We start from the raw sequence: 229861 nt of genomic DNA on the forward strand, positions 1-229861 counted from the left end.
TTGTCTGTCAGCTCGCCCCTGCCCGCCACCTGAGCATGATCACCGATCGCAGGCCACAACCCTTACAGGACACGCCCAGCTAGCCCCCTATCTCAGCTTCTCAGAGTCACAAGACATCAGGTCGAGTCCAAGCGCCGGCCATGTCGGCGCAGTGAGCGCGGCGGCGTCGAGTCCGCGATGGATCATCGAGAGCGTTGCGAGAAGCTCGAGCAGCTCAACATCGGCGACGCCTCGCCGTAGGCCACACGGCCCCCAGCCTGGCGCGGGGCGACGGGCTCGAACGGCCCTTGCACGGGGCCTCGGTCACCGTCACGACTGCCCCACGTAGACCCGGCGCACTTCGGCCCGCCCTGCCGCGTGCTCGTCAGGGTGGTGAAGCGCCTTGCGAGTGCAGCGACGGCAGGCTGAGGCCCAGGGCGTCAACGATGACGTCTCAGTTGTGCCCGTCACCTCGGGCACGCTTGGCGAAGTGCTTAGCGCGCTCGTCGGCGTGCGCCCGGACGAACCTCGCCGTCGCGATCGCCTGCAGCGACGCCGGCTCCGTGTACGTCGACTCCCTGCCTCTGCTGTAGGGCACTCCACCGTCGTGCCGCCGCGATGCGCGACCCACCAGGCGGACGAGGGACGCGGCCGGGACGAGATGGCGTTCGAGCTGGTCGCCGGCGAGCCGTCGATGCCCTTTGACCGCGTTTGTGTACGGGTGGTTAGTAACCGCTTCGGGTGGTGTGTGTGGCGGAGCGGTGCGCCGAAGCAAGGTACGTCGTGTGCTGCGCCTAGGTGTGGCGACGCACCCGGACGACGCCCAGTGGGAAATACTCGGGGATTCTCGAACACGCGTTCGAAACGCGGTAGCGCTTCCTGCGCCGGTCGGGCTCGTGTCGACCACCAGCCACGGCACTTGTGCCGTCGGCCGGCGCCACCCGACCCCACGTTGGCAACCGGATCGACCTGATGTCCCGGTCGTTGTTGAACACGCTCACACCACCTTTCGATCAAGATGGGTGAGGTCTACCGATCAGCCCCGGCTCAGCCTCCGCACGATCTCGGCGTGTCGCCCCGTAGTTCGGTCAATAGGTCAGGGCGGGGCGGGCAGGGTGAGCCCGGCAAGCCAGTTGATGCGCGCGACCGAGTGCACGACCCCCGCCGGGATCAACAGTGCTCGCTGAGCTTCACTGCGCCGAAGTCGATGCGGGTGTCAGGCGTGATCTCCGCTCCGGGAGACACGTTCTGGGTGCACACCTTCCAGTCACGGTCCAGCACCTGCATGCGATCAGCGCTGCCCGCATCGTGCGAGGTGGTGATGGGGATCCCGTAATCGGTGAGGTGCTGGATCGCGTCCTGGGTGTCCTGCAGGCCGGTGCCGACCAGGTTGGGCATTACCCAGCTCGACGGCGCCGCGGCCGGCGGGTCGTACACCGCGTCGCCCGCCACGATCGTCGGCGCAGGCGTCGGCGTCGGCGTGGTGTGCGTCGCTTCAAGCGAGGAGGACGCTGCCGGGGGGCGAGCTGGGGCCGCAGGCCGTCAACAGCCCGCCCAGGACGAGCAGCGCGAGCACGCTCACAGCGGTCGACCGGAAACGGATAATCACAACGGAGGGGCCGGCTCGAATTCGTGACCGAGCCCGTGGGCGTGGCCGATCTCGAGCGCACGAATGGGGAGCAGGCCCTATTCCGAATCGGTGGGCTGGCCCCCACCTGTCGGGGGGCTGCCCTCTGGTTTCCGCGCCGGCGAGTCGCCAGGGTTGGGGACGCAGCAACAGCGAGATGTCGGAGCGGCATCTTCACCACCCCTTACCCGAAGGTATCCATGAAACTGAAGCGCATGGCCACCAGACTTGCCGCTGGATCACTGCTGGCCGGAAGCCTGGCCCTCGCAGGCACCACCGGAACCGCACTCGCCGACACCCCCTCGCCGGCACAGCAGCAGAATGCGGCCGTATCAGCACAGCAGCCGGGTGCGGTGCCGGCGGCGGCCTGCTTCACCCGGGACGGCTCCGCGCGTGACGGTCGGCGCGTCGGAGCCAAGCCCATTCGGTTCGACTATCCCGACAGCCCGTACGTCGGTGCGCGCTACGACAGCTGCCAGGGGGTTGTCCGAATTCACTTCGGCGGCTACGTGTCAGGCGTCACCCATTACAACGTGAGAGTGAATGGTGGCCAGGTCGAAACCCGTGCGGGGGAGACCCTGCTCATGACTCGTCAGGTGGGTCCGGGTGGGCCGGTCTCCATCGATGCTCAGGCGTGCACGCGCGGTAGGATCATCACCCCTGTCCCCGGCTTCCCGCCGATCAGGGAGCGCTCCAGCTGCACCCGCTTCTCGCCGCTCGTCACTGTGCAGACCCGCTGACGGTGCAGGGCCGGAGCCGAAGGGCCACTGTGTGGGCGGGAGCAGCGTTCCGGCGCTTGCCTCCGCCCGTCACATGCGCAAACCATCTCCTGGTCCGGGACGGAGCCGGGCGAGAAACAACCCTGACACTGAGTCCCGGACCTACGGGGTATGGGCCTTCATTGCATTCTGGACGGCATTGACCAGGTTTGCGGCTCTGGGGTCCGGTACCCCTTCCTGAATATGGTTCATGACATAGCTGAACGCAAGGCCGGTGGCCGGATCGGCGAAGCCGAGCGACCCCCCGAAGTCGGGGAACCCGAAGGCCGTCGGGCTGTACCAGAATGCGTCGGGTGTGGGCAAGTCGAAACCGGTGCCGATCCGGACGGGTACGCGCAGGATGCGATCGATGCCCCTGGTCGGTTCGGTGGTCGCCGCGGCCACGACGTCGGATGCGAGAATGCGATGCTCATCGACCTCGCCGATGAGCGCGACGTAGAAGCGGGTCAGTGCGCGAGCGGTGCAGATGCCGTTGGTCGAGGGCATCTCGGCGGATTGCTCGTCGGGGTCGTTGTGGTCGAGCGGAGGTGCGACGACGGTCAACGACCGCACTGTCAGCGATGTCGGATCGCGCTACGACGACATACCGCTGGGCCACTTTCATGTCGTTCGACAGCGAGGGAGCCATTGTGGAACGACAGTAGAACGACAGTCCGACGGCGCCACCAAAATGACAGTGCTATCCATCGGCCGGTGCCGACGCACGGCTCCGCCGTCACCGACGCACGGCTCCGCCGCCATCTCGACGAGATGTTCGGAGAGACCGACAACTACCTGGGCGAGGCCGCCGTCATTGCACTGCAACAGCTGGGCCTGGTTGCGTCGGCCTGGTCGGGGGTGAGGATCTGGCGGCGGATCAGCAGCCAGCGACCCCAGCCCGCCGGGGTGCGCTCCCCGGCCTGCACCGGCCACAGCCCAGTCACACCCGCGGCCCCTTGCCCCGTCCGCGCAGCTGCGGCGCTTCCACGCTTGTTCCGGTGCGCCGGCGGCGGCGTGATCCGCACGGATGGATCCGCCCCCGGCGGGGCCGAGGCGCTGCTCGACGGCCGGCGCGTCGTGTTCATTGACGTCGACCACACGGGCCGGAGGCGACGGTCGGCCCACCACGTTGGGATCAGATAGAACAGTGGCTGTCCCTCATATGAGGGACACCCGAGCGAGCGGGACACCCTGTCCTACCTCGATCAGTGATCATTACGCCACGGTCAGTCGCGTGTCGCCACTAGCATCAGCCGCGTGGTGAGGGTGCCGGCGGAGTAGGAGACGACGGTCATCGAGATGCCGGCGTTGGTGAACTCGTCCTCGGCCCGGTGAATGTTGAACAGCGGGATCGTAGGGCCCACCGCGGCGAACGCGGCCACCAGGGAGGGTGCCGCAGATAGAAATGCCAGCCGGAGCGTTCTGCTCCGGCCGGCCACGTTGGTCACTGGTGCCACGTTGTGCCTCGAGCAGTGCCTTTCTCGGGCTCCGGATAGCGCCGGAGTTCTGGAGGCCAGGGCGGTTAGGCGATCGCGCGCGGATCGGGCGCGCAGGCCGCAACACACACCCAGGTGCCCTCACGCTTCTGGTACGTGTCCGTGTACAGAGCTTCTTTGGCCACTCCATCGTTGAGCGTGGTGAGTGTGACGCGAGCGTGGATCAGAGCAACGTCACTGAGGATGCGGATGTTGACGTCGTACACAGCGAGATCCTTGAAGGGGCGCGGCTTAGCGATGACCTCGAGGTACTCGTCGCGATTGAGGGTGCGACCCTCAATCTGAATGATGAAGTCTTCCGCAAGGAACTCCTTGAACCGCTCGACGTCGTTCGACTGGTCAGACTTGATGTAGTCGAGGTTGAGCTGCTCGAGGATCGCCAGGTCTTCGGCCGACTGCTTGGTGTCGCTAATTTTCTTTGCTCCTTCTGTGTGCGGTTTGCGGTCGCTGAGGGTGTGCAAGACGCGATGATGCGTCAAACCGGTGATGGCCGGCGGGACTTGCCGATCGATGGCACAATACTCTGTACTGGACGCGATAGTCCAGTTGCGCGACTGCGACTGGACTGTCGTCGAGCTCGACACCGCCGCGTTGCCCGAAGGGTGGGGGCACTGGCTGCTGGCGCGCCGCCAGGTCCAGCCCGCCGAGGGCAAAACCGTGCGCCCCCGGCCGGGAGGCAGGCCACACGCGTGGCCGCCGACACCGCGTCCAGTGGCCGGACGGCACCGGGTAGTCCAACCCGCCGAACAGGCCGCCGCAGCGCGTTTCGAGGAGTTCGCTGACACGTGGGGCGGAGGGCTGTGGCGGGCGGCGTGGTCGCAGTTCGTGCCGTTCCTGGACTACGACGTGGAGATCCGCCGGGTCATCTGCTCAACGAACGCGATCGAGTCGACCAACGCCCGCTACCGGCGCGCGGTCAAGGCCCGGGGGCACTTCCCGAGCGAACAGGCCGCGCTCAAATGCCTCTACCTGGTCACCCGCTCACTCGACCCCACCGGCACGGGCCGAACCCGCTGGGCGACGACCGGTTTACACCGGTCCTCGGACACTCCCGGTACTCGATGGCGAGCTGGGCGAGCAGGTCGTTGCGCTGCGAATCCTCTGGGTAGCCGTGATCGGTAGGCGCGACGGCGACGTGGGCGGCACCGAGCCGGTCGACCAGCCAACCCCACTCGGCTGCGGCGCCGTCTGGGCCGTCCTGCTCCAGGGCGAGCCGGACCGGGCCCTGGCGGCCGCCGGTGAGCATCAGGGCGTGCCCGGCCAGCTCGTCGACTGTCTCGTCCAGGTCGTAGACCGGGCGGCCCTCGCTGCCCGCGCAGGTGCGCCGAGGAGAGCACTCGGGCCAGGCCTCGGTAGCCGGGCAGGGCGTGGGTCAAGGACCAGCAGGTGGGTGCTGGCCTGGTCCGGGACGCCGTTCTGTGGGCCGGGCAGGTCCAGGCTCAACTTGGCCGAACGCGGTGCGCACGCCAACCTTCTTGGCGGCTTCGGCGAAGCGCACCACGCCGTAGAGGCCGTCGTGGTCGGTCAGCGCGAGGGTGTCGATGCCCATCCGGGCGGCCCTGCTCGGCCAGTTCCTCAGGGTGGCTGGCGCCGTCGAGGAGGCTGAAGTTGGAGTCGCAGTGTGTCGCACCAAGCGTGGCGAGCTGAAGCTGTTTACGCTCCCGGACGCCGTCGCGGCCAGACTTGACAGTCCAGTGAGCTTCGCCAATAGTCGACCGAGCCAGGCCGTCGCAGGCCTCCGCACGGGCGTCACCGTCGACTGCGCCGTCGGCCCGCAAAGATCTCAAATAGGAGCTCAGATGCCCTCAACGAGGGCTTCGCCGCCCGGCGTCGCGGCGTTCGCGACTCAGGACTGCCTCCCGTGCACAACGACGCGGGTAGGACGTCTCGGTCCAACATGGCGATGCGTGCACGCCGGCGAGGTCGTATGCCGGCCTCGACTCGCACTTCAGGGTCTTACTGGGGTGAAGGCCTGGGCCGCGTGTGGAGGCCGAGGCGGATCTCGCCGGGCAGCAGCGGGCGGGTCGGCTGTCCGAGGGCCGAAGGTTGCTCCTCCTGGACGCTCACTTCCGAAGATTCACTGAGCCCATAACTCGATCTGGTTGATGTGGGGTATCGGGTGGCGGCCGACTCCAGCCTTCAGGCGAACGAACAGGGAACGGGAGCATGGTCCGACTGTACTTTTCCATCCGGCCCGGTCTCAGCTCGAAGTGAAATGACCGAGCGGGTCAGTTCACCGTACTCATGCGTCTGGTGACGCATAACGAGATACCGACTTCAGATAGGACAATAATGCGAATCGGAATAGGAAAGACCAACAGGCTCTTCGCGTTCATCGCGGCTTTGGTGGCCCTCCTGGTGGTTTCCGCGACTTTGAGCCCCCGAGCATGGGCCGAGAGCTACGAGCATGGCTCCGTGGCGGCGCAGTCACCGTCGCCTTATCCGCAATCGCAACCACCTGCTGGTTTTCAGTCCAAGTACGCGGAAGTAAATGGCTTTCGTATGCACTACGTGCGGGGTGGCAAAGGTTCGCCTGTGGTAATGATCCACGGGTTTCCCCAGTCGTGGTCCGAGTGGCGGCAGGAGATGGGCCCGCTGTCCAAGACCCACACGGTGATCGCCGTCGACCTGCGTGGTTATGGCGAGTCCCAGGTCACCGAGGGTGGTTACGACGCAGCGCAGTTGGCGAAGGACGTGCATCAGCTGCTGACGCAGCTGGGGCTCAACAACGGCGTCCAAGTAGTCGCCCACGATATTGGTGAGGTGGTCGCCTACGCTTACGCGGCGCAGTTCCGGTCGGAAGTGCGGAGCATGGCCGTGATGGAAGCTCCCATCCCGGATGAGAGCTTTTACCACTTCCCCGTGCTCAACGCCGACCCGAATCAGCCCGCGGCGTGGCACTTCGGCTTGTTCCAGCTGCCCCTCGCTGAAAGGCTCATCGCCGGTCACGAACGTGTCTTCGTCGAGGACTTGATGCTTGAGTATGTGGCGGGCGATAAGTCGCCGTTCACGTCGTCGGACTTTGACTACTACGCCCACTTTCTCAAGGAGCCCGGCCGCCTGACGGCCATGTTGAGTGTGTACCGTGCGTTCCGCACAGATATTCAGCAGAACAAGGAGTTCTTGGCTCAGGGCAAGTTGCAGATGCCCATCCTCGCGATCGGTGGCGAGCGTTCCTTCGGTTCACTGATCGCCGACCAGTGGCGTGAGTACGCCGTGAACGTCCAGGGACGAGTCCTGGAGGGTTCGGGCCACTTCGTGAGCGAGGAGAGGCCGACGGAAGTGACGGCTCTGCTGCAGTCCTTCCTGCAGAAGTAGCTCTCACCTTCAAGGGACGAACCACGACGACCTCTGCAAACGGCGGGCAATGACACGGGACGGACCGCTTCGGACGGTGCTCAGCGAGGAGAACACATGACCGAAACCGACGAGGGGACGCCGACGCACCGTGCACCGCGGGTGCGCGTGGTCGCGGCATCGTCGTGCGCCGCGGCCGTCCCGACCCAGCCTGCGGCCGCCCGCGCTGCCGCCATTGCCGCGGAGCCCGGCAGCAGGCGGGGCTGGGCGTCCGTCGGTGCCGTCGCGCTCGGCGCGTTCGTCGTCGTCATGACGGAGACGATGCCGGTGGGGCTGCTGCCGCAGATCGCCGAGGGACTGCATGTCTCGCTCGGCCTCGCGGGTCTGATGGTGCTCGTGCCGGGTTTCAGCGCCGCGGTGTCGGCGCCGCTGTTCTTCCTCGGATCCGGGCGCTTCAACCGGCGCTCGGTCATCCTCGTCCTGGGTCTGACGGTGCTGGTGTCGAACGCGGTCGTCGCGGTGGCGCCGAACTTCGCCCTGGTGCTGATCGCCCGTATGCTCCTCGGCGCCACCATCGGAGCCTTCTGGACCGTGGTCTCACCGGTCGGACCCAAGCTGGTGGGCCCGGCCGGCGGCACGCGCGCCATCACCATCATCGCGGCGGGTATTTCCGGTGGGACGGTGGCGGGGCTGCCGGCGGGACAGTTCCTCGGCAACCTCCTCGGCTGGCGGCTCACTTTCGCCGCCGCGGCGGCGGCGACACTGCTTGTCGTGGTTGCGCAGACGGTCCTGCTGCCGGGTATTCCGCCGGACGGGCGTACGCACCTGCGTGATCTCGTGGGAGTCGTGACGCGGCGGGCCGCCCGATTTGGGATGGCTGCGGGCGCGGTGGTGTTCATCGGACAGTTCACCGCCTGGACGTACATCACCCCGTTCCTGATGGACCACACGCATCTGTCCAGCGGCGTGGTCTCCCTGCTGTACGTCATCTACGGCTGCGGTGGCATCGTCGGCTCACTCGTCGCCGGATCACTGTTCAAACACGGGGTGATCGGCAGCTTCGCCGGGTCGGCGACGGTGGTGGCCGCATTGCTCATCGGGCTGGCGAGCTCGGGCACCCTACCCTGGCTGGCCGGCCTGTTGCTCGTGCTGTGGGGCCTGTTCTGGGGAATCGTGAACCCGGGAACGCTGGTCTGGATACTCGACGCGGCCCCGGAGACCCCGGAGGCCGCGTCGGCGGTGAATGTGACGAACCTTCAGATAGCCCTGGCGGCAGGGTCTGGCCTCGGCGCGATCCTTGTTTCCTCGACAACCTTGCAGACGGTGTTCCTCACGGCAGGCTTCATCGTCCTCGCCTCCGCCGTGCTCGCCGCGGCGGCGGCGCGGTTCGTGACACTCGTCCGGAGGGAATGAGGAGACCGGAGCGAGGCAGGGGGCGCACTCGAGAAGGCATCACGCAGAAGCCGAGGAGTGGCCCTTGACACGCGAAAGGCATCTTGCGCGGCCTAGGATCGACGACGCCAGCACCCACATGAAATGCCGCTTATCCCCAATGACTGTCAATGGCGGTGCTACGACCTCTTCAGACTCTGTCAGATCCTGGAGACAGGTCGGCACGAATACCAGCAGCCAGGGACAGCTCTTACGTGAGCGGCGAACCCTCCGGGCACAAGAAGCCCCCGGCGTCGCAGTAAGTGCGGACGCCGGGGGCGCACGGCAGAAGTCCGGGTCCCGCTGAAGCTCCTCACGAACGGCACCTGGGGCACGTACATGACGATCGTCTGGGACGCCCCCTACTAAAGCCTCATCGGGTTAGCATGCGATCGATGCCTAAAGATGATGCCGGGGAGGACGCTCCGCTGTGGACTCACCGCGTCGATCAGGCAAAGGAACTCGTCCCGCACTGAAGGAAGAGGTTCACTATGAAGACACCGCTGCAGAAGGTCGCCATCATCACTGGAGCCTCGCAGGGCATCGGCTCCGCCCTGGTGGACGCCTACCGCAAGCTCGGCTACGCAATCGTCGCCAACTCGCGCTCTATCACGCCCTCCGACGACCAGCACGTCCTGACCGTCCAGGGCGACATCGCCGACCCCGCCACCGCCGAACGCGTCGTCGCTGCTGCGATCGACCGCTACGGCCGCGTCGACACCCTCGTCAACAACGCGGGCATCTTCTTCGTCAAGCCCTTCACCGAATACACCCTGGATGACTACGCCGCCTTCACGGGCACCAACCTCGCCGGCTTTTTCCGCATCACCCAACTCGCCGTCGAGCAGATGCTCGCCCAGGGCAGCGGCAACATCGTCAACATCACCGCCAGCATTGTCGACAACGCCGACGCCCGCGTGCCCTCAGTGCTGGCGGCGCTGACCAAGGGCGGGCTGCAGTACGCCACGAAGTCCCTGGCGATCGAGTATGCCGCCCGGGGCATCCGCACTAACGCCGTGTCTCCCGGCACGACCAATACCCCCATGCACCCGCGCGAGGCCCACGACACCCTCGCCGCTCTCCAGCCGGTCGGCCGGTTGGGCGAGCTGAGCGATGTCGTGGACGCGGTGATGTACCTGGAGAACGCCTCGTTCGTCACCGGGGAGATCCTCCACGTTGATGGCGGCATGAGCGCAGGCCACTGAAATGGGAACACAAGCAAGGGGCGGCAAGAACGACACGGAAGCGATCCTGCATGGCGTTCTTGACCAGTGGAAGGATGCCCGAGCGTGCCGGGCGTCCACTCGTCAGGCTCGACGCCCTCGGGGTAGATGCTGGCGGCGGGCGACGTTCACCCGCATTCGCGACGAGGAGGGCACCATCGAGTGGCAGTCTCCCTCGCAGTAGGCGGGCACGCTGCCCGCGATGCTGGCCCGCCAGGCGAGCCTGGATCCAGCCGGGTGATCACCAGCGTGTCGCCGCCGCGCAACGGGCTGGGCGGGGAGCGGGTGCGACGGTGCCGGTGTGAGGTCAGTGGCTCAGGGCGATGTTGTGCAGGTCAGGTCCGCTACACCCCGCACGACCTGCGGCAGATCGAGATCTTCCGCGGGGACACCTGGTTGTGCACTGCCCATCCGCAGGGCCTGCTCACCGATGAGCAACGCGCCGCGGTGCTGGACCAGCGGCGGGCGGACGCTGTCGAGCTGGGTCGGCGGCAGCGCCGGGCGAGCCGACGGGCCCGGACGAGGCTCGCGCCGGTCACCGCCCCGGGCCGGTCGAGGACATCACCGTCGTTACCGACGAACAGGCCGCCGCTGACGACGACGCCGCCACGGAGACGCCGAGCCCAATCGGGGGCAGCGGTCGATGAGGGCGCGGCCGAGCCGCGAACCGGGATCGGGACCTGCAGCGCCTCGGGCTCACCGACCTGCTCAACCTCCACGACGACTTCGCGTACTGGAACCCGGACCTCGTTGAGCTGGACGGCAGCGTCGATGCGCCGACCGATGGGTCGGGCTCGGAGTGATGGTGCGCCACTTCCTGGACCTCGATGGGGCGCGGACGTTGCCGACCGAGCCGCTGCTGCTGGTCGAGCACGCGGTGACTGATCTGGCCGCGGCCGGGGCGATGGGTGCGGTGCACGGCCCGGCCGGGTTGGGCAAGACCTTCGCAGTCGAGCAGGCCCTAGCCCGCCGCCCCGAGCTGTCCGCGTGCTGGACGTCGTTCCCCAGCCGCACGACGATGCGGCTGGTCGCCGCGACGCTGCTGGAGGAGCTGACCGGTGAGGTCGTGGGGCGGGCCAACCCGGTTCGCGTTGACCGCCCAGCTGCTCGAGGAGCTCGCTGCGCCGGCGCGGGTACTGGTGATCGACGAGGCCCAGCAGCTCAACCGGGAGTGCATCGAGTTCCTGCGCTACCTGCACGACCACCCGCTGACCCGGTTCGCGCTACTACTCGTCGGTGGCGACGGTGCTTGGAAGGTGCTGTCCCGCGAGCCGATGCTGCGCTCGCGGCTCTACCGCCGGGTCAGCTTCACCACGCTGAGCACCGAGCAGGTGTGCACCCTGATCCCGACGTTTCACCCGCTCTACACCGGCGTGGACGCGGAGCTGCTGCTGTTCGTCGACGACCACTTCGCACACGGCAACCTGCGCGACTGGGCGGCATTTACCCACACCGCCACCGGCCTGTGCCGCGGCCAAGGCCGCGACCGGGTCGATGAGCGCATCGCCCGCAACGCGTTCACCCTGCACGGCGGCCGGCGGTGACCGCGACCGGCACGCTCACCGCATCCGCCACTGCGGGATCTTCGTCGGGGCCGATTCGCCTGCTGGTCGACCCGGCCGACACGGTGGACTGCGTACGCGCGCTGACCGCCCGCCACTCGGTGCCCGATGGGATCGCGGTGTGTCATCCGATGCCTGGCGCGGACAGCCGCACGGTGCTGGCCGGAGAGGTGTTGGTCGCGCTGGGCAAGCGGCCCGGAGGGCTGGCCGCCGAGGGCCTGCTGCGGCGCGGCTGGGCGCTGGCCGGGCTGTGGCTACGCGCCGAAGGCATCCGTCACCTGGTCGTGCTGCGGGCACACCTGCTGCCCGCCGAGCAGTGGCGGGACTTGACCGAACTGGCCGCCGCGGCCGACGCCGTGCTGTGGTTGGTCTCGCACCGCGTCGGGCTCGACCCATCGCACCGGCCGGTGCTCGCCGAGCACGGCGTCACGGCCCGCGGGCAACCCTGGCGCGACGCACTCGCGGCGCTGACACCCGCGCCTGGCGAGTCCACCGAGATGCCCGACGCGCGGCCGTTCCCGGCGGTGCCCGACGTCGACTTCCCGACGTTCCGCGGCGCCACGCACCGGCTCCTTGACCCGGACGCGTTCGCCCGCGTCGACGCCGTCTACCGCGCTGTGCTCACCGCCGCGCGCAGCGAGGCGCACACTTTGCAGGTGTTGGCCCGGCGCACCGACGCCGACCCGCGGCCAGCCGTCGACCATTCAGCGGATGACGGTGAGCGCGGTCAGCGAGGCCGAGGTCTTGACCCGCCTACGGGCGGCGCAGGCGGGGTTCTTCCTCAAAGGCACACTCCTTCGCGTTCGCCTCTACCGCCATCGCGGCCAATCCGGTTTCAGCCTGCGCCCGCGTCTTCCCGCACCGGTCGTTGCGCGGCTGCGCACGCTCTGCGCGCCGGCAGCAGCCGGCGCTCTCGCCATCCGTGTGGCGACCGGGTTCAGCGTCGACGTGCTCGTCCGGCTGCGCGTCGGTGACCTCACCGATCGGGGCCAGGAAATCGACATCAGCGCCTCCGGTGGCCTCTGGCGGATACCCGCGCCTGTCGCGGCCATCGTGCGCGCCGCCGTCGCCGACCATCCCGCCACCACGAGCTTGGGTGGGTGGCCCCCGGCCCACCTTCCCGTGTTCATCCGCGACGATGCGCCAACGCCCGCGCGGACGATGCGGCGCCAGCTCAAGTCAGCGGCAGCGCGAGCCGGTGTCGGCCCCGTCGGCCGCGGGGGAGGGGTCGACAGCGTGGACCTTCAGGCCACCGATGAGCCCCGATTGTCCAGGAGGGCGGCGCGACGAGGAGGCTGAGCATCAACTGGAAGTTCGTCGAGCAGCGCCGCATCGCGGTCGGCTTCACCCGAGCGCAACTCGCCGACCGCATCGGCGCAGCAGGGGAGACGTGGCCGGTCCAGCTCTGGCGCGACGGCGAGTACGACGATATACCGCTGGGAATCTTGGAGGAACTCTGTCACGTCCTGGACCTGCAGCCGGCCGAGCTGTTCAGCCCACCGCCCCGGGCCGCGGATCGAGCCCGGGTGCCGTCGCCGCCGGTCGGCACCGACGACGCCATCGTCGAGGCCGCGCTCGCCGGCCTGGTCGAGGTGAACCCACCAGCGATCAGCCGGGCGAGGCTGGCCAACGCGCTCGGCTGGTCGTTGGACCGGCTCGAGATCGCGCTGGCGAGGATGGAGATCCGGCTTGAGACCGGGGGTGTGCGGTTCGACCGCGACGTCGTGAACCGGGCGGAGCCTCTCCAAGGCCTGCGGCCTCGCCACGGTCTGCTCACCGAGACGCAGCAGTACGCGCTGCATCAGCTGCGCGTCGCGGACGACGGTCTAGCCGAGCCCGTCTTGCGGGCGCTCTACCAGATCGTCATCGTCGGCTACGAATACACCGAAGCCACCCTCGACCTCAGCGCCGAGACCGCGATCGAACTCCAACGACAGGGACTCGTCCGCCGGCGACCGTCTGGCGGCGTCCTCGACCCGTCTGGCGATGTCCGGTTCTCGCTGCTCCTCGACCCCGCTGCCAGCATTGAGATTTCACCTGCGGCTCCTGACACCACGCCTACGCAATCCGCTGAAAACACGACAGCCGTGACGCCGACATGCGATCGCGCTTCCGCGACGGGGATCAGGTCGACGTGATGGGGGAGTCGGTCACAGGGCCGAGTCGGCGTGCTCGTGCGGAGGGTGGGCGCTCTCGTTCGGTCCGGGTGTCGTTCTCGGACATGGAGCTGGGAACGGTCAGATCGGCCGCGCTCCGCGCTGGCTTGTCGGATGCGGCGTGGCTTGGAGAGGTTGGTGTCCGTGCGGCCGAGCCCATCCCGCGGCCGGCCCCGGAACCGGCGGTGGTGGGGCCGGTCATCCGGCGGCTGATGGGTCTGCATGCGAAGTTGATGGACGCTCGCCGGATCTTGCGGAATGTCGGTGGCAACCTCAACGGCGTCGCGCGACACGCGAACTCGACCCGGGAGGTTCACCAGGAGACCCGGCGGATCGAGGCGCTGGTGGAGAGGGTCGTGCAGCGCCTCGATGAGACGGTGTCCGACATCGGCGAGCTCATGGCGCTCGCTCGCGACGTGGGACGGCGCACCTGAGTTGCACCAGCCGTCGCCCTCGGGTGACGGGAACTTCGATGTCACAAAGCTCGCGGATGACCTTGCCGATCCTGCTGTCGCGGCGGGCATCCCGCGGCGCGAGCCTGTCATGGACGATGTCGAGACGAAGGTCCCGCGCGGTCCTGTGTGGCATTGCTCACTGCGTGACTCTGCGGGTGACCGTGTCCTTTCCGATGCGGAGTGAGCGGAGATCGTGACCGATCTGATGGACCGGGGACGGGGAGCGCCCCGCGGGCCGATCTCGGCGCCTGTCGGTGGGTGGCCGTTCGACATACGGATGACCACGTGCACATCGCCGCGGTGCTCGTGCGGCAGGACAACGGTCGCCGGGTGCATCCGCGCAACGACTTCCACAGAGCCCGGGGAGTCTGCCGTGATGCGGAGGCGCGGTTGGGTCTTTCCGCGACCCCACAGGTGGGACCGCACGACCGCCGAACCGGCCACTCGAGCGGAGATGGAGAAGGCAGCCCGGCGTGGGCTGGACGAGACGTCACGCGAGTGGCTGCGCCGTGCGGCGCGTATCGGCGCGGTGCAGGCGCGCGATCCGACGCGGTTCTTCCATTGCCTTGCCGACCTCGGCGTGCGGGTTCGGCCGAACGAGCAGCCCGCGGGACAGCTGGTTGGCTACGCGGTCGCGGCGCCGGGCGATGAGACGGCGAAGGGTCTGCCGGTGTGGTACTCGGGGAGGGCACTGGCGCGGGATCTCTCGCTCCCGCAGCTGCTGCGACGATGGGCGTCCGCCCCGTCGCCTGTGCCGCCGATCGCGCCGGCGCCTGGCGAGCGCAGTCAGGTCGGGCGGGCGGAACGTGAAGCGGCCGTGGGAGACGCGCTCGCCGCGCTCGAGCAGGCGACGGCGGCGGTCGCGGCGGGGGAGTATGACGAGGTTCCCGGTATTGCGCACGCCGCCGGGGACATGTTCACCGCCGTCGGCGCGGTCACGCAACATAGTGGCCACGGTGAGATGGTGCCGCGGGAGGCGGTGGATCTGTTCGACCGGGCGTCGCGCCTGCGCTCAACAAACTGCCGCGTCGCGGGCTGGCGTGAGGGGCGGGACGGTCGCTGCTACCGGCGGACTGGGCATCTGGCCGTCGCGGTGTTGGTCGAGCGTATGACACGTCTCACGCCGCGCGAGAGCGGGCCGGAGACCGATAACTGTCATAACGTCGATTATCGGTTATCGACTCAGGGGAGCGGTGGCCACTTCCGACCTGGGCACCGCGACCGTCCCGGCCGGCACGACGGCCGCGCAGTGCCCACGTCGGCTGCAGGATCCGGGACTCAGGATCCGGGGCTCAGCGGCCCCGGCCGGTACGCGCCTGCAGTTCGTCGATCCGCTTGGAGGCATCCGCCTTGGACAGGTCGTCGACAGGCGCCTGCTCGCCGGCTTCCTGCGCGAGCGTCTGCAGGTAGGACTTCTGGGCGCCGGTCATCGGCTCGTCGCCCGTGGTCCAGTCGTCCGGGTCCTTTGCCGCGGTGGGGTCCGCCGCCGTGTTGTTGTCAACCATGGATCGAACATATCTTCGAACCCGGACACTCGCCAGCCGGGGCGCGAGCGTGGTCCACACCCTCCGACCGGGTGCCGGACCGATGCCGCGCAGCTCGGATGCGTGCACTCCCCCACGTCTCACGGCAGTCTGAGCACGTGCCCCGTGGCGAGCGTGACGGCGTGCCCGATTCCGCGCGGGTCGCCGCCTCGCTGCGCGCCATCCTGGCCGCCGTCGACGCCGGGGAGGTGGCCGCCGACGACGCCCAGCGGGCCCATCTCGCCGGTGCGGCCGAGGCCTTGGAGGCCCTGGCCACTCCCCCGGCCCCCGATCGGTCCCCCACGGATTTACGTTAAAGGCCCGTATCTCGTAAAGTCGGGGCGTGACCAGTCCCCGCCGCACCCGCCGCGCGCGCTCCGTCCACGATCCCCGGGTGATCGCCTACCGGCGGGTGAGCACGGAGCAGCAGGCCGAGTCCGGCGGCGGGCTCGACGCGCAGCACATGGCGATCGAGGGCGAGATCGCCCGGCGCGGCTGGACCAGGGTGGAGTGGGTGACCGACCCGGCCTGGTCGGGGAAGGACCTCGACCGGCCCGAGCTCGACGCCGCGCTCGCCCGGCTGGAAGCCGGCGACGCCGACGTGCTGATCGCGTCCAAGCTCGATCGGATCTCCCGCTCGGTGCACGACTTCTCCGGCCTGCTCGACCGCGCCTCCCGGCAGGGCTGGCAGCTCGTGTGCCTCGACGTCGACGTGGACACCTCGACCCCTTCCGGCGAGCTGGTGGCGCACATGGTGGCCAGCACGGCGCAGTACGAACGCCGCGTGATCTCGCAGCGGACGAAGGACGCGCTCGCCGCGAAGCGCGCCGCCGGGGTGCGGCTCGGACGACCGGCGGTGGTGCCCGAGCGCGTGGTCCGCCGGGTGCTCGAGGAGCGGGCTGCCGGGTCGACGCTCCGCGCGATCGCGGAGGGCCTGACCTCCGACGGGGAACCGACCGCCCGGGGAGGGGCGGTGTGGTCGACCAGCAGCGTGCAGGCGGTGCTCGGCGGGCAGGACGCCATGCGGCTGCGCTGGGTCACGGCCCGTGAGGTGGCGCTCGGCGTGGTGCACGCCCTCGACATGGTGACGAACACGCCGGCGCATCCGGTCGAGTCGGAGTGGACACCCCAGCCGGGCACGACGTGGCGAGAGCTGGTGCCGGACGGTCGGTGCGAGACGTGCGAGCAGATCGTCCGGGGCGCATCGGGCGAGTGACGCGGCTCCCCGGCCCGGCCCCAGTGGGAGCCGGGCCGGGAGCGCGTCACTCGACGAAGATGTCCACCGAGGGGCGCATCTCGGCGCAGACCCGCAGCACGTCGTGGATGACGTGCCCTTCGAACGCCTCGAACGGCTTGGTGTCCACGGCCTGCTGGTCGCTGTCCACCGCGGGGTAGGACTGCTGGGTGAGCAGGTAGTCGAACCGCGGCGCCCACTTACGGGCACCCAGCCGGGCGGTGGTCGAGCAGTTGTCCACCATGTACGCCACGCCGCGGGCGTGCATGTACGGGTTGAGCGAATCGACGGCCTCGATCACCGACTCGTTGGCGATCTCCGAGTACGGGTGGCCGCGCTCGAGCAGGACGTCGACCTGACCCATCATCACGCCGCAGAAGACGCCGGCGGTGAAGGGGTCCAGCGGGATCTCGTTCTCGACGCGGTCGGCCCGCACCTTCTGGCCCACCTGCCACATGTCGGCCTGGTCGATCTTGCCCATCGGGAAACGGGAGAGCCGCTGTCCGGCGAGCACCACGCTGTTGATCTCGTCGCCCGAGAGCACCTCGTCGTAGATCTCGTGGGTCAGCTCGAACCCGACGGGATAGGCGGCCGAGTACGCCTCGGCGAACACCGCCCTGCCGTCGCGGTCCAGTCGCCGGTACAGCCCGTCGAGGCCGTCCTTGGAGATGATCTTCGAGATCGGGCCGGTGACCGACTCGGTGGAGTGCCGGAACGCGTTCTCGTCGCTCATGCCGTGGTCGCGGTAGCGGCGGTAGAGGCTCTCGACGATTCCGTGTACCCCGGCCAGCAGCATGGCGCGCTCGCCGGAGAGGTCGGACAGGTACTCCGAGCGCAGGGTGGTCTGGAACGTGTACGGGGCGCCGAGCGCGACCGACCAGCCCAGTGCGCGGTCGGTGGCGTGCCCGGTGACGTCCTGCTGCACCGCGAAGCTGGCGTTGATCCCGGCTCCGTTGACCTCGACACCCTGCACGTAGAGGGCCCGCACCGAGGCGCCCATGCCCTTCGGGCAGACGGCGATGATGTCCACCTCGGTGGGGAACTGCTTACCCTCGGCGGTGAGGTGGCCGAGCAGGAAGCCGTGGGAGAACCCCAGGGTGGTGCCCGGCCGCACCGCCGCGAAGATCTGCTCGTACAGCTCGGCCTGGGCGGCGTCGGAGATCAGCAGGATGACCACGTCCGAGGCGCGGATGACCTCGAACATCTCGCCGAGGGTGCCGTCCTCCTCGCTGAAGCCGGCCGCCCGCGCCAGATCGAAGGATCCCGACCCGGTGCGCAGGCCCACCGCGACCTTGACGGCCCCGTTCAGCGAGTCGCGCAGGTTCTGCGCCTGCGCCGAACCCTGAGGGCCCCAGCCGATGACGCCAATCTGGTTCACCCCTGCGAACGCCTGGGGAAGCCTGTCGAAAAGGTGACGTCCACCACGAACGATCGCCTCCTGGCGCCCGCCGAGCGAGATGTACTCCTTGTCGAAAACGGTGGTCTCGAAATCGAGAATCTGGTCCGGCATGGCCCTCTCTCATCAGATCATTTGCGTGGTCGTGCACAGGTGTTGCCCCGTGGTACACGGTGTGCGGTTTCATTATGCCGAGACCGGCCGAGCCGTTGTGATCGGGATCAAAGATGCCTCGTCCGGATTGTCAAAAATGCGTGCCAATTCCTGGGGAGCGACTGGGGCGAGGCCCTGGCGATCGAAACATGGGACGTTAGGATGTGAGGATGAGGTTGGTCGCCGTGCACACGGGAAGGCTGTGCGATGAGGTCGTCGCGCAGTTCGAAGAGCTGATCGAGAGCGGTGAGTGGCCACTGGGATCGAAGATCCCGGCCGAGCCGGAACTGGTGGCGGCACTGGGGGTCGGCCGCAACACGGTGCGGGAGGCCGTCCGGGCCCTCGAGCACGCCGGACTACTGGAACCCCGGCGGGGCGACGGCACCTACGTCCGCGCCACGAGTGGCCTCGGCGCCGCCATCCTGCGCCGGGCCCGGCGCTCCCGGGCGCTCGACGTGCTCGCGGTCAGGACGAGCCTGGAGAGGGACGCCGCCGCGGCGGCCGCCGTCCGGCGCACCGAGGCGGACATCACCGCCATCCGCGATGCCATCGCGACTCGCCGGACCTCGTGGGACGGCGGCGATCGGGCCGCGTTCGTCGCCGCGGACCTCGCCTTCCACCGCGCGGTGATCGCCGCGACCGGCAATCCGGTGCTCATCGACCTCTACACCGGGCTGACCGACGCGCTGCAGCGAACGGTCGCCACGATCCACGAACTCGATGACGACCCACCGTCCTTTCCCGGCCACGAGGAGCTCGCCGCGGCGGTCATCGCCGGCGACCCGGTCGCGGCGCGCGCAGCGGCGGAGAGCTATCTCGACGCCGCACGCCGCCTCGTCGAGGGCAGCCGATGAGCGCCGACGTCACCGCCACGGCGGCCGGCGTCGGCCGCTCGTCGCGCCTGCCCGCGTGGTGGGTGGGCATCACGATCGTGCTGGTCGCGGCGAACCTGCGGCCCGCCGTGGTCGGCGTCGCGCCCGTGCTGGCCCAGATCAGGGCCAGCGAGGGACTCTCCGGCACGGCAGCAGGAGTGCTGACGGCGTTGCCGGTGCTGTGCTTCGGCCTGCTCGCGCCTGCGGCGCCGCGCCTGGCCCGGCGGTTCGGCATCGAACGCACGGTGCTCGGCGCGCTGGCGCTGCTCTGTGTCAGCTTCGTGGTCCGGTCCACGGGCTCGGTCGCCATGCTCTTCGTCGGCACCCTGCTGGCCGGGTCCGCGATCGCCGTCGGGAACGTTCTGCTCCCGGCTCTGATCAAGCGCGACTTCTCCCATCGCACCGGCCTGATGACGGGGCTGTACACGATGGCGATCTCCGCGGGCGGCGCGCTCGCCGCGGGAATCACCGTTCCGGTGGCGAACGCGGCAGGTCTCGACTGGCGCGGGGCACTCGCCATCTGGGGACTGTTCGCTCTGCTCGCCCTGGTGTTCTGGCTACCCCGGGTACGGGGTGGCGGTGGTGTCGGCCGAACCGGCGGGCCACGGATCACCGGGCTCTGGCGCAACGCGGTCGCCTGGCAGGTCACCGCGTTCATGGGGCTGCAGTCACTCGGTTACTACGCCGTGTCGGCGTGGATCCCCGCGGTGTTCGCGGACCGTGGGTTCGATCCGGAGGCGGCGGGATGGCTGCTGTCGCTGGGGAGCTTCGTCGGCATCGCCGGCTCGATGGCGGCGCCGATGCTGGCCAGCCGCTACCGGAGCCAGCGGCTGGTTGCCGCCGGCCTGACGGTGGTCTCGGCGGTCGGCCTGCTCGGGGTGATCGCGCTGCCCGGAGCCGAGGTCGTCTCGATGGCGCTGCTCGGTTTCGGGCAGGGCGCGGCGCTCGGGCTCGCACTGACGCTGGTGGCGCTGCGCTCCCCCGACGCCCCGCATGCATCGCAGCTGTCCGGGATGGCGCAGAGCGTCGGGTACGTCGTGGCCGCGATGGGACCGTTCCTGGTGGGAGCGGTGCACGACGCCACCGGCTCGTGGACGATTCCGCTCCTGTTGTTGCTCGTCCTGTTCGTGCCGCAGGGCATCGCCGGCGTGCTGGCAGGGCGGGAGCGGTGGGTGGGGTCACCGGCCGCTCCCTGATCGGTATCGGTCGATTCGACCCGTGGCGCGGTTGTTTTGTCGGTATTGACCCCTACTCTGCCGGGCGGGTGTGATGCGCGCCCGAGGAGAAGGGGACCCGGATGACCGATCTCGCCACCGCCGATGCCGTCCCGCCCACCACGTGGGAGCAGCATCGGGTCGAGCTCACGGCGTACTGCTACCGGATGCTCGGTTCGTCGGCCGACGCCGAGGACGCCGTCCAGGACACGATGGTGCGGGCGTGGCGCTCGTTCGACCGCTTCGAGGGCCGGTCCTCGGTGCGCTCGTGGCTGTACAAGATCGCCACCAACGTCTGTCTCACGATGCTCGACGGTCGCAAGAGGCGGGCCCGGCCGATGGACTTCGGCCCGGCCGGGTCGGCCGACGCGCCGGTCAAGGAGCCCACCAACGAGATCTCCTGGCTCGAGCCCATCCCGGATGCCCGGGTCCTGCCCACCGTGGCCGACCCCGCCGAGCTGGCGGTGTCGCGGGAGTCGGTCCGGCTCGCGTTCGTGGCCGCGCTGCAGCACCTGCCGGCCCGCCAGCGCGCGGTGCTGATCCTGCGCGAGGTGCTGCAGTGGAAGGCGTCCGAGGTCGCCGAGCTGCTCGGCACCACTGTCGCCTCGGTCAACAGTGCGCTCCAGCGGGCGAGGGCCACCCTGGCCGAGAACAACCTCGACGGGTCCGCGCCCGTCGACGAGATGGACGACGACCACCGCGCGCTGCTGTCGCGCTACGCGGAGGCGTTCGAGCGGTACGACATCGGCGCCCTGGTCTCGCTGCTGCACGAGGACGCCGTCCTCAACATGCCCCCCTACAACCTGTGGCTGCAGGGCCCCGAGCAGATCAGCAGGTGGTTCAGCGGGCACGGTGCCGGCTGCGCCGGTTCCCGGCTGGTGCCGCTCGAGGCCAACGGACAGCCCGGCTTCGGTCAGTACCGGCGCCATCCCGATGAGGACGGCTACTACGCGTGGGCCGTGCAGGTACTGGAGTTCCGCCAGGGCCGGATCAGCGGTTACAGCTCGTTCCTCGACGTGGAGACGCTGTTCCCGATGTTCGGGCTCCCGCTGCGGCTCGACGCGGCAGGCGAGCCGGTGCCGGCCGCGTCCCCAGCGGCGGAGCCTCCGGCCGCGGTCAGCGTTCCGCCGAGCGGGCCCACAGGTTGATCCCCGCATCCACGGCGTGCTGATCGATGCGCTCGAGCTCGTCAGTGCTGAACCCGAGGTTGTCCAGCGCTCCGAGGTTGTCGTCGAGTTGCTGCACGCTGCTGGCCCCGACCAGCACCGACGTCACCCGGGAGTCGCGCAGCGCCCAGGCCAGCGCCATCTGCGCGAGCGACTGGTTGCGGGCCGCCGCCATCTCGTTGAGTGCTCGGACGTGGGCGATGGTCGTGTCGGTGAGCAGGTCGGGCGAGAGCGACTTGCCCTGCGTCGCGCGTGAGCCGGCCGGCACCCCGTCGAGGTACTTGCTGGTGAGCATGCCCTGCGCGAGCGGGGAGAACGCGATGCAACCCACGCCCGTCTCCCCCAGCACGTCGAGCAGGTCCTCCTCGATCCAGCGGTTGAGCATTGAGTACGACGGCTGGTGGATCAGCAGCGGCGTGCCGAGCTCTCGCAGGATCCGGGCGGCCTCGCGCGTGCGGTCACCGCTGTAGGACGAGATGCCGGCGTAGAGCGCCTTGCCGGAGCGCACCGCGGTGTCGAGCGCCCCCATCGTCTCCTCGAGCGGCGTGGTGGGGTCGAAGCGGTGGCTGTAGAAGATGTCGACGTAGTCCACGCCCATCCGGGCGAGTGACTGGTCGAGGCTCGCCAACAGGTACTTCCGCGACCCGCCGCCCTGGCCGTACGGGCCGGGCCACATGTCGTAGCCGGCCTTGGTGGAGAGGATCAGCTCGTCGCGGTACGGGCGGAAGTCCTGCGCGAAGATCGCGCCGAAGTTGCTCTCCGCGCTGCCGTAGGGCGGCCCGTAGTTGTTGGCCAGGTCGAAGTGCGTGATGCCGCGGTCGAACGCATGGCGCAGGATGGCGCGCTGCGTCTCGAGCGGCTTGTCGTCGCCGAAGTTGTGCCAGAGCCCGAGCGAGACCGTGGGGAGATCCAGGCCGCTGCGCCCACAACGACGGAACGTGCCGCCGTCCGGCTGGAAGGACTCGTAGCGGTCTGCTGCGGCAAGGTACGTCACACGCCCATCCTGCCCCGTCGGGTCGGGCCGGCACGGACCGGCCGAGGGTGCCCGCCCGCTCCCCGATTGCCTTTCTTGAGCGGTCGATCCAGTGGAGCGCTACCGTGCCACCCTCGCGGCGGAGGCCCTGCGGAGCCTCGACGAGGGGGGCGATGCGCGGTCGGCGATCCGCTCGATGCTGGTCGGGCGGGTCCGGATCGCGGTCGAACACGGCGGCCGGGGCTGCCTGGCGGCCAACGCGGCGTGCGAACGCCTGCCGGAGGACCAGGCGACCCGGCGCACCGTGCGCGACATGCAGGACGCCGGCCGGGACGCGCTCGCCGACGTGCTGCGCGGCGCGGCGGAGCGGGGCGAGATCTCCACGCGCCACGACCCGCACACCCTGGCCGCCTTCCTCGTCACCTTCCTCAACGGGCTGCTCATCTCCGCGAAGATCACGCCGGACGCCGGGGTGCTCGAACCTCTCGTGGAGGTCGCGCTGGCTGCCCTGGACTGATCCCGTACGCCCTCAATCTGTATCAAATGATCCAGAAAGTTGGAACGAAATGATCGTCGGCCATCAGGGAGACCCCCTCCGCACGGGCCGTGCCACCGTCAACGGAACGAGCCTCCACTACCGCACGGGCGGATCCGGTCCGGCGGTGGTGCTGCTGCACGGCGTGCCCAAGACCAGCTACCACTGGCGGCATCTCGTCCCGAAACTGACGGCGCAGCACACGGTGGTCGTGCCCGACCTTCGTGGTCTCGGCGACTCCGCCCGCCCCGCGGACGGATACGACTCCGCGACCATGAGCGACGACATCGCCGCGCTGATGGCCCACCTCGGGCACGAGTCCTACAGCGTGATCGGGGAGGACTGGGGAGCGGTGATCGGCTACCAGCTCGCCGCCCGGCACCGCGGCGAGGTCACCGCCCTCGTGTTCGCCGAGGCGTTCTTACCCGGATTCGGCTTCGAGGACCGCACCGCACTCACGCCGGAGAACGTCTCCACCGGAATGCACTTGTGGCATCTGGGTTTCTACTTCCAGCCCGACGTTCCCGAGATGCTGATCGCCGGGCACGAACGAGAGCTCATCACCTACATGCTGAAGTACGAGCGCACCTATCCCGACACCGCCACCCCCGAGGCCGTCGACGAATACGTGCGCTGCTACTCCATGCCGGGCGGTATCCGCGCGATGCTGGCGATCTATCGCGCCATGCTCGTCGACGCCGAACAGAACCGGCAGGCCGCCCGGCAGAAGCTGGACATACCGGTGCTGGCACTCGGCGGGTCGGCGTTCATCGGTGATCGCAACGAAGCCCAGATGCTGGACGTGGCGCACGACGTCACCGGTCACGTCTTCGACGCGGGCCACGACCTCGCCGAGGAGGTACCGGACGAGATGGCCGCGGTGGTGGTGCCGTTCCTGGCCGAGGTTCTCTAGCTCAGGGTGTCAATGGTTCAGGCGAAGGCCGCGGCGAGCGCGTCGAGGCAGTCCTGGCCATCCGTGCGGGCGACGAGCAGGTGACCGGGAACCTCCACCGGCGGGTCCAGCGGCCGGACCACCACACCGGGTGCGACGTCGCCGGCGCACCCGAGAACCACCGTTGCGGCGCGGTCTCCCAGTCCGATCTCGACCACGGCGTCCTCGACGGAACGGACCGGGCGCCCGAGAGTCGGGGCGATGCCTGCGGCCCGGCACGCGGCCAGCACGGCGTCGTGGAGCGTGGCGTCGGTGGATCGCTCGGGAGTCGCAGCACCACCTCCGACAGGACGGCGATCGGTACCGGCCGCCTGCCCGCGTCGTGATGGTCCGCCGGCAGCACGACGTGGAGGGGGTCGCGCCACAGCTCGACGGCCTGCCCCGTACCCGGTCGACCGCGGCGAGCACCGAGCGCGCCTCGACCCGGGTTCGCCAGGGCGTGGTTCGGGCAGCGGACGGGATGGGACCCGCTCTCCCTGATCGCGGCGGTCGGGGATCGGGCGCCGGGGATCGGGCTCGGCACGGCGGTCATGGTGACGTGGCCGCACCACCCGCTGTCCCTCGCCGCGCAGGCCCTCTCCACCCAGGCCGCGACGGGCGGCCGGCTCACGCTCGGGGTGGGTCCGAGCCGTCAGATGATCGTCGAGAACCGGTACGGCTACCCGTGGACCCGCCCGGGGCAGCACGTCGAGGATCATCTGGCCGTCCTCGCGCCGGCGCTGCGGGGCGAGGACGTCGACGTCAGAGCGGCGACCGTCACGGCATCAGGCCGGGTGAGCGTCCCCGAGGTGACCCCACCGCCGCTGCTGCTCGCGGCGCACGGTCTGCGGCTCGCGGGCGAGCGGGCCGACGGCGTGATCACCACCTGGTCGGGCCCGCGGGGCCTCGCGGAGCACGTCGTGCCGCAGGTGCACGCAGGTACCGCCGGACGACCGGCCCCGCAGGTCGTGGTCGGCGTGGTCGCGACCGTGACGCACGATCCGGACGCCGCCCGCGCCTACGTGGCGGACGCCTGGCATCGCCGGTGAGCTGCCCAGCTACCGGCGTTCCCTGGACCGCGACGGGTTCGCCGGCCCGGCCGACACCGTCGTCGCCGGTGACGAGGCGGAGCTGGAGAAGGAGGTGCGGCGCTTCGCCGACGCCGGCGCCACCGAGTTCCAGCTCTGCCCGGTGGGACCCCCTGCCGAGCGGGCGCGCACGGTCGCCTTCTTCGCCGAGCTCGCCCGCGCTCAGCCCCGCGCGTAACGGCCGGGTGTGGTCCCGACGTGGCGGGTGAAGTGCCGGTGCAGATGTGCCTGGTCGTGGAACCCCACGGCGACCGCGACGTCGGCGGGCGGCTCACCGTCGAGCAGGCGGCGGCGGGCCGCCTCGATCCGGCGGCCGGTGAGGTAGCGATGCGGCGGGAGCCCGTACGCGCTGGTGAAGCAGCGCACCAGATGGGCGGGGTGCGCGTGCAGCAGTGCGGCCGCATCGCGGAGTGCGAGGCCCGGGACGGTGTGGTCGTCCAGCAGGTCACGCAGGTTCGCGGCGAGCCGGTCGGGGGCGGGTTCGACGGCAGGGGCGTGCAGGTGCCTGCGGATCCGGTCGGCGATCAGCGCGAGCCTGCTCTCGGCCTCGAGCGCGGTGCCGGGGACGGCCAGAACCCGGTGCAGCTGGTCCACCCGGGTGCGGAGCGGATCGTCGTCGAAGCTCGGCGCGTCGACCGAAGCGCCGGTCAGGGACTCGTCGAGCACCGCCGTGTCGACGTAGAGCACGCGCTTGCGGAAGCCGTGGTCGGTGGCCGAGCGCCCGGTGTGGGCCACGTGCGGCGGGAGCAGCGTGACCCCCGGGCGGAGGGCGCCGTGCTCGTGGCGGTCCAGGTCGTAGCGGATCGCGCCCTCGTCGACGACGAGCAGCGTCCACGTGTCGTGGGCGTGCTCGGGGTAGGCGTGGTCGGTGAACTCGGCGTGGAAGACCTCGACGATGCCGGGCACCGGTGGGGCCCAGGCCCGTACCGCAGGCATGTGAACAACGTACAAGAACCGTGGGGCCGGCCAGGGCCACGCTCGTCCGGTGCGCTTCGACACCAAGATCGCCGTGCTGCTCCGGGACGACCTGGAGATGTGGCAGCGGCTGAACGTCACCGCCTTCCTGGCCAGTGGGATCGCGGCGAACCCCGAGCTCCTCGGTGAGCCGTACGCCGACGCGGACGGCACGCCGTATCTGCCGATGTTCCGCCAGCCGGTGCTCGTGCTGGCCGGTGACGCCGAGGTGCTCGCCGCCGCCCACGAGCGCGCGGTGCGCCGCGGGATGCCGGCGGCGGTGTTCACCGAGGAGCTGTTCACGACCGGGCACGACGAGGCCAACCGCGCCGCGGTCCGGGCGGTGGCCCGCGACGACCTCAAGCTCGTGGGCCTCGCCGTGCACGGTTCGCGCAACGCGGTGGACAAGGTCCTCCGGGGCGCCACGATGCACCCCTGAGGGACTCTGGTCAGGCCACCGGCTCGTGCCGGATCACGGACGGGTGATCGTCTGCACGAACAGCTGCGGGTCGGGCGGCGTCGCCGCGCAGCCCTGGCCCTCCCTCGCGACGAAGATCGAGGCGGTGTCGCCGGGCGGGTAGACGCGCAGGCCCCGCACCGGGGTCGGACGGCACGCCGCCGCGTCGAAGTTCAGGACGTTCACCAGCCGCAGTGGCGCCACAGCGGTGCCACGCGGAGCGATGACCACCTCGGGTCCGCGGTCGCCCGACATCTCCGCGGCCGAACCCACCTGGTGGCCGTCGTCGCCTGCCACGTAGGAGACCCCGGGGAAGCCGCGCAGCTCACAGGTCCGCGACCCCGTGTTGGTGAACACCAGCGGCTGCATCACCGATCCGGCGCCCGCGTCGCCCTGGCCCATCGAGACCGACAGCTCTGCCGTGGTGCATCGCTGCGGTCCCGTGCTGCCCCCGCTCCCGGTCGGCTGCGCGCCGCCGGTGGGCTGCGCCCCGGCAGGCTGCGCGCTGGTGGTGGGGGCCGCCGTGGGCGCGGGTGCGGTGGCCGACGCCGCCGCCGACGTCGATCCCGGTGGCGGTGCGGTGCCTCCGGAACAACCCGCCACCGCCGCGAGTGCGACGAAGCCTGCGACGGCCCACCGCATCTGTCGTGTTCTCTTACCGTGCCTCTTCAGTGCGCGCACTGCTCCACCGTTCTCCTCGCGGGCGCCCACCCCTCGGCGCCACGACACTGTGTGTCAGACAATCATCCAATCGGGCGAGCGCCCGGGACTGTCCTACCCTGGCGCCGGTTCGTGACGAGAGGTGGCGGATGTCGGCGACGCGACTGCTGGTGCTCGGGATCGTGCGGGGGTACGGCCGGGCGCACGGCTACCGCGTGGGCAACGACCTGCTGTCCTGGGGTGCCGACGAGTGGGCGAACGTCAAGTGGGGCTCGATCTACCACGCGCTGAAGTCGCTCACCCAGAGTGGTTTCCTGCTCGACCACAACGACATCCCGGGCCGCACCGACTACGAGATCACCGAGCGTGGTGAGGCCGAGTTCATGCGGCTGCTGCGCGACGCCGTGCGCCGTCCCCAGCCTCGCCCCGACTTCCTGGGGGCCGCGCTCGCCATGCTGCCCTCACTCCCCCGCGCCGAGGCGATCCGGTTGCTACGCGAGCGGTTGACGACGCTGGAGGAGACACGGGACAAGGCGCGGGCCCAGGTGGACGCGCTGGTCGACCCGCCGCACGTCGGGGAGCTGTTCGGACTGTGGGAGCACAACGCGGCGAGCAGCGCGGACTGGACGCGCGGGCTCATCGAGCGCCTCGAGGCAGGCGCGTACCCGATGGCCGGGGAACCCCGCTCCCCCGGCAGGCCGGGCAGCTGGCCCGACCTGCACTTCCCGCCGTACCCCCCGCCCGACTGACCGATGGGCGTTCCGGCTAGCCACCGTCGGGCTCGGTGAACGCCCGCCGGCTGTGCACGAGCAACTCGCGCAGGCCGGGGCCGTGCGAGCTGCGCCAGATCAGGGCGAGAACGGCGGGGATGTCGGCGTCGTCGATGGCGACGGTGGTGAGCCGGTCGCGGTAGCGGGCGGCCATCGACTTGCTGAGGACGGCGACCGCGAGTCCGCGGCCTGCGAGGTCGGCGATGGCGTCCGCGGCGCTGGCCTGCAGCGTGATCACGGGCCGGAGGTGCTGCGCCGCGCAGGCCTGGTCGAGCACCGTGCGCAGGCCGGTGCCGGGTGGCATGCAGACGATCGGGTGGGCGACCAGGTCGCGCAGACCGACCCGCCCGCGTCCCGCGAGGGGATGCCCCAGCGGGACCGCCGCGACGAGCCGCTCGCTGATGATCGTCAGCGCCTCCAGGCCGTCGGGGGTGGCGGCGGTGCCGATGAGAGCCAGGTCGAGGGTGCCGGTGCGCACGCCGTCGACGAGCCGGTCGGAGTTGTCCTCCAGCAGCGAGATCTCCACGCCGGGATGTGCCCGGTGGAACGTGGCGAGCGCGTCGAAGAGCGGTGTGACGGTGCAGCCGATGACCATCCCGACGGTGAGCCGGCCCCGGATCAGCTCGGCCACCTCACCCACCGCCTCGCCGACCGAACCGGCGGCGGCGAGCGCGGCGCGGGCGTGCTCGAGCGCGGCCTTCCCCGCGACGGTCAGGGTGGCGCTGCGGGCCGACCGGTCGAACAGCTCCGCACCGAGCTCACGTTCCAGCCGGCGGATCTGGGCGCTGACGCCGGACTGGCTGATGTGCACCCGCTCGGCCGCGCGCGTGAAGTTCTGCTCCTCGGCGACCGCGACGAAGTACTCGAGCTGCCGCAGTTCCATAACTGCTGATACTAGCTCCCAGCAGAACCATCTGTTGGACTTCTGATCCGGACGCGACGACCCTCGGATGTGCGCGACCACTACCCCAGGAGGACGTCGTGACGGAGTACGAGAAGGCCATGCGGCCCGAGGACATCACCCGCTTGTTCGTGGAGCGGTCCAACGCCGGGGACGCGGCCGGCGTGGCCGCTCTCTACGAGGAGGACGCCGTACTGGCCTACCCGCCGGGCGGCCGGACGGTGGGCCGCGAGGCGATCCGCGACCTGTGGGCGAAGGTGCTGGCGAACCGCCCCCACTTCGAACGGGAGGAGCCGCTGCCGACGCTGGTCAGCGGCGACATCGCCCTCACCTCCACGCCACCGAAGGACGGGGCGGGCGCCCGCGCGCAGGTGGTCCGGCGCCAGCCGGACGGAAGCTGGCTGCGCCTGCTCGACCAGCCCGAGTTCGTCCCCCCGGCCCGCTGAACCCTCGCCCGGGGTAACGCCCGTCCGCTTCCTGGCGATTCAAGTTTGCATACCGCGCGGCCGTCGTGCACACTCGGCGCCCCGCAGGCTCAAGTTTGAATATAACGGGAGGGACATGACCCCCGCCGTCACCGCCGAGGCGATCCGCAAGCGCTACCCCGGCTCCGGCGCCCTCGCACTCGACGGGTTCGACCTCTCCGTGCCGCCCGGCACGGTGCACGGACTGCTCGGCCCCAACGGGGCAGGCAAGACCACCGCCATCCGCATCCTCACCACGCTGCTGCGCGCCGACAGCGGCCGCGCCACCATCGCCGGGTTCGACGTGGGGACGCAGGCAGTGGACGTGCGGCGGCAGATCGGGCTCGTCGGCCAGTACGCCGCCGTCGACGAGATCCTCGACGGCAGGCGCAACCTGGTGATGTTCGGCCGGCTGTTCCACCTCTCCCCCGCGGGCGCCCGCAGCCGCGCCGACCACCTGCTGGAGCGGTTCGGGCTGACCGGGGCGGCGAGCCGACCCGTCGGGCGCTACTCCGGCGGGATGCGCAGGCGCCTGGACCTGGCGGTGAGCATGATCCTCGCGCCCGCCGTGCTGTTCCTCGACGAGCCGACCACGGGCCTCGATCCCCGGGGCCGGGCGGAGGTGTGGGACGCCGTGCGGGCGCTCGTCGCCGGCGGCACGACCGTGCTCCTGACGACGCAGTACCTCGACGAGGCCGACCAGCTGGCGGACCGGATCTCGGTGCTCGCGCACGTGGGCGAGACGGGTGGCCGGGTGATCGCCGAGGGCACGCCGGACGAGCTGCGGTCGCGGATCGGCGGCGATCGGATCGACCTGGTCGTGCGCCATCCCGCCGACCTGGCGGCTGCGGCGGCGTTGGTCGGGCGGGTGACCGGCCGCGAGCCCGAGGTGGACGCCCCCACCCGGCGCGTGGCCGCGCCCGTCGAAGACCGCATGGCGGCGCTCGCGGCGATGGTGCACGGGCTGCGGGACGAGGGCATCGACGCCGAGGACCTCACGGTCCGCCGCCCGACCCTCGACGAGGTGTTCCTGCAGCTCACGGGCGCGCCGACGGTGGAGGTGGCGGCGTGAGCGCACCGGCGGGTACCGAACCCGACACGAGCCACGCCGGGGACATGGCCGTGCTGCCCGCGCCGGGCTCCCGGCTGCGCTGGGCCCTGACCGACGCCGCCACTCTCACCAGCCGCTACCTCGCGCACCTGCGCCACCAGCCCGCGGAGCTGGCGGGCGCGATCGGGTTCCCGATCCTGCTCGTGCTGATGTTCGCGTTCCTCCTCGGCGGGATGATGGCCGTGCCGGGCGGCGGCGACTACCGGCAGGCCCTGCTGCCCGGCCTGTTCACGATGACCATGCTGTTCGGGCTGTCGGCCACGATGGTCGCCGTGGTCACCGACGCGCAGCGCGGGATCACCGACCGGTTCCGCTCGATGCCCATGGCACCGTCGGCGGTGCTGGTCGGGCGAGCGGCGGCCGACATGGTGACCTCGACGATCACGCTCGGCGCGCTGCTGCTGGTGGGCCTCGCGGTCGGCTGGCGACCCTCCGGCGGCCCGGTGGCGTTCGCGGCGGCGGTCGGGCTGCTCCTGCTGCTGCGGTTCGCGCTGCTCTGGGTGGGCATCTACCTGGGCCTTCTGGTGCGCAGCCCCGGCGCGGTGACCGCCGTGCAGACGCTCGAGTTCCCGTTCGGGTTCCTGTCGGGGCTGTTCGTCGCCCCGTCGACGATGCCGCTCGTGGTCGGGGCGGTCGCGGAGTGGAACCCGCTGTCGTCCACCGCCGCGGCCACCCGCGCGCTCTTCGGCAACCCGGGATGGGGCGGCGACTCGTGGGTCGCCCAGCACCCCGTCCTCATGGCCGTGGTCTGGCCACTCGTGATCGTCGCGGTGTTCGCGCCGTTGTCCGTCCACCGCTACCGGGAGATGAGTCGATGACCCCCAGGAAGACCGGCACGCCACCGCGCTGGCTCAAGCCGATGAACCGCGTGCTGATGACGATGCAGCGCCTCGGGCTCGGGATGCGCGACCTGCCCGTCCTCACCGTGCCCGGACGGCGCAGTGGCGAGCCGCGCCGCACGCCCCTGTCCGTTCTGGACATGGACGGGCACCGCTACCTCCTGGCCGGTTTCCCGGGAGCGGACTGGGCCGCCAACGCCCGCGCCGCGGGCGTGGGCACCTTGAGCGTCGGACGCACGCAGGAACGGGTGCGGCTGGTCGAGCTCGACCCCGCGGCGGCCGTGCCCGTCCTGCGGGCCTGGCCCGTGCGCATCCCGGAGGGCGCGAAGATCATGCAGGACGCCGGCGTCGTCTCCGAGTCCACACCGGATGCGTTCGAGGCGCTGGCCGGCCGGTGCGCGGTGTTCCGGCTGGAGACCCCGCAGGACGGGGCGGGGTGAGCGCCTCCGGCGTCACCGATGAGATCGGGACCCGGGGTGGGTCCTCCCTGTACCGACCGCCGAGCCCACCCACTCAGGGCGCAGCCACGAGGAGCCGCATGCAGCAGGAGTTCATCACCGTCACGGGCGCGCGGGAGAACAACCTGCACGACGTGTCCGTCCGGATCCCGAAGCGGCAGATCACCGCGTTCGTCGGGGTGTCCGGATCGGGCAAGTCGTCGCTGGTCTTCGACACGATCGCGGCGGAGGCGCAGCGCCAGCTCAACGAGACGTTCTCCGCGTTCGTGCGAGGCTTCCTGCCGAAGCTGGGCCAGCCCGACGCCGACCTGATCGAGAACCTTTCCACGGCGATCGTCGTCGACCAGAAGCGGCTGGGCGGCGGGAGCCGCTCCACGCTGGGCACCGTCACCGACATCAACTCGTTCCTGCGGCTGCTGTTCTCCCGCCGCAGCACGCCGCACCTCGGGTACAGCAACGTCTTCGGGTTCAACGACCCAGCGGGCATGTGCCCCGAGTGCAAGGGCATCGGCCGGAAGATCCAGCTCGACCACGACAAGATGTTCGACCGGTCCAAGTCGCTCAACGAGGGCGCGATCCGGCACCGGAACTGGGCCGTCGACAGCTGGTACTGGCACACCTACGCCGGGTCGGGCCGGTTCGACCTCGACAAGCCGCTGCGCGACTACACCGATGAGGAGTGGAAGCTCCTGCTCCACGGCGCCGACGAGAAGGTGACGCTGCAGTTCGTCGGGCGCAAGTCGATGAAGGTCGACTTCGAGGGTGTCGAGACCAAGTTCAACCGGCTCTTCGTGGACGTGGAGGAGGCGTCCGACGCCAAGCGCGAGGCCGTGGCCGCGTACACCACGTCGGTGCGCTGCCCCGGCTGTGGCGGCACGCGGCTGGCCGAGGCGCCCCGGACGGCGACGGTGGACGGACACACGCTGCCCTCACTCACCGCGCTCGACCTGGGGTCGCTGCGCACCGTGCTCGCCACGCTCCGCACGCCCGAGGTCGCGCCGCTCGTGGACGAGGCCCTCACCCGCGTCGGGGCGCTGATCGACATGGGGCTGGGGTACCTCACGCTCGACCGCGAGACGTCCACGTTGTCGGGCGGGGAGTCGCAGCGGATCAAGATGGTGCGCCACCTCGGGTCGTCGCTGGTGGACGTCATGTACGTGTTCGACGAGCCGACGATCGGGCTGCACCCCCGCGACGTCGGGCGGATGAACGCGCTGCTGCACCGGCTGCGCGACAAGGGCAACACCGTGCTCGTCGTCGAGCACGACTCGGACGTCATCACGGCGGCCGACCACGTCGTCGAGCTCGGTCCGCGGGCAGGCACCGGGGGCGGCCGGATCGTCTACGAGGGCGAGGTGGCGGGCCTCGCGTCGTCGGGCACGCTGACCGGGGAGTTCCTGCACCGGCAGGTCACGCTGCGGGAGAAGCCACGCACCCCCGCGGGGCAGCTGCGCCTGGAGAACGCCTCGGCCAACAACCTGCGCGGGTTCGACGTGGACATCCCGCTCGGCGTGCTCGTGGCGCTCACCGGGGTGGCCGGGTCGGGCAAGAGCACGCTCGTCCGCGAGGTGCTCGTCCCGCAACACCCCGAGGCGATCGTCGTCGACCAGACCGCGGTGTCCACGTCCATCCGCTCCACCCCGGCCACCTGGACCGGCGTGATGGACCCCATCCGCAAGCTCTACGCCAAGGAGACCGGCGTCAAGCCCGCGCTGTTCAGCTTCAACTCCGCGGGCGCGTGCCCAGGCTGCAACGGCCTCGGCGTGGTCTACACCGACCTCGCCTTCCTCGACGGCGTTCGCTCCACGTGCACCGACTGCGGGGGCAGGCGCTACACCGACGAGGTGCTCGCCCTCACCGTCAACGGAAAGTCGATCTCCGACGCCCTCGACATGACCGCCGAGCAGGCGCTGGAGTTCTTCACCGCCCGCGACATCCGCAAGCGGCTGCAGGCCGTGGTGGACGTCGGCCTGGGCTACCTGACGCTCGGTCAGCCGCTCTCCACGCTCTCGGGCGGCGAGTGCCAGCGGCTCAAGCTCGCCGGGCGGCTGCACGAGAAGGGCAACATCTACGTGCTCGACGAGCCGACCACCGGCCTGCACATGTCCGACTGCGGGCACCTGCTGGGGCTGCTCGACCGGCTCGTCGAGGGGGGCAGCTCGGTGATCGTCGTGGAGCACAACCTCGACGTCATCGCGCACGCGGACTGGGTGATCGACCTGGGCCCCGACGGCGGGGACGCCGGCGGCCAGGTGGTTTTCGAGGGCCCGCCCGCACAGCTGGCGACGACCCCGGCGTCGTTCACCGGTGAGCACCTGGCCCGCTATCTCGGGACGGCGGCGAGCGCGCCGATGACGTCCGGCACGACGGGTGTGGGCGAGGTCGCAGCCGTCCCGGGCGGTTCGGCAACAGCGCGCGATTAGGCTTTCCCCGTGGTCATCGGCACCTTCCTCCTGCTGGTCGGGGCCGGTGTAGCGGCGGGTCTCTCCGGGTCGATGGCCGGGCTGGCGTCGCTGTTCTCCTATCCCGCGCTGCTCGCCGCGGGCATTCCCGCGACGGCGGCCAACGTCACCAACACGGTCGCGCTGGCGTTCAGCTCCGTCGGCTCCACCGCCGGGTCCCGGCCGGAGCTCACCGGCCAGGGGCCGTCCGTCCGCCGCTTCGCGCTGCTCGCGGTGGGCGGGGGCGCCGCGGGCGCCGGCCTGTTGCTGGTGACTCCCGACGGACTGTTCCAGCGGGTCGTGCCGTTCCTCGTCGCCGGCGCGTCGCTCGCGCTGCTCCTGCAGCCCCTGATCAAGTCGGCGGCCGTCACCGCGTCGTCGCACCGAACGAGCCCGGCCGTCATCGCCGGGATCGTGGCCGTCTCGGTGTACGGCGGCTACTTCGGCGCCGCAGCCGGCGTGCTGATGCTGGCGCTGCTGCTGGTGGGCCTGCCGGTCTCGCTGCTGCAGGGAAACGCACTCAAGAACGTGCTGCTCGGGCTGGCCAACGGCATCGCCGCCGTCGGCTTCGCGGTGTTCGGGCCGGTGCAGTGGTGGGCGGTGCTCCCCCTGGCCATCGGTCTGCTCGTCGGCGGCTGGACAGGGCCCGCACTGGCCCGCAGGCTGCCCGCGTCGGTGCTGCGCGTCGGGATCGGGCTCGCCGGGCTGGTTCTGGCCGCCGTTCTGGCCGTGCAGGCGTTCTGACCGCCTTCGGGGGTCAGCGGGCCGGTGCCGACGGCGCGGGGTCCAGCAGCCGCCGCACCCGGCGGGCGGTCCCGGACACCACGGACTCCAGCGGGCCGCGCCGTCCACACAGCCACAGGGCGACGCCGATCGCCGTGGCGGCCAGTACGTGACCGAGCCAGAGGGCGCCATCGCCCGCCCTCCCGTCCGGCCCCGTGCCCGGGTAGACGGCCAGCGCGACGACGTGCAGCGTGTAGAGCGTCAGCGGCGCCGCACCCACGGCCGCCGGCACCAGGACCAGCGGCCGGGCCCGGTGCGCCAGCACCAGCATCGCCCCCAGCACGGCCAGCGCGGTGCCTGTGGTGTGGGCGAGGTCGAGGGAGGCGCCGGAATGCGGGATGTCGACCGCGAGCCACCACCACGTGTCGGTGGGGGTGGTGCCGTAGCGGCGCTGCTGTAGTACCGACGGGCCGAGCACCGCGGCTCCGCCACCCGGGCCGAGCAGCAGGGCCGACGTGGCCGCGGTCAGCAGGGCGAGCGCCGCCCCGCCGGCCAGCAGACCCCACCCGACGCGGACGCTGCGCAGATCCAGCCGGCCCACCGCCATCCCGGCGAGCAGGTAGGTGGTCCACTGCAGCACCGGGTAGTAGCCGGTGAGCGTGAGCGTCTCCAGCAGCGCACCCGGCTCGGCGAGCGCCGCGAGACCGGGCTGCTCCCCCGGCCCGGCGGGAAGCCCGCGCCGGAGCAGCAGGCTGACCAGCGGGGTCACGACGCAGGCCAGCACCGCACCCGCCGCAAGCGCGGGTACCGGTAGCCGCAGCAGCGGAGTGGCCACCACGAACAGCACCCCGTAGTAGGCCAGGATCACCGCGACCGGCGGGTCGAGACCGGCGAGTGCCAGGCCGAGCAGTCCCACCAGCACCCCACGCACGATCAGCCCGGCGGCGGCCGCGAGGTGGACCCGGCCCCCGGCCGGACGCACCGGGCCGCCGGTGGACAGCGCGATCCCCACCCCGGCCAGCACGGCGAAGAGCGCCGAGGCCCTGCCATCGGCGATCAGCCCGGTCGGCGTCTCGGCTCCGCCCGCGCGCAACGGCAGGATGTGCGTGGCGAACATGCCCACCAGCGCCACGGCGCGGGCCGCGTCGACACCGAGGATCCGCCCGGTGCGGGACGTGGGGAGGCCGGCCGGCCCGACGCCCGTCACCGGCCTCGCGTACCGGCCGTCATCTGGCTGCTGGGAAGGACACCGCTGCGGCGCATCCAGTCCTCCAGCGCCCGCTGAACGGCCCGCAGCGGGGGCCGGCGCGTGGGGTCGTTGTCCATCCCCGCGTGCAGGAGCGCGAGATGGGCCGACCGCCTCGGCAGATGGGACAGCGGGGCGCCCGAGGCCGCCGCTCGCAGCCCGGACACGGCGTCGGGGTGGCCGCCGCGAGGGGGGTGCCCGGTGAGCGCGTAGGAGATGGTGGCCGCGAGCTGCCAGGAGTCGGACGCGGGGGTGGCCCGCTCACCGCAGGCCACCTCGGGCGCGAGGAAGTCGGGCGTGCCGAGCACGAAACCCGCCAGTGTCATCGTCGCGTCGCCGGTCTTGCGGGCGATGCCGAAGTCGATCAGGTGCGCCAGACCGCCCGGGTCGACGACGACGTTGCCCGGCTTGACGTCGCGGTGCATCACCCCGCGGGCGTGCGCAGCATCGAGAGCACCCGCGACCCCCGCCCAGATCCGGGCCGCGGCCACGTCGTCGAGGGTGCCCCGGGTGCGCACCAGCTCACCGAGAGAGGCGCCGTCGACGTACTCCATGACGATGACCATGCCGTCGAGTTCGGCCAGCCCCGGGTCGCTCGCCGCGGGCACCAGGTCGTGGATGCGCACGCAGTGGGGGTGACGCACGGCCGCGAGCGCCCTCGCCTCCCGCTGGATCCGCTGTTCGGTCTCGGCGTCCGGGGCGTGGGCGGCCTTCAGCGCCACGGGATGGCCGAGCCGGGCGTCGTCGGCGAGCCACACCCGCCCGAACCCACCGGAACCGAGCCTGCGGACGAGCCGGAACCGGGGTGCGGCGGCCGAGCCTCCGGCCCCGGTGAGCGGCGGGGCGACGGGCAGCGGCGCGCCGACGAGCGTGGGGGGTGGGGCACCCACCCGGACCGGCGGTCCGACCGGCGCCTGCGGACCGCGGTCCAGCGGAGCCTGGGGGCCACGGTCCAGCGGCGCCGACCGCGGCACGGGCACGACGGGCGGGGCTGCTTCCCGGGCGGCGAAACGCTCGGCGAGCCGGTCGGAGAGCTTGGGCCGGGCCTGCGCGTCCGCGACGGCGGACGGCGCGGACCGCGCGGACTGCATCGACGGTGCCCGGCCTGCGACGGCCGGGCGCGGATCGGCGGCGGGCCGCGGCACGGGCTGCGCGAGTGAGCGGCGCACCGTCTCCCGGGACGGCACGCCCGCGATCAGCACCACGAAGATCCCGAGGAAGGACCCGGCGGTGAACCCGAGCCACAGGTGGCCCGACGCTCCAGCCGGGGTGTCGGCGGTGAGGAAGACCAGCGCGAGGACCGGCAGCCAGAAGAACTTGGACGGCCACGTCGGGCCGCGGCGCAGCGCGAGCCGCGCCTGCACGGCCACGAACATGCCTGCGACGACGGGGAACCCGGCCAGCAGCACCACCGCGAGCCCGAACTCGACCGGCCGCGACACGTCGAACGCGTTGGCGACGCTGTAGCCGCCGAGGTAGGACGACTGCGGCCCCGCGACGCACACCGCGCTTCCCAGGTCGTCGAGATCGGCGCCGCTCAGGCCGGGAACGTCGGACCCCGCCGCGGCGAGCCGGAACACCTCACCGGTGGCGGCGAAGGCCAGCAGGGGCAGTAACCCCGCGGCGAGCAGCCCGGTGCCCACCAGCAACGTGGACTCGCCGAACCCGTACCGCGACCCGATCCGCCTGCGCAACCCGGCCACGACCACGAGGCCGGCAGTGGGCAGCAACCCGACCGCGATACCCAGCACGGACACCGCCCACGGCCACCCCCCGGGGCACACGTCGGGAGGCACCAGCCCACGCAGGCCCGCGATCAACTGGGCCACCAGGCCGGTCAGGCCGTCCACGAGATGTTCCCCCTCCACCAGCCCATGGATCCGTCCATTCCAACTATGGCATCACCGTGTCAGGTCAGGGTGGCGCAGGGCACTTCTCGGCGGCATCCGGACGAACTCTGACGGATGCGACGCAGCGTCCCGTCAGGGCAGCGTCCCGTCAGGCGCCCTCGTCGCGGAGGCGGTCGAGGTCGGCGTTGAGGCGGCCCAGCAGGTGGGCCAGCGCCTCGCTGTCGGCCTCCGACCAGTTCGCGAGCACCGTCCCCAACGTCCTCCGGCGCACGTCCCGGACGCGCTCGACCCGCTCGACCCCCTCCGGCGTCAGGACGACGGCCACCGCGCGCGTGTCCCGGCGGTCGGGGCGGGTCGTCACCAGCGCTGCGCCGGCGAGCCGGGCGACGTGCCGGCTCATCGTGGGCTTGGTGAGTCCGAGCCGGGACGCGAGCTCACCGAGCCCCAGCGGACCGCGCTCGGCGAGCATCACCAGCACCGGATAGGTGTAGCGGTCCACCGGTCCGTCTCCGTAGCCGCGCGACCACACCGACTCCAGGGTCCGGCGGAGGAACACGGTGAGCTCGCGCTCGACCCCGCCGACCGGGTCGGACGTGAGCAGAGTCACCGAAAACCGATCGGGATGTTCTGGCACGAACCGAGCGTACTTCGTTGCACGATGCAACGTTGCGGCGTGCAATGGTAGTTACAGAAACGTAACGATCAGCTAGAGGGGCAGTTATGTGCGGCATCTGCGGATGGGTGGACTACGAGCACGACCTGGGGACCCCGGAGGCGCGCCGGGAGCTCGCCGACATGACCGCCACGATGGCGTGCCGCGGTCCGGACGACGAGGGCACGTGGGTCGACGGGCCGGCCGCGCTGGGCCACCGGAGGCTGGCGATCATCGACCTCCCGGGCGGCCGGCAGCCGATGGCCCTGCAGGACGAGGGGCGTACCGCGCTGGCGCTGGTCTACAGCGGGGAGACCTACAACTTCCGGGAGCTGCGCGAGCGACTGGCCGCCGGGGGGCACCGGTTCGAGACCAGCAGCGACACCGAGGTGGTGCTGCACGCCCATCAGGAGTGGGGCCGCAACGACCCGCGGGACGCCGTACGTGAGCTGAACGGGATGTTCGCCTACGCGATCTGGGACTCCGCCGCCCGCGAGCTGGTGCTGGTGCGCGACCGGCTGGGCGTCAAGCCGCTGTACTACTACCCGACCCCGCACGGCGTGCTGTTCGGGTCGGAGCCGAAGGCGATCCTGGCCAACGCGCTGGCCGAGCGGGTCCTGGACGCCGACGGGCTGCGCCGGGCGCTCACCCTCACCGGCAACACGAGGAATGCGGTGTTCCGCGGGCTCCGGGAGGTGCCCCCCGGCCATGTGGTGCGGGTGAACCGCGACGGCATCCGCGAGCTGCGGTACTGGCAGCTGGAGGACACCGGCCACACCGACGACGTGCCGACCACGGTCCAGCACGTGCGGGAGCTGCTGGAGGACACCGCCCAGCGTCAGCTGGTGTCCGACGTGCCGTTGTGCACGTTGTTGTCCGGCGGCCTCGACTCCTCCGCGCTGACCGCCCTGGCCGCCCGGCACAGCACCGGGCGCGTGCGGTCGTTCTCCGTCGACTTCACCGGCTACACGGACAACTTCGTCGCCGACGAGGTGCGGTCCACCCCGGACTCCCCGTACGCCCACGCGGTGGCCGAGTTCGTCCACACCGACCACAGCGACATCACCCTCTCGACCGCGCAGCTGATGGACCCCGCTGCGCGCGCCGCCACGCTGCACGCGCGTGACCTCCCGGTCACCACGGGCGACCTCGACACGTCGCTCTACCTGATGTTCCAGGCGGTCCGGCGGGAGTCCACCGTGGCGCTGTCCGGAGAGTCGGCCGACGAGGTGTTCGGCGGCTACCGCGACTTCTTCGACGCCGACACCATCGCCGCGGACACCTTCCCCTGGCTGGCAGGGCGGATGCTGAACCGCGACATGACCAAACCGGACGTGTTCGACCAGGCCCTGACCAAGCAGCTCGACCTGCCCACCTACGTCGCCGACCAGTACCGGACGGCGATCGCGGCGGTACCGGCGCTGACCGGGCCGGCCGCCGCCGACCCGCACGAACGCCGGATGCGCGAGATCTGTCACCTCTACCTCACGCGCTTCCTGCCCGTCCTGCTCGACCGCAAGGACCGGATGAGCATGGCCGTGGGGCTCGAGGTGCGGGTGCCGTTCTGCGACCACCGCCTCGTCCAGTACGTCTTCGGCACGCCGTGGTCGCACAAGACCTTCGACGGCCGGGAGAAGAGCCTGCTGCGCGCCGCAACCGCGGACCTGCTGCCCGAGTCGGTGGTGCAGCGGGTGAAGAGCCCGTACCCGTCCACGCAGGACGACGGCTACGAGCGCGGACTGCGCGAGCAGCTCTCCACGCTGCTCGACCGGCCCGACTCGCCCGTCGCCCCGCTGCTCGACCGCGACGCCCTGCGGGGACAGCTGGCCGAGCCGATCACCCGTCGGTCCGGGGTGGGCGCACGGTTCCAGCAGGAGCAGGTGCTCGCGCTCGACGCCTGGCTCACCGACTACCAGGTCACCGTCGACATCTGACGCGCTTCGCTCGCTCCCCCGGGAAGTCTGGGGGAGCGAGCGGCGTTGGCGGTTGCATGGGCCTGACTCGCAGTGACGCGCCCCTGTCGGCGCACGCACCGAAGACCGTCAACTACCGCATCGACGGACCTGCCCACAAGCTCCTGATGCACCCGTTCCCGCGCCGCGTCCGCGCCGAGGTCGCCGGCCGCACGGTGCTCGACACCACCCGCGGCGTCCTGCTGCACGAGACCGCACTCCCGGCCCGGTTCTACGTTCCGGAGACCGACCTCGACGCCTCGGCGTTCGTCCCCAGCGACCTCACCACCCACTGCCCGTTCAAGGGCGACGCCACCTACCGGTCGTTGCAGGTCGGGGACCGCTTCGTGCAGGACGCGCTCTGGACGTACCCCGACCCCACGCCCGAGGCCTCGTGGCTGGCCGGCTACGCCTCGCTGTACTGGGAGGCCGCAGACGCCTGGTTCGACGAGGACGAGCAGGTGCGGGCCCTGACCGACCCGTACCACCGCGTGGACGTCCGCCGGTCCAGCCGGCACGTGCAGGTCCTCGCAGGCGACACGGTCGTGGCCGAGTCGCACGCTCCCGTGGCGCTCGCCGAGACCGGGCTGTCACTGCGCTGGTACCTCTCCCCCGACGACGTGCTCGTGCCGCTGGAGCCGACCACCACCAGTACGTACTGCCCGTACAAGGGCGACGCGGACTACTGGACGGTCCGGCTGCCCGACGGCCGAGAGCTCACCGACGCCGCCTGGGCCTACCCGCAGCCGTTCCCGGAGTCGACCGGTATCGGCGGCCGCGTCAGCTTCCTGCACGACGACCTGCGGGTGCTGGTGGACGGCGAGCCGGCCTGACCTCAGTCGTCGTCGTCCACGAGCAGCGCCTCCAGCGCCGGCATCGCAGCGTCGAGGTTGCGGCGCTGCTCCACGTCGAGGCGGGCCAGGCGCCGGGCCACCAACGCCGTGCGGTGCGAGCGGACCTCGGCCAGCCGTGCGGCACCGTCCTCGGACAGCACGATCCGCACCCCGCGGGCATCGTTGGGATCCGGGGTGCGGATGACGAGCCCCTGGTCGTCCAGGGAGGCGAGCACCCGGCTCATCGTCGGCGCCGTCACCGCCTCCCGGCGGGCGAGCTCGGAGAGCCGCAATGGCCCGTGCTGCTCCACAGTGACCAATGCGGACAGCTGTAGCGGCGGGATCGACTCCCGGCCGTCGATACGGATACGGCGGTGCAACCTCCCGACGACCAGCCGCAGCCTGGCTGCAAGGTCGGTCTGCTCGTCGGTGTCCACGCGCTCAGCGCTGGTCATCGGCCCATCGTGCCAGGTCCGGCCACGGGCGTCGCCGGGGTCATACCTTGCGGAGACGGATGCCGGTGATGTTGTGTTTCGGACCCTTGCGCAGCACGAGACTCGCCCGCCCCCGTGTCGGTTTGATGTTGCGCTCCAGGTTCGGCCCGTTGATCTCCGCCCAGATGCTCTCGGCCCGGGCGATCGCGCCCGCCTCGTCGAGCGCGGCGTAGCGCCGGAAGTACGACTCGGGGTCCCGGAACGCCGTCTCCCGCAGCCGCAGGAAGCGCTCGACGTACCAGCGCCGGATGTCGTCGGTGGCGGCGTCGACGTAGACGGAGAAGTCGATGAAGTCGCTGACCGCCAGCGCTGCGCCGCCCTCACGCGCGGGCTGGGCGGGCTGCAGGACGTTGAGGCCTTCGAGCAGGAGGATGTCCGGGCGGTGCACCGTGAGCCGCTCGTCCGGGACGATGTCGTACACCAGGTGCGAGTAGACCGGGGCGGTCACCTCGGAGCGCCCGGCCTTCACCTCGGTGACGAACCGCAGCAGCCCGCGCCGGTCGTAGGACTCCGGGAAGCCCTTGCGGGTCATCAGCCCGCGCCGCTCCAGCTCGGCGTTGGGGTGCAGGAACCCGTCGGTCGTCACCAGTTCGACGCGCGGATGCTGGGGCCAGCGGGCGAGCAGGAGCCGCATCAGCCGCGCGGTGGTGGACTTCCCCACCGACACCGAGCCCGCGATCCCGATCACGAACGGGGTGCGGGCGGTGTTGGCGCCGAGGAAGGTCCGGTACGCGCGGTAGAGCCGGCCACCCTCCTGCACGTGCATCGTGAGCAGCCGTGAGAGCGGCAGATACACCTCGCGCACCTCGTCGAGGTCCACCTCGTCACCGAGGCTGCGCACCCGGTCGAGCTCATCCGCCGTGAGCGGCAGCGGCGTGTTCTCGCCCAGCTTCGCCCACGCCTCCCGATCGAAGTCCACGAACGGCGAGGACGCCTCGCGCGCACCGTTGCGACTGACGTCCATGACCGTGCAACTTAGATCCCCACAGTCGGTCACCGCTTCGAGACGTGACCGGCATGACGTCGGAAATCCGGCGCGCGGGCCGCGGTCAGCCGACCGGCGCGACGCACCCTAGACTGGAGGCTCCACCTGACGAGGAGCACGCCCGTGCCCCCTGCACACCCCGCTGCGCCGGGTTGCAGTAGTAGGCCGGGTCCTACCCGGCATTCCCATCCGCCCTGCCGCAGCGCCCGTGGCGAGTACCGCCGATGAGCGAGCTTGCGAGCGAATCAGTGTCACAGGGCCTTCGCACGGTGACGTCTCCCGTCGGGCCGACCGAGCGCAGCGAGGACGAGCGATGAGCGTTCTGCTGTCCATTCTCGGCCTGATCGCGGTCGCCGCGCTCACGCTGGGCACGGCGATCTCGGTCGCCTCGGAGTTCGCCCTCACCGCGCTCGAACGCAGCCAGGTCGACGGCCACGTCGCCGAGGTCGGCGACCGGCGCGCCCGCACCGTGCAGAAGGCCCACCGCAACCTGTCCTTCCAGCTGTCCGGGAGCCAGCTCGGAATCACCGTCACCACGCTGGTCACCGGTTACATCGCCGAGCCCGCCATCGCGTCGTTGTTCCGGCCGGGGCTCACCGCGCTCGGCATCTCGGACGGACTGTCCGCCGGCATCGCCACCGTGCTGTCGCTGCTGTTCGCCACGGCGCTGTCGATGGTGTTCGGCGAGCTCGTACCGAAGAACCTCGCCATCGCCGACCCGCTGCGCACGGCACGGGCCGTGGTCTGGCTGCAGAGCGGGTTCGCCCACGCGTTCCGCTGGTTGATCACCGGGCTGAACAGCGCGGCCAACACCGTGGTGCGCCGGCTGGGCATCGAGCCGGCCGAGGAGCTGCGCTCGGCCCGGTCACCGCGGGAGCTGAGCTCGCTGGTGCGCACCAGCGCGGAGCACGGCACCCTCGACGCCGGCACCGCCACCCTGCTCGACCGCTCACTGCGCTTCACCGACCGCGTCGCCGAGGACCTGATGACCCCACGGGTGCGGGTCGAGTCCCTCGACGCCGACGACACCGTCGCCGACCTGGTCTCCCTGTCCCGGCGCAGCGGGTTCTCCCGGTTCATCGTCCACGACCGAGACCCCGACGCCGTGCTCGGCGTGGTGCACGTCAAGCAGGCGTTCGGCGTCCCCGCGCAGGAACGCCGGCGCGTCGCGCTGCGCGGCATCGTGCAGACGGTCCCGACCGTCCCGGAGTCGCTCGACGGCGACGAACTGCTCACGCGGCTGCGCAACTCCGGTCTCCAGCTCGCCGTGGTCGTCGACGAGTACGGCGGCACGGCGGGCATCGTCACCCTCGAGGACCTCATCGAGGAGATCGTCGGCGACGTCCGTGACGAGCACGACCGCGCCGAGCAGGCGCGGGTGCGTCCGCTCGGGCGCGGCAGCTGGCTCGTGTCCGGCCTGCTCCGCGGCGACGAGGTGGCCGAGGCCACCGGGTTCGAGATGCCCGAGGGCGACTACGAGACGCTCGCCGGGCTGGTGCTGGCCCGGCTGGGCCACATCCCCGACGTCGGTGAGGACATCGTCGTCGACGGGTGGCGGCTCACGGTGATGCGCCGCGACCGCAACCGGATCGCGGAGCTGCGGCTGGCCAGGGCCGGCAGCACCGACCCTGCCCCGAGCGCCAAACGTGAGGAGGCCGCACGTGGCTAACGACCTGCTCGCCCTGCTCGCGGCCGTGGCCCTGCTGGCCGCCAACGCCTTCTTCGTCGGCGCCGAGTTCTCCCTCATCTCCGCCCGCCGCGACCGGCTCGAGGCGATGGCCGCCTCCGGCACGCCGGCCGCGCGCACCGTCCTCCGGGCGGGCACCGACCTCTCCCGCATGCTGGCGGCGTCCCAGCTCGGCATCACGATCTGCTCGCTGCTGCTCGGCCGCCTCGGCGAACCGGCGGTCGCGCACCTCATCGAGCGGCCCCTGGAGTGGGCAGGCCTACCGGACGCCGTGCTGCACCCGATCGCGTTCGCGGTGTCGCTGGCCATCGTGGTCGTCGCGCACATCCTGCTCGGCGAGATGGTGCCGAAGAACATCGCCATCGCGGGCCCCGAGCGCACGGCGATCTGGCTGGTGCCGCCGTTCCTCATCTTCACCAAGCTGATGCGCCCCCTCATCGAAGGGTTCAACGTGATGGCCAACGGCGTCCTGCGGCTCATCCACGTGGAGCCCCGCGACGAGCTCGAGTCGTCCTTCACCTCCGGTGAGCTGGCCGACCTCATCGCCGAGTCGGGGCGGGAAGGCCTCCTCGACGACCACGAGTCCAGCCGTCTCAGCCGCACCCTCAGCTCGGCCGAGGCGACCGTCGCCGACGTCCTCGTCACCACCGAGGAGCTGGTGTCCCTTCCTGCCGACCCGACGGTCGACGACGTGGCACGGGCCGTCGCCGACACCGGCTTCTCCCGGTTCCCGGTGCAGGCAGCCGACGGCACTCTCGCCGGCTATCTCCACATCAAGGACATCCTCGACCTGGTGGACGACCCGACGGCCGCGGTGCCGGTGGAGCGGATCCGCGGTCTCCCCGAGGTGCCGGTGTCCTTCCGGCTCGACGAGGCGCTCGCCGTGCTGCGCCGCTCCCGCGCCCACCTGGGCCGCGTGGTGGGTGGGCGCGGCGAGACCGTCGGTGTGGTGGCGATGGAGGACCTCGTGGAGCACTACGTCGGCGAGGTCCGCGACGCCACGCACGCCCCGCGCGCCCAGGCCTGACGGGCACGCCACGTGCCGCCCGGCCGGCTACCGGCCGGGCGGTAGCGTGGGCCGTCGTGACGGGCAAGCTCACCTGCGCTGCACCCCTCGTCCTCGACGAGGCGGTGTGGAGGGAGCGCGCGGCCGCGCACCGGGCCCGGGTCGAACGGTGGACCGTGCCCCACCGGGAACGTCGTCGCCGCGGCGAGCCGCACCCCGTCATGGACTTCCTGTTCACCTACTACTCCCTGCGCCCGGTCCGGCTGGAGCAGTGGCAGCCCGGCCCGGGCGCTCTGCTGCTGGGCGGCGACGAGGTGCTGGCGGTTCCTGGCCACGTCCGCGACGGTGACGGCGTGCGGCTCGACGTCGACGCCCTCCCGGCCCGCGTCGCCGCCACCGCGTCCTTCGTGCGTGACCTGCTCCGCGCCACCGCGTCCCGCCCGGCCCGGCTGGGCTGCTTCGGGCTCCACGAGTGGGCGATGGTGTACCGCAGCGACGCCCCCCGCCACGAGCAGGTGCCGCTGCGGCTCGGCGCGGCCGGCACCGACGCAGTGGTCGAGTCACTCCCGGTGCACTGCACCCACCACGACGCCTTCCGCTTCTTCACCCCGGCAGCGCGGCCGCTCAACGCCATGACCCCGGAGCGGGCCGACCAGGTCGCCAACGAACAGCCCGGCTGCCTGCACGCCACCATGGACCTCTACAAGTGGGCCTACAAGCTCCTGCCCGCCACACCGGCGGAGCTCGTGGCCGACTGCTTCGCCCTCGCCGTCGAGGTACGGGAGCTGGACATGCGCGCCAGCCCGTACGACCTCTCGGGCTACGGCTACTCCCCCGTCCACATCGAGACCCCGGCCGGCCGGGCCGAGTACGCCCGCGCCCAGGCCGGGTTCGGCCGCCGCGCCGTCCCGCTGCGACGCCGCCTCGTCGAGCTGTGCGAGGCCCTCCTCCCCGCCTGAGGTTCCCCGGCCCTGCTGTTTTCTTGGCGTGGTCCGTCGGTCAATGTTTGATCGACGACATGTGGGCGTCAATGAACGATTGACATGTGAAGCAGAGCAGGCGTCGATCCCCGAGTGATCCAAAGTCCGTGTATCAGGCCCGCACCCAGCGCTTCTTCCTTGTGCGGGCGGGTGGCCAGGAGGGGGCACACCCGCCCGCACGGCACGACCGGCGCCCCTCCCCCGCCCCCAGCCGCGCCGACCTCCGCGAGTGACCCGCCAGCCGCGCGAGTCGCCCACTTCCGGCCCGCGAGTCGCCCGTTTTTGGCCGGCGAGTCGCCAGTGATCGGCGCGAGATCCGGGGTTCGGCCCTTCGCCGGGCGAACAGGCGGATCTCGCAGCGATCATGCGGCGTTGCCGCGCCGCGCCGTCCCACCCAGCGTGCGCGGGACCCGTGGCTGACCCTTCAGCCCCCGCGAGTCGCCCAGTTCCGGTGCGCGAGTCGCCCGGTTTTGCTGCGCGAGTCGCCAGCACGGGGCTCCTGATCCGCACGAGACCGGCGGTTCTGCCGTTGCGAGGGCGAAGAGCCGTGTCTGGGAACGATCATCCCGGTTCGTACGAGCCTCCCGTCCGGCCGCCGGCGTTGCTCATCGGCGCGAGATTCGCCCTTCGGCCCTCCGAAGGGCGGAACCCCGGATCTCGTAACGATCATGCGCCACGCGACGCCGCCGCTCCCCCACAGGCGCGACCGCCGCCGTCATCGGCCGCCCCGGTCCGGCCGGCGCCCCACTCCCCCGTAGCCCGGCCTGCTGTCTTTCTCGGCCAGCGCACTGGTCAATCTCTCGTTCACGAGTTGCTGGCGTCATTGATTCGTTGACAACGGTGGGGGGCAATTCGGCGGGGGGTGATGAGGGCGGCGGACCGCCGCCCTCATCACCCCCCGGGCGCCTCGGCGTCCTACGCGTAGGCCTCCACCGGCGGGCAGCTGCACACCAGGTTGCGGTCGCCGTGGGCGCCGTCGATGCGGCGCACCGGCGGCCAGACCTTGCGGTCGTGGACGCCCGGGGTGACGCCCGTGGGGTAGGCCGCGAGCTCGCGCGGGTACGGGTGGTCCCACTTGTCGATCACGGAGGCGGCCGTGTGCGGGGCGCCGCGCAGCGGGTTGTCCGTGACCGGCCACTCCCCCGCCGCCACCCGCGCGATCTCGGCCCGGATCCCGACCATCGCGTCGACGAAGCGGTTGATCTCGGCGAGGTCCTCGCTCTCGGTGGGCTCCACCATCAGCGTGCCGGCCACCGGGAACGACATGGTGGGGGCGTGCAGGCCGTAGTCGGCCAACCGCTTCGCCACGTCGTCGACGGAGACGCCGGAGTCACGTGTGATCCCGCGCAGGTCGAGGATGCACTCGTGGGCGACGTGGCCCTGCTCCCCCGCGTAGAGCACCGGGTAGTGCTCGCCCAGGCGCTTCGCCACGTAGTTGGCCGTCAGGATGGCGGTGAGGGTCGCCTGCCGCAGCCCGTCGGTGCCCATCAGCCGGATGTAGGCCCACGAGATCGGCAGCACTCCGGGGCTGCCGTGCGGAGCCGCGGACACCGCGCCCACTCCGTCCGGTCCCCCGCGTCCGGGCAGGAACGGGGCCAGGTGCTCGGCCACCGCCACCGGCCCGACGCCCGGGCCGCCGCCGCCGTGCGGGATGCAGAACGTCTTGTGCAGGTTGAGGTGGCTCACGTCGCCGCCGAACGCACCCGGCCGGGCCAGCCCGACCAGCGCGTTGAGGTTCGCTCCGTCGACGTAGACCTGGCCACCCGCCTCGTGGACGGCGTCGCACACCTCGCGGACCCGGGTCTCGAACACGCCGTGCGTGGACGGATAGGTGATCATGAGGGCGGCCAGCGCCGGGCCGTGCTCGGCGATCTTGGCGTGCAGATCGTCGAGGTCGACGTCGCCGGTCTGCGAGGTGGCCACCACGACCACCCGCATCCCGGCCATCACCGCCGACGCCGCGTTGGTGCCGTGGGCGCTCGCCGGGATCAGGCACACGTCGCGGTGCGCCTCCCCCCTGCTGCGGTGGTAGGCCGCGATCGCGAGCAGGCCGGCGAACTCGCCCTGGCTGCCCGCGTTGGGCTGCAACGACACGGCGGCGTAGCCGGTGAGCTCCGCGAGCCAGCGCTCCAGGTCGGAGATCAGGGCGAGCGTGCCCTCGGCGTCGGCCTCGGGCGCGAACGGGTGGAGGTCGGCGAACGCGGGCCAGGAGATCGGCTCCATCTCGACCGCCGCGTTGAGCTTCATCGTGCACGACCCCAGCGGGATCATCGTGCGGTCCAGCGCCAGGTCGGCGTCGGCGAGGCGACGCAGCCAGCGCATGAGTGAGGTCTCCGAGCGGTGCTCGTGGAAGACCGGGTGCGTGAGGAACTCGGTGGTGCGGGCGAGCCCGGCCGGCAGGGCGTCCTCGGTGGCGGCATCGAGCGCCACGGCGTCCCCGGAGACGCCGAACGCCCGCCAGACCGCCTCGAGGTGCGCCACGGTGGTCACCTCGGAACAGGCGATACCCACCGTATCGGCGTCCACCCGGCGCACGGAGATACCGGCGTCGTGCGCGGCGTCGGCCACCTCCTCGGCCCGGCCCGGCACGTGTGCCTGCACGGTGTCGAAGAACTCCCCGTGCAGCACCTCCACTCCCCCGGCCCGCAGGCCTGCCGCCAGCACGGCCGCCATCCGGTGGGCCCGCTGCGCGATCCGGCGCAGCCCCTCCGGCCCGTGGTAGACGGCGTAGCAGGCGGCGACGACGGCCAGCAGCACCTGCGCGGTGCAGATGTTCGACGTGGCCTTCTCCCGGCGGATGTGCTGCTCACGGGTCTGCAGAGCCAGGCGAAGGGCAGGGTTCCCGTCGGCGTCGCGGGACAGGCCCACGAGCCGACCGGGCAGCTGCCGGGCGTGCTTCTGCTGCACCGACAGATAGCCGGCGTGCGGGCCACCGAAGCCGAGCGGCACCCCGAAGCGCTGGGTGGTGCCCACCGCGGCGTCGGCTCCCAGCTCCCCGGGCGGGGTGAGCAGGGTGAGGGCCAGCAGGTCGGCGGCCACGGCCACCAGCGCGCCGCGTTCGTGCGCCTCCGCGATCAGCGCGGTCGGGTCGGTGACGGCCCCCGATGCGCCCGGGTAGGACAGCAGCAACCCGAACAGCTCACCCTCGGGCAGCCCGTCGCCCAGGTCGGCCACCACGAGCTCGATACCGAGCGGCTCGGCGCGGGTGCGCAGCACCTCGATCGTCTGCGGCAGGGTGTCGGCGTCCACGACGAACCGCGGCGACGCGGCACGGCCTGCCCGGCGCAGCAGGGTCATCGCCTCGGCGGCCGCGGTGGCCTCGTCCAGCAGCGACGCCCCCGCGACCGGCAGCCCGGTGAGGTCCGCGACGGTGGTCTGGAACGTCAGCAGCGCCTCCAGCCGGCCCTGGCTGATCTCCGGCTGGTACGGCGTGTAGGCCGTGTACCAAGCCGGGTTCTCCAGCACGTGGCGGCGGATCACCGGCGGCGTGACGGTGCCCGAGTAGCCCAGCCCGATCATCGGGACGGTCACCGTGTTGCGGGCCGCGAGGGCGCGCAGCTCGGCGAGGACCTCGGTCTCCGACGCCGCAGGTGGGAGCGTGGAACCGACGGTCTCCCGGTCGCGGATGCTGTCGGGCACCACCGCGTCGGCGAGCGCGTCGAGCGACTCGGCCCCGATCGTGGCGAGCATGGTGTCGAGCTCCGCGGCACGCGGGCCGAGGTGCCGTTCGACAAAGGGGATGCCCCGCTCGAGGTCGGTCAGCGCGGGGCGGTCGTCGGTCACGGGGCCTCCGAGGTCAGGCGATTGGGCAGGCAACTGCTGCCCTCCCCCTCTGTCCCCGCCCGGGTACCCGGGCGCCTGAGAGATTCACCCCGTGCAGAGCGGGCTTTCCCCGTCGGCGGACGGGCACGCCCGTCGCTTTCCAGAGGCGTCTCGCCCGAGCGGTCCTGGATGCCTGAGAGATTCCGGGGAGGATTTGCTCCTTCGGCGCCCGTACGACGTGTCAGCTGCGACGACGTCCGGGACTCTCCCGCGCGGGTTCGGCGACTACCGGGCACATGGTAGCCCTCCCGGCGGACCGATCCCCGGCGCGCCGCATGTCAGGTTCGTGTCCGGACCCGGAGCTCTGCCCGCAAACGCACCGGATACGTAGTTCTTCCGATGCGACCGGGATGGCTCGCACCTCAGACTTCCGTCATGACCACGACGCCGCCCGCAGCTCCGACGACCGCCGCCTTCCACGTCCAGGCCGTGATCTCGTTCGCCGTCTCGCTCATCGCGATCGGCCTGGCCGTCGCCTACCTGCCTGCCGACCCGTGGGTCCGCGCGTTCCTCGCCCTCGCGGTGCTCTACGTGGTGACATCCGCGTTCACACTGGCGAAGTGCGTGCGCGACCGGCAGGAGAGCGCGGGCGTGATCAGCCGGGTGGACCAGGCGCGCCTCGACAAACTGCTCGCCGAACACGACCCGTTCAAGGTCGATGCGTGAGGCGTCAGCTGATGGCGCGGCGGGCGCGGCGTCGGGACAGCTCGTCCTCCGGGCTCTCGTCGACGCTGCCACCGTCGGCGCGTTCCACCGGGAAGTCCTTGATCGAGCCGCTGATCTCCCGCATCGCGCCGCTGACGGCGATACCGAAGACACCCTGACCGCCCTGCAGGAGGTCGACGACCTCCTCGGGAGAGGAGCACTCGTACACCGTGGTGCCATCGCTGAACAGCGTGATACCCGCGAGGTCACGGATGCCGCGGCGACGCAGGTGCTCGACGGCCACGCGGATGTTCTGCAGCGACACCCCGGCGTCCAGGAGCCGCTTCACGACCTTCAGGACGAGCACGTCCTTGAAGGAGTACAGCCGCTGCGAACCCGAACCTGCCGCTCCACGGATGGAGGGGACGACAAGACCGGTGCGGGCCCAGTAGTCGAGCTGCCGGTAGGTGATCCCCACGACCTGGCAGGCAGTAGGCCCCCGGAAGCCGACGAGCTGATCCGGCATTCCGTCGAGACCGGCTCCCAGCAAGGGATCGGGGAAGAGCTCGCCCTGTTCGGGTGAGCCGGACGGCGGGTTCTCCACCGAGCTCCTTCCGCCGGGGCCCGCAAGGGCGGGCCGTCACAGCCGACGGTAAGCGCGTGCGCGCGGCCGGTCAACGCGGCGCGCCGCCGCGAGTCACCCGGTGCTGGGCGTGTCGAGGCCGAATGGCCTCTCGAGGCCTACGGCTGGGCGCCGCGGAAGTCCTCGGGCGAGATCGAGTCCAGGAACTCCCGGAACTTCTCGACCTCGTCCTCCTGCTCATCCGGGATGACCAGACCTGCCTCGGCGAGTACGCTCTCGTCGGCGTGGATCGGCACCCCGATCCGCAGTGCGAGCGCCACCGAGTCGCTCGGCCGCGCCGACACCTTGATCCCGCCGTCGAAGATGAGCTCGGCGTAGAACGTGCCTTCCTGGAGGTCGGTGATCCGCACCTGCTCCAGGCGGCGCCCCAACCCCGTGATCACGTCCTTCAGCAGGTCGTGGGTGAGCGGTCGGGCGGGTTTGACCCCCTGCTGCTCCAGGGCGATCGCAGTGGCCTCCACCGAACCGATCCAGATCGGGAGGTACCGGTCGCCGCTGGTCTCCCGCAGCAGGAGGATCGGCTGGTTCGCGGGCAGTTCGACCCGGACGCCCACGACGCGCATCTCGCTCATGCGCTTCCCTCCTCCTGACGGTCCTGCAGTGTCGACGCTACACGGCGCACCCGGCCCGCGCCCGCCTCCGGACGGGCGGCGAGCCGTTGTCTTGGCGCCTGTTTCAGCCGGTGGCGCCGGACTCGCGCGGGCCGGTGAGGAAGACCAGCCGGAACTTGCCGATCTGCACTTCGTCACCGTTGGCCAGCACGGCGGTGTCGACCGGCTCGCGGTTGACGTAGGTGCCGTTGAGGCTGCCCACGTCGACCACGACGAACTCGCCGGCATCGCTGCGGAACTCCGCGTGGCGCCTCGAGACCGTGACGTCGTCGAGGAAGATGTCGCTGTCGGGGTGGCGGCCCGCGCTGGTGGACGGGCGGTCGAGGAGGAACCGCGACCCCGCATTGGGCCCGCGCTTGACCACCAGCAGGGCGGAGCCCGCCGGAAGCGCGTCGACGCCGGAGACCGGCTGGTCCTGGGCGGGGGGCTCGACCTCGGAGAGGAAGTCCGCACGGAAGACCGAGGTGGTCTCCGGGGAACGCTCCGGGGGTACGCCGGGCCCGTCGTTCGTGGTCACCTCGGGGTCTCCTCCTGCATGGATGTAGCTCGTCGTTCTGTGATGTGGCGGCCCCACGTGCCGTGGGTCCAACAAACCTACCGCGCGGCGGCGTCCGGTTCCGGGCCGGTCAGCTTCCGGTCAGCTCGCTGTACGCCGCGGCGTCGAGCAGGCCTTCCGGTGTCCCGGAGGCGCCGTCGGCCAGCTGGACGTCGATCATCCAGCCTGCCTGGTACGGCCCGGTGTTGATCAGCTCAGGGCTGTTCTCGAGGGACTCGTTGACGGCGACCACCGTGCCGGACACCGGAGCGTAGATGTCGGACACCGATTTGGTCGACTCGACCTCCCCCACCACCCCGCCCGCGGCAATGGAGTCACCGACAGACGGCAGCTGCACGAACACGACGTCACCGAGCTGGGACTGGGCGTGGTCGGTGATGCCGATCCGAACCACCCCGTCCCCCAGGTCGCGCACCCATTCGTGAGCTTCGGTGTAGCGGAGGTCCTCGGGAATCACGCGACGACTCTAGTCCCCGCTCCTGGCGGCGCCCGCGACCCCCGGCGGCGCCGCATCGGAGCGCATCGCCAGCACGAACTGGGCGAGGTACAGAGCGCCCGAGTACAGGTAGAGCGCGGTGCCCCAGATCGCGAACCCGTACCCCAACGGCCGCGCCAGCTCGGCGTACCAGCCGGTGCCCTGGCCGAGAAGGAGCAGCGGGAACGCGTACAGCAGCAGGAACGTGGCGCCCTTGCCGATGTAGGTGACCCGGTAGGGGCCGTAGCCGCGGCGGCGCAGCAGGGGCAGCGTGGCACCCAGCACCAGGTCGCGGCACACCAGCGCCGCAACGGCCCACCACGGCACGACGTCGCGGGCGCCGAGTGCGACGAGCGCCGCGAGGATGTAGAGCCGGTCCACCGCCGGGTCGAGCAGGGCGCCGAGGCGGCTGTACTGCCCGAGCAAGCGGGCGAGCTTCCCGTCGAGCCAGTCGGTGAACCCGCCGACCGCGAGCACGAGGATCGCCCACCCGTCGGCGCGCGGGACGAGGAGCAGGTAGAGGAACAGCGGTACCCCGGCCAGCCGCAGCACGCTGAGCAGGTTCGGGACCGTCACGATGCGGTCGGCCCGGGGCCGCGTGGTCGGCAGGTCGGGCACATCAGGAGAGTACTGGGGTACCGCGCGCCATTCGCGGGTGCACACGAGAGCTCTCCCGGGCAGGATCCTTGCCATGGACACGATCTCGCTGCGAGAAGCACAGGCCCCGCTCAAGGCCCGCTACCGGGATGATCCGGACGCGGCGTTGATCACGCTGCGAGCCGAGGGTGAGCTCGACGGCACCGGTGTGGCCTGCCGGGTCCGCACCGCGACCACGCTGGCCGAGGCCGGCCTCCACCCGGCCACCGGCGGGGACGGCTCCCAGCTGTGCTCGGGCGACATGCTGCTGGAGGCACTGGTCGCCTGCGCAGGCGTCACGCTGCGCGCGGTCGCCACGTCGCTGGGGCTCGAGGTGAGCGGCGCGGTCCGTGCCGAGGGCGACCTCGACTTCCGCGGCACGCTGGGCGTCGACAAGGAGGCGCCCGTCGGCTTCCGCGACATCCGGCTGACCTTCGACCTCGACACGACCGCGGACGCCGACCAGGTCGCCACCCTCATGAAGCTCACCGAGCGCTACTGCGTGGTACTGCAGACGCTGGTGTCCTCACCCGCCACGGCGGTGGAGGTACGGACCGAAGGAACCGACGGGACCGGGGCCCGGTGAACGGCGCTCACGCTCTGATCCGGTCCCTCGTGACCAGCGGGGTGGACGTCTGCTTCGCCAACCCCGGCACCTCGGAGATGCACTTCGTCGCGGCGCTGGACGGTGTGCCCGAGATGCGCGCCGTCCTCACCCTGTTCGAGGGCGTCGCCACCGGGGCGGCCGACGGCTACGCCCGCATGGCCGAGCGGCCGGCGGCCACCTTGCTGCACCTCGGCCCCGGGCTGGGCAACGGCCTGGCCAACCTGCACAACGCCCGCCGGGGCGCCACACCGCTCGTGAACGTCATCGGCGACCACGCCACCTACCACGTGAAGTACGACGCCCCGCTGCAGTCCGACATCGGGGCGATCGCGGGCTCGATGTCGGGATGGGTGCGCCACAGCGCTCTCACCTCCGAGGTCGGCGCCGACGCCGCCGCGGCGGTGGCCGCGGCCCGGGAGGGCCAGGTCGCCACCCTCGTCCTGCCCGCGGACGTCAGCTGGGAGCCCGACGGCGGCGTGGTCGCCGACCCGGTTGCCCCCCGGCCCCGGGCCGGAGCCGACCCCGACGCGGTGCGGGCCGCGGCCGACGCGCTGCGCTCCGGTGAGCCGTGCATCCTGCTGGTGGGTGGCGACGCCACCCGGGCCGGCGGCCTCGCCGCCGCCGATCGGATCGCCGCCGCGACCGGGGCGAAGGTCCTCACCGAGACGTTCCCGGCGCGCCTGGAACGCGGGGCGGGCGTCGCTCCCGTGGATCGGGTGGCCTACCAGGTCGACACGGCCGTCGACCAGCTTGCGGGGGCGCGGCATCTGGTGCTCGTGGGCGCCCGCTCCCCCGTGGGGTTCTTCGCCTACCCCGACAAGCCGTCGGACCTGGTCCCCCCGGGCTGTCAAGTGCACACCGTGGTGGCCCGCGAAGGAGCCGCCGCCGCGGCCCTCGACGAGCTCGCGGACCTCGTGGCCCCGGACACGACGGCCCGCGTGGCAGCGCCGGCGCGCCCCGACCTGCCCACGGGTGCGCTCACCGTCGCGAGCGCCGCCGCCGTGGTGGGCGCGCTGCTGCCCGAGGGCGCCATCGTCGTCGACGAGGCGATCACGTCCGGGTTCGCACTGCCCGGCGCCACCGCCGGCGCGCCCCGCCACGACTGGCTCACCCTTACGGGTGGGGCGATCGGATGGGGGCTGCCCGCGGCCACGGGTGCGGCCGTGGCATGCCCGGACCGGCCGGTCTGGTGCCTGCAGGCCGACGGGAGCGCGATGTACACGATCTCCGCGCTCTGGACCCACGCCCGCGAGGGGCTCGACGTCACCACTGTGCTCTACAACAACAACGCCTACGCCATCCTGCGGATGGAGCTGCAGCAGGTCGGAGCGGCCGGCCTCGTCGAGCGCGACGGCAAGCGGGCGAAGGCCCTTCTCGACCTCGGCGGACCCGACCTCGACTTCGTCTCGATCGCCCGCGGGATGGGCGTGCCGGGGGTGCGGGTGACGACGGCCGAGGAGATGGCTGATGCACTGCGCCGGGCCTCGGCGGAGCCGGGCCCGCACCTCGTGGAGGTGATGGTGCCACCGTTGGTGGCGTGACGGCCCCGTTCGTCGCGGCTGATCGCCGTTTCGCCGCCCGGCCCCGTACCCGAACGAACCGGACACCCGGTGAGCGGACGTAGAGTGTCGCGGACGTGACGCAGCGTTCTCCCCCGTGCTGGGGTCGCCGCGTCCGGGTCCATGGCGGGCGGCACCGCAGGGATGCGTGATGACGAGAACGGTCGGGGAGCTGCGGTCCGTCGACCACGCCTGCGCCGTCCCGGTGAGCGACGAGCAGCTCTGGGAGATGACGGCCGCGTTCGTGGCCGCCGGGCTGGCCGCGGGCGAGCAGGTCGTGTACTTCGACGACGGCACCGTCGACGGCGTCCTCGAGCGGCTGACCGACGACCGCGTGGCGGTGGCCGAGTCGCTCCGCGAAGGCAGCTTCGCCATCGTCTCGCCCGACACCACACGCGCCACGCTGCGCAGCCCGCCGCCGCAGGTGCGGGAGCTCATCTGCAGCACCGTCGACGGCGCGCTCGAGCGGGGATACACCGGCATCCGGGTCACGGGACAGTTCAACTACGGCCTGAGGCGCGCGGGCGGGGCCTCCCTGCTCGAGTACGACACCGTCTTCGACGAGGTCGTCCGGGTCCGCCAGGCCCGGGTCCTGTGCCTCTACGACCGGCGCCGCTTCCCCGAGGGCGCGATCGAGGAGCTGCGCGCCCGTCACCACACCGAGCTCGTCGTGCCCGCGATCTACGACGACAACCTGCTGCGGATCACCAGCACCGGCGCAGGCAACGCGCGGCTGGCGGGCGAGGTCGACCACAGCAACCGCCCCCGTATCCGCAGGCTGCTCGAGACGGCGCTCGACCAGGCGCTGCGGTCGCACGCCGGGCCCACCGACATCACTCTCGACCTGTCGTCACTGCGGTTCCTCGACGTCGCGGGGGCCGTCAGCCTCGTGCACGCGGCCGAGGAGTTCCCGAGCTCCCACCGCCTCGTGCTCACCGGCGTGCGGCCGCGTGTGCTGCGCGTGCTGGACCGCTGCGGTGCACCGTTCGCCGCGCAGCTCGTCGTGCAGTCCCGTCCCGAGTACGCGTCTTCGGAGGCCCGATGAGAATCGAGACCACCCGCTCGGCCGTCGGGGTCCGCCTCGAGCACGCGGTCGGTTACCACAGATCGGACGCCGACCTGCTCGCCCAGCTCGTCGGACTGGCCGTGGCGGGGTTCGCGCGCGGCGAGCCGGTCGCGCACGCGTTGCGTCCGCGCACGGAGCGGGCGCTGCACGCCCAGCTGGGGGCAACGACGGGGCTGATCCAGCTCGGCCACCCCGACGGCCCGGACGGCGCCTCCGGCCAGACCGTGGCCACGCGCAGGGCGCTGGAGCTGCGCGAGCTGACCTCCAGCACCGGCGGACCGGTCACCGTACTGACCGAGCACACCGCGTTGCTCGACGGCGCCGACGGCAGCTTCTGGACCGAGCTGGACGCGGCGTTGAACGTCGCGCTCGCAGACCTCCCGGTGCGGATGACGTGCTTCTACCCGGACCTGCCCCTCCATCTCGAGATCCTCGACGGCGCCCGGCACAACCACCCGCTGCTGCTCGTCGACGGCAGGCTCGTGCACAACCCCCAGCACCGCTGCCCGCGCGACGTCCTCACGATGCGGCCCGCTCCTGCGCCTGCGCTGCTCGGACCACCCGACCTGCGGATCACGTTCAGCGCGTGGCAGCTGCACGAGGTGCGCACGGCCGTCGAGGAGGCCCTGCGGGCGGCAGGCTACGGCCGGTCCCGCGCCGAGGACCTCGTGCTGGCCGTCAACGAGGTGGCCACCAACGCCGTCGAGCACGGTGCGTCCGAAGCCGAGCTGGCGATCTGGACCAGCACCGGCAGCGGGGTGGTGTGCGAGATCCACGACAGGGGCGTGCTCGCCGACCCGTTGCCCGGACTGCAGGCCCCCCACCCCTCCGACCCCCGCGGCCGCGGGGTGTGGATCGCCCGTCAGCTGTGCGACACGCTCCATGTGTGGGCCGACCGCTGGGGCACCCACGTCCGCATGCAGGCCACCCCGTGACGTAAGATCGCGTCCGGCGCGTCACCCGCATGGCCCGCGCCCGGCCGTGAGTGTGACGAATATGCCCCTTGGCAACAGGCCCGGTCGGGAGAACACTCCTTCGCAGGCTCGTGCGCCATCGGGACGCCGACAGGCCACATGCGTAGCACCAGCTTCGGGCACAACCATAGTCAGCACCACATTCGGGCACCATCACATTTGGGACCACCATGTCTGACGACCAGCGACGATCTCGCATGATGCAGGCTCACTCCGGTTGCCGGCGCCGGGTCACCGTGCTCGGCTCCTTCACATTGACCACCGACGACGCCACCGTGCCGCTCGGAGTCGATTCCCGCAGACTCGTCGCCTACCTCGCCGTGCACCCCCGGCCGCAGGAGCGCTCGAGTCTCGCCGCCGACCTGTGGCCCGGTGTTCCCGCCGATGCGGCCGCGCGCATGCTGGCCGACGCCGTAGCGGCCGTGGACGTACCCGAGCTGTTCGTCGAGGACGACGACGAGACCGCGCCGATGGCGCTGGCCGCCGACGTCGAGGTCGACCTCGCCGACGCGATGGGGCTCGTGCGCGCGATGCCCGAGATCCCCACCAACCACGACCCGGACATCGCGCTGCTGTCGGCCGACATCCTGCCCGGCTGGACGGCCCCGTGGATCGCCGTGGAGCGCGAGCGGTTCCGCCAGCTGCGGCTGCACGCGATCGAGGAGCGGAGCATGCGGCTGTCCTCGGCCGGCCGCTACGACGAGGCCGTGGCGATGGCGCAGACCGCCGTGCAGACCGCGCCGAGCCGGGAGAGCGCCCGCCGCGCCCTCATCGAGGCCCACCTCGCCGAGGGCAACATCGCCGCCGCCGTCGCCGAGTACGACGACTACCAGGAGCTGCTGCGGTCGAGCGTCGGCGGCCCCGCGCCGTCCGGGCTCGAGGCACTGTTCCCGCCGTCGCCCGCGTGGCCGGTGCTGCGGGCACGCCGTCCGATGCCGCGCTCCGCCGTGCAGCTGCCGGGTCTGCGCTCGGTCCGCGGCGCCGCGGCCCCCGGCTCGCGCCGCCTCGTCGCCGGTGGTTCGGTCCCGGGCACCTCCACGCGCTGAGCTCCGGGCGTCGTCGGGCGGGTCTAACCCGCCGACGACTGCTGCAACCGGTCCAGGGGGATCTCGAAGCACACGCGGGTCCCCTGGCCCGATATCGACACCTGCATCCGTCGTGACAGCTCCCGGATGAGGGCGAGCCCGCGACCACGGTGTCCCGGGTCCACCGGCACCGGTCGCCACCGGCCGTGGTCCGTCACCGTCACCGCAACCACCGGTCGGGACGGGCTCCCGTCGAGCTCCAGCTCCACCTCCACGGTGGCGGCCTCGCCGGCGTCCGGACGGTCGGCGTCCGGGTCGGCGACGTAGGCGTGCTCGACGCCGTTCGCCACGGCTTCCCCGACGGCGAGCTGCAGGTCGACCACCGTGTGGGCGGGGAGGTGGTTGCCACCTGCCCACGCGGAGATCCGTCTGCGGATCGCACTCAGCTCGGCCGCACGCGCGTGGTGCCGTAACCGCAGCCTGCGGTCCGACCGCTGGTCACCCAGGTACGTGATCGCTCCGTCGTCCACCACGCAGACAGTGGTGCCCGGCTCAGCAAGGTCCAAACCGTGTCACCGAGGCACCGATCGGGTACTCGCCGTTCATGCATGGTTCCTCCGAGCCCGACGTGGCCGCCGACCCGAATCTCGCGAGCACCCGCGAGACCGGTGGGGTGGACCCCGACCGCAAGAAGCACCCCGACGACTCCGGAGCCGACCCGGACGGCGCCGGCACCACCGGTACCGACGAGAACGAGGAGTTCGTCGGACGCGTGAGTGGTCAGGACGCGGGTTACGCCGGGGAGACCGGCGCCGAGGCGCGCGCCGAGGAGCCGGCATGAAGCGCGACGGAAACGAGCTGACCGGACTCGCGAAGCTCGCCTACAAGCCGATCGGCCTGATCTTCGGGATGATCGGAGGCCTGGTGGCGGGGCAGGTCTTCGCGCTGGTGTGGAAGAAGCTGTCGAACGAGGACGAGACACCGCAGCCGCTGTCGAACGACTACAGCACCCGCGAGGTGCTGCTCGCCGCCACGCTGCAGGGCGCGATCTTCGGTCTGATCAAGACCGCGGTGGACCGGTACGGGATGAAGGGCGTGCGGCGCTTCCTGGACGCGCCGCGGGCACCGGTCCGTGGTCGAACGGAGGTGTGAGGGATATGCCCGGCAAGGACGAGGTTCCGAGCACGGTGGAGCGCTCGGACGACAAGGCCGAACGGACGTGGGAGAAGACCTACGACTCCGCGATGGACAGCTACGACGGTGATGGCGCCCGGGCCCGTCGCGCGGCCTTCGCTTCGTTGAAGCACACCCACGAGAAGGTCGGCGACCACTGGGAGCCGAAGGACGAGAAGGGCCCGTCCGACGAGCAGGCCGCCCGCGGAGGCCGCGACAGCGACCTCCCCACCGCGGGCGGTGTGGACGTGAACGCCTCGAAGCAGCATCTGCTCGACCTCGCCAAGAAGCTCGACGTGCCCGGCAGGTCGTCGATGAACAAGGACGAGCTGGTCGAGGCGATCGGCAAGGCGAACGACCGCGAGACCGCGAAGGCGCGCAAGAAGAAGTAGCCCGAAGAACACGGAACCACAGGACCTCGGTCGGCGTGGCCGACCGAGGTCACGGCGTGCCAGCGGCCTGTGCTCAGCCCAGGGAGCGCAGCTTCGGCAGGACGTCCTCGGCGAACTGGGTGAGGAAGCGCTCCTGGTCCGCGCCCGGCCCGTGGAAGACCAGGTGGTTGAGCCCGGCGTCCACGTAGGGCTTGATCTGGGCCACGGCCTCGTCGGGGTCCGACGCCACGATCCACCGCTTCGCCACCTGCTCGATGGGCAGCTCGTCGGCGAGCCGCTCCATCTCGACAGCCGAGTCGACGCTGTGCTTCTGCTCGGGCGTGAGCGACAGCGGGGCCCAGAACCGGGTGTTCTCCAGGGCCTTCTCGTGGTCGCGGTCGTAGGACAGCTTGATCTCGATCATCCGGTCGACGTCGTCGACGCTGCGCCCGGCCGCCTCGGCGCCCTCGGCCACCGCCGGCAGCAGCTTCTCGGTGTAGAGGTCCATGCCCTTGCCGGAGGTGCAGATGAAACCCTCCGCCGAGCGGCCCGCGTACTTCGCCACGACCGGCCCACCCGCCGCCACGTACACCGGCACGGGCTGCTCGGGCTTGTCGTAGATCGTCGCGCCGACCGTGCGGTAGTACTCGCCCTCGAACGAGACCTCCTCGTCGGCCGTCCACAGCTCACGCATGAGCTTGACGGCCTCCCGCAGCCGGGCGAAGCGCTCCTTGAACTCCGGCCACTCCCGTCCGGAGACGGCGATCTCGTTGAGGGCCTCTCCCGTGCCGACCCCGAGCATGACACGGCCGGGGTAGAGCATCCCCAGCGTGGCGAAGGTCTGCGCGAGCACCGCCGGGTTGTAGCGGAACGTCGGGGTGAGCACCGACGTACCGATCTGCACCCGTTCGGTGCGCTCTCCCACTGCCGCGAGCCACATCAACGAGGCCGGCGCGTGGCCGCCCTCGTGCCGCCACGGCAGGAAGTGATCCGACGTCACCACGCTGTCCAGGCCCAGCCCTTCCGCCCGCACCGCGTACTCCACGAGCTCCCGCGGCGCGAACTGCTCCGCCGAGGCCTTGTAGCCGATCCGCAACGCCACGTCCTCAGATCCTTCCCGACCCGACTGTTTCTGCTCCCTCCAGAGTGCTACAGCCGCAGGCTTGACCTCCACTCGCATCGAGGTCGCACCGTGGCGGCATGACAGAACTCGCATGCGTCGCGGTTCGGAAAAACCTACCGTGATCGATGCCATGAGCGACCACCTCGAGCAGCAGCCCCACCGCGCCACCCTCGGTGCGCTGCGCCGCCTCGCCCCGTACGTCCGTCCCCATCGTGCCGCGCTGATCGGGGGTGGTCTCGCCGCGCTCGCCAGCAGCCTCGCCGGGTTGGCGATCCCGCTGGTCACCCGGGCCATCGTGGACGGGCCGATCGCCCGGTCCGAGCTGTCGGTGCTGCCGTGGCTGGTGCTCGGGGTCCTCGCGTTCGGTCTGCTCGAAGCGGGGCTGATGTTCCTGCGGCGGCGCCTCGTCGCCCGCCCGAGCACCCGCATCGAGGCCACCATGCGGGAGGACCTGTTCGCGCACCTGCAGCGGCTGCCCGTTTCCTTCCACGACCGGTGGCCATCGGGGCAGCTGCTCTCCCGGGCGACGACGGATCTCAACACGATCCGGTGGTTCGTGGCGTTCTCGGGGATCTTCCTCGTCGTCAACGTGCTGACGATGGTGACGGGCATCGGGGTGCTGCTGTGGCTCTCCCCCGTGCTGGGTCTGGTCATCGCCGTGATCGCGGTGCCGCTGATCGTGCTCACACTCGCGCTGGAGCGCCGCTTCTCGGTGGCCGCCCGCCGCTCGCAGGACCAGGCGGGCGATCTCGCCACGGTGGTCGAGGAGTCGGCGCTGGGCATCCGCGTGCTCAAGTCGCTCGGCCGGGGGCGCAGGCTCACGGCCCGCTTCGTCGCCGACGCGCGCGGGCTGCGCGGCACCGAACTGCTGAAGATCCGGCTGCTCGCGGCGCTGTGGGCGGTGCTCGTGATGCTGCCCGAGTCGGCGATCGCGCTGATACTCGGGCTGGGGGCCTACGGCGTCGCCACCGGCACCCTCACCCTCGGCACCCTCGTCGGGGCCGTCACCGTCATGACCTACCTCTTCTGGCCGATCGCGTCGATCGGCTGGCTGCTGGCGGAGGCCAGCAACGCCGCGGCCGCCACCCGCCGGTACTGGGAGGTCCGCGACGTGGTGCCGTCGATCACCGATCCGGCGGCACCGGTTCCGGCGCCGGACCCGGTGCGGGGCGAGCTCGTCCTGCGCGATGTGTCCTTCCGCTACCCGGGCGGGAGCCGCGACGTCCTGCACGGCGTCGACCTGGCACTGCGGCCGGGCGAGACGATGGCGCTGGTCGGCGCCACCGGCTCGGGCAAGACCACCCTCACGGCGCTCGTGGGCAGGCTCTACGACGTCACGGGCGGTGCCGTGCTCATCGACGGGGTCGACGTCCGCGACCTGCGGCTGGCCGACCTGCGCACGATCGTGGCCACCGCCTTCGAGGAGCCGGTGCTGATCTCGGCGAGCGTGCGGGAGAACGTGGCGCTCGGCTTCCCGTCCGCGTCGGACGAGCAGGTCTGGGAGGCGTTGCGGGTGGCCAGCGCCGACGGCTTCGTCGCAGCGCTGCCGTGGGGCCTCGACACCCGCATCGGGGAGCAGGGCATGTCGCTCTCGGGCGGTCAGCGCCAGCGGCTCGCGCTGGCTCGTGCGGTGATCGGGCACCCGCCCGTCCTGGTGCTGGACGACCCGCTGTCCGCGCTGGACGTGCACACCGAGGCCGAGGTCGAGGCGGCGTTGCGCCGGATGCTGGGTGGCGTGACGGCGCTGGTCGTGGCGCACCGGCCGTCCACGGTCCAGCTCGCCGACCGGGTGGCGCTGCTCGTCGACGGGCGGATAACGGCGGTCGGCACCCACAGCGAACTGCTCGCCACCGACCCGGAGTACCGGCGGCTGCTGTCCAGCCCCGACGAGGAACGAGCCGACGAACGAGAGGAGGTGGACGCGTGAGCACAGGTACGGAGTCCGGCACCGGCACCACCACGGATACCGGCACCAGCAAGGACACCGACGCCGCCGGCGAGGCCTGGCGCGGTATCGCGGCGGAGGACGACGAGGCCGACGCCGTCGACCGGCGCACCGGGCTGAAACTGCAGCAGCGCGCCCGCCTGCTCGTCGCGGAGCAGCTGCGTCCGCACCGGCGTGCCGTCACGGTGGCGCTGGTGCTGCTCGTCGCGGAGAACCTGGTCATGCTGGCCGGCCCGCTGCTGGTGGCCACCGCGATCGACACCGGGGTGCCCGCCGCGCTGGCGGGCCGGCCCGCTCCGCTGGCCTGGTCCATCGCGGGGTACGCGGCCACCGGGATCGCCGGCGCGGCACTGCGCTCGGCGTTCCTCCTGCTGTCCGGCCGGGTGGGGCAGGACGTGCTGCTCGACCTGCGACGGCGGGTGTTCGCCCACGGGCAGCGGCTGTCGCTGGACTTCCACGAGTCCTACACCTCCGGGCGCCTGATCTCGCGCCTCACCAGCGACATGGACTCGCTGTCGGACCTGCTGGAGAAGGGCCTCGACGGGCTGTTCGGTGCCGTGCTCTCGCTGGTCGGCGTCACCGTGCTGCTGGTGTGGCTCGACCCGACGCTCGCGGCGGTCGTGCTCGTCGGGTTCATACCGCTGATGGTGATCACGCGCTGGTTCCAGCGCAGCTCCCGGGCGAGCTACCGGCGCACCCGCAGCACCGTCGCGCGGCTGATCGTGCACTTCGTCGAGACGATGAACGGCATCCGTGCGGTGCAGGCCTTCCGTCGCGAGCGCCGCAACGACGAGATCATGGACCGGCTCACCGTCGCCAACCGCGACGCCAACACCGAAGCGTTCCTGACCGTCGCGTGGTTCGTGGCGGGCATCCGGGTGGTGGGCAACGTGTCGCTGGCGCTCGTGCTGCTGATCGGCGGCCTGCGGGTGGTCGACGGCACGCTGGCTCTCGGTGCCCTCACCGCGTTCCTGCTGTACCTGCGCCGGCTCTACGATCCGCTCGACGACCTGGCGCAGTTCTTCAACAGCTACCAGTCCGCGGCCGCGGCCCTGGAGAAGATCGCCTCGGTTCTCGACACCCCGGCCGGGGTGCCCGAGCCGGCCCGGCCGGTGCCGCTGCCCACGCCGGTGCGCGGGGACCTGCAGTTCGACCACGTCCGGTTCGCCTACCGGAGGGCGGCCGATCGCACGGTGCTGCCGGAGTTCTCGCTGCGCATCCCGTCCGGGCAGACGGTCGCGCTGGTGGGAGCCACCGGCGCCGGGAAGTCGACGCTGGCCAAGCTCGCCGTGCGGTTCTACGACCCGACCTCGGGCGCGGTCCGGCTCGACGGGGTGGACCTGCGTGACGTCGCCGACGCCGACCTGCGGTCCGCGCTGGTGATGATCACGCAGGAGGCGTTCCTGTTCTCCGGGTCGGTGGCCGACAACATCGCGATGGGCAGTGGCTGGGACGACACGGACGACCGGGACGACCACCGGCCGCCCACCCGCGCCGAGATCACGGCGGCCGCCGAGGCGGTGGGCGCCCGTGAGTTCATCGAGGCACTGCCCGACGGGTTCGACACCGACGTGCGCAAGCGCGGCGGCAGGCTCTCGGCAGGCCAGCGTCAGCTCGTCTCGCTCGCGCGGGTGGTGCTGGCCGACCCGGCGGTGGTGCTGCTCGACGAGGCCACGTCCTCGCTGGACATCCCGTCCGAACGAGCGGTGCAGGCCGCGCTGGAGACCGTGCTCGCCGGCCGCACGTCGTTGATCATCGCCCACCGGCTCTCGACGGTGCTGATCGCCGACCGCGTGCTGGTGCTGGCCGACGGCCGGATCGTGCAGGACGGGTCACCGGAGGAGCTGCTGGGCGGCGCCGGCGAGTTCGCCGACCTGCACGAGGCGTGGCGCGCGTCCCTCGCCTGAGCGGCAGGATGGCGGGATGCCTCCGGAGCCCGTCGCGCCCGAACCGGTGTCCGTCGTCGCGCCGGCGCTGCCCCACCCGCACCTGCTGCGGCAGCGCTGGCGCGACGTCGCGTTCCTGCACTGGGCCGTCCGGCCCGCCGCGGTGGCCCGGTTCTTCCCGCCGGGCGTCGAGCCGGACGTCCTCGACGGCTGGACCTACGTCGGCCTCGTGCCGTTCCGCATGACGGGCACGGGCTTCGCCCACGGGCCCGCCGTGCCGTGGGCGGGCACGTTCCTGGAGACCAACGTGCGCCTGTACTCCGTGGACGCGACGGGGCGTCGCGGCGTGGTCTTCCTCAGCCTCGACGCCGAACGGGCCGTCGCCGTGGCGGCCGCCCGCGCGGCCTTCGGGCTGCCCTACCGGTGGGCGCGGATGCGTTTCTTCGCCGACGGGGACGTGCGCGGCTACGCGACGCGGGTGCGGTGGCCCGGGGTGTCCGCGCGCAGCCGCATCGTCGTGCGGGCCGGCGCGCAGGCCCCGGACGGCCCACTGGAGCAGTTCCTCACGGCACGCTGGGGCCTGCACGTGGCTCATCTCGGCCGCACCTGGTACCTGCCCAACGACCACGGCACCTGGCCGCTGCGCACGGCGGAGGTGCTGGAACTCGACGACGGGCTCATCACCGCGGCGGGCCTCGGCGACCTCACGAAGCGCCCCCCGGACCACGCGGCGTTCAGCGCCGGCGCAGAGGTGAGATTCGGGACCCCGACCCCGGCAACCACCCCCCGGGACCGGGTCACGTGAAGGCGCTGTGGCCGGTGATCGCCCGGCCCACCACCAGCGTGTTGATCTGGCGGGTGCCCTCGAAGGAGTAGAGGGCCTCGGCGTCGGCGAAGTACTTCGCCACCCCGTAGTCGAGGATCACGCCGTTACCCCCGACCACCTCACGGGCGAGCGCGACGGTCTCGCGCATCCGGCTCGTGCAGAACTCCTTGGCGAGCGCGGCGTGCTCGTCGCGGGCCTCCCCCTCGTCCTGCATCTGCGCGAGCCGCACCGCCATCCCGAGCGACGCGGTGATGTTGCCCAGCATGCGCACCAGGAGGTCCTGCACGAGCTGGAACGCGGCGATCGGGCGGCCGAACTGCTCGCGTTCCTTCGCGTACGCCAGCGCGATCTCGTAGGCGGCCATCATCGTGCCGGTGGAGCCCCACGCCACTCCACCACGGGTGCGCCGGAGCACCTTGTTGGTGTCGGCGAAGGAGTTGGCGTTCTGCAGCCGGTCGGCCTCGGGCACGCGGCAGTCCTCGAGCACGATGTCGGCGTTCTGCACGGTGCGCAGCGCCACCTTGTTCTCGATCTTGCTGGTGGTCATGCCGGGGTTGTCCTGCGCCACCACGAAGCCCTTGACGGCGTCGTCGGCGACGTCACGGGCCCAGATCACGACGAGGTCGGCGAAGGTGCCGTTGCCGATCCAGCGCTTCTCGCCGTCGAGCACCCACTCCGCGTCCGGTCCGGAGCCGACGCGGCGGGCGGTGGTCCGCAGCCCGCGGGCGACGTCCGACCCGCCGTCCGGCTCCGTGAGGCCGAACGCACCGATCCGCTCCATCCGCGACATGGCAGGCAGCCAGCGCGCCCGCTGCTCGGCCGAGCCGCACAGGTCGATGCTGCCCATCGCGAGACCGTTGTGGATGCCGAAGAAGCTGTTCATCGACGGGTCGGTGTGGGCGATCTCCAGGGCGATGAACCCGATCAGCAGGCGGCGGGCGGCCGGGCCGTCCAGGTCGTCGTAGGGCAGGGCCGCGATGTCCAGCGCGGCGAACCCCGGGACGAGGTGGTGGGGGAACTCCGCGCGCGTCCAGTGCTCGACGGCGACCGGCGCCACGTCGGTGCGCAGGAACTCCCGCACCCGGGCCACCACCTTCTGCTCCTCGTCGGTGAGGAGGTCGGCGTAGCGGAAGAAGTCACCGAGGAGCGGAGCGGTACCGGTCGCTGGATCCATACCCGACGATCGCACCGGTCCGAGGGCTCGGCAACCCGCCGCGCGCCTACCCTGGGACCGTGTCGACGGAGCTGCTCGATCGTGCCCCCACCCTGGATCGTCGCCACGGGCTGCCGGTGCACGCGCAGATCGAGCAGTGGCTGATGGACGAGATCACCCACGGCCAGATCGCCACCGGCGACCGGTTGCCCGGGGAGCGCGCACTGGCGGCGGCGCTGCGGGTGAGCCGCATGACGCTGCGGCAGGCGCTGGACGGCCTCGCCCGCCGCGGGGTGCTCGTCCGGCTGCCCGGGCGCACGGGCGGGGCGTTCGTCGCCGAGCCCAAGATCGACTGCGATCTCACGGGGCTGGCCGGGTTCACCGAGCAGATGCGCCGGGCCCACCGGCGCGCCGGGGCCGAGGTGCTGTCCGCGCGGACGGTGGCCGCCGAGGAGGCGGTCGCCGCGGCGCTGCGGATCCCGGTGGGCACGGGGGTGCACGAACTCGTGCGGGTGCGCTCGGCCGACGGCACGGCAGTCGCGCTGGAACGGTCCTGGTTCCCGGCCGAGCACCTCCCCGATCTGCTCGACCACCCGCTGACCGGGTCGATCTACGACCTGCTCTCGGTGCACTTCCGGCTCGCCCCGCACACCGCCGTGGAGTACCTGGAGTCGGTCAGCGCCGGCCCGGTCGACGCCGCCGCGCTCGGGGTGCCCCGCGGCACCGCGCTGATGAGCGTGGAGCGGGTGGCCCAGTCGGTGGCCGGGCTGCCCGTGGAGTTCGCCCGCGACGTCTACCGCGCCGACCGCGTCCGGCTGATGGTGCGCACCGCCGTCCAGGAGCGGCGCCACCAGGACCCGGACGACCGGCACCCGGGCGGCTAGCGCTCGGCCGGCCTGGCCTCCCGCTGCTCGGCCAGCCGGACGACGGACGCGGCGATGGCGGGCGACTGCTCCTCCGGCAGGAAGTGCCGGGCGCGCAGCAGGGTGGCGCTCTCCACCCCCAGCGCGTCCTGCACCGCGCGGCGGCGGTTCTCCCCGAGCGCGGGGTCGTACTGCCCCCACACCACCTGCGCCGGGTAGGGCCGGGAACGGAGACCCTTGTAGAAGAACGCCTGCTTCGCCTCGGTCAGCTCGAACCCGCGCATGATCCGCAGGAACGCCCGCCCGCCGTCCCCGCGCTTCAGCAGGGCGAAGTAGGCGTCGATCTCGGAGCTGTCCATGGCGGTCTGGTCGGCCAGGCCCACGTGGCGGAAGAGCCAGCGGGAGCCGGGAGGGCGCAGCCCGGCGAGCCAGGCCTCGCCGACGCCGGGGATCGCGAAGGGCTGCATCGACCACGGGCGCCGGAACACCGCGACGTCGACGGGCGAGTTGAGCACGGTCAGCGAGAGCACGCGTTCCGGATGGGTGATGGCCCATTCGAACCCGATCGGCCCGCCGATGTCGTGCACGACCAGATGGCACCGATCGATCTGCAGCGCGTCGATCGCGTGACCGGTCCATTCCGCGAGGCCGCTCCAGGAGTAGTTGAACCCCACCGGGCGATCGGCCAGACCGAGGCCGGGGAAGTCGAAGGCGACGCCTCGGAGTCCGCGACCGGCGAACTCCGGCACGAGCTTGCGGAAGAGGAACGAGCTCGCCGGGACGCCGTGCAGGCACACCACCGGCGCTCCGTCACCCCGGTCGAGAACGAAGCTCCGCACCCCTTCGGCCTCGAAGGCGCGGCCGGACGAGCGGTGCCTCTCCACCACGTCGGCGACAGTGCGCAACATAATCCCCCCTCATGGGAACAATCCCATTCCGCCGATATCGGACCAGCTCCCGGAAATCATCGGGAGAGCGGCGACTCGAATTCGAGACTACCCACTCGGGGTCGCCGCCCGGGGCTCGTGAATGCACATCTTCGGCAGGACGGAGGCGATCCGCTCCTCGTTCCGGACGTTCACCGGCGGCCTGTCGGGGTCGGCGCCTACGATCGCCGGGTGACGCTCCCCCGGACTGCCGACGCGCAGCAGGTGCTCCACCGGGTCTTCGGCTACGACACGTTCCGCGGGAACCAGCAGGAGATCATCGAGCACGTCTGCGACGGCGGCGACGCCCTCGTGCTCATGCCCACCGGTGGCGGCAAGTCGCTGTGCTACCAGATCCCCGCGCTGGTCCGCGACGGTGTCGGGGTGGTCGTCTCACCCCTGATCGCGCTCATGCAGGACCAGGTGGACGCCCTGCTCGCCCTCGGCGTCCGGGCGGGGTTCCTCAACTCGACCCAGGGCCCAGACGAGCGGCGCGCCGTGGAGGCCGCGTTCCTCGCCGGTGAGCTGGACCTGCTCTACCTCGCCCCGGAGCGGCTGCGGGTGGAGTCCACCCTGCGCCTGCTGGAGCGGGGCCGGATCGCGCTGTTCGCCATCGACGAGGCCCACTGCGTGGCGCAGTGGGGCCACGACTTCCGCCCAGACTACCTCGCGCTCTCACAGCTGCACGAGCGCTGGCCCGACGTGCCCCGTATCGCCCTCACGGCCACCGCCACGGAGGCCACCCACGCCGAGATCGCCGGGCGGCTCAACCTGGAGGAGGCCCGGCACTTCGTCGCGAGCTTCGACCGGCCCAACATCCAGTACCGGATCGCGCCGAAGGACGAGCCCCGCCGCCAGCTGCTCCACCTGCTGCGCACCGAGCATCCCGGCGACGCCGGCATCGTCTACTGCCTCTCCCGCAACTCGGTCGACAAGACCGCCGAGTTCCTCGTGGCCCAGGGCATCACGGCGCTGCCGTACCACGCCGGTCTCGACACCGCCACGCGCGCGGCCAACCAGTCCCGCTTCCTGCGCGAGGACGGCGTGATCATGGTCGCCACCATCGCGTTCGGCATGGGCATCGACAAGCCCGACGTCCGGTTCGTCGCGCACCTGGACCTGCCCAAGTCGGTGGAGGGCTACTACCAGGAGACCGGCCGCGCCGGGCGCGACGGGCTGCCGTCCACGGCCTGGCTCGCCTACGGGCTCGCCGATGTCGTGCAGCAGCGCAAGATGATCGACGACTCCGAGGGCGACCTCGCCCATCGCCGCCGCCTCGCCCAGCACCTCGACGCGATGCTGGCGCTCTGCGAGACCGTCGAGTGCCGGCGGGTGCAGCTGCTCAACTACTTCGGGCAGCAGGGGGCCCCGTGCGGCAACTGCGACACGTGCCTCGCGCCGCCCGAGTCGTGGGACGGCACGGTCGCCGCGCAGAAGGTGCTCTCCACGGTGTTCCGGCTCGACCGGGAGCGCCACCAGAAGTTCGGGGCCGGGCAGATCGTCGACATCCTGCTCGGGAAGCGCACCGCGAAGGTCGAGCAGTTCGACCACGACTCGCTCACCGTGTTCGGCGTGGGCACCGAGCTGAGCGAGGGCGAGTGGCGCGGGGTCATCCGGCAGCTGATGGCGCAGGGCCTGCTGGCCGTCGAGGGCAACTACCAGACGTTCGTGCTCACCGAGGCCAGCCGCGGGGTGCTGCGCGGTGAGCGACAGGTCATGCTGCGGCGCGATCCGAAACGCCAGGCGCAGGGCCGCACCCGTTCCGCACGGGCGCCGCAGGTGGAGCTGCCCGCCGCGGCCGCACCGGTGTTCGAGCGGCTGCGGGCCTGGCGCGGGGCCACGGCCAAGGAGCAGGGCGTGCCCGCCTACGTGATCTTCCACGACGCCACGCTGCGGGAGATCGCCACGCGGATGCCCGCCACCACCGCGGAGCTGGGCACCATCAGCGGGATCGGGGAGAACAAGCTCGCGAAGTACGGCGAGCAGGTGCTCGAGGCGCTCGCGGGCTGACCTCACCCCGCACTTCGGAGCCGTAGTGCTGTCGTGACCCACCTCCCCACAGCACTACGGCTCCCCAGTGACGAGGGCCGGAGCGGGGGCGGTTAGAGCATCTCCAGCGGCTGGGGGCGCCGCGGTGGTGGGAACGCCGCGTCCAGCGCCTCCAGGTCGTCGCCCGTGAGGGCGAGGTCACGGGCGGCGGCGTTCTCCCGGACGTGCTCGGGGTCGCCGGCCTTCGGGATCGCGATCGTGGCATCCCGGTGCAGCACCCACGCCAGCGCCACCTGGGCGGGCGTCGCCCCGTGCCGCCGGGCCACCTCGGTCAGCCCGGGTTCGGCCAGCAGCCTGCCCTGCTCGATCGGCGAGTAGGCCATCACCGGCACGCGGTGCTCGCCGCACCACGGCAGCAGGTCGTACTCCGGACCGCGGCGGGTCAGGTTGTAGAGCACCTGGTCGGTGGCCACGGCGGCGCCGCCGGGCAGCCCGTACAGCTGCTCCATGTCGTCCCGGTCGAGGTTGCTCACCCCCCAGTACCGGATCGCGCCGGCGTCGACCAGGTCGGCGAACCCGGCGAGCGTCTCGTCGAGGGGCACCCGCCCGCGCCAGTGCAGCAGGTACAGGTCGATCCGGTCGGTGCGCAGCCGCCGCAGGCTGTCCTGGCAGGCGCGCACCGTGCCGGCGCGGGTGGCGTGGTGGGGCAGCACCTTGTCCACCAGGAACACCTCGTCGCGACGACCGGCGACGGCCTCCCCGACCAGTTCCTCCGACGCGCCGTCGCCGTACATCTCGGCCGTGTCGACCACGGTCAGGCCGAGGTCGAGGCCCAGGCGCAGCGCCGCGATCTCCTCGGCGCGGCGCCGGGGATCGTCGCCCAGATACCACGTGCCCTGGCCGAGCGCCGTCACCTGCTCGCCCGACGGCAACGTGACGACGTGGGGACCGGTCACCATCGGCACCTCCGTTGTCGCGGCTTCCCTGCCATTCTGGCCGGACCCGCGGTGGCCGCGGTGCGGCAGCCTGCGGGGACGCCCCGTCAGCCGTCGGCGCGGATGCGCTCGCCCTTCGGGTCGTAGAGGACCGACGCCGCGACAGCGCCGTCCACCCACGTGCCGTCGACCTGCACCGCCACCGGCGCCCCCTCCGCCGTGCCGGCGGGCAGGTAGGCGTAGGCGAGGGAACGGCCCACCGTGTAGCCGTAGCCGCCGGAGGTGACCTGGCCGACGACCTCGTCCCCCACCCGCACGGGCTCCCCACCCAGCGCGACCGCGCGGGGGTCGTCGAGCCCGAGGCACCGCAGCTTCCGGGCGACCCCTCGCGCCCGGGCGGCCAGCAGTGCCCCGTGCCCGACGAACTCGCCGTCGCGACGGACGGCGAAGCCGAGGCCGGCCTCGTCGGGGGTGGTCTCGGGCCCGATGTCGGCCCCCCACACGCGGTAGCCCTTCTCCAGTCGCAGGCTCTCGATCGCGCGGTAGCCGCCGGGTCGCAGCCCGTGGGGCGCGCCGGCCTCCACGAGCGTGGTCCACAGCGCGGCGCCGTACTCGGTGGAGCAGTACAGCTCGAAGCCCAGCTCCCCGACGAACGTCACCCGCAGCGCGCGCACCGGGACGTCCCCGACCGTGGTCTCGCGCATCGACGGGTACGGGAAGCCGGCATTGGACAGGGATGCGGGCGTCAGCGGGGCGAGCACCTCGCGGGAGCGCGGACCCCACAGCCCGAAGCACGCCCAGGCCCCGGTGACGTCGGACAGCCGCACCGCGGCACCGGTGAGCCGGGCCTGGCGGCGCAGCCAGCCGAGGTCGTGTGGCCCGAACGCCGTGCCCGTCACCACGAGGAACTCCTCGGGGCCCAGCCGCGTGACGGTCACGTCCATCTCGATGCCGCCGCGGTCGTTGAGCGCCTGGGTGTAGACGACGGCGCCGGGCTCGCGGTCGGTCCGCCCGGCGAAGACGTGCCGGCAGAACGCCGCCGCGTCCGGTCCGGAGATCTCGATCTTCGAGAACGAGCTCTCGTCGAACAGGCCCGCCGCCTCCCGGACGGCGACGTGCTCGGTCTCGACGCAGGGCGACCAGTGCCGCCCGGCCCAGCCCCGCGGGCGTAGCTTCTCCGAGCCGGGCTCGGAGTAGTGGTTGACCCGCTCCCAGCCGGCCTTCTCCCCGAACACGGCGCCGTGGGCCGCGTGCCACGGGTAGGCGGGCGAGGTGCGCAACGGGCGCCCCGCAGCGCGTTCCGCGGCCGGGTACCGGATGTCGTAGTAGCTCTCGTAGTTCTCCCGCACCCGCGCGAGCGTGTAGCCGGGAGAGCGGTAGTGCCGCTGCCCGAAGCGGCGCACGTCCATGTGCCACAGGTCCAGGCCCGGATCACCGTCGAGGATCCAGGCGGCCATGACGCGCCCGATGCCCCCGGCACCGGCGATGCCGTGCGCGCAGAACCCGGCGGCGACGAAGAACCCGGCCACCTCGGTCTCACCGAGGCAGAACTCGTTGTCCGGGGTGAAGGCCTCCGGCCCGTTGATCATCGACGCCACGCCAGTGTCGGCGAGCACCGGGACCCGGACCTGGGAGTTCTCGAGGATCTCCTCGAACCGCTCCCAGTCCGGCGGGAGCAGCTTGCCGTTGAAGTCGGCCGGGACGGCGTCGAGTGAGCGGGGGGTGGCCGTCCAGGGCGCGCTGTGACGCTCGTAGCCGCCCATCACCAGCCCGTCGATCTCCTGGCGGTAGTAGACGAGCAGGTCGGGGTCGCGCAGCGACGGCAGCGGGCGGTCCGGCAGGGTGCCTGCCGGGAGCGGGGCCGTCACGACGTACTGGTGCGACATCGGCACCACGGGCACCCGGACGTCCACCAGCCGGGCGATCTCGGCGGCGAACATGCCGCCGCAGTCGACGACCGCCTCGCACTCGACGTCGCCGCGGTCGGTGCGCACACGGGTGACCCGCCCGCCTGCGGTGTCGATGCCGACCACCCGGGTCCGCTGGGCGATCGTCACCCCACCCGCCCGCGCGAGCGCGGCGAGCGCGTAGCAGAGCCGGGCGGGGTCGACCTGGCCGTCGGTGGGCGTGTACGCGGCGCCGAGCACTCCCTCGACCGACATCAGCGGGAACAGCTCCCGCGCCTCGTCGGCCGAGATGAGCTCCAGCGGCAGCCCGGAACGCTGCGCCCAGCCCGCCTGCCTGCGGATCTCCTCGAGCCGGGCGGGTGAGGACGCGAGCCGCAGCGACCCGGACTCCACCCACCCCGGGGCGTGCTCGCCCTCCTGCAGCCTGCGGTAGAGCTCGACGGACCAGCCGTTGATCGTGGTGAGTGCCGGGTCGGACCGCAGCTGCCCGACCAGGCCGGCCGAGTGGAACGTGGACCCGCTCGTGAGCTCGGCGCGCTCGACGAGCAGCACGTCCCGCTCGCCGCGCTCGGCGAGGTGGAAGGCCACGCTCGTGCCGCCCACTCCCCCACCGATCACCACGACGCGGGCCCGCCCGGGGAGCGCTTGCACCATGCCTCGACCCTACGGTCTAGACCGTTCCCGGAGCGAGCCCTACGATCCTGCGATGGAAGTCCGATCCGCGGTGCTCGACCCCGCGACGGACGCGCTGCTCGACTCCATCCCGTGCACCTCCCGGCGACCCCGCACGGTGGAGGAGCTACCGGGCGGACTCACCAACCGCAACCTCAAGGTCACCAACCCCGACGGATGCTGCGTCGTGCGCATTCCCGCGCAGGACGGCGGCGGCCTGCTCGGTATCGACCGCGACCACGAGTACGCCAACTCCGTGGCCGCGGCGGCGGCGGGCGTGGGAGCGCGGGTGCTGCACCGGCGGCCGGGCGTCGGGCTGACCGTCGAGTACCTGCCCGGCCGCCCGCTCACCGACGACGACCTCCACGATCCCGCCGTACTGGCCCTCGTGGCCGCCGCGTGCCGGCGGCTGCACGCGGGGCCGCGCTTCGTCAACGACTTCGACATGTTCACCGTGCAGGCCCGCTACCGGCGCATCGTCGCCGAGCACGGCTTCCGGCTGCCGCCGCGCTACGACGAGTTCGCCCCGCTGGTGCCGCGGATCCGCGCGGCGCTCGGCCCCCGCGTGACGGCGCCGTGCAACAACGACCTCCTCGCCGCCAACCTGCTCCTGTGCCCGGACCGGAGCGGGCGCGAGCAGGTGCGGATCATCGACTTCGAGTACTCGGGCAACAACGACCCGTGCTTCGAGCTGGGCAACATCTGGAGCGAGGCGGCACTGCCACCCCCGCTGCTCGACGTGCTGGTCGGCGCCTACTACGAACGGCCGTGTCCCCGCCAGGTGGCACGCGCCCGGCTGTTCGCGCTGATGGCGAAGTACGGCTGGATGTTGTGGGCGTCGATCCAGGACGGCTCCAGCCCGCTGCACTTCGACTTCTGGTCATGGGGGATGGAGAAGTACGACCGGGCCGTCGCGGAGTTCGACGGCCCCGACCTCGAGCACCTGCTCACGGCGGCGCGCCCGCCCGACCGAGATCCGTGACACCTGGAGGCCGCATGACCGCCGACGACCGGAACAGCGACGACAGGCGCAGTGACGACAGGCACGGCGACGAGGCCACTCTGCACCGGCTCGGCTACGCGCAGGTGCTCTACCGCGAGATGGGCGGGTTCTCCAACTTCGCCATCTCCTTCACGATCATCTCGATCCTCGCGGGCTGCCTGACCTCGTACTACATCGCGTTCAACAACGGCGGCCCGGTCGCGATCACGTGGGGCTGGCTGCTGGTCGGCGGGTTCTGCGTGCTGGTGGCGATGGCCATGGGCGAGATCGCCTCGGCGATGCCCACCGCCGGAGCCCTGTACTTCTGGGCGTCGAAGCTGGGCGGCCCGGCGTGGGGCTGGTTCACCGGCTGGTTCAACCTGATCGGCCAGATCGCGGTGACCGCCGCGATCGACTACGGCGCCGCGATCTTCACCACCGCGCTGCTCAACCTGTGGTTCCCCTCCGTCGTCGGCACCGGGACCGGCACGGTATTCGTGGTCTACTCGGTGATCATCGCGCTGCACCTCGCGCTGAACCTGCTGAACGTGAACCTGCTGGCCCGGCTCAACACGTTCTCCGCGTGGTGGCACATGGTCGGCGTGCTCGTGATCGTCGGCGTCCTGATCGTCGTCCCCGACAACCACCAGTCCGCCGCGTTCGTGTTCGGCGAGACGCTCAACAACTCCGGGTTCTCCGGGGACGGCTTCGGCGACGCCGGCTTCTGGTTCGTGTTCGGCATCGGCCTGCTGATGGCCCAGTACACGATCACCGGGTACGACGCATCGGCGCACATGAGCGAGGAGACGCGCCTGGCGTCGCGGGCCGCGGCCTGGGGCATGGTGATGTCGGTCGTCGTCTCGGTGGTCTTCGGCTTCGTCCTGCTGGTCGCGGTGACGTTCGCGGTGCCCGACGTCCAGGGCACGCTCGACGCCGCCGGCAACGCCGTGGTCTACATCTGGACGGAGTCGCTCGGCGAGGCGTGGGCGGAGTTCCTGCTGCTCATCGCCGTGGTCGGGCAGTTCTTCTGCGGCACGGCGTCGGTGACGTCGGCGTCGCGGATGATGTTCGCGTTCTCCCGCGACGGCGCCGTGCCCGGCTCCCGGCTGTGGCGCAAGGTCGCCGCGAACCGCGTGCCGGTGAACGCCGTTGTCGCGATCGCCGCGCTGAGCTGGGCACTGATGCTGCCGACGCTCGCCAACGGCGTGGTCGGCTACCTCGTCGGCACCTCCATCGCGGTGATCGGGCTCTACATCGCGTTCGCACTGCCGATCGTCCTGCGGATCCGGGCGGGCTCCCGGTTCGAGGGCGGCGCGTGGAGCCTCGGGCACCACTACCGGTGGGTCGCGCCTGCGGCCGTCGCGTGGATCGCGATCGTGTGCGTCCTGTTCCTGCTGCCGGTCTCCCCCAAGGGCATCCCGGGCGCCGCCGACTTCGACTGGAACGTGGTCAACTACGCCCCGCTCACGGTGGGCGGAGCGCTGATCCTGTTCGGCGGCTGGTACCTGCTCTCGGCACGCCGCTGGTTCACCGGCCCGGTCCGGGAGGCCGGCACCGACGAGGAGCTGACCGACATCGAGCGCCAGCTGGAGGCCGAGGCTCCGTGAGATCCTCCTCCGCATGAAGCCACGCGGGATGCTCACGCTCGACCAGCTGCAGACCGCGGTGGACGACGGGTCGATCGACACCGTGCTCGTCGCGTTCACCGACATGCAGGGCCGGCTGCAGGGCAAGCGCTGCGCCGCCCCGTACTTCCTCGGGGAGGTCGTGCCGCACGCGGCCGAGGCCTGCAACTACCTGCTGGCCGTCGACGTCGAGATGAACACCGTCGGCGGCTACGCGATGTCGAGCTGGGAGAGCGGCTACGGCGACTTCGTGCTCAAGCCCGACCTCGCCACGTTGCGGCTGGTCCCGTGGCTGGAGGCCACCGCGCTCGTGCTGTGCGACGCGCAGTGGGCCGACGGGTCGCCCGTCGTCGCGTCGCCGCGGCAGATCCTGCGCGGCCAGCTGGACCGCCTCGCCGAGCACGGCCTGCACGCCGACGTGGGCACCGAGCTCGAGTTCATGCTCTTCGCCGACTCCTTCGACACCGCCTGGCGCAAGGGCTACCACCAGATCGAGCCCGCGAACCTCTACAACGTCGACTACTCGATGCTCGGCACCGCCCGCGTGGAGCCGCTGCTGCGCCGGATCCGCAACGGGATGGCGGGTGCCGGCATGGTCGTCGAGTCGGCGAAGGGCGAGTGCAACCTCGGCCAGCACGAGATCGCCTTCCGCTACGCCGACGCGCTCACCACGTGCGACAACCACACGATCTACAAGACCGGAGCCAAGGAGATCGCCGACCAGGCCGGCATGGCGCTCACCTTCATGGCCAAGTACGACGAGCGGGAGGGCAACTCCTGCCACATCCACATCTCGCTGCGCGGGGAGGACGGGCCGGTCTTCTCCGGGGAGTCCGAACACGGCTTCTCCCCGCTGTTCGAGCATTTCGTCGCGGGACAGCAGGCCTGCCTGCGCGAGCTCACCTACCTGTTCGCGCCGAACGTCAACTCCTACAAGCGTTACGCCGAGGGCTCGTTCGCTCCGACCGCGGTCGCCTGGGGGCTCGACAACCGGACGTGCGCGCTGCGTGTCGTCGGGCACGGCCCCTCGCTGCGGGTGGAGAACCGGGTGCCCGGCGGTGACATGAACCCGTACCTGGGGGTCGCCGCGCTGATCGCGGCCGGGCTGCACGGCATCGAGAACGAGCTACCGCTGGAGCCGGAGCTGCGCGGCAACGCCTACACCTCCGACGCGCCGCGGGTACCGTCGACGCTTCGGGAGGCCGCCGAGCTGTTCGCAGGCTCCACGGTGGCCGTCGACGCCTTCGGCCAGGAGGTCGTCGAGCACTACGCCAACGCGGCACGGGTGGAGCTGGCCGCCTTCGACTCCGCCGTCACCGACTGGGAGCGCCGGCGTGGCTTCGAACGGCTCTAGCCGCCCGGTCATCGGGCTCACGGCCTACGGGGAGCACGTCCGGTACGGGGTGTGGGAGCACGACGCCGTGCTGCTCCCCGTCACCTACCCCGACGTGGTGCTCGCCTCCGGCGGTATCCCCGTGCTGCTGCCACCCCGCGTCGAGTCGGCGGTCGCCGTCGACCGGATCGACGCGCTCGTGCTGTCGGGCGGCCCCGACATCGCCCCGGAGCGGTACGACGAGGCACCACATCCGCGCACCGGGGAGCCGCGGCCCGAACGCGACGCCGCCGAGATCGCGATGCTGCACCGGGCACTCGAGCGCGGCATTCCCGTGCTCGGCGTGTGCCGGGGGGTGCAGCTGTTGAACGTCGCCCTCGGCGGCACGCTCGTGCAGCACGTCCCCGACGCCGTCGGCCACACCGGGCACAACCCCACCCCGGGCGTCTTCGGCACCACCACGGTGGACCTCGTGCCCGGCGGGCGCGTGGCCACCACCGTGGGCTCCACGGTGACTGTGCTGTGCCACCACCACCAGGCCATCGACCGGGTCGCTCCGGGGCTGAGGGTCACCGGGCGGGCCCCGGACGGCACGGTGGAAGCCGTCGAACTGGACGGTGCGCCGTTCGTCGTGGGCGTCCAGTGGCATCCCGAGCAGGACGCCACGGACGTGCGGCTGATGACGGCGTTGGTCGCGGCGGCGACCGGGAACGCCTCGCTTCCGACGCGGTAGCCGAGCGGGCTGCGGGGACTCTTCCCGCGACGGCACACCGCCATCCGGGCAGCCAGGTGCAGGTCCGTTCGGGCGACTGGCGGCCGCGATGTTGACCATGACTTGACGAGCTCTTGACCATTGCTCACGCTCGGTGCGTGAGCACTCGCGGAATGCACATGGTCGGGAGCTACCCCGCCCGCACGACGGGCGAGGCGATGACGGAGATGCTGGAGCTGGTGGGGCCACACCTGTCCACGCTCCCCGACGGCGAGACCGGCACCCGGCGCAACTGGGTCGCCGGAGTCATCGAGAGCCTGCGCACCCACCCGGACCTGCAGGTCAGCCGCGAGGGCGACTTCTCGGACTACGACCGCCTGCTCACCTTCCGGGTCCGTCGCGGCCACCGCCTCACGGGCGACTCCCTGCGCTTCGGCTACCCGGAGGCCCACACCGCGGCGCGTCCGGTCTTCGACGCGGTGTGCGCGGCGCACGGCCGTAGCGACCTGACGCTCCAGATCGGCCTGCCCACCGGCCTCGGCATGGCGATGTTCACCATGGGACCGAAGGGGCCGCTCCTGCACCGCCGCGCCTTCACCGAGGCCATCGCCCGCGAGATCACCCGGATCCGCTCCGACGCGGGCGAGGACGTGCTCGTCCAGCTCGAAATGCCCGCCGAGCTCGCCTTCGTCACGATGGCCCCCGCCGCCGCGCGCCCCGCGGTGGCGGCCGTCGTCGCCCGCACCGTCACCGCTCTGGTGCGCCGCATCCCCGAGCGCACGCGTTTCGGCCTGCACCTGTGCATGGGCGACCTGCGCCACCGGGCGCTGTTCCGGATGCGCGACACCGCACCCGTCGTGGCGCTGCTCAACGCCGTGGCCGCACGCTGGCCTGCCGGCCACCGCCTGGAGCTCGTCCACACCCCGCTGGCCGCGGGTGTCGAACCCCCGCCGCTCGACCCGGCGTTCTACGCGCGGCTGTCGGCGCTGCGCCTGCCGCCGGGCACCCGGTTCGTCGCCGGGCTCCTGCACGAGGCCCGGACGGTGGACGACGTGCGCACCACGGTCGCGGCCGTCGAGGACGCCCTCGGGCGCCCGGTCGATGTGGCCGCCTCGTGCGGGCTGGGCAGGCGCGCCCCCGAGACCGCCCGCGTGATCCTGCGCCAGGGCGCACAGCTCTGCGCGGCCGTGGCCGACCCGTCGCAGCCGTCGCCCGTCACCGACGGCGTGCCGCCGGGCCCGGCCGGACTGGACGGAGCCCGTCACTAGGCCGTGTCCTAATCTGCGGACATGATCGAGCGGTTCGCGGGGCGCACGGCGGTCGTCACGGGCGGGGGCAGCGGCATCGGGCTGGCCACCGCCCGCAGGCTCGCCGAGGAGGGCGCCAGCGTGGTTGTCGCCGACATCGACGCCGGGCCCGGACAGGCGGCGGCCGACGAGGTGAACGGCCTGTTCGTGCGCACCGACGTCACGTCGGAGGACGAGGTGCAGGCGCTGTTCGCCGTCGCCGCGGAGCACTACGGCAGCGTGGACGTGGCGTTCAACAACGCGGGGATCTCGCCGCCGGAGGACGACTCGATCCTCACCACGGACCTGGCCGCCTGGCGGCGCGTCCAGGAGGTGAACCTGACGTCGGTGTACCTGTGCTGCCGCGCCGCGATCCCGCACATGCAGCGGGCCGGCCGCGGCGCGATCGTCAACACGGCGTCGTTCGTGGCGGTCATGGGTGCGGCCACCTCGCAGATCTCCTACACGGCGTCCAAGGGCGGCGTGCTCGCCATGTCCCGTGAGCTGGGCGTGCAGTTCGCGCGCGAGAACATCAGGGTCAACGCGCTGTGCCCCGGACCGGTGGACACCCCCCTGCTGCAGGAGCTGTTCGCCGCCGACCCCGAGCGGGCCCAGCGCCGGCTGGTGCACATCCCGATGGGCCGGTTCGCGCGGCCCGAGGAGATCGCAGGCACCGTGGCGTTCCTCGCCAGCGACGACGCCTCGTTCATCACGGCGTCGACGTTCCTGGTGGACGGCGGGATCTCCGGCGCCTACGTCACGCCCCTGTAGCGCGCTCCTAGTGTCCCGCGCCGGAAGTCCGGTGCGTATATCGGCGGATCCAGGTTTCGGCTGGGTGCGCCGGTGGACGGTCCTCGTACCGGGTGTACTCGGGCCGTCCGCAGGTGCGGCCGGCGGGGAGCTGGGCCGTCGAGATATGTGGTGGACTTCCGGCGCGGGACACTAGCCCTCGGCCAGCCGGTGCAGCATCGCCGGGAGGGGCTGGGCGTGCACGACCGCGAGGCGCTGGGTGGAGCGGGTGAGGGCCACGTAGAGGTCGTTGGCGCCGTGGGGCGACTCGGAGAGCAGCTCCGCGGGTTCCACCACCACGACGGCGTCGAACTCCAGGCCCTTCGCCGAGTTCACCGGGAGCACCACCACAGGGGCGCTGAGGTCGATGTCGGGCGCGTCGGCCGGCGGCTCGCCCACCAGGCGTTCCCGCAGTGCCGCCACCCGCGCGGTGGGGGCGAGCACGGCGGTGCGGCCCTCGCCCACGGCGCCGGTCTCCTCGGCGAGCACCTTGGCGACCGCGTCGTCGAGCCGGCTCCCGTCCACCGCCACCGCCCGGGGCGGCACGCCGGTGCTGCGCACCGAGCGCGGCGCGGCGAGGCCCGGCTCGATGGCGGCGAGCACGTCGTCGGCGACGTCGGCGATCTCCGACGGCGTCCGGTAGTTGACCGTGAGCTGCTCGAGCCGCCACCGGTTGGCCACGAACGGCGAGAGCACCCCACCCCACGACGCGGCGCCGGCCAGGTCGCCGGTCTGCGCGATGTCACCCACGATCGTCATCGAGCGGGTCGGGCAGCGCCGCATGATCAGCCGCCACGCCATCGGAGACAGCTCCTGCGCCTCGTCGACGATCACGTGTCCGTAGGTCCACTCCCGGTCGGCCGCGGCGCGGTCGGCGGTGGAGTCGTAGCGGCGCACCGCCTGCCGTTCGGCCAGGCGGTCGGCGTCGACGACGTCGGTGGCGCGCAGCAGTTCGGGATCGAGGTCCTCCTCGAGGTCGAGCACGTCGAGCACTCCCTGCGCGTACATCACCTCCTCGCGCAGCGCGGCCGCCTCCCGCGCCGCCGCCTCGGCTCCGTCGTCACCGAGCAGCTCGGCGGCCTCGTCGAGCAGCGGGACGTCGGCGGGGGTCCACCGCTCGTCCGGCGGGACGTCGGCGGCGGGCGCGGGGCGCAGCAACAGCTCCCGGTCGGCCGCGGGGATCCGCCGGGCCACCGTGCTGAGCCGCTTCTGGGAGGCGAACAGATCGGTGAGCAGCTGCTCGGCCGACAGCGTCGGCCACAGGGCGTCGAGCTCCCGGGTGAGCTCCCGGCTCTCGCTCAGCTCCTCGCGGATGTCGGCGAGGTCGCCGGCGTCCAGCAGGCCGCGACCGCCCAGCGAGCGCGCCACCTGCTCCGCGAGCAGCCGGATCGCTTCCTTGTGGAAGATGCGCTTGGCCTCGTTGTGCGGACGGCGCGAGCGCCGCGCGCGCGTGCGTGCCGCGTTGGCCACGTCGCGGTCGAGCCGCACGCGCTGCTGCTCGACGACGAGCTCGATCGGGCGCCGCGGCACCTGCTGACGGTCCCGCACCGCCGCGGTGATCACGGCCGCCATCTCGGCGCGGCCCTTCACCGCTGCGGCCAGGGTCGGTTCCACCCGCCTCGCGTCGAGGCCGGGGTGGAGCTGCCCGACGGTGCCGAGCACCACGGCCGTCTCCCCGAGGGACGGCAGCACCTGCCCGATGTAGCTCAGGAACGTCGGGTTCGGCCCGACCACCAGGACGCCACGGCGGGCCAGCCGGTCGCGGTGGGTGTAGAGCAGGTACGCGGCACGGTGCAGCGCCACCGCCGTCTTGCCCGTGCCAGGGCCACCCTGCACCACGAGCACGCCGGTGGGCTTCGAGCGGATGATCGCGTCCTGCTCGGCCTGGATGGTGGCGACGATGTCGGACATCCGGCCGGTGCGCCGTGCGTCGACGGCCGCGAGGAGCGCCGCCTCACTCGTCAGCCCACCTGCCTGTGACGTGGCCGTGGCGTCGTCCAGGTCGAGCACCTCGTCGTCGACGGCGATGACCTCCCGCCGCCGGGTGCGCAGGTGCCGGCGCCGCCGGATGCCCTCGGGAGAGGCCGCGGTGGCGGTGTAGAACGGGCGCGCCGCGGGCGCCCGCCAGTCCATCAGCAGCGGCTCGTACTCGTTGTCCTCGTCGAGCAGCCCGAGCCGGCCGACGTAGCGGCGCTCGCCGTCGTCGATGTCGAGCCGGCCGAACGCGAGCCCGTGCTCGGCCGCGCGGAGAGCGGCGAGCCGGTCGGTGTACATCGCCGCGGCGGCGTCACGCTCGGTGAGCGCCTGCGGCGTGCCCACGGTCTCGTCGTGCAGCACGCTCTCGAGGCGCCGCGCGGTGTCGGCGCGCCGGGCGTCGAGACGCTCGTAGAGCATGCCGACGTAGCGGCGCTCGTACTCGAGCCCATCCTCGACGGGAGCTGCACCCCCGCTGCCGTTCGTCCCCGCGGAGCCGGCGGAGGTATCCGCGCCCGGAGAGCCGCTGCCGCTACGAGCGGGGGACGTGCTGTTCGACACCGGCAAATTCACCTTCGCGAAGCGGGCGGACGGAATGGCGACTTAACAACGTACCAGCGCGAGCGTTTTCTCCCGCCGACCCGCGGGTAGCTCAGGGGGTGCGATCCGTCCCGTGCCCGAGCTGCCCGCGCTGCCGTGTCTGACACCTCCCGCGACTCCGACTACGCGCACTTGGCGCCGTTGTTCGCCGAGTTCGCGGCCTTGCCACCGGACGACCCGGGCCGGGCCGCGCTGCGCCAGAAGCTCGTAACAGGGTACCTGCCGGTGGCCCAGCACATCGCCCGCCGATTCGCCGGACGAGGTGAGCCGGTGGACGACCTGGAGCAGGCGGGCACGGTCGGGCTGCTCAACGCGGTGGACCGGTTCGAACCCGACCGCGGGATCGACTTCCTGTCCTACGCGGTACCCACCATCACCGGCGAGATCCGGCGCCACTTCCGCGACCGGACGTGGTCCATGCGGGTGCCCCGACGGCTCAAGGACCTGCAGAGCGGGATCAACGGTGCGATCGGGCCGCTGTCCCAGGAGCTGGGACGCGCGCCCCGGCCGAGCGAGATCGCGGGGCGTCTCGGGATCCCCACCGAGGACGTGGTCGAGGGCCTGGACGCACAGCAGGCCTACCGCAGCAGCTCGCTGGACGAGCTCGTGGCCGGCGCCGACACCACCCTGACCGACACGCTGGGCAGCGCGGACGCGGAGCTCGAGAAGGTCGAGTACCGGGAGGCCCTCGCCCCGCTGCTCGACGAGCTGCCCGAGCGCGAGCGCACCATCCTGCTGCTGCGGTTCTTCGGCAACCTCACCCAGACCCAGATCGCCGACCGCGTCGGGATCTCGCAGATGCACGTGTCGCGGCTGCTGTCGCAGACGGTGGCGCAGCTGCGCCGCCGCATGATCGAGGAGGACGGGTAGCCGGGCGGCACCCACTAGGTCCGGGCGGGCACCCGTCCGTTCCCGGCCCGGTCGCCACCCGGCGCGCCGACGCCTGACCTCCCGGCCCGCCCGAGCAACCGGAGCGGGAGGACGAACCACATCGTGAGCAGGACGATCCCGACAGCGGTGGCGACCGGCACGGCGAACGCCAGGCTGATCGCGACGTCGAGCACGAGCAGCACCGCACCCGTGAGGGTGAGTGCCAGCGTGGCCAGCCCCACGGTGCACAACCGGTGGCCCAGCTGCACGGTCTCCATCTTGAGCCCGCGGCGGAACGTCACCCGGTGGACGGCGGCCGGCGCGACCAGCAACCCGGCCGCGACCACCGACAGCAGCAGCGTGACGACGTAGGTCCAGCGCTCCACGTCGTCGAGGCCGGCGAACCGCTCGGTGAACGACAGCGACAGCAGGAACGCGAAGAGGATCTGCACACCCGTCTGCGCCACCCGCAGCTCCTGCAGCAGCTCGACCATGTTGCGGTCGGCGCGCTGCAGAGGGCCCTCGCCGGGGCGCTCCGGCCCAGGCGCGGGAGCGCGGCGGTCCGGGCACCCCATGCTCGGGGAGTACCCGGACCGCGCCGGAAAACGCCTGGATCAGCCGACCGTTGCGCCCTCGTCGTGCACCTGGTGCGCACCCTCGGCGAACTCCTCGACGATCTTGGCGCAGAAGGCCGGCAGATCGTCGGGGTTGCGGCTGGAGACGAGGCCGTGGTCGGTGACGACCTCCTCGTCGACCACGGTGCCGCCTGCGTTGCGGATGTCGGTGCGCAGGCTCGGGTAGGACGTGAGGGTCCGCCCCCGCACGAGGTCGGCCTCCACCAGCGTCCACGGCCCGTGGCAGATCACGCCGACCGGTGTGCCGGCGCGGAAGATCTCCTGCACGAACCCGACGACGTCGGGATCCATCCGGAGGCGGTCGGCGTTGACCGTGCCACCCGGCAGGATCAGCCCGTCGTAGTCGGCTGCCGACGCCTGCTGCACCGTCTTGTCCGCGGTGAAGGTGTCGGCGGGCTCGATGTCGTTGTTCATCGCCTGGAACGTGCCGTCGGACAGCGAGATGATCTCCGTCCGCGCGCCTTCCTGCTCCACCGCGTCGCGTGGACGAGTGAGCTCCACCTGCTCCACACCATCGGTGGCCAGGATCGCGATGCGCTTACCGTCCAGCTTGCCTGCCATGTTCGTCCCTTCCTCGTTGCCGTACGCAGATCGCGTACCCGGGCCCGACGCCGGGTAAGCGCCCCGCATGAGCGAGTTCGAGAAGGGCGACCACGTCACGTGGAAGAGCCACGGCAGTACTGCCGAGGGCGAGGTCGAGGAGGAGATCACCGAGGACACCGAGGCGGCGGGCCGCACCGTGCGGGCCACTCCGGACGACCCGCAGTACCGGGTGCGCAGCGAGAAGAGCGGGCGCGACGCGGTGCACCGGCCGGAGGCCCTCACGAAGAAGGAGCCGACGGGCGACGACTAGCCGGTCTGTTCCCGTCGGCCGCGCAAGCGCCTCAGGAGCCGATGAGCCGCACCACCGCGCGCTCCACCGCGGCCCGGGTCGTGTCGTCGGTGAGGTCGGGCACCGCTGACATGCCCTCGAGCTTGTGCAGGGCGGGGAGCACCGTGCGCCCCTCCTCGAAGCGCTCCAGCACCCGCGGGTCGACGTACGAGTTGCGCGCCACCGTGGGGGTGTTGCCGAGGTGCTCGGACACCTCCTTGATCGCCAGGTTCACCACGCGCTTGCGGGCCCGTTCGTTCTCCGGGACGCCGCCCTGCGCCACCCCCGCGGCCAGTGTGACCGCGGCCAGCACGGTGGCGTTCCAGGTGCGCAGGTCCTTGCAGGTGTACTGCTCCCCCACCAGCTCCTTCACCGCCGCGTTCAGATCCTCGGAGCGCACGTCGTGCCAGGCTCGGCCGATGCGGTAGACGAGCAGGTCGTCCCCACCGCCGTGGCGGCGCAGCAACGAGTTGACCACCCGGTGCAGCAGCGGGTCGCGCAGCGCCAGGGTGCGCGGGATCCCACCCTTGGCCGGATAGGAGAACAGGACGGCGCCCCGCTGGAGCCGGACGTGCTCGCGGCGCAGCGTCGCCAGCCCGAACGTGCCGTCCTCGTCGTCGTCGCCGGGGGCGTACTCCTCCCCGCCTGCCCGGAACACCCCGACGTCGAGCATCCGGACCCCCGCGGACAGCACGCGGTCCCGGCCGAGGCCCTTCTCCGTCAGCCGGGCCAGCACCTCACCGCGGACGTCGACCAGCCGCGCACCGAGCCGGAGGACCCTGTCGTGCTTGTCCCGGTCGCGCAGGCGGCGCCACTCGTCGTGGTACCGGTACTGGCGGCGCCCGGCGACGTCCGTGCCGACGGCCTGGATGTGTCCCTTCGCATCGGGAGATATCCACACGTCCTGCCAGGCAGGGGGAATGACCAGCGACTTGATCCGGGCGGTCTCCGCGGGGTCGGTGATCGGCAGGCCGCTCGTGTCGTGGAAGCTCCATCCGCGGCCGCGGCGACGCCGCGTCAGCCCGGGCGTGGCGGGGTCGACCCGGACCAGTCCGGGAGGTGGCTCACTCACACATCGCGCAGTACCCACCGGAGAGTCGGGCGAACCGGTCAGGTGACCACAGGGGTGTCGGCGTGCTCCCGGCACGTCGCCGCCTCGGGACGGGCCTCCAGCCGCTCGTCGTCGATCTCGCGGTCGCAGACCGCGCAGCGGCCGTAGGTGCCGGCCTCGAGCCGTTCGACGGCGTCGATGATCCGGCGACGCTGCTCGTCGATCGTGTCGACGCTCAGCTCGGCCTCCATCGAGGTGCTCACCTCGGTGCCGTAGTCGGCGGGGTGCTGGCCGAGCGCGCCCTCCTGGCCGAGCGTGTCACCCGACGCCTCGGCCCGGCTCTGCTCGGCGAAGCGGGCGCGCTCGTCGAGTTCGGCCAGCTCGGTGGTCAGCATCTTGCGCGCGCGATCGAGGTCCACGTTCGTCCTTCCGTCCATGCGGGAAGCATCAGCGTTCTCGCATACCCGGCCCGCCGGGCCCGTACGCCTCCACCGGGAAGTGCAGGCGTACGGGTGGCCGAGCGGGCCGACGGACGGGTGGAGCGGACGAACGGAGCCGTCAGCTCCCCGGGTGACGGGCGTTGGGGGCCCGGCCGTAGGGCTGCTCGACGGGCTCGACGGGCTCACACGCCGGGATCGGCCGGACCTGCGGGGCGTCGGCCAGCGCCAGCGGCTCGCCGTGGTGGCGCAGCCGCATCGGGGCCCCGCTGACGAGCCGGTACTCGGCCTCGCCCGGCCGGATCTCCACGCGCAGCTGGCGGCCCTGCCACAGCAGCCCGAACGAGATCCGGGACAGTGCGGGCGGCAGCTGGGGCGCGAAGGCGATGCCCCCGTTGTCGAGCCGCATCCCGCCGAACCCGGACACGACCGCGGTCCACGTGCCGGCCATCGACGCGATGTGCACGCCGTGCTCGGTGTTGCCCGCCAGGTTGTTCAGGTCGACCAGCGCGGCCTCGGCGAGGTAGTCGTACGCCAGGTCCAGATGCCCCGTCCACGCCGCCACGACGGCCTGCGTGCAGGCCGACAGCGACGAGTCGCGCACCGTGATCGCCTCGTAGTAGGCGAAGTTGCGCTGCATCTGCTCCGGGGTGAACGCCTCCGGCCGCAGCTGGATCGCCAGCACCAGGTCGGCCTGCTTCGACACCTGCTTGCGGTAGAGGTCGAAGTAGGGCACGTGCAGCAGGAGCGGGTACTTCTCCGGCGGGGTGTTCTCGAAGTCCCAGCCCTGGTGGTTGGTGAAGCCCTCCGACTGGGGGTGCACACCGAGCACCTCGTCGTAGGGGATGCGCATCGACTTGGCGGCGTCGCGCCAGCTCGCCATCTCCTCGGCGTTGACGCCCAGCCGGGCCGCCGCGCGCGCGTGGCGGGCCGCCGTGTCGGCGGCCACCCGCAGGTTCTGCTGCGCCATCAGGTTGGTGTAGACGTTGTTGTCGACGATGGCCGTGTACTCGTCCGGTCCGGTCACACCGTCGATCCGGAACTGCCCCGCCGAGTCGTGGTGCCCGAGCGAACGCCACAGCCGCGCCGTGGCCACCAGCAGCTCCAGGCCGACCTCGCGCTCGAAGTCGACGTCACCCGTGGCCGCCACGTGGCGGCGCACCGCGTCGGCGATGTCGGCGTTGATGTGGAACGCCGCGGTGCCGGCAGGCCAGTAACCCGAGCACTCGTGCCCGCGGATCGTCCGCCACGGGAACGCCGCGCCCCCGAGCCCCAGCTGCTCGGCACGCTCGTAGGCCATCGGCAGGATCGACTGCCGCCAGCGCAGCGCGTCGGCCGCGGCCTCCGGAGCCAGGTGCGAGAGCACTGGCAGGCAGAACGTCTCGGTGTCCCAGAACGTGTGCCCGTCGTAGCCCTCGCCGGTGAGCCCCTTGGCCCCGATGGCCCGCCGCTCCGCGCGGGCGCCCGCCTGCAGCACGTGGAAGACCGCCACACGCACCGCCTGCTGCAGCTCCGCGTCGCCGTCGATCTCGACGTCGGCGGTCTCCCAGAAGTCGTCGAGGTACTGGCGCTGCTCCGCCAGCATCCCCTCCCAGCCCGTGTAGCGCGCCGCGGCCAGCGCCGCCCGCACCTGGTCGTGCAGCGCGGGCTGCGACCGGCGCGCCGACCAGCCGTAGGCCAGGTACTTGATGATCCGCAGCTTCTGCCCCGGCTCCAGCCGGGCGATCACGGTGGTGCGGCCGATGTCCTCGGTGGCCTCCGAGGTGATCTTCACGCCGTCCGGGCCGTGCACCTCGTGGTCCATCGCCGCCGCCACCCGCAGCGCGGACCGGCGCGTGTGGTGGATCAGGATCGCGCCGGCCTCGTCGCTGCGCCACTGCTCCGCGACCAGCGGGTCGGTCAGCGCCGCCTCGACGCGCGGGTCGTCGTCGCTGCGCGACGGCAGCTGCTCGTTGGCCACCAGCTCGGACTGCACGACCAGCAGGGCGGGGGCGTCGAGCACCTCCACCTCGTAACAGATGGCAGCGACGGCGCGCTGGGTCAGCGACACCATGCGCGTGCTGCGCACCGACACCACCCGGCCGGCCGGGGACGCCCACTCCACCTCTCGGGTGAGCGTGCCGGCCCGCAGGTCCAGCACCCGCTCGTGGCGGCGCAGCTCGCCGTAGCGCAGGTCGAACGGCTCGTCCTCGACGAGCAGCCGGATCAGCTTGCCGTTGGTGACGTTGATGATCGTCTGGCCCGACTCCGGGTAGCCGTAGCCACCCTCGGCGTACGGGAGAGGGCGACGCTCGTAGAAGGAGTTCAGGTAGGTGCCCGGCCAGGCGTTGGGCTCGCCCTCGTCCAGGTTGCCCCGCAGCCCGATGTGGCCGTTGGAGAGCGCGAACACCGACTCCACCTGGCCGATCGCGTCCAGGTCGAGCTTGGACTCGCGGACCACCCACGGCTCGACGGTGAACGGCCGTCCAGGATCAGGACTCATCGCACGTCCTCGCTGCGCTCGGCCGGCGCTTCGCGCGGGCACTGTGTCAATGATTCGCTCGCAAGCTCGCTCATCGCTCGCCCTCGCTGCGCTCGGCCGGCGCTTCGCGCGGGCACTGTGTCAATGATTCGCTCGCAAGCTCGCTCATCGCTGCTCCTCCAGCAGTTGTGCGAGGTCGGTGACCACGGTGTCGGCTCCGTGCTCCCGCAGTGCGTCGGCCTGCCCGAGGCGGTCGACCCCGACGACGAAGCCGAACCCGCCCGCCTTCCCCGACGCCACTCCGGCCAGCGCGTCCTCGAACACGACGGCCTGCTTCCGGTCGACACTCAGGTCGGCCGCCGCGGCGAGGAACGTGTCGGGTGCGGGCTTGCCGGGCAGGCCACGCTCGCGGGCCGTGACGCCGTCGACGCGGTGGTCGATCAACGAGCTGAGGCCTGCGACATCGAGCACCTGGGCCGCATTGGCCGAGGAGGAGACACAGGCCGTGGCCAGCCCGGCTTCCTTCACGGCCTTCAGGTAGCGCACGGAACCGGGATAGACCGTGACGCCGACGGTCTTGATCTTCTCCTGGACGAGCCCGTTCTTCCTCGTGGCCAGCGCGTAGACCGTGTCGGCGTCGGCGGCGTCATCGGGGCCGCCCTCGGGTAGCACGATCCCGCGCGAGCGCAGGAACGCGTCGGTGCCGGCCATTCGTGGCTTCCCGTCGACGTAGGGGCCGTAGTCGGCCTTCACGTCGAACGGCTTGAAGGGGGTGCCGTCGTGCTCGGCGCGGGAGCGCAGGAAGTCGTCGAACGTCTGCTTCCACGCGGCGGCATGCACGCTGGCGGTGTCGGTCAGGACACCGTCGAGATCGAAGAGGCACGCGCGGGTGCCATCAGGAAGGCCGAGCATTTCTCCACGGTACCGAAGTCCATGATCACCTTCGGCGGTACACGGGTCGGTCCATCCCTCAGTCGGGTAGGGCCGCGAGCAGCAACGTGGTCGGAGCCCGTTCGCCCGCGGTCACGGTGACCGCACAACCCGTCGCCGTCCGGCGGGCGACCAGGGCGAGCGTGCCGCCGTCGGGCAGCGGTTCGATCTCCTGCTGCACCGCGCTGCGCACCACGTCGAGCACCTGCATCGCGCTCACGGGTACCGGCTCGACGCCGCTCTCGACGTCCACCTCGACCCGCAGCCGCGCACCGAACCTCGCCTGCTCCAGCTGCAGGTAGCCGCGCACCGCGTCGAGCTCCTGGCCGAGCGTGCTCGTGCCCGGCCGGTCGGCCACCCGGGACAGGTCCGCGAAACCGAACAGCAGCTCGCGCGCCCTCGTCGGGTCGGTGCGGATCAGCGCGGCGATGGTGTTGAGCGAGTTGTAGACGAAGTGCTGCTCGAGGCGGCGGGCCTGCACCGCCGTCCCGGCAGGGCCGCCGGCACCGGTCCCGGGCGCAGCCGCGGCGTCGGGACCGGCAGGACCGGGTTCGACGGCATCGGGTCCGGGGGACGCGGGTCCGGGTGACACCGCCACCGGCGGGGCGACCTCCGGAGCCGGCACCTCGACCACCGGCTCGGGCGGACGGGCCCAGCCCGACTGCTGCACCGCCGACGGGGCGAGGAGCCCCCGCCAGTGCGGGCGTCGCATCCGGCCGCCGCCGATCCAGCCGGTGAACTCCACGAGCCCCACCAGCTCGGGGGCCGCCCAGCTGGCGTGGCGCCCGGCATCGGCGGGAACCTCCCCCGCGAAGGGCCGCTTCGGCAGCCTGCGGGCCACGAGCTCGGCGGCCAGTTGGCGGCGCTGCTCCAGCGACACCCCCACCCGCCCGACGTAGTGCAGCCCGCCGCCGACGGGCACGCCGAGCAGGAGCGTGCCGACGGTGTCGGGACGCCGCGGGTCGGCGGGCGTCCAGCCGCCCACGAGCACCTGGCGCGTCCGCCGGATGGGCACCCGGAGCCAGAAGCGTGACCGGCCCCCGGGGTGGTAGCGGCCCCGGAGATGCCGGGCGTGCAGGCCTTCCGCGCCCTTCTGGTCGGCGATCGCCAGCATCGTGTCGAGCTCGGTGGCCGGCAACGGCGACGTCGTCCACACCGGGGGGCTGGCGAACCCGAGGCCGTCGAGCAGCGCCCGCCGGTCGGCGTAGTGCAGGTCGGTGGTGCTGTGCCCGTCCAGCCAGAGCAGGTCGGCGACCTGGAAGTCCACCGGGATCCGCCGGATCGTCTCGTCGGAGGGACGATGCCGCGCGCTGCGCCGCTTGAGCAGGCGGGGACGCACCGCGTGCTCCTCACCGCGCGCGACGAGGGTGCCGTCGATCACCATCCCGCCGGGCGGCGAACGGCGCAGCAGCGGCTCGGACAGCTCCGGATAGGCGGCGCTCATCGAGTTGTCGCCGCCGCTCAGGAGCCGCACCCGCTTGCCAGGCTGCACGTACGCGATGCACCGGTGGCCGGTCCAGGCCACCTCGACCACCCAGTCCGGCCCGGTCGGTGGATCCCCCGCCACCGAGGCCGCCTGCATCGGGGGAACGAGACCGGGCAACTCGCCCGAAGTCGGCCCCCCTGTCACGGGACACACGCTAACGGTTACCGGCGGCGTTGAACGCCGCGGGCGCCGCTGACGTGGCCGTTCCGGGCCCCGCGCATCGGCCCGACGGCCCGGCGAGGGACGATCGGGGCATCATGACGCTCACCGACCGGCTCCCACCCACGCCCGACGACCCCGACGCGCTCGTCGAGGCGTTCACCGACTGGGCGTTCGAGGAGCAGGGACTCTCGCTCTACCCGGCGCAGGAGGAGGCGCTGGTCGAACTCGTCACCGGCAGCAACGTCATCCTCTCCACGCCGACCGGGTCCGGGAAGTCGCTGGTGGCGGTGGGTGCGCACGCCGCGGCGCTGGCGCGCGGGCAGCGCACCTTCTACACGGCGCCGATCAAGGCGCTGGTCAGCGAGAAGTTCTTCGCACTCATCGACGTTTTCGGGGCCGACAAGGTCGGGATGCTCACCGGGGACGCCGCGGTCAACGAGAAGGCCCCGATCATCTGCTGCACCGCGGAGATCCTGGCCAACATCGCGCTGCGCAGCGGCCGCGATGCCGACGTGGGCTCCGTGGTGATGGACGAGTTCCACTTCTACGCCGACCCCGACCGCGGCTGGGCCTGGCAGGTGCCGCTGATCGAGCTCCCGCAGGCCCAGTTCCTGCTGATGAGCGCCACGCTGGGGGACGTGTCCTTCTTCGAGGAGGACCTCACCCGACGCACCGGCAGGCCGACCGCGGTGATCACCTCCGTGGAACGGCCCGTGCCGCTGCACTACCGCTACGTCTTCACCCCGCTGCACGAGACGATCACCGAACTGCTGCAGACCCACGAGGCGCCGGTCTACGCCGTGCACTTCACGCAGCAGTCGGCCGTGGAGCGGGCGCAGTCGCTGATGAGCGTGAACGTCACCTCCAAGGAGGACAAGCAGGCGATCGCCGACGTGATCGGCAACTTCCGCTTCACCTCGGGCTTCGGCAAGACGCTCTCGCGGCTGGTGCGTCACGGCATCGGCGTGCACCACGCCGGCATGCTCCCGCGCTACCGGCGCCTGGTGGAGACCCTCGCCCAGGCCGGGCTGCTGCGCGTCATCGCAGGCACCGACACGCTCGGCGTCGGGATCAACGTGCCGATCCGCACGGTGCTGTTCACCGGCCTCGCCAAGTACGACGGGCAGCGCACCCGCCCGCTCAAGGCGCGCGAGTTCCACCAGATCGCCGGCCGCGCCGGGCGCGCGGGCTACGACACCGTGGGCACCGTCGTCGCCGAGGCACCCGACCACGAGGTGGAGAACGCCCGGCTGCTCGCGCGGGCGGGCGACGACCTCAAGAAGCGCAAGCGGATCGTGCGCAAGCAGCCGCCGGAGGGCTTCGTCGGCTGGTCGGAGACCAGCTTCGAGAAGCTGCAGAACGCCCAGCCCGAGCCTTTGACCAGCCACTTCAAGGTCACCCACGCGATGCTGCTGAACGTCATCTCCCGGCCGGGCGACGCGTTCGCGGCCATGCGCCATCTGCTCGAGGACAACCACGAGCCGCGGCCCCGGCAGCGCCGCCACATCCTGCGCGCCATCGCGATCTACCGGGCGCTGCGGGCGTCCGGGGTGGTGGAGGAGCTCCCGGAGCCCGACGCGGAAGGCCGGCGGGTGCGGCTCGTCGGTGACCTGCAGCTCGACTTCGCCCTCAACCAGCCGCTCTCCCCGTTCGCGCTGGCCGCGATCGAGCTGCTGGACCGGGAGACGCCGACCTACCCCCTGGACGTCCTCTCGGTGATCGAGGCGACGCTCGACGACCCGCGGGCCGTGCTCTACGCGCAGCAGAACAAGGCGCGCGGCGAGGCCGTCGCGGCGATGAAGGCCGACGGGATCGAGTACGAGGAGCGCATGGCGCTGCTCGAGGACGTCACCTACCCGAAGCCGCTCGACGAGCTTCTGCACGCCGCACTGGAGACCTACCGGCGGGGCGCACCGTGGGTGGAGGACGCCCGCCTGTCACCCAAGTCGGTCGCCCGCGACATGTTCGAGCGGTCGATGACCTTCGTCGAGTACGTCTCGCACTACCAGCTCGCCCGCTCAGAGGGCCTCGTGCTGCGCTACCTCGCCGACGCCTACCGCGCCCTGCGCCAGACCGTGCCCGACGAGGCGAAGACCGAGGAGCTCACCGACGTCGAGGAGTGGCTCGGCGAGCTCGTCCGTCAGGTCGACTCCAGCCTGCTCGACGAGTGGGAGGCCCTCGCCGCCGGAGCGGGGGCAGGCGAGGAGCCCGCTCCCCCGTCGCTCGACCAGGGCCCTGCCGGGGTCACCCGCAACGTTCGCGCCTTCCGCGTTCTCGTGCGCAACGCGCTGTTCCGCCGGGTCGAGCTGGCGGCGCTGCGGCGCTTCGACCTGCTCGGCGAGCTCGACGCCGAGTCCGGCTGGACCGCCGGGGCCTGGCGCGAGGCGCTCGAGCCCTACTTCGCCGAGCACACCGACATCGGCACCGGGCCCGACGCCCGCGGGCCGGCCATGATCACCATCACCGAGGAGCCCGAGCGCTGGCTCGTCCGGCAGGTCCTCGACGACCCGGCAGGCGACCGGGACTGGGCGATCACCGCCGAGGTCGACCTCGCGGCCTCCGACGAGGAGGGCTCCCCCGTCGTCTGGATCACCGCGGTGGAGCCGCTCGGCGGCCTCTGAGCAGCTGTGTCGTCCGCCGCGGCGCTGTTGCGCCGCGAGGGTCAACCGATCATTGCCGTTGTGCTGGCGTCATTGTATCATTGACAACATGAAGTACGAGGAAGCCCGCCTCTGGCTCGAACGAGCCGATCCCAGCATCACGAGGGCCGCCCGCTCCCTCACCGATGAGCTCGAGACCTTGAAGCAGCGCAGCGCCGACGGGCCCCTCACCCGCGACGCGGCGGCGGCCTGGTACGCGATCGTGCACGAGATGCACCGCGTGGCCGACCGGTACGAACGCGACCTCATCCGCAAGCTCCGCCAGGACGGCCTGACCTGGGCCCAGGTCGCGGAAGCGGTGCAGGCTCAGCTCGGCAGCCGGCAGGCCGCGCAGGCCAAGTGGAAACGCCTGGTCGACCCCGGCAGGCGCGTCACCACCGGCAACATGCAGCGAGGCGGGCGCCGTAAGCAGACCGACCCGCAGGCCTGAGCTTCGCCCACCGCCGGTCCACTCCCCGCCACCTGCCCCACCCCGGTGCACTGATCATTCCGAGATCCGGCTGCCCGCCCCGGCGAGGGCAGATCCGCGGATCTCGCAGCGATCACCGGGTCCGGTCGACAAGCCCCGCCACTCTGATCGTCCGAGATTCGGCTCTTCGCCCCCACCAGGGCGGATCGGTGGATCTCCCGGCGATCAGGTGCCCGGTGCGCGGACCCCGCCGCATGCTCGGTGCGAGATCCCGCGTACGCCCCCGCGACGGCGCATTCCCTGAGCTACGCCCGCCGTCGGCCCGCTCCCCCACCCACCGGCCCGGCGGTGGGTACAGCGGGAGGGCCGTGGTCAGAGCCGGCGGAGCCCGGCGAGCACGCGCTCCATCAACGCGAGATCCGGGCCGGCCACGCCGACCGTGCGGTGGACCGCCACGGCACCGTTCGCCACCAGGTCGCCCAGGAGCACCTTGGCCACCCCGAGCGGAATGCCGAGCAGCGCCGCCACCTCGGCGACGGAGCGGGGCTCCTGACAGAGCGAGATGACGGCCTCGTGCTCGGCCGCGGCAGGCCCGCTGGTGGCCATGGGCACGGCCGAGACCAGCGTCTCGATGGACAGTTCGTACTGGGACCGTGTGCGACCGCGCGTCAGGACGTAAGGTCTCACGAACGACGTGGGGCCCTCGACCGCCGCTCCTGACTCCGCCCCGTAGCCGGACGTGGGGTAGTCCCCGCCCGACTGGTAGGGGTACGCGGATGCGGGGTCAGCGCCTGCCGGGTCAGAACCGGCCGATGGACCGTTGATCGGTCCCTCCTCGAGGTCAGGGGGGTCTGGTTGGGCGCTCTGGCTGCGATCACGAGGGGCTCCCCCGAACCGCGCCCCGGTGAGCCCCACGGGCGAGGAACGATACACGACGAATCCGTCATCCGGTGCGTGGTCGGGCTTTCCCTCCACCTCACTCCGGGGAACCGCCGCCAGCGCCTCGGTGTCCAGGTCGGAGGCCGGTTGCCCACCAGGACCGCGCCGCTTCGTCTTCCGTCGCCGGGAGGCACCGCCGAACCGCGCCCCGGTGCGCCCGACCGGAGGCTCCGCATCGTCGGGGTCCACCTGCAGGCCCTCCTTCCGGACGTCCGTGCCAGTGCGGCGGACCCGACCCTGGCGACTCTGCGTTACGAGTACGTTACCCAACCGTTGCGCCGACATCACGATTGGTCCGTTTCGCTCTGTCTGCGTGCTCCGTCCGGTCCATCCGACGGCCGCCGGTCGTGGGACGCGGGCAATCCGTCCGGGGGCACCGGACAGCTCGTCCGGGCGGCGGCGACGCGCGCCGTCCGCTCTGGAGGGAGGCGGTCTGCCATGCTGCGCCGGTGGCGGCTGTGACACTGGCGCCGGGACGGCGCCGCAACCGCGCCACTCCGGCCACGACGGGGACGGCAGCGACCGGGATGGCGACGGCATGACCGTGCTGAGCGCCGGTCTGCTGCTGTTCCGGTTGTGTGCAGGCGGTGACATCGAGGTGCTGCTCGGGCACATGGGCGGCCCGTACTGGGCCCGCAAGGACGACGGCGCGTGGTCCGTCCCGAAGGGCGAGCACGACCCCGACGAGGACACGCAGGCAGCGGCCGAGCGCGAGTTCACCGAAGAGCTCGGTTCCCCGCCCCCACCCGGTCCGGTGCTGGAGCTGGGCACCGTCCGGCAGCGGACCGGGAAGCTGATCACCGTGTTCGCCAGGGAGGGCGACTTCGACGCCGACCACATCACGCCTGGCGTCTTCGAGCTCGAGTGGCCCCCACGGTCGGGCACCGTGCGCGAGTTCCCTGAGATCGACCGCGCAGGGTGGTTCGACACCGACACGGCACGTCGCAAGCTCGTCACGGCCCAGGCGGAGTTCGTCGACCGGCTGCTCGGTTCGCTCTCCATCGCTCCGGATACGGCACCGTCGTGAGTTCGAGCTGGACCGGCCTCGCCCGCGGAGCGGTCGCAGGCGCCGCCGGCACGACAGCACTCAACGCGACCACGTACCTCGACATGGCCGTGCGCGGGCGCGCCGCCAGCGAGGCACCGCAGCAGATGGTGGCCGCACTCGCCGACGCGGCAGGGCTGCAGGTCCCCGGGACCCCCCGGGAACGGGCCCGCAGGCTCTCCGCACTGGGCCCGCTGACCGGCACCGTCACGGGTGTGGCGATCGGCAGCGTGGCGGGCGTGCTGCGCGCTGCCGGACTGCGGCTGCCGACGATGATCGGAGGCCCCGTGCTGGGCCTGGCGGCGATGGCGGCCGCCGACGGGCCGCTCGCCGCACTGCGCATCAGCAACCCCCGCACCTGGAGCGCCACCGACTGGGTCGCCGACGTCGTCCCGCACCTCGTCTACGGGGTCGCCACGCACGCCACCCTCGTCGCCGTCTCCCGAGTGGCCGAGAGCCGTGAACCGGTACCCCCCGGCAGCCCGGCGACCCTCCTGCGGGCCGCCGCGCTCGGCGCGGCCACCGGGTCCCGCAGCACCGCGGGCGTCACCGCGATCGCCCTCACCTCCGGCCGCGACGACCCCGGGCTCCTGGCCTCCCGGCTGGGCGGTCGCGTCGGCACGGCGATCTTCGCGCTGGCCTCCGCAGGCGAGCTCGTGGCCGACAAGCGGCCGGCCACCCCGAGCCGGCTCGCGCTGCCAGGACTGCTGCCCCGGGCGGTGCTGGGCGCCACCTCCGCAGCGGCGATCGCCCGTCGCAACCACTACGACACGACCCTGCCCGCGCTGGTCGGACTGGCCTCAGCAGGCGCCGCCGCAGCGCTCGGCGTGCGGCTGCGCGCCGCCGCAGCGCGCCGTTTCGGCTCGGACAAGCCCGGGGCGTTCGCCGAGGACGCGATCGCCACGCTGCTCGGCTGGCTCGGTGCCCGCCGCGCCGGACCCCCGGCCGAGCTGATCACCGCGGAGCCGCTGGCCCGCTGACCCGCCAGGGTCGCTCGTCCAGCGGCACGGTCACCTGTCGCTGCGTCCCGCGGCCACCCGAGAGACGGCGCGTCTCGATGCCGTGGCGGCACGGAACGCGCACGCACGAGGCCTCCGGCGCGGCCGTCGGACTAACGCCGCGCGGTCACATCTGTGGCCGGCCGGCCCTAATTGCCGAGGGTCGATCTTTTACGTCGTGATCTGTGAACCTTTACCTCCCGGCCACCTGCACCGCCAGGCAGCCTACTGTTGTCGACCAATCGGCGCCCGCTCTCCGCCAACCGGTCGCACGGCCAAATGACGGTCGGCCGCACGGCTGCTCGCCGGGAGATCATGAAATCCGCCACGCCGAAATGACAACCTTGCACCTCGGTGAAGCAAGCGTACGATGAGAAGGCGTCATCAGGGGGCGGCCACTGACGGTTCTGTCCTACACTGGCCATGCGCACTCCGCTCCGGGTTAAGCCCAATAGACCGGGCCGGATGTCATCTCGAGAAAGATCACAACGCCGATCGCCGGCGGGGAGCAATGCGGGTATCGATCGTCATGGTTCCGTCAATCTGGACATTTGTGATTGCGTGCCGGACTCCTGGCGAGACAGGGCAGGCGGCACGCGACCAGCCTGCCTACCTGCGGCGACAGCGGTCGCCGCGGTCTCGTTTCAGTGGTCTGCGCCCGGCATGAACCGGACGTCCGGACGAAGGGGATGGTCTGCGGCTGCCACCGGTGATCGATGACGAGTACGCCGATCCGGGAGAAGAATGCACCAAACGATCTCCGTCGGTAGCGGGGGACGACAACGAGATCATCGACACATTTGATTCTTCTGCGCGCCTGCCGAGCTTCGGCCGCAGGCGCTTCAGGTGATGTTGCAAGCAGGGTGAAACGACCATACGTGAGCGCGGAGATCCGATCGAGAACCTGCGCGAGGGGCCAGTGATGCAACAGTTTTTGGACGCTAAGTGGAGTTATGTCACCCGCGGGGTGATTGATCGTGGAACGGTCACGCTGGGGAGTCTTGACCGGGAGCCGCGGTTAGGGGATCTCGTCGGAGCCAGGATCGTGAGCGTGGGGGCCCACGACCATCTGGAGGACACGCACGGCCGGCAGGTTCGGCTGTATCCGGGGGACGTGGTCGCGGGTGCGTTCGGTAATCGGTATGCCACCGATTACTACGAGGGGTATTTGCCGACGGGGACCGTGGCGCACCTGTTGACCGCGGGCGGCGTGGTCGGGCAGGTGGCCTCGGCGCATGCCCGACGGGCCGAGCCCACGGTGCTGGAGGTGCTGGGGCTGCTGGCCGACCCGTCCGGTCGGCCGTTGTCGCTGGACGGGTACGCGCTGCCGACGCCGGCGCCGGCCCGGCCGGAGTTGGGCACCTTCGTGGTGGTCGGCTCGTCGATGGGCGCGGGGAAGACCACGACGGCGTCGGCGCTGGTGCGGGGGTGGTCACGCTCCGGGTTACGCGTCGGGGCGGGCAAGGTCACCGGATCCGGGAGCGGCAAGGACCGGTGGATGTACCAGGACGCGGGGGCGTCCGAGATCGTGGACTTCCTGGACTTCGGGATGCCCTCCACGTTCGGTTACCCGCCGCAGCGGTTGCGGGCCACCATGGAAGGGATCCGCGACGCGCTGGTCGCGCGCGGTGCGTCGGTGGTGGTGCTGGAGATCGCTGACGGCCTGCTGCAGGAGGAGACCCGGGAGCTGGCCGCCGGTCTGGCGGGATTCGCCGACGGGGTCGTGCTCGCGGTGGCCGATGCGCTCAGTGCCGTGGCAGGCGTCGGGATCATGGCGGATCTGGGCACCCCGGTCCGGGCGGTGAGCGGGTTGCTGACCGCGAGCCCGCTGGCGTCCCGGGAAGCGGAGGCGGCGACCGGGCTTCCCGTGCTGTCGCCGGCGGAACTGATCGCCGGCGGTGCGCTCGACCTGCTGAGCGGCGCGGCGGTTCCGGCGTGACCTGCGCCGCGGTCTACCTCCCTGATCCGCCGGGCTGGTCGACCGGGCCGGGCCGGCTCGGGGAGGTCGAACTGGACGTCCTCGAGGTCGGGCCGGCGCAGGTGGTACTGCCCGAGGTCACGGTCCGCGACGAGCGCGGCGGGGAACTGTTCACCGGCGGTCGGCTGGTGTTCGACCCCTCCGCCGGTGGTGGGCCGCTGGCCGGCGCGGCAGCCGACCGGTCGGCGCGGGCGTTCGGCGTGGTCAACACGGCGTTCCACGCCCAGCGGGCGCTGCGGTACGTCAGCGGCCTGCTGGGGCATCCGCTGCCGCACCTGCTCGTGCGCATCGGGATACACGAGCAGACGCGTCGATGGCGCGGCGGGCACTACCGGCTGCCCGGGCAGGGTCTGGGGGCCGACCCGGACGCGGCCAGCCCGGACGGCGAGGTGCACCTGAGCGGTGGCGCCGGGTTCGTCGCCACCGTCGGCGCCGAACCGTACTTCTGCGCGCCCGCGCACAACGCGGCCATCATCTGTCACGAGGTCGGCCACCACGTCTGCCGGCACACCGCGGACTTCCGGCTCAACCGGCTGCGCCCGCCCGAGCAGCAGACGAACAAGAAGACCGCCCTGGACGAAGGCACCTCCGATGTGATCACGGCGGTGCTGCTGGGCACCCCCGACATCTACGGCTGGCACCGCCACACCGTCCCGGAGACCGAGCAACGACGCCGCAAGCTGGACCCCCGCTGGACGATGGCCCACTTCCAGGGCGGCCCGCACAGCGACCCCCACGCCGACGGCACCGTCTGGGCGTCCGCGTGCTGGAGCGCGCGGACCCGCATCACCGACGCAGGCGCCGACCCCGTCCGCTTCGACGCCCTGCTGCTCCGCGGGCTGGAACTGGTCGGCCGGGACAACCCGACGGGCTTCATCGGTGACGCCCTCCGCGAACGGCGGCATTTCTCCCGGCTGGCTGCTGCGATGGCCGCCGCCGACCCTGCCCTCGCTCCCGACGTGCTGGCCGCCATGGCCGGGCACGGGATCCACCTCGGTGTCAGCAACAACGACCTCTCCCGAACCGCACGAGCGGAACTCGGCAGACAGGAGCCGTCCCGCACCTCGCCGACGCCCCGGAGTCCGGCGATCGCCTACTCGACCTCCCCTTCGCGATGAACCAGGCCGTCAGCAGTGCAGGCAGGAATCGACACGAATGTGAGCGATCCGGCAGATGACCGTGACTGCCGGACTCGAGGGTTCGGAGGTATCGCACATGACGACAACCGCATCATTCACCAGCATCGTTCGCCTGGAGACGGACGACGCAGCAGAGTGGTGGCAGGCGGAGAAGGACTCCGTCAGGGCCGCTCTCGTCGACCATTACGGGGTTGATGTCGCGGGCGAGGCGCTGGCTCCTCCGCACGATTGCGCCGCTCTACGCGAGCGACTACGGGAGGCCGCGCCACGCCTCACCGCGCTCACCGACCGCATCCGCTCGGCGTTCGACGACGACGAGGCGTGCGCGGTGATGCTGACGGAATTCGGCCTGCGGGAGCAGGCGGTCGACGACAAACGCAAGGCCGTCTTCGCACTCGCCGTGCTGCTCGGCGATCCGACCGCCAACATCCCGTTCGACCACGTTCTGTGGGATGTCCGGAACCGGGGAGACGAGTCGTCGGGTCACACGAGTTTCTCGGAGAACGACCTCAAGGCGGGCTACCACACGGACAACGGTGCCCTGCCCATTCCGGAGCGCTTCTTCCTCCTGTATGCCGTGCGGGCCGCCCAGTGCGGCGGTGGAGTGTCCTTGCTCCGCGACGGCCGCGTCGTCGTGAACCAGCTCGAGGAAACCCCGGAAGGTCGCGCAGCGGTCCGACTATTGAGCGAGACGGCGCTGCCCCGGCGTATTCCGGAAGCGTTCAAGAAGTACGCAAGCGTTGCCTCGGATGGCTACCTCTACGCCCCGGTACTCGCCGAGAAGCCCATGTGGCGCTGGCGAAAGAACGGGATCCGGAAGGGGATCAAAGCCCATCCCGAATACCAGAAGCCGGAGGTGTACGAGGCGGTGGACACGGTGAGCAGGCACCTCGAGCAGGGTGCTGGGGAGATCCAGCAGGTCATCCCCACCGACGGGATGCTGATCTTCAACAACCACATCGCGCTGCACGGTCGCACCGCCTTCACCGATCCCGAGCGCCATCTCCTGCGCCTGCGCTTCCACGAGCCGACCCCGGCCCAGACCCAGCCGGCCCGGTCCCATCCAGCCCAGGCCGACCTATAGGGCAGACCGTTCAGCTCAACTCAACCGGGCCAACACCGACCGCACGTCCGACTTCCCGCTGCGCAGCCAGCGCGTTCGCAGGGAGGTCAACGCACTGCATGATTGGAAAAGTCGCATGAAGAATTCCGGACGAGCCGACGTGCTCGCGATACCGTCGGTCCCGGCGGCGGGCACGTCATGAGGGACGAGACGAGTTCCGCCGAGCATCAGAAGCTCGTCGACACCTGGCTGCGGGAGTACGTTTCCGTCGGCGACCGGAGAGTCGGCCGGTCCGGGCCGGTGTGCCCGTTCATCCCGCGCACGCTGGCCCAGCACGCGCTGGAGAGCACCATGCGACACGACATCCACGGAACCAGCGAGGCGGAACTGACCGAGCAGCTCCGGGCGGAGATCATCGCGTTCGGTAAGGCCGGGCGCCCGGCGCAGAGCAGCGGAGTGGTGCTCGACAGCCGGCTGATAGTCATGCCCTGTATGGGACCCGAGGGCTGGCGACGCCTGGATGCGGTGTACGACAACCACCTGAAGGACTTCGCTGTGGAGGCGGGCCTGATGATCGGGCAGTTCCACCCGAACTGCGACGAGCGAGCGGTGCGGAACCCGGACTTCCGAGTCTCCGTGGCCCCGGTCGCCATGCTCGCCATACGACACATGGCGCCGCACGACATCCTGTTCCTGCATCATTCCGCGCAGTGGTTCAAGGAGTACAACGCGCGCTTCCGGTCACACTTCCAGCGTGGCAAGATCCGCGACTCGCTCCTCCTCTCGCTGTACTACAGGGGATGCGAACGTCATGGTCTGCCGGCGTAGTCGGGAGCGCTGACAGTGACCTCGCCATCGAGCGATCTCCGTACCGCCGCCCCCCTCGCCGCGGCAGAAGTTCGCGGCGGCGCCGGCAGCGAACCCCTCGACCTCCTGGTCCACGACGCGTGGGACGCACTCCCCGCCGAGTTCCGCCGCGAGTTCCTCATCCGCCGGACGTCGACGTCGACCGGATGGGGGTCCCACCGGCGCCAGGAGTCGGACGGCAGGCGCTGGGAACCACTTCGGCCGGTCATCATCGGGGAAGGGGCCTACCGGGGTCTCGAGTCGGTTGCCGCCCGGCTGCTGCACCTGGCCGTGGACGCGTGCCGGCGCCGGGCCTCGACGCTGGGTGAGCTGCACCGGGCACTCCGCTTTCCCCATGAGCTCCCGCTGATGGACCACGACCGCCCGCTGGTGGCCGCGGAGCTCACCCGGTATGCCCGCCCCGACATCCTGATCGAGAACGGTCGGCCCCGCCTCCTCGAGTTCAACAACAGCACCCGGCTCGGCGGCGCCATGGTGACGCCCCGCCTCGCCGATGCCTACGCCCGGCTGTGCCCGGCGAGCGGTCTGTACCCGCCGCCCTCCACCGTGCCCACGCGTTCCGCGGCACTGCTTCGAACGCTCCGGGCCGAGATGGGGAACGGCAACGGCACCGCGGGCCGGGTGCTCATGCCGACGTACCGGGCGCTCGACAACGACGGGGCGGTCCAGAGCTACCGGACGGCCAGGCCGGCCATTCTCGCCGATGCCCGGCAAGCGGGAATCGAGGTGGTCCAGGCCGATCTCGCCGACCTCCGCCTCGACGCTGCCGACCGGCTGCTCGCGGGTGATGTCCCGATCGATCTCGTGCTGCTGAACTGGGGCGGAAACCGCATCGTGGACGACGGCGGCGGACTCGCCGCGCTGCGTGCCGCTGACCGGGCCCGCACCGTCGCGCTGTTCCCGCGCACGGAGTCGGCCCTCATCTCCTCGAAGGCGGTGCTGGCCTGGCTGCACGAGGACAGCGACGCCGGGCTGCTCGACCCGGCCGACCGCGCACTGGTACGTGCCCACGTTCCCTGGACCGCGTGCCTCGGCCTGGACGCCGATCCGGCCGTGCACGAGGCACTGCTGCGCCGGATCACCGGGGACCGCGACCGGCTCGTGTCGAAGCCCGCCGTCGGCAAGTCGGGGAACAACGTGCTGTTCGGAAGCCAGAGTTCGGAGCAGGACTGGGCCGCGGTCATCGAGGCCGCCCGCGAGGCACCGGTGGTCCTGCAGCAGCGCATCGGATCGGATCGCATCACGATGCCGTTCCGCGACCAGGACTCCGGGGAGCAGGTCACCGCGCGGGTGCCGTTCGTGCTCGGCCCGTACATGATCGACGGTGCCGCGGCCAGCGTCGCGGTGCGTCACATGGGCCCGGGCGTCCCGGCGGGGGACGTGGTGATCAGTGCGATCCGGGGCGCCTGCCAGAGCACGGCTCTGCTCGCGGCGGAGCCGCCCGAACCCAGCGGGTGGTTCACCGGTGCCGACGGGATCGACCAGCTCGACGTCAGCTAGTGCGGCCCGGGTAGGGCTGAGTCGGCCGGCGGCGGGCCGGCCGACTCAGCCCCTCCGCATCCTGGACACGCGGCGGCGCACCGCGTCCAGGAGAGCTCCGATCGCGAGCCGCAGCGGGGACGGGCCACGGCGCGAAGGTGCCTCCCGCCCTGCCGCGGCGGCATCCACGGCCGTGGCGAACTGCTCGAACAACCGCCTGCTGACGTCCCCGGCGAGCGCGCGCCCGAACTGCGCGATGCGGCCCGACAGGTAGAGGTCGGCGTCCGCGCGCAGGACGCTGCCGCCGCCCGGCGCCGGCTCGGCGCGCAGCCGGATGTCGGCCTGCGTCGCGCTGCCGCCCGCGTCGGAACCCTGGCCGATCATCCGGAGCCGGTGGCCGCCCGCGTCGCGCTCGACGATCTGGGCGAGCCCGGCGAACGAGAGCTTCACGGGCCCCAGCGCCACGCCTGCGGTGCCGCGGTAGCGGTCGCCGCCCAGTGCCTCGGTGAGCTCGGCGCCGGGAAGGCAGGCGACCATGCGCTCGACGTCGTCGAGCACCGCCCACACGGCGTCGACGGGAGCGTCGAGCACGCTGGTCACCTCGACCGTCGCGGAGGGGGAGCCCGCCGGGACGGTGAGGTCGGCCCCGCTGTCGACGCCGTGCGGGCTCTCCGGAGCCGCGTCGCCCGACCGCTCGGTGTGGCCCTGGCCGGACCCTCCGCTGCGTCCCATGAGCACGCGGGGCCGGCAGTTCAGCGGCGCGGGCACCCCGGTGGGATGGGCGGCGGCGACGTCCGTCACGGCGGCCAGGATGCCGCGGTAGCCGGTGCAGCGGCACAGCACTCCCGACATCTGCTCGGGGAGGGCCTCGGGGGTGACGGCGCCGTCACCGGCCAGCAGGTCGTAGGAGCTCATGAGCATCCCCGGTGTGCAGAAGCCGCACTGGAGTGCGTGGTGCGCGGAGAACGCCTGCTGCAGCGGGTGCTGCTCCTCGGGGCTGCCGAGCCCTTCGACGGTGACGATCTCGGCTCCCTCGCACTGCACGGCGAACAGCAGGCACGCCCGCGCCGCGGCGCCGTCGACGAGGACGGTGCACATTCCGCACACCCCGTGCTCGCAGCCCAGGTGGGTGCCGGTGAGGCCGACGTGCTCACGCAACGCGTCGGCGAGGTGCATCCGTGGCGGCACGCGCACGGTGGCCTCGCTCCCGTTCACGCGGAACGTGACGGCCACCCGCTCCTGGGCAGGCACCCGCTCACGGGCCCGCTCGGGCGGCCGGGTCCCGTTCGGCTCCCGGCTCGCCGGCTCCCGGCGTGGGGTCGCGTCGGCGGCGGTGCGGTGGGCGCGGGCCAGCTCGCGGGCGGCCAGCACCGCCAGCAGCCTGCGGCGGTAGCCCGGGGAGCCGTGCGTGTCGCCCGCGGTGTCGACCATGCCGGCGGTGAGCTCGGTCATCGCCTCGCGAAGGGGCCGCTCGGCCCCCTCCGTCGCACGCACGAGGTCGGTGACGTCGCGGGTCACCGGACGGTCGGACACCCCGAACGCGGTGAGCCGGGCGGCGAGGACCGCGCCGCCGGCATCGCGGCGGACCCGCGTGACCACCCCGGCCAGTGCGAAGTCGCCGTGCCGGCGGGCGATCTCGGCGAAGCCGTGGCCCTCCCCTGCTCCGGCCACCGGGAACCGGGCCGCGACCAGCACCTCGTCGGGCGCGACCGTGGTGGTCATCGCTCCGGCGAAGAACTCCCCGGCCGGGACGGTGCGGCGGCCACGCGGGCCGGCGATCTCCAGCTCGGCGCCCAGGCAGCAGGCCACCGCCGGGAGCTCCGCGGCCGGGTCGGCGTGGGCGAGGCTGCCGCACACGGTGCCGCGGCTGCGCAGCTCCCGGTGCCCGACGAAGGGCAGCGCCATCCCGAGCAGCGGCACGGCGCGGGCCTGGGCGGCGCGCTCCACGGCACGCTGCCGGACGGCCGCCCCCACGAGGAGGGCACCCCCGTCGACCTCGAGCCGGTCGAGCCCGTGGGCCGCGGTGATGTCGACGAGTGTCGCCGGCCGGCCCAGGCGCATCGCGAGCACCGGTACCAGCGACTGGCCGCCGGCGAGCACCTTGGCGTCGTCGCCCGCGAGCTCGGCGAGCACGCCGTCGAGGCTCCCGGGGCGCACGTAGGCGAAGGGGGCCGGTTTCATGAGCTCCTCACCGTCCGGTGAACTCCGGCTTCCGCTTCTCGGTGAACGCGGCGACGCCCTCGGCGAAGTCGTGCCCGGCGCGCAGCATCGCGTAGGCCTTCCGCTCCAGCTCGATGCCCGTGTAGAGCGGGCCGTCGACGCCCTTGTCGAGCACCTCCTTCGCCGTGCGCTGGGCCGCCGGGGAGAAGGCGGCCATCCGCACGGCGAGCTCGTCGGCGGCCGCGTACAGCGCCTCCCGGTCGTCGTGGAGGCCGGCGACGATCCCCCACTCCAGCGCCTGCGCGGCCTGGATCCGGGTGGCCGTCATGATGTGGAACTTCGCCCGCGACAGCCCGATCAGCCGGGCCAGTCGCTGGGTGCCGCCCGATCCCGGGATCATGCCGAGGTTCATCTCGGGCAGGGCGAACTGGCTGCGCGGGGTGGCGAGGCGGATGTCGCAGGACAGCGCCATCTCCAGCCCGACGCCGAAGCAGTACCCGTCGACCGCGGCGATCACGGGTTTCGGGCTCCGCGCCGCTGCGGTGACGTTGTGGCCGAGATCGGTGAAGTCGATCGGGTCCACCTCCATGAACCCCGCGATGTCACCGCCGGAGGTGAAGTGCTCGCCGTCGGACCGCACCACGACCACCCGAACGTCCGGATCGGCGTCGAGGACGGCGAACCGCTCCGCCACGAGCTGGCGCATCTCCCACGTGATCACGGTGTAGGGGCCGTTCGAGAGCGTCAGGTACGCGACGCGCCCGTCGTGCCCGCGCTCGATCAGGACCTCTCCGCCGGTCAACGCCATGGTGGGTTCTCCTTCTCGTTCTTCTCCAAGAGCTGGTGCAGCACCTCGCCGTGCAGCGGCAGCCGGGTGATCTCGACGCCCGACGGCGCGAGCGCGTCGGCCACGGCGTTGGCGAACGCCACCGGGAAGCTCATCGAGGACCCCTCGCCGCAGCCCTTCGCCCCGAGCGGGGTGAGCGGCGAGGGGTTGACGACGTGGTCGGTGCGCAGGTCGTAGCCGGTCTCCGCGCTGGTGGGGCAGAGGTAGTCGAGGAACGTCGCCGACGTCGGCTGCCCCGACGGCGCGTAGGTGAACTCCTCGTACGCGGCGCCGCCGAGGGCGTGCACCAGCGCGCCGTGCACCTGGCCGTCGAGAAGCTGCTGGTTGAGCACGGTGCCTGCATCGTGGACGGACGAGACGCGGTCGATCGCGATCTCCAGGGTGTCCGGGTCGACCCGCACGGCGACGATCTCGGCGACGAACCCGTAGCAGAGCGAGGAGTTGATCCGGTCGTCCCGGGTGGCCGCGCTGGTCTCCCGCGGGGTGAACGCCGCCTCCTCGTAGAGCCGTGCCGAGGTGCCGGGCGGCAGCGACGCCGGGTCCCAGTGCACCACCCCCGCGGCGTGCCGGAACAGCACGCTCGGCCCGGAGGGGTGTGCGACCGTGCCGTCCACGAGGCACAGCTCGTCGGCGGGCACATCGAGCATCACCGACGCCGCGGCGCGCAACGTCGCCGCGATCCGGTCGGCCGCCTGCACCACCGCGCTGGTGACGAGCGGCGCGAAGCGCGACGAGTAGCTCCCCGACGTCACCGTCCACGGTGTGGTGGCGGTGTCCATGTCGACGACCACGCGTACCTGCTCGACGGGCAGCCCGAGCCGGTCGGCCGCCACCTGGCGCGCGACGGTGGCGTGGCCCTGCCCCTGGGGCACCGAGCCGAGCAGCACCGTGACGATCCCCTGCACGTCCACGGAGATCCGCACGTGCTCGGTGGAGCCGGACTTGTCCCGCCCCGGCCTGCGCTGCTCGGCGGGGGTGGCGAGCCCGACGTAGCCGATGTTCGTGCCGGAGGGATCGACGACGAGCCCGACGCCGATGCCGTAGTGCACCCCCTCGGCGCGGGCCGCGGCCTGCCGCTCCCGCAGCTCGCCGAGGTCGGCGCACCGGACGGCGAGGTCGAGGGCGGCGGCGTAGTCGCCGGAGTCGTAGCAGCCGCCGGTGGGCGTCTCGTACGGGAAGGCCTGCACGAGGTTGCGGCGCCGGACCTCCACGACGTCGAGCCCGGTCGCGCCGGCCACGGCGTCCATCAGCCGTTCCAGGCCGAAGTACAGCTGCTGCCCGCCGAAGCCGCGGTTGAGCCCGGTCGGCATCGAGTTGGTGACCACCGCGCGCGCCCTGATCTCCACCGCCCCGATCCGGTACGGCCCGGTGATGTTGCCGTAGCAGCGGTAGAGCGTGGACGGTTCCGGCGGGCGCAGGTAGGCGCCGACGTTGTCGACCAGGTCGACCCGCAGCGCCGTCACCTCGCCGGACGCGGTCACGGCCGCCGCGAACCGCATCACCCGGTCCGCGCCCGACGAGCTGGCCAGCAGGTGCTCGACGCGGTCCTCCGTCCACCGCACCGGCGTGCCGGAGTGCTTCGAGGCCAGCGCCATCAGCACCACGTAGGGATAGATCCCGGCCTTGATGCCGAAGCTGCCTCCGATGTCGGCCGGGACGTGCAGCCGTACCGCCGACGTCGGCAGACCCAGCGCGCCTGCCATCACCGGGACCATCGTGAACGGCCCGTGGAAGTTGGCCCACGCCTCGACGCCGGGCCCGCTGTCGGTGCGCTGCCAGTTCGCGATGACGCTGTAGCACTCCATCGGCACCGACGAGTAGCGCGGGAAGTCGTACTCGCCCTCCACCACGTGCCCGCCGTCGCGCTCGGCGGCGGCGAAGGCGTCCTGGACGGGGCCGAACCGGAAGGTCCGGTCGGTCGCCACGTTCGAGCCCGCCTCCTCGTGCAGCAGTGGCGCGCCGGGCGCCAGCGCCGCGCGGGCGCCGACCACCACGTCGAGCGGCTCGTAGTCCACGCGCACGAGCTCGGCGGCGTCCTCGGCGGTGAACCTGTCCGTGGCGACGACGACGGCGATCGGCTCCCCGACGAACCGCACCTTGTCGACCCCGGTCGGGTAGTACGGCATCGCGGTGCCGGTGGACAGGGGGAACGGCCGCAGCACGGCGCGCACCTCGTCGGGCCCGACCACCGCGGCGACGCCGGGGTGCGACCGCGCCCGGGACAGGTCGACGGAACGCAGCCGGGCGTGCGGCTGCGTCGAGCGCACCACCGCGGCCACGAGCGTGCCGGGCAGCGGGTCCATGTCGTCGAGGAAGCGGCCCTGCCCCGCCACCAGCGGCCCGTCCTCGATGCGCACCGGTGCCCAGCGCGGGGCCGGCTCCGTGGCCCCTGCGTCGGCCGGAGACCCGACCGCTGACTCAGACATCGGCCAGCGCCTCGAACTCGCCGGCGACGAGCGTGCGTCGCAGGGTCTTGCCCACGCCGGAGCGGGGGATCGCCTCGACAGCGACGACCCGTTTCGGGCGTTTCAGCGACGGCAGCACCGTCCGGGCGTGGGCGACGGTCTCCGCCACGGCCGTGTCGGGGTCGACGCCGTGTGCCGGCACCACGAACGCGGTGACCGCGTGCCCCCACCGCTCGTCGGGCAGGCCCACCACGCACACGTCGGCGACGGCCGCGCAGCGCACGAGCGCCGCCTCGATCTCGTCGGGGTAGATGTTCTCGCCGCCCGAGTTGATCATGTCGTCGACCCGGCCGGACACCCAGAGGTCGCCGTCGTCGTCGGTCGTCGCCAGGTCGCCGGTGTAGTACCAGCCGTCGCGGATCGCCTTCTCGTCCGCGTCGGGCCGGTGCCAGTACCCGGTGAACGCCTCCGGGCTCCCCATCGAGACGATCACCTGCCCCTGCTCGCCCGGTCCGACCAGCGCGTCCGGGGGCGCACCGACCTCCGGAGACACCAGCCGGACCTCCGAGAAGATCCCGGCGCGGCCGGCCGAGCCGGGCTTCGCGGCCACGTCCGGCCCCACGCTGAACGTGTAGATCTCGGTGCTGCCGAAGTGGTTGACGAACGCCGTGGGCGCCGCGGTGGCCACAAGCTGCTCGACCAGCGTCGGCGTCATGGCCGCGCCCGCGTAGGCGAGCCGGTCGAGGGTCGCCACCTCGCCGAGGCGCCCGCTGTGCAGCAGCGACCAGTAGATCGTGGGCACGAGGTACAGGGAGGTCACGTTCTCCGCGCGCATCAGCTCCAGCGACGACTCCGCGTCGAACTCGGGCTGGGCGACCCACGTCCCCCCGACGACGATGCTGGCCAGCAGGGTGCGCAGGCCCATGGTGTGGAACATCGGCATCACGCCGAGCACCACCTCGCCCTGGCGCTGCTGGGTCTGGATCGCGTGCGCCACGGCGGCGCTGTGCTCGGCCCGATGGGTGCGCGGCACGCCTTTCGGGCGCCCGGTGGTGCCGGAGGTGTAGAGCATCACGCTCACCCCGTCCTCCGGGACGGGCGGCAGCGCCCCGTCCGGTTCGTCGGCGCCGCGGGCGTCGAGGTCGGTCACGTCGCGGACGGGAACCCCGCCCGTGACGCCGGCCGCCCGCACCGCCGTGGTCGGGTCGGTGACCAGCAGCGCCGCGGCGGCGTCGTCGAGGCAGTACCCCAGCTCGTCGGGGCCGAACCGGGTGGACAGCGGCACCGACACCGCTCCGAGCTTCTGCGCCGCCAGGTGCAGGCTTGCCAGCGGTTCCCCGCCGGTGAGCGAGAGCGCGACGCGGTCGCCGGGCCGCACGCCCTCGGCCGCCAGTGCCCTGGCGAGCTGGTTGGTGCGGGCGTCCCACTGACGGTAGGTGAGGTGCCGCCCGGCCCCGCCGACCGCACGACGGCCGGGATGACGCTGGGCCGCCCAGGCCAGAGTGGTCGCCAGGTCCATGACCCTCCCTCATCACATGGTCTGTCTCGGACCGTACTGAGGAGATGTTCGTCCGGCAACTCGGACGGACGCGCGGCGTGTCAGGGACCGAACTGCAGGTACATCACATGCGGGCCGACATACCCGTGGGCCCGTGAGCGGAACGCGCCCGGCACCGTGCCGACGATCGCGAAGCCGAGGCTCCTCCACAGGCGCACGGCCGGGGTGTTGGTCTCGACCACGGCGTTGAACCGGATGCCCCGGTAGCCGTGGTCGCGGTGCCACCGCACCACGTGCTCGCCGAGGCGGCGCCCGACGCCACGGCCGCGAGCCGCCTCGTCGACCATGAACGAGGCGGTGCCGACGTGGCTGCCACGGCCGGGACGGTTCGGACCCATCGTCGCCGAACCGAGCACCCGCCCGTCCTCGTCGAGGACGGCGGTGCGTGCCGGCGGGGGCATCAGCCAGAGGCCGCGGGCCTCCTCGGCGGTGAGGTCGGCGCGGTAGGCGTAGGTCTCCCCCGCCTCGACGATGCGGGAGAAGAAGGGCCAGATCTGCGGCCAGTCCTCCTCGGTGGCCGTCCGGATCGTCACGACGCGGTCGAGCCGTCGAGGAGGCCGAGAAGCATCGTGCGCTCGTCGGACCGATGGGCCACCCGGAAGCGAGCGGTCACGTGCCGCGACGCTAGCCGCCGCGACAGGCTGAGCACAGGGTTTACCGCCGCGGCCGCCACAGTCGCCGGGGCTGTGCCGGCGAGACATCCGACCGGCAAGACCGGACGGTCCTACCCGGATGGTTCGCTAGGATCCGACCGTGTCCACGGTCCGGCTGTCCCCGACGTCCTACGTCGTTCTGGGGATGATCGCGCTACGCGGCCCGTCCACGCCGTACGACCTCAAACGGGCCGTGGGGCACTCGGTCGGCTTCTTCTGGAACTTCCCCCACGCGCAGCTGTACTCCGAGCCGGAACGGCTCGCCGACGCCGGGCTGCTCGCCCTCTCGGTCGAGGACAGCGGACGGCGGCGCCGGACCTACACCCTCACCGGCAGCGGACGGAGCGCCCTGCGCGCCTGGCTCGCCTCGCCCACCGAGGAGCACTTCCAGATGCGCGACATCGCCGAGCTCAAGCTGTTCTTCAACGAGGTGGGCGACCCGGGCAACGTCCCGAGTCTGGCCACCGAGCAGATCAAGCAGCACCAGGAGCGCATCGCGGTGTACGAGGCGATGGTGGAGCGGTTCGGCGACGACCCCGCGAGCCGTCCCCGGATGATCACCCTGGAGCTGGGTCTCGAGATGGAGCACGCCGCGCTACGGTTCTGGACGGCGCTCGCGGAGGGCGACCTCGACCGACTGCGCCGCACACGGGAGAGGGCGACCGGCACTCCGGGCACCACCACAGCGGAATGAATCGGGCTCCCGGAGGATTTACCCCACCATGGCGGGCATCACACGAGGATTCTTCGGGCGCCGCGGCGAACGCGACCCCCGGCTCCCCCCTGGCCAGTACGACGCGCGCGACCAGTGGCCGGTGCTGCACGCCGAGGCCACGCCGCGGATCGCCACCGACACCTGGACGTTCACCGTCGAGGGGTTGGTCGAGCACGAGGTGAGCTGGACGTGGGACGAGATCCACGCCCTCCCCCGCTCCCGCTACGACGGCGCGATCCACTGCGTCACCACCTGGTCCAAGTTCGACATGACCTTCGACGGCATCTCCGTCGACACCCTGCTCGACGCGGCGCGCCCGTTGCCCAGCGCCACGCACGTGATGGCCGTGTCACACACGGGCTACACCACGAACCTGCCGCTGGCCGACATCACCGACGGCAAGGCCTGGGTGGTCTGGGACGCCGACGGATCTCCCCTGACCGTCGAGCACGGCGGACCAGCGCGGCTCCTGGTGCCGCACCTGTACTTCTGGAAGAGCGCGAAGTGGGTGTCGGGCCTGCGCCTGATGGACCACGACGAACCGGGGTTCTGGGAGCGCAACGGCTACCACGACCGGGGCGACCCGTGGGCCGAGCAGCGCTACCAGGGCGACTGACGCCCAGCAAATACCGATAACACCTATTTCTCGGTATATTCGAAATTCGTAACCGGTCCCGCCATGGCATCGGAGGCCCCACTCGCGCACGGCGCGCGAGCGGCCCATCCGGCCGGCGGGCCGACCCGCGTCCGGGATCCTCGCGATCAGGCGCCCGCGACACCGGCCACGCGCGTTTTTCGAAGTTTCCCACCGCATCTTTGGTCGAATGACTGACGTTTGTCGGCTACTCGTACATCATGCGGGAGTGTCGCAGCGAATGTGTTGCGCTAATCCGGCCAGGTGCCCTACGGTGTCTTTCATCTTCTGACAGCCCCCGGTCAAGATCCATTCTTCCATCCCTGAACGGAGAGGGCATCCCCATGGGCACCCGCATGCAGTTCGTCGACGACGTCTCTGGCGAGGAAATCTCGGCAGAGGGTGCCCAGGTCACGTTCGCCTTCCAGGGCACCACCTACGAAATCGATCTTGGCCAGGAGAACCGCGCGGCGATCACCGCGGATTTCGAAAAGTGGATCAGGTTCGCCCGGATCGTCCGGCCCGGGCCGGTAGCGGCGCGGCGCCGGGGCGGCGGCGGCAGGCCCACATCCACACCGGCCGGCACCGTCGGCAAGATCGCCGCAGCCAACGACGAGAACGCCATGGCCCGTGCATGGTTCAAGAGCACGGGCGGCGAGATCGGCATTCGAGGCCGCCTTCCCTCCCACGTGCTGGCCGGGTACCGGGAGGGTGTTGCCCGAGGCCAGATCCCCGCCGAGTTCCTCGTGTCGGAGTCCACGGCCGCCGCGACGGGCCCCGTCGCGGACGAGACGGCGGACGAGACGGCGGACGCCGTTCCGGCGATGGCCTGACCTGGCTCCGGGCCCGTCACCGATCCGCGCGGGAGAATGACGGCCCGGCTCTTGATACCGGCGACGACGAAACGCGCCGGACGCCGGCGCGGGCAGCACCCCGCGACGGCGCCCGAGCGCGCGCACGCCAGTGACACGCAGGACGAGCCGCTCATGCACCGTGGGCCCGACTCCGCTGCGATCGCCACCTCCCCGTGTCGCCGCAGGTGGGCCTGCCGCAGTGCGGCCCCACGGCCCGCAGAACGTCGCCTCTACCCGCGGATCGCGGGGTGACTCTCATTGTTCGGCCGTCCGACCACCGGCGATTCGGAATCAGCGAACAATAATCGACCGACCCGGCTACCCGGCCCGCCCGGCACCTGAGATCACGCACCCCCGGTAGCAAGTGAGTGAACCTGTCACATCACACTTGACACCGCGGAAATGCACGCGAACCCTCGGGGACGGCAACGCACCTCACAAAGAATGGTCCATTGTGTATAACATGATTAGCCACTGCTCTCACCCATCCCCCCGCACGGCAGACAATCGCCGCGCGGATCCGATCGCGCCACCCGTCAACCACAGCCGGTGGTCCTGAGGACCGCCGCCACATGGCTCTGGATCCACTCGCTCCTCACCGATGCGTACGCGTTCGCCTCCGACCATCCCGGCACCGTCCTGCTGGCACTGATCGTGATCGGGGCAGCGTGGGCGATCCTCGCCGGTCGCCCGCCGACCACCGGCCTCTGCGGCTGCGGGCACCCGGTGGCGGCCCACGAGCACTACCGCCGCGGCAGCGAGTGCAGCGCGACCGGCTGCGGCTGCCCCCGGCTGCATGCGTAGAACGCCCACTCAGCCCTTGCCCCTCACCGCGCCCCTCACCGGATGACGGCCGCCGACGAAACCGGCGGGCACAAGCTTGACCGCCTCCGAGACACCGGTCGGCTTCCACAGGCCGAAGTACGCCGACACGGCCACGATGAACGTGCCGAGCGCGGCGAACGCGGAGACCTGCCACGCGAACGCGTCGCCCGCCGCAACGGCTCTCCCCCACTCGGTGAGCACCGCGGTCGCGACGGCCAGTGCTGCCAGCAGGACTGCCCGGACCGCGCCCGAGGCCGCATAGCGGGTGACCGCGGCGACCACCACGGGCAGCACGATCCCGATCACCAGCGAGAGCAGCTGCGCGATGTCGATCATCATTTCGTCCGACCTTCCTCCGGCGGCAGGTCGGCGAGTGTCGTCTTGATCTCCGCGAGCTTGGCTTCCATGCGCTTGACCCGCGCGAACGTCGACATGTTGTGCCCCCACTGGGTGTCCCGGTCGGGACCCGGCCGACCGGCCATGCCGTCGAGCACCACGCAGAGCTGCCGGTGCATGGCGGTCAACATGTTCCGTACGGACAGGATGTGGCCGTACATGTTGTCCGGGTCACCCATGTGATGCACCCGAGAGTCGATGCGCTTCACGAGCTCCGCGTGGATCTCGTCGATCTTGCGTTCGGTCTCAGCGGACATTTCATTACCTCCGATAATCGCCCGGGCCCTGGAAATCACGCCCGGAATCTGTGCAATGCGCCGGTTTCCCGGACAAACCTTGCCGGCGGCCGAGGACCATAGTTCCCCGCCCGCGACCATGTACGGCCGGACGCCCTGCCGGTGATATCCGATGCCGCGCCGACCCGGCCGGCTGTCCGGAATCAGCACACAGGGAATGTCGTACTCGATGCAGCACCGAGCGATGATCTCCGCTATGGAGTCCATCTGCGCGGCGGTCCACGCCGGCACCTCTGCGCCGTCGGCCGTGTTCCACTTCGGAAACTCCGGACCGATGTCGGCTGTCTCCACGGAGAGAATGTGATGATTACCGTCCAGGTTGGCCTCGGCCACGTAATCCGTGTCCTGCCACTGGAACACCCGTCCATCGCCCCCGACGCCCCAGTGGGACTCGACACCGCCATAACCGGACTGCCGGAAATAAGAGTCGGTGCCCGCGAGCGTGCCGACCATCGAGTGCAGGCAGATGATGTCGTGTCGCGACATCTTCGACTGCGTCTGTGGACCCAGGGGGCGCCACTCTCCCGAACGCACGCTCATCTAGGCCTCCTGCCTCTCGATATGGTGTGTGAGCAGTGCCGGCGGCGGCTCCAGTACCACGCCGGCCTTCCCTGCCTCGACAATCGCGTAGACATCCCACGTCGCGTGTTCCATGACCATCTTCCGATGGGCAGCGGCGTCCGTCTCGAGTGCAGTGACGCGGGTGGCCAGGTACTCCATCTGACGTGTCAGGTCGGCGACCCGCGCGTCCTCCACCTCGTCGACCCGCTTCATCTTGCCCAATGCCCGGCCCCGACCGAGCCACCAGAAAATGGGCTTCAGCAACTCTCGCAACTTCGCGCTGATCAGCACCAGTAAGGTGATCACGCTCAGCGCGAGAGTGAGATAAACCGTGAGGAGATTTACGTTATCTGTCATCCCGATCAGCCATCCGATCGACGAGCCGGCCCTCGGTACCGCGTTCGACCGGACAGCAGCACCCGGCACCGCCTCGGCGACGTCGTCTTCATGGCACGACTTCGGAGGTCAGTACACCCGCCGACCTCCGACCGGTCACGACACCGGGCACGACCGGTTCGTCGATCAGCACGTGAAGCCGCGGGGCGCCGACCGGAGATATCGGCGAAGATACCGGCTGGGCGAACGTCATACTGCCACCTCCATCATCGGGACCTTTCGGTCCGAGTGCTAAACGTCGTATCGCCGGCCGCGCCTCGATATCAGCTCACCGCCGATCAGGTCGAGCCGGCCGCCAGTCACCCGGAATAATTTTCCAGGCCCGTCCGGTCCACTCCCGAATTTCGCCACTGGACAACAGGGCACGCTCTCCCGTGATGAGCAAAATCGTGCCGAGCATCTCGTCGGTCTTCGCAGGTGGCAGTTTTGCACGCGCCACGTCTGATCCTATGTGACAGTGCGGGCAAACGAAATGGACCGGCCGCACAGTTCCCTGGCGAGGTGCCCGGGCCGCCTCATCCCGGCCGACACCTCACTGAGTATCTACTTCATGCTCGGCGGTCAACTCCTTGTCGGAGGTGCCGATGACGGCACCGAAATAGACCGCGCGTCCCGCGGGCTGCGCCTCCGCTCCCGGAACAGAGGTTCCACGTGCTGCCGCGGCGGCCGTGCGCGCGGCTCTGATCGTTCTGGTCGCCGGCGTGGCGGGCGGGAGACCCAGCGCCACGTTGATTTCGGCCAGCACGCCGACCAGGCCGTTATCGGCGTCCAGCAGGTCACCGCACGTCGGCCCGTGATCCGCGGACTCGCCATGCCCTGCCCGGTAGATCAGAAACGCCCGGAAAGCGGCGCCGCCGGCACCCTGCTCGTCCGGAACCAGCGCCTCTCCGATCCTCCGGATCGCGGCCCAACAGTCCTCGCCGTCGCCGTTCATCTCTTCCACGATTCCCCGCGACCCCATCAGGACCGCTCGGTTCCGAGCGGATATCGGGCCGCGTCCTCGGACAGAGAACGACTCCGAGGTTTCCAGATTTCACTTGCCATGACGTTCTCCCTGTCGCATCTGATGTGACACCGAGTACCTGCGTAATCAAGCCAAAGGTCCGACTGGTGTCCGGAGACAGCAACCGGCTAAATATTATTCGAGCGGCGCGGCCATGTTATGGATACGCATGGCGTTCGCCATGATGTGCGCGGGCACGACGATGACGACGAAGTTCCGACCACAACTCACGCATCGACCGTCGACGAGCACGCGGTGACTATCGCCGTCCTGCTCGTTCGACTCGAGTATCGAGGCGAGGATGAACTTCAGCGCCTCGATATACCAGTCCGCGACCGGTACGTCGCCATGCTCGACACCGGTATTTTCACCGAGATTCTCGTCTAGGTTTTTGTCGGGATTCTCGTCGGGACGGTCAGCACCGTGTCCTGTTATATTTGACGCCTCGTTCACGGTGAAATCCTGGGGCCTTCGTCCGGGGTGGTCGGTCCGGAGACCAGCAGGGGCAGGGGTGGTGGCGGATGAAAACTACCGTGCATTTATTCGGCCTCGACTTCCGAACGCGGTAGCGGACGTCGCGCTTACCGATATGGACATACGTTGGACCCATCCGTCCGACTCCCGACGCCGGAGGGACCACCTACTCACAGGCGCGCGCCCACTTCACCTCTTAACCAGTTGTTCTACCCCTGTCACTGTCTCACCTGATTAGACGAACCTGCGACGGCGTGCCATACTCTCTGTTATCGTCACCTGGTGGTGCAGGTCACCGGGAAGGGCGAGGCCCACCAACAGGGCGGCCGCGTCCTCCGATGACAGCCCTGTTTGATGTTGTTCATGCAGATCGTTCGGAGGAACCATTGGTACACCCGGGCGGTGCTTGTGTCAAACAACACAGGACACCAATGATCACGACCTGGGGCCGTGATCATGGTGCCTACCAGCGCTTTTCTCGACCGCTATCACGCCAATGGTCATTCACGACGGATCACGGGCGGCCCGTAACCCGAGACGAAGGCTCGCGAACGGAGCAGCAGAAGATCATGACGACCTCGGAGATCGGAAACTTACTCACGCGGGTTGGTGTCGGCGGCCAGTACAGCTATCGGGACGCCGCGCGGCTGACCGGCCTGTCGCACGCGACCATAGAGCGTTTACACAAGTCGGCCCATGTATCGGCGGACGGCTCGATGCGGGCACCGCACCCGGCGACGATCGACGCCCTGTCCCGGCTGCCCGGGTTGACCCTGTCCGAGCTGCGCTGGGCCATCCTCGTCGATCTCGGCTACCTCACGGATTACGCCGAGCAGCAGGTTCGCGACCACCTGGGAAAATCCAGCCAGCGGCGGGTGCTGACATTGGAGGAGATGGCGCAGGAGTTGGCCAAGCTGCCGTCACAGCAGCGCGAGGCGGTTTATGCGATGGTCGAGGATATTCTCGGTTCGGTCTGACGCCGGCGGATTATCGACCGGAACTCACACCGACCTCGGTCGGATATTCGACTTCCGGCAGCGCGCGGGGATACCCGGCGACGTGCTCGCGATCGCTGCCCGGGTGCCGGCCCGACAGGCGCCTGCTGCTTCCGCGACGCCGTACAGTCTGATGAGCGGTTCGGCCGACCGCCCGAAACCCGATCCAGCCCGGTCCTGGAGTGTGCATGCGACGTAACACGTACCCGCGCAGGTCGGTGAGCCCCGGGGGCCCTGACCGGCGTCATGTCGCGTGCGAGAACCCCTGCTTCCGCACCCGGGACGACCGCTCGGTGGCCGGCCGATGAGCCTCACCCCCGGTGACACCACCCACCGCCGGACGTTGCGCTGGCAGACGGCCCGCGTGCTCACCGTCCGGGACGAGACACCGCGGGCACGCACGTTCCGGCTCGCGCTGCCGGACCCGCGCCCGCACCTCGCCGGGCAGCACTACGTCCTGCGGCTCACCGCGCCCGACGGCTACACCGCATCGCGGTCCTACTCGGTCGCGTCCGCACCCGACGGGTCCGGGGAGATCGAACTGACCGTCGAGCGGCTGGAGGGCGGCGAGGTCTCGGAGTTCCTGCACGAGGTGGTGCAGCCCGGCGACGAACTGGAGGTCCGCGGGCCGATCGGCGGCTTCTTCGTCTGGACGGGCGACACTCCGGCACTGCTCGTCGGTGGCGGTTCCGGCGTGGTGCCGCTGATGGCGATGCTGCGCCAGGCGCGGGCCACCGGCCAGGCCGACCTCCTGCGCCTCGTGGTGTCGGCCCGCTCGCCGGGCGAGCTCTACTACGCCGACGAGCTGCCCGGGCCGGAGACCGTGCTGGTCTACACGCGCCAGGCCCCACCGGGAGCCGGTCGCACGGCGGGCCGTATCGCCATGGCCGATGTCGCGCCGCTCGTGCGCGGTGGCGAGGACGTGTACGTATGTGGCTCCCCCGGCTTCGCCGACGCGGCCACCGGAGTGCTGCTGGAGGCCGGTGTGCCGGTGGATCGCATCCGGGTGGAGCGGTTCGGGCCCTCCGGCTGACGCCGGCACGGTGGCGACCCGGGACGAACCGGTCACCATCGACATACTCGCCGATGATCGTTAGGTTGTCAGGACCAATAGTGGGCCCCGGCACCCCGATCGAAGCGAGGCAGCCAGCGCATGACCGGAACGACGACCGGGGCACTCCCCACCAGCGCAACCACGACCGGCGCGGCCGCGGCGAACGGGCAGGCGGAGACCGCCACCGCGACCGTCCACCTGGTTCCCCACACCCACTGGGACCGCGAGTGGTACGAGCCGTTCCAGCGCTTCCGGCTCCGGCTGGTCGACCTGCTCGACGACGTTCTCGAGTGGGCCGAGGCCGACCGCCGCTTCCACTTCACCCTCGACGGCCAGATGGCCGCGGTCGACGACTACCTCGAGGTGCGGCCCGAGAACCGGGACCGCATCGCGGCGCTGGTGCGGCGCGGTCAGCTCGCCGTCGGCCCCTGGCAGATCCTGCTCGACGAGTTCCTGGTCTCCGGCGAGAACATCATCCGCAACCTGGAGCTGGGCCGGGCCCGGGCCGACGACCTCGGGGGGACGATGCCGGTCGGGTACCTGCCCGACGAGTTCGGGCACTGCGCGCAGATGCCGCAGATCCTCGCCTCCGCGGGCTTCGCCCATGCCTGCCTGTGGCGCGGCGTTCCCGCCGCCGTCGACGGCCATGCGTTCCGCTGGGTCGCACCGGACGGCAGCGCGGTGCGCGTGGAGTACCTGGTCGGGGGCTACGGCAACGCGGCGTCCCTCTTCGCCGACCCCACCCGGTTCGCGCAGCGGGCGGTGGCCCTCGAGGCTGCGCTGCGGCCGGTGTTCGGCACCGAACCGGTGCTGGGCATGTACGGCACCGACCACTCGGCGCCGGTGCGCTCGCTGGTCGGGCTCGTCGAGGGGCTGGCGGAGAACGGCACGCCGGTGCGGATGGAGATCACCACCCTCGGCGACTACATCACCGCCCGCAATGCGGACGACGATGGCATCGCGGTCGTCCGGGGTGAGCTGCGCAGCCACGCAGCTGCCAACATCCTGCCCGGTGTGCTGTCGGTGCGCCCGCACCTGAAGCAGGCCATGGCCCGGGCCGAGCGGATGGTGGAGCGCTACGCCGAGCCGCTGGCCGCCCTGTGGTCGCCCGCGTGGCCGCAGCGGTTCCTGGACATGGCCTGGTGGCGGCTCGTCGACGCCTCCGGCCATGACTCCGTCACCGGGTGCGGCGTGGACGAGACCGCCGTGCAGGTGTTCGCCCGCATCTCCGAGGCCGAGCAGCTCGGCCAGGCCGTCCGCGACCGGGTGGTGCGCGGCATCGCGCGCGGCGTCCCCCGGGACGCGCTCGTCGTGGTCAACCCCTCGGCAGCCGACCGCACCGACGTCGTGACGCTGGACCTGGAGGTGCCCGCCGAGTGGCGGGCGGTCGCGCTGCAGCACGCCGACGGCAGCGTGACGCCCACGCAGGTCGAGAGCCGCACCCCGGCCCTGCTGCACGAGGAGCGGATGGCCGCGTCGGCGCTCCCCACGTTCTTCCCGCGCATCCACGGCCGCGAGCTGTTCGGCCTGGAGATCGTCACGTGGGCGGTGCACGCCGGCGAGCGCGTCCTGGAGTTCGACCTCGCCCGGCACGGCGGCGCGGAGCCCTTCGACCCGGACGCCCTGCGCGCCGCCGTCACGGCAGCGGCCGTCGACGGCACCTGGACGGTCCGGCTGCGGGCCCGCGAGCGCCGGGTGCTCACCGGACCGGTGACCGTGCCCGCGCTGGGCTGGAGCTCGGTGCGGCCGGTGGCAGCCCCCGACGCAGCGCCTGGCCAGGACGTCGTCCCGCATCCGGTGCGCGCACAGGACCGCTGTCTCGACAACGGGCTCGTGCGCGTGGACGTGCACGACGACGGCACCCTGCGGATCACCGCGGCCGACGGCACCGTGCTCGACGGGGTCGGCCGGATCGTCGACGGCGCAGACCGCGGCGACACCTACAACTACGCGCCGCCCGCCACCGACACCGTGCTCGACACGCCGCAGACCGTCGAGGTCACGGCGCCGGACGGGGGGCCGCTGCGCGCCGCGATCACCGTCGGGCGTTCCTACTCCTGGCCCGCCGCGATGGACTGGGAGCACGACCGGCGCAGCGACGCGTGCGAGCCGGCGAGTGTCGCGATGCACGTGGAGCTGCGGGCGGGCGAGCCGTTCGTGCGCCTGGAGCTCACGATCGACAACCGCAGCGCCGACCACCGGGTGCGACTGCACGTGCCGCCCGCCCGGCCGGCGGCGACGTCGCACGCCGAGGGCCAGTTCGCGGTGGTCGAGCGGGGCCTCACCGCGGAGGGCGGGGACGGGCTCGACGCACGGTCGGCCGGCTCCGCACCCAGCGGTGAGCACCCGCTGCCGACGTTCCCGGCGCACGGCTTCGTCGACGCGGGTGGGGCGGGGCTGCTGCTCACCCAGGCCTGCGAGTACGAGCTTGCCGACGGGGAGCTGGCCCTCACCGTCCTGCGCTGCACGGGACAGATCAGCCGCAACGTGCACCCGTACCGGGAGGAGCCGGCGGGCCCGCAGATCCCCACCCCGCAGGCGCAGATGATCGGCACCACCACCGTCGCGCTCGCGGTGCTCCCCCACGCCGGCACCTGGGTCGACGCCGACCTCGTCGGTGCGGGCGAGCGCTACCGGCATCCGCTGCACGTGGCGGCGGGCGAGGGCAGTGGTGAGGAGGGGGGCGCAGGCCCGCTGGAGAGTCATCGGGGCCTGACCGTCGAGGGGGCGGTGCTCACGAGCGTGCGCCGCCGCGACGGTGGGATCGAGGTGCGCATGGTGGCGCAGTCCCCCGAGCCGGTCACGGCGGTGCTCAGCGGCCCGTTCCACGCCGCCCGGACCGTCGACCTGCGCGGCGGCACCACGCGGGAGCTGCCGGTGGCCGCGGGACGGCTGGAGCTGCCGCTGCGCCCCTGGGAGATCGCGACCGTCCGGATCGACGAGTCCACGGCGACGAGGAGCGGGTGATGGCCGACCGCCCGCAGGTCGTCGTCGACCGGGCCAGCCCGGTACCCCTCTACTTCCAGGTCGCCCGCCAGCTCGAGCAGGCCATCGAGTCCGGCGAGCTGCCCCCGGGAGCGCGGCTGGACAACGAGATCGCGCTCGCCGAGGAGCTGGGGCTCTCCCGGCCCACCATGCGCCAGGCGATCCAGTACCTCGTGGACAAGGGCCTGCTGGTGCGCAGGCGCGGGGTCGGCACGCACGTCGCCCGGGCCCGGGTGCGCCGCCCGGTGGGGCTCACCAGCCTGTTCGACGACCTGTCCGGCTCCGGCCAGCAACCGACGACGGCGGTCCTGTCCCACACCGTGCAGGCCGCATCGGGTGTGGTCGCCGCGGCCCTGGAGGTGCCGGAGGGCACCGCGGTGCTGACGCTGGAGCGGCTGCGCCGCACGCGGGGCGAGCCCCTCGCCATCCTGCGCAACCACCTGCGCGCCGACCTCGTCCAGCTCGACCCCGCGGTGCTCGAGGAGCGCGGCCTCTACGAGGTGCTGCGCGACGCCGGCGTCACGCTCGCCGCCGCGCAGCAGAGCATCGGCGCCCGCAAGGCGTCCGGGGCGGAGGCCCGGCTGCTCGACGAGCCGCGAGGCGCGCCGCTGCTCACCATGCGTCGCACGACGTTCGACGACCGCGGCGTCGTGGTGGAGTACGGCGACCACCTCTACCGGGCCTCCCGGTACTCGTTCGAAGTGGCACTCACCGGACGTTGAGCCGATATCCAACTGTCATCGACGAACCCACATAAGTCATGACATAGTCCCGCTGATCATGTCGTCACGTACGCACAATGAGGTGGGCATGGCAGGCAGCAGAACGGCCCGGATCGCGGCGGCACTCGCGGCGGTGACAACGCTCGCGCTCGCGGGCTGCGCAGGTGGCGGGACGGCGAGCGGGGGCGACCCCCAGCGAAACGCCGACGCCAAGACGGTGTCGCTGACGATCGCGGCCAACGTGGCCCAGGGCGGCAAGAACGCCCAGGAGGCCGACTGGATCGTCGACTACGTCATCCCGCAGTTCACGAAGCAGATGGCCGACCAGGGCGTGCAGGCCACCGTCACCCTGCAGCCATCGGGTGTCGACGACGAGCAGTACAAGACCAAGCTGTCGCTCGACATGCGCAGTGGCGGCGGCGCCGACATCGTCGCGCTCGACGGCATCTGGGTGGGCGAGTTCGCCCAGGCCGGCTACATCCAGCCGCTCGACCAGCTGGTCGGCGAGGCCGCGGGCAGCTGGGACGGCTGGGCCCAGATCCCCGACCCCGTCGAGCAGCTGGCGACGTTCGACGGGCAGCGCTACGGCGTCCCCTACGGCACCGACGGCCGGGTGCTCTTCTTCAACAAGGAGCTGTTCGCCCGGGCCGGGCTGCCCACCGACTGGCAGCCCACGAGCTGGCAGGACGTGCTCGACGCCGGTGCCAAGCTCAAGCAGCTGCCCGGCGTCGACCCGATCCAGCTCAACGCCGGCACCGCGATGGGCGAGGCCACCACCATGCAGGGCGTGCTCCCCCTGCTGGCCGGCACCGGCGCGGCGCTGTACGCCGACGGCAAGTGGATGGGCGACACCCAGCAGCTGCGGGACGCGCTCGGGCTCTACCAGTCGATCTACGGTGGCGGGCTCGGCGATCCCCAGCTGCAGCAGGAGGCGAAGGGCCGCGACAAGTCGTTCCAGGAGTTCGCGGCCGGTCGGATCGGCATCCTGCTGGAGAGCGACTACTTCTGGCGTTCGGTCGTGTCGCCCACGGACGGCATCGCGCCGATGCCGGACCGGGACCAGGTGGTCGGCTACGCGAAGATCCCCGCCCAGCAGCCGGGCAAGGGCCTGGGCGGCCAGGACTTCGTGAGCATGTCCGGCGGGTCCGTGCGGGCGCTCAACCCGCACACCGAGTTCCCCCAGCAGGCATGGCAGCTGCTCCAGTTCATGAACTCGGCCGAGGCCGTGCGCACCCAGCTGGGCGACACGGCCCGGATCACCCAGCGCGAGGACGTCAACGCCGCCGTGCTCGGCAACGACCCGATGCTCGGCTTCGTGGCCACCCAGGTGCTGCCCGTCACCGCCTACCGGCCGGGACTCGCGGAGTACCCGCAGGTGTCGCAGGCGCTGCAGGAGGCCACTGCGGCGGTCGTCGGCGGCACCGCGCCCGACCAGGCCGCGCAGCAGTACCGGACCGCTCTGGAGGGTGCGCTCGGTGGCGCTGACGACATCACCTCCGGCTGACCTCGCCCCCGCGCGGGAGACCGCGACGGACGCCGCAGGCCTGGGACGGGTCCGCGCCTCGGCGTTCGTCGTGCCCGCGCTGGCACTGATCGCGATCTTCCTGGTCTACCCGGCGCTGTGGACGCTCTACCTGGGGCTCACCAACTACCGGCTCACCGGCATCGCCGCCGCGCGGCCCCAGTTCGTCGGGCTCGACAACTACGTCAGGGCACTGCGCGACCCCGAGTTCCTCAACTCGCTGTGGCTGACGCTGCTGTACGTGCTCGGCTCGGCGGTGATCGGGCAGAGCATCCTCGGCTTCGTACTGGCCTGGACGATGCGTACGGTCCCCCGGGTCGTGCGCAGCGTCGTCGAGTCGTTCGTGATGCTGGCCTGGATCCTGCCGAGCTCGGTGGTCGCGTTCCTCTGGATCGCGCTGCTGGACCGTGACGGTGGCACGTTCAACGCGCTGCTCGGCACGCCGGGCATGGCGTGGCTGCTCGAGTACCCGATGCTGTCGATCATCGTGTTCAACACGTGGCGCGGCACGGCCTTCTCGATGCTGCTGTTCAGCGCGGCGCTGAACGCCGTGCCGCCGTCCCAGCTCGAGACCGCGCGCATGGTGGGCGCGTCCGGGTGGCAGCAGCTGCGCGACGTGGTCTTCCCGCACATCCGCGGCCACGTCCTCACCAACCTGCTGCTGATCAGCCTCTGGACGTTCAACGACTTCGCCCCCTACCTGATCACGGCGGGCGGCCCGGACAACCGGTCGGAGATCCTCCCGGTCTTCGTCTACGAGTCGGCGATCTTCGACGGGCAACTCGGGTTCGGCACCGCGATCTCGCTGCTCATGCTGCTGATCAACCTCGTGCTCGCGGTGGTCTACCTGCGCCTGCTGCGGGAGCGCCGGTCATGAGCCCGCGCGAGCTCGTCGGCCGGATCGGCTTCTACGTGCTGATCGCCGTCATCACCGCGTTCATGGCCCTCCCCGTGCTGTGGCTGCTCCTCGCGCCGTTCGACCGCACGCCCACGCTCACCACCTCGCTCCCGGAGTGGACCTGGCAGAACTTCACCGGGCTGCTCGACAACCCCTACGCGCTCACGTCGCTCGGCAACTCCGTGCTGCTGGCGCTGGGCTCCATGGTGGTGGTGACGGTGCTCGGCGCGCTGGCCGCATACGCGCTGTCGCGCGTGCGGATCCCGGGCCGCGACGGCCTGCTCTACGCGCTGCTGCTGCTCTCCTCCATCGTCACCGGCACGGCCGCGATGGTGCCGATCTTCCTGCTGATGTTCGAGCTGAACCTCATCGACTCGCAGCTCGGCGTGGTGCTCGTGCTGAGCGGGGGGCTGCTGCCTGCGGCGATCTTCATCCTCAAGGACTTCATGGACGCCACCCCGCGCTCCTACGAGGAGTCGGCGCGGGTGTTCGGCGCCGGGCCGCTGCAGATCCTGCGCGACATCGTGCTGCCGGTGGTGCGGCCCGGGATCGCCACGATCGCGGTGTGGACGGTGGTGAACGTGTGGGGGAACTTCCTCACCCCGTTCATCCTGCTGCGCAGCCCGGACAAGTCCCCGGCCGCGGTGGTGCTCTACACCTTCTACACCGAGGGCGGTCAGGCCGACCTGGGGCTGATCTCAGCGTTCTCGTTGCTCTACTCGATCCCCGTCGTCGCGATGTACGTCTTCGTCAACCGGCGCTACGGGTTCCGCTTCCACGGAGGGATCAAGCGCTGATGGCCGACATCGAGCTGCGCCGGCTGGTCAAGGAGTACCCGGGCGGCGTCCGTGCCGTCGACGGCCTGGACCTCACCATCGCCGACGGCGAGTTCTTCGCCCTGCTCGGGCCGTCGGGCTGCGGGAAGACCACGCTGCTGCGGTCCATCGCCGGCCTGGAGACGGTGTCGGGCGGGCACATCCTGATCGGCGGCCGGGACGTCACGGGGCTGGCGCCGGGGGCCCGCGACATCGCGATGGTGTTCCAGGACTACGCGCTCTTCCCGCACATGACGGTGCGCGACAACATCGCCTACCCGTTGCGGATCAAGAAGATGGGCAGGCCGGAACGCCAGGCCAAGGCCGAGGAGACGGCCGAGGGGCTGAGCCTGGGCGGGCTGCTCGACCGGCGCCCCGGCCAGCTGTCCGGCGGCCAGCAGCAGCGGGCGGCGCTGGCCAGGGCGGTGGCGTGCCACCCGAAGGTCTTCCTCTTCGACGAGCCGCTGTCCAACCTCGACGCCCGGCTGCGGCTGGAGGCCCGCACGTTCCTCAAGCGGCTGCAGCGCGACCTCGGTGTCACCACGGTCTTCGTCACCCACGACCAGGCCGAGGCGCTCGCGATGAGCGACCGCATGGCCGTCATGGACGCCGGGCGGATCCGCCAGATCGGCACCCCCACCGAGGTGTTCCAGCACCCGGCCAGCACGTTCGTCGCGAGCTTCATCGGGTCGACGCCGATGAACCTGCTCGACGCCGTGGCCGACCGCGACACCGTGCGGGTGGCGGGCACGACGCTGCCGCTGCCGGCGGTCGCACGCCCGCACGCCCGCGACGGGGAGAAGCTCGTGTTCGCCGCGCGGCCGGAGTACATGACCCTGCACACCGCGGCCGAGCCGACCGGCATCGAGGGCGTGGTGGCCATCGTCGAGAACATGGGCGTGGGCTCGCTCGTCTCGCTGGAGGTGCCCGGCGCCGCCGGCGGCGCGAGCATCGTGCAGGTCACCGTGCCCGAGGGACAGGAGCCGGAGATCGGCTCGCGCGGGTGGGCCGTGGCGGCGCCGGAGCGGGTGCTGCTCTACCGGCACGACGACGGCGAGCTGGTGGGCAGCGAGCGGGCAGGCGCGGGCGAGCCCGTGCTGGCCACCGCGGGGGACTGACCGTGGCACGGACGGTGCACCGCGGCCGCTGGAGCCTCGACGACCGCGCCGAGCACTTCTACCAGGAACTCCCGGTCGACGTCCCGGCCGGGGCGAGCGCCCTCTCCGTCCGGCTCGCGTTCGACCGCGGCGCAGGCGTGCTCGACCTGGGTTGCTTCTCCCCCGCGGGCTTCCGGGGCTGGTCCGGCGGGGCCCGTGACTCGTTCACGATCACCGCGGACCGGGCGACGCCCGGCTACCTGCCCGGGCCGCTCGACGCCGGCACCTGGCACGTCTGCCTCGGGCTGCACCGGGTGCCGGTCGACGGGCTCGAGTACGAGCTGGTGGTGGACACCACCGTGGGCACCCCTCCCCCCGCGCCGCCCCCGCCGGCCGCCCCGCCCGTCCCGGCCCGGCCGCCGCGGCGTGAGCTGCCGGCGGAGCCCGGCCTGCGCTGGCTCGCCGGTGACCTGCACAGCCACACCGTGCACTCCGACGGCGCGCTCACCGTCGACGAGCTGGCCTGCCTCGCCGCCGCGAGCGGCCTCGACTTCCTGGCTGTCACCGACCACAACACGGTGAGCCACCACCCCGCGCTCCCCGCGGCGGGGCGCCGGGCCGGGGTGCTGCTGCTGCCCGGGCAGGAGGTCACCCGCGACACCGGGCACGCCAACGCCTTCGGCGACATCGGCTGGATCGACTTCCGCATGCCCGCCGACGACTGGCTGGCCGAGACCGAGCGACGCGGCGGCCTGCTGTCGGTCAACCACCCGCTGGCGAACGACTGCGCGTGGCGACACCCCATGGTCCGCAGGCCGCGCTTCGCCGAGATCTGGCACTGGACCTGGCTCGATCGACGGTGGGGTGGCCCGCTGGCCTGGTGGCTCGCCTGGGACCCGGCCGTGCTCCCGCTCGGTGGCAGCGACTTCCACAACCCCGCCCAGGGTCGCCCGCTCGGCGTACCGACGACGTGGGTGCAGTGCGCCGGGGACGACGTGCTCGGCGGGATCGACGCGGGCAAGATCGCGCTGAGCGCGGGGCGGGACGCCCCGGTGCTGCTCCGCGTGGGCGACGAGCTCGTGGTGCACGACGGCGACGGCAGCTACCTCGTCGACCAGGACGGCGGACGCCGGGTCGTGCTCGGTGACCGTCGGTCGTTCCCGGGCCGTCCCGGGCCGCACCGGCTCGAGTCGGCCGACAACAGCGTGCTCGCACTGGTCACCTGACCTGCGGCGCGTCGGGACACCTTCGAGTGAGAATGCCGGGACGATGGGGTCTCACAAGCCCCAGCAGTCCAAGCTGTCCCCCATGCAACGCACGTCACTGACCGTCACTGCTGTTCTTGTCAGCGCGATGGCCGGCGCGATCCTCCTCGGCGGCGCGCCGAGCGCGGAGGCCTCGCACGACGTGCCCGGCAACCGCGGCTGGGACTCGGTGAGCAACCGCGGGTGGAGCCAGGACGTGCGCGACACGTCGCACCTGGCGGACCACTAACCACGAGACCGGGGCGACACCCCGCCCCGTCGACCGCCGCCGCCCACCCCTCCCCCCGGTGCGGCGGCGGTCGTTCGGGTCAGGAGCCGGTCCCGTGTTCCTGCGCCAGCCGCCGGTACATCTCCGCGGCCGAGCGGGAGAACCCGTCCGGGACGCCCACGGCCGCCACCGTGTCGCCTGCCTCCTCCATCTCGCCCACCCAGCGCCACGCCTTCGGACCGGCCTGGGCCTCCAGCTTGTCGAGCACGGCGGTGAGATCCACGCCGTCCCGGGCCAGCAGGTCCGCCAGCGCGTCCTGCACGCCGTAGCCGTGGGCCGCGGCGGCGACCGCGAGCCAGACCGCAGGCATCGCCTTGCTCTGCATGGCGTAGCAGGCCTTGAGTGCGCTCGCCGCGCCCAGTTCGGTGCCGAGCACGCGGGCCTCGAACGGCGAACCGCTGAACAGACGGGCCACCGCACCTGCCGCCGCGCCGGAGAGCAACAGCACGGTGTGGCCCGCCTCCCACGCCGGCGGCCCGATCACCGCGCCGTCGACGACGTGCTCGGCGCCCAGAACCGCGCTGATCCGCCGCACCGTGTCCGGGGAGACGGCGTTCGCGTCGACGTACACCGGCCGGTCCGGGCGGTCGCCCAGCGCCTCGGCGACCTGCTCGGCCATCTCGACGGCGGCGTGCGGCGGACAGATCGAGATGATCACGTCCGACCGCTGCGCCAGCGAGGCGAGATCGGGCACGCCGACGAGATCCGCGAGCTCGGCCCGTTTCGAGGTGGCGTTGCTCCGGCCGGCGGCGGCCCAGATCACGGCACCGGCCACGGGTTTGAGGGCCGACCCCAGCGCCGCGCCCATGGCGCCGGGGTGCAGCACGCCGATCACCGGGCGCGGCGGGAGGTCTGCGTCTTCGTCCACGCGACCATCATCGTCCCTGTGGACCGGCCGGACGCCTGTGCGTCGCCGCTCAGCCTCCGGCGACGAGCCGCTCGAAGCCGACGCGCAGGTCCAGCAGGAATGGGGCGACCCCCGGCACCACGTACGCGGCCAGCAGGAACGTCGCCACGGTGAGAGCGGGGGCCACCAGCCAGGTCTCCACCACGCCGCCGGTCCGGAAGCGCAACGGGCGCGGCGGTCCCACCGGGTACCAGCTGCGCCGGCGGATCCGGATCGGCCACAGCAGCGGGGCGCCCGACTCCGTGATCGCGTCGCCGACCGAGTGCACCACCATGCCGAGCGCCACCGCCGTACCGAGCCAGCCTGCGGTGCCCGCGGTGCCGCCCGGGACGAACTCCTCCACCCCGTAGGTGAGCCCTGCCGCGATCACCAGCGACGGGGGGCCGGGCACGATCGCGTCGAGCCCCTTGATCGCCAGCGCGATGCAGACGAACAGCGTCCCGACCAGCACCGGGGTGCCCCACCGCGCCGACGCGAAGTTGATGGCCAGTCCGAGCAGCACGGCGGCCACCACGGTGTGGGTGAGGCCGCGGTGAGTGCCCTTGCCCGTGTCGCGACGGCCCTTGGTCAGGTCGTAGACGAACCCGGACAGCGGCCGTACCGCGTTGCTGGCGAGCCAGGACGCGATGGAGAACCGCTTGGTGGCCATCGACGACGGATGGTCGAGGTCCGGGAGCAGTGCGGCGCCCGCGCACACGGCCGCGAAGGTCAGCACCGATCCTGCGCTCGAGTCGATCTCCACCCACTGCTGCGCGAAACCCGCGACGGCGAGGCCGAGGGCCGCGCCGGATGTTGCATGACTTACCCCGAGCACCGGACGACGTTAGCGATCTTGAGCCGCGCGTCGCCGGAGGCGCGCCGGGCCACTTCCCGCGGACGACCGGTCAGCGGGTCCGCACGCCCAACGCGCCGTACTGGGCGCCGCGCACCCGGCCCGGCGAGAAGACCTGACCGAGCGCGGCCACATCGTCGGCGCTCAGCGCGACGGCCGTGGCCGCGGCGTTCTCCCGCACGTACCTCGCCCGCTTGGTGCCGGGGATGGGGGCGACGTCGTGGGGCTGGGCGAGCAGCCACGCGAGAGCCACCTGTCCCGCTGTCACACCGTGGGCGTCGGCGAAGCGCGTGAGCTCCTCGACCAGCGACAGGTTGTGCCGGAGGTTGTCGTCGGAGAACTTCGGCAGGGTCGCGCGGAAGTCGCCGGCGTCGAACCGGGTGTCCCTCCCGACGTTGCCGGTCAGCGCCGCCCGGCCCAGCGGGCTGTACGGCACGAGGGTGATGCCCAGTTCGCGGCACGCGGGCAGGACCTCGGCCTCGAGGCCGCGCTCCCAGAGGGAGTACTCGCTCTGCAGGGCGGAGATCGGCGCGACGGCGGCTGCCCGGCGCAGGACGTCCGCGTCCACGTTGCTCACCCCGATCGCCCGCACCTTCCCCACGGTGATCAGCTCGGCCATCGCGCCGACGGTCTCCTCGACGGGCACCGACGGGTCCAGCCGGTGGCAGTAGTACAGGTCGACGTGGTCGGTCTGCAGTCGCCGGAGGCTGGCGTCGCACGCGGCCCGGACGTACTCCGGACGGCCGTCGAAGACCACGCCGCCGTCGGGCACGGGCCGCGCACCGAACTTCGTCGCGAGCACGACCTCGTCGCGGCGCCCGCGGACCGCCTCACCGAGGAGCGTCTCGTTGTGCCCGAACCCGTTCGTGGTCGGCGCGGAGCCTGCTGCACCGTAGATGTCGGAGGTGTCGAAGAAGTTCACCGCCGCGTCGATGGCGACCCTGATCGTGGCGATCGACTCGTCCCGGTCGGCGACGCCGTAGAACTGCGACATCCCCATGCATCCCAGGCCGATCGGCCGGATCCGGATCGTGCTGTGCCCCAGCGTGATCTGTGCTTCGTTCACGCCGTCGACAGTATCGGTCCAGTGGCCCGTTAACAAGGGGCCACTGGTCCGCTAGGGTGCTTGTGAGCCACGAGACAGCAGGGGGTGCGCGGTGACCCAGGCACCGGAACCGGAGTTCCGACGCGCCAGGCGCCCGGAGCAGCAGGACCAACGACGCCACGCCATCCTCGAGGCGGCCGAGGCCATGCTCGCCGAGGTACCGCTGGAGGACGTGGGCCTGCGCGAGCTGAGCCGCCGTCTCGGCATCCCGAAGAGCAACGTGGTGCGCTACTTCGGCACCCGCGAGGGCGTGCTGCTCGAACTGCTCCACCGCAGCCTGGTGAGCTGGCTCGACGAGCTCGACCGCGAGCTCGGTGATGGCCCGTGCGGCACCGAGCGGCTGGTGGCGACCTGGGCGCGCACGCTGGCCGCACACCCCCTGCTCTGCCGGCTGTGGAGCCAGCTGGCCACGGTGCTCGAGCGCAACGTCTCGGCCGACTCGGTCCACCGGTTCAAGCTCGCCGACCTGGAGCATCGACGCCGACTGGGCGGGATCATCCACCGCTGCGTGCCCGAACTCGACGAGGCGAGGTCCCTCTACGTCACGAGGATCGCGGTCGTGGCCGTGGCCGGCCTGTGGCCGTTCTGCACACCGACGCCCACCGTCGTCGAGGCCACCACCGATCCTCGCCTCGCCGAGGCCAGGCTCGACTTCGCCGCGATGTACGCCGACATCCTCCGGATCACCATCACCGGACTGCTCGCGCTCCCCCAGGATGCCGCGGCCCGGTAGGTCCCTCGCTCAGAGACCCAGCCGCTTCATGATCTCCTGCGCGCCCAGCGTGGGGGTGAGCCCGCCCGCGCGCACGTCGCGTTCCAGCTCGGGGATCGCCGCGCGCACCTGCGGGTCGGCGTGCAGCCGGTCCATCAGCTGGTCGCGCACCATCGTCCACATCCACTGCACCTGCTGGTCGGCGCGCCGCCGGACCAGCTCGCCCGCCTCCTCCACCGCGGCGCGATGAGCCTCGACCGCATCCCACACCTCGGCCATGCCGGCACCGGTCTGAGCACTGCACGCCAGCACCCGCGGGTGCCAGGACGCGCCGGCCGGCGTGACGAGCCGCAGTGCGCCGGTCAGCTCGCGGGCCGCCGCGGCTGCCTCCTTCTCGTGCGGGCCGTCGGCCTTGTTGACCGCGACCACGTCGGCCAGCTCCAGGATGCCCTTCTTGATCCCCTGCAGGGAGTCACCGGTGCGGGCCATCGTGAGCAGCAGGAACGTGTCGACCATCGCGGCCACGGCCACCTCGGACTGGCCGACGCCCACCGTCTCCACCAGCACGACGTCGTAGCCGGCCGCCTCCATCAGGACGATCGTCTCCCGGGTGGCACGCGCCACCCCGCCGAGCGTCCCCGCGCTGGGCGAGGGCCGGATGAACGCGTTGTCGTCGACGGCCAGAGCGGCCATCCGCGTCTTGTCGCCCAGGATCGAGCCCTTGGTCCGGGTGGACGACGGGTCGACGGCCAGCACCGCCACGCGGTGGCCCGCGCCGGTGAGCCGGGTGCCGAGCCGCTCGATGAACGTCGACTTCCCGACGCCGGGCACCCCGGTGATCCCCACCCGACGGGACCCTGAGGCCACCGGCAGCTCCATGAGCAGCTGCTGCGCCGCCTGGCGGTGGTCCGGGCGGTGCGACTCCACGAGGGTGATCGCGCGCGCCAGCACGGCCCGGGATCCGCCGAGCACACCCTTCACCAGCGCCGGCACATCGATCTCGCGGGCCACGGCCCTCCTCCCGAGCTCACCCAGCCGCCGACATCGACCTCAGCGTGGCCGGCCGGGCGCCGGGCCACGCCGACGTCGAGCTCGGCGCGTCACGTCCTCAGCCGTGCGCGGCCGCCAGCTTCTGCAGCAGATCCACCGCGGCCTCCGCGATCACCGTGCCCGGCCCGAACACCGCAGCGGCGCCTGCCTCCCGCAGCGCCGGGTAGTCGGCAGGCGGGATCACCCCGCCCACCACGACCATGATGTCGGCGCGGTCGAGCTTCGCCAGCTCGTCGCGCAGCTCGGGCACCAGCGTGAGGTGCCCCGCGGCGAGCGAGTTGACGCCGACGACGTGCACGTCGGCCTCCACCGCCTGCCGGGCCACCTCGCCAGGGGTCTGGAACAACGGGCCCACGTCGACGTCGAAACCGAGGTCGGCGAACGCCGTGGCGATCACCTTCTGGCCACGGTCGTGCCCGTCCTGCCCCATCTTCGCCACGAGGATGCGCGGCTGGCGCCCCTCCTCCGCCGCGAACTCGTCCACCAGCTCGCGGGCCCGCTCGATCGCCGGGCTCGACCCTGCCTCCTCGGAGTACACACCGGAGATGATGCGGACCTGACCGGCGTGGCGCCCGAACACCTTCTCCAGCGCGTCGGAGATCTCCCCGACGGTGGCCTTCGCCCTCGCGGCGTTCACCGACAGGGCCAGCAGGTTCTGCTCGTCGCCGCGCTGCGAGCCCTCCGCGATCGACGCGGCCGCGTTCGTCAGCGCCCGCAACGCCGCGTCGACCTCGCGCGAGTCGCGTTCCTCGCGCAGCCGCCGCAGCTGCTCCAGCTGCTCGCGCCGGACCCCCGCGTTGTCGACCTTCAGGACCTCGACGTCCTCGGACTGGTCGGCAGGATCGAGCCGGTACTTGTTCACGCCGATCACCGGCTGGCGGCCGGAGTCGATCCGCGCCTGCGTGCGCGCCGCGGCCTCCTCCACGCGCAGCTTCGGGATGCCGGCGTCGATCGCCTGCGCCATCCCGCCCGCCCTCTCCACCTCCTGGATGTGCGCCCACGCCCGGCGGGCCAGGTCGTAGGTGAGCCGCTCGACGTAGTAGCTGCCGCCCCACGGGTCGATGACCGTCGTGGTGCCCGACTCCTGCTGCAGCAGCAACTGCGTGTTGCGGGCGATCCGGGCGGAGAAGTCGGTGGGCAGCGCGAGCGCCTCGTCCAGCGCGTTGGTGTGCAGGCTCTGGGTGTGGCCCTGCGTCGCGGCCATCGCCTCGATGCAGGTGCGGATCACGTTGTTGTAGACGTCCTGCGCCGTGAGTGACCACCCCGAGGTCTGGCAGTGGGTGCGCAGCGACAGCGACTTCTCGTTCTGCGGGGAGAACGGCGTCACGAGCTTCGCCCACAGCAGCCGGGCGGCCCGCATCTTGGCGACCTCCATGAAGAAGTTCATGCCGTTCGCCCAGAAGAACGACAGGCGCGGGGCGAACCGGTCGATGGACAGCCCCGCGTCGAGCCCGGCCCGCAGGTACTCCACGCCGTCGGCCAGGGTGTAGGCGAGCTCGAGGTCGTTGGTCGCCCCCGCCTCCTGGATGTGGTAGCCCGAGATGGAGATCGAGTTGAACCGCGGCATCTCCCGCGACGTGAACGAGAAGATGTCGGAGATGATCTGCATCGACGGCTGCGGCGGGTAGATGTAGGTGTTGCGGACCATGAACTCCTTGAGGATGTCGTTCTGGATGGTCCCCGTCAGCTTGTCGTGCGGGACGCCCTGCTCCTCCGCCGCCACGATGTAGAGGGCGAGCACCGGCAGCACGGCGCCGTTCATGGTCATCGACACCGACATGTCGCCGAGCGGGATGCCCTCGAACAGCCTGCGCATGTCGTAGATGGAGTCGATCGCCACGCCCGCCATGCCGACGTCACCCGCCACGCGCGGGTGGTCGGAGTCGTAGCCGCGGTGGGTGGCCAGGTCGAACGCGATCGACAGGCCCTTCTGACCGGCGGCGAGGTTGCGCCGGTAGAACGCGTTCGACTCGGTGGCGGTGGAGAACCCGGCGTACTGCCGGATCGTCCAGGGTTGCGTGGTGTACATCGTCGGGTAGGGGCCGCGCAGGTACGGCGCGATCCCCGGGTAGGTGGCGAGGAAGTCGACGTCGGCGAGGTCACCCGCCGTGTAGAGCGGCTTCACCGCGATGCCCTCCGGCGCGTCCCAGGCCGGGACGTCGCCGTGCCACTCCGCGGCGGGGACCCCGTCGCTCTCCAGGGGGACCTGGGTGAAGTCGGGAAGGTTCATCGCACGCCCTCGCTGCGCTCGGCCGACGTCTCACCCCGGCGCTGTGTTGATGACTCGCTCGCAAGCTCGCTCATCGCTCCTCCTCCTGGGCCGCGTACACGGACTCGATCACGTCGAGCGCGTCGACTCCGGCGTAGAGCGTGCCGTCGACGCCGGGGACGCCGTCCCGCCCGGCGAGGAGCACCTGCCGGGCGCCCGCCTCGCGCAGCGCAGCCACCGTCTCCGCGCCGCGCTCGCCGTAGACCGCGTCCGTGGAACAGAGCACCGCCACCGGGATACCGGCCGCGATGAACGCCGCGGCCACCTCGTCGGCGGTCTCGGTGGGCCCGGCCTCCACGACCTCGATCCCGCCGGCCTGCAGCAGGTTGCGGGCGAAGCCGGCACGGGTGGTGTAGGCCGCCAGCGGCCCGAGCGTGGCGAGGAACGCGCGCGGCCGGGAGCCGGTCTCCGCGAGCCGGGCGTCGGACCGGTCCCGGTAGGCCTCGTAGGGCTGGGCCGGGCGGAACCACGGCAGCCCGCCGCCCGGGTGCTCCGGCAGCGGACGCCGCCGCACCGGCTTCTCGGCCGGGTCGGCGAACTCGCTCACGCCGGTGACGGGATCCCGGCGCGTGGCGACGTCGGCCAGCCGGCGGCCGCGGACCACCGCGACCTGCTCCGCGACGAACCCGGAGTCGAGCGCGGCGAGCGCCCCGCCCTCGGCCTCGACGTCCTGGAAGAACGCCCAGGCCGCCCTGGCGAGCTCGGCCGTGAGCGACTCGACGTACCAGGAGCCACCGGCGGGGTCGATCACCCTGGCCAGGTGCGCCTCCTCCACGAGCAGCGCCTGCGTGTTGCGGGCGATCCGCCGGGAGAAGGGCTCGGGGGCGCCGAGCGCGGCGTCGAACGGCACCACCGTGACGGCGTCGGCGCCGCCCACGCCGGCCGCGAAGCCGGAGAGGGTGCCGCGCAGCAGGTTCCCGTAGGGGTCGCGCCGGGTGAGCATCGTCTGTGAGCCGACCGCGTGCTGCCGCTGCGGCTGCGGCGAGCCGCAGACCTCGGTGACCCGCGCCCAGAGGCGGCGGGCGGCGCGCAGCTTCGCGATGGTCGGGAACTGCTCGGCGGTGGCGGCGTAGCGGAACTCCAGCAGCCGGGCGGCCGTGGGCAGGTCGAGCCCGGCCCCGGCACCGTTGGCCCCGGCGGCGGTGAGCACCCGCAGGTACTCCAGGCCCGCCGCGAGCGACCAGCCCAGCTCCTGCGCGTCGGACGCGCCGGCGCCGTGCACCGGCAGCGCGTCCACCACGATCGCGCGGACCTGGGGGAACTCCGCGGCGACGTGCCGGGCGAGCGGCACGACCGTGGCGACGTCCGGGCCGTCCCCGGTGCGCGCGCGGCGGCCGACGGGGTCGAGGCCGAGCGTGCCGAGCAGTTCGGCCGGCCGGACCCCCCGCTCGGCGGCGAGCGCGAGGAACGCCTGCGCGGCGTCGGTCTCGGCGTCGGCCGGGGCGGCCGCGGCGTCGAGGACCACGGGAGCGAGATCCAGACGCACGTCGGCGAGCACGGCGGGCAGATCCGCGACGGTGCTTCCCCCCTCGCCCACGGCGAGCCAGATCGACCGCACGCCGTTCTCCAGGTCGGCCTGCACCGCCTCGCGGGCGAGCCGCGCGTCGGGCTCGGCGACGCGCTGCCGGACGTCCCATCCGGCGGGGGCCGCGCCGTTCGCGCCGGATCCTCGGACGAACGGCGCCGCGCCCGGCACGCCGATGTCGACCGTGGGGGCGTCCTCCGCGGTGTAGAGCGGCAGCACGCGGACGCCCTCGGGGCTGCGCCGGGTGAGCCTCTCCACCCCGGCGCCCGGCGAGGCGCCGCCGGGCTCCCTGCCCAGCAGCCCGGCCTTGCCGACGACCTGGTCCACGAGGCGCACCCAGGCGTCCCGTGGGGCGGCGGGGAACTCCCCCGCCAGCACCAGCTCCTCCGGCTCGGCCGGTGCGCCGGCATCCAGCGCCTCGCTGTCGACCTTCGCCGTGTTCATCGGTCCGCCGCGCTCGTCGCCGGCCACGCCGTGGTCATCCCCGCCTTGATCATCACTGCCATGATCATTACTGCGACTCCTCCGCGCCCCACGGCCACCGCGCCGTGTACGGGCCAGGTCGGCAGGAGTCTAGTGCGGAGGCGGTGCCGAGCCCGTCCCGAGCGCGTGACCCGGGCCACCGGACCCGGGTCACGCCAGGACGATCGAGGTGCCCTCCACCTTGATGTTCTTCGCCGGCAGCGGCGACGCGGCCGGCCCACGCACCACCGAACCGTCCGCGACCGCGAAGCGGCTCCCGTGGCACGGACAGTCGATCGTGCCGTCCGCCACCTGGGAGACCGTGCAGCCCTGGTGGGTACAGATCGCGGAGAACGCCTTGAACTCCCCTGCCGTCGGCTGGGTCACCACGACCTGCTGGTCGGCGAAGACGGCGCCGCCGCCGACCGGGATGTCCGAGGTGCTGGTCAACGCCGCACCGGTGGCTCCCCCCGACGGGGCTGCGCCCGGCGCGCCGGTGGGCACCGGAGCCGGGGGCGCCGCGGGAGCAGGCGCACCGCCGGAGCCGTAACTGCTGCAGGCGCTCAGCGCGGCGACGCAGGCAGCGCCGCAGGCCCCGGTGACGACCGCGCGCCGGGAGAGGGCCGGGGTGGTCAGGTTCGCGTGCACGAGCATCTCCTCAGAAGGTCAGTCCCGATGTGGTGAAGAACCACACCGAGGAGGTCAGCCAGAGGGCGGTCATGGCCGTGAAGACCATCCCTCCGAGCAACGGCAGGCTCCATCGTGGGACGTGTGACCTTTGTAGGAGCAACATCTTCGTGACGAAGGTCCCGTAGAAGAAGCACCCGAAGAGCGAATGCAGAAGCGTGCGCATCGTGCCCGTCTGGAACCCCAGCGCGTAGAGACAATGCACCGCAATCGGCACGGTCACCAGCACTGCCACCCGTCCTGACCACCGGTGCAGGGCCGCGACCCAGGGCCCGGGCGTGATGCTGCGGATCCGCCCGTACATCACCATCGCCGAGCCGAGCTGCACCAGTACCAGCAGGAACGCCACGGTGGCGAGCCAGGACTTCACCGCGAGGCCGCTGGAAAAACCGGCGAGGTTGATCGCCACGAACGTGGGCTCGTGCACCCGGCCGTACGCGCCGAGCCCGACAGCGACCAGCGAGCCGACGGCGCCACACAACAGGACCCCTCCGGGACCGGGACGCCTGCGCGCCGCGTGCGAGGCGCGCATCGTGGCACTCATCGCTCGGCCTCGCTGCGCTCGGCCGGCGCTTCGCGCGGGCACTGTGACATTGATTCGCTCGCACGCTCGCTCATCGCCTGATCACCGCGGAGCCGCCGTCGAGCGCTGTCACCTCGACGGGCACCCCGTCGAGCACGACGGCACCCGGCTGGGCGGGGTTCAGCACGGGCGCGGGCCGCCGCTCCCCCGCGGCGGACGCCACCCCGGTCACCTCCCCGTCACCGGTGACGACCCAGCCGACGCGGGTGGCCACCCCGCGGACGTCGGCCCGTCCCTCGTAGAGCCCCGCGGGTGCCGAGGCGCCCTCGGCCTCGAACGGCCACTCCTGTCCGCCCCCGGTCACGGTGCCCGCCGACGACGCCTCGTTGGCGGTGCCGGTGATCGTGGTCGAGCCGTCCTTGCTCGTGAGCGACAGCTGGTCACCCGACAGGGTGCCCTCGAGCCACGCCTCCGTCGCGTCGCCGTCGCACACGTAGCCGACCGCGCGGCCGTCCTTCACCGCGATGGCCACCGAGAGCTCCCGGCCCGAGGTCCAGCCCGCGTAGGCCTTCTCGGCGACGGCCGGGGCCGCAGCAGCGTCCGGCCCGGCGTTCGGCGCGGCGTTCGGCGCCGCCTCCGGTGCGGCGGGCGGTGCGAGGCTGCCCAGATCGACTTCGGTGGACGGCGCGGTCTCGCCCGCCGTCGGGTCGACCACGGCTGCCGTGGACGTCTGCGTGGCGTCCCTCTGGCTCATCGTGTTGGCGATGAAGAAACCGGAGCCGAGTGCGACGACCGCGGCCAGCGTCACCAGGGGCGCGTAGCTCTTCATGTTCTCCCCGCGTGGGTCGGAGCCCGGCCTGCTGCCGGACCATGGTCACTCTGCACACGGCACCCGGACGGAAACGGTTCAATCGGATATTTTGCTTATCCACTGCGCGGGCGCACTGAACCTCCGGCGCCCACGACACGTGCCATCAGTGGGTGCGGCCCCATCAGGTGCCACATCCGTCCGCCGTCCCAGGGAGCCGGGAACATGCCCGACGTACGACCTCGCGCACGTGACGAGGCCCTGGTGCATGCCATCTACCAGGAACACGGGCGTGCGCTGCTGGCCTACGCCACCCGGCTCACCGGCGACCGCGGCGCCGCCGAGGACGTCGTGCAGGAGACGCTGATCCGGGCGTGGCGCCACCCCGAGGTGGTGGCCAACGGCCGGGGCTCCACGCGCGGGTGGCTGCTGACGGTGGCACGCAACATCGTCACCGACCGGATCCGAGCCAGAGCGGCCCGGCCACCGGAGGTGCCCGAGACTCCGGACACCCCGCCGATCCAGCGCGACCACGCCGACCGCGTCGCCACGTCCGTCACCGTGCTTGCCGCCCTCGAGGAGCTCTCCGAGGATCACCGTGGCGTGCTCGACCAGATCTACTTCCAGGGGCGCAGCCTCGGGGAGGCGGCCACCGCGCTCGGCATTCCGGCGGGCACGGTCAAGTCACGGTCCTACTACGCGCTCCGGGCTCTCCGCGAGCGTCTCACCATCCGGGACACGGCAGGGGACGAGGTGCCGGCATGACCCACGCCTACAGACCGCACGACCGTGAAGAGCTGGGGGCCTACGTCCTCGGTCTCCTCACCCCCGAACAGGCACACGCCGTGGAGGAGCACCTGGCCTCGTGCTCGGAGTGCCGCTACGAGTGGGAGGAGCTGCGCGAGATGACCGACCTGCTCGACGAGGTACCGCCGGAGGTGTTCCTCGACGGGCCGCCAGACGGCGACCTGGTGCTGCAACGCACCCTGCGCCAGATCCGGTCCGAGGTCGGCTCGCAACGGCGTCGCAAGCGGCTGACGCTGGTGGCTGCGACCGTCGTCGGCATGGCCGTCGTGCTCGGTGGCGGCGTCGCGCTCGGCCGTACCACCGCAGGCCCCGCCACGGTGATCGCCGCACCCGCCCCGGCCGAGGTCGCCGCCGACGCGCAGGTGCTCACGGGCACCGGGCCCGGCGGGGTGGTGATGACGGCGATGCTGACCCCGGCCACGGGGTGGGTGCGCGTGAGCGCCACGGTGCAGGGGATCCCGGCGGGCGAGCGGTGCCGCCTGGTGGTGGTGGCCCGTGACGGCAGCCGCCAGGTGGCCGGGAGCTGGCTCGTGCCTCCGACGGGCTGGAAGGAGGGCGTCACGCTCCACGGTTCCGCGATCATCGCCCCCGACCAGGTGGCGTCGGTGATGGTGGAGAACGAGGCGGGGCGCCAGTTCGCCCACCTGCAGACCGCCTGACCCGCTACCAAAGCGGCCGACACGAGGCAAAAAGGAGATCAGGAACACCCTGCCGCCGCGCTCTCTTCTACGTACTGTAGAACTACTACAGTACGTAGAAGTTCGGCGAGTGGAGGCTGCGCGTGGACGCCCTGGACCTGGCCCGTTGGCAGTTCGGGATCACGACGATCTACCACTTCCTTTTCGTGCCACTGACGATCGGCCTGTCGGTCGTCGTGGCCGTCCTGCAGACGGCCTGGCACCGCACCGGGAACACCGAGTACCTGCGCGCCACGAAGTTCTTCGGCAAGCTCTTCCTGATCAACTTCGCCATGGGCGTGGTCACCGGCATCGTCCAGGAGTTCCAGTTCGGGATGAACTGGAGCGCCTACTCCACCTTCGTCGGGGACGTCTTCGGCGCCCCGCTGGCGCTGGAGGCGCTGCTGGCGTTCTTCCTGGAGTCCACGTTCCTGGGACTGTGGATCTTCGGGTGGGACCGGCTGTCGCGCCGCGTGCACCTGGCGACGATCTGGGCGGCCGCGATCGGCTCCAACCTGTCGGCCTACTTCGTCCTCGCCGCCAACGCCTGGATGCGGCACCCGGTCGGGTTCGCCGTCGACCCGGTCACCAAGAGGGCGCACCTCACCGACATCGGGGCCGTGCTCACCAACTCCCAGGCGTGGTCGACCTACCTGCACGTCGTCTCCGCCTCGTTCGTGGTGGCCGGCCTGTTCGTGGTGGCGGTGAGCGCCTACAAGCTCCTGCACCGCGACAAGGCCCCCCACGCGAGCGAGCCCGGGATGTTCCGCCGGACCCTGCGCGCCGGGCTGCTCACCACCGTGATCGCCGGGGCCGTCGTGGTCTGCTCCGGCGACCACCAGGCCAAGCTGGCCGCCCAGTACGAGCCGATGAAGCTCGCCTCCGCCGAGGCGCTGTGGAACACCGAGGGCGCCGCGGGGTTCTCGCTCTTCGCGGTCGGTGACCATTCGCTCGGCGAGGTCGGCCTCGGACAGAACATCATCGACGTGCAGGTGCCCTACGTCCTGAGCTTCCTCGCCACCGGCTCCCCGGCGGGCGAGGTCCAGGGCATCAACGACCTGCAGCAGCACTACCAGCAGCAGTTCGGCCCGGGCGACTACACGCCGAACATCGCGGTGATCTACTGGTCGTTCCGCCTGATGATGGGCCTCGGCATGGCCGGTGTGGTCGTCGGCGTCCTCGGACTGTGGCTCACCCGCCGCGGCGCCCTGCCCGAGCAGCGCTGGATGTACCGCGTGGCGATGGCGGCCCTGCCTGCGGCGATGGTGGGCAACATCTTCGGCTGGGTCCTCACCGAGATGGGCCGCCAGCCCTGGACGGTGGTCGGCGAGCTGCTCACGGCGGCCAGCGTCTCGCCGGGCGTGAGCCTGGGCGAGGTGGCGTTCTCCCTGTCGGCCTTCACCGCGCTCTACGGGACGCTCGCGGTGGTCGAGGCCCGGCTCATGTGGCGCTACCTGAAGGCCGGTCCCGGCCACGTCATGCCCTACCCGGGCGAGGGCGAGCGCGAGCCCGACGCCGTTCCGGCGTTCACCTACTAGCAAGCGACGAGGAGAGTCATGGATCTCCCGACCATCTGGTTCGTCGCCATCGCGGTGCTCTGGACCGGCTACTTCGTGCTCGAGGGCTTCGACTTCGGCGTCGGGATGCTGCTTCCCGTGCTCGGCAGGGGCACCGACCCCGCCGAGCGGGAGGCCGACCGGCGCGTGGTCATCAACGCGATCGGCCCGGTGTGGGACGGCAACGAGGTCTGGCTGATCACCGCGGTCGGCGCCATGTTCGCGGCGTTCCCGGTCTGGTACGCCGCCACGCTCAGCGGGTTCTACCTCCCACTGCTGCTGATCATCCTGGCGCTCATCGGCCGCGGGGTGGCGTTCGAGTACCGCGGGAAGGTGGACGACGCGCGCTGGCGCGCCCGTTGGGACGCCGCGATCATCGCGGGCAGCGCCGTGCCCGCCTTCCTGTGGGGCGTCGTGTTCGCCAACATCGTGCGGGGCGTCGAGCTCGGCCCGGACGGCGTGGTGACCTCGCGGCTGGTCGACCTGCTGAGCCCCTACGCGCTGCTCGGCGGGCTCACCACCCTCACGCTGTTCGTGCTGCACGGCGCGGTGTTCCTCGCGCTGAAGACCGACGGCCCGGTGCGCCACCGCGCCGCCGTCACGGCACGGACCGCCGGCCCCGTCGCGCTCGTGGCGCTGACCGGGTTCTGGCTGTGGACCGGCGCCACGCACGGCGTGCCTGTGGTGCCCGCCGTCGTCACGGTCGCCGCCGTGCTCGCCGGGGTCGTCCTCGCGATGCGCCACCGGGAGGGCTGGGCGTTCACCGCCACGGCCGTCGGTGTCGCCGCATTCACGGCGACGCTGTTCGGCTCGCTCTTCCCGGCCGTGCTCCCGTCGCTCGTCAGCCCGGCGTTCGACCTCACGATCGCGAACGCCGCGTCGGCGCCCTACACGCTGGGGGTGCTGAGCTGGATCGGCGCGGTGTTCCTGCCGCTGGTGATCGCCTACCAGTCGTGGAGCTACTGGGTGTTCCGGCGCCGGGTGACCAGGGCGCACGTCGCATGAGACCCCTCGACCCCCGGCTGGTCCGCACCACCCGCGCGGTGCGCGTGCACCTGGCGGTGACGGTCACCTGCGCCGCCGCCGCCACGGGGCTGATCCTCCTGCAGGCCTGGCTGGTGGCCCACGCCGTGGCCGGAGCGGGCGCGGGGATCGGCGCGCAGGCGCTCGCGGGCACCGTCGGCGCCGTCGCGCTCGTGGCGCTGGCCCGCGCGGCGCTGTCCGCAGGCGCGGAGACGATGGCCCTGCGCAGCGCGGCCGTGGTGAAGTCCGACCTGCGCACCCGCCTCGTCCGGCACGTCGCGGGCGGTGACCCCGCCACGGCCGGCGCGGGCGAGCTCGTCACGCTCGCCACGCGGGGCCTGGACGCCCTCGACGACTACGTCGCCCGCTACCTGCCCCAGCTCGTGCTGGCCGTGCTCGTGCCGGCGGCCGTCCTCGTGGTGGTGGTGCGGGCCGACTGGATCTCCGCGCTGGTGATCGCCCTGACCCTGCCGCTGATCCCGCTGTTCATGGCGCTCGTCGGCTGGCACACGCAGGCCCGCACGCGCCGGCAGTGGCGGCTGCTGGAACGCCTCGGCGGGCACTTCCTCGACGTCGTCGAGGGCCTGCCGACACTGGCGCTGTTCCGCCGGGCGAAGTCCGAGGCCGCGCTGATCCGGCGCGTCACCGAGGACCACCGCACCGCGACGATGGGGACGCTGCGGGTGGCGTTCCTGTCGGCCTTCGTCCTCGAACTGCTCGCCACGCTCGCCGTGGCACTCGTCGCCGTGGAGGTCGGGCTGCGGCTGCTCTACGGCCGACTCGACCTGGAGACCGCCCTCCTCGTGCTGATCCTCGCGCCGGAGGCCTACCTGCCGCTGCGCGAGGTGGGCGCGCGTTTCCACGCGAGCACCGAGGGCCTGGCCGCCGCCGAGCAGGTCTTCGCGGCGCTGGAGCGCCCCCAGAACCGGGCGACTCACACCCCCACACCGGGCGACTCGCGGGAACTTCCCGCGAGTCGCCCGATTCTGGTGCGCGAGTCGCCCGGCGGTGCGGCGTTGCCCACGGCCACTCCCCCGGCCGCTCCGGAGATCCGCTTCCGGGACGTCGGCCTCGTCTACCCCGCACGGTCCGACCCCGCGCTGGCCGGAGTGGACCTCACCCTGCGGCCGGGTGCCACCGTGCTCGTCACGGGGCGCAGCGGGGCAGGCAAGACGAGCCTGCTGTCGCTGCTGCTGCGGTTCACCGAGCCGACGGCGGGGCGGATCACGGTCGGCGGAACGGGCGACGAGCCCGTGGACCTGCTGGACGTGCCCGCCGACGAATGGCGGCGCCGGATCGCGTGGGTGCCGCAGCGGCCCTACCTGTTCGACGCGTCGGTGGCCGACAACATCCGGCTCGGCGCCCCCGAGGCCTCCGATGCCGCCGTGCGCCGGGCCGCCCGGCTCGCCGAGGCCGGGGAACTGATCGCCGCTCTCCCCGACGGCTACGCGACCCGGCTCGGCGAGCGCGGCAGCAGGCTGTCGGCCGGTCAGGGCCAGCGCATCGCACTGGCCAGGGCGTTCCTGCGCCAGGCGACCGCGCAGGAGGGCGACGCAGGCGTGGCCCCGATCGTGCTGCTCGACGAACCGACCGCCCACCTCGACCCGGAGAACGCCGCGGCAGTGCGCGCGGGGGTGGCCCGGTTGCTCAGCGGGCACACGGGCGTGATCGTCGCGCACGACGCGGGCTGGGCGGACCTCGCCGACGAGGTGGTCCACCTGGAGACCGGGCGGATCGCCCTGCCGGTGGGAACAGCTCTGCCGGTGGGAACAGCTCTGCCGGTGGGAGCGGCCCGATGACACGCACGCGTGGACCGCTGACCCGGATGATCGCGCTGGCCCGGCCCCGGGGGTCCCGGTTCGCGCTCGGCGTGCTGGCCGGCGCGACGGCCACCGCGGCCGGGGTGGGCCTGCTCGTCGTGGCGGCCTGGCTCATCGCCACCGCGGCCACCCACCCGCCGATCACCGCGCTGAGCGTGGCCGTGGTCGCCACCCGCGCGCTCGGCGTCACCCGGGGGCTCGCCCGCTACCTCGAACGCCTGGTCACCCACGACGCCGCGCTGCGGACGCTCGCCGACGTGCGGGTACGCGTGTATGCGCGGCTCGCACGCACCGAACCGATCCACCGCTTCCGGACGGGCGACCTGGTGACACGGCTGGTCAGCGACACCGACGCGACGCAGGACCTCCTCGTCCGCGGCCTCACGCCGCCGCTCGCCGCGCTCGTCACCGGAGCGGGTGTCGTCACCGTCGCCACGGCGCTGCTGGTGCCCGGCGGCGTGCTGCTGGCGGCCGGGCTGGTCCTGGCCGGCCTCGCGGTCCCGCTGGTCGCGGCCGCGGCAGGACGCGAACCGGGCCGTCGCCGCGCCGCCGCCAGGGCGGCGCTCTCCACCGCCGTGGTCGACGTGATGCACGGCGCTCCCGACCTCGTCGTGTACGGGGCGATGCCCGCCGCACTGGCCCGCGTCGAGGGGGCAGGCGCCGAGCTCACCCGCGTGGAACGGCGCGACGCCGGCCTGCTCGGGCTGGGGGCGGGCGCGTCGGCGCTGATCGCCGGGCTGACGCTCTGGGGCACGCTGTTGCTGGGCGCCGGCGCCGTCGGGAACGGCACGCTCGGGGCGGTGCCGCTCGCCGTCCTGGTGCTCACGGCGCTCGCCGCGTTCGAGATCGTCGCCCCGTTGCCCGGGGCGGCGGCCCGGCTCGGCTCCCTGCGGGCGGCGGGCGGCCGGCTGTTCGACGTTCTCGACACGCCACCCGCGGTCGAGGTCCGGCCGGCGCGGCCGGTCCTGCCCGAACGCGGCCTGCGGATCTCCGGGCTGCGCGTCCGCTACGGGCCGGCGGAGCCGTGGGCGCTCGACGGGTTCGACCTGGACGTCCCCCCGGGACGGCGCATCGCCGTGCTCGGCCCGAGCGGGGCGGGCAAGAGCACGCTCGCCGACGTGCTGTTCCGCTTCCGCGACCCGGACGAGGGCACCGTCCTCCTCGACGGCGTCGACATCACCACCCAGGAGCCGGACACCGTGCGGGCCCGCGTGAGCGGCGTGCCGCAGGACCCGCACGTCTTCGCCAGCACCGTCCGGGAGAACCTGCGGCTCGCCCGGCCGGACGCGTCGGACCCGGAGCTGTGGGACGTGCTGGAACGCGTCCGGCTCGCGCCCGACGTCCGCGCCGCCGGCGGACTCGACACCGAGGTCGGCACGCACGGCACCCGGCTCTCGGGCGGCATGCGGCAGCGGCTCGCGCTCGCCCGCGCGCTGCTCGTCGAACCGGACCTGCTCGTACTCGACGAGCCCACCGCCCATCTCGACCCGGAGACGCGCGACGCGGTGCTCGACGACCTCCTCGCCGCGACCACCGGCCACACCATGATCTTGATCACGCACGACCTCAGCAGCCTCGACCGGTTCGACCAGATCGTCGTAATGGCCGGCGGACGGGTCGTCCGGCGCGGAACACCTGCCCAGCTCAGCGCCCTACCGGGTGGATATCGGGCCGGCCGCCCCTCTCAGTCCGGCCACCGCGACGATCCGGCACTCTGCAGTCGATAGGGTCCGAACCCCTCCCCACTCGCTGACCCCCGGATGAGGTTTTCGTCGTGCGTCGTGCCCACCTCGCCGCCGTTCTGGTGGCGCTCACCCTGGCGCTGGTCGCCTGCTCGTCCGGTGCGGTCGCACCGACCGGGCCGGTGAACCTGTCACAGGAGACGCTGAAGGCGATCGGGCTCGGGGCCGACTGGAACTGGAAGAAGCAGGCCACCCCGCTCCAGCTGGGCGTGACGCACACGCAGGAGAGCCTCGACCCGGAAGAGCCGGCCCAGGCGCGCGACCGGGGCCTCGACGTGCTGAAGAACAACGGCGCCATCTGGCAGAACGTCCACCTGATGGGCTTCGGCACGCTCAACCCGGAGCCCGCACCCGGCCAGTACGACTGGTCCACCCTCGACCAGCGCATGCAGCTCGTGAAGGCCACCGGCGGACGCACGGTGCTCACCCTGTGCTGCTCGCCGGACTGGATGAAGGGCGGCGCCCCGGGCCAGACGGACTGGTCCCAGCTGGAGACGGCCCCCGAGCCCGCCCACTTCGACGACTTCGCGGCGCTGGCGGCCCAGGCGGTGCAGCGCTACCCGCAGATCGAGCGGGTGCTCGTGTGGAACGAGCTCAAGGGCTTCTACAACAGCGACCTGAACCGCTGGGACTACGAGGGCTACACCGAGCTCTACAACAAGGTCTACACGGCGGTCAAAGCGGTGCGTCCGGACGTGCAGGTGGGCGGGCCCTACGTCGTTATGACCAGCCTCGACCCCGGCTCACCCGACTCCTCGGACGTGCGGGGCCCGTGGGGCGTGGCCGATCAGCGGGCCCTCGACGTTGTGGACTACTGGCTGGCCAACAACGTGGGCGCCGACTTCATCGCGGTGGACGGCGGCACGGCCACCCGGAACGACACGGTCACGACACCGGCGGACGCCGCTGCCAGCAAGTTCGCCGACCTGACCGCCTGGATCAAACAGCGCACCCCGCTACCCGTGTGGTGGGCGGAGTTCTACCCGGACGTGCCGACCGGCGAGGACGGCGGCCCCACCAGCCAGGCCAGCGCGGCGTCCACCCTCGCCGTACTGGCTGCCTACGCCCAGTCGGGCGTCTCGGTCGCCCTGCTGTGGGGGCCGCAGGGGGCCGACCTGGGGTTCTCCGCCCTCTGGACCGACAGCACCAAGTCCGACGGCGGACGCCCCACGCCGCTGACCGCGCCCTGGCAGTGGCTGGTGCCCCGGCTGGCTGCCGGCGACATCTCGGTCGGCCACTCGCCGACCCTGCCGCTGCTCGCGTTCCGGGCCCCCGACGGCCTCCTGCTGGTCAACCTCACGGCGGACCCGATCGAGCTCACCGGTACCGAGTCCCTGCCGCCGTGGACGGTGCTGCTGTCCCCCCGGATCCCCTGACCCGCCGCCGCTACGCGTGGCGCGGCACGGGGGCGGGCGCGTCGTCCTCCCCGGGGAGGACGGTCAGGGTGCTGGGGGTGCGCGGCAGGATCCGCGTCACGTACGACCGCGCCGCTGCCGTGGTGCCGACGTCCTTGCCTGCCTTTTCCGACAGGAACCAGCGGTGTTCCAGGATCTCGTGGAACACCTCGGCCGGCGCCAGCCGGTCGGCGAGCGACTCCGGCACGAACGCCATCACGCGGTCGTAGACCTCGGACCGCCACCGGTGGGCCGCCACCGTCTCCGGCACCGGACGGCCCTCCTTCTGCTCGAGGTAGCCGCGGTAGCTCACCAGGTCGTTGAGCAGCCGCCGCGCCTGGTTCTCGGTGACCTGCAACCCCGTGAGCGCGAACAGCTCGTCGCGGTGCCTGCCCGCCTCCGCCACCCGCGTGTGCACCCGCAGCAGCGTGCCGTCCGGCGTGGTGATCAGCTCGATCTCGTCGACGTCGAAGCCCAGCTCGTTGATGCGGTTCACCCGCTCCGCCACGCGGAAGCGCTGCTCGTCGGGCTGGAACCGCTCCTCCCTGGTGAGCTCCTCCCACAGCGCGTAGTAGCGCCGGGGCAGCTCCGCGGCGATCTCGATCGGGTCGACACCCGCCGGCAGCAGGCCCCCGTACTGCAGGTCGAACAGCTCACCGCCGACCCGCTCGGCGGCGTAGTCGATGTCGAACCGCCGCTGCCCGTCGGACAGGACCTGGTGCATCTCCGCCGTCTCGGCGTCGACGAGGTAGGCGGCGATACTGCCGGCATCCGGGCGGAACAGGGTGTTGGACAGCGAGCAGTCGCCCCAGAACAGGCCCGCGAGGTGCAGCCGCGCGAGCAGCTCCACCATCGCGTCGACGAGCTGGTCGGTGGGCCTGCTCGTGTGCCCGTGGGAGAAGACGTAGCGGTAGGACATCGAGTAGTCGAGGAACCGCGTCACCAGCACGGCGTCCTGGGCGACGCCGTCGAACGGGGGCCGCTCCACGCAGACCCCGAGCACCGACACCGCCGGCATGCCCATCGACTCGAGCTCGCCGAGCAGCCGGTACTCCCGGCGGGCCAGCCGCTCGTCGATCTCCTTCAGCGCGTAGACGAGCCCGTCCACCTCGACGAACCGCACGACGTGCCGGGAGATGCCGCGGTGGGCCACCTCGAGGATCCGGTCGTCGGCCCAGTCCTCGAGGGGCTTCTCCCACGGCAACGACACCAGCCCGGCCGCGTGGGCGGCCGGGGGGCGGAAGATGAAGCGCACCCCGCCATTATCCGGGGGGACGGGACGATTCAGGCCTTCGGACCGCCCGCCACGTAGATCACCTGGCCGGAGACGAAGCCCGCGCCCTCGCTCACGAAGAACGAGACGGTGTGCGCGATGTCCTCGACCTGACCGGCGCGGGCCACCGGGATCTGGGCGGCCCGGGCGGACACGTAGGTGTCCCAGTCCTCGCCGATCCGCTCGGCCGTCGCCCTGGTCATGTCGCTGACGATGAAGCCGGGGGCGATGCAGTTGGCCGTGACGCCGAACTTGCCGAGCTCGATCGCCAGGGTCTTGGTGAAGCCCTGCAGACCGGCCTTGGCGGTGGAGTAGTTGGCCTGGCCGCGGTTGCCCAGCGCCGACGTGCTCGACAGGTTGACGATGCGGCCGAAGCGCTGCTCCACCATGTACTTCTGCACCGCGCGCGCCATGAGGAAGGAGCCGCGCAGGTGCACGCCCATCACGGTGTCCCAGTCCAGCTCGGACATCTTGAACAGCAGGTTGTCCCGGGTCACGCCGGCGTTGTTGATCAGCACGGTCGGCGCGCCGAGCTCATCGGCCACGCGGGTGACGGCGGCCTCGACCTGTCCGGCGTCGGCCACGTCGGCGCCCACGGCGAGGGCCCGCCCGCCGTCGGCCTCGATGGCGTCGACGGTCGCCTTGGCCGCGGCCTCCTCCAGGTCGATCACCGCGATCGCGAGTCCGTCGCGGGCCAGCCGCAGCGCGGTGGCCGCACCGATCCCGCGGGCCCCTCCGGTCACGATCGCCACGCGGGCGTTGTCGGTCATCTGGTCCTCTTCCACTCGGCGACCCTCTTCCACTCGACGAGGTCGAGATCGAGTCTCACCCGCGTCCCGCACGGAGCCAAGCCCGGGGTCTCCATTCCGCGGTGGGCGCTCAGCGTGTGTCCGCCGGTCCCGCGGCGGCGATGTCGATGTCCTTCATCTCGGGCGCAGCCACGAACGCCACCAGGGAGATCAGGCACAGGACGATGAGATAGCCGGCCACCAGCGGGGTGAAACCGGCCAGCGCGGCCCCGATCTCCCGCGAGGTGGCGAAGCCCGTGTAGCGCACCCGCGCGCCGAACAGCTCGGCGTAGAAGGCGGGCTGCACGGCGATCATGGGCGCCAGCCCGAACGCGGTGGCGACGACGAGCGCGAGCACCACGAGCACGGGCTGCTCGGTGCGCAGCAGCAGGAAGTACGGGAACGCGAAGGCCGCGGTGAACACCACGGAGAAGATGTTGAGCGGCCGGCGGCCGATCCGGTCCGACAGTGCGCCGTACACGGGTTGCAGGATGATCACCACGACACCGAAGACGATGACGCCGGTGAGCACGGTGCCCCGCGGGATGCCCAGGGTGCCCGTTGCGTAGGAGACGGTGAACGTCGCGTACAGGTACACGGCCGCGGTGTCGGCGATGTGGGCGCCGATCCCGATGAGCAGGTGCGGGTAGCGGCGCAGCGCCTCCAGCACCGGCGCCTTGACGACCTGCTGCCCGGCGGTGAGGGCGCGGAACACCGGCGACTCGGCCACCCGCAGCCGCACGTAGAGCGACACCCCGATGAGCAGGAAGCTCACCAGGAACGGCACGCGCCAGCCCCAGGAGAACAGCTGCTCGTCGGGCAGCATGCCGACCAGCAGGAACGCGACCGTGCCCAGCACGAGGCCGATCTGCACGCCGGTCTGGGCGAAGGAGGTGTAGAAGCCGCGACGGTGAGCCGGTGCGTGCTCGGCGAGCAGGGTGGACGCGCCGCCGAACTCCGCACCCGCGCCGAGGCCCTGCAGCACCCGCAGGAGGACGAGCAGCACCGGCGCCCAAGCGCCGACCGAGTCGTAGGTGGGCAGCAGCCCGATCACACCGGTGGACACCCCCATCACCAGCGTGGTGATGATCAACGTCTCGCGGCGGCCGATCCGGTCGCCGATGTGGCCGAACAGGATGCCGCCCAGCGGCCGGAAGACGAAGCCGACGCCGAACGTCGCGAACGCGGTGAGCGTGCCCACGGCGGGGTCCGACTGCGGGAAGAACAGGACGTTGAACACCAGCGCGGCAGCGGTGCCGTAGATGAAGAAGTCGTACCACTCGAGTGCGGTCCCGACCAGCGAGCCGGTGACCACCCGGCGCAGCTCGACGGGCGTGGTGATGGCGGGGGCGGGGGCGGCCGGCTCGGCAGGGGTGGCGTCGTCGAGCGGAGTTCCCGTTGCGTCGTCGGAACGGGGCGTCGTCATCGCGTCTCCTCGGGGCGTTCCGTCACGGGGGAACTGCGTTTCGCACCGGTCCGCGTACGTTACGACCGGTTCGTCCCGGAAGGAAAGCGCAATCCCGACGCGGGCGCACGCCGAAGGATCTCTCGATGCCGCCGTGGGCGCCGCCCGCAGCAGGAATCGGGCGACTCGCGCGCGGGGAACGGGCGACTCGCCGGCCACGGTGACAGCGTTGTGGTCCCGTGCTGCTGTTCTAGGCGCCCTGATGCCGCTTCATGTGTCCATGACGCGGGGGCGGGTCTCGGGAGACGTCCGCGACGGCGGCCACCGACTCCGTCCGCCCGTGGTCCAGGCCGAGGTGAGCAGCTCGGCCTGGACCACGTCCTCCAGGGTCTCGTCGCACACCTGTTGCCGCGCCTCGCCACCCATCGCCTTGCGCTACCGCGCCGTCACCACCGGCAACCGTTTCGGGGTCCGTGCCACGGGAACGCTCCAACGCGACCCGAACCCGACGGAAGGTGTTGGAGATGACCGGTTCCACCGGACCGGACGAGCCCGGCTCGTTCGACGAGTTCCTCGCCCGCTACCTCGGCTCCGGCGCCCGCGGCCCCCGCGGGCCACGGCGGATCGATCTCACCCGGCTGATGAGCGCCGGGACGCGCGAGCTCGTCGCCGCCGCCGCGCAGGAGGCCACCGACCGCGGCGACACCGACCTCGACGCCCAACACCTGCTACTCGCCTCCACCCGGATCGGGGTGACCCGGCAGTGGCTCGAACAGGCGGGTGTCGACCCGGACGCGATGGCCCGGCTGCTCGACGCGCGCCTGCAGCGCCACGAGCCCACCGGCCGCGCTCCCAGCCTCACGCCCGCCGCGAAGCGGGCGCTGCTCGACGGGCACCAGGTGTCGCGTTCCCTCGGCTCGACCTACATCGGGCCCGAGCACATCCTGCTGGCGATCGCGGCCAACACGGAGTCCGCCGCGGGCAGGCTGCTGGCCCAGGCCCGATTCTCCCCGGGTGGCCCGCCCGGCTTCGACCCGCGCCGCCCCGGCGCCCAGCCCGCGGGCGTGCCCCGCGCGCCACAGGCCGGGCCGGGGGCCGCGTCGGCCACCCCGACGCTCGACCAGTTCGGCGAGGACCTCACCGCCGCGGCGCGTGCCGGCCGGCTGGACCCCGTGGTCGGGCGCGCCGACGAGATCGAGCAGACCATCGAGGTGCTCTCGCGGCGTACCAAGAACAACCCGGTGCTGATCGGCGAGGCGGGCGTCGGGAAGACCGCCATCGTGGAGGGCATCGCGCAGCGCATCGTCGACGGCGACGTCCCCGACACGCTCCTGGAACGCCGGGTGGTGGAGCTCCAGCTGTCCGGCGTCGTCGCCGGCACCCGCTACCGCGGCGACTTCGAGGAACGGCTGCGGGCGCTGATCGACGAGATCCGGGCCAACGGCGACCAGCTGATCGTCTTCATCGACGAGCTGCACACGATGGTCGGCGCCGGCGGGGGAGGCGGGGAGAGCGGCGGCTCGATGGACGCGGGCAACATGCTCAAGCCCGCCCTCGCCCGCGGAGAGCTGCACGTCATCGGGGCCACCACCCTCGACGAGTACCGAAAGCACATCGAGTCCGACGCCGCGCTCGCGCGCCGGTTCCAGCCGGTGATGGTGCCCGAGCCGAGCTGCGAGGACGCCATCGAGATCCTGCACGGGCTGCGCGACCGCTACGAGGCCCACCACCAGGTGCGCTACACCGAGGACGCGCTGCGCGCCGCCGTCGAGCTGTCGGAGCGCTACATCACCGACCGGTTCCTGCCCGACAAGGCCATCGACCTGATGGACCAGGCCGGGGCGCGGGTCCGGCTGCGCACCCGCACCCCCTCGATCGACCGGCGCGGGATGGAGCAGCAGCTCGAGCAGCTCGAGCGGGACAAGGACCAGGCCGTGGCCGGCGAACAGTACGAGCAGGCCACCGAGCTGCGGGACCGGATCGCCGAGCTGCGCACCCGGCTCACCTCCACCGTCGAGCCCGACGACAGCGTGCCGGAGGTCGGGGTCAGCGAGATCGCCGACGTCGTCTCACGCCAGACCGGGGTGCCGGTCTCCGAGCTCACCGAGACCGAACGCAGCAGGCTCCTGCGCCTGGAGCAGGAGCTGCACAGCCGGGTGGTGGGTCAGGACGAGGCCGTCACCGCGGTGGCCGAGGCGATCCGCCGCAACCGGGCCGGGCTGGGCGACGAGGACCGCCCGGTGGGCAGCTTCCTGTTCCTGGGCCCGACCGGGGTCGGCAAGACCGAGCTGGCCAGGGCGCTCGCCGTGGCGCTGTTCGGTGAGGAGGACCGGATGGTCCGCCTGGACATGAGCGAGTACGGAGAGCGGCACACGGTGGCGCGGATGATCGGGGCGCCGCCCGGCTACGTCGGCTACGGCGAGTCCGGCCAGCTCACCGAGGCCGTCCGCCGCAGGCCGTACTCGGTGCTGCTGCTCGACGAGATCGAGAAGGCGCACCCCGACGTGTTCAACGTCCTCCTGCAGGTGCTCGACGACGGCCGGCTCACCGACGGGCAGGGCCGCACGGTCGACTTCCGCAACACCGTGATCATCATGACCAGCAACGTCGGCTCGGAGCTGATCACCAACCACGGCGCGACGCTCGGCTTCGGGAGCTCGGCCGCGATGTCGAACCAGGACGACGCGGCGCTGCGCGACCGGATCATGCCGCGGCTGCGCGAGGTGTTCCGCCCGGAGTTCCTCAACCGCATCGACGAGATCATCGTGTTCCGCAGGCTCGACGCCGAGCAGCTCACCACGATCACCGACCTGCTGCTGGAGGAGACCCGCCGCAGGCTCCGCGCGAAGGACGTGACGGTCGAGTTCACCCCGGCCGCCGTCGCGCGGCTGGCGGAGCTCGGCTACCAGCCGGAGTTCGGGGCGCGACCGCTGCGGCGCACCATCCAGCGAGAGGTGGACAACCGGCTGTCGGCGCTGCTCCTCGCGGGAGAGCTGGGGCCCGGCGGCCATGCACGGGTGGACGCCCACGACGGCGCGTTCGACATCCAGGTCACCGAGGACGCCCACGCCGGCTGAGGGCCCCGCTCATCTACGGTGGCGTCCTGTGGAACGTTCCCGCCCCGCTGCTGTGGTCTTCGACATCGGAGGGGTGCTCAGTCAGCCCGCCGGCGGCATCGCCGCCCTCGCGGTGGAGGCAGGCATCGACACCGCGAGCTTCGTTGCGGCCTACTGGCGCCATCGCGACGACTACGACCTCGGCGGTACCGCCGAGGAGTACTGGACGCTTGTCGGGACGGACACCGGCCGCCGGCTCACCGACGCCGACGTCCGGCAGCTCGACCGCCGGGACGCGCAGCGGTGGGCCGCTCTCGACCCCGGAGTGACGGAGCTCCTGCGCCGGGTGTCGGAAACCGGTGTGCGGATGGCGCTGCTCTCCAATGCGCCGCGGTCGATGGCCGAGGAGGTGCGCGTGGCCGAGTGGGCAACGCTGTTCCCCACCAAGGTCTTCTCCTGCGATACGGGGGTCGCGAAGCCACTTTCCGGCTCGTATGCGGCGGTCGAGGACGCGCTCGGGCTGCCCGGCGACGATCTTCTCTTCTTCGACGACCGGCCGGTCAACGTGGCCGGGGCGCGCGAGCGCGGCTGGTCGGCCCACCAGTGGTCGGGTCCACGGCAATGCCTGGCCGACCTCGCCGCGGCCGGTGTCGACGTCCTCGCCACCTGAACCACACTCCACCAACCCGCACCGAGCGCCTCGCGCCGTTCCCCCTCCGTTCAGGCGCCGGCGGTGACGCCGCCACCCCCGGCAGGCAGCGTCCGTGCGGTGACCCGGTTCTCCGCAACAGCCCCCGGTGATCCGTACCGGTACGGTGTCTTCCTGCGTCCCGATCCGCGCACCAGCCTGGCCGTCACCACGGTCACCGCGCAGCTGCGAGCCCAGTTCGGGTTCATCTCCGCGGGAGCGTTTCCCCCACACGCCACGCTGGTCGGGAGCCAGCACCTCGGTCGCGACGAGGACGCGATCCGCGACGCCGTCACCGCCGCGCTCGCCCCGTTGACGTCGTTCCCGGTGGTCAACAGGGGTATCGGCCGGCTGCGCAGCGGCGCCGTCGTCTACGACATCCACCACCTCGCCGACGGCAGCCCCAACGCGCCCCTCGTGGAGCTGGCGGCGGCTGTGGACGCCGCCGTCGCACCCCTGCGACGGCCCGCCGACGACCCCGAGCCGAACCTGTTCGACCGCGCCGCCTTCCGTGCCCACCTGTCGCTCGCCTCGCACGATCTGTCCGTGCGTCCCGACCTCAGCGCCGAGGTGGAGGAGTTCGTCCACGGCCTCGGGATCGAGGCCCCCGCGACGTTCGCCGGGAACACCGTCTCGCTCTACCGCACCCGCAGCGAGGACTGGAGCGGCCGGTACTGGCTCACGCTGACCTGGGAACATCTGCAGACCTGGCGGTTGCCGCCGCCCGGCGCAGGCGGCACGCGGTAGACCTACGGCCGCAGGGCCGCCACGACCTCGAGGTCGGCCACGAGGGCCGTCAGCGCGTCGTCCCGCGCCTCGACTGGTCCACGCAGGATCGCCGAGGGATGCACGGTCGGCACCAGCCGGTGCCCCTCCCAGTCGAGCACCTGTCCGCGGGTGTCGGTGATACGGAACGACGGCCCCATGAGCGCCTTGCCCGCGACGGCGCCGAGGGTGGCCACCGCGGTGGGGCGTACTGCCCGCAGCTCCCCGTCCAGCCAGGGGCGGCAGGCACGGATGTGCGTGACGCCGGGCGTCTTGTGCAGCCTGCGGTTGCCCCGGAGCTCGAACCGGAAGTGCTTGACGGCGTTCGTGAGGTACACCTCGCCGCGGTCGATGCCCGCACGCTCCAGCGCGGTGTCGAGGACGCGACCGGCCGGTCCGACGAACGGCTCGCCCGCGATGTCCTCCTTGTCGCCCGGCTGCTCCCCCACGAGCATCAGCCACGCCGCAGGCGGGCCCTCCCCGAACACCGTCTGGGTGGCGGGCTCGTGGAGCTCGCAGTTGGTGCAGTGCGCGGCCTCGTGGCGCAGTGCGTCCAGGTCGATGGCGGTGGTCTCCACCCCGTGGTGCTACCCGCAGCCGCCAGATCGGAACCGCCTGCTCAACGGTGGGGGAAGGCGGCGAGCTCCACGGTGTCGCCGCGGACGACCGGGCGCAGCCGCCCGTCGTGGCCGCGGCGGCGCATCTCGGCGACGAAGTCCTCGAGCGGGCTCTTGAAGACGCCGTAGTCGTCGTGGTGCACCGGCACCACAATGGCGGGCCGGACCAGCTCGACGAGGTCGGTGCCCTGCCTGCCGTCCATCGTGACGAGCACGCCGAGCACCTTCGTCCCCCCGAGGTGGGCGATCATCACGTCGATCTCGGGGAAACGGTCCCGGATCGAGCGCAGCTCGGGCACCCGCAGGGTGTCACCAGTGACGTAGACCCGCAAGATCCGCTCCCCGTTGCGCTCGAGATCGAGCACGCTGCCCATCACCGGGGGCAGCAGCCGATGGACGCCTGCCGGACCATGGCGGGCGGGTACCGACGTGATCCGCAGGCGCTCCCCTGCCCGGGTTCTCTCCCAGTCCTCCCAGGTCGCGAGCCCGGTGGCACCGCCGAAGCCCCACCGCTGCAGGCGCTTCGCGGCGTGCTGGGTGGTGATGACGGGCGGGGTCCGGGGCAGGTCGCTGCGGGCCACCCGGTCGAAGTGGTCGCCGTGCAGGTGCGAGAGCAGCACCACGTCCAGCGGCGGCAACGCGTCGATGGACAGAGCGGGGTCGGTGAGCCGCTTCGACGTCAGCCCGTACCCGAGGTGGACCCGTTCTCCGCGACGCACGAAGTTGGGGTCGGTGAGCAGGGTGAACCCGCCGAGGCGCAGCAGGGTCGTCGCCGTGCCCACGAAGGTCAGCGAGGCGTGCTCGGCGCTCCGGGCGCCGGTATCGAGGGCATCCATGTCGGCGCGGATACCCCCGTGATCAGATCCGACACCTCCTCCCGGACCTCGCGAACCGGAATCTGCCCGACGAGGTCGGCTCCCACGACTTGATCCACCATGGCCGCCCGGTTACCCGGCGCCGCTCGGGGTACGCACGCCGGGTGGACGAGAAGATCGTGCTGGTGCTGCGGGCGCTGAACCTCGGGGATCTCCTGGTGACGGTGCCCGCGCTGCGCGCGCTGCGTCGCGAGTTCCCCGGTCACCGCATCGTGCTCGCCACCCCGCAGGTGCTCGCGCCCCTCGTCGAACGGACGGGCGCCGTGGACGAACTCCTGCCCACCGCCGACCCCGGGCGGCTGCGCTGGGACCGGCCGCCGCCCGACGTCGCGGTCAACCTGCACGGCACCGGCCCACAGAGCCACCGCGCCCTCGACGCGCTCGCGCCCCGACGGCGGATCGGCTGGCGCGCCGAGGGGTGGGACGGCCCGTGCTGGGACGAGGTCGCCGCCCGCCACCCGCATGAGCGGGACCGCTGGTGCGCGTTACTGGAGGACCGCGGGATCCCGGCCGATCCCACCGACCTGCGGCTGGCCCCACCCGTGCACCCCGGCCCGGCGGCTCCCGCGCTCGTGCATCCCGGTGCCCGGTTCGGCGCGAAGCGCTGGCCCACGGACCGCTTCGCCGAGGTCGCGGCGGCCCTGGAACGGCCGGACAGGCCCGTGCTGGTCACGGGCACCGCGGACGAGCACGCCCTGGCCGCTCATGTCGCGAACGCGGCCGGGCTCACCGGCGACCGGGTACTCGCCGGGCGGACCGACCTCCACGAGCTCTGCTGGCTGGTCGCCGAGGCCGCCCTGGTGGTCAGCGGCGACACCGGGATCGCGCACCTCGCAGCGGCCTTCGGCACGCCGTCGGTCACGCTGTTCGGGCCGGTCGGCCCCGAGCAGTGGGGGCCGCCCCGCGGCGGGCCGCACAGCACGCTCGGCGACGCGTCCCTCCGTCGGGGCGACCCCTTCGCCGACGACCCCGACCCGGCCCTGCTGGCCGTCACGGTGACCGAGGTGCTGGCGGCTGCCGCGGCGGTACGGCGACGCGGTGGGGAGCTCCGCCACGCGGTCACCCGCTGAGCCCCCCGGGGTGGCCATCGCCAGGTTGGCTGTCACCGGCGGCCGTCGCTACCGGAACGGGCGGCGCCGCGTTCTCGGCTGCGGCGTCCCCTGCTGCGGCGTCCCCTGCTGGCCGCCCCGGGCACCGGCCGGGTGCCGGACGGGCGCGGCCACGGCCGTGCGGGACCGCCGGTAGGGGACCGCGACGACCTCCCCACCCCACGACCTCACGAGCGGGGTCTCGGGCAGCTCCGCGGGATCGTGGTCGCCGCCCTTCACCCAGAGGTCGGGCCGCAGCACGTCCAGCACGCGGCGCGGGTCGTCGGCGTCGAACACGGCCACGGCGTCCACGCAGTCCAGCGCGGCCAGTGCCGCCACCCGCTCGGCCAGCGGCACGACCGGCCCGGCAGGCCCGGTCCGCCTGCGCACCGACCCGTCGGAGTTGACCAGCACGAGCAGGCAGTCCCCGAGGGCGCGCGCGGCGACCAGCGTGTCGGTGTGGCCGGTGTGCAGCAGGTCGAACGAGCCACCGGCGGCGACGACCGTGCCACCTCCGGCCCGTACCTGCTCGGCCAGCGCGGCGACCGCGTCCAGCCCGGTCTCGGCGACCCGCGGCGACGCGGCCGCGGCCCGGGTCTGGGTCCACCGCGCCCCCTCGCGGCACACGGTCGCACCGCCGCCGAGGGCGATGAAGTCGGCCGCCCCGGCAACGGCCTCGGCGACGGCCTCGTCCACCGTCTCGCCGCGGGCCAACGCGGCGGCGACCCCGCCGGCGAAGTGGTCCCCCGCACCGCACGGGTCGCTCTCCTCCACCACCGGCGCCGGTGCAGCGGAACAGGCTCCGTGCCGATGCCGGACGACAGCACCGGCCCGGCCGAGGGTGACGGCCACCGAGCGGGCCTCCCACCGCGTGAGCAGGCGCGCCGCCAGTTCGAGGGCGGCGGGCACGCCGGATCCGGGCACGGGGGCTCCCCCGGCGGCGCCCCGCGCCTCCGCCAGGTTCGGCGTGACGACGGTGGCGCCGGGAACCGGGTCGGCGCCCCGCGGGTGCGGGTCCCACACGACGGGCACGCGGCGGCCGATCGCGCGGGCCAGCGCCGCCCGCACGTCCGGGTCGGCGGCGACGCCACGCCCGTAGTCCGACACCAGCACGGCGCCCGCGTGGGCCAGAGCGGCGTCCAGGTCGAGGGCCGCCGCGAACCCGGGCACGGGACGGGCCGCACCCCGGTCGGTGCGCAGCATCGACCGCCCACCGGCGCGCAGCCGGCACTTCACCACCGTGCCGCCCTCGGCCGGGCCGGCGACGACATCGACAGCGCCACCGAGCAGCCCCCGCAGCCGCTGCCCCGGCCCGTCGTCCTCGATCGCGGTGACGAGCCGCACCGGGACGTCGCGCCCCGCAACCAGCACCGCGGCCAGCCCGGCCCCACCGGGCCGGTCCCGCTCCCCCTCCACCGCGAGCACGGGCGCAGGCGCGTCCGGGCACAGCCGGTCGACGCTGCCCTCCACGTCGATGTCGAGCAGCGTGTCCCCGATGACGACGACACCGCGCGCTCCGCCCGGGACCGTCACCGGCTGCTCGCGAGCCCGAGACCGGCCACGCCGGGGGCCTGCTCCGTCCGGTCCGGCATCGGCGGCTCCAGCTCGGCGATCACGCCCGGCCCGCCCGGATCCGGCCGACGATGGCCGTGGTCGAGTGGTCCGACAGGTAGTCGAGCACGCGTACCTCCCCGCCGAGACGTTCCACGATCGGTGTCTCGGGCAGCATCTGCGGGGTGTAGTCCCCGCCCTTGGTGTAGATGTCGGGGCGCACCAGCTCGATCAGCTCGGCCGGGGTGTCCTGAGCGAAGGCGGTGACCACGTCGACGCAGTCGATCGCCCCGACCACGCCGGCCCGGTCCTCCAACGGGTTGACCGGACGCTCGGGGCCCTTCAGCCGCGACACGCTCTCGTCACTGTTCAGCGCGACGATCAGCACGTCGCCCAGCGCCCTGGCCTGCCGCAGGTAGGCGACGTGGCCACGGTGCAGCACGTCGAAGCAGCCGTTGGTGAACACGATCCGGTCCCCGCGCCCGCGGTGGTCGGCGACGATCGCGAGCAGGTCGCGGTGGGTGAGCAGGCCGCCGCGGTCGGCCGCGGCCAGGCGAGCGGTGAGCGCACCGGCCGAGCACACGGCGGTGCCCTCCCGGCCCACCACGACGTCGGCGGCGCACTGCGCGAGAGCCAGTGCGTCCTCCGCCGCGATCCCGGTGGCGAGAGCGGCGGTGTAGGCCGCGGCGAACGTGTCCCCTGCGCCGCACGTTCTGGCCTGCGAGCCAGGGCGGGCCGTGGTGACCTGCGGTGCGACGGTCGGCTCGGCCGGCAGCCGCACCGTACCGTCGACGTCCAGCGTGACGAGGACGTCCGCGCCGCCTGCCGCGGCGACCAGTGCGGCACGGTGCCGTACGACCCAGTCCGTACGGGCTGGTCCGGCCAAGGGCGGCGGGTCGACGCCGCCGAGGAGAGCCGCCGCCTCGGATGCGTTCGGAGTGACGACATCGGGACGCAGCCGCGTCCACCCCGCGGGCGACCGCGCGTCCACCACGAGCAGCGGGATCTGCGGACGCAGTGCCACCAGGACCGCGAGCACGTCGGCGGCCACCGCACCGAGGCCGTAGTCGGCAACCAGCACGGCGTCCACGCCGGTGCGTACGGCTCTTGCCACCGCCGCGGCGACCGCGGCACAGGTGGCAGCGGTGGGCCCGGCGGCCGGACCGTCGTCGTAGCGCGCGACGGGCTGGCCCGCCGACACGAGCCTGCGCTTCACCGCCGTCCGGCGGCGCGGCTCCGTGATGCTGTGCATGGTGCCCACGCCCCTGTCGTGCAGTAGTCCGCGCAGCGTCGTGGCGTCGGCGTCGTCCCCGAGCACGGCTACCAGCTCGACCGATGCACCGAGGGCGGCGAGGTTGGCGGCCGCGTTTCCGGCGCCGCCGGGGGTGTGGCGGGTCTCGGCGAGCTCCACGACGGGCACCGGCCCGTCGCGGCCCAGCCTCCGGGCCGGCCCGGAGAGCCACCCGTCGAGCAGCGTGTCGCCGACCACCACGATCCGCGGGGCACGTTCGGCGACGTGGCCCGCGAGGGCCGCCGGAACCGGCCCGGCCGCGATGATCGGGACGCTCAGGGGGTCGACGCTACGGTCCATCGGTCCTCCTCAGGGGATGCGGGGGTGGAGGCCAGCGCCACGGCAGCGGCGGCAAGATCGCCGGCGGGAAGATCGAGACACTCGTGGTCGAAGGGGCACTGCAGCTGGCGGCAGGGCGAGCAGGCCACCGCGCGGCCGAGCAGGGCGGCGGGCACCGAACGGGGCCGCAGGTCGTCAGGGAGCTCGGTGCCGGCGTAGGTCACCGCGACCGGCGTGCCCACGGCATCGGCGAGGTGCATGCCACCGGAGTTGTTCGTGATCGCGACGGCGGCGCGGCGCAGGAGTGCGGTGAACACCGGGAGCGGCACCGGCGGCAGGGGCATCACACCGGGGTGACCGGCGACCGCCACCACGCGCTCGACCAGTCCGGTCTCACCCGCGGAGCCGGCCACCAGCACCGGCAGCCCGTCCCGCGCCACCTGCCCCGCGGCCTTCCCGAAACGCTCGGGCGGGTACCGCCGCGCCGCGCAGGACGCGCCGGGGGCGAGCACCGCGAACGAGCCGGGCGGCTGCAGCCCGGCGGCCGCCTGCTCCGCTCCGGCCGGGATCTGGAGGGACGGTGCGCGGCCCCGGTCGGGGACATCGACCGCCGCCAGCAGGTGCAGCGCCCGGTCCACCTGGTGGGTCGTGTCCGGCGGTGGCGTCACCCAGTGCGTGGCCACGGCCCCGCCGAACTCCCGGGAGTGGACGACGCGGGTACCGATGCCGGCGAGGAGCCCGAGGTGCGCCACGGGCCACGGCGACTGCGAGAACGACGTGAACACGAACAGCACGTCGTACCGGCCTGTGGTGAGGCGGTCGAGCAGCTCACGCTCTCCCGACGCCGTCCCGGCGGTGCCCGACAGCTGCTGCCAGGACGGCGACACGGCCAGCACCTCGTCCAGCACGTCGATCATCGGCGCCACGGTGGCCCCGACGGGTGAGGCGAGCAGGTCCAGCTGTGCGTGCGGGGCAGCGGCGCGGATCGCGCGCAGAGCCGGAGTGGTGGTGACGACGTCGCCGATGTTGTCCGCGCGGACCACGAGGATGCGCCGGGCCGCGGCGAGATCGACCGGGCCGCCCCGATCCGCGCCGGGGTGACCGAGCGGGGCCCCAGTGACCATGACCCGGTCCGTCAGGGCCACGACGGCTCGGTCGAGGCGCACACGACCATCTCCCGGACCTCGCAGCCCTCCGGGCGGGTCAGGGCGTACAGCACGGCGTCGGCCACCTCGGCCGGGTCGTTGAGCTGCGCGTCCGGTCCCGGCTTGTACTGGTCGGGCCGACCGTCGAAGAACGCCGTGTCCATACCGCCGGGCACCAGCAGCGTCACGCCGACCTCGCCGGCCAGCTCGGTGGCCAGCGCGCGGGTCATCCCGACCACACCGAACTTGGATGCGCAGTAGGCAGAGGCGTCCGGGAGCGCGCGCAGCCCGAGCGTCGACGCCACGGTGACGATCCGGCCGCGGTTGGCCTTGAGCGCAGGCAACGCGGCGCGGATCACCGCGGCGGTGCCGAACAGGTTGACCGTCACCACCTTCTCCCAGTCGTCGGCGGCGACGTCGCCGAGGGCACCGCAGCTGTCGGTACCCGCCGCGGTGACCACGGCGTCGAGCCCACCGGCTGAGCTGACGAGCTCGCGGATCGCCCGCTCGCTCGCCCGCCCGTCGGCGAGGTCGGTGACCACCGAGAGCGCGTCGCCGAGCTCCGGGCCGGCGTCCACCGCGACGCGGTCGACCAGCAACGGGCGGCCACCGGCTGCGGCCACGGCCCGGGCGAGCGCCCGGCCGAGGCCGGACGCGGCCCCGGTGACCAGCACCGTCCCGACAGGCCGCGGTGCACGACCGGTCGGGGTGGGGGCTTCGAGGATCTCCGTCATGTCTGTCCTTCCGTCACGGGTCGTTCCGTCATGTCCCGACCCGCGACCCGCCGCTCCCGGGCGGTCGCGAGGACGGGGTAGAGCCGACGCACCGCGGACACGACCTCGTCGGGCCCGACGCCGCTGAGACACGGGTGGCCGGGCACGGGGCAGTCGCGGGCGCGGCTGTCGCGGCAGGACGCGGTCTGATCGCCGAGCAGCACCTGCGGCACCCGGTAGGGCCGCCACTTGACCGCAGGCACCACCGGCGCGAACAGCGACACCACTGGGGTGCCGACGGCGGCGGCCAGGTGTGCGGCGCCGGTGTTGCCGACGACCAGCGCCACGGCCCCCGCGAGCACGCCCGCGAGCTGGGCCAGGTCGGTGCGGCCGCCGAGGTCGAGGGCACACCCCCCGGCCACGGCAGCGGTGAGCTCACGCTCCCCCCTGCCCCCGGTGACCACGACGGGCAGCCCGACCTGCTCGAGCATCCGCGCGGCGCGGCGATGGTGCTCGACCGGCCACCGGCGGGCCTCCACGGCGGCGCCGGGATGCAGCACGACGTAGGGACGGTGAGCGAGCGGGCCCAGCAGCGCGCCGACCGGTGGCGGGTCGGTCACCGCGAGCCTGCCGTGGTCGCCGAGAGGCAGCCTGAACCCGGCCGCGTCCGCGATCGCGAGAGCCCGCTCCGGCTCCGGCAGCTCCTCCGGCAGGTCGTCGCCTGGTTCGTCCCCGGGGCGCAGCCGCACGTCGAGCAGCGAACCGGGGTAGTCGACCGAGGCGCCGGTGATCCGCCCGACGCCCGCCAGCCGCAGCATCAGCGCGGTCGGCAGCGGCGACTGGTGGAACGAGGTGAGCAGCACCGCTTCGTCGAAGCGGTCCGCGGCCAGCTGCGCCACCAGCCGGTCCACCTCGGACCGCCGCACGGGCGGAGCGGGGTTGACCGACCACGGGGCCGCCCACTCGATGACGTGGTGCACCCCGGGCAGCAGCCGCCCCGCCGTGGCACCGTCCGGGCCACACAGCAGCGTCACCTCCGTGTCGGGGGCGGCGGCCACGGCGCGGACGGCCGGACCGGCGAGCAGGACGTCACCCGCGCCGTCGAGCCGCGTGACCAGTACCCGCCGGGTCACCGGGCCCCCACGGGCTCGAGCAGGTGCTGCACGGCGCCCTTGAGGTCCGCCCGCACGACCGGCGCCGCGGCCACCTCCTCGGGCCGGGTCACCGGGGTGGGCACGAGGACGGACGCGGCGCCCGCCGCGGCGGCGGCCTCGACGTCAGCCCCGATGTCGCCGACCACGGCGATGCGCCCGGGCGCCAGGCCCAGCTGCCGGGCCGCGGCCAGCACCATCCCCGGTCGCGGTTTGCGGCAGGCACACCCGTCCTCCGGGCCGTGCGGGCACACCTGCCACACCGCGAACGGCCCGAGTAGCTCCCCGATGCGCCGGTTGACCGCGGCGGCCTGCGTCGAGCTGATGAGGCCACGCGCGATCCCCGACTGGTTGGTCACGACGCCGGCGGGTATCCCGGCCGCCCGCAGCAGATCCAGCGCCTCCCGCGCCCCCGGAACCGGCCTGACCAGCCCCGGGTCACCGTTGTACGGCACGTCGACGACCAGGGTGCCGTCCCGGTCGAACAGGACGGCGTCCGGCGCACGATGGACGATCACAGCGGGAGAGGTGTCCGAGGGCGGCTCCGATAAACGCCTGCGGCCGAAACTGCTACTCCGCGTGCGCACTACTACTCGGCGTCACCGGCCTCGGGGTGGTCCGGGGCGCCCGGATTGCAGCAAAGCCACGTTCACGCAAGCTGGTTGCATGAAAGTGGCTTTGCTGCGACGTCGGGCGAGGTCAGTCTCCGCGCGCGGCGGCCAGCAGCAGGGCGGCCGCGGCGCGGTCGGGGGGTAGGGCCAGCACCACGCCTGCGGCGAACGCCCGGGCGCCGCGCACCAGATCGGCCGCCAACTCGACCCCGGCCCGGACGGCACCGTCACCGTCGCCGCGGTCGTGTTCCGCGCGTTCGAGCGCGTCCAGGGCCGCTGCCGGCACGGTGGTGTCGGGCACCTCGTGCGCGAGGTACTCCGCCTCGGCGAAGCTGCGCAGCGGCCGGACGGACACGAGCAGCGGCGCGGGCTCGCCCAGTGCGTCGTGCAGCCGCCGCAGCGAGTCAAGGTCGTAGACGGGCCGCGTGACGAGGAACTGCGCGCCCGCCTCGACCTTGCGCAACGCCCGGGCCGCCTCGGCCTGGCGGTCGTGGGAGCCAGGCGCCACCCGCACCCCGATCTCGAACGCCGTCTTGCCCGCCAGGCGCAGCCCGTTGCAGTCGCGGCCGTCGTTGAGGCCGGCCAGCAGATCGACCAGGCCGATCGAGTCGACGTCCCACACGCCGTCGACGTTCGGGTAGTCACCGAGCAGCGGGGGGCTGCCGGTCTCGCACACCACGCGCCGCACGCCCAGCGCGTGCGCGCCGAGCAGGTCGGCCTGCAGGGCCATGATCGTCCGGTCCCAGGTGGTGACGCTCGCGACCGCCTCCACACCGAGCTGGTTCTGCAGGTGGACGGCCAGGTTCACCGGGCTCAGCTGGGCGCGCGGGCCGTCACCGGCGGGCACCCACACCCGGTTCACGCCCAGGGCCTGCGCCGCCGCCGCCCGCGTCATCGCCTCGGCCACGTGCCCGGCCTGCGGGGCCTCGATCTCGGCCAGCACCCGGAAACGCGGGCCGGTCCGCTCCGCGTCGGCCGGGACCTCCGCGGGGGGCGCCGCGGCCACGGGCGCGCGGTGGGGCGGGGCACCCGTCACGGTGCGCGCGATCGCCCGGACCGCGGCGTCGAGGTGGCTCGGGGTGGTGCCGCAGCACCCGCCGACCACCGAGGCACCGGCACCCACGAGCAGCTGCGCGTAGCGGGCGAAGTAGTGGGCATCCACGTCGTAGGAGAACCGGGGGCCGCTGGTGCGGCGCGGCAGTCCGGCGTTCGGCAGCGCCGAGATGGGCAGGTCCGTGTGGTCCCGCAGCTCCTGCACGACCGCGAGCACACCCTGCGGGCCGAGGGTGCAGTTCGTGCCGAGCGCGGCGACGGGCAGGCCGGCCATGGCTGCGCAGACGTCGTGCGGGGTGTCGCCGCCGAGGGTGCGGCCGTCGGCGGCGAAGGTGGCCTGGGCCAGCACCGGCACGCCCGTGGAGACGGCGACGGCGGCGGCCTCCACCAGCTCGTCGAGGTAGCCGAAGGTCTCCAGCACGAGGACGTCGACCCCGGCGGCCACGAGCGCGGCGACCTGCTCGCGCACCGCCGCCTCCCGGTCGGCCGGGGCGACGCGGCGCCGCTGCTGCAGCGTGACGGCAGGCGCCACGGACCCGGCCACGAAGACGGGACGCCCCGCCGCCGCGGCCGCCGCCCTCGCCACCCGCACCCCCGCCACGTTGATCTCGGCGGTGCGGTCACCGAGGCCGTGCACCTCGAGCCGCAGCGGTCCCGCTCCGAACGTGTTGGTCTGGATGAGCTCCACGCCCGCGGCGAGGTAGCTGTCGTGGATCCGCCGCACCTGCGCCGGGTCGGACAGGTTCAGCTCCGGGAGCGCCCGCTCCAACGGGCTGCCCGCGGCGTGCAGCACCGTGCCCATCGCGCCGTCGGCGACCAGCACCCCCTGGGCCACCCGCGCGACGAACCCCACCCGCAGGTCAGCAGGCTCGCTCACGACACGTCTCCCAACACCTGCAGGATCTCGCAGGCCAGCTGCGCCATCAGACGATCACGGTAGTGGTCCAGCCGCAGCCCGGCGATCTCCTCGACGCGCCGGATCCGGTAGGTGACGGTGTTCGGGTGCACGTGCAGCTCGCGCGCGGTGCGCTGCGGGCTGCCGTTGCAGCGGAACCACTCGATCAGCGTGCCGACCAGGTCGGCCCGGTGCTCGCGGTCGCGCACCAGGTCCCCCAGCACGGACGTGGCGAAGACCCGCAGCTCCCCGAGGTCGGGCACCTGCAGCAGGAGCCGGTGCACACCGAGGTCGTCGAAGGCCAGCACGGCGGGAGCCCGGCCCATCCGGCGCGCGGCGTCCACCGCGCTGCGCGCCTCGGAGTAGGACCGGGAGATCTCCGCCGCGGTGCGGCAGCACCCGCCCACCCCGGCGACGACACCGGCGTCGGGATGGCGGTCCAGCACCGCCGTGCGGCATCGCTCGGCCAGTGAGCGCACTCCGTCGAGGCCTCCGTCGCGCCCCGGCGGGGCCGGGACGACGGCCACCACCTCCGTGTCGCGCACCGCGACGATCGCGCCCGGCAGCCGGCGTGCGATCGCCTGCTGGGCCAGCGTGAGCACGCGGGCGACGTCGGCGGAGCCCCGCCCACCGTCGAGCAGCCCCACCGAGAGCACGTGGTGGTCGGTGCCGGGGACGAAGCCGAGGTGCCCGGCCCACCGCTCGGCCTCGCCGTCGTCGCGGTCCCGGGCCAGCAGCAGCCCTTCGATCAGATCGGTGCGCGCCTGGCCCGCTGCGGCGGCGACCACCCGCTCACGGCCGAGGATGATCCCGCAGATCGTGGCCGCGTGTTCGGTGAGCAGGAGGTTCAGGTCGTCGTCCAGCTCCTGCTCGGCGGGACGGGGTTGGGCGGGCGGCAGCGTCACGAGGTGCGCGGCGACGTCGTCGCCCACGAGTATCGGCGCCACCACGATCGGTCCGGGTGCGGCGCCGAGGCCGGGCAGCGACACCGGCCTGCGGTTCTGTGCCGCGGCGGCCAGCACGGGGCCGAGCGAGGCCGACACCGCGGTGTCGGAGAGCCGCTCCCCCGTGTCGGCGGGAGCCGCGGCCAGCACGTCGAGCGCGGGCCCGAGCACCGCGACGGCCGATCCGGTGCGGTGGGCGACGAGCCGGACGACGCCGTCGACGTCGGAGTCCTGCGAGGCGAGGCCGGACAGGTGGCTGTAGACGGCCACGAGCTCGCGCAGGAGCACGTTCTCCCGCCGGTCGCCTGCGGTCGGCACAGCGGTGACCACCGGTGACCGACGAGCCGGCGCAGGCATGAAGGCAGCGTAATCGGCTCTGTCCGATCACCCCAAGGATCAGTGGTCATGATTTGTGTTCCGGCACATGTGATCGGCACCACGGGCTGGATAACGTCCCCGGCAGCGATCGGAACGGCGGAGCGAGGGAGCTGGCGTGGACACGACTTCGAGGTCCGGACCGGACGTGCGAACCAGCGCCGACCACTCCCCGATCGGCCCGCTGCTCCGTGAGCTCCAGCGCATCTCGGGCCACGCCGACACCGAGCGGGCCGCCGCTGACCAGGCACTCATCGCCGAGCTGCGGGAGGAGATCACCGCGCTGCGGGCGGCGGTGGCACACCTGCGCGCAGGCAGCCTCGCGCTGCCGACGCACCTGAAACCCGTGGTGGCCCGCGCCATGGTGGCCACCGACCCCCCGGCCCGGGGCGGGTCGAATACGGCGTAGTGAGGATCCGGGCGGCTGTGATCGGCCACAAATCGCACGCCCTCGGCGACTCGAAGGGTCGGCGACTCGAAGGGGAGGCCACCGGTGTCCGACCTGCCGCACCCGACCGCGCCGCGACCCGCGGCCCGCGCCACCTACCGCCTCGCTCCCGTGCTGCGCCCGCGCGGCGCCTACCGCAGGCTGGCCGGCTGGCTGGAACGGTCACCGCGCGCCCTGCGCCTGTTCACCGCGTCCGAACGCCGCAGCAAGGAGGCCCTGTTCGGCTGCCGCATGTGCGGGCAGTGCGCACTCCCCGCCACCGGCTACGCCTGCCCGATGACATGCCCCAAGCAGCTGCGCAACGGGCCCTGCGGCGGGGTGTCCCCCCGCGGCGAGTGTGAGGTGTACCCGGGCGAGCGCTGCGTCTGGCTGATCGCCCACGAGCGGGCCGAGAGCGCGGGACGGGCCGCCGACCTCGCCCGGTTGCAGCGCCCGGTCGACCACCGCCTCGCCGGGGCGAGCTCCTGGGTCAACTACTGGCTCGGCCGCGACGAGCACCTCTGGACCGACGACGACGGGCTGGCCGCTCCCCCGGCCGTGCACCGGCCCGCGGTGGACCTCGGCCTGCCCCGGGTGCGCCGGTGAGCACCCGGGCAGGCGACGCCGCCCAGGCCCCGCCTCCGGCGCGGTTGCCCGCGGCGCGGGGCCTGCGCGGGGCACTGGCGTCGGGACGGTTCGCGGTCACCGCGGAGATCGGGCCGCCCCGCGGGGTCGACCGCGCCGCGATCCCGCGCGCGGCCGCGCTGCTGCGGGGCTGGGTCGACGCCGCCAACGTCACCGACAACCAGGGTGCGCACGTCCGGCTGTCCAGCCTGGCCGGCAGCCTGCTGGCCGCCGAGGCCGGGGTGGAGCCGGTGATGCAGCTGACCTGCCGCGACCGCAACCGGATCGCCCTGCAGTCCGATCTCATCGCCGCCGCGACACTGGGCATCCCCAACGTGCTGCTGCTCACCGGTGACCACCCCGTCTTCGGCGACCATCCGGACGCGAAACCGGTGTTCGACCTCGACAGCGTCCAGCTGGTCTGGGCCGCCCGGACGATGCGCGACGACGGGCTCCTGCTGTCCGGGCGGCCGGTCGATCCCCGGCCGGGGTTCCTGATCGGTGCGGTGGAGAACCCGTTCGCCCCGCCCGCGAGCTTCCGGGCCGCACGGCTGGGCAAGAAGGTCGCCGCGGGCGCCGAGTTCTGCCAGACGCAGTTCGTGTTCGACGTCGCCGCCTTCGCCCGCTTCATGGCCGAGGTCGCCGACCGCGGCCTCGACACCCGCTGTGCCGTCCTCGCCGGGGTGGGGCCGATCCGGTCGCTGCGCGCCCACGAGTTCATCCGCACGAAGGTGCCCGGCGTCCACGTCCCCGACGAGGTCGGCCGCCGGCTCCGCGGTGTGCCGGCCGACCGGGTCGCGGCGGAGGGCGTGACGCTGTGTGTGGAGACCATCCAGGCGCTGCGCGAGATCCCCGGCGTCGCCGGGGTGCACGTCATGGCGTTCGGCTACGAGCGAGGGATCCCCGAGATCCTCGAGCGGGCCGGCCTGGAGAGGAGTGCTCGTGCTGGTTGAGATCCGGCCGGCGACCCGGCTGCGCGGCAAGAACGCGGTCGACCTCACCGCGGCACTGGCCCCGGTGTTCGGCGCCCTCACCACCGAGACCGACGACGCCGGGCCGGTCACCGACCTGTCCCGGCTCCGGGTGGTGGCCGACTGGGTCCAGTACCGCAACAACTTCCGCACCCCTGTGGAGCTGCGTCCGGTCGTCGGCGGCGGGCCGCCCGAGCTGGCACTGGACCTGCGCGGCATCTCCGGGACGGGAGCGGACGCCGTCACCTCCGGCGTGGCCGCCGCGCTGCGCGCCCACCACAGCGGTGGCGCGGGTTCGCGGCACCTGACCCTGGAGGAGTGGGGCCCCACCCGCGACAGCGCGATCTGGGCGTTCAACTCCCTGTACTGGCAGCACCTGCAGCTGTGGGAGGAGGCGACCGGGCAGGGCTACGAGTCGGCGCTGCCGGGCGGTCAGAGCGACGCGCGGCACCTGGAGCCGGTCCGGGAGACCATCGGCAAGCTCTTCGCGATCTGGGACTCGCTGGCCGACCGCCGGGCCCTGCCCGAGGAGCTCTACGTCGTCGAGCTCGGGGTGGGCAACGGCAACCAGGCCGGTACGTGGCTCGACACGTTCGTCGAGATGGACCGAGCCCACGGCCGGGAGTACTACCGGCGCCTGCACTACCTCATGTGCGACTACTCGCCGCACGTCCTGGAGCTGGCCAGGGCCACCGTCTGCGACCACGCCGAGCATGTCAGCTCGTTCGTCCTCGACGCGCAGCGCCCGCTCACCTCGCTCGCGTTCCTGCGCTTCAAGGTGTTCTTCGTCTACATCTCCAACGTCTACGACAACCTGCCCACCGACGAGATCGCCACGATCGGGCAGCGCGAGCACCTCGTCCAGGCGCGGGCCTACCTCCCCGACACCGACGCCGCGACGATCGCGGCGGGCCTCGGGATCGAGCCGGAGACGCTCGGCGCTCTGGTGCAGAAGCTGCTGCGCCTGGGCCCGCCCCTGCTGGCCGAGGCGTACCCGCAGCACTTCGCCGACGTACCCGCCACGGTGCAGTTCTGGCGGGACTGCTGGCAGGCGCTGAAGCTCCAGGAGCGCTACGTCCCGCTGCACGGGCTCGACACGTACGAGATCGCCCCCGGCATCAACGGCGAGCTGCTCCGGCCCCTGCTCGCCACCGGCGGCGACGTCCGGATGCACGTGTCGAACGGTGCGGCCACCAGCTTCGCCGAGACGCTGCCGCTGCTGCACCCCTACGGCAGGCTGCAGTGCCACGACATCGTCGTCACCGACCCGCACCAGTACCGCAGCGGGTTCCGCGGTCCGGGCAAGTACGACGGGTCCGTGGTGAACTGGGTGAACGGGCCGCTGCTGGCCCACATCGGTGCCCGCAAGGGTTTCGACGTCTCGTTCGCGCCGTTCCGGCGCAACGGCAGCAACATCATCACGATGACGGCGGACGTGAGGGACTGATGGGCGTGGTGATGGCCGGGGCGACCGAAGCCCCGGCGGCGGACCGGGCCGCGACCGGCGGCGCCTCCCCGGAAGCGGGCCGGCTGCTGCTCCCCACGACCGTGATCGGATCATGGTCGGTGCCGGACTGGCTGGAGCGCGCGAAGACCGGTGTCCACCACGGCAGTGTCAGCCGCAGCCAGCTCGCGGACATGCACGACATGGCGGTGAAGGCCGCGCTGAAGGACCAGGAGGTGGCCGGCATCGACATCGTGTCCGACGGCGAGCTGCGCCGCGACAACGACATCGACTACCTGCTGGCCCGCGTACCCGGTGTCGAGGCGCGGGACGCCGTGAAGGCCTTCTACTTCGACTACCTCGACCTGGAGCTCCCCCGCCCGATCACCGAGCCGGGGCCGGGCGTGCTCGGGCTGGTCCCGGACCTGGAGTTCACCCTCGCCCACACCGACCGCCCGGTGCGGTTCTCCATGACCGGGCCGTTCTCCCTGTCGCAGCGGCTGCGCTGCGGCGCCTACGCCGACCGCGCCGACCTCGTGCGCGCGCTCGCCCGCGTGCTCAACGCCGAGGCCCGCGCGCTGGCCGCGGCGGGTGCGCAGCTGCTCCAGATCGACGAGCCGCTGCTGGCCGGGCACCCTGAGGACGTGGGGGTCGCGGTGGAGGCGCTGAACATCGTCACGGAGGATGTTCCGGTCACCTGGGCACTGCACGTCTGCTACGGCAACCGCTACGCCCGTCCACTGTGGGAGGGCCACTACGACTTCCTGTTCCCCGCCGTCCTCGACGCCGCCGTCGACCAGTTGCTGCTCGAGTTCGCCCGCAAGGGCGACGAGGACCTGCAGCTGATCGAGCGCCACGGGTGGGACCGCACGCTCGGCGTGGGTGTCCTCGACGTGAAGACGGCCGACGTCGAAGCGGTCGACGTCATCGAGAAGCGCATCGAACGAGCCCTGCAGGTGGTTCCCGCCGACCGCATCGTGGTCACGCCGGACTGCGGGCTGCGCCACGTACCCGCAGGCGCCGCCCGCGCGAAGCTGCACGCCATGACCACCGCGGCCGCCGCCGTCCGCGGCCGTATCCCGAAGGAGAACAACACGTGATCCCCCTGGCCGAGAACGAGCACCTCTTCACGTCCGAGTCGGTCACCGAAGGCCACCCCGACAAGATGGCCGACCAGATCTCGGACGCGATCCTCGACGCGGCGCTCGCCGCGGACCCTGCCTCCCGTGTCGCCTGCGAGACGCTGATCACCACCGGTCTCGTCGTTCTGGCCGGCGAGATCACGACCACGGCCACCATCGACTTCGCCGAGGTCGTCCGGAAGACGATCTGCGAGATCGGCTACGACAACGGTGCCTTCGGGTTCGACGGCCACCACTGCGCGGTGATGATCACCCTCGACAAGCAGTCCCCCGACATCGCCCAGGGTGTCGACGTGGCCCACGAGCACCGCGGCAAGCTCTCCGAGGACGAGCTCGACAGCGCGGGCGCGGGCGACCAGGGCATGATGTTCGGCTTCGCCACGCGCGAGACCCCCGAGCTCATGCCGCTGCCGATCGCGCTCGCGCACCGGCTCTCGCGGAGACTGTCGGCCGTGCGCAAGGACGGCACGCTCCCCTACCTGCGCCCGGACGGGAAGACGCAGGTCACGGTGCGCTACCGGGACGGCGTGCCGGTGGCCGTCGAGAAGGTCCTGATCTCCACGCAGCACGCCGAGGAGGTCTCCACCGAGCAGATCCGCGACGACCTCTGGGAGCACGTCGTCACCCGCGAGATCCCGGCCGAGCTGTACTCCGCCGACGAGCTGCGGGAGAACTACTACGTCAACCCGACCGGCCGCTTCGTCATCGGCGGTCCCGTCGGCGACGCGGGCCTCACCGGCCGCAAGATCATCGTCGACACCTACGGCGGGTTCGCCCGCCACGGCGGCGGCGCGTTCTCCGGGAAGGACTCCTCCAAGGTCGACAGGTCCGCCGCCTACGCTGCTCGGTACGTGGCGAAGAACCTGGTGGCCGCCGGGCTCGCCGACAAGGTGGAGGTGCAGGTGGCGTACGCGATCGGGGTGGCCAGGCCGCTCTCGGTACTGGTGGAGACGTTCGGCACCGAGCAGGTGTCGCCCGCCATGATCCGCAAGCTCGTCGACGAGCACTTCGACCTGCGCCCGGCGGCGTTCCGCCGGCAGCTGCAGCTCAACCGTCCGATCTTCGGCAAGACCGCCGCATACGGGCACTTCGGCCGGGACGACCCCGACTTCACGTGGGAGCGCACCGACAAGGCCGCCGAGCTGCGCGCCGCGGCGGGGCTCGCCTGATGGGCGGATTTCCCTCCGACCTGCAGATCGCGAAAGGCGCCACGCTCCTCCCCCTCGGTGACATCGCCGCCGGGATGGGGATCGGCTCGCACCTCGTCACGCCCTACGGCCGCCAGGTGGCGAAGATCGAGCTGGACGCGATCGAGGAGCTCGCCGACCGGCCCCGCGCCAAGTACGTCGTGGTCTCCGCCGTCACCCCGACGCCGCTGGGCGAGGGCAAGACCACCACCACCGTCGGGCTCGGCCAGGCGATGAGCCACATCGGCAAGCGCGCCACCATCGCGATCCGGCAGCCGTCGATGGGGCCCACGTTCGGCATCAAGGGCGGCGCCGCGGGTGGTGGCTACTCCCAGGTCGTGCCGATGGAGCAGCTGAACCTGCACCTCACCGGCGACTTCCACGCCGTCACCGCGGCGCACAACATGCTCTCGGCGGTGCTCGACAACCACCTGTTCCAGGGCAACGAGAGCGAGATCGACCAGCACAACATCACCTGGCGCCGCGTGCTCGACGTCAACGACCGGGCGCTGCGCAACGTGATCGTCGGGCTGGGCTCGCGGCTCGACGGTCTGCCGCGGCAGACGGGCTTCGACATCACCGCGGCGTCGGAGGTGATGGCGATCTTCGCCCTCGCCCGGTCGGTACCGGAGATGCGCGAGCGGCTCGGCCGCATCGTCGTCGCCTACACCCGCGACGGGAAGCCGGTCACGGCCGAGGACATCGGCGGCGCAGGCGCGATGGCCGTGATCATGCGGGACGCGATGGCGCCCAACCTGCTCCAGACGCTGGAGAACACGCCCGTGCTGGTGCACGCCGGCCCGTTCGGCAACATCGCGCACGGCAACTCGTCGGTCGTGGCCGACCTGATCGGCATCCACTCCGGCGACTACCTCATCACCGAGGCCGGGTTCGGCGCGGACATGGGCGCCGAGCGGTTCTTCAACATCAAGTGCCGGGCGTCGGGCCTCACCCCCGACGCCGCGGTCGTCGTCACCACGGTGCGGGCGCTCAAGGCCCACTCGGGCAAGCACCGCATCGTGGCAGGCCGTCCGTTGCCGGAGGCGCTGCTCGCCGAGAACCCCGACGAGGTGCACATCGGGGGCGCCAACCTGCGCAAGCAGATCGAGAACATCCGGGTGCACGGGGTGCCCGCGGTCGTCGCGATCAACGCCTTCCCCGGCGACCATCCCAGCGAGCACGCCGCGATCGCCGAGATCGCGGAGTCGATGGGCGCCCGCTCGGCGGTGTGCACCCACTTCGCCGACGGCGGCCGAGGTGCCACCGACCTGGCCAGGGCCGTGGCCGAGGCGGCCGACGAGTCGTCGGAGTTCCGGTTCCTCTACCCGGAGTCGGCCCCGCTGCGGGACAAGATCGAGATCATCGCGAAGCAGATCTACGGCGCCGACGGGGTGGACTACGCCCCGCCCGCCGCCCGCCAGATCGACTCCTACGAGCGCAACGGCTTCGGCCACCTGCCCGTGTGCATCGCGAAGACGCACCTGTCGATCTCGTCCGACCCCTCGCTCCTGGGGGCGCCGACCGGATGGCGCCTCCCCGTGCGCGAGGTACGCGCATCCGTCGGCGCCGGGTTCATCTACCCGATCTGCGGTGACATGCGCACCATGCCCGGCCTGGGCGCCCACCCGGCAGCGCACAGGATCGACCTGGACGCGGCGGGCGAGATCGTCAACCTCTCCTGACGCGGCTCCGCGCGGGTGGGCCCGTGCCGGGCGAAACCGCTCGTCGCACTCCGTGGCGTAGCCGGTCCCCGATCGGGGTACGAAACGGACATGCCACCCACCGTCGTTGTTTTCGCCCCGTCCCCCTTGCTCACCGTCACCATCGAGGACCGGGCCGGTGTGCCCGACATCCACGTGCACGCCGGCGGCCAGGCGGTGTGGCAGGCCCGGATGATCTCGACCCTCGGCGTGCCGGTGGTGCTGTGCGCCACCCTCGGCGGCGAGACGGGTGACGTGCTGGGGCACCTGCTCCCGAGCGAGGGGGTGGACCTGCGGGTGGTGCACGTCGACTCCCGCAACGGTGGCTACGTGCACGACCGGCGCAACGGCGAGCGTGAGCCCATCGCCGAGGCACCCGGCGGACCGCTGGATCGCCACGAGCAGGACGCGTTCTACGAGACGATGCTGCGCGAGGGCATCACCCACGGCACCGCGCTGCTCGGCGGCCCGAACTCCGACCAGGTGATCCCGGCGGCCCTCTACTCCCGCCTCGCCACCGACCTCTCCCGCAACGGCTGCCGCGTCGCCGCCGATCTCTCGGGCGAGCGGCTCGACGCCGTGCTGGAGGGCAACCCGTTCGTCCTGAAGGTGAGCCACGAGGAGCTCCTGGCGGACGGCCGCGCCGACAGCGACGACCCGGACGCGCTCGTGGCCGCGATGCATCAGCTGCGCTCCGAGGGTGCTGGCCTGGTCATCGTGTCGCGCGCCGCGGAGCCCGCACTGGCCCTCCTGCCCGAGGACGACGAGAGCGGCGACGGGGACGTGCTGGAGATCCGCGTCCCGGAGCTGAAGCCCGCCGAGACCCGCGGCGCAGGCGACTCGATGACAGCCGGGGTGGTCGCCTCGCTCGTGCGCGGTGAGCCGGTGCGGGAGGCGCTGCGCACGGGCGCGGCATGCGGTGCACTGAACGTCGTGCGGCGCGGGCTCGGCACCGGCGGGGAGGATGCGATCCGGACGCTCGCCGAACGCGTCGAGCTCGTCGAGTGGAAGAACTGAGGGGGGCCATGAGGGCGCTGGTGACCAACGACGACGGGATCGACTCCGTCGGGCTGACCGTGCTGGCGCGGGCCGCGCTGGCAGCCGGGCTGGACGTGGTCGTGGCAGCGCCCGCCGAACAGGCCAGCGGTGCGAGCGCGGCCATCACCGCCGTGCGCCGCGAGGGACGCACGGTGATGAGCCGCCGGGAGCTGCCCGACCTGCCCGGCGTGCCGGCGTGGGCGGTCGAGGCCCAACCGGCGCACATCGTCGTGGCCGCGCTGCACGGCTGGTTCGATCCGGCACCGGACCTGGTGCTGTCCGGGGTGAACCACGGCGCCAACGTGGGACGCGCGGTGCTGCACTCCGGCACGGTCGGGGCGGCCCTGACGGCGGCCGTGAACGACGCCCGCGGTCTCGCGGTGAGCCTCGACGTGGCACTGCACCCCACGGGCGACCGGCACTGGGACGCGGTGGACGGCGTGCTGGGCCGGGTGCTGGAACTGCTACTCGCCGCCCCGCCCGCCACCGTGCTGTCGCTGAACGTGCCCGATCTGCCCGCCGGCGAGCACCGGGAGCTGCGGCACGCCCGGCTGGCCGCGTTCGGCACCGTGCAGACCCGCGTCGACGACATCGGGGACGACAGCATGCACCTCGGGGAGATCGAGGTGGGTGAGGAACCGGAGCAGGGCACCGACAGCGCTCTGCTGCGGGCCGGGCACCCGACACTGACCCAGCTGGTGTCGGTCACCGAGGACAGGGGCCGGCTCGTACCGGACTGGCTCGCCTCAGTCGACGGTCTCCCCGCCCGGCGGCGCCAGGGCTGACCGCGCCTCGATCCCCCGCTCGACCGCCCGGCACACCATGTGCAGGGCCACCAGGTGCATCTCCTGCACGGTCGCCGCGTCCCCCGGCAGGCACACGGCGTCCGTGCAGATGCGGGCCAAGGGGTTCGGGCCGGGGCCGGTGAGTGCCCAGCTCAGGGCTCCGGTCTCGCGCGCCGCCGCGGCCGCGGCGAGCAGGTTCTCGCTGCGGCCGCTCGTGGAGAACAGGAGCACGACGTCGCCGGGACGGGCGTGGCCGCGGACCTGTCGCGCGTACACCTGGGTGTAGCCGTAGTCGTTCCCGATCGCGCTCAGGCTGGACGTGTCGGCGTGCAGCGCGATCGCCGACAGCGGGCGCCGCTCGCGATCGAACCGGCCGACGAGCTCCGCCGTCAGGTGCTGGGCCTCCGCGGCGCTGCCCCCGTTGCCCGCAGCGAGCAGCCTGGCCCCACCCAGCAGCCTGCCCGCCAGGTCATCGCCCCAGCGCGCGAGGACGGGCCGGGCCCGGCGCAGGGCGGGCAGCGCGTGCGCGAGCCGGTCGACGTGGTCGGCCAGGCTCGTCAGCACGTCCGCGACGGGAGCGTCGGGGATGTCCGGGGCCGTGACGGGGCTCATCGCATCGCCCCGGCGGTCTCGGTATCTGCCCCGTCCAGCCCGGCAGCATCCATGTCGGCGTCCATCTGGGCGGCGTCGGATTCCGCGGCCCTGATCCGGCCGTTCCGGGTCGCGATCACCTCGTCGTAGACCGCGGCGGTGGCGGCGGCCACCCGCTCCCAGCCGTAGCGCGCCAGTACCCGGTCGCGCCCGGCGATGCCGAACGCGGCGGCCCGCGTCGGGGAGCCGAGCAGGTCCCGCAGCGCCGCGGCGAGGGCGTCCGGCCTGCGCGGCGGTACGAGCAGGCCGGTGACCTGGTCGACCACGGTGTCCTGGATGCCGCCGACGGCACTGGCCACCACCGGGCGCCCGCAGGCCATCGCCTCGAGCGCCACCATGCCGAACGGTTCGTACCAGGGCACACAGACGATGGCATCGGCCGAGCGCAGCAGGGCGGGCACGTCCTCGCGGATCACGGGGCCGATCAGCCGCACGCGGTCGGCCACCCCTGCGGCGATCGCGCGCGCCCGCAACCGGTCGGCGTCCGGACCGGCGGGTGCCGCCCCGTCCGGGCCTGCCGTGCCTCCCGCGACGATCAGCTCGGCGTGGGGAAGCCGGCGCATCGCCTCGATCACCTCGTCGACGCCCTTGCGCCGCACCAGCCTGCCGAGCGAGAGGAGGCGTTGGCGGCCGGAGCGATGGGCCACCGGTCCGTCGGGGGTGAACAGCCGGGTGTCCACCCCGCAGGGCACCACGGTCGTGCGCCGCCGCGGCGTTCCGAGCCTGGCGAGCTCGAAGACCTCGTCGGTACAGGTGGCGAGCACCCGGTCGACGGTCCGCGCGACCGCGACCTCGGCGCGTACGCGCCCCTCCGGGCTCGTGTCGTCCCTGCCCTGGTGACGGCGCTTCACGCTGCCGAGCGCGTGGAAGGTCTGCACCACGGGGATCCGACCGGCCGCGGCGGCCAGGGACGCCATGCCGGACATCCAGAAGTGCGCGTGCACCACGTCGGGAGGCGTGATCGCCCAGGCCTCCTCCAGCACCTGCGTGAACGCCGGGAGGTGCGGCACCAGCTCGTCCTTGGGCAGTGGCCGGGGCGGGCCGGCCGCCACGTGCCGGACCGTCACTCCGGAATGCAACGGCACGACGTCCGGGAGCGCGGGATCGTCCCGGCGGGTCCAGACCGTCACGTCGTGCCCCGCTGCGGCGAGAGCCGAGCTCAGTTCCAGCACGTGCACGTTCTGGCCACCGGCGTCGGTCCCGCCCACAGCGGCGAGGGGACTGGCGTGTTCGGACACCATCGCGATGCGCATCGGCATCAGCTCCTTCCTGTCGTGGCGGTCGTGGCGGTGGTGGCGCCGGCCATCGGTCGTCGGACCGGGCGGCGACCCTCGGTGGCGCGCAGCAGGACGTCCTCCCAGGAGGCGAGGAACCGGTCCAGGCCGTAGCGCTCCAGGGCGTGCCGGCGGGCGGCGCTGCCCATCCGGGCGGCCAGCTCAGGTTCGGTCACCAGCTCGCGCAGCCCTCTCGCAAGCCGGTCCGGGTCGGTCGAGCAGTACCCCGTGCCGGGAGGCACGGCTTCGTGGGCCTCCGTGGTGGCCAGGGCTACCACGGGCATGCCCAGGTGCATGGCCTCGATGAGCGCCAGGCCCAGCGAGGTCCACCGCAGCGGATGCAGGTAGGCCCGGCGGCGGGCCAGCTCCGCGTGCATGCGGTGCTGCGGCAGATCACCCAGGCCGCGGACCGGCGTCGACGGGTCCAGCCCGAGTCTCGCGGTCAGGTCGTCGGTGCCCATCCCGAAGACGTCGAGCGGGGCGCTGCGCGCGAAGTGCGGGAGCAGGTCGGTGCCGGTGACCCGGTTGCGGCGCACCGGCTCGTTCACGACCACGGCGGCGGCCGGGAGATCGCCGGTCCAGCGATGGCCGGGGTCGACCACCCCGTGCTCGACCACCGTGGTGGGGGTGGTGCCGCAGTCCCACATGAGCTGATTGAAGTGCGTGACGTGGACGACGGTCAGGTCGCTGCGGTCGGCCATCGGGTGCCGGCTCGTGGCCGCGTGCTCCCGGGGCGCGTTGTGCTCCAGATACACCGCAGGCACGTCGCGGCCGGGAACGTGGCCCAACCAGCGTTCCGCCAGCTCCAGCTCCTCGGGGCGTTGCAGGACGACGAGGTCGACCTCGGCGTCGGCGAGCTCGGCCGGAGCCGTCTCGACGGCGCCTGCCGGCCAGTCCCACGCCTCCGGCCGCCCTCCACCCCACGGCCCGCGCTCGGGCAGTGTGGGCAGCAGGTATCGGTGTGGCCCCTGAACGAATGCGGTCGTCCAGGATCCGTGCACGTGCCACAGGACGATGTTCACGTCGCGGGTGTGGCCCATCGGGCGACGATCAAACGCCGCACAGCCAACTGCTACTATCCGTGACCAACTGTTACTCCTCGTCATCACGGCGGACGCGGGCGCCGTCGGCCCGACCCCGTGCTCCTCGTTGCTCCCACCGAGGGGAGTACCCCGCCTCAGGGGGGATAAGCGCAGGGAGACGGCTCGAACACCGGCCGTACGCCCCGCGTCACCGGGCACTCCGCACCGAGCGCGAACGGATCGACGGCGGCCCGGAGGGTTGAGACCGCCGGCAGCGGCTATCCGCACGCAACGGCAGCACCACCGGCGCCACCCAGCAGGAGGATCCACGTGTCCACTCCCACCCGGAGTCCCCTCGGCCAGGAGGCGGAGACGCCGGCCCAGATCCCCCCGCGCGGCTGGTGGCAGGTACTGCGCCGCGCCCTCAAGGAGAGCAGCGCGGACCACGTCCCCATGCTGGCCGGCGGTGTCGCGTTCTTCGCGTTTCTCGCCGTCTTCCCCGCCCTGATTGCCGCGATCACGCTCTACGGGCTCATCGCCGACCCGGGCCAGGTGGCCGGTCAGGTCGAGAGCCTCGCCGGCACCCTCCCGCAGGAGACCCAGCCGCTCATCACCGACCAGCTCAACTCCGTGGTCTCCACCAGCGGCGGCGCCCTCGGGGTGAGCCTCGTGGTGTCGCTGCTGGCCGCGCTCTGGTCGGCGTCGAGCGGCACCGGAAACCTGATCCAGGCGGTCAACCTCGCCTACGACGAGGACGAGAGCCGCGGCTTCCTCAAGCTGCGCGGCCTCGCGTTGATGCTCACCCTCGGGGCGATCGTGTTCGTGCTCGTGACGCTCACGCTCGTGGCGGTGGTGCCGCCCCTGCTCGACGCGCTGCCACTCGGGGCCGTGGGGCTGATCGTCGCCCAGGTGGTCCGCTGGGTGCTGCTGGCGGCGGTGGTGATCGGCGCGCTCGGGGTGGTCTACCGCGTGGCGCCCGACCGCGACGCACCGCGCTTCCGCTGGGTCAGCGTCGGCGCGCTCGTGGCGGCCGTGCTGTGGCTCATCGGCAGCGTGCTGTTCAGCCTCTACGTCAACAACTTCGGCAGCTACAACAAGACCTACGGCGCTCTCGCCGGCGTGGTCGTGCTGATGCTGTGGCTCTACCTGACCAGCTACATCGTGCTGCTCGGCGCGGAGATCAACGCGGAGGCCGAGCGGCAGACCCGCCGCGACACCACGACGGGCGAGCCGGTGCCGCTGGGTGAACGGCGGGCGGTGGCAGCGGACCAGGTGGCCGAGGGCAGCTAGTGCGGCGGCCACAAACGTCCACCGGGTTCCTCGCGGGCCCAGGCGGCCCCTCGCGGCGTTGCCGCCCTGGCGAATACCCCCGGTATGAGCTGCGGGCGGCGCCTTGCGAGGAACCACCTGGATCCCGCGATCAACCCGGCAACGTTCGTCGCCACCGCACTAGTGACGACGGGCGGGGCGCGGCACGCGGTCAGCCGTCGGCCGGGTCGAGCGCCTCGTCCAGCGCCTCGTCGAGATCGTCGCGGTAGCCGAGCACATCGAGCAGGTTGGTGATCTCCAGCACCCGGCGCACCGGCCGCGCCGCCGACGCGGTGCGGAACGAGACACCGTGGGCGTAGGCGTGGCCGCGGGTGTCCATCAGGACGACGAGCCCGGTGGAGCCACAGAAGGACAGGCCGGACAGATCGACCACGAGGCGCTCCGGGCCCGACTCGACGGCGTCGTACGCCGCCTTGCGCAGCAGCCCGGCCGTGGAGAGGTCCACCTCACCTGCCGGGGCGATGACGAGCACCCCTGGACGCGGCTCGGACATCGACATCCGGAGCAGGTCGGACCGCGGCGACACGGGTTGCCGTGGCTGCGGGATCTCGGAGCCGAGAGAGGCGACCTCGAATCGGCGCGTCATCCGGTTCCCACCATCCGGCGGTGACGTGAGATGTGGGGCACCACCAACCCCCGGCCTGTGTCAACGATGCTCTCCCCCGACCCCCCGCGCAACCGTGCCACCCGGTCGGAGGGACCGTGATCTCGCGCTCAGTCGCGGTAGCGGGCCCGTACCCGGCGGCCGGAACCGTCGGAGCCGCCGGAACCGTCGGACCCGTCCGGGAGCAGGGCTCCCGTGGCGAGCCCGTGGTGCAGGGCCGCGGCGAACCGGCCGGGCGCCCAGTCGTGCGCCCCGGCTCTCGCCTGCAACTCGGAGCGCTCCAGCGGCCCGTTGCCCAACGCCTCCAGGAGCGCCCCCAGCTCCCGGTCGCGCTCGGGGTCGTCGTCGACCGGGACCGCGTTGTACGTGCGGGGCGGCCCGGGAGGCGAGGGCAGCCGGTCGTGGTCGTCGCCCGCCCCGGCGCCGGACGAGCGGGCCGGGCTCGCCGACAGCGGCGCCGCGATGTCCTCCAGCGACCGCTGGGCGGCCTCGACGCCCAGCGCGAGCTCGGCGATCCCGCCGATGATCATCACGGCCGCGCCGATGTAGTAGCCGACGGCCACGCTTCCCGGCCGGCCGGTCGCCACCAGGCTGCTGAACAGCACCGGTCCGACGATGCCGCCCAGGCCGGTGCCCACCGCGTAGAACAGCGCGATGCACATCGCCCTGATCTCCATCGGGAAGATCTCCGACACCGTGAGGTAGGCGGCGCCGGCCCCGCAGGAGGCGAGGAAGAAGATGGCGGCCCAGGCACCGGCGAGGGTCCAGGCGGACAGCGCGCCCGTCGAGAACAGCCAGCCGGTGCCGACGAGCAGCCCGCCCGACCCGAGGTAGCTGACGCTGATCATCGTGCGGCGGCCGACCGTGTCGAACAGCCGCCCGAGCACGAGCGGCCCGACGAGGCTGCCCAGCGCCAGCGGGATCAGGTAGAGCCCGCTGCTCGCACTCGGCACCCCGAAGAAGGTGGCCAGCACCAGCGCGAAGGTGAAGTAGACCGCGTTGTAGAGGAACGCCTGGCCCACGAACAGGGCCAGGCCCAGCACCGCCCGCCTCGGATAGGTGCGCAGCATCGTGGCGGCGATCTCGCCGAACCCGGTGCTGCGGCGCTGGGTGACCTCCAGGGTGTCGTGCACCGGCGCGAGCGGTGTGCCCGTCCCCCGCTCGACGCCGCGCTCGATCTCGCCCACCAGCGCTTCGGCCTCGTCGTTGCGGCCGTGGGTGTAGAGCCAGCGGGGACTCTCGGGCACGTGCCGCCGCACCACCAGGATCGCCAGGCCCAGTACGGCGCCGAGGCCGAACGCCAGGCGCCAGCCGAGGTCGGCGGGGAACAGTGCGGGGTCGAGCAGCAGCAGGGTGAGAGCCGCGCCGACCGCCGCCCCTCCCCAGTACGACCCGTTGACGGCGAGCGACACCGTGGCGCGGATGCGCGCCGGGACGAGCTCGTCGATAGCGGAGTTGATCGCGGCGTACTCCCCGCCGATGCCCGCTCCCGTCAGGAAGCGCATGAGCAGGAAGAACCAGGCGTCGAAGGAGAACGCGGTGGCGGTCGTGGCCGCGAGGTAGAGGCCGAGCGTCACGAGGAACAGCTTCTTGCGGCCCAGGCGGTCGGTGAGGTAGCCGAACACGAGGGAACCGACCACCGCGCCCGCCACGTACATCGAGGCCGCGAGACCCACCTGCGTCTCCGACAGCGCCAGTCCACTGTCGGGCTCGGTCAGCCTCTGGGCGAGCGCCCCGACGATCGTGACCTCGATGCCGTCGAGGATCCAGACGGTGCCCAGGCCGAGCAGGACCAGCCAGTGCCAGCGTGACCACGGGAGGCGGTCCATCCGGGCCGGAACATCCGTTCGTACCGTGCCCGCCCCCGTCATGTCGGCGGATTGCCTCTCCCCAGGACACCGAAACGTGGTCCGCGGCACGCGCGGGCCACCGGTTCGGCGCAACCGGCGCGGGGGGGCGGACGTCGATGGGCCGAACGGTCCGAATCAGCCGATCGGTGGTTGCTCCGCTACACGCCGGGTAGGCGTGCCGGTATCGACGTCCCACATACGACAGGAGCTGCTCGATGACTCAGCAGACGAGCGGACGCCCGCCGGTAGGGGCTACCGGTTCGGGAACCGAAACTTCGACGACCCAGGTCGCCCGCGACGAGGCGGCCCAGGTGGGCCGCACGGGCACCGAGGCAGGCAAGCACGTCGCCGGCACCGCTGCGCAGCAGGCGGGCGAGGTCGCCGAGGAGGCCCGCCGCCAGGCGCGGGACCTCTTCGGCGAGGTCCGCGGACAGGCCGCCGAACAGGCCCGCAACGGACAGCAGAAGGCGACCGACGGGCTACGTGCCCTCGCCGACGAGCTGCACCAGATGGCCGAGAGCGGCGGCCAGCAGGGCACCGCCTCCGAGCTCGCGCGGCAGGCTGCCGAGCGGGTCAACGGTGCTGCCGACTGGCTCGGCCGCCGGGAGCCCGGCGACCTGCTCGACGAGGTGCGCGGGCTGGCCCGCCGCCGCCCGGGAGCGTTCCTGGTCGGTGCGGCCATCGCCGGAGTGCTGGCCGGACGGCTGACCCGCGGTGCGGTCGACGCGAACCGCGACACCGGCCCCACGAACGGGGCCGCTCCGTCTCCCGGTGCGCCGCCTCCCGGAGCGCCCCATCCCGGTGCCTCCCATCCCGCTGCCCCCTATCCCGCGGGGCCGTATCCCGCAGCCGGGCCGCCGCCCGGCTACCCGGCCGCGCCGCCTGCGCCGTCCTACCCGCCGCCCCCCGCGGGCGGGGGGTACGGACCGAACACGACGCCCGGCGGGGCACCGCCGCCCCCGGCGCCCGGTGGCTACCCCGCTCCCGGCGGACCGCCTCCCGGCGGACCGGGCGGCTACCCGGGTCACGGCGGCCCGCCCGCCGGCGGCGGCTACCCCGCTCCGTCCGGTCCGGGCATGCCCCCCACGGTGCCGCCCGCACCCGCACCCGCACCGCGCTCGAGCGCGACGACGGTCGGCGAGTACGTCGAGGACGTGGAGCGCGGCACCACCGCAGGGCACGACGGTCCCCGGTACCCGGGCGACACGCAGCAGGGGCAGTCGCGATGACCGCCCCGATTCCGCCGGCCGGCACCGCGGGCGCGTTTCCGCCTCCGGCCGGAGTGCATCCCGAGGCCGGACGCCACGCGTCGGGCACCACCGGGCTCGGCTCGCCGGCACCCGACGTGGCCGGGGTGCCCGTGGGTGAGCTGGTCGGCAACGTCACCCGCGATCTGTCGACGCTCATGCGTCAGGAGCTGGCTCTCGCCCAGGCCGAGCTCAAGCAGGAGGCCACGAAGACCGGCAAGGCGGCCGGAGCCTTCAGCGGTGCCGCCCTGGCCGGCTACTTCGTCCTGCTGTTCCTGTCGATCGCCGCCTGGGCCGGCCTGTCGAACGTGATGGACGCCGGCTGGGCCGGGCTCATCGTCGCGGCGGTGTGGGCGGTGGTCGCCGCGGTGCTCTACACGACCGGGCGCAGCAAGTTCCGCGAGGTGCACCCCAAGCCGGAACGCACCGTCGACACCCTCAGCAACGTTCCCGACGCCCTCAAGGGCCACCGAGGAGACACGCCGTGACCGAGAACTACGGAACCCGCGAGAACTACGGACTGAGCGGACAGCAGCCGGCCTCCGGTACCGGTGCGCCCGGCAACGCCGACGATCCCGACCAGATCCGCCGTGAGATCGAGCGCACGCAGTCGAACCTGAGCACGAACGTCGACGCGCTCGCCGAGAAGGTGACGCCGGGGCGCATCGTCGAACGTCGCGTGGAGCGCGTCCGCGGCACCGCGGGCCGCTTGAAGGACAAGGTGATGGGCAGCAACCCCCTCCATTCGGGCACCGGGAGCAGCTGGGGAGGGCAGGGCGGCGGCGTGCGTGACACGGCGGGCCAGATGGCAGGCTCGGTCTCCGGCACCGCGTCCTCGGCGGCGGCGGGCGTCTCCGACACGGCCTCGTCAGCGGCGTCGAGCGTCTCCGACGCGGCGTCGACGGCGGCGGGCGCCGTGGCGGATGCGCCACACGCTCTGCGCCAGCAGGCTCAGGGCAACCCGCTCGCCGCGGGGCTCATCGCCTTCGGCGCCGGGTGGCTGATCTCCTCGCTGCTCCCGGCCAGCAGGCGCGAGCAGGAGCTGGCGAGCCAGGCCAGGGACCGGGCGAGCCAGCCGGTGGCGGAGGCGGCCAAGCAGGTGGCGGCCGAGGTGAAGGACAACCTCACGCAGCCGGCGCAGGATGCCGTCGAGTCGGTGCGTTCCACCGCCACCGAGGCCGGCCGGACCGTCGCCGAGGAAGGCCGGACCGCGGCCGAACAGGTGCAGGGCCAGGCGCAGGACTCCGTCGGCAACGTGCGGCAGAACGCCTCGCCGAGCTGACGGGTCCGCCCGCGCGCTCCCGGCGCCACCTTCGACGGGCCCCGTTCCCACCAGGGAACGGGGCCCGTCGTCTCGTGCCGGGCTGTCTGTTCGTCGCTGTTCTCCTCGTCACCGGGGCGCATGTCGGCGGTCACCCGGGGTGCGCCCGAAGGTGCCGGTGACCGAGGATCGTGTCCGATGAGATCGCGCGGGTGGGCACGCTGGGCACTGCTGGTTGCGCTCACCGCGGTGGTGACCGCCGGGATGGCGGTGGCGGCCGTGCCGTCCCCCGCCCTGTTCGCCGGGCTGATCGTCGCCACCGGGCTCGCGTTGACCGGCTGGGCACCCGCCCGGGTCTCACGCTCGGCCACCACGCTGGCCCAGGCGGTGATCGGGGTGGTCATCGGCGTGCTCGCACAGCCCTCGACGCTCACCGGGCTCGCCGCCGACTGGTTGCCGGTGCTGCTGGTGAGCGTGGGCACGCTCGCCCTCAGCATGGGGGCCGGTCTGCTCCTCGGGTTGCGTCCCGGAGTCACGCCGCTGACCGGGATGCTCGCGCTCACCGCGGGAGGTGCGTCCGGGCTGGTCGCGATCAGCCGTGATCTCGGCGGTGACGACCGGGTCGTGGCCGTCGTGCAGTACCTGAGGGTCGGCCTGGTCACCGCGTCGATGCCGATCGTGGCGGCGCTGGTGTTCGGGGCGTCCGCCACGGCGGCGGCGGGCCCGGACACCGGTGGTCCGCCGTGGTTCGTCGACGTCGGGTTCCTCGTGCTCTGCGCCGCTGCCGGGCTCGCACTGGCGCACGTCACGCGGGTCCCGGCCGGCGGGCTGCTGGGCCCGATGGCCGTGGCGATCGCCCTGAACCTGGCCGGGTGGTCGTTCGGGGCGACCCCGCCCACGGTGATCGTCGAGGTCGCGTACGCCGTCATCGGGTGGCAGGCGGGTGTGCGGTTCACCCGCGAGAGCCTGCGCATGGTCGTCGGTGTGCTGCCGCTGGCCACCGCCCTGATCGTCGCCGTGATCGTCGCCTGCGCGGGCCTCGGGCTCCTCCTGACGCACCTCACCGGAGCCACCCCGCTGGAGACCTACCTCGCGACCACGCCGGGCGGGGTCTACGCGGTGCTGGCCACGGCGGTGTCCGCCGGCGCGGACGCGACCTTCGTGGTGGCCGTGCAGGTGCTGCGGCTGATCGCCATGCTGCTGGTGGCCCCGGCCCTGGCCCGGCTGGTGGGCCGGCGCGGCGACGCGCCGGACCCGTGACCGCACACACCGCATCCGGATGAAATCGCTGGACGAACACGCCGTACGTGCGGTCGGGTCTGCGCCATGAGCACCGCGGAGATCTTCTGGCAGGCGCACGACGGGCTGCCCCGGCAGGCACCGGGGTCGGCGTCCACCACCCGTCTGCTGCTGCGGCTGGCCTCGCCGGTGCCGCCCCGCCCCCGCGTGGTCGACATCGGCTGCGGCACCGGCCCGTCGAGCCTGCTGCTGGCCGAGGAGACCGGCGCCGAGGTCGTGGCCGTCGACCTCCACGAACCGTTCCTCGACCACCTGCGGGCCGCCGCGGCGGCGGCCGGTCTCGCCGACCGGGTACGTCCTCTCATCGCCCCGATGCAGGACCTGCCGCTGCCGGACGGGTCGGCCGACCTCCTGTGGGCCGAGGGATCGGCCTACGTCATGGGCTTCGACGAGGCTCTGGCCTCGTGGCGGCGGCTGCTCGCGCCCGGCGGCGCACTGGTGCTCACCGAGTGCGTGTGGACCACCGCAGAACCCGCCGCCGGGGCGCGCGCGTTCTGGGACGCGGACTACCCCGGCATGCGCCGCACCGACGCCAACGTCCGAGCCGCGCTGGAGGCGGGCTGGACCGTCGCGGCCACGTACCTGCTGCCCGACTCCGATTGGGCGGCCTACTACGACCCGCTCGCCGCGCGCGTCGAGGCGCTGCGGGCCCAGGGGGTCGACCCGGCGGTCCTGGACGAGGTGGCAGGGCGGGAGATCGACGTCCGGCGCGCGTACGGCGCCGACTACGGCTACACGGCCTACGTCCTGCGCCCCCGCTGACACCCCTCCCCCGGCTCGCCATCCGCCGCTTCACCCCGCCCGAAATGTCGGGGGCGCCCGCTAGCGTCCAGGGACATGACGACCATCACCGGAATCGCCACGCTGAGCGCCATCGCCCTCGACTGCCGCGAGCCACGGGCCCTCGCCGAGTTCTACAGCGCGCTGTCCGGCGCCCCAGTCGAGCGGTCGGACGACGACTGGGTACAGCTCGCCGCCCAGGGCGGGGTCGCCCTGGCCTTCCAGCTGGCCCCCGGGCACGTGCCGCCGCAGTGGCCGGGCGACGAGCTGCCGCAGCAGATCCACCTCGACTTCGACGTGCCCGACCTCGACGCCGCCGAGGCGCAGGTGCTCGCGATCGGTGCCCGCAAGCACGAGCACCAGCCGGGCAAGTACTTCCGGGTCTACCTCGACCCCGCAGGCCACCCGTTCTGCCTCTGCCTCGCCGGCGTCACCGAGTAGGGCTGCCGAGCACACAGGCCGGGTCGCGTCGACGAGCCGGCGTTCCACGAGGTGTGTGGGACCACCGCCCACGGGGTAGGTCTGGGAGGCATCGATGCCACGCGCATCTGACGAACGGAGTTCACCATGGGTACCGACGACAAGATCGACAACAAGGCCGAGGAGCTCAAGGGCAAGGCCAAGGAGAAGGTCGGCAAGGCCACCGACGACCCGGGCCTCGAGACCGAGGGCCACGGCGACCAGGCGAAGGGCAACCTCAAGCAGGCCGGTGAGAAGGTCAAGGACACCTTCAAGAGCTGATCCCTCCCCTGGCAGCCCTCACTGCCGCAGGGCCCGGCCACTCCCTGGGAGTGGCCGGGCCCGCGCCGTCTCCAGGCGCCGTGTGCAGTGCTGCGGGTCGGTCTGCGCGCTCCGGCCGACGGTCAGCGAGCCCGGGCCGACCGCACGGACGCGAGGCGCTCCCGAGCGCGCTCGGCGGCGTTGGGTTCGCTCCCGTCGAGCAGTTCCAGCGCGTCGTCCACGGCGGCCCGCAGCGTGCCGCACTCCGCCGCGCGCTCGGCCAGCTGGCTGTGCATCGTCCACAGGTCCACGAACACGGTGACCTTGGACCGCAGCACCCACGGGTCGAACGGCTTGGTGATGTAGTCGACCGCGCCCGCCTGATAGCCCCGGAACGCCAGGTGCGGGTCGTAGTCCACAGCCGTGAGGAACAGGATCGGGATGTGGCGCGTGCGCTCACGCTGCTTGACGTGGCCGGCCGTCTCGAAGCCGTCCATGCCGGGCATGTGAGCGTCGAGCAGGATCACCGCGTAGTCCTCCACCAGCAGCCGCTTCAGGGCGTCCTCTCCGCTGGTGACCGACACGATCTCGATGGGCAGCCCTTCGAGGATCGCCTGCAACGCCAGCAGGTTGTCGCGCCGGTCGTCCACGGCCAGCACCCTGGCCGCCTGCCTCACACTCATTCCACCGACTCCCCACCTCTGCCCCGCGAGCCTCCGGCGTCCGCGCCGGGCGCCGAGCCCGCTCTCGGCCGCACCCAGGCCGCCATCAGGGACAGCAGCGCGTCGAGATCCACCGGCTTGGTGACGTACTCGGTGGCTCCGGCCGCCAGGCTGGACTCGCGGTCCCCGGGCATGGCCTTGGCGGTGAGGAACACGACGGGCAGCTCGCGTCCCTGCGGCAGGGCACGAATCCGCCGCGTCGTCTCGTTGCCGTCGATGTCGGGCATCATCGCGTCCATCAGGACGACGTCCACCTCCGGGTGCTGGGTGAGCAGCCGGATGCCGTCGGTGCCGTTGTCGGCGTACAGCACCGTGAGCCCGTGCAGCTCCAGCGCACTGGTCAGCGCGAACACGTTGCGCACGTCGTCGTCGATGATGAGGACGGTGACGTCGGCCAGCTCCGGGGTGGACCGGCCGCCCGCCGGTGCGCCCGGGGTGGTGCGCAGGATCGGGTTGGAGGTGGGGGCCGGAGCGGGCCGGTCGAAGGCGGACATGTCCGGGAACCGGCGGGGCAGCATCCGGGCCGCGGCCGCCGTGGCGGGCGGGAGCTCGTCGGGCAGCAGCAGGGTGAATACCGAGCCCTCGTCGACCTCGGAGGTCACCTCGATCTTGCCGCCCAGCATGTGGGCGAGCTCCTTGGAGATCGAGAGCCCGAGCCCGGTGCCGCCGTACTTGCGGCTCGTGGTGCCGTCGGCCTGCTGGAACGCCTCGAAGATCATGTCGAGCTTCCCGCGGGGGATGCCGATTCCCGTGTCGCGGACGGCGAAGGCGATCACCGACCGGGCCGAGTCGAGGGCGGGCACCCCGTGGAGGGTGCCGCCCGGAGCGATGACGATGGACAGCTCGACGTAGCCGGAGTCGGTGAACTTGACGGCGTTGGCGAGCAGGTTGCGCAGGATCTGCTGCAGCCGCTGGGCGTCGCTGATGATCGCGGCCGGCAGGTCGGGATCGGTCCGGACGCGCAGCTCCAGGCCCTTGTCCTCGGCCTGCGGCCGGAACGCCTGCTCGACGTAGCCGCGTACCTCGGCGAGGTCCACCGGTGCCGGGTCGACGTCGACCCGGCCTGCCTCGATCTTCGAGAGGTCGAGGATGTCGTCGATCAGCCGCAGCAGGTCGGAGCCCGCGCTGTGGATCGTGCTCGCGAACTCGATCTGCTTGTCGGTGAGATTGTTGTTCGGGTTGTCGGCGAGCAGGCGGGAGAGCAGCAGCAGCGAGTTGAGCGGGGTGCGCAGCTCGTGGCTCATGTTCGCCAGGAACTCGGACTTGTACTGGCTGGCCAGCGCGAGCTGCTGGGCCTTCTCCTCGACGCCGCGGCGGGCGGCGTCGATCTCCATGTTCTTGATCTCGACGTTGCGGTTCTGCTCGGAGAGCTGCTCGGCCTTCTCCTCGAGCTCGGCGTTGGCCCGCTGGAGCTCCGCCGACTGGTCCTGCATCTCCATCGCCAGGCCCTGGGACTGGGACAGCAGCTCCTCGGTGCGCCGGTTGGCGCGGATGGTGGTGATCGCGACGCCTATCGTGGCGACGAGACGTTCGAGGAACATCAGGTGCAGCGTCGAGAAGGGCGTGACGGATCCCAGCTCGATCACGCCGAGGCACTCCCCCTCGAACTGGACGGGGAGCACGACCACGGCGCGGGGTGCCGCGGTGCCCACGCCGGAGCGGATCGGGAGGTAGTCGGGCGGTACGTCCTCGACGCGGACCACCTGCCGCGTGGCGGCGGCCTGCCCGACGAGGCCCTCGCCGGAGGCGAAGGACATCGGCGGGTCACCCGGTACGGTGGCGTACCCGCCGCTCATCACCCACCGGGCGTCGCCGGCGGGACGCACGGGATCGGCGGCGAGGAAGAACGCTCCGACCTGCGCATTCACCAGCGGCGCGACCTCGTTCATGATCATCCGGCAGACCTCGCCGAGGTCACGCTGGCCCTGCAGCAGGCCGCCGATGCGGGCGAGGTTGGAGTCGAGCCAGTTCTGGGCGGCGTTCTCCTCCGTGGTCTCGCGCAGCGCCACGATCATCTGGTTGATGTTGTCCTTGAGCTCGGCGACCTCCCCGAACGCGGCCACCTTGATCTGCTGGGTCAGGTCGCCGCTGGCCACGGACGTCGACACGGCCGAGATCGCCCGCAGCTGCGTGGTGAGGGTGGAGGCAAGCTGGTTCACGTTCTCGGTGAGGTCGCGCCACGTGCCGGACACGCCACGCACCTGAGCCTGGCCACCGAGCATGCCTTCGCTGCCGACCTCACGCGCCACCCGCGTGACCTCGTCCGCGAACGACGACAGCTGATCCACCATCGTGTTCACCGTCGACTTCAGCTCGAGGATCTCCCCCCGCGCATCCACCGTGATCTTCTGCGACAGATCACCCCGCGCCACCGCCGTGGTCACCTGCGCGATGTTGCGCACCTGCGCAGTCAGGTTGCCCGCCAGCTGGTTCACGTTCTCGGTCAGGTCCCGCCAGGTGCCCGCGACGCCCTTGACCTCGGCCTGACCACCGAGCTTGCCCTCGATGCCGACCTCACGCGCCACCCGCGTGACCTCGTCCGCGAACGACGACAGCTGATCCACCATCGTGTTCACCGTCGACTTCAGCTCGAGGATCTCCCCCCGGGCGTCGACGGTGATCTTCTGCGACAGGTCACCCTGGGCCACGGCCGTGGTGACCTGCGCGATGTTGCGCACCTGTGCGGTGAGGTTGCCCGCGAGCTGGTTCACGTTCTCCGTGAGGTCCCGCCAGGTACCGGCGACCCCCTTGACCTCGGCCTGACCACCGAGCTTGCCCTCGGTACCCACCTCACGCGCCACCCGCGTGACCTCGTCCGCGAACGACGACAGCTGATCCACCATCGTGTTCACCGTCGACTTCAGCTCGAGGATCTCCCCCCGCGCATCCACCGTGATCTTCTGCGACAGATCACCCCGCGCCACCGCCGTCGTGACCTGCGCGATGTTGCGCACCTGGCCGGTCAGGTTCGACGCCATGTAGTTCACGTTGTCGGTGAGGTCGCGCCAGGTGCCGGCGACGTCCTCGACCTCGGCCTGCCCGCCGAGCTTGCCCTCCGTGCCGACCTCACGCGCCACCCGCGTGACCTCATCAGCGAACGACGACAGCTGATCCACCATCGTGTTCACCGTCGACTTCAGCTCGAGGATCTCCCCCCGCGCATCCACCGTGATCTTCTGCGACAGATCACCCCGCGCCACCGCCGTGGTCACCTGCGCGATGTTGCGCACCTGCGCAGTCAGGTTGCCCGCCAGCTGGTTCACGTTCTCCGTGAGGTCCCGCCAGGTACCCGAGACGTTGGGCACCGCGGCCTGGCCACCGAGCTTGCCCTCCGTGCCCACCTCACGCGCCACCCGCGTGACCTCATCGGCGAACGACGACAGCTGATCCACCATCGTGTTCACCGTCGACTTCAGCTCGAGGATCTCCCCCCGCGCATCGACGGTGATCTTCTGCGACAGGTCACCCGTGGCGACGGCGGTGGCGACCTGGGCGATGCCGCGCACCTGCGCGGTGAGGTTGGCGGCCATCAGGTTCACCGCGTCGGTGAGGTTCTTCCAGGTGCCGGCGACGTTGGGCACCGCGGCCTGGCCACCGAGTCGACCGTCGGTGCCCACCTCCCGGGCCACGCGCGTGACCTCGTCGGCGAACAGCCGCAGCGTGGAGGTGAGCGCGTTGATCGTGTCGGCGAGCTCGGCGACCTCCCCGCGGGCGTTCACCGTGATCGTGCGCGACAGGTCGCCCTGGGCGATCGCCGTGGCCGCGGACGAGATCGAGCGCACCTGGTTGGTGAGGTTGCTGGCCATCGTGTTGACCGAGTCGGTGAGCGCCCGCCAGGTGCCGGCGACGCCCCGCACGTCGGCCTGACCGCCGAGGCGGCCGTCGGTGCCCACCTCGCGGGCCACCCGCGTGACCTCGTCGGCGAAGCTCGAGAGCTGGTCGACCATCGTGTTGACGGTGCGGCCGATCCGCCGGAACTCACCGCGCAGCGGCCGGCCCTCGATCTCGAGCGCCATGTGCTGGGAGAGGTCGCCCTCCGCGACGGCCTCGATCACCCGCGCGATCTCCGCGGTGGGCGCCGCGAGGTCGTCGATCAGCGCGTTGACCGCCTGCACCCCGGTGGCCCACGACCCGTCGTAGGACTCCTCGTTGAGCCGGTCGGACATCCGGCCCTCGCGGCCGACCACCCGGCTGATCCGCAACAGGTCCCGGTTGCGCCGCTCCTGCAGCGCGGCCATCTCGTTGAACTCGTCGACGACCTCACCCGCGAGGCCCTGCCGTCGTGGCAACCGCACCTGGAAGCGGCCGAGCCGCACCTCGTGCAGGGCCTCGGCCAGCTCCGCCAGCAGGCCGCTGTCGTCGGCCGCGGCGGACTCCCCGGTCTCCTGGACCTCGGAGCTCTGGGGCCGTGTGGTGGTCATGACCGCCGTCCTCCCAATGCTCGGACCGGCGAACAGGCACCGGCGCGCGCCACGGCACCGGCCGCGGCCGCCGCAGGACCAGACCCTAGTGGATCCTCCCGCGTCGATCCCTCCGCGTCGATCCTCGACGTCGATCTCAACGTCGATCAGCCGCGTCCATGCCTCCAGGCTAAGGGTCGATCCCCCGGGCCAGGAGGGCGCTGAACAACTCCGCCCGCTGCGGGCCGAGTTGTTCAGCGCGCTCCTAGGGGACGGCGGCGCGAGCGCGCACGAGGCCGACAGTGCACACTGCAGCCGTGCCCGTTCAGCTCGAGCGGCGGACAAGGCTGCCGCCGGACGCCCGATCAGCCGGTCGAGCGCGGCGCATGCTCCAGGAAGCCATGCGCGATCTCGACGCTCCCACCGGCGAGAACGGCGACGGGGGCGACCTGGTCGACACGGTCGTGCTGCTGGCCAGTGAGCTGTGCGAGAACGCCGTGCTGCACGCCGGCACCGAGTTCGAGGTGGCCCTCACCGTCACCGACGACGAGGTCACGATCGCCGTCACCGACCGGGGAGCCGGGCCGCTCGAGCTGCACCTCGCCCAACCCCGGCAGCGCTACGGCCGAGCGGCCAGCCACGGCCGGGGGCTCGCCCTCGTCCAGCGCCTCGCCACCACCTGGGGCACCCGCCACGAGTCCGACGGCCGGCACATCATCTGGTTCTCCGTGAGCCGGGGCAGCGCTCCCGTGGCGCCCACCACCCCGGCCGCTCCCCCGGACACCGAACGCGTGTGGAGCACCGCCGAGCAGGCCCGCTGGCTGCTGCACGTGCCTGCCGCGCTGGGCGACCGGCTGGAACCGGTGGAGCTGGTGGCCGAGCTGGTCCGCAGGCTCCGCGAGCTGCTCGACGCCGACTCCGTCGACGTCAAGGTCGACGAGGGTGACGGCACCGGGGCCCGGGAGGTCGCCCGCGACGGTTCCGGATACGGCGGGGGGCACGCCGTCGAGGTCCGCCTGCCGATGACGGCGCCGCTGCGCGGCGTCCTGCGGGTGGTGCACCGACTGACCGCACACCCCGCCGGTGTCGACGCCGACCGCACGCGCGACCTCACCGAGCTGATCGCCGCGCGGATCGCGATGGCCGTCGAGTCCGACTGGCTGCGAGGGGTGGACCAGCGCAGGCGATCGTGGATGACCTACCTGGCCGAGACCAGCGAGCTGCTCGGCCAGTCCCTGGACGTGGACCTGGCCGTCGCGGTGGTCCCGCAGGTCGTCGTGCCCCGCCTCGGCCGGTGGTGCGCCGTGCACCTCGTGGAGCCCTCCGGCAGGCTGCGGCTGGCCGCGCTCACCCATGCCGACGAGACCAAGCTCCCCGAGCTGCGCTCGGTCCTCGACCCGGACGGCACCCCGGGACTGCCCGGCGAGCTGCGGGCCCGGTTCGCCGAGCTGAGCCGCGACGGCTCCGCCCCGGTGCGCTTCGCCGTGCCCACCGACGGCATCGCGCTGCCGCTGCGCGCCAGGGGCCGCACCATCGGCACGCTGCTCGTGGGCCGTCCCGACGGGCGGCCGCACAGCCCCGAGGACATCGTGATGGCGGGCGACATCGCCCGCCGGGCGGCGCTCACGATCCACAACGCGCAGAGCACCGGTGCCCACGTCGCCGTGTCGCAGGCGCTGCAGCAGGCACTGCTCCCCCGGGCGCTGCCGGTGGTGCCCGGCGTCGACTTCGCGGCCGAGTACCTCCCGGCGAGCACGGGCAGCGACGTCGGCGGCGACTTCTACGACGTCCTCACGGTCGACCCGTCCCACTGGCTGGTGTCGATCGGCGACGTCTGTGGCAAGGGCGCCCGCGCGGCGGCCCGCACCGGACTCGTCCGGGACGTCCTGCGGGTGCTCGTGCGGGACGACCGGCCGCTGCCACGGGCCATCGAGATGCTCAACGAGGTGATGATCGAGGCGGGCGACCCCCTGCAGTTCTGCACGCTCGCCGCGGCGATGGTCAGCAGGCGACGGCCGACCGGGGTCGACCCGGCGGGCCGCAGCGCGCACGCCGGCCTCGACGTCGAGCTCGTGCTCGCCGGGCACGTCCAACCGGTGCTGGTGCGGGCGGACGGCACCGCCGAGCTCATCGGGCGGTTCGGCACCGCGGTCGGGCTGCTGCCCAGCGTCCGCCTGACGTGCACCCCGCACCGCCTCGGCCCCGGCGACACGCTGCTGGTCTACACCGACGGCGTCACCGAGCGCCGCCGCGGCCGCGAGCAGTTCGGCGCCGAACGGCTGCTCGAGGTCGCGAAGGGCGTGGCCGGTCGGCCGGCACGGCAGGTCGTCGCGGCCGTCCGGGAGGCCGTGGAAGGTTTCTCCGCCGACCCGCTCGACGACGACGTGGCACTGCTGGCCGTCCGCGCGGCTCTCTGACCGGAGCCGGCAGGCCCGGTCCGCCGGGTATGTTCCGACTTGTTACCGGTGGGTTCCGTCCCGGGCCGTCGTCACGCATCCTGGTGGTCGGAACGCACGCAGTGACGACGAACCGACGGCGACAACACAGACGGCGACGACAACAGACGGTGGCGGGAAGGCGACCGGACGGAGGCGGAGCACTGGACAGCACACCCGGCAGGCGGACCGTGCTCCGGGAGCTCCGTTCGTGGCCGACGCTGCTGCTGGTGCTGTTCTGCCTCGGTGTCGGTCTCCCCATCACGGTCGCGCTCACCCCGGCGCAGGATCTGGTCGTCTTCGGGCAGCACATCTCCGTCGGCGCCCGGCCACCGCAGCTGTCCGTCGCCGGTCCCGCACGGCTCGTCCAGGTCGGGAACACCGAGCTCGACGTGGACCGGCTGCGCGTCTACGGGCCGCTGCGCCCGCAGCTGACCATGGGCCCGGTCCAGCGCAGCGATGCAGCAGCCGCGGTGTTCGACCCTGCAGAGGGACCCAAGGCGCGCGACGACGCCGTCTCGGCGGTCACCACGGGGTTCGCCACCTGGTACGTCCTCGGCGGGCTCGGACTGGTCGCCTTCACGCTCGCGGCCGCCGCGGGCGCGGCGGGCCTGCGGACCCTCGTCGTCCTGCGCCGGCAGGACCGCGAGACCGGAGGCCACGCTCCGCTGCACGAGATCGTGGCCTACTGCGTGCGCGCCGCCCGCCGGATGACCGTGATCGCGGTGGCCGCCTCCGTGGTGGCCTGGGGTGTCTCCGGCGTGCTCGCCTACACCGGGGCAGCGCAGGGGCTGCGTGGGGTCTCCTCCCTCGCCCAGCTCGTGGGCGCCTACCACCTCAGCCCCGACCCGGTCGGGCCCCTGGTCAGCGGGTACGAGGGAGCGGTGGTCGGCGACTCGCGGGCCGTCCGCGTCGGCGGTCCCCCGCTGCCCGGTGGCACCCCCGACGACGTCGCCTGCGAACGCAGCACCGACTCCCTCGCCGCCGAGGTCGGCCACCTGGCGTCGGCGAACGTGCTGAACCTCGCCTGCCCGAGCGCCACCGTCACCACGGGGCTGCGCGGGCCGCAGGAACGTGGTGACCGGCTCGTCCCCGCCCAGATCGGCGTGCTGAAGCAGGTGCGCGACCTGCGCTTCGTCGTGGTGGCCATCGGTCCCAACGACGTCGGCTGGACCGACTTCCTGCGCTACTGCTACGGCGTGCCCGACTGCGGGGACCAGCTCACTCAGGGCGAGTTCGACTACCGGATGGCGGCGTTCGACCGCGTCTACGGCGACCTGCTCGTCGACCTCAACGACCTGCCCGGCCGCCCCCAGGTCATCGTGCTGACGTCCTACGGGGCGTTCCCGCCGGACGCCGACTGCGCCGACACCCGCGCCGTGGGCCACCCCGGCCTCGACGCGGCCAAGATCGAACTGCTGACGAACCGCAACGACCAGCTCAACGCCGTGCTCAGCGCCGGTGCGGAGAAGTACGGCTTCGCGGTGGCCCGCCCCGAGCTCGGGCTGCTGTGCGAGGACGGGACCGACGGCCTGGGTCCGGACCTGCAGGGCATGGCCGACCCCTTCCCGTTCCACCCCACGGGGATCGGGTCGCTCCGGATGGCGTCGTCGGTGGTGCGGCTGATCGAGCCGGCCGCGGTGCGCTGAGCTACTCGCGTGTCGGGTCGTCGGTCACCGCGGCGAGCGCGTCGACGATCCCGCGCCCGTAGTGCCCGTTGGCGTTCGCGTCGCCGGTGCACGGGGCGTCGAACTCCGGGGACCGGCCCTCCCGGGTGTAGGAGACGACCGGCGCGGGGCAGGGCGTGGGGGTGGCCGAACGCAGCAGCACGCGCTCCACCTCGTCGGGGGGCATCGTCAGGTTCCCCGGGTGGCGAGGGTCCGGGGTGCCGAACCGGCTCACCACGAGCGCGGCGACCCCGCTCACCTGCGGTGAGGCCATCGACGTTCCCTGCAGGTAGGCGTAGTAGCCGCAGCCCCCCGGCCCGCACGACCGGAGCACTCCGCCCGCGGTGCCCACGGGGGTGATCGTGCCTGCCGCGTCGACGGCGCCCTTCGCGATCAGCGCGCCGCGCGGGTACGTGGACAGCACCAGGTTCTCGACGCGCTGGAAGCCCGGGGTGCCGAACCCGTCCTGGAGCCAGCCGCCCGGCGCGGCCAGTGCGGTCTGCTCCAGGCCGTAGTTCGAGTAGTCCGCCTTCGCCCCCGACGGCCCGACGGCCGCCACCCCGAGCACGTGCGGACCCTCCACCGGCAGGCTGAGGCAGGTGTTGTTGTCGATCGTGCGCGGGTACGCGCTGGCCGTCGGGTAGTCGGGGCTGGACCGGTCGGCGCGCGGCCTGCCGAGGTCCTCGTGGTTGTTGCCGAGCGACCCCACCAGCGTGACGCCGCCGGCGTGCGCGTACTCCAGCGCCCGGCCGACCGCCTCGACCGTGGTGCGCTGCTCGATCCGGGCCTCGGGCGGGTCGGCCGGGTTGTCGAGGCAGTTGTAGAGCCACGGGTCGACGTAGAACGACATGTTGATCACGTCGAGGCCGGCGTCGGCGCCGTAGGTCAGCGCATCGATCACGGGCTGCAGGAACAGCAGGCCGGCGTCCTGCCCACCGCGGATGTTCACCAGGCGCACCCCCGGCGCGACCCCGGACAGGCCCGCCCCGTTCGCGGCGGCGGCCACGATCCCCGCCACGTGGGTGCCGTGGCCCGAGTCGTCGTGGCCGACCGGGTCGACGCATCCCGTGAACTCGCACGGCCCGTCCAGGTCGGCGCCCGTCGTGTCCTTCGGGACGTCGGTGACGAAGTTGCGCGAGAGCTCCGCGTCGAAGTTCGGGGCGATGTCGGGGTGCGTGGCGTCGATCCCGCTGTCGAGGATGCCGACCTGCACGCGCCGGTCCCCCGGCTCGATCGAACGGGCCGCGGCCGCCTCGATCATCGTGTGGCCCCACAGCTTCCTGTCCAGCGGGTCGAGCCCCGACGGCCCCTGCGCAAGATCTTCCTGGGCTGAACCGGCCTGGGCAGCACCGTCCTGGGCGGGCGCGGGGATCCCGGCGACCTCGGGCGCCACGCCGGGCCCCGCGACGGTCGAACCGACCGGCCGGGCGCGAGCCGCCCCGAACACGGCGTCGGCCTCGGTGACCCGCTCCACGAACCCCACGGCGGGCGCCTGCACCACCAGTGCGCCGACGGCGGCGTTCTCCCTCGTCACCCGCCCACCTGCCGCCCCGACCGCCGCCTCGCCCGCCGCGCGGACGGCGGCGTCACCGGTGGCGGTGAGCAGGACGGTGTACTCGGTCGACCCGGCGTCCCCGGCACTCGCGGGCGCGGCCGCCACCGGAGCGACGGCGGCCACCGGAGCCACCGCGGCCGCCGTGGCGCAGACGAGGAGGACGCCGACGCCCAGCACGCGGAGCTTCTTCACACCGATCTCCTGGAGCCACCGCCCCCGGAGCAGGACGAGTGTCGACGACCCTAGGCCATCCGGACGCTGCGTCCCATCCTCGCCGGTCGGGGGAACGCCGGACGGGGCGCGGCCCGGCACACTGGCCGTGTGGCCTCGTGGGTGCTGCACGTCGATCTCGACCAGTTCATCGCCGCGGTCGAGATCCTGCGCCGCCCCGAGCTCGCCGGGCTGCCCGTGGTGGTCGGGGGTAAGGGCGATCCGACGCAGCGTGCGGTGGTCGCCACGGCCTCGTACGAGGCCCGCGCGCACGGGGTGCGTTCCGGGCTGCCCCTGCGCACCGCGGCGAAGCGCTGCCCGGACGCCGTGTTCCTGCCCGCCGACAACCCCCACTACGAGGAGGTGTCCGAGGAGGTCATGGCGACGCTGCGCGGGTTCCCCGACGTGGTGGTCGAGGTGATGGGCTGGGACGAGGCGTTCGTCGGCGCGCGGGTCGACGAGCCCGAGGCGCTCGCCAGGGGGATCCGGGCGGCGGTGCTGGCCCGGACGCACCTGTCGTGCTCCGTCGGGATCGGCGACAACATGCTGCGCGCCAAGCTCGCCACGGCGTTCGCGAAGCCCGGCGCGGGCGACGGGGTGTTCCGGCTGACGGCATCGAACTGGGGGGAGGTCATGGCACACCGGCCGACCAGCGCACTGTGGGGTATCGGCACCAAGACCGCACGCAAGCTCGCCGACCGCGGCGTCCACACCGTCGCGGAGCTCGCCGCCGCCGACCCGGCCGCCCTCGCCGCCGACCTCGGTCCCACCCTCGGACCCTGGTACGTGCAGCTCGGGCGCGGGATCGGCCGCGCGACGGTGGAGGGAACACCGTGGGTGCGGCGCTCGCTCAGCCACGAGACGACCTTCCAGGAGAACCTCATCGGCTGGGACGACGTCCGCGCCGAGGTGGCCACGTTGGCCCGGCGTGTGGCCGGCGACATCGGCGACGAGGTCCGCCCGGCCGCGCGCGTGGCCGTCAAGGTGCGGTTCGCGCCGTTTTCCACCTACACCCGCAGCGCCACCCTCGAGACGCCCACCCAGGACCCCGAGGTCCTCACGGCCGCCGCGCTCGACGTGCTCGAGAAGTTCACGTCCCGGCGGCCGGTGCGGCTGCTCGGGGTGCGGGCCGAGTTCCCCCGGGAGTGACCGGAGAGGCGATCACCCGGCCGGCGCGCACGGGTCCGTGGCCTCCAGCCAGCCCAGGGCCTCCTCGACGGAGACCACCGCGGGCGCGTCCGGGGCGGGCGGCCGGTCGAGCAGCACGACGGGCACCCCCAGCTCCCGCGCGGCGACCAGCTTGGCCGCGGTCATCTCGCCGCCGCTGTCGCGGGTGACCAGCACGTCGATGCGGTGCTCGCGCAGCAGTTCACGTTCGGAGTCGGCGGTGAACGGCCCCCGGCCGAGCACCACGTGGCACCGGGCAGGCAGGGGCGGCCGCGGCGGGTCGACGCAGCGGAGCAGGAACCAGATCCGGTCGACGGCGGCGAAGGTGGCGAGATCGCCGTGTCCCGTGGTCAGGAAGACCCGCTCCCCGAGAGTGGGCAGCAGCGCGGCGGCAGCCGCCGCGTCGGGGACCCGGTGCCAGCGGTCCCCCGGTCCCGCGGTCCAGCCCGGGCGGCGCAGGACGAGCAGCGGCACGCCGGTTGCGGTGGTGGCCGCCACGGCGTTGGCGGACATCCCGGCGGCGAAGGGATGCGTGGCGTCGACGACCGCGTCGGTCCTGTTGCTCCGCAGCCAGGCCGCCAGCCCGTCGACGCCGCCGAACCCGCCGATCCGGACGTCGCCCGGCGGGAGCTCGGGCACCGCCACCCGCCCGGCCAACGAGGAGGTGACCGTGAACCCGGGGCGCCCGTGCAGGGCGGCGACGAGCCGCCGGGCCTGCCCGGTGCCGCCGAGCACGAGCACCTTCACCGGTCCCGCCGCCGCAGGAGATAGGTGTCCATGATCCAACCCTTGCGCTCGCGCCACTCGGCCCGGATCCGCACGATCTCCGCCTTGACCTGCTGCAGGTCGCCGTGCACGAGCACCTCGTCCGCCGTGCCGACGTAGGCGCCCCAGTAGATGTCGAGGTCGGTGTCGGGAAGCGCGGCGAAGGCGTTGCGCGCATCCAGCATGACGACGACGTCGTCCATGCCGGCGGGCAGCCCCTCGTCCGCGAGCCTGCGCCCCGTGGTGACCGCGAACGGCCTGCCGACCCGGTTGAGGATCACCCGGTGCCGTGCCGCGAGCGCCTGCACGCTGCTGATCCCCGGGATCGACTCCACCGCGAACGCGACGGTGCCCCGCCCGGCGATCCGCTCGAGGATGCGCAGCGTGCCGTCGTAGATCGCGGGGTCGCCCCACACGAGGAAGGCGCCGCAGCCGTCGGCGTCGAGCTCGTCGGTGATCATCCGCTCGTAGATCGACTCGCGGCGGTCCTGCCAGTCGACGACGGCCGCTTCGTACCGGCCCGGTGCCGCGGCCCGGTCGCGTTGCGGGTCGCCTGCCGCCACCACCCGGTGCGGCCGCGTCACGTGCCGCTCCAGGAGCTCGGAACGCAGCCGCGCCAGGTCGTCCTTGTCGTCGCCCTTGTCGATGGTGAAGAAGACGTCGACCCGGTTCATCGCCGCCACCGCCTGCAGCGTGAGGTGCTCGGGATCGCCCGCGCCGATACCGATGACGTAGACCGTGCGCACGTCAGGGCCGCCCACCGGGGTCCGGCGGGTCCGGCGGCAGGACGTCGGCCACGCGCATCACGAGCGCAGCGGGTTGCACCCGGATCTCCAGCCGCGTCGCGTCGCCGATCGGGTCGCCGTCGAGCTGGGACGGCTGCGGGTCCTCGGCCTCGATGACGATCGAGCGCGCCTGCCAGTGCTCCACCCGCGAGCTGCCGTCGCCACGCCTGCTGATCACCCGTCCGGCGACCGCGATCCAGCCGGCGAGGCCCTTCGGGGCGATGTTCACGACGTCGAGCACGCCGTCGTCGACGGTGGCTCGCGGCATGAGCACCAGACCACCGAGCAAGGTGCCGCTGTTGCCCACCAGAACGGTCCGGGTGCGGCGGCGCAGCGGTGGCCCGTCGTCGAGGGTCAGGGTGACGCGGGTGCGGCGGCCCCGCATCGCCCGCAGCCCGGAGATCACATAGGCGAGCGGGCCGACCCGCACCTTCAGCGCCTCCGGGGTGCTCTCCATGATCGCGGCGTCGAACCCGGTGCCCGCCATCACCAGGAAGACGTGCTCCTCGTCGCCGCCGTCGACCCGGACGCGCCCGACGTCGATCTTCCGGTCGTCACCGGTGAGGGCGACGCGGGCGGCCACGGCCACGTTGTCCGGCGTGCCGAGGGCGCGGGCGAGCAGGTTGCCGGTGCCGGCCGGGACCAGGCCCATCGCCACCCCGGTGCCGGCGAGTGCCTCCGCCACCGCCCGCACGGTGCCGTCGCCGCCGCAGGCCAGCACGACATCGGCCCCGCGCTCGACCGCGAGGCGGGCCTGGCCGGTGCCCGGGTCCTCGACGGTGGTCTCCAGCCACAGCGGCGCCGCCCAGCCCAGCCCGGCACAGACCGACTCGATCCGCCTGCGCGTACCGGGCTCGATCCTGATCGGGTTGGCCACCACGGCGGGCAGCGGCCGGTCCTCCGGCTCCGCGGTCAACGAGGCGGGATCGGCGGCCGCGGGGCGGCCCCTGACGAGCACGGCCACCAGCAGGCCCAGCACCGGCAGCGCGGCCAGCACGAGGACCCACCAGTCGCCGGACACGAGCGAACAATAAGCGTCCGGTCGCCGGTCGCCGCCCTCAGGCCGGGACGAGCCCCCGCGGCTCGGCGTAGGGCAGGCCGAGGTCGTGGGCCACCTCGAGGCTGGTGAGGGCCCCGTCGTGGGTGGACAGGCCGGCGGCCAGCGCGGGATCGGCCTCGAGCGCGTCGACCCAGCCGAGGTTCGCCAGCTGCAGCACGTACGGCAGCGTGGCGTTGGTCAGCGCGTAGGTCGAGGTGTGCGGCACGGCGCCGGGCATGTTCGCCACGCAGTAGAACACCGAGTTGTGCACCCGGTAGGTCGGGTCGTCGTGCGTGGTGGGCCGGGAGTCCTCGAAGCAGCCGCCCTGGTCGATGGCGATGTCGACGAGCACGGAGCCCGGCTTCATCCGCCGCACTAGGTCGTTGCTCACCAGCCGCGGTGCCCGGGCGCCCGGCACCAGCACGGCGCCGATCACGAGGTCGGCCGCGAGGCACGCCTTCTCGAGCTCGTGCGCGTTGGAGACGATCGTCCGCACCCGGCCCGCGTAGCGGTCGTCGAGCCTGCGGAGCTTGGTGACGTCGAGGTCGAGCACGGTGACGTCGGCCCCGAGCCCCACGGCCATCGCCACCGCGTTCTGCCCGGAGACACCGGCGCCGATCACCACGACGTCGGCCGGGCGGACCCCGGGGACACCGCCGAGCAGCACGCCACGCCCGCCTGCGGCACGCAGCAGCGCGCTCGCCCCGGCCTGCGGCGCGAGCCGGCCGGCCACCTCGCTCATCGGTGCGAGCAGGGGCAGCGTGCCGTCGGGCAGCCGGACGGTCTCGTACGCGATCGCCGTGGTGCCGGACCGGAGCAGCGCCTCGGTGCACGGCAGGGACGCGGCGAGGTGGAGGTAGGTGAACAGCACCTGCCCGCGCCGCAGCCGGTGGTACTCCTGCTCGATCGGCTCCTTCACCTTCAGCAGCAGGTCGGCGGCGTCCCACACCTCGTCGGCGGTGGGGACGATGCGGGCACCTGCCGCCTCGAAGTCGGCGTCGGTGATCGAGCTGCCGAGTCCGGCACCGCGCTCGACGAGCACGTGATGCCCGGAGCGGGTGAGCTCGTGCGCCCCGGCCGGGGTCAGGGCGACGCGGTACTCGTGGTTCTTGACCTCGCGAGGCACACCGATTCTCATGCTCCGAGAATGAAGATGACGCTGAATACCTGCAATAGTTCGGCAGGAGATTCGATATTCTCTCCATATGCCAATGCCTCCTGCAGGAGCAGCCCCCATGCGACCCGCCCCGCCGCAGGATGTTCGGCCCCTCGACAGCACCGATCTCGCGATCCTCCGCGTCCTCGGCAGCGATGCCCGCGTCTCCAACAAGGAGCTGGCCGAGCGGGTCGGCGTGGCCCAGTCCACCTGCCTGGCCAGGGTGCGCGCGCTGCGGGAGACCGGGGTGATCCGCGGCTACTACGCCGACATCGATCCCCGGGCGCTGGGCCACGACCTCCAGGCGATGATCGCGATCCGCCTGCAGCCCCACGCCCGCGCGGCGATGGGCGACCTGGTGACCGTGCTCAGCAGGCGCCACGAGGTGCTCGACGTCTACTTCGTCGCCGGGGCCAACGACTTCCTCGTGCACGTCGCCACGGCGAGCACCGACGAGCTCCGCCGGTTCGTCGCCGACCACCTCAACCGCGACCCCGCCATCGCCGGCACCGAGACCAGCCTGATCTTCGAGCACACCCGGGCGGCGGGCCGGCGCGGCGTCCTGCCAGAACCGTCGTGATCCCGCCTCAGCCGAGGAAGGCCCGCAGCGCGTCGAGGAGCCGGTCGACGTCGTCGTCGTCGAGGTACGGAGCGAGCCCGATCCGCAGCGCGCCACCGTCACCCAGGCCGAGCCACCGCGACGCCTCGATCGCGTAGAACGAGCTGGCGGGCGCGTTCACCCCGCGGTCGGCGAGGAACTCGTACGCCGCGGCGGGCTCCCGGTCGGCGAAGCCGACGAGCAACGTCGGGGTGCGGTGGGCCGCCCGGGAGTACACCGTGACGCCCGGCAGCGCGGCCAGGCCGGCCTCGATGCGGCCGCGCAGCCGGTCCTCGTGCCCTGAGATCGCGCCCATCGCCGCCACCAGCCGGTCGCGCCTGCTCGCCGCCGCGAGTGTCGAGGGCCCCAGCGAGGCGAGGAAGTCGACGGCGGCGGTGGTGCCGGCGAGCAGTTCGTAGGGCAGGGTGCCGAGCTCGAACCGCTCCGGCACGGCGTCGGAGGAGGGCAGCAGCTTCTGCGGGTGCAGGTCGGCGAGGAGCGCGGGCGCCGCGGCGAGCACGCCGCAGTGCGGCCCGAGGAACTTGTACGGGGAGCAGGCGTAGAAGTCGGCGCCCAGCGCCTCGAGATGAACGGCGGCGTGCGCGGTGAAGTGCACCCCGTCCACGTAGGCGAGGGCGCCTGCCTCGTGGGCGAGATCGGTGATGGCCCGCACCGGCGGGCAGGTCCCGATCAGGTTCGACGCCGCGGTCACGGCCACCAGGCGCGTGCGCGGGGAGAGCACGGTGGCGATGTCCTCTTCCGTCAGCTCACCCGTCGCGGGGTCGAAGGCGGCCCAGCGCACGACGGCACCCACGGCTTCCGCCGCCTTGACCCAGGGGCGGATGTTGGCGTCGTGGTCGAGCCGGGTGACCACGACCTCGTCACCCGGCCGCCAGGTGGTGGCGATGGTGCGGGCCATGTCGAAGGTGAGCTGGGTCATGCTGCGGCCGAACACGATCCCGCCCGGGTCGGCTCCGAGCAGGTCGGCCATCGCGCTGCGCGCCCCGGTCACGATGTCGTCGGCCGTCCGCTCCGCGGCCGTGACCCGGCCCCGGTTGGCCAGCGGGGAGACCATCGCGCTCGCCACTGCGTCGGCGACCACGTCGGGCACCTGGGATCCGCCGGGGCCGTCGAAGTGGGAGTACCCGGCCTTCAGCGCGGGGAAGTGGTCACGGACGGCGCGGACGTCGTAGGGCATGGAGGCACCCTGTCATGGTCATGTGCCGCCGTCAGCCGGCCTGTGATGCAGCCGCCCCCTGATCAGGGCCGCCGCATCACCAGGCGTCCTGCTCCTCGCCCGGTGCGCGGTGGCGGCCCTGGTTCAGCCCGCGCTGGTAGGTGCTGAGGCGGTCGCGCACGCGGTCGGGAACCCGCTCGCCGACGGGGTTGGGTTCCTGCGCGCGCGGCGGCGGCACGAGCTGGCCACCGGGGCGCCGCCGGGGCAGCCCGCTCGACGTGGTGGTGGCCGCCGGCTCCGGTTGGGCGGCGCGGGCCGCGGCCTCCCGCCACTCGGTGTCGTTGGGCGACTCCCAGTCGATCGGAGCGGCACCGTCGGCCGCGCTGCCTGCCTCGCCGTCGGTGTCGGGGTCGCGGAACCACGCCGAGGCGATGGCCTCGAAGATCGGGGTGGCGTAGCGGTCGTCGATCGGTTCGAGCGGCAGGTCCAGCAGCGGCCCGAACAGCTCGTCCACCTGGGAGGACGCCGACGGTGAGTACGAGGGCGCCGGCGGGTCGCCGAACAGCGAGCTCTCCGCCTGCCCCGCACCGTTGGTGCCGGACCCGTTGGTCGGCGGCGCCGAACCGTTGACGGGCGACTCGGAGGCGCTGCCCCCGTAGAACGCGTCGTACTGGAACCCGTTGCCCGACGAGAACGGGTCGTGCTCGCGGCGCGGCAGCCCACTGCCGAGCGAGAACGGGTCGTCGTCCCGCGCCCCGCCACCTCCCGGCGCGAACGGGTCGTGGTCCCGGCGCGGCAGCCCGGAGCCGAGCGAGAACGGGTCGTCGTCACGACGGGGTGGCTTGTTCTCCAGCGAGAACGGGTCGTCGTCACGACGGGGTGGCGTGCTCTCCGACGAGAACGGGTCGTCGTCACGACGGAGGGAGCCGTTCCCGGTCGAGAACACGTCGTCCTCCCCGCGTACCGAGCCGTTGTCCGACGAGAACGGGTCCCGGTCGCGGAACGGGTCGCTGTCGCGCAGCGGATCCCTGTCGCGCAGCGGATCCCTGTCGCGCAGCGGACCGTCGTCGTCGCGCAGTGGGTCGTTCAGCAGCGGGAACAGGCCCTTGCCGCTCCTCGTGGGCAGGAGCGGATCGCCCTCCGGACGCAGGGGGTCGTCGTTCAGCCGCAGGGGATCGTTCACCAGCGGGAACGACCCGGTGCCGTTCCTGGTGGGCAGCAGCGGATCGGCTGCCGCCGGGCGCGGCTCGTCGAGGGTGACGGCGGACGGCGGGCAGTGCACGCTGGCCACCGGCCCGGAGCCGGCGTGCGGAGCGCCGGCCAGCGGGCGGCTCAGGGTGATGCCGTACCGCGAACGGTCGGCGATCTGCTCGGCGACCACGGCCACCCGGCGACCGTCGGAGCCGTTCGCGTCGTCGAAGCCGGAGAGGTCACGGCGCGTGCCCCCCTCGACGGCCACGTCGACGACGATCCCTCTGGCCTCCACCCGGCTCGCGACGTCGAGACGCGCTCCCGGGTAGACGGCGGTGGCGTCGTCGACGAGCTCCGCCAGAACGTGCAGGAACTCCGCAGCCGCCCCGGCCGCGACGGTGGCCGACGGCGCGGGCCGGACCTCGACGCGGGCCGGCTCCTCGGCTGCCACGGCGGCGTCGTCCAGGAGGTCGGCCAGCCGCCGGGACACAGTGCCGTGCGCCCCCGGCTCCTGGCCGGCCAGCACGAGGATGCTCTCGGTGTCGCGGCGCATCCGGCGGCCGGACTCGAGCAGCTCGGGGAACCCGGGAGGCTCGGGGTAGGGCTGTTCCACCCGCAGGCGCTCCAGCAGCCACAGATGCCGGTCGAGGCGAGCCTGCAGGCGGCGGGCCACACCGACTGCGGCGTCGTCGCCCGTCGGGCGGCGCGGAGAGTCGTCCCACCTGTCGGCCCATGCTCCAGACCCCTGGCGTCCGACGTTCACCGAGTCGCCCTCGGAAGCGAACATCCTGTCGCCCACCAATCGGTCCTCTCGAACGGGTTGATGCGCCGCTCCCTCCCAGGAAGCCGCGAGTGGGTCTGTCACGGCGAGGCGACGCGGAGTGGCTTTCACTGGCGTGGCACGTTACATCTCGCTGCTCCACACGGCGGCACGGTCATGGAAAGTGCGCTCAGGACACGGCTGCATGCGGCGGGCGGCCCGGGACGTTTCGCCCTTCCCGGAACGTCCTGCACGGTAGCCCAGTGCGGCCGAACGGACGACGGCGCGGGGACGAGCGGTGGGGTTCCTGCGATCAGGTGGATCACGGCGGCGGCCGATGAGTTTCGGGGGTGCCGTGGGTCTCCTGTGCGTGCGTCGCGAGGGCGGCGCGGAGCGGAGGCGTCCGGTGACTGGTGTACGGGTTCTGGTGGGCACGCGCAAGGGCGCGTTCGTGCTGAGCTCCGACGGCAAGAGGGAGCGCTGGGACGTCAGCGGGCCGCATTTCGCGGGCTGGGAGGTCTACCACGTGGCGGGGTCGCCTGCCGATCCCGACCGCGTCTACGCGGCGCCGTCCGGTGGCTGGTTCGGCCAGCTCCTGCAGCGGTCCGACGACGGCGGCGTCACGTGGACGCCGGTGGGCAACGAGTTCAGCTACGAGGGGGTGCCCGGCACGCACCAGTGGTACGACGGCACGCCGCACCCGTGGGAGTTCGCGCGGGTCTGGCACCTGGAGCCCACCCCCGGCGACCCCGACACCCTCTACGCGGGGGTCGAGGACGCCGCCCTGTTCCGCTCCTCCGACGGCGGGCGCACCTGGCAGGAGCTGCCCGGGCTGCGCGAGCACGGCTCCGGCCCGCAGTGGCAGCCGGGGGCGGGCGGGATGTGCCTGCACACCATCGTGCTGGACCCTCGGGACCCGTCCCGGATGCACATCGCGATCTCGGCGGCCGGGGTGTTCCGCACCGACGACGGCGGCAAGACGTGGAAGGCCACCAACCACGGCCTGCAGTCGGAAGGCATCCCCGACCCCGACGCGGAGGTGGGCCACTGCGTGCACAACCTCGCGATGCACCCGGCCCGACCGGATGTGCTGTACATGCAGAAGCACTGGGACGTCATGCGCACCGACGACGCGGGCGAGAACTGGCACGACATCGGCGGCAACCTGCCCACCGACTTCGGGTTCCCGATCTCGGTCCACGCGCACGAGCCGGAGACGGTCTACGTCGTGCCGATCACGAGCGACTCCCACCACTTCCCGCCCGAGGGGAAGCTGCGCGTGTACCGCAGCCGCACCGGCGGCAACGAGTGGGAACCACTCACCGCCGGGCTGCCGCAGCAGCACTGCTACGTCAACGTGCTGCGGGACGCGATGGCCGTCGACTCCCTCGATGACTGCGGTGTGTACTTCGGCACGACAGGGGGCCAGGTGTACGCCTCACCGGATGCGGGCGACACGTGGACGCCGATCGTGCGCGACCTGCCCGCGGTGCTGTCGGTGGAGGTGCAGACGCTCCCATGACCGACTCTCCGACCGGCCCTCCGAGCGGCGCGACCACCACCACCGCCACGGTCCGGATCAAGCTGCCCGCCCATCTGCGCAAGCTGGCCCAGATCGGCGGGGAGGTCACCGTCGACGTCACCGGGCCCGCCACCCAGCGCACCGTGCTGGACGCGCTGGAGCGCACCTACCCCGTGCTTCGCGGCACGATCCGCGACCACGGCACGCTGCGGCGCCGGGCGTTCGTGCGGTACTTCGCCTGCGAGCAGGACCTGTCCCACGCGTCCCCCGACGACCCGTTGCCGGAGCCGGTGACGAGAGGCACCGAGCCACTGCTCATCGTCGGCGCGATGGCCGGTGGCTGAGGCCGCCCCGGGGCCGCTCCGCGCCCCCTCCCGGACGACGCCGTCCCGCGTGCTCGACCTGATGGCCGAGCACGTCGCGCGGGGCACGGTGCCCGGGCTGGTCACCGGGCTGGCCCGCGGCGACGAGGTCCACGTCGAGGCCATCGGCACCACGGCGGTGGGCGGCCCGGAGCCGATGCGTCCCGACTCCCTGTTCCGCATCACCTCGATGACCAAGCCGGTGGTGGCGGTCGCGGCGATGATCCTGGTGGAGGAGGGGGTGCTGCGGCTCGACGAGCCGGTGGACCGGCTGGTGCCGGAGCTCGCCGACCGGCGCGTCCTCGTCCGGCCGGACGGGCCGCTCCACGAGACCGTGCCGGCCCGGCGGCCGATCACGCTGCGGGACGTCCTGACGTTCCGGATGGGCATCGGCCTCGACCTGGAGGTGCCGCCCACGGCGCCCGTCCAGGAGGCGATCCGCGAGCTGGGGCTGGCCGTCGGCGCGCCGGTGCCGCCGTCGCCGCACCCGCCGGACGAGTGGATCCGGCGGCTGGGCGCCCTCCCGCTGCTCGCCCAGCCCGGCGAGCGGTGGATCTACGACACCCCGGCGGCCGTGCTCGGCGTGCTGCTGGCCCGGGCGTCGGGGCAGCCGCTCGGGACGCTCCTGCGGGAGCGGATCTTCGCGCCGCTCCGGATGGCGGACACCGGCTTCAGCGTGCCGCCCGGGCACCTGTACCGGCTGGTGCCCGGGTACGACACCGATCCCGGCACCGGCGAGCCCGTGCTCCTCGACGGCGTGGAGGACAGCTGGTGGAGCCGGCCGCCGGCCTTCCCGAGCGGTGCCAACGGGCTCGTCTCGACCATGCCGGACTACCTGAGGTTCGGCCGGATGCTCGCCGGGCAGGGGCGGTACGACGGCGGGCGCCTGCTGCCGGCCGAGACGGTGCGGCTGATGACCACCGACCAGCTCACGCCGGAGCAGCACGGGCCGATCATCCTCGGCGGCCTCGGCTGGGGGCTCGGGATGGCGGTGTCGAGCGGCACCGGACGCTTCGGCTGGGACGGCGGCTACGGCACGTCCTGGTTCTCCGACGCCCACGGCGGGGTCGCCGTGCTGCTCACCCAGCGCGCCTACGGACCGGCGACGACGGCGCTCTTCGACGGCTTCCGGAGCAGCGCCGAGGCCGTACTCGACGAGTGGCGCCCCGCCCGGTGACGCGTCACTCGAATCGGGACGGGTCGCCTGCTCCCCGGCGCACGATCTCGGGTTCGGGGCCGGAGTAGTCCACCACCGTCGTCGGCTCGGTGCCGCAGTCGCCCGAGTCGAGAACGGCGTCCAGTGCGTTGTCGAGCCGCTCCTTGATCTCCCAGCCCTGGGTGAGCGGTTCGGGCTCGTCGGGCAGCAGGAGGGTGGACGACAGCAGCGGCTCCCCCAGCTCGGCGAGCAACGCCTGCGCCACGACGTGCTGGGGGATCCGCACTCCGACGGTCTTCTTCTTCGCGTGGAGCAGCCTGCGCGGCACCTCCTTGGTGGCGGGCAGGATGAAGGTGTAGCTGCCCGGGGTGGCCGCCTTGATCGTGCGGAACACGGTGTTGCTGACCTGCACGAACTGTCCGAGCTGCGCGAAGTCGCGACACACGAGCGTGAAGTGGTGCTTGTCGTCGAGGTGGCGGATCTCCCTGATCCGCTCCAGCCCCTCCCGGTCTCCGAGCTGGCAGCCCAGCGCGAAGCACGAGTCGGTGGGATAGGCGATCAGCCCGCCTGCGCGGACGATCTCGACGACCTGGCCGATCGCGCGTCGTTGGGGATCAACCGGGTGCACATCGAAGTACCGCGCCATGGGCAGAGCTTAGGAGTGCGGCGGCGTCGTGCGGCGCCGCGACGCGGGCTAACGCCGACCGGGTGTCACTCCACCGACCGGACGACCGCGCTGTATCGACCATCACACGACCGGACGACATCAGCAGCTTGCACGCCAGGAAATCTCTACTTACGATTACAGCTATCCGGAGCGCCTCCCGCGCACCTCGGATGTCGTTCCGGTGCATCGCCCGATGTCCATCACGAGAGGAGCAGATCTGCGATGCTCATGCGTACCGACCCCTTCCGTGATCTCGACCGCCTCACCCAGCAGGTCTTCGGCAACGTCACCGGCACCTGGAGCCGCCCCACGGCCATGCCGATGGACGCCTACCGTGCCGGCGACGAGTTCGTGGTCGCCTTCGACCTGCCCGGCGTGTCCCCCGACGCCATCGACCTGGACGTCGAGCGCAACGTCCTCACGGTGCGGGCCGAGCGGCGGCCGAACGTGTCCGGCGACGACGTCCAGATGCAGGTGGCCGAGCGCCCGCTGGGTGCCTTCTCCCGCCAGCTCTTCCTCGGGGACGCACTCGACGCCGAGCACATCCACGCGAGCTACGAGGCAGGGGTGCTGACCCTGCGGATCCCCGTGGCCGAGCGGGCCAAGCCGCGCAAGATCTCGGTCACCGGCGTCGAGGAGCAGCCGAAGCAGATCGACGCCTGAGCACCTGACGGACGAGCTGACCCGACTTGCGGAGGAGGTGGTCGATCGACACCCCGACGGAATCCCCTTGCGACAGATCCTCAGTGGACGGTGCCCCGCCGGCTCGCCGCAGGCGGGGCACCCCGACGTCCGGGCACGTCACCGCGTGGCCGGCGGTCCGGTGCTGGACCGGAGCACGAGCGTGGTCGAGAGCTCCACCCGCACGGCGTCGACCGGCTCCCCCCGCTGCAGGCGCAGGAGCAGCCGGACGGCCTCCGCCGCCATCTCCCGCACCGGCTGGTGCACGGTGGTGAGGCCGGGAGTCAGCCACTGCGCCTCGGGCAGGTCGTCGAACCCGACCACGCTCAGGTCCTCCGGGATCCGCAGCCCTTTCGCCGCCGCTGCCTCGTACACCCCGCTGGCCATCCGGTCGGAGCAGGCGAAGATCGCCGTCGGGGGCTCACGCAGTGCCAGCAGCGCGTCGGCCTGAGCCCGGCCGCCGGAGCGCGTCCAGTCCGCGTGGCGCACCCAGGAGGCCCGCACCCGGACCCCCGCCGCCGTGAGCGCCGAGCGGTAGCCGTCGAGCCGGGCCCGGCTGTTGAGCTGGTCGGCCCGCCCGCCGATGGCCCCGATGCGCTCGTGCCCGAGCGCCAGCAGGTGCTCGACCGCCGACCGGCCACCGGCCCAGTTCGTGGTGCCGACCGTCGGTAGCTGCTGCGCGGGCTCGACGCCGGGGTCGAGGACCACGAGCGTCATCCCTTCCACCGCCGACCGCTCCCGCTGTGCGGAGGTCGGATCGACGAGCGCGAGCACGGCCCCCGTCGAGCCCCGAGCGTGCAGCCGCTCCACCCAGTCCCGCCCGGCCGGCCCGCGCGCCGACATCACGACGACGTCGCACCCCGCGTCCGCCGCCGCCCGGTCGACGCCGCCGAGCACGCGGGTGGCCCAGGACCCCTCGACCCCGTCCATCACCAGCCCGAGCAGGTCCGGCGACGACGCCGGCTCCAAGCGCGTGGAAGCCGGGACCGGGAGGACGGCCCGGCGTCGCTCGTAGCCCGCGGCCACCAGCAGATCCAGCACCCGCACCCTGGTCCCGGCAGAGACGTCGCTGCGGCCGTTGAGCACCTTGGACACCGTTGGCACGGTGACACCTGCCACCGCTGCGATCTCCGCGAGCGTGGTTCGCGTCATGCCGCACTCTCCCGCGTCGCCCGAAGTTGCGCAACTTCCACAGCTCGGATGGATGGTTGACCTGCGGCACGCCGTTTTGTGACACTGGCGATCAGTGGATACCAACGCGAAGTTGCGAAAGTCGACTGCCCTCGTCGTCCGGGGTGGCTGGGAGGGCCACTGCCCCGTCGAGACGACCGACAGCTTCCTCCCCTTCCTCCGGGAATCCGGCTACGAGACGGTCACCACGGACAGCCTCGACGTCTACCTCGATGCCGACCTGCTGGCCCGCACCGACCTGATCCTCCAGTGCTGGACCATGGGGACGATTACCAAGGAACAGCTCGCCGGGCTGCGCGGCGCCGTCGAGGGCGGCGCGGGTCTGGCCGGGTGGCACGGCGGGATCGCCGACGCGTTCCGCAACTCCTCCGACTACCTGCACATGGTCGGCGGCCAGTTCGCCTGCCACCCGCGCGACTTCGTCGACTACACCGTCGACGTGGTGCCCGACCGGGCCGACCACCCGATCGTCGCCGGGATCTCCAGCGTCACGCTGCACACCGAGCAGTACTGGGTGCTGTCGGACAGCCGCAACGACGTGCTGGCCACCACCACCCTGCCCGCACTGCCCGGCGACCCGTGGAGCGAGCCCGTGGTCTCCCCCGCGGTGTGGACCCGGACGTGGGGCGCGGGGCGGATCTTCGTCTGCACCGTCGGCCACAAGCAGGAGGACCTCGACGTGCCCGAGATCCGCACGGTCATCGAACGGGGGCTGACGTGGGCGAGCCGTTGAGGGTCGGTGTCGTCGGGCTCGGCAAGATCAGCGGGGCGTACCTGTCCACGCTCGCCCACCTCCCCGGCGTCGAGGTCACCGTGCTGGCCGACCTCGACCCGGCCAGGGCCGCGGTCGCCGTGCAGCACGCGCCGGGGGCGCGCGCCACGGCCGTGGACGACCTGCTCACCGCCGACGACGTCGACCTCGTGCTGAACCTGACCATCCCGGCGGCGCACGCCGAGGTGGCAACCGCGGCGCTGCGGGCGGGCAAGCACGTCTACGGGGAGAAGCCGTTCGCGCTCGACGTCGCGCAGGCCCGCACCGTGCTGGCCGCCGCCGACGGGCTCCGCGTCGGCTGCGCACCCGACACCGTGCTCGGCACCGGTGTGCAGACCGCGCGCAAGGCCGTCGCCGACGGGCTGATCGGCACCCCCACGGCGGCGAACGCCACCTTCACCTCGCCAGGACACGAGTCGTGGCATCCCGACCCCGAGTTCTACTACCGGCCCGGCGGCGGGCCGCTGTTCGACATGGGGCCCTACTACCTCACGGCACTGGTCCACCTGCTCGGGCCCGTCGAGCGGGTGGTCGCGGCGGCGGGGCGCGCCCGCACCACCCGCACGATCGGCTCCGGTGCCCGCGCGGGCACCGAGTTCGCGGTCGAGGTCGACACCCACGTCTCCGGCGTGCTCGTGCACACCGGGGGCGCCATCACCACCCTCACCACCAGCTTCGAGGTCGTCGCCTCCACCCAGCCGCGGATCGAGATCCACGGCACCGAGGGCTCGCTGTCGGTGCCGGATCCCAACCGGTTCGACGGGGACGTCGCCCTGCGCTCTCGTGGTGCCGACAGCTGGACCGTGCTGGCCCCCTCCGCGGGTTACGTCGGGGCGGCCCGCGGGATCGGGGTGCTCGACCTCGCCGCGAACCACGCCGCCGGCCGGGCGCACCGCGCCTCGGCCGAGGTGGCCGTGCACGTGCTGGACGTCATGGAGACGCTGCTGGCCGCCGCGGACCAGCGCTCCGGCCTGCAGGTCTCGACCACCTGCGAGCGGCCCGCTCCGGTCCCCCTCGACGCCGTGGCCGCGCAGGAGAGCGCCCGGCTGACGGGTGCCTCATCCTGAGGGGGTGCCCCCGACCCCACTCGACACGTCCCTGACCACGCCGATCGTCGCCGTACCCGGGCTCGGGCTGTCGGCAGCCGTGCCGGGGCGCACGCTCGAGCGGCTGGCCGTGCCGTCGGCTGTCGTCGAGCTGCCCGGCTTCGGGCTCCCCGCCCCGCGCGGGACCGCGCTGGGTTCCGACGACCTGGCCCGGCTGCTGCTCACCCGGCTCGACGAGCTCGGCGTGACCCGCGCGGTGCTGTTCGGCCACTCGGCGAGCTGCCAGATCGTCGTGCGGGCCGCCGTCCGTGACCCGCACCGGGTCGCGGCGCTCGTGCTGGTCGGCCCGACCACCGATCCCAGGGCGCGGTCCTGGCCCGGCCTGGCAGGTCGCTGGCTGCGCACGGCCGCCTGGGAACGACCGGCGCAGGCGCCGCGGCTGGTGCGGGACTACCGCCGCACCGGCCTGGGCGCGATGGGCCGCGGGATGGACGCCGTCCGCCGCGACCGGATCGACCGGGGGCTGGCACAGGTCGGCTGCCCGGTGCTCGTCGTGCGCGGCCCGCGCGACCGGATCGCTCCGCAGGACTGGATCGACGCACTGGCGGCCACCGCGCCGCACGGCCGGACGGACACGCTCGCGGCGGGCGCCCACATGGTGCCGCTCACCCACCCCGGGGAGCTCGCCGCCAGCGTGAGCACGTTCCTCGGCGCCGCTGCCGGTGCGGGAACGGCGGAGCCACACCTCCCCCGCTGCTAGGCGGCGCCGTCCACGACGTCATCGCGCGCCGGTCGGATCAGGCGATCACCCGGACCGGCGTGCCCGCCAGGAACGCGGCGATGTCCTCCACCGCCTCGCGGAAGAAGATGTCGTAGGTCCGCCGCGAGACGTAGCCGAGGTGCGGCGTGGCCAGCACGGTGGGCAGGGTGCGGAACGGGTGGTCGGCCGGCAGCGGCTCCACGGCGAACACGTCGAGGCCGGCTCCGGCGATCCGGCCCGCGCGCAGCGCGTCGACCAGCGCGTCCTCGTCCACGATGGGGCCGCGGGAGGTGTTGACCAGGTAGGCCGACGGGCGCATCCGGTCGAGCTCCGGCGCACCGAGCAGCCCCCGCGACCGGTCGGAGAGCACCAGGTGGATCGTGACGAAGTCGCTGACCTCGAGCAGCTCCTCCTTGCTGCCGGCGAGCCGCACCCCGGCCTCCGCCGCGGCCCCCGCGGTGAGGTTCTGGCTCCACGCCACCACGTCCGCGCCGAAGGCCTGCCCGATCGTCGCCACCTGCCGGCCGAGCCGGCCCAGACCGATGACCCCCAGGGTGCTGCCTGCGATGTCCGTGCCGACGGTCTGCTGCCACGGGCCACCCGTGCGCAGTGCGGCTGTCTCGGCCGGGAGGGAGCGGGCCAGGCCGAGGATCAGCGCCCAGGTGAGCTCGGCGGTCGGCTCCAGGGTGCCGCCGGTGCCGCACACGACGACGCCGTGCTCGGCGGCCGCCGCCATGTCGACCGAGGCGTTGCCCGGCCCGGTGGTCACCAGGAGCCGCAGCCGGGGCAGCCGCGCCAGCACCGAACGCGGGAACGGGGTGCGCTCCCGCATGATCACCACGATCTCGTGCTTGCCGATCGCGTCGACCAGCGCGTCCTCGCCGTCGATGTGCTCGCGGAACACGTCGACGTCGACCGCGTCGGCGACGGAGCTCCAGTCCGCCGTCCGGAGCGCGACGTCCTGGTAGTCGTCCAGCACGGCACAGCTGAGCTTCATGAGTCCTCCCGGATCGTTGATCAGATCAGTCATCGTGGCCTCGCCTGCACGGTGCCTGCGGGGCCGAACTCGGCGCCGAGCCGCTCGCTGATCCCCGCGGCCGCGCGCACCAGCAGCGGCGCGAACCGCTCGCGCATCGTCTCCTCGTCGGCCGTGGCCACCGAGGCGGACATGCCGAGCGCGGCGATCACCCGGCCGTCGGCACCCCGCACCGGTGCCGCCACCGACCGCAGGCCCTCCTCGAGCTCCTGCTCGACCATCGCCCACCCCCGGGCCCGCGCCGTGTCGAGCCGGCTCCGGAGCCCGCCCGGGGTGCGCACGGTCCGCGCGGTGAGCGGCAGCAGGTCGGCGCGCGAGAGGTAGTGGTCGAGCTCCCCCGGCGGCAGGTCGGCGAGCAGCACATGACCCATCGCGGTGGCGTGGGCGGGCAACCGGGTGCCGGTGGCGAGCGTGGCGCCGGGCCTGCGGTGGGTCGACACGCGCGTCACGTAGACGACGTCGGTGTCGTCGAGGGTCGCCAGCGTGCACGGCTCGCGCGTCTCGGCGACCAGCTCCTCCATGGACGGCTGCGCGATGACCGGCAGGTTCAGGGAGCTCAGGTAGGCGTAGCCGAGCGCGAGCACCCGGGGGGTCAGCGAGAACTGCCTGCCCTCGCTGCGGACGTAGCCGAGGTGCTGCAGCGTGAGCAGGACTCTGCGGACGGTCGGCTTGCTCAGGCCCGTGAGCTCGGCACACCGGCTGAGCGTGAGGCTCGGGTGGTGGTCGGAGAACGCCAGGATCACGGCCAGCCCGCGTTCGAGGGACTGGATGAACTCGCGCTGCTCCGGCTCCTTGGCCACTCGATCTCCCTTGACACGGCTTGCGCCGCGGGCGACATTGACGAGTGTTCGCTAGACGTACTCCTTGTACGCAGAGCGTACGCCGCGAGTGTACGGCAGTGCGAGGAGCCGGCCAGAGGTGAGGCGCTGCATGGAAACCGCCCGGTACCCCGAGCTCGACCAGCTGGTCCGGCCCGACCGCGTGCACGGCAGCGTCTACACCGACCCCGGGCTCTTCGCCGAGGAGATGCGCAGCATCTTCGGCCGGACCTGGGTCTACGTGGCGCACGAGTCCGAGATCGCGCAACCCGGCGACTACCGCAGCACCACGATCGGCACCCTGCCCGTGATCGTCACCCGCGACGCGGACGGTGAGATCCACGTGCTGCTCAACAGGTGCCGGCACCGCGCGTCGCTCGTCTGCCGGGAGCGATCGGGCAACGCGAAGTTCTTCCGCTGCCCGTTCCACGGCTGGACCTACCGCAACAGCGGCGAGCTGCTCGGCGTGCCGATGAACCGCCGCTACAGCCCGGAGCACCTCGACAAGCCGGCACTGGGCCTCACGCCCGTCGCGCGGGTCGACTCCTACCGCGGGCTGGTGTTCGCGAGCCTGAACCCCGACGTGCCCGACCTCGCCGACCACCTCGGCGGCATCCGCGAGTACCTCGACCGCGTCTTCCTGCACCCCGCCTTCGAGAAGACGCTCAACCTGGGCGCGGGCCGCAACGTGCACGAGTACCCGGCCAACTGGAAACACGCCATCGAAGGCGGGGTCGACGGCTACCACGCGATCACGCTGCACGAGACGTGGTTCAAGATCCGCGACCAGAGCCCGGACCGCCCGCACGCGCGCCTGGGCTCCCGCGACGAGACGATCGGCTACAGCGAGGCCCACCCCGGCGGCCACGTGCTGCTCGCCCGCTGGCCCGGCGACGGCGACGTCGAGGCGTTCCGCAAGGCCTACCCCGAGTACACCTCACGCCTGGAGTCCGAGCACGGCAGCGAGCTCCTGCGGGACTTCCTCGGCCAGTTCAACGTCCTGATCTTCCCCAACCTGCACATCACGCTGCAGAACCTGCGCGTGATCACGCCGATCAGCCCCACCCGCACCCAGATCACGATGTCGCCGATGCTGATCGGGGACGCTCCCGACGAGCTCAACGCCGAACGGCTGCGCGAGTTCGAGGAGGCGTTCGCCACCGGCTCGTTCATCGCCCCCGACGACTCCGAGGCGTTCGTCTGCGTGCAGGAGGGCGTGGCCGCCGAGGTCGATCCGTGGCTGCTGCTCTCCCGCGGCCTGCACGACGAGGAGCGCCTGCCGGGCGGCGGCTACCGCGGCAAGCCGAGCGACGAGACGCCACAGCGGGGGCTCTTCCGGGAGTGGAAGCGCCTGCTGCAGGAAGGGCGGCCGGCATGACCGGCGCGACGGGGACCCGCGTCCTCACACGCAGCGAGGCCGAGGACTTCCTCTACCTCGAGGCCGAACTGCTCGACGGGTTCCAGCTCGACCGCTGGCTGGACCTCTTCACCGACGACGCCGTCTACTGGGTGCCCGCCCGGTACGACGAGGCCGACCCGCAGCGCCACGTGTCGTTGATCTACGACGACCGGGGCCGGATCGCGGAACGCGTCTGGCGGCTGACCGTCGGGCCCGCCCACGCCCAGATCCCGCCGTCCGCCACGCGCCGGCTCGTCACGAACGTCCGGGTCGGCCCGCCGGTGGAGGGCACCGTGGTCGTGCGGTCGAACTTCGCGATCTTCGAGGTCCGCAAGGGCACCCAGCGCGCGTTCGCGGGCGAGTACGAACACCGGCTGGTCCCGCACGGGGACGGGTGGCGGATCCGGCGGCGGACGGCGCGTCTCGTCAACTGCGAGGCGCCGATCTTCAACCTCACGTTCCTGGTCTGAGCCGCGCCATGACCACACCCGCTCCCCCACCCCGGCTGGTGCTGCGCAACGAGTTCGCCACCGTCGAGATCCTGCTCGACGAGACCGCCAACGGGCCGCGGCTGCTCGTGCGCGACCTCGAGACCGGGCGGCAGGTCCACCTGGACGCCCTGGAGGTGGAGAGCCTCACGCGGATGACGCCCGACCACTTCGCCGAGCGGATCCGTCCCATCTGACCCGCAAACGCAGCCACCGCGCACACCTGGTGGCCACCGCGCATACGTCAGGACGTGTGCACGGTGGCCCCGCGGTGTGCACGGTGGCCGAAAACGGCCACCCTCCGCAATGCGCACTGGGCCGCTCGATAACAACCGGACCGATGTTCACCTTTCCGGGTGCCATGTGCCGATCGGCCACTGCGCGACCGAACCGATATCATGGGCTTATTGACCTGGGCCCGCGCAATTGTTCTCATAATTTCGGGGAATCGACTGCGGGGAGAAATGGTGGTCAGGCCCGGACCGGATCGTGCACGACGACGACGGCGCGCGGCGGCAGTGCTCGTGGCGGCCGGCGTGCTGATCGTCGCGGCCGGGTCGGCCGTCACCTTCCGCGGGCCGGCCGCCCCCGTGCCCGCCGCCCCGCAGGTGCTGTTCGCCCCCGGCGACGGGGCCACGGGCGTGGCACCCGCGGCCCCGATCCACGTCAAGGCCGTGGGCGGCACGCTCACGGACGTCACCCTCACCGCCGACGACGGCACGTCGATCCCCGGCACGCTGTCCCGGGACGGCCGCACCTGGACGGCGTCGGCGGCCCCCGCCTTCGCCACCACCTACCGTTTCGGCGGCAGCGCCTCCAACGACGGCGGATCCGTCCCGGTCACGGGCAGTTTCACCGCCGTCGACCCGGAGCGGCTGGTCCGGGCCTCCACCAGCATCGGCGACGGTGCGGTGGTCGGGATCGCCGCCCCGATCGACATCCGCTTCGACCGGCCCATCGCCGTGGCCGACCGGGCGGGCATCGAACGCGGTCTGAAGGTGCGCACGACCGTGCCGGTCGAGGGCGCCTGGGCGTGGCTGCCCGACAGCGACCGGGGCTCGCGGGTGCACTGGCGGCCCGCCACCTACTGGCCCTCCGGCACGGGCGTCACCGTCGAGGTCCGTCTCTACGGGCGTGACCTCGGCACAGCGGGGTTCGGCGCTGCCGACCTCACCAGCACGTTCAGCATCGGCCGCTCCCAGATCGTGCGCGCCGACGTCAGGTCGCACCGGATGGTCGTCATCCGTGACGGCAAACAGGTGGCGAACCTGCCCGCCACGTTCGGGCTGGAGTCCGACCGGCGTCGCGTCACCCGCGGTGGCACCCACATCGTGATGGGCAAGTCCCCCACCGTTCTCATGTCGGCGTTCGACTACGTGGACGTCCCCATGCACTGGGCCGTACGGATCTCCAACAACGGCGAGTTCATCCACGCCAACCCCGCGTCGAGCTACGCCCACGGCAGGCAGAACGTCACCCACGGCTGCGTGAACCTGTCCACGGCGAATGCGCGCTCCTACTACGACTCGGTTCTCTACGGTGATCCGGTCGAGGTCACCGGAAGCAGCGTCCCGCTCTCCGCCGCGGACGGGGACATCTACGACTGGACCATTCCCTGGGACGAGTGGAAGACCATGTCGGCGCGACCCTGATTTCCGCCGGGCACCCGTTCCTCGCACGCAGATCGATCTTCCGCGCCGACGTTTCACAGCGCTGTGACGCACCTGGGGGGACCGCCGTGCGCCACACTGGTTTAACCTCTTGGCATGCAGAGGTCCAACCAGTCCCGCGCTCCGCGGCTCTACCTCTCGGTCGCGCAGGACCTGCTGACCGCCATGGCCGGGGGTGAGTACGTCCCCGGCGTGCGGCTGCCCGGTGACCGTGAGCTGGCGACCCGGCTCAACGTCTCGCGGGCGACCGTGCGCGAGGCGATCCTGGCCCTGGAGCTCGTCGGCGCCGTCGAGGTCCGCCACGGCGACGGCACGTACGCCCGGGGGGCGCACGCCGGGGTCTCGGGCATCGAGGGCTCGGCGCTCGACGTCGCGCCTCGGGAGCTGATCGAGGCACGGCGCAACCTGGAACCGGTCGTCGCCTCGCTGGCGGCCGTGCGGATCGACACCGACACGCTCCGGGCACTCACCCGCGACCTCGACGAAGCCGGCGAGCTGGTGGCCGAGCCCGCTCAGCTCCCCCGTTTCATGGAGCTCGGGTTCGCCTTCCATGCCGACCTGGCCCACGGCTGTGGCAACTCGCTGCTGGCGGGCATCGTCGGGCAGCTCGTCAGCGCCGAGACCCACCCGTTGTGGCTACTGGTCAACCAGCACGCCGTGAGCTCGCTGCACGCCCGCGAGGGTCAGCTCCGCGAGCACCGGGACGTGCTGAGCGCCATCGCGAGCGGCGACGCGGCGAGGGCCCAGCAGGCGATGACCGCACACCTGGAGTCGGTCGACGCCGTCATCTTCCACCCGGCCACCACCATCGGCGGCGCGCCCGGGCGACCGACCGGCTGATCGACCGGACCCATCCAGCTGACGCCGGAACCCGACCCGACGCCGGCACCGACCGACGCAGGAGCACGGACGCATGTCACTTTCCCAACCCGTCGATCTCGTCGTCCACGGCGGCACCGTCGTCAACGCGGGCGGCCGCGGTGAGGCCACCGTGGTGATCTCCGGAGGGCGGATCGTCGCCGTCCAGGACTCCGACCTGCCGCTCCCCCCGCACGACCGCGCCGTCGACGCCACCGGCCGCCTGGTCATCCCGGGTGGCGTCGACCCCCACTGCCACATCGGCCAGCGCCTGGGCGAGTACGCGCAGCTGGACGACTACGCGGGCGCGAGCGTGGCCGCGCTCTGGGGTGGCACCACCACGGTGGTCGACTTCGCGATCCCCGACCCCGGACAGTCCCCACTGGCGGCGGTGCAGGAGCGCCGCGGGCTCGCCGCATCATCCCGTTGCGACACGGCTCTGCACGGGTGCGTGATCCGGTGGGACGACACCACGGCGAAGCAGATCGCGGAGATGGCGGACAGGGGCGTCCGCACCATCAAGCTGTTCACGACCTACAAGGACGTCGTGATGGCCGGTCCGGACACCGTGCTGGAGGTGCTGCGCACCCTGCACGCCTGCGGAGGCATCGCCTACGTGCACGCCGAGGCGAACCACGTGATCGAGGACGCGCAGGACCTCGCAGTGGCGGCCCACCAGGCCGCTGCGCAGCACCACTCCCGGACCAGGCCCGAGATCGCGGAAACGGCAGCCGTCGCGCAGGTGCTCGCCACGGCCGAGCACGTCGGTGGTCCCGTCTACTTCGTGCATCAGACCACTGCGGAGGCGGTCGACCTGGTGCGCGACGCGCGACGGCGGGGTGTCCGCGCCTACACCGAGACGTGCCCCCACTACCTGTCGCTCGACGAGCGCACCTACGCGGGCGCCCACCCGGAGCGCTACGTCTGCTGCCCGCCCCTGCGCTCCGAGGCCACGGTGCGGGAGCTGCGTGCCCGTGCGCTCGTCGGTGACGTCGACACGCTCGGGTCCGACCACTGCTGCTACTCCACCGAGCAGAAGTCCGAGCACTCCGACGACGTGCGGGTCATGCCCAACGGCCTCCCCGGAGTGGAGACCCGGCTCCCGGTGTCGTTCACCCGCCTGGTCGCCGAGGCCGGGATGCCCGTAGAACGCTTCGTCGCGATGTTCGCCACGAACCCGGCCCGGCTCAACGGGCTGGACCGCAAGGGCGTGGTCGCCGCCGGTGCCGACGCCGACCTTGTCGTTTTCGACCCGGCGCAGCGGCGTACCGCCTCGGTCGCTCATCTGCACATGCAGTCGGACTACACGCCCTACGAGGGCCAGGAGCTCGTGGGCTGGCCCGACGTCGTGATCAGCGGCGGCCGGGTCGTCCTCGACCACGAGGGCTTCCACGACCCCGGCCCGGTCGGCCGCGCGCTGGATGCCGCGCCGATCCCGGACCACCTGCTCACCTGATCACCGGCGCCCCCCTGATCACCGCATCCTCGCCCACTCCCGGGAGCACGACGTGACGGCATCCGCCTCCTCGGCCTCATCCGACCGCACCGAACAGGTCCGCGACCACGCCCAGCGGCAGCTCGGGGCGGCACTCGACCGGATCCCGTTCCGGCGCGCCCATGTGCTCGTGCTCGTGCTGGTCGCGTGCGGCGCCCTGTTCGACGCCATCGAGCAGTACAACGTGGGGCTGGCGGCCCCGCTGATCGCCGCCCAGTGGGGGTTGTCCAACGCCGAGGTCGGGCTGCTCACCACCCTCACCTTCGCGGGGATGGCCGTCGGCTCGCTCGTCGCCGGGGTGACGGGCGACAGGTACGGCCGCCGCATCACCTACATGTACAACCTCGTGCTGTACACCGCCGGGGCGCTGCTCGCGGCCTTCGCCCCCGACATCGGCTGGTTGCTCGTCGCCCGATTCATCGTGGGGGTCGGCCTCGGCGGCGAGCTCAACACCGGCCTGACCATCGTGGCGGAGCTGATGCCGACGCGGTTCCGGGGGGCCGCAGTCGCCACCGTCAACATCGCTGCCGGCGGACTCGGCATCTTCGCGTCCTCCGCGCTCGCCGCGCTGGTGCTGGGCCCGCTCGAGTCCGTGCTGGGCGGGCCCACTGTCGCGTGGCGGTGGCTGCTCGGGCTGTTGGCGCTGCCCGCGCTGCTGGTCTTCGTCTACCGGTGGTTCCTGCCCGAGTCGCCGCGGTACCTGCTCGTCGAGGGCCGGGTCGGCGAGGCCAACAGTGTGCTCAGCCGGCTCGCGGCCAACCGGCTGCGGCCGGGGAAGGACCTCGTCGTCACCCCGTACGTCGACGCGGTGGAAGGCCGGCGCCTGGCCCGCCAGCGGGTCCGGCTCTCGGAGATCTTCCGGGGCAGGCTCGGCCGCAACACCGTCGTGATCTGGGTGGTGTCGGCGATGGCGTTCGGGGCCCAGGTCACGATCACCGTGTTCATGCCGACGGTTCTGGTCGCACGCGGCTTCGACGTGTCGACGTCGCTGGGCTACACCACGGTGATCAACATCGGCGGCCTGGTCGGAGCCGTGCTGGCAAGCGTGTTCGGCTTCCGGTTCCCGCGCCGGATCGTCCTGGGCTACGGCTCGATCCTCGCGGTGGTGGTGGCGGTCGCGTTCGGGGTGTCGTCGAACCTCGTGATGATCCTCGTGCTCGGTGGCCTGCTGCAGCTGATGTTCATCCTGCTCAACACCACGACCTGGGTCTGGGCTCCCGAGCTCTATCCCACGCGGGTCCGCGCGTTCGGCACGGGCGCGTCGGTGACGGTCGCGCTCGTCTCGGCGTCGGTCGTGCCGCTACTCGCCGGGGTGATCGTCGACGCCGCTGGTGCCGTCGGGATGTTCGTCATGGTCGGGGTCATGTACGTGATCATGGCCGTGGCGGTCAGGTTCG

General features: G+C 72.4%; 213 protein-coding genes, 3 pseudogenes and 1 riboswitch (1 of these 217 cut by a window edge). Of the genes and pseudogenes, 124 read left to right on the plus strand and 92 right to left on the minus strand.

Annotation, left to right across the window (positions count from 1 at the left end; all coding sequences use genetic code 11):
* Positions 1-433: 433 nt before the first annotated feature.
* Both AC5L35_RS03660 and AC5L35_RS03665 read right to left on the minus strand, forming a co-directional pair.
* On the minus strand, positions 434-577 hold the full coding sequence (locus tag AC5L35_RS03660; RefSeq protein WP_495058093.1) for a hypothetical protein: 144 nt from the start codon (positions 575-577) through the stop codon (positions 434-436).
* Positions 578-1149: 572 nt separating this feature from the next.
* Complete coding sequence (locus AC5L35_RS03665) at positions 1150-1431, minus strand: hypothetical protein (RefSeq protein WP_495058094.1); 282 nt, start codon at positions 1429-1431, stop codon at positions 1150-1152.
* 375 nt (positions 1432-1806) lie between these two features.
* Here AC5L35_RS03665 and AC5L35_RS03670 point away from each other — a divergent pair, with 375 nt between their 5' ends.
* A complete protein-coding gene (locus tag AC5L35_RS03670) occupies positions 1807-2346 on the plus strand; it encodes a hypothetical protein (RefSeq protein ID WP_495058095.1) in 540 nt (179 codons plus the stop codon).
* Between the two features lie 141 nt (positions 2347-2487).
* Here AC5L35_RS03670 and AC5L35_RS03675 read toward each other — a convergent pair whose 3' ends face one another.
* From AC5L35_RS03675 to AC5L35_RS03685, 3 genes are all read right to left on the minus strand, one after another.
* Positions 2488-2928 carry a serine hydrolase gene (locus AC5L35_RS03675; protein ID WP_495058096.1) on the minus strand — a complete coding sequence of 147 codons (441 nt, stop codon included), beginning with the start codon at positions 2926-2928 and terminating at the stop codon, positions 2488-2490.
* Between the two features lie 662 nt (positions 2929-3590).
* On the minus strand, positions 3591-3812 hold the full coding sequence (locus tag AC5L35_RS03680; RefSeq protein WP_495058097.1) for a hypothetical protein: 222 nt from the start codon (positions 3810-3812) through the stop codon (positions 3591-3593).
* A gap of 74 nt (positions 3813-3886) precedes the next feature.
* The gene (locus AC5L35_RS03685; RefSeq protein WP_495058098.1) at positions 3887-4321 is read right to left on the minus strand and encodes a nuclear transport factor 2 family protein; all 435 of its coding nucleotides are present in this window, start codon (positions 4319-4321) and stop codon (positions 3887-3889) included.
* A gap of 277 nt (positions 4322-4598) precedes the next feature.
* Between AC5L35_RS03685 and AC5L35_RS03690 the strand changes: the two are divergent.
* A pseudogene (locus AC5L35_RS03690) lies at positions 4599-4982 on the plus strand (transposase); the annotation flags it as partial.
* Between the two features lie 250 nt (positions 4983-5232).
* Here AC5L35_RS03690 and AC5L35_RS03695 read toward each other — a convergent pair.
* Positions 5233-5409 carry a hypothetical protein gene (locus AC5L35_RS03695; protein ID WP_495058099.1) on the minus strand — a complete coding sequence of 59 codons (177 nt, stop codon included), beginning with the start codon at positions 5407-5409 and terminating at the stop codon, positions 5233-5235.
* 866 nt (positions 5410-6275) lie between these two features.
* On the opposite strand from AC5L35_RS03695, the gene AC5L35_RS03700 reads away from it, so the two are divergent.
* The 5 genes from AC5L35_RS03700 to AC5L35_RS03720 all read left to right on the plus strand — a co-directional run bounded on the left by AC5L35_RS03700 (position 6276) and on the right by AC5L35_RS03720 (position 12347).
* On the plus strand, positions 6276-7178 hold the full coding sequence (locus tag AC5L35_RS03700; RefSeq protein WP_495058100.1) for an alpha/beta fold hydrolase: 903 nt from the start codon (positions 6276-6278) through the stop codon (positions 7176-7178).
* Positions 7179-7274: 96 nt separating this feature from the next.
* The gene (locus tag AC5L35_RS03705; RefSeq protein ID WP_495058101.1) at positions 7275-8570 is read left to right on the plus strand and encodes an MFS transporter; all 1296 of its coding nucleotides are present in this window, start codon (positions 7275-7277) and stop codon (positions 8568-8570) included.
* Between the two features lie 509 nt (positions 8571-9079).
* Positions 9080-9793 carry an SDR family NAD(P)-dependent oxidoreductase gene (locus AC5L35_RS03710; protein WP_495058102.1) on the plus strand — a complete coding sequence of 238 codons (714 nt, stop codon included), beginning with the start codon at positions 9080-9082 and terminating at the stop codon, positions 9791-9793.
* A 1076-nt stretch (positions 9794-10869) separates the two neighbouring features.
* Positions 10870-11355, plus strand: a complete 486-nt coding sequence (locus AC5L35_RS03715) for an AAA family ATPase (RefSeq protein ID WP_495058103.1) — start codon at positions 10870-10872, stop codon at positions 11353-11355.
* Positions 11352-12347: a hypothetical protein gene (locus AC5L35_RS03720; RefSeq protein ID WP_495058104.1), complete on the plus strand. Its 996-nt coding sequence runs from the start codon at positions 11352-11354 to the stop codon at positions 12345-12347. The genes AC5L35_RS03715 and AC5L35_RS03720 overlap by 4 nt, the downstream gene beginning before the upstream one ends.
* A gap of 270 nt (positions 12348-12617) precedes the next feature.
* On the opposite strand, the gene AC5L35_RS03725 is transcribed toward AC5L35_RS03720, so the two are convergent.
* Positions 12618-12836: a hypothetical protein gene (locus AC5L35_RS03725; RefSeq protein ID WP_495058105.1), complete on the minus strand. Its 219-nt coding sequence runs from the start codon at positions 12834-12836 to the stop codon at positions 12618-12620.
* A gap of 63 nt (positions 12837-12899) precedes the next feature.
* Here AC5L35_RS03725 and AC5L35_RS03730 point away from each other — a divergent pair, with 63 nt between their 5' ends.
* The 3 genes and pseudogenes from AC5L35_RS03730 to AC5L35_RS03740 form a co-directional block, all read left to right on the plus strand.
* Positions 12900-13511 (plus strand): hypothetical protein, encoded by a 612-nt coding sequence (locus AC5L35_RS03730; protein WP_495058106.1) that lies wholly within the window; start codon positions 12900-12902, stop codon positions 13509-13511.
* A 68-nt stretch (positions 13512-13579) separates the two neighbouring features.
* The gene (locus AC5L35_RS03735; protein ID WP_495058107.1) at positions 13580-13963 is read left to right on the plus strand and encodes a MobC domain-containing protein; all 384 of its coding nucleotides are present in this window, start codon (positions 13580-13582) and stop codon (positions 13961-13963) included.
* Positions 13964-14164: 201 nt separating this feature from the next.
* Positions 14165-14371, plus strand: a pseudogene (locus AC5L35_RS03740) (relaxase/mobilization nuclease domain-containing protein); the annotation flags it as partial.
* A gap of 103 nt (positions 14372-14474) precedes the next feature.
* Here the strand turns inward: AC5L35_RS03740 and AC5L35_RS03745 are convergent.
* Together AC5L35_RS03745 and AC5L35_RS03750 are read right to left on the minus strand one after the other, a co-directional pair.
* Positions 14475-14930, minus strand: coding sequence for a hypothetical protein (locus AC5L35_RS03745; RefSeq protein WP_495058705.1), 456 nt, complete (start codon positions 14928-14930; stop codon positions 14475-14477).
* A 346-nt stretch (positions 14931-15276) separates the two neighbouring features.
* On the minus strand, positions 15277-15489 hold the full coding sequence (locus tag AC5L35_RS03750; RefSeq protein WP_495058108.1) for a DUF3072 domain-containing protein: 213 nt from the start codon (positions 15487-15489) through the stop codon (positions 15277-15279).
* A gap of 161 nt (positions 15490-15650) precedes the next feature.
* Between AC5L35_RS03750 and AC5L35_RS03755 the strand changes: the two genes are divergently transcribed.
* The gene (locus tag AC5L35_RS03755; protein ID WP_495058109.1) at positions 15651-15824 is read left to right on the plus strand and encodes a hypothetical protein; all 174 of its coding nucleotides are present in this window, start codon (positions 15651-15653) and stop codon (positions 15822-15824) included.
* 26 nt (positions 15825-15850) lie between these two features.
* Entirely contained in the window at positions 15851-16723 is an 873-nt protein-coding gene (locus tag AC5L35_RS03760; RefSeq protein ID WP_495058110.1) for a recombinase family protein, read from the plus strand.
* Between the two features lie 46 nt (positions 16724-16769).
* Here the strand turns inward: AC5L35_RS03760 and AC5L35_RS03765 are convergent, their stop codons facing one another.
* Positions 16770-18251: a ketol-acid reductoisomerase gene (locus AC5L35_RS03765; protein WP_495058111.1), complete on the minus strand. Its 1482-nt coding sequence runs from the start codon at positions 18249-18251 to the stop codon at positions 16770-16772.
* A 209-nt stretch (positions 18252-18460) separates the two neighbouring features.
* Between AC5L35_RS03765 and AC5L35_RS03770 the strand changes: the two genes are divergently transcribed.
* From AC5L35_RS03770 to AC5L35_RS03780, 3 genes are all read left to right on the plus strand, one after another.
* Positions 18461-19144: a FadR/GntR family transcriptional regulator gene (locus AC5L35_RS03770; protein ID WP_495058112.1), complete on the plus strand. Its 684-nt coding sequence runs from the start codon at positions 18461-18463 to the stop codon at positions 19142-19144.
* A complete protein-coding gene (locus AC5L35_RS03775; RefSeq protein ID WP_495058113.1) occupies positions 19141-20358 on the plus strand; it encodes a CynX/NimT family MFS transporter in 1218 nt (405 codons plus the stop codon). The genes AC5L35_RS03770 and AC5L35_RS03775 overlap by 4 nt, the downstream gene beginning before the upstream one ends.
* A 101-nt stretch (positions 20359-20459) precedes the next feature.
* On the plus strand, positions 20460-21524 hold the full coding sequence (locus AC5L35_RS03780; protein ID WP_495058114.1) for a sigma-70 family RNA polymerase sigma factor: 1065 nt from the start codon (positions 20460-20462) through the stop codon (positions 21522-21524).
* On the opposite strand, the gene mgrA is transcribed toward AC5L35_RS03780, so the two are convergent.
* On the minus strand, positions 21493-22536 hold the full coding sequence (mgrA, locus tag AC5L35_RS03785) for an L-glyceraldehyde 3-phosphate reductase (RefSeq protein ID WP_495058115.1): 1044 nt from the start codon (positions 22534-22536) through the stop codon (positions 21493-21495). The two genes, AC5L35_RS03780 and mgrA, sit on opposite strands and share 32 nt — an antisense overlap.
* A gap of 91 nt (positions 22537-22627) precedes the next feature.
* Here mgrA and AC5L35_RS03790 point away from each other — a divergent pair, with 91 nt between their 5' ends.
* Together AC5L35_RS03790 and AC5L35_RS03795 are read left to right on the plus strand one after the other, a co-directional pair.
* Positions 22628-23032 carry a TetR family transcriptional regulator C-terminal domain-containing protein gene (locus AC5L35_RS03790; protein ID WP_495058116.1) on the plus strand — a complete coding sequence of 135 codons (405 nt, stop codon included), beginning with the start codon at positions 22628-22630 and terminating at the stop codon, positions 23030-23032.
* A 49-nt stretch (positions 23033-23081) separates the two neighbouring features.
* Positions 23082-23963: an alpha/beta fold hydrolase gene (locus AC5L35_RS03795; protein ID WP_495058117.1), complete on the plus strand. Its 882-nt coding sequence runs from the start codon at positions 23082-23084 to the stop codon at positions 23961-23963.
* Positions 23964-23980: 17 nt separating this feature from the next.
* Here AC5L35_RS03795 and AC5L35_RS03800 read toward each other — a convergent pair whose 3' ends face one another.
* Positions 23981-24232: a hypothetical protein gene (locus AC5L35_RS03800; RefSeq protein WP_495058118.1), complete on the minus strand. Its 252-nt coding sequence runs from the start codon at positions 24230-24232 to the stop codon at positions 23981-23983.
* Between the two features lie 240 nt (positions 24233-24472).
* Between AC5L35_RS03800 and AC5L35_RS03805 the strand changes: the two are divergent.
* A pseudogene (locus tag AC5L35_RS03805) lies at positions 24473-25030 on the plus strand (LLM class flavin-dependent oxidoreductase); the annotation flags it as partial.
* Positions 25031-25124: 94 nt separating this feature from the next.
* Positions 25125-25247 (plus strand): hypothetical protein, encoded by a 123-nt coding sequence (locus AC5L35_RS03810; protein ID WP_495058119.1) that lies wholly within the window; start codon positions 25125-25127, stop codon positions 25245-25247.
* On the opposite strand, the gene AC5L35_RS03815 is transcribed toward AC5L35_RS03810, so the two are convergent.
* The gene (locus tag AC5L35_RS03815) at positions 25232-26005 is read right to left on the minus strand and encodes an AraC family transcriptional regulator (protein WP_495058120.1); all 774 of its coding nucleotides are present in this window, start codon (positions 26003-26005) and stop codon (positions 25232-25234) included. The genes AC5L35_RS03810 and AC5L35_RS03815 overlap by 16 nt on opposite strands.
* A 49-nt stretch (positions 26006-26054) precedes the next feature.
* Here AC5L35_RS03815 and AC5L35_RS03820 point away from each other — a divergent pair, with 49 nt between their 5' ends.
* On the plus strand, positions 26055-26462 hold the full coding sequence (locus AC5L35_RS03820; RefSeq protein ID WP_495058121.1) for a DUF2000 family protein: 408 nt from the start codon (positions 26055-26057) through the stop codon (positions 26460-26462).
* A gap of 33 nt (positions 26463-26495) precedes the next feature.
* On the opposite strand, the gene AC5L35_RS03825 is transcribed toward AC5L35_RS03820, so the two are convergent.
* The gene (locus AC5L35_RS03825) at positions 26496-27122 is read right to left on the minus strand and encodes a DUF4232 domain-containing protein (RefSeq protein WP_495058122.1); all 627 of its coding nucleotides are present in this window, start codon (positions 27120-27122) and stop codon (positions 26496-26498) included.
* A gap of 167 nt (positions 27123-27289) precedes the next feature.
* Between AC5L35_RS03825 and AC5L35_RS03830 the strand changes: the two genes are divergently transcribed.
* Positions 27290-27889 carry a PadR family transcriptional regulator gene (locus tag AC5L35_RS03830; protein WP_495058123.1) on the plus strand — a complete coding sequence of 200 codons (600 nt, stop codon included), beginning with the start codon at positions 27290-27292 and terminating at the stop codon, positions 27887-27889.
* Between the two features lie 16 nt (positions 27890-27905).
* On the opposite strand, the gene AC5L35_RS03835 is transcribed toward AC5L35_RS03830, so the two are convergent.
* Positions 27906-28793: a LysR family transcriptional regulator gene (locus AC5L35_RS03835; protein ID WP_495058124.1), complete on the minus strand. Its 888-nt coding sequence runs from the start codon at positions 28791-28793 to the stop codon at positions 27906-27908.
* Positions 28794-28891: 98 nt separating this feature from the next.
* Between AC5L35_RS03835 and AC5L35_RS03840 the strand changes: the two genes are divergently transcribed.
* The 6 genes from AC5L35_RS03840 to AC5L35_RS03865 all read left to right on the plus strand — a co-directional run bounded on the left by AC5L35_RS03840 (position 28892) and on the right by AC5L35_RS03865 (position 34868).
* Complete coding sequence (locus AC5L35_RS03840; protein ID WP_495058125.1) at positions 28892-29257, plus strand: YybH family protein; 366 nt, start codon at positions 28892-28894, stop codon at positions 29255-29257.
* Positions 29258-29372: 115 nt separating this feature from the next.
* Positions 29373-30347 (plus strand): ATP-binding cassette domain-containing protein, encoded by a 975-nt coding sequence (locus AC5L35_RS03845; protein WP_495058126.1) that lies wholly within the window; start codon positions 29373-29375, stop codon positions 30345-30347.
* 44 nt (positions 30348-30391) lie between these two features.
* Positions 30392-31204 carry an ABC transporter permease gene (locus AC5L35_RS03850; RefSeq protein ID WP_495058686.1) on the plus strand — a complete coding sequence of 271 codons (813 nt, stop codon included), beginning with the start codon at positions 30392-30394 and terminating at the stop codon, positions 31202-31204.
* On the plus strand, positions 31201-31665 hold the full coding sequence (locus AC5L35_RS03855) for a nitroreductase/quinone reductase family protein (protein ID WP_495058127.1): 465 nt from the start codon (positions 31201-31203) through the stop codon (positions 31663-31665). Before AC5L35_RS03850 ends, AC5L35_RS03855 begins: the two co-directional genes overlap by 4 nt.
* 98 nt (positions 31666-31763) lie before the next feature.
* Complete coding sequence (locus tag AC5L35_RS03860) at positions 31764-34106, plus strand: ATP-binding cassette domain-containing protein (RefSeq protein WP_495058128.1); 2343 nt, start codon at positions 31764-31766, stop codon at positions 34104-34106.
* A gap of 9 nt (positions 34107-34115) precedes the next feature.
* Positions 34116-34868, plus strand: coding sequence for a sulfite exporter TauE/SafE family protein (locus AC5L35_RS03865; protein ID WP_495058129.1), 753 nt, complete (start codon positions 34116-34118; stop codon positions 34866-34868).
* A 13-nt stretch (positions 34869-34881) separates the two neighbouring features.
* On the opposite strand, the gene AC5L35_RS03870 is transcribed toward AC5L35_RS03865, so the two are convergent.
* The 3 genes from AC5L35_RS03870 to AC5L35_RS03880 form a co-directional block, all read right to left on the minus strand.
* The gene (locus AC5L35_RS03870) at positions 34882-36054 is read right to left on the minus strand and encodes a heparan-alpha-glucosaminide N-acetyltransferase domain-containing protein (protein ID WP_495058130.1); all 1173 of its coding nucleotides are present in this window, start codon (positions 36052-36054) and stop codon (positions 34882-34884) included.
* The gene (locus AC5L35_RS03875) at positions 36051-37961 is read right to left on the minus strand and encodes a protein kinase domain-containing protein (RefSeq protein WP_495058131.1); all 1911 of its coding nucleotides are present in this window, start codon (positions 37959-37961) and stop codon (positions 36051-36053) included. The genes AC5L35_RS03870 and AC5L35_RS03875 overlap by 4 nt, the downstream gene beginning before the upstream one ends.
* A gap of 130 nt (positions 37962-38091) precedes the next feature.
* Complete coding sequence (locus AC5L35_RS03880) at positions 38092-38550, minus strand: MarR family winged helix-turn-helix transcriptional regulator (RefSeq protein WP_495058132.1); 459 nt, start codon at positions 38548-38550, stop codon at positions 38092-38094.
* A 113-nt stretch (positions 38551-38663) separates the two neighbouring features.
* Between AC5L35_RS03880 and asnB the strand changes: the two genes are divergently transcribed.
* Together asnB and AC5L35_RS03890 are read left to right on the plus strand one after the other, a co-directional pair.
* Positions 38664-40529, plus strand: a complete 1866-nt coding sequence (gene asnB, locus AC5L35_RS03885; protein WP_495058133.1) for an asparagine synthase (glutamine-hydrolyzing) — start codon at positions 38664-38666, stop codon at positions 40527-40529.
* Positions 40530-40585: 56 nt separating this feature from the next.
* Positions 40586-41380, plus strand: coding sequence for a DUF427 domain-containing protein (locus AC5L35_RS03890; RefSeq protein ID WP_495058134.1), 795 nt, complete (start codon positions 40586-40588; stop codon positions 41378-41380).
* 2 nt (positions 41381-41382) lie between these two features.
* Here the strand turns inward: AC5L35_RS03890 and AC5L35_RS03895 are convergent, their stop codons facing one another.
* Positions 41383-41835 carry a MarR family winged helix-turn-helix transcriptional regulator gene (locus AC5L35_RS03895; protein ID WP_495058135.1) on the minus strand — a complete coding sequence of 151 codons (453 nt, stop codon included), beginning with the start codon at positions 41833-41835 and terminating at the stop codon, positions 41383-41385.
* 40 nt (positions 41836-41875) lie between these two features.
* Entirely contained in the window at positions 41876-42838 is a 963-nt protein-coding gene (coaA, locus tag AC5L35_RS03900) for a type I pantothenate kinase (protein WP_495058136.1), read from the minus strand.
* A gap of 334 nt (positions 42839-43172) precedes the next feature.
* Between coaA and AC5L35_RS03905 the strand changes: the two genes are divergently transcribed.
* Genes AC5L35_RS03905 through AC5L35_RS03915 form a run of 3 tightly spaced genes read left to right on the plus strand, consistent with a single transcriptional unit; the run spans position 43173 to position 46511 of the window.
* Positions 43173-44528 (plus strand): hemolysin family protein, encoded by a 1356-nt coding sequence (locus tag AC5L35_RS03905; protein ID WP_495058137.1) that lies wholly within the window; start codon positions 43173-43175, stop codon positions 44526-44528.
* The gene (locus AC5L35_RS03910; RefSeq protein WP_495058138.1) at positions 44521-45573 is read left to right on the plus strand and encodes a hemolysin family protein; all 1053 of its coding nucleotides are present in this window, start codon (positions 44521-44523) and stop codon (positions 45571-45573) included. Before AC5L35_RS03905 ends, AC5L35_RS03910 begins: the two co-directional genes overlap by 8 nt.
* Positions 45574-45629: 56 nt before the next feature.
* A complete protein-coding gene (locus tag AC5L35_RS03915; RefSeq protein ID WP_495058139.1) occupies positions 45630-46511 on the plus strand; it encodes a 3-methyladenine DNA glycosylase in 882 nt (293 codons plus the stop codon).
* A 936-nt stretch (positions 46512-47447) separates the two neighbouring features.
* Here the strand turns inward: AC5L35_RS03915 and gcvP are convergent.
* Positions 47448-50315, minus strand: a complete 2868-nt coding sequence (gene gcvP, locus AC5L35_RS03920; RefSeq protein ID WP_495058140.1) for an aminomethyl-transferring glycine dehydrogenase — start codon at positions 50313-50315, stop codon at positions 47448-47450.
* A gap of 149 nt (positions 50316-50464) precedes the next feature.
* Positions 50465-50575: riboswitch (glycine riboswitch) on the minus strand.
* A gap of 154 nt (positions 50576-50729) precedes the next feature.
* Between gcvP and AC5L35_RS03925 the strand changes: the two genes are divergently transcribed.
* Entirely contained in the window at positions 50730-51020 is a 291-nt protein-coding gene (locus AC5L35_RS03925) for a YiaA/YiaB family inner membrane protein (protein ID WP_495058141.1), read from the plus strand.
* Between the two features lie 4 nt (positions 51021-51024).
* On the opposite strand, the gene AC5L35_RS03930 is transcribed toward AC5L35_RS03925, so the two are convergent.
* From AC5L35_RS03930 to clsA, 5 genes are all read right to left on the minus strand, one after another.
* Positions 51025-51603, minus strand: coding sequence for a MerR family transcriptional regulator (locus AC5L35_RS03930; protein ID WP_169394762.1), 579 nt, complete (start codon positions 51601-51603; stop codon positions 51025-51027).
* A 137-nt stretch (positions 51604-51740) separates the two neighbouring features.
* Positions 51741-52214, minus strand: a complete 474-nt coding sequence (locus AC5L35_RS03935; RefSeq protein WP_495058142.1) for a bifunctional nuclease family protein — start codon at positions 52212-52214, stop codon at positions 51741-51743.
* A 103-nt stretch (positions 52215-52317) separates the two neighbouring features.
* Positions 52318-52770: a glycogen accumulation regulator GarA gene (gene garA, locus AC5L35_RS03940; RefSeq protein WP_169394764.1), complete on the minus strand. Its 453-nt coding sequence runs from the start codon at positions 52768-52770 to the stop codon at positions 52318-52320.
* Positions 52771-52879: 109 nt separating this feature from the next.
* Positions 52880-53266 carry a glycine cleavage system protein GcvH gene (gene gcvH, locus AC5L35_RS03945; RefSeq protein ID WP_495058143.1) on the minus strand — a complete coding sequence of 129 codons (387 nt, stop codon included), beginning with the start codon at positions 53264-53266 and terminating at the stop codon, positions 52880-52882.
* 9 nt (positions 53267-53275) lie between these two features.
* On the minus strand, positions 53276-53902 hold the full coding sequence (clsA, locus tag AC5L35_RS03950) for a cardiolipin synthase ClsA (protein ID WP_495058144.1): 627 nt from the start codon (positions 53900-53902) through the stop codon (positions 53276-53278).
* A gap of 73 nt (positions 53903-53975) precedes the next feature.
* Here clsA and AC5L35_RS03955 point away from each other — a divergent pair, with 73 nt between their 5' ends.
* The 5 genes from AC5L35_RS03955 (at position 53976) to AC5L35_RS03975 (ending at position 59172) form a co-directional block, all read left to right on the plus strand.
* Positions 53976-54506, plus strand: a complete 531-nt coding sequence (locus tag AC5L35_RS03955) for an OsmC family protein (RefSeq protein WP_495058145.1) — start codon at positions 53976-53978, stop codon at positions 54504-54506.
* Complete coding sequence (locus AC5L35_RS03960; protein WP_495058146.1) at positions 54503-56068, plus strand: acetolactate synthase large subunit; 1566 nt, start codon at positions 54503-54505, stop codon at positions 56066-56068. The genes AC5L35_RS03955 and AC5L35_RS03960 overlap by 4 nt, the downstream gene beginning before the upstream one ends.
* 169 nt (positions 56069-56237) lie before the next feature.
* Positions 56238-57131: an MEDS domain-containing protein gene (locus AC5L35_RS03965; RefSeq protein WP_495058147.1), complete on the plus strand. Its 894-nt coding sequence runs from the start codon at positions 56238-56240 to the stop codon at positions 57129-57131.
* Positions 57128-58087, plus strand: a complete 960-nt coding sequence (locus tag AC5L35_RS03970) for an ATP-binding protein (RefSeq protein ID WP_495058148.1) — start codon at positions 57128-57130, stop codon at positions 58085-58087. Before AC5L35_RS03965 ends, AC5L35_RS03970 begins: the two co-directional genes overlap by 4 nt.
* Before the next feature lie 236 nt (positions 58088-58323).
* On the plus strand, positions 58324-59172 hold the full coding sequence (locus tag AC5L35_RS03975; protein ID WP_495058149.1) for an AfsR/SARP family transcriptional regulator: 849 nt from the start codon (positions 58324-58326) through the stop codon (positions 59170-59172).
* 23 nt (positions 59173-59195) lie between these two features.
* On the opposite strand, the gene AC5L35_RS03980 is transcribed toward AC5L35_RS03975, so the two are convergent.
* Positions 59196-59681 carry an ATP-binding protein gene (locus AC5L35_RS03980; protein WP_495058150.1) on the minus strand — a complete coding sequence of 162 codons (486 nt, stop codon included), beginning with the start codon at positions 59679-59681 and terminating at the stop codon, positions 59196-59198.
* Positions 59682-59755: 74 nt separating this feature from the next.
* Here AC5L35_RS03980 and AC5L35_RS03985 point away from each other — a divergent pair, with 74 nt between their 5' ends.
* Genes AC5L35_RS03985 through AC5L35_RS03995 form a run of 3 tightly spaced genes read left to right on the plus strand, consistent with a single transcriptional unit; the run spans position 59756 to position 60716 of the window.
* Positions 59756-59992 carry a hypothetical protein gene (locus AC5L35_RS03985; RefSeq protein ID WP_495058151.1) on the plus strand — a complete coding sequence of 79 codons (237 nt, stop codon included), beginning with the start codon at positions 59756-59758 and terminating at the stop codon, positions 59990-59992.
* Entirely contained in the window at positions 59989-60303 is a 315-nt protein-coding gene (locus AC5L35_RS03990) for a DUF4235 domain-containing protein (protein ID WP_495058152.1), read from the plus strand. The genes AC5L35_RS03985 and AC5L35_RS03990 overlap by 4 nt, the downstream gene beginning before the upstream one ends.
* Positions 60304-60308: 5 nt before the next feature.
* On the plus strand, positions 60309-60716 hold the full coding sequence (locus AC5L35_RS03995; protein ID WP_495058153.1) for a ChaB family protein: 408 nt from the start codon (positions 60309-60311) through the stop codon (positions 60714-60716).
* A 73-nt stretch (positions 60717-60789) separates the two neighbouring features.
* Here AC5L35_RS03995 and fgd read toward each other — a convergent pair whose 3' ends face one another.
* Positions 60790-61797: a glucose-6-phosphate dehydrogenase (coenzyme-F420) gene (fgd, locus tag AC5L35_RS04000; protein ID WP_495058154.1), complete on the minus strand. Its 1008-nt coding sequence runs from the start codon at positions 61795-61797 to the stop codon at positions 60790-60792.
* 151 nt (positions 61798-61948) lie between these two features.
* On the opposite strand from fgd, the gene AC5L35_RS04005 reads away from it, so the two are divergent.
* From AC5L35_RS04005 to AC5L35_RS04015, 3 genes are read left to right on the plus strand one after another with little or no spacing between them, the layout of a single operon-like run.
* Positions 61949-63745: an ABC transporter ATP-binding protein gene (locus AC5L35_RS04005; protein ID WP_495058155.1), complete on the plus strand. Its 1797-nt coding sequence runs from the start codon at positions 61949-61951 to the stop codon at positions 63743-63745.
* A complete protein-coding gene (locus AC5L35_RS04010) occupies positions 63742-65670 on the plus strand; it encodes an ABC transporter ATP-binding protein (RefSeq protein ID WP_495058156.1) in 1929 nt (642 codons plus the stop codon). The genes AC5L35_RS04005 and AC5L35_RS04010 overlap by 4 nt, the downstream gene beginning before the upstream one ends.
* Positions 65671-65686: 16 nt before the next feature.
* A complete protein-coding gene (locus tag AC5L35_RS04015; RefSeq protein ID WP_495058157.1) occupies positions 65687-66454 on the plus strand; it encodes a YqjF family protein in 768 nt (255 codons plus the stop codon).
* Here the strand turns inward: AC5L35_RS04015 and AC5L35_RS04020 are convergent.
* Entirely contained in the window at positions 66447-67649 is a 1203-nt protein-coding gene (locus tag AC5L35_RS04020) for an acyl-CoA dehydrogenase family protein (protein ID WP_495058158.1), read from the minus strand. The two genes, AC5L35_RS04015 and AC5L35_RS04020, sit on opposite strands and share 8 nt — an antisense overlap.
* 59 nt (positions 67650-67708) lie before the next feature.
* On the opposite strand from AC5L35_RS04020, the gene AC5L35_RS04025 reads away from it, so the two are divergent.
* Positions 67709-68512, plus strand: a complete 804-nt coding sequence (locus AC5L35_RS04025) for a GntR family transcriptional regulator (RefSeq protein WP_495058159.1) — start codon at positions 67709-67711, stop codon at positions 68510-68512.
* Here AC5L35_RS04025 and AC5L35_RS04030 read toward each other — a convergent pair.
* The gene (locus tag AC5L35_RS04030; protein WP_495058160.1) at positions 68509-69399 is read right to left on the minus strand and encodes an alpha/beta fold hydrolase; all 891 of its coding nucleotides are present in this window, start codon (positions 69397-69399) and stop codon (positions 68509-68511) included. The two genes, AC5L35_RS04025 and AC5L35_RS04030, sit on opposite strands and share 4 nt — an antisense overlap.
* A 210-nt stretch (positions 69400-69609) precedes the next feature.
* Between AC5L35_RS04030 and recQ the strand changes: the two genes are divergently transcribed.
* Positions 69610-71427: a DNA helicase RecQ gene (gene recQ, locus AC5L35_RS04035; protein WP_495058161.1), complete on the plus strand. Its 1818-nt coding sequence runs from the start codon at positions 69610-69612 to the stop codon at positions 71425-71427.
* A gap of 92 nt (positions 71428-71519) precedes the next feature.
* On the opposite strand, the gene AC5L35_RS04040 is transcribed toward recQ, so the two are convergent.
* Together AC5L35_RS04040 and AC5L35_RS04045 are read right to left on the minus strand one after the other, a co-directional pair.
* On the minus strand, positions 71520-72365 hold the full coding sequence (locus AC5L35_RS04040) for an aldo/keto reductase (protein WP_495058162.1): 846 nt from the start codon (positions 72363-72365) through the stop codon (positions 71520-71522).
* Positions 72366-72448: 83 nt separating this feature from the next.
* On the minus strand, positions 72449-74902 hold the full coding sequence (locus tag AC5L35_RS04045) for a GcvT family protein (RefSeq protein WP_495058163.1): 2454 nt from the start codon (positions 74900-74902) through the stop codon (positions 72449-72451).
* A 52-nt stretch (positions 74903-74954) separates the two neighbouring features.
* Here AC5L35_RS04045 and AC5L35_RS04050 point away from each other — a divergent pair, with 52 nt between their 5' ends.
* From AC5L35_RS04050 to AC5L35_RS04075, 6 genes are all read left to right on the plus strand, one after another.
* Complete coding sequence (locus tag AC5L35_RS04050) at positions 74955-75902, plus strand: phosphotransferase (RefSeq protein ID WP_495058164.1); 948 nt, start codon at positions 74955-74957, stop codon at positions 75900-75902.
* Between the two features lie 14 nt (positions 75903-75916).
* Positions 75917-77509 carry an amino acid permease gene (locus tag AC5L35_RS04055; protein ID WP_495058165.1) on the plus strand — a complete coding sequence of 531 codons (1593 nt, stop codon included), beginning with the start codon at positions 75917-75919 and terminating at the stop codon, positions 77507-77509.
* Positions 77510-77537: 28 nt separating this feature from the next.
* Positions 77538-78881, plus strand: coding sequence for a glutamine synthetase family protein (locus AC5L35_RS04060; protein WP_495058687.1), 1344 nt, complete (start codon positions 77538-77540; stop codon positions 78879-78881).
* Positions 78862-79593, plus strand: coding sequence for a gamma-glutamyl-gamma-aminobutyrate hydrolase family protein (locus tag AC5L35_RS04065; RefSeq protein ID WP_495058166.1), 732 nt, complete (start codon positions 78862-78864; stop codon positions 79591-79593). The genes AC5L35_RS04060 and AC5L35_RS04065 overlap by 20 nt, the downstream gene beginning before the upstream one ends.
* A 137-nt stretch (positions 79594-79730) precedes the next feature.
* Entirely contained in the window at positions 79731-80840 is a 1110-nt protein-coding gene (locus AC5L35_RS04070; RefSeq protein ID WP_495058167.1) for a hypothetical protein, read from the plus strand.
* A gap of 21 nt (positions 80841-80861) precedes the next feature.
* Positions 80862-81629 (plus strand): 3-oxoacyl-ACP reductase, encoded by a 768-nt coding sequence (locus tag AC5L35_RS04075; protein ID WP_495058168.1) that lies wholly within the window; start codon positions 80862-80864, stop codon positions 81627-81629.
* A 171-nt stretch (positions 81630-81800) separates the two neighbouring features.
* On the opposite strand, the gene AC5L35_RS04080 is transcribed toward AC5L35_RS04075, so the two are convergent.
* Positions 81801-84041, minus strand: a complete 2241-nt coding sequence (locus AC5L35_RS04080) for a HelD family protein (RefSeq protein ID WP_495058688.1) — start codon at positions 84039-84041, stop codon at positions 81801-81803.
* A gap of 276 nt (positions 84042-84317) precedes the next feature.
* On the opposite strand from AC5L35_RS04080, the gene AC5L35_RS04085 reads away from it, so the two are divergent.
* Entirely contained in the window at positions 84318-85091 is a 774-nt protein-coding gene (locus tag AC5L35_RS04085) for an RNA polymerase sigma factor SigF (protein ID WP_495058169.1), read from the plus strand.
* A 14-nt stretch (positions 85092-85105) separates the two neighbouring features.
* Here AC5L35_RS04085 and AC5L35_RS04090 read toward each other — a convergent pair whose 3' ends face one another.
* Positions 85106-85666 (minus strand): DUF6328 family protein, encoded by a 561-nt coding sequence (locus tag AC5L35_RS04090; protein ID WP_495058170.1) that lies wholly within the window; start codon positions 85664-85666, stop codon positions 85106-85108.
* A 39-nt stretch (positions 85667-85705) separates the two neighbouring features.
* The gene (locus AC5L35_RS04095; protein ID WP_495058171.1) at positions 85706-86287 is read right to left on the minus strand and encodes a type 1 glutamine amidotransferase domain-containing protein; all 582 of its coding nucleotides are present in this window, start codon (positions 86285-86287) and stop codon (positions 85706-85708) included.
* Positions 86288-86354: 67 nt separating this feature from the next.
* Between AC5L35_RS04095 and AC5L35_RS04100 the strand changes: the two genes are divergently transcribed.
* Positions 86355-86579: a hypervirulence associated TUDOR domain-containing protein gene (locus tag AC5L35_RS04100; protein WP_495058172.1), complete on the plus strand. Its 225-nt coding sequence runs from the start codon at positions 86355-86357 to the stop codon at positions 86577-86579.
* Between the two features lie 31 nt (positions 86580-86610).
* Here AC5L35_RS04100 and AC5L35_RS04105 read toward each other — a convergent pair whose 3' ends face one another.
* The 5 genes from AC5L35_RS04105 to AC5L35_RS04125 all read right to left on the minus strand — a co-directional run bounded on the left by AC5L35_RS04105 (position 86611) and on the right by AC5L35_RS04125 (position 93106).
* Positions 86611-87669, minus strand: coding sequence for a DNA topoisomerase IB (locus tag AC5L35_RS04105; protein ID WP_495058173.1), 1059 nt, complete (start codon positions 87667-87669; stop codon positions 86611-86613).
* Positions 87670-87707: 38 nt separating this feature from the next.
* A complete protein-coding gene (locus AC5L35_RS04110; protein ID WP_495058174.1) occupies positions 87708-88085 on the minus strand; it encodes a TraR/DksA family transcriptional regulator in 378 nt (125 codons plus the stop codon).
* A gap of 121 nt (positions 88086-88206) precedes the next feature.
* Entirely contained in the window at positions 88207-90567 is a 2361-nt protein-coding gene (locus tag AC5L35_RS04115) for a glycoside hydrolase family 65 protein (RefSeq protein WP_495058175.1), read from the minus strand.
* Positions 90568-90711: 144 nt separating this feature from the next.
* Positions 90712-91458: a beta-phosphoglucomutase family hydrolase gene (locus AC5L35_RS04120; protein ID WP_495058176.1), complete on the minus strand. Its 747-nt coding sequence runs from the start codon at positions 91456-91458 to the stop codon at positions 90712-90714.
* A gap of 58 nt (positions 91459-91516) precedes the next feature.
* Entirely contained in the window at positions 91517-93106 is a 1590-nt protein-coding gene (locus tag AC5L35_RS04125; RefSeq protein ID WP_495058177.1) for an ATP-dependent DNA ligase, read from the minus strand.
* A 113-nt stretch (positions 93107-93219) separates the two neighbouring features.
* Here AC5L35_RS04125 and AC5L35_RS04130 point away from each other — a divergent pair, with 113 nt between their 5' ends.
* Both AC5L35_RS04130 and AC5L35_RS04135 read left to right on the plus strand, forming a co-directional pair.
* The gene (locus AC5L35_RS04130; RefSeq protein ID WP_495058178.1) at positions 93220-95745 is read left to right on the plus strand and encodes a DEAD/DEAH box helicase; all 2526 of its coding nucleotides are present in this window, start codon (positions 93220-93222) and stop codon (positions 95743-95745) included.
* 88 nt (positions 95746-95833) lie between these two features.
* Positions 95834-96214, plus strand: coding sequence for a hypothetical protein (locus tag AC5L35_RS04135; protein ID WP_495058179.1), 381 nt, complete (start codon positions 95834-95836; stop codon positions 96212-96214).
* A gap of 351 nt (positions 96215-96565) precedes the next feature.
* Here the strand turns inward: AC5L35_RS04135 and AC5L35_RS04140 are convergent, their stop codons facing one another.
* On the minus strand, positions 96566-96880 hold the full coding sequence (locus AC5L35_RS04140) for a DUF742 domain-containing protein (RefSeq protein WP_495058180.1): 315 nt from the start codon (positions 96878-96880) through the stop codon (positions 96566-96568).
* A gap of 790 nt (positions 96881-97670) precedes the next feature.
* Here AC5L35_RS04140 and AC5L35_RS04145 point away from each other — a divergent pair.
* The 7 genes from AC5L35_RS04145 (at position 97671) to AC5L35_RS04175 (ending at position 105722) form a co-directional block, all read left to right on the plus strand.
* Positions 97671-98159 (plus strand): NUDIX hydrolase, encoded by a 489-nt coding sequence (locus AC5L35_RS04145; RefSeq protein ID WP_495058181.1) that lies wholly within the window; start codon positions 97671-97673, stop codon positions 98157-98159.
* Positions 98156-99157: a hypothetical protein gene (locus AC5L35_RS04150; protein ID WP_495058182.1), complete on the plus strand. Its 1002-nt coding sequence runs from the start codon at positions 98156-98158 to the stop codon at positions 99155-99157. The genes AC5L35_RS04145 and AC5L35_RS04150 overlap by 4 nt, the downstream gene beginning before the upstream one ends.
* Positions 99158-100220: 1063 nt before the next feature.
* A complete protein-coding gene (locus tag AC5L35_RS04155) occupies positions 100221-101114 on the plus strand; it encodes a P-loop NTPase family protein (RefSeq protein WP_495058183.1) in 894 nt (297 codons plus the stop codon).
* Positions 101111-102271 carry a hypothetical protein gene (locus AC5L35_RS04160; protein WP_495058184.1) on the plus strand — a complete coding sequence of 387 codons (1161 nt, stop codon included), beginning with the start codon at positions 101111-101113 and terminating at the stop codon, positions 102269-102271. Before AC5L35_RS04155 ends, AC5L35_RS04160 begins: the two co-directional genes overlap by 4 nt.
* Before the next feature lie 55 nt (positions 102272-102326).
* On the plus strand, positions 102327-103376 hold the full coding sequence (locus AC5L35_RS04165; RefSeq protein WP_495058185.1) for a TauD/TfdA family dioxygenase: 1050 nt from the start codon (positions 102327-102329) through the stop codon (positions 103374-103376).
* Between the two features lie 177 nt (positions 103377-103553).
* Complete coding sequence (locus AC5L35_RS04170) at positions 103554-104183, plus strand: DUF6875 domain-containing protein (RefSeq protein WP_495058186.1); 630 nt, start codon at positions 103554-103556, stop codon at positions 104181-104183.
* A gap of 15 nt (positions 104184-104198) precedes the next feature.
* Positions 104199-105722: a hypothetical protein gene (locus tag AC5L35_RS04175; protein ID WP_495058187.1), complete on the plus strand. Its 1524-nt coding sequence runs from the start codon at positions 104199-104201 to the stop codon at positions 105720-105722.
* A 45-nt stretch (positions 105723-105767) separates the two neighbouring features.
* Here the strand turns inward: AC5L35_RS04175 and AC5L35_RS04180 are convergent, their stop codons facing one another.
* From AC5L35_RS04180 to AC5L35_RS04200, 5 genes are all read right to left on the minus strand, one after another.
* The gene (locus tag AC5L35_RS04180) at positions 105768-107882 is read right to left on the minus strand and encodes an FAD binding domain-containing protein (protein ID WP_495058188.1); all 2115 of its coding nucleotides are present in this window, start codon (positions 107880-107882) and stop codon (positions 105768-105770) included.
* 7 nt (positions 107883-107889) lie between these two features.
* On the minus strand, positions 107890-108669 hold the full coding sequence (locus tag AC5L35_RS04185; protein WP_495058189.1) for an enoyl-CoA hydratase/isomerase family protein: 780 nt from the start codon (positions 108667-108669) through the stop codon (positions 107890-107892).
* Complete coding sequence (locus AC5L35_RS04190) at positions 108660-111134, minus strand: xanthine dehydrogenase family protein molybdopterin-binding subunit (protein ID WP_495058190.1); 2475 nt, start codon at positions 111132-111134, stop codon at positions 108660-108662. Before AC5L35_RS04190 ends, AC5L35_RS04185 begins: the two co-directional genes overlap by 10 nt.
* The gene (locus tag AC5L35_RS04195; protein ID WP_495058191.1) at positions 111127-112632 is read right to left on the minus strand and encodes a class I adenylate-forming enzyme family protein; all 1506 of its coding nucleotides are present in this window, start codon (positions 112630-112632) and stop codon (positions 111127-111129) included. Before AC5L35_RS04195 ends, AC5L35_RS04190 begins: the two co-directional genes overlap by 8 nt.
* A gap of 80 nt (positions 112633-112712) precedes the next feature.
* Complete coding sequence (locus AC5L35_RS04200; protein ID WP_495058192.1) at positions 112713-113204, minus strand: GNAT family N-acetyltransferase; 492 nt, start codon at positions 113202-113204, stop codon at positions 112713-112715.
* Positions 113205-113424: 220 nt separating this feature from the next.
* On the opposite strand from AC5L35_RS04200, the gene AC5L35_RS04205 reads away from it, so the two are divergent.
* The 4 genes from AC5L35_RS04205 to AC5L35_RS04220 all read left to right on the plus strand — a co-directional run bounded on the left by AC5L35_RS04205 (position 113425) and on the right by AC5L35_RS04220 (position 116331).
* Positions 113425-114018 (plus strand): PadR family transcriptional regulator, encoded by a 594-nt coding sequence (locus AC5L35_RS04205; RefSeq protein WP_495058193.1) that lies wholly within the window; start codon positions 113425-113427, stop codon positions 114016-114018.
* 28 nt (positions 114019-114046) lie between these two features.
* Entirely contained in the window at positions 114047-114655 is a 609-nt protein-coding gene (locus AC5L35_RS04210; protein ID WP_495058194.1) for a sulfite oxidase-like oxidoreductase, read from the plus strand.
* Between the two features lie 362 nt (positions 114656-115017).
* Positions 115018-115506 (plus strand): Lsr2 dimerization domain-containing protein, encoded by a 489-nt coding sequence (locus AC5L35_RS04215; RefSeq protein ID WP_495058195.1) that lies wholly within the window; start codon positions 115018-115020, stop codon positions 115504-115506.
* Between the two features lie 570 nt (positions 115507-116076).
* Positions 116077-116331, plus strand: a complete 255-nt coding sequence (locus AC5L35_RS04220) for a hypothetical protein (protein WP_495058196.1) — start codon at positions 116077-116079, stop codon at positions 116329-116331.
* 9 nt (positions 116332-116340) lie between these two features.
* On the opposite strand, the gene AC5L35_RS04225 is transcribed toward AC5L35_RS04220, so the two are convergent.
* The 5 genes from AC5L35_RS04225 to AC5L35_RS04245 form a co-directional block, all read right to left on the minus strand.
* The gene (locus tag AC5L35_RS04225) at positions 116341-116691 is read right to left on the minus strand and encodes a hypothetical protein (protein ID WP_495058197.1); all 351 of its coding nucleotides are present in this window, start codon (positions 116689-116691) and stop codon (positions 116341-116343) included.
* On the minus strand, positions 116688-117584 hold the full coding sequence (locus tag AC5L35_RS04230; protein WP_495058198.1) for a peptidoglycan recognition protein family protein: 897 nt from the start codon (positions 117582-117584) through the stop codon (positions 116688-116690). Before AC5L35_RS04230 ends, AC5L35_RS04225 begins: the two co-directional genes overlap by 4 nt.
* Complete coding sequence (locus AC5L35_RS04235) at positions 117585-117962, minus strand: hypothetical protein (protein ID WP_495058199.1); 378 nt, start codon at positions 117960-117962, stop codon at positions 117585-117587.
* Positions 117963-118533: 571 nt separating this feature from the next.
* Positions 118534-118944: a hypothetical protein gene (locus tag AC5L35_RS04240; protein ID WP_495058200.1), complete on the minus strand. Its 411-nt coding sequence runs from the start codon at positions 118942-118944 to the stop codon at positions 118534-118536.
* Positions 118945-119139: 195 nt separating this feature from the next.
* Positions 119140-119457 (minus strand): hypothetical protein, encoded by a 318-nt coding sequence (locus AC5L35_RS04245; RefSeq protein ID WP_495058201.1) that lies wholly within the window; start codon positions 119455-119457, stop codon positions 119140-119142.
* 590 nt (positions 119458-120047) lie between these two features.
* Between AC5L35_RS04245 and AC5L35_RS04250 the strand changes: the two genes are divergently transcribed.
* From AC5L35_RS04250 to AC5L35_RS04295, 10 genes are all read left to right on the plus strand, one after another.
* Entirely contained in the window at positions 120048-120455 is a 408-nt protein-coding gene (locus AC5L35_RS04250) for a hypothetical protein (RefSeq protein ID WP_495058202.1), read from the plus strand.
* A 322-nt stretch (positions 120456-120777) separates the two neighbouring features.
* The gene (locus AC5L35_RS04255; protein ID WP_495058203.1) at positions 120778-121506 is read left to right on the plus strand and encodes a ferredoxin reductase; all 729 of its coding nucleotides are present in this window, start codon (positions 120778-120780) and stop codon (positions 121504-121506) included.
* 120 nt (positions 121507-121626) lie between these two features.
* Positions 121627-124494: a glycoside hydrolase family 38 N-terminal domain-containing protein gene (locus tag AC5L35_RS04260; protein ID WP_495058204.1), complete on the plus strand. Its 2868-nt coding sequence runs from the start codon at positions 121627-121629 to the stop codon at positions 124492-124494.
* The gene (locus AC5L35_RS04265) at positions 124494-125234 is read left to right on the plus strand and encodes a GntR family transcriptional regulator (protein WP_495058205.1); all 741 of its coding nucleotides are present in this window, start codon (positions 124494-124496) and stop codon (positions 125232-125234) included. Before AC5L35_RS04260 ends, AC5L35_RS04265 begins: the two co-directional genes overlap by 1 nt.
* A gap of 88 nt (positions 125235-125322) precedes the next feature.
* Positions 125323-126738 carry an extracellular solute-binding protein gene (locus AC5L35_RS04270; protein ID WP_495058206.1) on the plus strand — a complete coding sequence of 472 codons (1416 nt, stop codon included), beginning with the start codon at positions 125323-125325 and terminating at the stop codon, positions 126736-126738.
* A complete protein-coding gene (locus AC5L35_RS04275) occupies positions 126710-127633 on the plus strand; it encodes a carbohydrate ABC transporter permease (RefSeq protein ID WP_495058207.1) in 924 nt (307 codons plus the stop codon). Before AC5L35_RS04270 ends, AC5L35_RS04275 begins: the two co-directional genes overlap by 29 nt.
* Positions 127630-128451 (plus strand): carbohydrate ABC transporter permease, encoded by an 822-nt coding sequence (locus AC5L35_RS04280; RefSeq protein WP_495058208.1) that lies wholly within the window; start codon positions 127630-127632, stop codon positions 128449-128451. The genes AC5L35_RS04275 and AC5L35_RS04280 overlap by 4 nt, the downstream gene beginning before the upstream one ends.
* Positions 128451-129587: an ABC transporter ATP-binding protein gene (locus tag AC5L35_RS04285; RefSeq protein ID WP_495058209.1), complete on the plus strand. Its 1137-nt coding sequence runs from the start codon at positions 128451-128453 to the stop codon at positions 129585-129587. The genes AC5L35_RS04280 and AC5L35_RS04285 overlap by 1 nt, the downstream gene beginning before the upstream one ends.
* Before the next feature lie 2 nt (positions 129588-129589).
* Entirely contained in the window at positions 129590-130792 is a 1203-nt protein-coding gene (locus AC5L35_RS04290; protein ID WP_495058210.1) for a CehA/McbA family metallohydrolase, read from the plus strand.
* A gap of 82 nt (positions 130793-130874) precedes the next feature.
* On the plus strand, positions 130875-131060 hold the full coding sequence (locus tag AC5L35_RS04295; protein WP_495058211.1) for a hypothetical protein: 186 nt from the start codon (positions 130875-130877) through the stop codon (positions 131058-131060).
* A gap of 79 nt (positions 131061-131139) precedes the next feature.
* Here AC5L35_RS04295 and AC5L35_RS04300 read toward each other — a convergent pair whose 3' ends face one another.
* The 3 genes from AC5L35_RS04300 to AC5L35_RS04310 all read right to left on the minus strand — a co-directional run bounded on the left by AC5L35_RS04300 (position 131140) and on the right by AC5L35_RS04310 (position 133904).
* Positions 131140-131967 (minus strand): NAD(P)-dependent oxidoreductase, encoded by an 828-nt coding sequence (locus AC5L35_RS04300; protein ID WP_495058212.1) that lies wholly within the window; start codon positions 131965-131967, stop codon positions 131140-131142.
* 49 nt (positions 131968-132016) lie between these two features.
* A complete protein-coding gene (locus AC5L35_RS04305; RefSeq protein ID WP_495058213.1) occupies positions 132017-132820 on the minus strand; it encodes a metal-dependent hydrolase in 804 nt (267 codons plus the stop codon).
* A 70-nt stretch (positions 132821-132890) separates the two neighbouring features.
* Positions 132891-133904, minus strand: a complete 1014-nt coding sequence (locus AC5L35_RS04310) for an aldo/keto reductase (RefSeq protein WP_495058214.1) — start codon at positions 133902-133904, stop codon at positions 132891-132893.
* 91 nt (positions 133905-133995) lie between these two features.
* Here AC5L35_RS04310 and AC5L35_RS04315 point away from each other — a divergent pair, with 91 nt between their 5' ends.
* Positions 133996-134676: a TetR/AcrR family transcriptional regulator gene (locus AC5L35_RS04315; RefSeq protein ID WP_495058215.1), complete on the plus strand. Its 681-nt coding sequence runs from the start codon at positions 133996-133998 to the stop codon at positions 134674-134676.
* A gap of 9 nt (positions 134677-134685) precedes the next feature.
* Here AC5L35_RS04315 and meaB read toward each other — a convergent pair whose 3' ends face one another.
* The 6 genes from meaB to AC5L35_RS04345 all read right to left on the minus strand — a co-directional run bounded on the left by meaB (position 134686) and on the right by AC5L35_RS04345 (position 142000).
* Positions 134686-135666: a methylmalonyl Co-A mutase-associated GTPase MeaB gene (gene meaB, locus AC5L35_RS04320; RefSeq protein WP_495058216.1), complete on the minus strand. Its 981-nt coding sequence runs from the start codon at positions 135664-135666 to the stop codon at positions 134686-134688.
* A gap of 97 nt (positions 135667-135763) precedes the next feature.
* Positions 135764-137935, minus strand: a complete 2172-nt coding sequence (gene scpA, locus AC5L35_RS04325) for a methylmalonyl-CoA mutase (protein ID WP_495058217.1) — start codon at positions 137933-137935, stop codon at positions 135764-135766.
* 70 nt (positions 137936-138005) lie between these two features.
* Entirely contained in the window at positions 138006-139970 is a 1965-nt protein-coding gene (locus tag AC5L35_RS04330; protein WP_495058218.1) for a methylmalonyl-CoA mutase family protein, read from the minus strand.
* 162 nt (positions 139971-140132) lie between these two features.
* The gene (locus tag AC5L35_RS04335) at positions 140133-140615 is read right to left on the minus strand and encodes a Rieske (2Fe-2S) protein (RefSeq protein ID WP_495058219.1); all 483 of its coding nucleotides are present in this window, start codon (positions 140613-140615) and stop codon (positions 140133-140135) included.
* Between the two features lie 4 nt (positions 140616-140619).
* Positions 140620-141192 carry a DUF6529 family protein gene (locus AC5L35_RS04340; protein ID WP_495058220.1) on the minus strand — a complete coding sequence of 191 codons (573 nt, stop codon included), beginning with the start codon at positions 141190-141192 and terminating at the stop codon, positions 140620-140622.
* A 70-nt stretch (positions 141193-141262) separates the two neighbouring features.
* Positions 141263-142000, minus strand: a complete 738-nt coding sequence (locus AC5L35_RS04345; RefSeq protein ID WP_495058221.1) for a hypothetical protein — start codon at positions 141998-142000, stop codon at positions 141263-141265.
* A gap of 204 nt (positions 142001-142204) precedes the next feature.
* Here AC5L35_RS04345 and AC5L35_RS04350 point away from each other — a divergent pair, with 204 nt between their 5' ends.
* The 7 genes from AC5L35_RS04350 to AC5L35_RS04380 all read left to right on the plus strand — a co-directional run bounded on the left by AC5L35_RS04350 (position 142205) and on the right by AC5L35_RS04380 (position 150980).
* Positions 142205-142744, plus strand: coding sequence for a sigma-70 family RNA polymerase sigma factor (locus AC5L35_RS04350; protein ID WP_495058222.1), 540 nt, complete (start codon positions 142205-142207; stop codon positions 142742-142744).
* On the plus strand, positions 142741-143445 hold the full coding sequence (locus AC5L35_RS04355) for an anti-sigma factor family protein (protein WP_495058223.1): 705 nt from the start codon (positions 142741-142743) through the stop codon (positions 143443-143445). Before AC5L35_RS04350 ends, AC5L35_RS04355 begins: the two co-directional genes overlap by 4 nt.
* A 122-nt stretch (positions 143446-143567) precedes the next feature.
* Positions 143568-145001 (plus strand): cytochrome ubiquinol oxidase subunit I, encoded by a 1434-nt coding sequence (locus tag AC5L35_RS04360; protein WP_495058224.1) that lies wholly within the window; start codon positions 143568-143570, stop codon positions 144999-145001.
* An 18-nt stretch (positions 145002-145019) separates the two neighbouring features.
* Positions 145020-146024 carry a cytochrome d ubiquinol oxidase subunit II gene (gene cydB, locus AC5L35_RS04365; protein ID WP_495058225.1) on the plus strand — a complete coding sequence of 335 codons (1005 nt, stop codon included), beginning with the start codon at positions 145020-145022 and terminating at the stop codon, positions 146022-146024.
* Entirely contained in the window at positions 146021-147841 is a 1821-nt protein-coding gene (gene cydD, locus AC5L35_RS04370) for a thiol reductant ABC exporter subunit CydD (protein ID WP_495058226.1), read from the plus strand. Before cydB ends, cydD begins: the two co-directional genes overlap by 4 nt.
* On the plus strand, positions 147838-149589 hold the full coding sequence (gene cydC / locus AC5L35_RS04375; RefSeq protein ID WP_495058227.1) for a thiol reductant ABC exporter subunit CydC: 1752 nt from the start codon (positions 147838-147840) through the stop codon (positions 149587-149589). Before cydD ends, cydC begins: the two co-directional genes overlap by 4 nt.
* 47 nt (positions 149590-149636) lie before the next feature.
* Positions 149637-150980 carry a GH39 family glycosyl hydrolase gene (locus AC5L35_RS04380; protein ID WP_495058228.1) on the plus strand — a complete coding sequence of 448 codons (1344 nt, stop codon included), beginning with the start codon at positions 149637-149639 and terminating at the stop codon, positions 150978-150980.
* Between the two features lie 10 nt (positions 150981-150990).
* Here the strand turns inward: AC5L35_RS04380 and AC5L35_RS04385 are convergent, their stop codons facing one another.
* The 4 genes from AC5L35_RS04385 to AC5L35_RS04400 all read right to left on the minus strand — a co-directional run bounded on the left by AC5L35_RS04385 (position 150991) and on the right by AC5L35_RS04400 (position 154890).
* A complete protein-coding gene (locus tag AC5L35_RS04385; RefSeq protein WP_495058229.1) occupies positions 150991-152253 on the minus strand; it encodes a DUF4032 domain-containing protein in 1263 nt (420 codons plus the stop codon).
* Between the two features lie 29 nt (positions 152254-152282).
* Positions 152283-153041: a 3-oxoacyl-ACP reductase FabG gene (fabG, locus tag AC5L35_RS04390; RefSeq protein ID WP_495058689.1), complete on the minus strand. Its 759-nt coding sequence runs from the start codon at positions 153039-153041 to the stop codon at positions 152283-152285.
* Between the two features lie 109 nt (positions 153042-153150).
* Positions 153151-154485 (minus strand): MFS transporter, encoded by a 1335-nt coding sequence (locus AC5L35_RS04395; protein WP_495058230.1) that lies wholly within the window; start codon positions 154483-154485, stop codon positions 153151-153153.
* Between the two features lie 249 nt (positions 154486-154734).
* Complete coding sequence (locus tag AC5L35_RS04400; protein WP_495058231.1) at positions 154735-154890, minus strand: hypothetical protein; 156 nt, start codon at positions 154888-154890, stop codon at positions 154735-154737.
* 98 nt (positions 154891-154988) lie between these two features.
* On the opposite strand from AC5L35_RS04400, the gene AC5L35_RS04405 reads away from it, so the two are divergent.
* The 3 genes from AC5L35_RS04405 (at position 154989) to AC5L35_RS04415 (ending at position 158955) form a co-directional block, all read left to right on the plus strand.
* The gene (locus AC5L35_RS04405; protein WP_495058232.1) at positions 154989-157541 is read left to right on the plus strand and encodes an ATP-dependent Clp protease ATP-binding subunit; all 2553 of its coding nucleotides are present in this window, start codon (positions 154989-154991) and stop codon (positions 157539-157541) included.
* Between the two features lie 28 nt (positions 157542-157569).
* Positions 157570-158190 carry an HAD family hydrolase gene (locus tag AC5L35_RS04410; RefSeq protein ID WP_495058233.1) on the plus strand — a complete coding sequence of 207 codons (621 nt, stop codon included), beginning with the start codon at positions 157570-157572 and terminating at the stop codon, positions 158188-158190.
* Positions 158191-158289: 99 nt separating this feature from the next.
* The gene (locus AC5L35_RS04415) at positions 158290-158955 is read left to right on the plus strand and encodes a 2'-5' RNA ligase family protein (RefSeq protein WP_495058234.1); all 666 of its coding nucleotides are present in this window, start codon (positions 158290-158292) and stop codon (positions 158953-158955) included.
* A 2-nt stretch (positions 158956-158957) separates the two neighbouring features.
* Here the strand turns inward: AC5L35_RS04415 and AC5L35_RS04420 are convergent, their stop codons facing one another.
* A complete protein-coding gene (locus AC5L35_RS04420; RefSeq protein ID WP_495058235.1) occupies positions 158958-159551 on the minus strand; it encodes a UdgX family uracil-DNA binding protein in 594 nt (197 codons plus the stop codon).
* 41 nt (positions 159552-159592) lie between these two features.
* Positions 159593-160426 (minus strand): MBL fold metallo-hydrolase, encoded by an 834-nt coding sequence (locus tag AC5L35_RS04425; RefSeq protein WP_495058236.1) that lies wholly within the window; start codon positions 160424-160426, stop codon positions 159593-159595.
* A gap of 143 nt (positions 160427-160569) precedes the next feature.
* On the opposite strand from AC5L35_RS04425, the gene AC5L35_RS04430 reads away from it, so the two are divergent.
* On the plus strand, positions 160570-161535 hold the full coding sequence (locus AC5L35_RS04430; protein WP_495058237.1) for a glycosyltransferase family 9 protein: 966 nt from the start codon (positions 160570-160572) through the stop codon (positions 161533-161535).
* Positions 161536-161583: 48 nt separating this feature from the next.
* Here AC5L35_RS04430 and AC5L35_RS04435 read toward each other — a convergent pair whose 3' ends face one another.
* The 8 genes from AC5L35_RS04435 to AC5L35_RS04470 all read right to left on the minus strand — a co-directional run bounded on the left by AC5L35_RS04435 (position 161584) and on the right by AC5L35_RS04470 (position 171543).
* The gene (locus AC5L35_RS04435; RefSeq protein WP_495058238.1) at positions 161584-163086 is read right to left on the minus strand and encodes a PfkB family carbohydrate kinase; all 1503 of its coding nucleotides are present in this window, start codon (positions 163084-163086) and stop codon (positions 161584-161586) included.
* A gap of 79 nt (positions 163087-163165) precedes the next feature.
* A complete protein-coding gene (gene rfaE2 / locus AC5L35_RS04440) occupies positions 163166-164695 on the minus strand; it encodes a D-glycero-beta-D-manno-heptose 1-phosphate adenylyltransferase (RefSeq protein WP_495058239.1) in 1530 nt (509 codons plus the stop codon).
* The gene (locus AC5L35_RS04445; RefSeq protein ID WP_495058240.1) at positions 164671-165798 is read right to left on the minus strand and encodes a glycosyltransferase family 9 protein; all 1128 of its coding nucleotides are present in this window, start codon (positions 165796-165798) and stop codon (positions 164671-164673) included. Before AC5L35_RS04445 ends, rfaE2 begins: the two co-directional genes overlap by 25 nt.
* 11 nt (positions 165799-165809) lie before the next feature.
* Entirely contained in the window at positions 165810-166553 is a 744-nt protein-coding gene (locus tag AC5L35_RS04450; protein WP_495058241.1) for an SDR family oxidoreductase, read from the minus strand.
* Positions 166550-167665, minus strand: a complete 1116-nt coding sequence (locus AC5L35_RS04455; protein WP_495058242.1) for a glycosyltransferase family 9 protein — start codon at positions 167663-167665, stop codon at positions 166550-166552. The genes AC5L35_RS04450 and AC5L35_RS04455 overlap by 4 nt, the downstream gene beginning before the upstream one ends.
* The gene (locus AC5L35_RS04460) at positions 167662-168201 is read right to left on the minus strand and encodes a D-glycero-alpha-D-manno-heptose-1,7-bisphosphate 7-phosphatase (protein ID WP_495058243.1); all 540 of its coding nucleotides are present in this window, start codon (positions 168199-168201) and stop codon (positions 167662-167664) included. Before AC5L35_RS04460 ends, AC5L35_RS04455 begins: the two co-directional genes overlap by 4 nt.
* A gap of 181 nt (positions 168202-168382) precedes the next feature.
* Complete coding sequence (locus AC5L35_RS04465; RefSeq protein ID WP_495058244.1) at positions 168383-170224, minus strand: bifunctional homocysteine S-methyltransferase/methylenetetrahydrofolate reductase; 1842 nt, start codon at positions 170222-170224, stop codon at positions 168383-168385.
* Complete coding sequence (locus tag AC5L35_RS04470; protein ID WP_495058245.1) at positions 170221-171543, minus strand: PucR family transcriptional regulator; 1323 nt, start codon at positions 171541-171543, stop codon at positions 170221-170223. The genes AC5L35_RS04465 and AC5L35_RS04470 overlap by 4 nt, the downstream gene beginning before the upstream one ends.
* Before the next feature lie 136 nt (positions 171544-171679).
* Here AC5L35_RS04470 and AC5L35_RS04475 point away from each other — a divergent pair, with 136 nt between their 5' ends.
* From AC5L35_RS04475 to surE, 9 genes are all read left to right on the plus strand, one after another.
* Complete coding sequence (locus AC5L35_RS04475) at positions 171680-171970, plus strand: hypothetical protein (protein WP_495058246.1); 291 nt, start codon at positions 171680-171682, stop codon at positions 171968-171970.
* 84 nt (positions 171971-172054) lie between these two features.
* Complete coding sequence (locus AC5L35_RS04480; RefSeq protein WP_495058247.1) at positions 172055-172594, plus strand: methylenetetrahydrofolate reductase C-terminal domain-containing protein; 540 nt, start codon at positions 172055-172057, stop codon at positions 172592-172594.
* Entirely contained in the window at positions 172591-173565 is a 975-nt protein-coding gene (locus AC5L35_RS04485) for a methylenetetrahydrofolate reductase (protein WP_495058248.1), read from the plus strand. The genes AC5L35_RS04480 and AC5L35_RS04485 overlap by 4 nt, the downstream gene beginning before the upstream one ends.
* Positions 173555-175030 carry an SAM-dependent methyltransferase gene (locus AC5L35_RS04490; RefSeq protein ID WP_495058249.1) on the plus strand — a complete coding sequence of 492 codons (1476 nt, stop codon included), beginning with the start codon at positions 173555-173557 and terminating at the stop codon, positions 175028-175030. Before AC5L35_RS04485 ends, AC5L35_RS04490 begins: the two co-directional genes overlap by 11 nt.
* The gene (locus AC5L35_RS04495; protein ID WP_495058250.1) at positions 175030-176127 is read left to right on the plus strand and encodes a uroporphyrinogen decarboxylase/cobalamine-independent methonine synthase family protein; all 1098 of its coding nucleotides are present in this window, start codon (positions 175030-175032) and stop codon (positions 176125-176127) included. The genes AC5L35_RS04490 and AC5L35_RS04495 overlap by 1 nt, the downstream gene beginning before the upstream one ends.
* 5 nt (positions 176128-176132) lie before the next feature.
* Positions 176133-177338: a methionine adenosyltransferase gene (gene metK, locus AC5L35_RS04500; RefSeq protein ID WP_495058690.1), complete on the plus strand. Its 1206-nt coding sequence runs from the start codon at positions 176133-176135 to the stop codon at positions 177336-177338.
* Positions 177338-179038 carry a formate--tetrahydrofolate ligase gene (locus tag AC5L35_RS04505; protein WP_495058251.1) on the plus strand — a complete coding sequence of 567 codons (1701 nt, stop codon included), beginning with the start codon at positions 177338-177340 and terminating at the stop codon, positions 179036-179038. The genes metK and AC5L35_RS04505 overlap by 1 nt, the downstream gene beginning before the upstream one ends.
* Positions 179039-179128: 90 nt before the next feature.
* Positions 179129-180073 (plus strand): 1-phosphofructokinase family hexose kinase, encoded by a 945-nt coding sequence (locus AC5L35_RS04510; protein ID WP_495058252.1) that lies wholly within the window; start codon positions 179129-179131, stop codon positions 180071-180073.
* A 20-nt stretch (positions 180074-180093) separates the two neighbouring features.
* A complete protein-coding gene (surE, locus tag AC5L35_RS04515) occupies positions 180094-180879 on the plus strand; it encodes a 5'/3'-nucleotidase SurE (RefSeq protein ID WP_495058253.1) in 786 nt (261 codons plus the stop codon).
* Here the strand turns inward: surE and AC5L35_RS04520 are convergent.
* From AC5L35_RS04520 to AC5L35_RS04530, 3 genes are read right to left on the minus strand one after another with little or no spacing between them, the layout of a single operon-like run.
* The gene (locus tag AC5L35_RS04520) at positions 180841-181491 is read right to left on the minus strand and encodes a D-sedoheptulose-7-phosphate isomerase (RefSeq protein ID WP_495058254.1); all 651 of its coding nucleotides are present in this window, start codon (positions 181489-181491) and stop codon (positions 180841-180843) included. The genes surE and AC5L35_RS04520 overlap by 39 nt on opposite strands.
* Positions 181488-182783 carry a glycosyltransferase gene (locus AC5L35_RS04525; protein ID WP_495058691.1) on the minus strand — a complete coding sequence of 432 codons (1296 nt, stop codon included), beginning with the start codon at positions 182781-182783 and terminating at the stop codon, positions 181488-181490. Before AC5L35_RS04525 ends, AC5L35_RS04520 begins: the two co-directional genes overlap by 4 nt.
* 5 nt (positions 182784-182788) lie before the next feature.
* Positions 182789-183844 carry a glycosyltransferase gene (locus AC5L35_RS04530; RefSeq protein WP_495058255.1) on the minus strand — a complete coding sequence of 352 codons (1056 nt, stop codon included), beginning with the start codon at positions 183842-183844 and terminating at the stop codon, positions 182789-182791.
* A 312-nt stretch (positions 183845-184156) separates the two neighbouring features.
* Between AC5L35_RS04530 and AC5L35_RS04535 the strand changes: the two genes are divergently transcribed.
* Entirely contained in the window at positions 184157-185116 is a 960-nt protein-coding gene (locus AC5L35_RS04535; protein WP_495058256.1) for a YihY/virulence factor BrkB family protein, read from the plus strand.
* Between the two features lie 190 nt (positions 185117-185306).
* Here the strand turns inward: AC5L35_RS04535 and AC5L35_RS04540 are convergent, their stop codons facing one another.
* Positions 185307-185741: an STAS domain-containing protein gene (locus AC5L35_RS04540; RefSeq protein ID WP_495058257.1), complete on the minus strand. Its 435-nt coding sequence runs from the start codon at positions 185739-185741 to the stop codon at positions 185307-185309.
* A gap of 128 nt (positions 185742-185869) precedes the next feature.
* On the minus strand, positions 185870-187588 hold the full coding sequence (locus tag AC5L35_RS04545) for an MFS transporter (RefSeq protein ID WP_495058258.1): 1719 nt from the start codon (positions 187586-187588) through the stop codon (positions 185870-185872).
* Positions 187589-187824: 236 nt separating this feature from the next.
* Here AC5L35_RS04545 and AC5L35_RS04550 point away from each other — a divergent pair, with 236 nt between their 5' ends.
* The 7 genes from AC5L35_RS04550 (at position 187825) to AC5L35_RS04580 (ending at position 192937) form a co-directional block, all read left to right on the plus strand.
* On the plus strand, positions 187825-188838 hold the full coding sequence (locus tag AC5L35_RS04550) for a hypothetical protein (RefSeq protein WP_495058259.1): 1014 nt from the start codon (positions 187825-187827) through the stop codon (positions 188836-188838).
* A complete protein-coding gene (locus AC5L35_RS04555; protein WP_495058260.1) occupies positions 188835-189344 on the plus strand; it encodes a phage holin family protein in 510 nt (169 codons plus the stop codon). The genes AC5L35_RS04550 and AC5L35_RS04555 overlap by 4 nt, the downstream gene beginning before the upstream one ends.
* Positions 189341-190138 (plus strand): DUF3618 domain-containing protein, encoded by a 798-nt coding sequence (locus AC5L35_RS04560; RefSeq protein ID WP_495058261.1) that lies wholly within the window; start codon positions 189341-189343, stop codon positions 190136-190138. The genes AC5L35_RS04555 and AC5L35_RS04560 overlap by 4 nt, the downstream gene beginning before the upstream one ends.
* Before the next feature lie 177 nt (positions 190139-190315).
* Positions 190316-191377 carry an AbrB family transcriptional regulator gene (locus tag AC5L35_RS04565; protein WP_495058262.1) on the plus strand — a complete coding sequence of 354 codons (1062 nt, stop codon included), beginning with the start codon at positions 190316-190318 and terminating at the stop codon, positions 191375-191377.
* 66 nt (positions 191378-191443) lie between these two features.
* Entirely contained in the window at positions 191444-192178 is a 735-nt protein-coding gene (locus AC5L35_RS04570) for an SAM-dependent methyltransferase (RefSeq protein ID WP_495058263.1), read from the plus strand.
* A 75-nt stretch (positions 192179-192253) separates the two neighbouring features.
* Positions 192254-192637 carry a VOC family protein gene (locus AC5L35_RS04575; RefSeq protein ID WP_495058264.1) on the plus strand — a complete coding sequence of 128 codons (384 nt, stop codon included), beginning with the start codon at positions 192254-192256 and terminating at the stop codon, positions 192635-192637.
* A 126-nt stretch (positions 192638-192763) separates the two neighbouring features.
* Positions 192764-192937 carry a CsbD family protein gene (locus tag AC5L35_RS04580; RefSeq protein WP_495058265.1) on the plus strand — a complete coding sequence of 58 codons (174 nt, stop codon included), beginning with the start codon at positions 192764-192766 and terminating at the stop codon, positions 192935-192937.
* 122 nt (positions 192938-193059) lie between these two features.
* On the opposite strand, the gene AC5L35_RS04585 is transcribed toward AC5L35_RS04580, so the two are convergent.
* Both AC5L35_RS04585 and AC5L35_RS04590 read right to left on the minus strand, forming a co-directional pair.
* Positions 193060-193599: a response regulator gene (locus tag AC5L35_RS04585; protein ID WP_495058266.1), complete on the minus strand. Its 540-nt coding sequence runs from the start codon at positions 193597-193599 to the stop codon at positions 193060-193062.
* Positions 193596-198059 carry a HAMP domain-containing protein gene (locus AC5L35_RS04590; protein ID WP_495058267.1) on the minus strand — a complete coding sequence of 1488 codons (4464 nt, stop codon included), beginning with the start codon at positions 198057-198059 and terminating at the stop codon, positions 193596-193598. The genes AC5L35_RS04585 and AC5L35_RS04590 overlap by 4 nt, the downstream gene beginning before the upstream one ends.
* Positions 198060-198355: 296 nt before the next feature.
* Between AC5L35_RS04590 and AC5L35_RS04595 the strand changes: the two genes are divergently transcribed.
* On the plus strand, positions 198356-200455 hold the full coding sequence (locus tag AC5L35_RS04595; RefSeq protein WP_495058268.1) for a SpoIIE family protein phosphatase: 2100 nt from the start codon (positions 198356-198358) through the stop codon (positions 200453-200455).
* Between the two features lie 209 nt (positions 200456-200664).
* On the plus strand, positions 200665-202122 hold the full coding sequence (locus AC5L35_RS04600; RefSeq protein ID WP_495058269.1) for an SGNH/GDSL hydrolase family protein: 1458 nt from the start codon (positions 200665-200667) through the stop codon (positions 202120-202122).
* Position 202123: 1 nt separating this feature from the next.
* Here AC5L35_RS04600 and AC5L35_RS04605 read toward each other — a convergent pair whose 3' ends face one another.
* The gene (locus AC5L35_RS04605; RefSeq protein WP_495058270.1) at positions 202124-203887 is read right to left on the minus strand and encodes a S8 family peptidase; all 1764 of its coding nucleotides are present in this window, start codon (positions 203885-203887) and stop codon (positions 202124-202126) included.
* A 129-nt stretch (positions 203888-204016) separates the two neighbouring features.
* On the opposite strand from AC5L35_RS04605, the gene AC5L35_RS04610 reads away from it, so the two are divergent.
* A complete protein-coding gene (locus AC5L35_RS04610; RefSeq protein ID WP_495058271.1) occupies positions 204017-205054 on the plus strand; it encodes a DNA polymerase IV in 1038 nt (345 codons plus the stop codon).
* Positions 205055-205066: 12 nt separating this feature from the next.
* Here AC5L35_RS04610 and AC5L35_RS04615 read toward each other — a convergent pair whose 3' ends face one another.
* The 4 genes from AC5L35_RS04615 to ald are packed head-to-tail and all read right to left on the minus strand — an operon-like array spanning position 205067 to position 208799.
* Entirely contained in the window at positions 205067-205819 is a 753-nt protein-coding gene (locus AC5L35_RS04615) for a cobalt-precorrin-6A reductase (RefSeq protein ID WP_495058272.1), read from the minus strand.
* On the minus strand, positions 205816-206583 hold the full coding sequence (cobF, locus tag AC5L35_RS04620) for a precorrin-6A synthase (deacetylating) (RefSeq protein WP_495058692.1): 768 nt from the start codon (positions 206581-206583) through the stop codon (positions 205816-205818). Before cobF ends, AC5L35_RS04615 begins: the two co-directional genes overlap by 4 nt.
* 1 nt (position 206584) lies before the next feature.
* Positions 206585-207643 (minus strand): diacylglycerol/lipid kinase family protein, encoded by a 1059-nt coding sequence (locus AC5L35_RS04625; RefSeq protein ID WP_495058273.1) that lies wholly within the window; start codon positions 207641-207643, stop codon positions 206585-206587.
* A gap of 37 nt (positions 207644-207680) precedes the next feature.
* Positions 207681-208799 carry an alanine dehydrogenase gene (gene ald, locus AC5L35_RS04630; RefSeq protein WP_495058274.1) on the minus strand — a complete coding sequence of 373 codons (1119 nt, stop codon included), beginning with the start codon at positions 208797-208799 and terminating at the stop codon, positions 207681-207683.
* A 97-nt stretch (positions 208800-208896) separates the two neighbouring features.
* Here ald and AC5L35_RS04635 point away from each other — a divergent pair, with 97 nt between their 5' ends.
* Complete coding sequence (locus tag AC5L35_RS04635) at positions 208897-209397, plus strand: Lrp/AsnC family transcriptional regulator (protein ID WP_495058275.1); 501 nt, start codon at positions 208897-208899, stop codon at positions 209395-209397.
* A gap of 7 nt (positions 209398-209404) precedes the next feature.
* Here AC5L35_RS04635 and AC5L35_RS04640 read toward each other — a convergent pair whose 3' ends face one another.
* Positions 209405-210613, minus strand: a complete 1209-nt coding sequence (locus AC5L35_RS04640; RefSeq protein WP_495058276.1) for a cysteine desulfurase-like protein — start codon at positions 210611-210613, stop codon at positions 209405-209407.
* 76 nt (positions 210614-210689) lie between these two features.
* Positions 210690-212582 (minus strand): histidine kinase, encoded by a 1893-nt coding sequence (locus tag AC5L35_RS04645; RefSeq protein ID WP_495058277.1) that lies wholly within the window; start codon positions 212580-212582, stop codon positions 210690-210692.
* A gap of 367 nt (positions 212583-212949) precedes the next feature.
* Here AC5L35_RS04645 and AC5L35_RS04650 point away from each other — a divergent pair, with 367 nt between their 5' ends.
* From AC5L35_RS04650 to AC5L35_RS04660, 3 genes are read left to right on the plus strand one after another with little or no spacing between them, the layout of a single operon-like run.
* Positions 212950-214065 carry a WD40/YVTN/BNR-like repeat-containing protein gene (locus tag AC5L35_RS04650; RefSeq protein ID WP_495058278.1) on the plus strand — a complete coding sequence of 372 codons (1116 nt, stop codon included), beginning with the start codon at positions 212950-212952 and terminating at the stop codon, positions 214063-214065.
* Positions 214062-214409: a MoaD/ThiS family protein gene (locus AC5L35_RS04655; RefSeq protein ID WP_495058279.1), complete on the plus strand. Its 348-nt coding sequence runs from the start codon at positions 214062-214064 to the stop codon at positions 214407-214409. The genes AC5L35_RS04650 and AC5L35_RS04655 overlap by 4 nt, the downstream gene beginning before the upstream one ends.
* Entirely contained in the window at positions 214402-215604 is a 1203-nt protein-coding gene (locus AC5L35_RS04660; protein ID WP_495058280.1) for a serine hydrolase domain-containing protein, read from the plus strand. Before AC5L35_RS04655 ends, AC5L35_RS04660 begins: the two co-directional genes overlap by 8 nt.
* Positions 215605-215608: 4 nt before the next feature.
* Here AC5L35_RS04660 and AC5L35_RS04665 read toward each other — a convergent pair whose 3' ends face one another.
* The gene (locus AC5L35_RS04665) at positions 215609-216229 is read right to left on the minus strand and encodes an L-threonylcarbamoyladenylate synthase (protein ID WP_495058281.1); all 621 of its coding nucleotides are present in this window, start codon (positions 216227-216229) and stop codon (positions 215609-215611) included.
* Between the two features lie 243 nt (positions 216230-216472).
* Here AC5L35_RS04665 and AC5L35_RS04670 point away from each other — a divergent pair, with 243 nt between their 5' ends.
* Positions 216473-216913, plus strand: a complete 441-nt coding sequence (locus tag AC5L35_RS04670; protein ID WP_495058282.1) for an Hsp20/alpha crystallin family protein — start codon at positions 216473-216475, stop codon at positions 216911-216913.
* Between the two features lie 138 nt (positions 216914-217051).
* Here AC5L35_RS04670 and AC5L35_RS04675 read toward each other — a convergent pair whose 3' ends face one another.
* Positions 217052-218083, minus strand: a complete 1032-nt coding sequence (locus tag AC5L35_RS04675) for a LacI family DNA-binding transcriptional regulator (RefSeq protein WP_495058283.1) — start codon at positions 218081-218083, stop codon at positions 217052-217054.
* Between the two features lie 112 nt (positions 218084-218195).
* Between AC5L35_RS04675 and AC5L35_RS04680 the strand changes: the two genes are divergently transcribed.
* From AC5L35_RS04680 to AC5L35_RS04690, 3 genes are read left to right on the plus strand one after another with little or no spacing between them, the layout of a single operon-like run.
* Entirely contained in the window at positions 218196-218855 is a 660-nt protein-coding gene (locus AC5L35_RS04680) for a ThuA domain-containing protein (protein WP_495058284.1), read from the plus strand.
* Positions 218840-219961, plus strand: a complete 1122-nt coding sequence (locus tag AC5L35_RS04685) for a Gfo/Idh/MocA family protein (protein ID WP_495058285.1) — start codon at positions 218840-218842, stop codon at positions 219959-219961. The genes AC5L35_RS04680 and AC5L35_RS04685 overlap by 16 nt, the downstream gene beginning before the upstream one ends.
* A 4-nt stretch (positions 219962-219965) precedes the next feature.
* Positions 219966-220700, plus strand: coding sequence for an alpha/beta fold hydrolase (locus AC5L35_RS04690; protein WP_495058286.1), 735 nt, complete (start codon positions 219966-219968; stop codon positions 220698-220700).
* Positions 220701-220737: 37 nt separating this feature from the next.
* Here the strand turns inward: AC5L35_RS04690 and AC5L35_RS04695 are convergent, their stop codons facing one another.
* Positions 220738-221697, minus strand: coding sequence for a D-2-hydroxyacid dehydrogenase family protein (locus AC5L35_RS04695; RefSeq protein WP_495058287.1), 960 nt, complete (start codon positions 221695-221697; stop codon positions 220738-220740).
* Positions 221698-221726: 29 nt separating this feature from the next.
* Positions 221727-222536 carry an IclR family transcriptional regulator domain-containing protein gene (locus AC5L35_RS04700; RefSeq protein WP_495058288.1) on the minus strand — a complete coding sequence of 270 codons (810 nt, stop codon included), beginning with the start codon at positions 222534-222536 and terminating at the stop codon, positions 221727-221729.
* 130 nt (positions 222537-222666) lie between these two features.
* Between AC5L35_RS04700 and AC5L35_RS04705 the strand changes: the two genes are divergently transcribed.
* From AC5L35_RS04705 to AC5L35_RS04735, 7 genes are all read left to right on the plus strand, one after another.
* Entirely contained in the window at positions 222667-223932 is a 1266-nt protein-coding gene (locus AC5L35_RS04705) for a Rieske 2Fe-2S domain-containing protein (RefSeq protein WP_495058289.1), read from the plus strand.
* Positions 223929-224423, plus strand: coding sequence for an aromatic-ring-hydroxylating dioxygenase subunit beta (locus AC5L35_RS04710; RefSeq protein WP_495058290.1), 495 nt, complete (start codon positions 223929-223931; stop codon positions 224421-224423). The genes AC5L35_RS04705 and AC5L35_RS04710 overlap by 4 nt, the downstream gene beginning before the upstream one ends.
* 8 nt (positions 224424-224431) lie before the next feature.
* Entirely contained in the window at positions 224432-224638 is a 207-nt protein-coding gene (locus AC5L35_RS04715; RefSeq protein ID WP_495058291.1) for a hypothetical protein, read from the plus strand.
* Positions 224639-224905: 267 nt separating this feature from the next.
* On the plus strand, positions 224906-226093 hold the full coding sequence (locus AC5L35_RS04720) for a L,D-transpeptidase (RefSeq protein ID WP_495058292.1): 1188 nt from the start codon (positions 224906-224908) through the stop codon (positions 226091-226093).
* Between the two features lie 114 nt (positions 226094-226207).
* The gene (locus tag AC5L35_RS04725; RefSeq protein WP_495058293.1) at positions 226208-226951 is read left to right on the plus strand and encodes a FadR/GntR family transcriptional regulator; all 744 of its coding nucleotides are present in this window, start codon (positions 226208-226210) and stop codon (positions 226949-226951) included.
* Between the two features lie 73 nt (positions 226952-227024).
* Entirely contained in the window at positions 227025-228425 is a 1401-nt protein-coding gene (locus AC5L35_RS04730; protein WP_495058294.1) for an amidohydrolase family protein, read from the plus strand.
* A gap of 52 nt (positions 228426-228477) precedes the next feature.
* On the plus strand, positions 228478-229861 hold the 5' portion of the coding sequence (locus tag AC5L35_RS04735; protein WP_495058295.1) for an MFS transporter. 56 nt of this gene lie beyond the right edge of the window; 1384 of the gene's 1440 nt are visible here — the first part of the coding sequence; its start codon is at positions 228478-228480; the stop codon falls past the right edge of the window.

Source organism: Pseudonocardia sp. OZ21 (assembly GCF_059359135.1).

Coding starts and splice junctions, on each gene's coding strand:
- AC5L35_RS03670 (WP_495058095.1), top strand. CDS start 1,807: ATGAAACTGAAGCGCATGGCCACCAGACTTGCCGCTGGATCACTGCTG.
- AC5L35_RS03695 (WP_495058099.1), bottom strand. CDS start 5,409: ATGGGCATCGACACCCTCGCGCTGACCGACCACGACGGCCTCTACGGC.
- AC5L35_RS03705 (WP_495058101.1), top strand. CDS start 7,275: ATGACCGAAACCGACGAGGGGACGCCGACGCACCGTGCACCGCGGGTG.
- AC5L35_RS03710 (WP_495058102.1), top strand. CDS start 9,080: ATGAAGACACCGCTGCAGAAGGTCGCCATCATCACTGGAGCCTCGCAG.
- AC5L35_RS03745 (WP_495058705.1), bottom strand. CDS start 14,930: ATGTTGCGTGACCGCGCCGACGGCGGTGAACATGTCCCCGGCGGCGTG.
- AC5L35_RS03750 (WP_495058108.1), bottom strand. CDS start 15,489: ATGGTTGACAACAACACGGCGGCGGACCCCACCGCGGCAAAGGACCCG.
- AC5L35_RS03765 (WP_495058111.1), bottom strand. CDS start 18,251: ATGCCGGACCAGATTCTCGATTTCGAGACCACCGTTTTCGACAAGGAG.
- AC5L35_RS03770 (WP_495058112.1), top strand. CDS start 18,461: ATGAGGTTGGTCGCCGTGCACACGGGAAGGCTGTGCGATGAGGTCGTC.
- AC5L35_RS03775 (WP_495058113.1), top strand. CDS start 19,141: ATGAGCGCCGACGTCACCGCCACGGCGGCCGGCGTCGGCCGCTCGTCG.
- AC5L35_RS03780 (WP_495058114.1), top strand. CDS start 20,460: ATGACCGATCTCGCCACCGCCGATGCCGTCCCGCCCACCACGTGGGAG.
- AC5L35_RS03795 (WP_495058117.1), top strand. CDS start 23,082: ATGATCGTCGGCCATCAGGGAGACCCCCTCCGCACGGGCCGTGCCACC.
- AC5L35_RS03815 (WP_495058120.1), bottom strand. CDS start 26,005: ATGCCTGCGGTACGGGCCTGGGCCCCACCGGTGCCCGGCATCGTCGAG.
- AC5L35_RS03825 (WP_495058122.1), bottom strand. CDS start 27,122: ATGCGGTGGGCCGTCGCAGGCTTCGTCGCACTCGCGGCGGTGGCGGGT.
- AC5L35_RS03830 (WP_495058123.1), top strand. CDS start 27,290: ATGTCGGCGACGCGACTGCTGGTGCTCGGGATCGTGCGGGGGTACGGC.
- AC5L35_RS03835 (WP_495058124.1), bottom strand. CDS start 28,793: ATGGAACTGCGGCAGCTCGAGTACTTCGTCGCGGTCGCCGAGGAGCAG.
- AC5L35_RS03845 (WP_495058126.1), top strand. CDS start 29,373: ATGACCCCCGCCGTCACCGCCGAGGCGATCCGCAAGCGCTACCCCGGC.
- AC5L35_RS03850 (WP_495058686.1), top strand. CDS start 30,392: ATGGCCGTGCTGCCCGCGCCGGGCTCCCGGCTGCGCTGGGCCCTGACC.
- AC5L35_RS03855 (WP_495058127.1), top strand. CDS start 31,201: ATGACCCCCAGGAAGACCGGCACGCCACCGCGCTGGCTCAAGCCGATG.
- AC5L35_RS03860 (WP_495058128.1), top strand. CDS start 31,764: ATGCAGCAGGAGTTCATCACCGTCACGGGCGCGCGGGAGAACAACCTG.
- asnB (WP_495058133.1), top strand. CDS start 38,664: ATGTGCGGCATCTGCGGATGGGTGGACTACGAGCACGACCTGGGGACC.
- AC5L35_RS03890 (WP_495058134.1), top strand. CDS start 40,586: ATGGGCCTGACTCGCAGTGACGCGCCCCTGTCGGCGCACGCACCGAAG.
- AC5L35_RS03895 (WP_495058135.1), bottom strand. CDS start 41,835: ATGACCAGCGCTGAGCGCGTGGACACCGACGAGCAGACCGACCTTGCA.
- coaA (WP_495058136.1), bottom strand. CDS start 42,838: ATGGACGTCAGTCGCAACGGTGCGCGCGAGGCGTCCTCGCCGTTCGTG.
- AC5L35_RS03905 (WP_495058137.1), top strand. CDS start 43,173: ATGAGCGTTCTGCTGTCCATTCTCGGCCTGATCGCGGTCGCCGCGCTC.
- AC5L35_RS03925 (WP_495058141.1), top strand. CDS start 50,730: ATGACCACGACGCCGCCCGCAGCTCCGACGACCGCCGCCTTCCACGTC.
- AC5L35_RS03935 (WP_495058142.1), bottom strand. CDS start 52,214: ATGAGCGAGATGCGCGTCGTGGGCGTCCGGGTCGAACTGCCCGCGAAC.
- AC5L35_RS03955 (WP_495058145.1), top strand. CDS start 53,976: ATGGACACGATCTCGCTGCGAGAAGCACAGGCCCCGCTCAAGGCCCGC.
- AC5L35_RS03965 (WP_495058147.1), top strand. CDS start 56,238: ATGACGAGAACGGTCGGGGAGCTGCGGTCCGTCGACCACGCCTGCGCC.
- AC5L35_RS03970 (WP_495058148.1), top strand. CDS start 57,128: ATGAGAATCGAGACCACCCGCTCGGCCGTCGGGGTCCGCCTCGAGCAC.
- AC5L35_RS03975 (WP_495058149.1), top strand. CDS start 58,324: ATGATGCAGGCTCACTCCGGTTGCCGGCGCCGGGTCACCGTGCTCGGC.
- AC5L35_RS03985 (WP_495058151.1), top strand. CDS start 59,756: ATGCATGGTTCCTCCGAGCCCGACGTGGCCGCCGACCCGAATCTCGCG.
- AC5L35_RS03990 (WP_495058152.1), top strand. CDS start 59,989: ATGAAGCGCGACGGAAACGAGCTGACCGGACTCGCGAAGCTCGCCTAC.
- AC5L35_RS03995 (WP_495058153.1), top strand. CDS start 60,309: ATGCCCGGCAAGGACGAGGTTCCGAGCACGGTGGAGCGCTCGGACGAC.
- AC5L35_RS04005 (WP_495058155.1), top strand. CDS start 61,949: ATGAGCGACCACCTCGAGCAGCAGCCCCACCGCGCCACCCTCGGTGCG.
- AC5L35_RS04015 (WP_495058157.1), top strand. CDS start 65,687: ATGCCTCCGGAGCCCGTCGCGCCCGAACCGGTGTCCGTCGTCGCGCCG.
- AC5L35_RS04020 (WP_495058158.1), bottom strand. CDS start 67,649: ATGGATCCAGCGACCGGTACCGCTCCGCTCCTCGGTGACTTCTTCCGC.
- AC5L35_RS04030 (WP_495058160.1), bottom strand. CDS start 69,399: ATGTTGCGCACTGTCGCCGACGTGGTGGAGAGGCACCGCTCGTCCGGC.
- AC5L35_RS04040 (WP_495058162.1), bottom strand. CDS start 72,365: ATGGTGACCGGTCCCCACGTCGTCACGTTGCCGTCGGGCGAGCAGGTG.
- AC5L35_RS04045 (WP_495058163.1), bottom strand. CDS start 74,902: ATGGTGCAAGCGCTCCCCGGGCGGGCCCGCGTCGTGGTGATCGGTGGG.
- AC5L35_RS04050 (WP_495058164.1), top strand. CDS start 74,955: ATGGAAGTCCGATCCGCGGTGCTCGACCCCGCGACGGACGCGCTGCTC.
- AC5L35_RS04055 (WP_495058165.1), top strand. CDS start 75,917: ATGACCGCCGACGACCGGAACAGCGACGACAGGCGCAGTGACGACAGG.
- AC5L35_RS04060 (WP_495058687.1), top strand. CDS start 77,538: ATGCTCACGCTCGACCAGCTGCAGACCGCGGTGGACGACGGGTCGATC.
- AC5L35_RS04075 (WP_495058168.1), top strand. CDS start 80,862: ATGATCGAGCGGTTCGCGGGGCGCACGGCGGTCGTCACGGGCGGGGGC.
- AC5L35_RS04080 (WP_495058688.1), bottom strand. CDS start 84,041: ATGCTCTACGAGCGTCTCGACGCCCGGCGCGCCGACACCGCGCGGCGC.
- AC5L35_RS04090 (WP_495058170.1), bottom strand. CDS start 85,666: ATGGGGTGCCCGGACCGCCGCGCTCCCGCGCCTGGGCCGGAGCGCCCC.
- AC5L35_RS04095 (WP_495058171.1), bottom strand. CDS start 86,287: ATGGCAGGCAAGCTGGACGGTAAGCGCATCGCGATCCTGGCCACCGAT.
- AC5L35_RS04100 (WP_495058172.1), top strand. CDS start 86,355: ATGAGCGAGTTCGAGAAGGGCGACCACGTCACGTGGAAGAGCCACGGC.
- AC5L35_RS04110 (WP_495058174.1), bottom strand. CDS start 88,085: ATGGACGGAAGGACGAACGTGGACCTCGATCGCGCGCGCAAGATGCTG.
- AC5L35_RS04115 (WP_495058175.1), bottom strand. CDS start 90,567: ATGAGTCCTGATCCTGGACGGCCGTTCACCGTCGAGCCGTGGGTGGTC.
- AC5L35_RS04120 (WP_495058176.1), bottom strand. CDS start 91,458: ATGCTCGGCCTTCCTGATGGCACCCGCGCGTGCCTCTTCGATCTCGAC.
- AC5L35_RS04130 (WP_495058178.1), top strand. CDS start 93,220: ATGACGCTCACCGACCGGCTCCCACCCACGCCCGACGACCCCGACGCG.
- AC5L35_RS04135 (WP_495058179.1), top strand. CDS start 95,834: ATGAAGTACGAGGAAGCCCGCCTCTGGCTCGAACGAGCCGATCCCAGC.
- AC5L35_RS04145 (WP_495058181.1), top strand. CDS start 97,671: ATGACCGTGCTGAGCGCCGGTCTGCTGCTGTTCCGGTTGTGTGCAGGC.
- AC5L35_RS04165 (WP_495058185.1), top strand. CDS start 102,327: ATGACCGTGACTGCCGGACTCGAGGGTTCGGAGGTATCGCACATGACG.
- AC5L35_RS04170 (WP_495058186.1), top strand. CDS start 103,554: ATGAGGGACGAGACGAGTTCCGCCGAGCATCAGAAGCTCGTCGACACC.
- AC5L35_RS04180 (WP_495058188.1), bottom strand. CDS start 107,882: ATGAAACCGGCCCCCTTCGCCTACGTGCGCCCCGGGAGCCTCGACGGC.
- AC5L35_RS04185 (WP_495058189.1), bottom strand. CDS start 108,669: ATGGCGTTGACCGGCGGAGAGGTCCTGATCGAGCGCGGGCACGACGGG.
- AC5L35_RS04190 (WP_495058190.1), bottom strand. CDS start 111,134: ATGTCTGAGTCAGCGGTCGGGTCTCCGGCCGACGCAGGGGCCACGGAG.
- AC5L35_RS04195 (WP_495058191.1), bottom strand. CDS start 112,632: ATGGACCTGGCGACCACTCTGGCCTGGGCGGCCCAGCGTCATCCCGGC.
- AC5L35_RS04210 (WP_495058194.1), top strand. CDS start 114,047: ATGGCGGGCATCACACGAGGATTCTTCGGGCGCCGCGGCGAACGCGAC.
- AC5L35_RS04215 (WP_495058195.1), top strand. CDS start 115,018: ATGGGCACCCGCATGCAGTTCGTCGACGACGTCTCTGGCGAGGAAATC.
- AC5L35_RS04225 (WP_495058197.1), bottom strand. CDS start 116,691: ATGATGATCGACATCGCGCAGCTGCTCTCGCTGGTGATCGGGATCGTG.
- AC5L35_RS04230 (WP_495058198.1), bottom strand. CDS start 117,584: ATGAGCGTGCGTTCGGGAGAGTGGCGCCCCCTGGGTCCACAGACGCAG.
- AC5L35_RS04235 (WP_495058199.1), bottom strand. CDS start 117,962: ATGACAGATAACGTAAATCTCCTCACGGTTTATCTCACTCTCGCGCTG.
- AC5L35_RS04250 (WP_495058202.1), top strand. CDS start 120,048: ATGACGACCTCGGAGATCGGAAACTTACTCACGCGGGTTGGTGTCGGC.
- AC5L35_RS04255 (WP_495058203.1), top strand. CDS start 120,778: ATGAGCCTCACCCCCGGTGACACCACCCACCGCCGGACGTTGCGCTGG.
- AC5L35_RS04260 (WP_495058204.1), top strand. CDS start 121,627: ATGACCGGAACGACGACCGGGGCACTCCCCACCAGCGCAACCACGACC.
- AC5L35_RS04265 (WP_495058205.1), top strand. CDS start 124,494: ATGGCCGACCGCCCGCAGGTCGTCGTCGACCGGGCCAGCCCGGTACCC.
- AC5L35_RS04270 (WP_495058206.1), top strand. CDS start 125,323: ATGGCAGGCAGCAGAACGGCCCGGATCGCGGCGGCACTCGCGGCGGTG.
- AC5L35_RS04280 (WP_495058208.1), top strand. CDS start 127,630: ATGAGCCCGCGCGAGCTCGTCGGCCGGATCGGCTTCTACGTGCTGATC.
- AC5L35_RS04285 (WP_495058209.1), top strand. CDS start 128,451: ATGGCCGACATCGAGCTGCGCCGGCTGGTCAAGGAGTACCCGGGCGGC.
- AC5L35_RS04295 (WP_495058211.1), top strand. CDS start 130,875: ATGCAACGCACGTCACTGACCGTCACTGCTGTTCTTGTCAGCGCGATG.
- scpA (WP_495058217.1), bottom strand. CDS start 137,935: ATGAACCTTCCCGACTTCACCCAGGTCCCCCTGGAGAGCGACGGGGTC.
- AC5L35_RS04335 (WP_495058219.1), bottom strand. CDS start 140,615: ATGCTCGTGCACGCGAACCTGACCACCCCGGCCCTCTCCCGGCGCGCG.
- AC5L35_RS04340 (WP_495058220.1), bottom strand. CDS start 141,192: ATGAGTGCCACGATGCGCGCCTCGCACGCGGCGCGCAGGCGTCCCGGT.
- AC5L35_RS04345 (WP_495058221.1), bottom strand. CDS start 142,000: ATGAAGAGCTACGCGCCCCTGGTGACGCTGGCCGCGGTCGTCGCACTC.
- AC5L35_RS04350 (WP_495058222.1), top strand. CDS start 142,205: ATGCCCGACGTACGACCTCGCGCACGTGACGAGGCCCTGGTGCATGCC.
- AC5L35_RS04355 (WP_495058223.1), top strand. CDS start 142,741: ATGACCCACGCCTACAGACCGCACGACCGTGAAGAGCTGGGGGCCTAC.
- cydB (WP_495058225.1), top strand. CDS start 145,020: ATGGATCTCCCGACCATCTGGTTCGTCGCCATCGCGGTGCTCTGGACC.
- cydD (WP_495058226.1), top strand. CDS start 146,021: ATGAGACCCCTCGACCCCCGGCTGGTCCGCACCACCCGCGCGGTGCGC.
- cydC (WP_495058227.1), top strand. CDS start 147,838: ATGACACGCACGCGTGGACCGCTGACCCGGATGATCGCGCTGGCCCGG.
- fabG (WP_495058689.1), bottom strand. CDS start 153,041: ATGACCGACAACGCCCGCGTGGCGATCGTGACCGGAGGGGCCCGCGGG.
- AC5L35_RS04395 (WP_495058230.1), bottom strand. CDS start 154,485: ATGACGACGCCCCGTTCCGACGACGCAACGGGAACTCCGCTCGACGAC.
- AC5L35_RS04400 (WP_495058231.1), bottom strand. CDS start 154,890: ATGGGTGGCGAGGCGCGGCAACAGGTGTGCGACGAGACCCTGGAGGAC.
- AC5L35_RS04405 (WP_495058232.1), top strand. CDS start 154,989: ATGACCGGTTCCACCGGACCGGACGAGCCCGGCTCGTTCGACGAGTTC.
- AC5L35_RS04425 (WP_495058236.1), bottom strand. CDS start 160,426: ATGGATGCCCTCGATACCGGCGCCCGGAGCGCCGAGCACGCCTCGCTG.
- rfaE2 (WP_495058239.1), bottom strand. CDS start 164,695: ATGGACCGTAGCGTCGACCCCCTGAGCGTCCCGATCATCGCGGCCGGG.
- AC5L35_RS04445 (WP_495058240.1), bottom strand. CDS start 165,798: ATGGTCACTGGGGCCCCGCTCGGTCACCCCGGCGCGGATCGGGGCGGC.
- AC5L35_RS04450 (WP_495058241.1), bottom strand. CDS start 166,553: ATGACGGAGATCCTCGAAGCCCCCACCCCGACCGGTCGTGCACCGCGG.
- AC5L35_RS04470 (WP_495058245.1), bottom strand. CDS start 171,543: ATGCCTGCGCCGGCTCGTCGGTCACCGGTGGTCACCGCTGTGCCGACC.
- AC5L35_RS04495 (WP_495058250.1), top strand. CDS start 175,030: ATGGGCGTGGTGATGGCCGGGGCGACCGAAGCCCCGGCGGCGGACCGG.
- AC5L35_RS04505 (WP_495058251.1), top strand. CDS start 177,338: ATGGGCGGATTTCCCTCCGACCTGCAGATCGCGAAAGGCGCCACGCTC.
- AC5L35_RS04510 (WP_495058252.1), top strand. CDS start 179,129: ATGCCACCCACCGTCGTTGTTTTCGCCCCGTCCCCCTTGCTCACCGTC.
- AC5L35_RS04520 (WP_495058254.1), bottom strand. CDS start 181,491: ATGAGCCCCGTCACGGCCCCGGACATCCCCGACGCTCCCGTCGCGGAC.
- AC5L35_RS04525 (WP_495058691.1), bottom strand. CDS start 182,783: ATGCGCATCGCGATGGTGTCCGAACACGCCAGTCCCCTCGCCGCTGTG.
- AC5L35_RS04530 (WP_495058255.1), bottom strand. CDS start 183,844: ATGGGCCACACCCGCGACGTGAACATCGTCCTGTGGCACGTGCACGGA.
- AC5L35_RS04540 (WP_495058257.1), bottom strand. CDS start 185,741: ATGACGCGCCGATTCGAGGTCGCCTCTCTCGGCTCCGAGATCCCGCAG.
- AC5L35_RS04545 (WP_495058258.1), bottom strand. CDS start 187,588: ATGGACCGCCTCCCGTGGTCACGCTGGCACTGGCTGGTCCTGCTCGGC.
- AC5L35_RS04550 (WP_495058259.1), top strand. CDS start 187,825: ATGACTCAGCAGACGAGCGGACGCCCGCCGGTAGGGGCTACCGGTTCG.
- AC5L35_RS04555 (WP_495058260.1), top strand. CDS start 188,835: ATGACCGCCCCGATTCCGCCGGCCGGCACCGCGGGCGCGTTTCCGCCT.
- AC5L35_RS04565 (WP_495058262.1), top strand. CDS start 190,316: ATGAGATCGCGCGGGTGGGCACGCTGGGCACTGCTGGTTGCGCTCACC.
- AC5L35_RS04570 (WP_495058263.1), top strand. CDS start 191,444: ATGAGCACCGCGGAGATCTTCTGGCAGGCGCACGACGGGCTGCCCCGG.
- AC5L35_RS04575 (WP_495058264.1), top strand. CDS start 192,254: ATGACGACCATCACCGGAATCGCCACGCTGAGCGCCATCGCCCTCGAC.
- AC5L35_RS04580 (WP_495058265.1), top strand. CDS start 192,764: ATGGGTACCGACGACAAGATCGACAACAAGGCCGAGGAGCTCAAGGGC.
- AC5L35_RS04585 (WP_495058266.1), bottom strand. CDS start 193,599: ATGAGTGTGAGGCAGGCGGCCAGGGTGCTGGCCGTGGACGACCGGCGC.
- AC5L35_RS04590 (WP_495058267.1), bottom strand. CDS start 198,059: ATGACCACCACACGGCCCCAGAGCTCCGAGGTCCAGGAGACCGGGGAG.
- ald (WP_495058274.1), bottom strand. CDS start 208,799: ATGAGAATCGGTGTGCCTCGCGAGGTCAAGAACCACGAGTACCGCGTC.
- AC5L35_RS04635 (WP_495058275.1), top strand. CDS start 208,897: ATGCGACCCGCCCCGCCGCAGGATGTTCGGCCCCTCGACAGCACCGAT.
- AC5L35_RS04640 (WP_495058276.1), bottom strand. CDS start 210,613: ATGCCCTACGACGTCCGCGCCGTCCGTGACCACTTCCCCGCGCTGAAG.
- AC5L35_RS04655 (WP_495058279.1), top strand. CDS start 214,062: ATGACCGACTCTCCGACCGGCCCTCCGAGCGGCGCGACCACCACCACC.
- AC5L35_RS04665 (WP_495058281.1), bottom strand. CDS start 216,229: ATGGCGCGGTACTTCGATGTGCACCCGGTTGATCCCCAACGACGCGCG.
- AC5L35_RS04670 (WP_495058282.1), top strand. CDS start 216,473: ATGCTCATGCGTACCGACCCCTTCCGTGATCTCGACCGCCTCACCCAG.
- AC5L35_RS04675 (WP_495058283.1), bottom strand. CDS start 218,083: ATGACGCGAACCACGCTCGCGGAGATCGCAGCGGTGGCAGGTGTCACC.
- AC5L35_RS04695 (WP_495058287.1), bottom strand. CDS start 221,697: ATGAAGCTCAGCTGTGCCGTGCTGGACGACTACCAGGACGTCGCGCTC.
- AC5L35_RS04705 (WP_495058289.1), top strand. CDS start 222,667: ATGGAAACCGCCCGGTACCCCGAGCTCGACCAGCTGGTCCGGCCCGAC.
- AC5L35_RS04710 (WP_495058290.1), top strand. CDS start 223,929: ATGACCGGCGCGACGGGGACCCGCGTCCTCACACGCAGCGAGGCCGAG.
- AC5L35_RS04715 (WP_495058291.1), top strand. CDS start 224,432: ATGACCACACCCGCTCCCCCACCCCGGCTGGTGCTGCGCAACGAGTTC.
- AC5L35_RS04720 (WP_495058292.1), top strand. CDS start 224,906: ATGGTGGTCAGGCCCGGACCGGATCGTGCACGACGACGACGGCGCGCG.
- AC5L35_RS04725 (WP_495058293.1), top strand. CDS start 226,208: ATGCAGAGGTCCAACCAGTCCCGCGCTCCGCGGCTCTACCTCTCGGTC.
- AC5L35_RS04730 (WP_495058294.1), top strand. CDS start 227,025: ATGTCACTTTCCCAACCCGTCGATCTCGTCGTCCACGGCGGCACCGTC.